This is a genomic window from Stenotrophomonas sp. YJH_SMC_16, assembly GCF_059367875.1.
Genome location: NZ_JCAFRH010000008.1, coordinates 1 through 177,847 on the forward strand (window position 1 = coordinate 1; position 177,847 = coordinate 177,847).

Consider the following 177,847-nt stretch of genomic DNA (forward strand, 5'->3'; position numbering starts at 1 on the left):
GAGCAATTCGTGGACTGGTACAACCACCGTCGGCCGCACAGTGCCAACGGCCTTGTGCCACCTGCGCTTTGTGAAGAGCAGGTGGCCTGAACTCCCTTTGGGAGTGTCCAAAAATACTTGACCACCACAGGTTCACGGCGTGTCCTGCCCACCCACACCGCCCCGCCATCCCAGGGAATGCCGCTCTGGCTTTGGCCGTTGCCGTTGCATTAAGCAGGTGCAGGGCTGCTAGCCCTGCCGAAACCCCCACCAACCATGACTGCAGTCACTTGCCCGGACGCGCCGCGCTGGCGAAAGTCGAGGAGTTGACGTGATCGGTCCGGCCCGTTGCCAACCGCACGCAAGCGAGAGAGAGAAACGCTGTGCAACGACGTGAGTTCCTGGCTTTTTCCGGTCTGGGCCTGGCGGGCCTGCTGCTGCCGCATTCCCGTGCCATCGCCGCCGAGCAGCTGCTCGCACCGGTCGATACCGCCCAGCGCCGGCGCCTGGCGGACGTGGCGCTCGCCGCCGCGCGCACCGCCAAGGCCAGCTACTGCGATGTCCGCATCGGCCGCTATCTCAACCAGTCGGTCATCACCCGCGAACACCAGGTCGGCAACGTGACCAACCGCGAATCGTCCGGCGTGGGCGTGCGGGTGATCGTCAACGGCGCCTGGGGCTTCGCTGCAACCCATCAGCAGACCGAGGCCGCCGTGCGCGCTGCGGTCGAGCAGGCGGCGGCGATCGCCCGCGCCAACGCCGGCATCCAGACCCGGCCGGTGCAGCTGGCGCCGACGCCGTCGGTGGGTGAGGTCCGCTGGCAGACGCCGGTCCGCAGGAACGCGATGGCGGTGCCGATCCAGGACAAGGTCGAGCTGCTGCTGGCGCTCAACGCCGCCGCGCTGAATGCGGGCGCCGACTACATCAATTCCACCCTGTTCCTGGTCAACGAACAGAAGTACTTCGCCTCCAGCGACGGTTCTTTCATCGACCAGGACATCCATCGCATCTGGCTGCCGTTCACCGCCACCGCCATCGACAAGGCCAGCGGCAAGTTCCGCACCCGCGCCGGCCTGTCCTCGCCGATGGGCATGGGCTACGAGTTCCTGGATGGCGATGCGCGCGGCAAGGTGCAGCTGCCCGGCGGCATCACCGCCTACCGCGATTCCTACGACCCGGTCGAAGACGCCATCGCCGCCGCCCGCCACGCGCGCGAGAAACTGAAGGCGCCGTCGGTGAAGCCCGGCAAGTACGACCTGGTGCTGGACCCGTCCAACCTGTTCCTGACCATCCACGAGAACGTCGGCCACCCGTTGGAGCTGGACCGCGTGCTCGGCTACGAAGCCAACTACGCCGGCACCAGCTTCGCCACGCTGGACAAGCGCGATGCCGGCTTCCGCTGGGGCAGCGACATTGTCACCTTCTTCGCCGACAAGACCCAACCGGGCAGCCTCGGTGCGGTCGGCTACGACGATGAAGGGGTGAAGACCCAGCGCTGGGACCTGGTGCGCGACGGCATCCTGGTCGACTACCAGGCCACCCGCGATGAAGCCCATATCCTCGGCCGCGATGCGTCGCACGGCTGCAGCTATGCCGATTCCTGGTCCAGCGTGCAGTTCCAGCGCATGGCCAATGTCTCGCTGGCGCCGGGCAAACAGCCACTCAGCGTCGAGGACATGATCAAGGACGTGGAGAACGGCATCTACATCCATGGCCGCGGGTCGTATTCGATCGACCAGCAGCGCTACAACGCGCAGTTCGGCGGCCAGCTGTACTACCAGATCAAGGACGGGAAGATCGCCGGCATGGTCGAGGACGCGGCCTACCAGATCCGCACGCCGGAATTCTGGAACGCCTGCACCGCCATCTGCGATGAACGCGATTTCCGCCTGGGCGGTTCGTTCTTCGATGGCAAGGGCCAGCCCGGCCAGGTCTCGGCGGTCTCGCACGGTTCGTCCACCACCCGCTTCAACGGCATCAACATCATCAACACCGCGCGCAGTCTCGGCGCTTGAGCCACCCATCCTTCGACATGGAGAGCAGCCTTGCAAAGACGTGACTTCCTGGCCCTGACCGGGCTTACCGCGGGTGGGCTGATCGTGCCCTCCTTCTTCGGCAAGGCGATTGCCGCCGAACAGCTGCAGAGCACGCTGGACCTGGGGCTGAAGAAGCGCCTGGCCGACGCCGCCCTGCAGGCCGCACGCAGCGCTGGCGCCACCTACTGCGACGTACGCATCGGCCGCTACCTGCGGCAGTTCGTGATCACCCGCGAGGACAAGGTGCAGAACGTGGTGAACACCGAGTCCACCGGCGTGGGCATCCGCGTGATTGTCAACGGCGCCTGGGGCTTCGCCGCCACCAATGCGCTGGGTACGGCCGATGTGGCCAAGGCCGCGCAGCAGGCTGCAGCGATTGCCAAGGCCAATGCCGGCGTGCAGACCGCACCGGTGCAGCTGGCCAAGGCGCCGGGCGTCGGTGAGGTGAGCTGGCGCACGCCGATCCGCAAGAATGCGATGGAGGTGCCGATCAAGGACAAGGTCGGCCTGCTGCTGGACGTCAACGCTGCGGCGATGGGCGCCGGTGCCAGCTTCGTCAACTCGATGCTGTTCCTGGTCAACGAGCAGAAGTACTTCGCCTCCACTGATGGTTCCTACATCGACCAGGATGTGCACCGCATCTGGGCACCGATGACAATCACCGCCATCGACAAGTCCAGCGGCAAGTTCCGTACCCGCGAAGGCCTGTCCTCGCCCATGGGCCTGGGCTACGAGTACCTGGACGGCGCCGCCAGCGGCAAGGTGCTCACGCCCAACGGCGTGGTGAACTACGGTTCGTCCTACGACATGAAGGAAGACGCCATCGCGGCGGCCAAGCAGGCGCAGGAGAAGCTGAAGGCGCCGTCGGTCAAGCCCGGCAAGTACGACCTGGTACTCGATCCGTCGCATACCTGGCTGACCATCCATGAGTCGATCGGCCATCCGCTGGAGCTGGACCGCGTGCTCGGCTACGAGGCCAACTACGCCGGCACCAGCTTCGCCACCCTGGACAAGCGCGAGCAGCGTTTCCAGTACGGCAGCGAGCTGGTCAACATCTTCGCCGACAAGACCCAGCCGGGCAGCCTGGGCGCGGTCGCGTATGACGACGAAGGCGTGAAGTGCAAGCGCTGGGACCTGATCAGCGACGGCAAGCTGGTGGATTACCAGACCATCCGCGACCAGGCTCACATCCTCGGCAAGACCGAGTCCGACGGCTGCTGCTACGCCGACTCGTGGTCCAGCGTGCAGTTCCAGCGCATGGCCAACGTGTCGATGGCACCGGGCAAGAAGCCGCTGAGCGTGCCGGACCTGATCAAGGACGTGGAGAACGGCATCTACATCATCGGTGATGGTTCGTTCTCGATCGACCAGCAGCGCTACAACGCGCAGTTCGGCGGCCAGCTGTTCTACGAGATCAAGAACGGCCAGATCACCCGCATGCTGGAAGACGTGGCCTACCAGATCCGCACGCCGGAGTTCTGGAATGCCTGCACCGCCGTGGCCGACGAGCGTGACTACCGCCTGGGTGGTTCGTTCTTCGACGGCAAGGGCCAGCCGGGCCAGGTCTCGGCGGTCTCGCACGGTTCGTCCACCGCGCGCTTCAACGGCATCAACGTCATCAACACCGCACGCAGCCTCGGCTGATCGGTCAGGAGCCCTTACACCATGAGTATCTTCACCGAAGCCCAGGCCAAGGCCATCCTCGACAAGGTCATCGCCCTGTCCAAGGCCGACGAGTGCACCGCCGTGCTGGCCGGCGCGATCAGCGGCAACATCCGTTTCGCGCTGAACAATGTCTCCACCAGCGGCATCGTCGACAACACCGAGCTGGCAGTCACCGTCGCCTTCGGCAAGCGCGTCGGCACGGCCTCGATCAACGAGTTCGACGATGCCGCGCTGGAACGCGTGGTGCGTCGTGCCGAGGATCTGGCCCGGCTGGCGCCGGAGAATCCGGAGTTCATGCCGGCCATCGGCAAGCAGAGCTACCGCGCCAGCCCGACGTTCAGCGAGTCCACCGCTGCCATCGATCCGGCCTTCCGCGCCAAGGTCGCCGCCGATTCGATCGCTCCTTGCCGTGGCCACGGCCTGATCGCCGCCGGCTTCCTCGAAGACGGCCAGGGCTTCCAGGCCACCGCCAACAGCAACGGCAACTTCGCCTACCAGCGCACCACCAACTTCGATTACACCTGCACCGTGCGTACCGAAGATGGCCGTGGTTCGGGCTGGGTCGGCCGCAACCTGAAGGATGCGGCGGACTTCAAGGCCGACCAGGACATCCGCATCGCCATGCGCAAGGCCACCGAATCGGCCGAAGCCAAGGCGCTGGAACCGGGCAAGTACACGGTGATCCTGGAGCCCGCCGCGGCCGCGGGCCTGATCAGCTTCATGATGAACTTCTTCAGCGCACGCTCGGCCGATGAAGGCCGCAGCTTCCTGTCGAAGAAGGGCGGTGGCAACAAGCTGGGCGAGCAGGTCTACGACCCGCGCGTGACCATGATCGCCGACCCGTGGCATCCGGACGCACCGGTGCTGCCGTGGGACGGCGAGGGCATGCCGCGCGAGCGCATGGCCATCATCGAGAACGGCAAGATCGCCAACTTGGACTACTCGCGCTTCTGGGCACAGAAGCAGGGCAAGACCGCCAAGGCCACGCCGGGCAACCTGCTGATGAGCGGTGGCGACAAGAGCACCGCAGAACTGGTGCGCGGCACCCAGAAGGGCATCCTGGTCACCCGTACCTGGTACATCCGCATGGTCGATCCGCAGACCGTGCTGCTGACCGGCCTCACCCGCGACGGCACCTTCTACATCGAGAACGGCCAGATCAAGCACCCGGTGAAGAACTTCCGCTTCAACGAATCGCCGGTGATCATGCTCAACAACATCGAAGAGCTGGGCAAGCCGGTGCGCGTGGCCGGTGATGAATCCAGCTACGTGATGATGATCCCGCCGATGAAGCTGCGCGATTTCACCTTCACCTCGCTGTCCGACGCGGTCTGATGGATCGCCGGGCCTGCCTGCGCTGGTTGGCCGCTGCCGCTTCGGCGGCGGCGCTGCCGGCCTTCGCGCAGGCGGGCCCGCGCAGTTCGCGCTACGACTTCTGGTTCACCCGCCTGCAGTACGACTCCGGCGACTGGGACGTGGACGCGCGCATGCCGTCCAACCTGATCACCTCGCTGATCGACTACACCTCGCTGCGCGTGGACCCGCAGGAACACGTGGTAGCGCTGGCCGACCCGCGCATGCTGGAGGCGCCGTTCTGCTACCTGGCGGGGCACACGCTGGTGGAGTTCAATGCCGCCGAACGGCAGAACTTCGTCCGCTATGTTCGCAATGGCGGCTTCGTCTTCGTCGACGACTGCAACCATAACATCGACGGCCTGTTCGCCACCTCATTCGAGGCGCAGATGGGTCGCCTGTTTGGTCCGAAGGCACTGCAGAAGCTGCCCAACAGCCACGCGCTGTACCGTAGCTTCTTCCGCTTCCCCGATGGCCCGCCCGCCACCAGCTTCGAACTCAACGGCTGGGGCGACGACCTGGTGCACGACTACCTGAAGGGCATCGAGGTCGACGGCCGCCTGGGCCTGCTCTACAGCAACAAGGACTATGGCTGCGAGTGGGACTACGACTGGCGCAACAAGCGCTTCCTGGCCGAGGACAACACCCGCTTCGGCGTCAACATCGTGATGTACGCGTTGAACAATTGATAGGACCTGCACGCCCATGACCTCCCCCGACCTCGATTCCCTGCTGCCGCGCCTGCACGATCTGCGCGCTGCGCTCGCACGCGCCGTGGTTGGCCAGAACACCGTGGTCGAGCAGCTGCTGATCGGCCTGCTGGCCGGCGGCCACTGCCTGCTGGAAGGTGCGCCCGGGTTGGGCAAGACGCTGCTGGTGCGCTCGCTCGGCCAGGCGCTGGAACTGCAGTTCCGGCGCGTGCAGTTCACCCCCGACCTCATGCCCAGCGACATCCTCGGCACCGAGCTGCTGGAGGAAGACCACGGCACGGGTCATCGCCATTTCCGCTTCCAGCAGGGCCCGATCTTCACCCACCTGCTGCTGGCCGACGAACTCAACCGCACCCCGCCCAAGACCCAGGCCGCGCTGCTGGAGGCGATGCAGGAACGCACGGTCAGCTACGCCGGTACCACCTACGCGCTGCCGGCGCCGTTCTTCGTGCTGGCCACGCAGAATCCGATCGAGCAGGCGGGTACTTACCCGCTGCCGGAAGCACAGCTGGACCGCTTCCTGCTGCATGTGCTGGTGGATTACCCCAGCGAGGACGAGGAGCGGCAGATCCTGGAACAGACCACCGGCGGTGCCACCGACGCGGTGCCGAAGGTGATGGATGCCGAAGCGGTGATCGCCCTGCAGGCCGCCGTACGCCAGGTGCATGTCAGCCCCGATGTGCTGGCCTGGATCACCCGGTTGGTGCGTGCCAGCCGTCCGGGCCACGGCGCGCCGGCCGCCATCAACCAATGGGTGAAATGGGGCGCCGGCCCGCGTGCCGGGCAGTCGCTGGTGCTGGCCGCCAAGGCCCGTGCGCTGCTGCAGGGCCGGTTTGCCGCCACCCGTGAGGATGTGCAGGCGCTGGCCGCACCGGTGATGCGCCATCGCCTGCTGCTGTCGTTCGCCGCCGAGGCCGAGCAGAAGCGTGCCGACGACGTGGTCGCTGCGCTGCTGCAGGCCGTGCCGTTCCCGGGTTGAGCCACGCGTGAACGCAGGTACGCCGTTGACCCTGCCACCGGAACTGCGTGCGCGCCTGCGCCTGCTGCGGTTGCGGCCGCGCCTGGCCAGCGGGGCGAGCGGCATCGGCCAGCACGCCAGCCGCAGCCGCGGTGCCGGTCTCGAATTCGCTCAGTACCGAGCCTACGAGCCCGGGGACGAACTGCGCCAGATCGACTGGAAGCTGTACGCGCGCTCGGACCGCTTTTTCGTGCGCGAATCCGAACGCGAAAGCCCGATCACGGTCTGGCTGCTGCTCGATGCCACCGCCTCGGCCGGCCAGGCCGATCGCGCGGCGCCGCAACGCACGCGCCTGGACCACATGTGCGGCGTGGCCGCATGCCTGGTCGAACTGGCCCTGCAACAGGGCGACCGCTTTGGCCTGCTGGCAATCAGTGGCGATGGCCTGCAGCTGGTACCCGCAGCGAACGGCGCGCGCCAGCGCGACCGTGTGCATCTGCAACTGAACGCCCTACAGGCCCGCGGTGGGTGGCCTGCGGCCGAACGCCTGCGCCCGCTGTGGGAACGCGTGCGCCCGGGCGACCTGCTGCTGGCAATCGGTGATGGCTTCGACGACGCCGGCATCGTGTTGCTCGAACAGCTGGCCAGCGCACGCCGCGAAGTGGCACTGCTGCAGATCCTGACCGCCGACGAGCGCGACTTCCCGTTCGACGCCGGCCACCGCTTCCGCGACCCGGAAACCGGCGAGGAACTGTTGGGCGACGGCGCGGCGATCCGCGCCGATTACCTGCAGCGCTTCGCTGACGCACGCAGCGCATTACGTGCGCGCCTGCAGGCCAGCGGCATCGCCAGTGCCACCGGCTGGCTCGACCAACCGTTGGACCAGCCGCTGCAGGCGCTGTTCGGCCGTGGGGGCGCTGCATGACCCTGCTGTTCCCGCTCGGCCTGGCCGCGCTCGCCGCAGGGCTGCTGCCGCTGCTGATCCACCTGGCCCGGCGCCATCCGTACACGCCACTGGATTTCGCTGCACTGCGCTGGCTGCGTGCACAGATCCGGCCGCGCCAGCGCATCCGCTTCGATGACTGGCCGTTGCTTCTGGTGCGGCTGATGTTGCTGGCTGCATTGGCCTTTCTGCTGGCACGACCTGCGTTGACCGGCCCTGCCCCTGTCCCCGCTGCCTGGACGGTAGTGGCACCTGGGATGGACGCCGCCGCACTGCGCGGCACCGCCGAAGAGGGCAACTGGCACTGGCTGGCACCTGGCTTCCCCGCCATCGATCAGGCACCACCGGCATCCAGCGCATCCCTGCCCAGCCTGTTGCGCGAACTGGACGCACAGCTGCCCGCGGGCACCGCGTTGACCGTGCACGTTCCCGATCCCCTGCCCGGCCTGGATGGCGCCCGCCTGCAGCTGTCGCGCGACGTGCAATGGCACACGCAGCCGATGCCGGTCACACCGCCGCAGACTGCAGCGGCATTGCCGCAGCTGCGCGCGCACGGCGAGGCATCCGCCACTGCCCAGCACTGGTTGAACGCACTGCAGCGCGCGTGGGGCGTGCAGGCACCGCTCGCTCCGCTGTCGGTGGATGCCCTGCCTGAACGCGGCGAGATCGGCGTGTGGAGCCGCAGCGATGCACTGCCGGCGAACTGGCAGGCGTGGCTGCGCGACGGCGGTCGTGTCATCACCGCCGGCAAGCCCGCTGCCGACGCCCGCATCCTGCTGCGCGACGCGGAGGGCGCACCGCTGCTGTGGCAACAACGCGTCGGCCACGGCTATCTGCTGGCGCTGCCGGGCGACTGGAATACCACGAGCAACGCCGCGCTGCGCGATCCGAAGTTGCCGCGTGCCCTGCTGCTGGCGCTGCAGCCACCCACGGCTCCGCGCCTGGGCGATGCACGTGACCAGGCACCGCAGCGGGCCGCATTGCCTGCTGCAACACCACCGCTGCGTGAGCCGACGCCTTGGCTGTTGCTGGCTATCGTGCTGCTGTTCGCGCTGGAACGCTGGATGGCCAGCAGCGCCCGCCGCAGGGTGGCCGCATGAATACCTGGCAGCACGCCTGGCAACGTGCGCGCCGGCGCCGTGCGCTCATCACCCTGCTGCTGGGCCTGCCATGGGCGCTGGCTGCGGCGGTGCTGGCCCTGCGTCTGGCAGGTTTCGATATCGCCTGCGTCGTCGGTACGATCAGCCTGCTCGCGTGTGCGGGCTTCGCCACTGCGCATGCCCGCCAACTGGACCGACAGTGGCTGCAACGCCACCTTGATGGCAGCGGTGCCAGCGAGGACAGTGCCGATCTGCTGTTCGCCGATGCCGCCACGCTCAATCCGCTACAGCAGCGCCAGCGTGCGCATGTGCTGGCCACGCTGGAACGTGCGATGCCGGAGCTGCGTCCACACTGGCCGCCTGGGGCATTGGCGCTGTGCTGGATCGCGGGCCTGGCCATTGTTGTGCTGGCAGTCGGCTGGCCACGTTCGAACCCCGGTTCCGCGCCAGTCCGCACGTCGGCGCCAGGCAGCACGGCCGCCGCAGGCCCGCTACGCCTGCAGTCCACCCGCCTGCGCATCGACGCACCGGTCTATACCGGCCAGGCCACGCTTACCCAGAATGCGCTGGACGCCAAGGTCGCCGCAGATAGCCGGCTGTCCTGGTCGCTACGCTTCGACCGTGCACCGGACAAGGCATGGCTGCAGTTCCACGATGGTCGCAGGTTGCCGCTGAGCGAGCACGAAGGACAGTGGCAGGCGCAGGATGTGGCACGCGCGCCGGTGCTGTACCGCGTGGTGAGCGAACCGGCACTGGCAGAGACCCGCCTGCATCGGCTGGATGTGGTGGCCGACCGTGCACCCCGCGTGCGCGTACTGGAGCCCACGGCCAGCCTGGTGCTGGGCACGCCGGGGCAGCGACAGTGGGCACTGCGCTTCGAAGCCAACGACGATTACGGTGTCGCGGCGCAGGCAACGCTGTCGATCACCACCACCCAGGGCAGCGGTGAGAACATCACCTTCGTGAAGCGCAGCGTCACGCTTGCCGGCAGCGGCGAAGCCACCGCGCGGCGTTTCGCCCACACCCTGGATCTGGCGTCGCTGGGCGCGCAGCCCGGCAACGACGTGATCGCCCAGCTGGAGGTGCGCGACAATCATGCACCCACGCCGCAGACCGGGCGCAGCAGCAGCGTGATCCTGCGCCTGCCCAGCGCCGAAGTCGCGCTTGGCGCAGAGCTCGAGGGCCGCATCAAGAAGACCCTGCCTGCGTACTTCCGCAGCCAGCGGCAGATCATCATCGATGCCGAAGCGTTGATCCGGCAGCGACGCAGCCTGGCCGCCGAGGACTTCGTGAAGCGCAGCGATGCGATCGGTGTCGACCAGCGCATCCTGCGCCTGCGCTACGGCCAGTTCCTGGGCGAGGAAAGCGAAGGTGCGCCGAAGCCACCGCCGACCAGTGACCTGCCCACCAGCGATACGCCGGCCGCAGACGACCACGACCACGACCATGACGACGAGCACGATCACGACCATGGCGCCGATGCAGGCGCGCACGACGCGCATGGCCACGACCACGGCGGCAAGCCGGCCAATGCCGATACGCCACCGGTGTTCGGCAGCGACACCGACGTGCTCTCCGAGTATGGCCACACCCATGACCACGCCGAGGCGGCGACTCTGCTCGATCCGCAGACCCGCGCCACGTTGAAGGCCGCGCTGGACCAGATGTGGTCGGCCGAAGGCGAGCTGCGCCAGGGCCGTCCGGAACAGGCATTGCCCTTCGCGTACAAGGCGCTGGGCTTCATCAAGCAGGTGCAGCAGGCCGAACGCATTTATCTGGCCCGGGTCGGGCCGGAGCTGCCACCGATTGATGAAGGCCGTCGACTCGGCGGTGATCGCGCCGGACTGGCCAGTCGTGAACTGCCGTTGGCCGCGCGCACGCCGCCGGACCCGGCCATTGTTGAAGCCTGGCAACGCCTCGGCGATGACAACGGCGCACCGGATCTCGATGCGCTCGCGACCTGGCAGCAGCGCAACGCCGCCTACCTGCCCGATGCACTGGATCTGGCCGCCGCCATCGAGCAGCTGCGCATCGAGCCCGGTTGCCACGACTGCCGCCTGCGCCTGCGCGCACAGCTGTGGCGGGCACTGCAACGTCCACTGCCGCAGGCGATGCGGCGCAGTGCGGCCGATGCGATGGGCCAGCGCTACCTCGACGCGCTGGAGGCGCAGCCATGACCCCCTCCAGCCCGAACCTGTGGATTGCGCTGGCACTTGCTGTGGTCGTGGTCATCGCCAGCGTGCGCCTGTTGCGTGGAAGCACAACGCACCGAGGTCGCCGCTGGATCGGCATCGCACTGCAGATCGCCGCTGCCATGCTGCTGTATGTCTGCCTGGTACCTCCGACGCATCAGCGATCCGCCGCTGGCCTGGTCGTGCTCGGCGCTGGGGCCGACAAGGCGGGTGCACTGCCAGCCAGCGAAGGCCCACTGTTGCTGTTGCCCGAAGCTGCCGATGTGCCCGGCGCACAGCGCGTACCCGACCTGGCCACCGCGCTGCGCCAGCATCCAGCCTCCACGCTGACGCTGGTCGGTGCGGGCCTGGCCGCACGGGACCGCGACGCGCTGCTGCCACCGGATGTACGTTGGCAGGCTGCACCGGAGCCGCGCGGCTGGATCGCGCTGCAACCACCGGCCGATGTGGCCCCCGGTGCACGCTTCGAAGTACTGGCCCAGGCGCGTGGCGCGGCAAAGGCGAAAGCAGAACTGCTCGACCCGGCCGACAGCGTGGTCGATCGCACGGACGTTGCCGACGACAGCCGCGTGCAGCTGAGCGGTATCGCCCGCGCCGAAGGCCGCAGCGTGTTCAAGCTGCGCCTGCTCGATGCCGACGGCCATGTGGTGGACAGCGTCCCGGTGCCGCAGCAGACCCTGCCGGCCGCACCGCTGCGCCTGCTGGTGCGCGCCAGCGCGCCGGGTCCAGAGCTGAAGTACCTGCGCCGCTGGGCGGCCGATGCCGGCATCCGTGTGCAGGTGCAGGCGGATACCGGGGCCGGACTCAGCATCGGCGATGGCGCGGTGGCGATTGATGCAGCATCGCTCACGCGCAGCGATCTGCTGCTGCTGGACGAACGCAGCCTGGCGGCATTGAGTGCGGGCCAGCTGGCCGCCGTGCGCCAGGCGCTGCGCGATGGACTGGGCGTGCTGGTCCGCAGCGCGGGCGCACCTTCGGCCAGTGCGCGCCAGCGTCTCCGCGATCTGGGCCTGCCCGTGCAGGGCGATGGCAGCAGCCGCACCCTCGAACTTCCCGGCGATGGCGAGAGCGCGATCCTCGCCGCACGCCGTGGCCCGCTCGCCGCTGGCACGTTGCCGACCGGCTACGGCGAAGAGGCCGACCGCAGCTCGCACGGTGCCGCCCTGCCAGCGCTGGAGACACTGACGCTGCAGGCGCCGGGCAGCAACGCGCTGCTGCACGATCGTGCCGGCAATGCCATCGGTGGCTGGCGCGCGGTTGGCAGGGGCCGCATCGGCCTGCTGCCGCTGACCGACAGCTGGCGCTGGGTGCTGGCCGGGCGCGATGACCGCCATGGCGAACTCTGGAGCAGCGTGGTGGCCACGCTGGCGCGCGCACAGAGCAGCGATGATGCGCTGTGGTCACCGCAGCCGATCAGCTGGGCAGGCGAACGGCAGGCGCTGTGTGGCGTGCAAGCGCCGCTGCAGGTCTTCAACAAACGTGGTGACGCCGTACCCCTGATTGTCGATGGCGCGACATCGGCGCTGCGCTGCGCCGGCTGGTGGCCCCGTGAGGCAGGCTGGCAGCGCCTGCAGCGTGGCGACAGCGTTGTCTGGCGCTATGTGTTCGACCCGAAGGATGCACCGACGCTGCATCGGCAGGCGATGATCGATGCAACCACGCAGGCGTTGGCTGCCAGCACGCCTGCAGACGCGTCGGTGATGCACCCCGTGCCGGGCTCGCCCTGGCCGTGGTGGCTGGCGTTCGTGTTGTGCGCATCATTGCTGTGGTGGCTGGAGCGGCGGCGCTGAGCCTGGGGTCGGATCCCTTTCGTTCGCGAAAGGGCTCCGACCCCGCCGTTGGATCGCGCACAGCATCCACGCGTGGCGTGGATCTACCGGCCCCATCCCTCATGCGCCCTTCAACGTTTTCCGGCTCGCCGGTACACACCGTTGAAACGCACGTTCATGCCACCGCATTCGCTGTTATCGGCCACGATCAGCACCTCACCCAGCGAATGCACTCGCACCCTGCAGGTGTCCTCGACGAATTCCACATCAGCACCACGCGGCGTCGCCCGCGCTTCCACCTGGCCCATGTTCGGCCCGTAGGGACGCTGTTCCGGCGTGGGGTTGGCTGAGGGCCAGTAGGCGTCACCCTCCACATGAAGTTGCCCGCCCTGCACGCGGATCTTCAGGCCGTTGTCGCCATCCTTCCACTCGCCCGCCCAATCCTGCAGCGCTGGCACGACCACCGGCAACGCCCGCAGCTTGCTGCGGTCGACCCAACCGGCGCTGCCACCCACCTTGTTCGGGAAGAACGCGCAGCGATAGCGGCCCAGGTCGCGCCCGGTCACCACGGTATCGCCATTGACCACATAGCTGCGCTGGCGGCAGGCCGGCTCGCCCTTGGCCGGGCAGCCGTCCATGTCGCCAAGCAGGTACAGACGTGGTGCATCGACCACCCGCGCCAGGGCGAACCGGCTCTGTTCGGAGGGAAACGCGCCATTGCGGCAGGCGCCATCATCGGCAATGCCATCCGCGAAGGCGGAGACCGGCAGCAATGCGGCCAACAGGCAGATCGAACGCAGGAACATGGCAGCCCTACCGGTGGGGGAGCCAGCAGGATATACCGGCCTACTTCACCGGCGGTGCATCACCGGCATCCTGCTCCTGGGAGAACCGCAGCGCACGCTGCTGCTGCTCGGCACTGAGCTCGGGCGGTGGCCGCGCCACGGCGGCCTGGATCTGCGCAGGTCCGCCGGTGAGTTTGTTGATCCCCTTGGCCGCCGCCATCACCCCCTTGACCACGCCCATCATGATGTAGCCGCCGCCCATGCTGACCTGCTCCGGCGAGGGCGGTTCGCTCCAGTCGCGGCTGAAGCGGTTGTCGCCGAACTTCACCGGATTCTTGAAGCGGTACAGGTCCAGCGGCTCGTCTTCCGGCTTGAGCGCACGCACTTCGCCGAGGGTGGTGACATTGTCCTGCGGCAGGGTGGTGGAGATCGGCGCGGCAGGTGCTGCCGGGGCATCAGCAGGGGGAGCGGGCACAGGATCGGACACCGCTACCGGCGCTGCCTGCTGCGCCTGCGCGACGCCCGCCAGCAACAGGCTGGCCAGCAGTACTCCCTGCGTTCCACGTTGTGCCACAGCCATCCACCCTGTTGGTTGCGTCCAGTGAACAAGGATACGGATGCGGGCTTCAGATTTCGTTGGCATCGGCGGGGGCATTCAGGGTGTGTCACGCATCATCGCTGCGCGGCCTGGGCGCCGAAGTTTGCAACGAACTTCATTCCCCTCGGGGCGCGGGGACGGCATCCTGCGATTTTCCCGGTAAGGCCCATCCCTGATGACAGCTCCCTCCACACGCCCGCCGCGTCGGCCAGTCGCCTGCTGATGTCGCGCGCGGCAGTACTGGTGGGTCTGGCGGTCGTGTGCCTGATGGTCATCGCGACCGCCGCCGAATGGACATCGCGTGTCCGCGCCGGCATCACCTCGCTGCGCCGGAGCAGCACGCTGCGGACGCTGGGCGAGGACGAACACATGGCACTGGCACCGGTGCGCGCGTTGACCGGCTGCGACCATGACGACCAGATAAAGCGGCTGCATGGCGCCTTCACCGGCGGGGCGTGGCGAAACAGCTTCCCGGTCGGTGACGGCTTTCTGGGTGGCATTCCCGTGCTGGTGCCAAGACAGGCATGGCCCTACCTCTCGGAAGACAATGAAGCTGAGGTGGTACTGGGTGATCACGTGGCCATGGTGGTGCGTCTGAATGGCTTCACCATCGCTGCTGCACGGCCGGATGCAGCCACCAGCCGCGTCTGTGGCGAGCGCCTGGAGACACCCGAAGAAATCTCGATGCGACGGGGTCCCGGCCTGCGTCCGTCCCCGCTGGTGATTGCCGCACTGGCGCTGTGGGCCGCCACCGGCGTCCCGGGCCTGCTCGCCATGCCGTTGCTCGCCATCGCCGGTCTTGCAGCCTGGCTGGGCCTCCCTCGCCGCAACGGCCCTGCGAGTGCGCAGCGCGTGCTGCGGGTCCGCGGGCGCCTGCGCGCGTACCAGCGTACTGCCCAGACATCACGGGTGTGGTTGCTGGGCAATGACCGGCGTGTGCAGCTACCAGGGAAATGGGAGCACGCTGCGGCATTCTCCCGCGGGCGCTCGATGCTGCTGGATGTGCGCGCCTGTGACGGCGCAGTGCTGGGCGCGGGCACGGCATGGTGCCTGGCCAGTGACCGACGGCGCTATCCGCCCACGGGAGGGTTCTGGCAACTGGCGTGGCTGGGCCTGCTGTCGTGCGTGCTGGTCTTCGGCGCCGCCTGGATGCCGTGGTCGCAGCGCCTGGAGCCGGGCTGGCCGCTTGCGTCTGGCTGGCAGGCGGTGGCATTGCTGGCGTTGGGCTGGCACGCGGTGCGGTTTGTGGTCTGCATGGTGCAGTTCCTCCGCCGCAGCGAGGCGCTTGACGCGGACATCGCGCAGCGTCCGGACCCGTGGCACTGAACGGTTCACGCCCTTCGCGCGCGATGTCTCACATCCTGAGACGTGAGTGTGTTGCCATGTGACCCCTCGCAATCCGTCCCGGCTCCATCTTCCATGGCTTACGAACTCGCCAAGCGCACCGCCGATGCCGAGCAGAAGCTCGCCACCCGCGATGGCCTGCCCGCCCGCGATGGCGCCCTGCTCAGCGCGCGCCTGCAGCGCCGCTACCACGACCGCATCACCGGCAGCTTTGCCATTCCGGGCCGCGAAGGCCGCTATGCCCCCATTCCCGATTCGGTTCCGCCGGCCCTGGCCGCCGCGCTGAAGGCACGTGGCATCGATCAGCTCTACAGCCACCAGGCCGAGGCGTGGGATGCCAGCCAGCGCGGCGAGCACGTGGCCATCGTCACCCCTACCGCCAGCGGCAAGTCGCTGTGCTACACCCTGCCGGTAGTCAGTGCGGCCATGCAGGACAAGGCCAAGGCGCTGTACCTGTTCCCGACCAAGGCACTGGCCCAGGACCAGGTGGCCGAGCTGCTGGAACTCAACCGCGCTGGCGACCTCGGGGTGAAGGCCTTCACCTTCGACGGCGACACCCCCGGCGATGCACGCCAGGCCATCCGCCTGCACGGCGACATCGTGGTCTCCAACCCGGACATGCTGCACCAGGCGATCCTGCCGCATCACACCAAGTGGGCGCAGTTCTTCGAGAACCTGCGCTACATCGTCATCGACGAAGTGCACACCTACCGCGGGGTGTTCGGCAGCCATGTCAGCAATGTACTGCGGCGGCTCAAGCGCATCTGCGCGTTCTATGGCGTGCAACCGCAGTTCATCCTGTGCTCGGCCACCATCGGCAACCCGCAGGCACATGCCGAGGCGCTGATCGAAGCGCCGGTCACCGCCATCACCGAATCCGGTGCGCCCAGCGGGCCGAAGCAGGTGCTGCTGTGGAACCCGCCGGTGATCAATCCGGACCTGGGCCTGCGCGCCTCGGCGCGATCGCAGAGCAACCGCATCGCGCGCATCGCGATCAAGTCCGGGCTGAAGACCCTGGTGTTCGCGCAGACACGCCTGATGGTGGAAGTGCTGACCAAGTACCTGAAGGATATTTTCGACCACGACCCGCGCAAGCCGCCGCGCATCCGCGCCTACCGCGGTGGCTACCTGCCCACCGAGCGGCGTGAGACCGAGCGCGCGATGCGTGCCGGCAACATCGACGGCATCGTCAGCACCTCGGCGCTGGAACTGGGCGTGGATATCGGCAGCCTGGACGTGGTCATCCTCAACGGCTACCCCGGCAGCGTGGCCGCCACCTGGCAGCGCTTCGGCCGCGCCGGTCGCCGCCAGCAGCCCGCGCTGGGGGTGATGGTGGCCAGTTCGCAGCCGCTGGACCAGTACGTGGTGCGCCATCCGGACTTCTTCGCCGAGGCCTCGCCCGAGCACGCGCGCATCGCGCCGGACCAGCCGCTGATCCTGTTCGACCACATCCGCTGCGCGGCGTTCGAGCTGCCGTTCCGCGTAGGTGATGGCTTCGGCCCGATCGACCCGGAAGTGTTCCTGGAAGCGCTGGCCGAAACCGAAGTCATCCACCGCGAAGGCGAGCGCTGGGAATGGATCGCCGACAGTTATCCCGCCAATGCGGTCAGCCTGCGCGCGGTGGCCGACGGCAACTTCGTGGTGGTCGACCGCAGCGATGGCCGCCAGCAGATCATCGCCGAGGTCGATTATTCCGCCGCCGCACTCACCCTGTACGAAGGCGCCATCCACATGGTGCAGTCCACTCCGTACCAGGTGGAGACGCTGGACTGGGACGGGCGCAAGGCCTACGTCACCCGCACCCACGTGGACTACTACACCGACAGCATCGACTTCACCAAGCTCAAGGTGCTTGACCGCTTCGATGGCGGCGTGGCCGGTCGTGGCGATTCGCACCACGGCGAAGTGCACGTGGTACGCCGCGTGGCCGGCTACAAGAAGATCCGCTATTACACCCACGAAAACATCGGCTACGGGCCGGTGAACCTGCCCGACCAGGAACTGCACACCACGGCGGTGTGGTGGCAGCTGCCACAGGCGCTGCTGCTGCGCGCCTTCGCCAGCAAGCAGGATGCGCTGGATGGCTTCCTCGGCGCAGCGTATGCGCTGCACATCGTCGCCACCGTGGCGGTGATGGCCGATGCGCGCGACCTGCAGAAGTCGGTCGGCAACGGCGATGGTTCCTGGTTCGCGATCGCCGACCAGAGCGGCCGTGGCCAGCTGCGTGGCAGCGAGGGTGATCCTGGCGTTGTCGAGCTATTGCAGGAGTTCGTGCCCACCGTGTACCTGTACGACAACTTCCCCGGTGGCGTCGGCCTCAGCGAGCCGCTGTGGCAGCGCCAGGCCGAACTGGTGCAGCGCGCGCGCGAACTGGTGCAACGCTGCGACTGCAAGGCCGGCTGCCCGGCCTGCGTCGGCCCGGTGCTGGCCGCGCAGGAAGAGGATGAGACTTCGCCGCGCGCGCTGGCACTGCGCGTGCTCGACCTGTTCGATGCCGATGCCTGCCAGCATGTACCCGACGTGGTGGTGCCTGTGCGCGATCCGATGGAGCTGCTGGCGCCGTGAGCCTGAGCCTGGACAAGCTGCGCCTGCTGCGCAGGCAGGCCGGCGACCCGAAGGCGAGCACACCGGCCGCGGCCGACGTGCCCCCTGCGCCACCGGCACCCGTGGCCGCCAACGATGCGCGGCAACCACCGGCCGAGCGTTCGGTGTTCGCCTGGGTCGAGCAGGAGATCCGCCACAAGCCGACCGGCGCTGCGGCACCTGCCATGGCGCCGTCCGCGCTGCGTCGGCCCGAAGTGGGCAGCCTGCATCGCCTGCTCGGCCTGCGCACGCGCGGCGGCCCCGCACCTGCTCGCGCCAGCGCACAGGACCGTCAGTTGCCAGGTGAGGAGATCGCACCGGGCCTGTTCCTGATCGAATCGCTGCAGCCGCAGGCGATCCCGGCACAGCCGCTGTCGCTGGATTTCGCCCGTCGCGACGGCGAGCACGTGGCCGCGCGCGACCTGCTGTTCTTCGATACCGAGACCACCGGCCTGGCCGGCGGCACCGGCACCCGCGCCTTCATGATCGGCGCTGCGGACTGGCATGTGTGCCCACAGCGTGGCGAAGGCCTGCGCATCCGCCAGCTGCTGATGGCCACGATGGCCGCCGAGGACGCGATGCTGGCCACTTTCGCCGGCTGGCTGCAACCGTCCACCGTGTTCTGCAGCTACAACGGCCGCAGCTATGACGCACCGCTGCTGAAAGCGCGTTACCGGCTGGCCCGGCAACGTTGCCCGATCACCGCACTGGATCACGTCGACCTGCTCTATCCCACGCGCCGCCGCTATCGCGGCACGTGGGAGAACTGCAAGCTGTCCACCATCGAACGCCAGCTGCTGCGCGTGGTGCGCGAGGACGACCTGCCGGGCTCGGAAGCCCCGGGCGCATGGCTGCGTTTCCTGCGTGGCGGCGACGCGGTGAACCTGCGCCGGGTGGCCGACCACAATCACCAGGACGTAGTGACCCTGGCCCTGTTGCTGCAACGGTTGGTACGCGAGGAGCAACGCGAGCGCGAGACGCTGGCACTGGTCGGGCAGTAACGGCGCAGGGCCGCGTTGACATGCCCTGACGGTGACAGCGGTGACACTGCCGCCACCATCCACGCCTGGAGCCCGACGATGCGCCTCAGTCCCCTGGTCCTGCTCGCCATCCTGCCCTTGGCCGCCTGCAGTCACGCTGGCAGCAGCACCTCCCACGATCCCGCGCCGGCGCCCGTGGCCGATGCCGCGCACGAATGCAGGCCGGAGGCGCTGGACGCCTTCACCGGCAAGACCGCCGACGAAGCCACGATCAAGAAGCTGGTGGCTGACAGCGGCGCGCGCGGTGCGCGGGTAGTCAAACCCGGCATGGCGGTGACCATGGACTTCCGCCAGGACCGCGTGACCGTGCAGGTGGACGCGCAGAACAAGATCGAGCGCGCCAGCTGCGGTTGATGTCCCAAGGTAGTGCCGGCCGCTGGCCGGCACTACCGATCAGAGGCGCTCGGCCTTGCCGCTGGCCAATGCGCGGGCGATCACCAGCTGCGCCTGCTGTGCCGCCCGCGCGTGCACCTGCGCCTGGCGTTCGCCCAGCGCGGCCTGCTGGCTGCCCAGCGCCGCCTGGCGGCTGGCCAGTTCGGCCTGCTGGCTGGCCAAGCGGTTCATGTCGCGGGTGCGGCTGGACTGTGCGGCCTGGCTGCGGGCTTCCTGCATCGCGCGACGTGCCGCGGCGGCCGCCTCACGGGCGGCTTCACGCGCAACTGCGGCGTCGCTGGTCGCCCCGCGTGCCGCCTTCGCGGCTTCGGCGGCGGCTTCGCGATTGATGTCGTGCACGCTCATCGCACTGCGCGCAGCCTCGACCGCCACCAACGCGATACGGCGCGCCTCCTCGCCCTGCAGCCGGCCCATCTCGCCCATCTGCTTGCCGAGTGCGCTCTGCTGGCGACCAAGCGCACTCTGCTGGCGACCCAGTGCGCTCTGCTGCTGCCCCAGGTCGGACGCACCGGCGTAAGCACGCTGCAACGACTGGACCAGCATCGGGTCACGCACGATGTAGCGCTCACTGCCCTGGCGGAACCACAGCGCCGGTCCCTTGCCGAGCTGCTTGCGCGCCAGCGTCACGTCGTCGATGCCGCCGTTGGCGAAGGTTGAATCACCATCGACCAGCACGAACGCCTGCGGCGGCGACGTGCTCAGATCCAGCCGCCCGTAGGTGGTGATGGAGGAACTGCGCGAGGTGCTGCGGCCGGCGTCGATGCCGGGGTCGACGTCGACATCCACGTCAACCGCCACATCCGCATCGTCCGGGCCGGACAGCTCCTCGACGTCGGCGGGCTCGGCGGGCGGCGCAGGGGCCACCGGCACCGCCGGCGCGCGCGCCGACATCGGCGGAGCAGGCGGAACCTTCGGCGCCGGCGGCGGGGGCACCACGGCCTTCGGTGCAGCCGGCGGCGCGGGCGGTGCCGGCGGCACCGGCGCTGCGACCAGCCGCATCGGCGCCACGCCCACCACCACCACCGCGGCAGTCAACGCGATCGCCAGCAGACGCGGACAGGACCGGTGCGACTGCAGCGAGAGCAGGCGACGCTTGAGGCTGGTGGTGCTTGGTGCGGCGCTGGCCACGCCCAGGTGCGGCTGCGGTGCCACGCCCAGCTGCAGCAGCAGGCGGCCATAGGCCTGGCGGCTGGCACCGTGCTGGCCGACCACCGCCGCATCCACCGCTTCCTCGCGGGCCTGGGCGTATTCGCGCACCGACAGCCGCAGCAGCGGGTGGAAGAAGAACAGGTGCTGCGCCAACGCGGGCAGCAGGCCCCACTGCAGGTCACGCCGCTGCAGGTGCTGCAGTTCGTGGGTCAGTGCCAGGTCCAGCGCGTCGCCCTGCAGGGCGTTGTCGCCGGCCGGCAGCAGCAGCACTGGGCGGAACGGCCCGATCAGCTGCGGCGAGTCCACCTGCGCGCTCATCCACAGCCGCGGCGCAGGGCGCACGCCGTGCGCGTCGGAGGCCAGCTGCAGGGCCTGCACCAGCGCCTCGTCCTCGCAGGGATGGGCCGCAGCCAGCAGTGCGCGGCAGCGGCGCCACTCACCGAAGGTGCGCAACGCCATCAGCAGCACGCCGGACAGCCACAGCGCAGCCAGTGCGACCGCCCACCACGCAACCGCCGGCACGTCCGCCGCAGGCATCGGCATCGCGGCCAGCAGCTGCGCCGAGGCTTCCGGCGCCAGTGGGTACACCAGATCAGCGGCAACGTCAGTGGCGGTCATCGCCACCGCCTGCGGTGCCGGCAGCCAGGCCAACTGCAACGGCTGGCTCCAGAACAGGCCGAGCACGGCCTGCAGCGAGACCAGCCACCACAGGCGGCAGCGGGTGGCCGCCGACAGTGACGGCAGCGCGCGGCACAGGCCATACACCAGGGCCACCAGCAGCACGGTCTGCAGGCTGGTCCAGCCCAGCCGTTCCAGCATCGGGATCAGCATCGTGGTGTCCATGGCTCAACCCTCGTGGCGACGCGATTGGAGTTGGGCAACCAGCGCTTCCAGCTCGGCCAGCTCGTTGTCGCTGACCTGCTGGCGCTGCGACAGGTAGGCCACGAACGGCGACACCGACCCCTGCAGGGTGTTGTCGACGAACTGGGCCACGGCACCCTGCAACACGCTCTGCGGGCCACGGGTGGCCTGGTAGCGGTAGACGCCGTCCTGCTGCCGGCGCTGAAGATACCCCTTCGCCCGCAGCCGCTCCATCATCGTCAGCACGGTAGAGCGGGCCAGGCCACGGGCCTCGCCGTAGCCGCTGGCGACCTCGCCGACGCTGGCCGGCGCATGTTCATCGATGTACTGCAGCAGGGCCAGTTCCTGGTCCCCTATGGACTTGCCACGCATGACACCACTCCCTTGACTACACGTGTCGTCACTGTCAGCTTGACAACAACTGTAGTCAACCCCCCGGAAGTCATGGGCCGACGAACGGTAGGCCTATCCGGGGCGGTTAAACCTTTTCCGCCGCCGGTGCATCCGACCCTCGACGCCTTTCTGGAATCCCGCATGTTCCGCCCAACGCTTCGAGTCGTGCTCATGCTCATCAGTGCCCTGCCCTTCGCCGCGGTGTCTGCCAACCAGGACCAGGCCAACGACCAGACCCGCCGGCTGATCCGCCAGATCATGCTGGACGAGCGCATCCCCGGGCTGCAGCTGGCCGTGGTCAAGGACGGCCAGATCGTGCTCTCCGAAACCTATGGCTTGGCCAACGTGGAGAACGGCGTGCTCGCCTCGCGTGACACCCGCTTCCCGCTCAATTCAGCCACCAAGGCTTTCACCGGAGTCGCCATCGCACAGCTGGCGGAGCAGGGGCGACTGGAACTGGATGCACCCGCCTCGCGCTACCTGCACGATCTTCCAGCAGCATGGAAGGATGTACGCGTGCGCCAGCTGCTCGACCATACCTCGGGCCTGCCGGACATCCTCGATGCGAATGGCCTGCTGGGCGGTGGGTCCGAAGCGCAGGCATGGGCGGCGGTCACCGTGCGCCCTGTCGAAGCGCCACCCGGGCAGCGCTTTGCCTACAACCAGACCAACTACGTGCTGCTGGCGCGGATCATCGCGCAGCAATCGGGCATGTCCTACGAGCGCTTCCTCACCACGGGCCAGTTCAGCGGCGCACGCATGGCACGCACCACCTTCGGCGACAGCTATGACCTGATTCCGGATGTGGCGACGATGTACAGCCTGGCGCCGCGCGCCACCGATGCCGCCGACGCGCCGCCGCGCCTGTCGCACTGGTTCTACGACATCCCGCCGAGCCTATGGGCCGGCGGCGGCATCCTCACCACCGCCGACGACACCGCACGCTGGCTGGTCGCGCTGACCGAAGGCCGCCTGCTGCAGGACCACTCACGGCGGCGGATGTGGTCGGTCGAGCCTCTGGCCGATGGCCGCGCCGGTCCGTGGGCCGGCGGCTGGCCGGTGCTGCAGGCAGCGCCCGACCTGCAGGTGGCCGGCATCGGCGGCGCGCGCTCGGCCTTCGTGGTCTACCCCGCGCGAGGCGTGGCGGTGGTGGTGCTGACCAACCTGGTCGGTGCCAATCCGCAGCGCTTCATTCCACGCATCGCCGATTTCTACACGCCTGCCGCGACGGCTGCGAGCCTCATCCCCGCGGACCGCCCATCACCGGCAGGATCACTCCGCTGATGTAACTGGCACAGACCGGCGAAGCCAGGAACACATAGGCGGGCGACAGTTCTTCGGGCTGTGCGGGCCGGCCCATGTCACTGTCCTTGCCGAATTCGGCAACGTCCTCTGCCGCCTTGTCGGCCGGGTTCAACGGCGTCCACACCGGCCCCGGCGCCACGCAGTTGACCCGGATGCCACGTGGCAGCAGCTGGCTGGCCAGCGCCTTGGTGAACGCATGGATCGCGCCCTTGGTGGCCGAGTAGTCGATCAGCGCCTTGCTGCCGAAGATTCCCGTTTCCGATCCTGTGTTGATGATGCTGGCACCCTCGCCCAGGTGCGGCAGCACCGCGCGCGCCATCTGGATGTAACCGCCGATGTTGGTCTGCAGGGTTTCCTGCAGATGCACGTCTTCCAGGTCTTCCAGCCGCTCGCAATGCAGCTGGAACGCGGCGTTGTTGACCAGGATGTCGATGCCGCCGAACGCCTTGGCCACCTGCTTGACCGCCTTGTTGCAGAAGCGCGGATCACGCACATCACCGGCGATCACCACGCAGCGGCCGCCTTCGCGCTCCACGTGCTGGCGGGTGATGTCCGCGTCCTCGGCCTCGTCCAGGTGCAGTACCGCAACATCGGCTCCTTCGCGTGCGAACAGCACCGCCACCGCACGGCCGATACCAGAATCGCCACCGGTGATGATCGCGCGCATGCCCTGCAGCTTGCCGCTGCCGGCGTAGTCCGGTGCAAGGAAACGCGGCGCCAGCTCCAGTTCGTGTTCATGCCCAGGCTTGGCCAGCTGCTGCGCCGGCATCGCCTCCGGTTGCCGGCGCGCACCGGCCTGGGTCGCGGTCTTCTTCGTTGCTTTTTTTGCCGCGCGCACGTCCTTGGCCTTTTCTTGATCCTGCAGGCGCCGCTGCCGGGCCGCGACGCGCGCTGCGCGTGGATCGCTGGCGGCCGCCTTGCGGGTGGCAGTCTTCACCACGCGCGGGCGATCGGGGGCGGCGACAGTCTTGCTTGCGGTGCTGCCTTTGCGCACCTTGGGCGAGGCTTTGCGGCGGACGGGGGCTTTCTTGGTGGTGGCCATGCAGGTCTCCTCGGGAGGGAAAGGGGCTGCCGGCCAGCGGCCGGCACTACCGGGGGCGGCCCTTGCCGCTCCTGCAGTGTCTCCACCCACGCTGTTGGCGGCGGTGAGCGCGCCGTGTCCACGATGTGCACGGCATTCATTCCGCCACCACGTCTGACGTCGCACCCTGCACGCAATCAAACAAGGAACGCCTCCATGAAACTTGCCATCGCCACCGCCGCCGCCTGCTTTGCCCTTGCCGCCTGCAGCAGCACGCCAATGGCCCAGGTGCAGCCGATCGACGGCGTCATTTCCGGGCAGTGCCACAGCGACATGGTGCGCGGCGCACTCGGCCTGGCCGCTTCGGACGCCACCGTGGCCCGCGCACGCGTGGACAGCGACAGCCTGCACGTGCGGGTGCTGCGCCATGATGGTCCGCGGGTGCCGCCGGCCAGCGAAGGCGGCGACCGCCTGACCATCGAGAAGGGCCGCACCAACAACATCACCGCGATCTACTGCGGCTGAGCCGGCGCGCCCTGCGCAGCACGCGCAGGGTAGCCTGTTCCCACTGGCGCGGCCCGCGCAGGCCGGCCAGTTTCGCCAGTTCACCGCGCTCCCAGCCGGCGAACACGCACGGGTCGATGTAGGCCTTGCGGCACACCGCAGGCGTGTTGCCCAGCAGCGCTGCCACCTCGCACACCACCGCGCGCTGCGCCTGCGCCAGCGCGCGCTGGCTGGCCGGTTCCGGCAGCTCGGTCGCGGCAAACGCCTGCACCGCCGCCACCGTGCCGCCCCAGGTGCGGAAGTCCTTGGCAGTGAAGTCCTCGCCCATCACCTCGCGCAGGTAGTCGTTCACCGCGCCGGAATCCACCGGCTGCAGCGCACCGTCGTCATCGCGGTACTGGAACAGCGCCTGCCCCGGCAATTGCTGCAGGCGCCGCACCAGCAGCCCCAGCCTGCGGTCGCCCACGGTCACCTCCTGCAGCTGCCCGGACTTGCCGCGGAAGCGCATGCGCACCCGGCCCCCCTGCAGCAGCTCCAGATGGCGGTTGCGCAGTGTGGTCAGACCGAACGAACGGTTCTGCTGCGCATAGGTTTCATTGCCGACCCGCACCAGCGTGTCGGCCAACAGCGCGACCACCATGGCCAGCACTTTTTCCTTCGGGAACCCCGGCCGTTTCAGATCCCGCGACAACCGCCGCCGCAGCGTGGGCAAGGCCTCGCCAAAGGCGATGATGCGGTCGAACTTGCCGGCATCGCGCTCCTTCGCCCAGTCGGGGTGGTAGCGGTACTGCTTGCGCCCGCGTGCATCGCGGCCGGTGGCCTGCAGGTGGCCGTTGGCGTGGGCGCAGATCCACACCGCAGTGTAGGCCGGTGGAATCGCCAGTGCGCGGATGCGTTGCAGGGTGGTGGCATCGCGTATCGCGTGGCCATCAGCATCGCGGTAACTGAAACCCTTGCCGGCGCGGCGCCGGCTGATGCCCGGCTGGGTGTCGTCGACATAGCGCAGGCCGGCCGCGCGCGCGGCCTGTCGTTCGGGGGTGAAGGGAGTTGGCATGCCTGTAGTGTCGCTGTCGCCATGCCGCGATCCTGTCGATAACACAAGACAAACACGTGAGGGCCGGTTCGCCGCTATGCTCGGGTCTTCACAACCCCTTCCGGAGTCATGATGTCGTTCCCGATTCGCGCCCGTTCGCTCTCCGCCCTGTTGCTGCCGGCCGTGCTGGCCCTGACCGCCTGCCAGGCACCGGCGCTGGATGAACAGGATTCGGCCACGGCCCATGCGCAGCAGGCCGCCGAAGCCGCCAAGGCGCCGGCCGACGAAGCCGGCAAGGCCACCGAGGCGCCGCCGGTCGGCACCTGCGATGCCAGCCAGGTGCAGAGCCTGGTCGGCCAGGCCTACACCGATGCACTGGGCAAGCAGGCACAGGAAGATGCAGGTGCCAGCCAGGTGCGCGTACTGAAGCCCAACGACGTGGCCACGATGGAGTTTCTCGGCGACCGCCTGAACATCGAAGTGGACGCCAAGGGCGCCGTCAGCGGCGCGCGCTGCGGCTGACTCCGGCCCCGCGCCGGCACTGGGTTGCCGGCGCGTTCTGTTGCACCTGCAACCGTGTATTGCGGCGTTGCAGCAACCTGTGATCTAGTCGAGGCATCCGGTGGCCTCACGATGCGCTCCAGGGAATGAGCGGGGACGAGTGTCGCCGCCAACCCTATACGCATCGAGGTAGAGATGGCCCCCCGCAACCGCCAAGGGCTTTACGACCCGCGCTCCGAGCGCGATGCCTGTGGATTTGGCATGGTCGCCCAACTCGACGATCAACCATCGCGCCTGTTGGTTGACACCGCCATCGCCGCGCTTTCGCGCATGACCCACCGTGGCGGTGTCGCCGCCGATGGCCTGACCGGTGATGGCTGTGGCCTGCTGCTGCGCCGCCCCGATGCCTTCCTGAAACTGCTGGCCAGCGAAGCCGGTATCGCGGTCTCCGCGCGCTTCGCCGCCGGCCTGGTCTTCCTGCCGCACGACGCCGACGCGGCGCAGGCCTGCCGCGCGCAGCTGCAGGCGCAGGTGGAAGCGGTGGGCTGCAAGGTTGCCGGCTGGCGCGAGGTACCGACCGACGACAGCGTCTGCGGCCAGCTGGCGCGCGACACGCTGCCGCGCATCGAACAGGTGTTCGTCGACGCCGGCGTCGGCCAGGATGATGCCGGCTTCGCGCTGGCGCTGTTCCTGGCCCGTCGCCGCAGCGAGCAGCTGCTGCGCGAACACACCGACTTCTACGTCACCACCCTCACCCCGGATGCGATCAGCTACAAGGGCATGGTGCTGCCGGACAAGCTGAGCCGCTTCTTCCCCGACCTGCAGCGCCGCGAACTGGCCTCCAGCGCCATCGTGTTCCACCAGCGCTTCTCCACCAACACGCTGCCGCGCTGGCCGCTGGCCCACCCGTTCCGCATGCTCGCCCACAACGGCGAGATCAACACCATCGAAGGCAACCGGCGCTGGGCGCAGGCGCGCAGCAAGGTGTGGAAGACCCCGCGCTTCGACATCGCCGAATTCGATCCGGTCATCTCCATGCACGGTTCGGATTCGCAGAGCCTGGACAACATGCTGGAGCTGATGGTCGCCGGTGGCATGGAGCTGATCCAGGCGCTGCGCATCCTGGTGCCGCCGGCCACGCAGTCGCTGGAATTCAAGGACCCGGACCTGGCCGCGTTCTACGAATTCCACGGCCTCAACAGCGAGCCGTGGGACGGCCCGGCTGGCATCGTCGCCTGCGACAGCCGCTACGCCGTGTGTACCCTCGACCGCAACGGCCTGCGTCCGGCGCGCTGGATGCTGACCGCCGACCGCCACTTCCTGGTCGCCTCCGAAGCGGGCGTGTGGGAAGTGCCGACCGAGCGTGTGGTGCGCAAGGGCAAGCTCGGCCCAGGCGAAATGGTGGCCATCGACCTCAAGCGTGGTGACCTGCTCGACTCCGACGCGGTGGACCGCATCAACCGTGGTCGCGCGCCGTACAAGCAGTGGTTGCAGCAGGGCGTGACCTACCTGCAGACCGAACTGATCGACCCCTCGCTTGTGGAAGAGCCCTTCGACGAAGGCACCCTGCGCAGCTACCACAAGCTGTACCAGCTCAGCAGCGAGGAAGTGGAACAGGTGCTGCGGCCGCTGGCCGAGACCGAGCAGGAAGCCACCGGCTCGATGGGCGACGACACGCCAATGGCGGTGCTGAGCCAGCGCAGCCGACCGCTGTACGACTATTTCCGCCAGGCCTTTGCGCAGGTCACCAACCCGCCGATCGATCCGCTGCGCGAAGACTGCGCGATGTCCCTGTCCACCCAGCTCGGCAGGGAGACCAACATCTTCCATGCCGGCCCGGAGACGGTGAACCACGTCATCCTCAACTCGCCGGTGCTGAGCCAGCGCAAGCTGCGCCAGCTGCTGAAGATGGACCAGTACGTGCAGGCCAATCGCCTGCTCGACCTGTCCTACAGCGAAGACGAGGGCCTGCGTGCCGGCATCGAGCGCATCTGCGCCGAAGCCGAGCAGGCCGCACGCGACGGCATGGTGATGCTGCTGCTGTCCGATCGCTACCCGGTGGCCGGGCGGCCGATGGTGCATGCCCTGCTCGCCACCAGCGCCATCCACCACCACCTCTCGCGCCTGGGCCTGCGCTGCGACGTGAACCTGATCGTCGAGACCGGCACCGCGCGCGACCCGCACCACATGGCCTGCCTGCTCGGCTTCGGCGCCACCGCGGTGTATCCGTACCTGGCCTACCAGACCCTGTTCGATCTGGGCCGCCGCGGCATCCTCAAGCTGAGCAAGGGCGGTGAGCAGTCGCAGATCGGCCGCCGTTACCGCAAGGGCGTCTACAAGGGCCTGTCGAAGATCATCTCGAAGATGGGCATCTGCACCGTGGCCAGCTACCGCGGCGCGCAGCTGTTCGAGATCATCGGCCTGGAACCGGACGTGGTGGACCTGTGCTTCCCGGATACCGCCTCGCGCATTGGCGGCGCCGGCTTCGCCCGCCTGGACGCCGACGCGCGTGAGCTGTGCGCGCAGGCCTGGGACGCACAGCAGGACGTGGATGTTGGCGGCCTGCTGAAGTACGTGCACGGCGGCGAGTACCACATGTACAACCCGGACGTGGTGACCACCCTGCAGCGCGCGGCGCGCAGCGGTGACCCGCGTGCGTGGCAGCAGTACTGCGATGCCGTGCATGCGCGGCCACCGTCGGCGCTGCGCGACCTGCTGGAACTGATTCCGGCGGCCACGCCCGTGCCGCTGGACGAGGTCGCCCCGGCCAGTACCCTGTTCCCGCGCTTCGATACTGCTGCGATCAGCCTGGGCGCACTGTCGCCGGAAGCGCACGAGGCGCTGGCCATTGCCATGAACCGCCTCGGTGGCCGCAGCAATTCCGGCGAAGGTGGTGAGGATCCCGCCCGCTATGGCACCGCAAAGCGCAGCAAGATCAAGCAGGTGGCCTCGGGCCGCTTCGGCGTCACCGCCGAATACCTGGTCAACGCCGAGGTGCTGCAGATCAAGGTCGCGCAGGGCGCCAAGCCCGGCGAGGGTGGCCAGCTGCCCGGCCACAAGGTCAACGAACTGATCGCGCGGCTGCGCTACGCCCGGCCGGGCATCGGCCTGATCTCGCCGCCGCCGCACCACGACATCTATTCGATCGAAGACCTGGCCCAGCTGATCTACGACCTCAAGCAGGTCAACCCGACCGCGCTGGTGTCGGTAAAGCTGGTCAGCCATGCCGGTGTGGGTACGATTGCCGCCGGCGTGGTCAAGGCCGGTGCGGACCTGATCACCATCTCCGGCCATGACGGCGGCACCGGTGCCTCGCCGGTCAGCTCGATCCGCTATGCAGGTGTACCGTGGGAGCTGGGCGTGGCCGAAGCGCACCAGGCGCTGCTGGCCAACGACCTGCGCGGGCGTACCCTGCTGCAGACCGATGGCGGCCTGAAGACCGGCCTGGACGTGGTCAAGGCCGCACTGCTGGGTGCCGACAGCTTCGGCTTCGGCACTGCGCCGATGATCGTGCTGGGCTGCAAGTACCTGCGCATCTGCCACCTCAACAACTGCGCCACCGGCGTGGCCACCCAGGACGAACGCCTGCGCGAGAACCACTTCACCGGCCAGCCCGAGCGCGTGGAGAACTTCTTCCGCCTGCTGGCCGAAGAAGTGCGCGGCTGGCTGTCGTACCTGGGCGCGCGTTCGCTGGAAGAGATCGTCGGCCGCACCGACCTGCTGCGGCAGATCGAGGCAGCGCCCCGTGATGGCGTGCGCGTGGACCTGTCACGCCTGCTGGCCGACAGCCGCTACGAGGGCAGCCATTGCGCCGCGCAGCGGCTGTACGAATCGCCGGACAGCCTGGCCACGCAGATGGATGGCCTGCTGGCCCCCGCCATCGAGCACAAGCGCGGCGGCGAACACCGCTTCCTGATCCACAACACCGACCGCAGCATCGGCACCCGCCTGGCCGGTGCAGTGGCGCGCGCGCACGGCAACCAGGGCATGGCCGAGGCGCCGCTGGAACTGCGCTTCCGCGGCAGCGCCGGGCAGAGCTTTGGCGCGTTCAACGTCGGTGGCCTGCACCTGGAAGTGGAAGGCGAAGCCAACGACTACGTCGGCAAGGGCATGGCCGGTGGCCGCCTGGTGGTGCGCCCGCCACGTGGCGCCCGCTTCGAGGCACGCAGCACCGCGATCATCGGCAACACCTGCCTGTATGGCGCCACCGGGGGCGAGCTGTTCGCCGCCGGCCGCGCGGGCGAGCGCTTCGCGGTGCGCAATTCCGGCGCGCTGGCGGTGGTCGAGGGCGCCGGTGATCACTGCTGCGAGTACATGACCGACGGCGTGGTGCTGGTGCTGGGCAAGGTCGGCCTGAACTTCGGTGCCGGCTTCACCGGTGGCCTGGCCTACGTGCTGGACGTGGACCGCGATTTCGTCGATCGCTACAACCACGAGCTGATCGACATCCATCGCGTCTCCGCCGAGGGCTTCGAGAACTACCGCCAGCATCTGCATCGCCTGATCGGCCGCCATCGCGAGCTGACCGGCAGCATCTGGGCGCAGCAGATCCTGGACGAGTTCCGCGATTACATCGGCAAGTTCTGGCTGGTCAAACCGAAGGCCGCCAGCATCGAGTCGCTGACCGAAACCCTGCGACGCGCTGCGTGATGTTTTCCGGTAGTGCCGGCCGCTGGCCGGCAACGTTCCCCCTCGCATTCCAGAGCCCGCCATGAGCCGCAAGCACGCCTTCCAGTTCCTCGACCTGCCCCGCACCATGCCGCAGCGCATTCCGGTGGAACTGCGCACGTCCGGCGACTGGGGCGAGCTGTACGGCAAGTTCGGCAAGGAAGATGCCCAGTACCAGGCCGGCCGCTGCCTGGACTGCGGCAATCCTTACTGCAGCTGGAAGTGCCCGGTGCACAACGCCATTCCGCAGTGGCTGCAGCTGGTGCAGGAAAACCGCATCCACGAGGCGGCCACGCTGTGCCACAGCACCAATCCGCTGCCGGAAGTGTGCGGCCGGGTGTGCCCGCAGGACCGGCTGTGCGAAGGCAGCTGCACGCTGGAAGAGTTCGGTGCGGTGACCATTGGCGCGGTGGAGAAGTACATCGTCGATACCGCGCTGGCCAGCGGCTGGCGCCCGGACCTGGGCGCGGTACAGCCCACCGGCCACAGCGTGGCGGTGATCGGCGCCGGCCCCGCCGGGCTGGCCTGTGCCGACCGCCTGGCACGCGCTGGCATCACCGCCGTGGTCTACGACCGCTACGAACAGATCGGCGGCCTGCTGCAGTTCGGCATTCCCAGCTTCAAGCTGGACAAGGACGTGATCCATCGCCGCCGCGAAGTGCTCGAAGGCATGGGCGTGCAGTTCCGCCTCGGCGTGGAGATCGGCCGCGATGTCAGCGTGCAGCAGCTGCTGGACAGCCACGACGCCGTGTTCGTCGGCACCGGCGCCTACCGCTACACCGATGGCGGCCTCGACGGCCAGGACCTGAAGGGCGTGCTGCCGGCGCTGCCGTTCCTGGTGCAGAACAGCCGTATCGTCAGTGGCGATGACCCTGAGGGCCGGCCGATCGCCGGCTGGGAAGACACCATCGCCCTGCCCGATCTCAACGGCAAGCGCGTGGTGGTGCTCGGTGGCGGCGATACCGGCATGGACTGCGTGCGCAGCGCCGTGCGGCTGGGCGCAGCCAAGGTCACCTGCGCCTACCGCCGTGACGAAGCGAACATGCCCGGCAGCGCGCGCGAAGTGGCCAATGCACGCGAGGAAGGCGTGCGCTTCCTGTTCAACCGCCAGCCGCTGTCGATCGAGGCCGGTGCTGATGACGAAGTGATCGGCGTGACCGTGGTCGAGACCCGGCTGGGCGAACCGGATGCCAACGGCCGCCAGAACGCGGTGCCGATCGAGGGCAGCGAATCGCTGCTGGAAGCGGACGTGGTGATCATCGCCTTCGGCTTCTCACCGACCTTGCCGGCATGGCTGTCCGAGCATGGCGTGGAAGGCCAGTCCAACGGCCGCATCGTGGCCGGCGGCAAGGACCGCCTGCCGTTCCAGACCGCGCATCCGCGCCTGTTCGCCGGTGGTGACGCAGTGCGCGGTGCCGATCTGGTAGTGACCGCCGTGGCCGAGGGCCGCGACGCCGCCGCCAGCATCGTGCGGCTACTGGCCCACTGAGTCCGGCACCAGCAGTACCGCCAGCAGCGCCCGCAATACGTGCGGCTCCACCGGCTTGGCCAGGAAGTGGTCGATGCCAGCCACACGACAGGCTTCGCGGGTGCTTTCCATCACGCTGGCCGTGAGCGCGATGATCGGCACCTGCGCTCGCGCCGGGCAGGCATCGGCGCGGATCGCCCGCGCCAGTGCAAAGCCGTCCATGCCCGGCATGTGGCAGTCGGTGATGACCAGGTCGAACGGCTGCGCCTGCCATGCTGCAAGCGCCGACCATCCGTCGGTACAGGCGTGGACCTGCAGCCCGAGCGCACGCAGGCGTTGCTCCAGCAGATGCAGGTTGGTGGGATGGTCTTCAGCCACCAGCACGCGCGACGCCGGCAATGGACGCTCGTCCGCAACCGCCGCCGAAGGTGCAGCCACGGGTGCCTCGCAGGCATCCAGGTCCAGATCCAGCCAGACCGTGGTGCCTTTCCCGGGTGAGCTGCGCAGCTGCAGCTCCGCGCCCATCGAGGTCGCCAGCTCGCGGCAGATCGCCAGGCCCAGCCCACTGCCGCCGAAGCGCCGTGTGGTCGAGCGCTCCGCCTGGGTATAGGCGGCGAACACCGCCTGCTGGCGTTCCTCGCTGATGCCCACGCCGCTGTCGCTCACCTGCAGGCGCAGCTGCTGGCCGCCGTCACGCTGCTGCAGTACCTGCACCTGCAGTTCCACGTGGCCCTGCCGGGTGAACTTCAATGCGTTGCCGGCCAGGTTGAACAGGATCTGGCGCAGGCGCAGACCGTCGGCCAGCGATCCCGGCTGCATCTCCGGATCCAGCACCACCTGCAGGTGCAGGCCGCGGCTGGCGGCCACCGGCATCAGCAGTTGCTGCACCGCACGCACCAGTGCCGCCAGATCGATGGGCCGCAGCTGCAGTGGTGCGCCCTGCAGGCGCTGGCTGTGCAGGACATCGTCGAGGATCTGCCGCAACATCCGCGCGGCATCATCGACCGTGGCCAGCACCTGCTGCTGGCGCGCCTCCAGCCTGCTGCCCGCCAGCCGTTCGAGCATGCCCAGCAAGGTGCTCATCGGGGTGCGGATCTCGTGGCTCATCGTTGCCAGGAAGTGCGCCTTGGCCTGTGCTGCCTGTTCGGCCTGGCGGCGCGCGTCGGCCAGCGCGCGGGTACGTGACTGCACTTCGCTGACGTCGATCCAATAGCCGCTCCACTCGACGTCGCTGTCGTCGCAGGGCAACGGCCGCCCATGCGAACGCACCCATCGCCACCCTTGTGGCGAACGGGTGCGGAAAGTGACGTCGATCGGGCCACGCGCCAATGCAGCCGTCTCGACACAGGCCATCACCTGGCTGCGGTCATCCGGATGGACCGCGGCCAACAACCGCTGGTGATCGATCCGCGCGGTCTCCACGCTGATTCCGAACAGGGCCTGCACGTCACCGGCGATCTGCGGAAAGCTGTAATGGCCGCCCGCCGACCGACGCGCCTGGTAGACCACCGCCGGCAGGTTCGCAGTCACCTCCTGCAGGCGCTGCTCCACTACTCGGCGGCGCACGCTTTCGCGATGCACCCGCCAGTAACCGTAGGCATGTACCAGCGCCAGGGCGAGCAGGATCAACGAGGCCGGCACCAGCCAGCGCAGGGGCGACGATGACGGGGAATTACGCGGCCGGTCCGGCAGCCAGTCCGCGCGGATCTGTTCGCGCTCGGTATCGGTCAGCTGCGACAGCGCGTGCTCGAAGCCGACGATGACATCGGCGCAGGCGGGCGTGGTCGCCAGCACCAGGGCATCATCGAAACCGGCCGGCGCAGCGATCAGCAGTGCATCGCCCTGGTAGCGGCGCAACGCGGCCTCGACGTCGCCGAGGTTGGCGACGACCGCATCGATCAATCCGGTGCCCAGCAGCGGGAGCGCATCGTCCAGCGCTGCCGGTGGCAGCAGCTGTGCACCCGCTGCCTGCTCGGCCAGCAGCCCCTGCAGCGGCATCCGGCTGGGGCTGGCCACGGTGCGTCCACGCAGATCTTCCAGGCCCAGCACCGGCGGCGTACCCTCCCGGCGGACGATCACCTGTGGCAGCTGCAGGTAGGGCGTGCTGGCCACCCACCCGGCGGGCAGCTGCGAGCGTGGCCACCCCAGCAGCGCCTGGGTGCCGGCCGGCAGCTCATCCCGGTCCACGCTGGCGGCCGGCACGGGCAGCAGCTGCAGTGGCCGTTGCCGGCCCAACAGCTCCAGGTACACCGCGCCGAGCCCCCGTGCCTCACCCTGTTCGCTGGACGACAAGGGTGCGCGGTCGGAAGGCCAGGCGATGCGCAGCGGTGTCCTGCAGCCCGTGGCGGAGGCCGTGGCAGGCAGCAGCAGGCTGGCCATGACAGCAATGGCTGCCGGGAAGCCGGCGACATTCACGGTAGGCATCCTCATCTCGCGGGCGGAAGGAACGGCCGCGCTGCGGTACCGCTGCCTGCCACGCTATCGACGTGCGGACCGACGGCAATGAAGAAAGTTGTAAAAGCATCCAGATAGGGGAATGCCGACATACACTGCCGCCTTCCCCCGTAACTGCGGAGCGTTCGATGCGCATCGGCCTGGCTGCCAACCGTCTTCATCACCACGACGCGCGCGCCGCGCTGTTCCGTTGGCTGCGCAGCAGCGAGGCCGGCCTGCGCGAACTGGGCGTGTCGCTGCATGCGGTCGGTCGCACCCATGACGCGATCGAACGACAGGGCTTCCTGGCCGGGTACGCGGGCCTGCACCGTTATCCCTACGGTCGCGAGGGTGGCCTGATGAAGCTGGTCGCCGAAGTCGTTGGCATGGGTCCGGATCGGACACTGGATGGCGCGATCTACCTGATCGACCCGGTCGATCCGTCCTCGGTATTTCCGGAAGCCACGGCGCTGAAGCGCCAGTGCGTGATTCACGGCAAGCCGTTCATTTCGACCGTGGCCACCGCACGCGACTGGGTCGAAGTGGAGCGCGTCCACGCCGGGCTGGCGGCAGACGGCGGCGCCGACGACCTGCATGCGTTCGAAGGCCAGACGCTGGCGCTGATCGCGCACGATGCGATGAAGCCGGCGATGCTGGCCTTCGCCGATGAGCACTTCGATGTGCTGGCCCGGTTCGGTGAGCGGGTGGCGACGGGCACCACCGGCCAGCGTTTGAACGAACTGGCCTGGAGCCGGGGCTGGCCACGTGATACGCCGTGGGTGACGCGCTACCAGAGCGGCCCGATGGGCGGTGATGCGCAGATTGCCGACCGGGTGCTGGAGGGGCGCTGCCAGCGTGCGATTTTCTTCGAGGATCCGCACGTGGCGCGCCAACATGAGGCGGATATCCAGCTGCTGGAGCGCGCGGTGACGACGGTGACCGATCAGGCGGTGTGCATTACGGCGCCGCGGGTGGCGGCGCGGTGGGCGGCGGCGGCGGCGCTGCGGGCGGGGTGAGGGTTTCGGCCAACGGCTGAGCCCTTCGTGGTCGGTGGGGTCTGCACGATCATGAGGTTGGCCGGGATGGGTGGAATTGCGGGGGACGCCGTAAACCCGTCCCTGGGGGCTTGGCCGCGGCATCCATGCCGCGGACACCCCCGCAATCCCACCCATCCCGTCCTTCGACAGTTTCCGGTGTGCCCACCACGGAAGAAAGAAGGAAGAGCAGGAGCGGGTCGCGCGCTTCTGTAGAGCCGAGCCCACGCTCGGCTGCATTCAACGGCAGCCGAGCGTGGGCTCGGCTCTACAGTTACAGAAGCTGGCGAAGCATGGCCTTCAGGCGTCGCCCTTCCAGCTGGAAGTAGTCGCGCTGCTCGCGCCAGGCGGGGAAGCGTTGTTCCACTTCGTGCCAGAACGCGGGCGAGTGGTTGGGCTGGATCAGGTGGCAGAGTTCATGCACCAGCACGTATTCGAACGCTTCCGAGCGGCCCAGCACCAAGGCCAGGTCCAGTGCCATGCTGCCGTCGGGGGCCAGTGAGCCCCATTGCGAGGACATCACCTTCAGCCGCAGGCGGCTGGGTGCGCGCGGCAGGGTGGGCAGGTACTTCGGCAGCCAGCGCCCGACGTCGGCGCGGGTCTGGGCTTCGTAGAACTCGCGCAGCAGACGGCGCAGGGTGGCGTCACCACCACGGGTGGGCCACTGCACGCAGGCGCCGTGCGCGTCGATCTCCAGGCGCGCATAGCGGCCTTCCTGCCAGCGCAGTGGCAGCAGTTCGCCGCGCAGGGGCAGCACGCCGTCTTCGCCGGGCTGCAGCGGCGCCGGCAGGCCTTGGCCCTGGTACTGGCGCAGCTGCAGTGCAAGCCAGTCGCGGTGCTGTTCCAGGAAGCGTTCGCCCATCGCCAGGCTTGCCCGCGGCGGCAGGGTCAGGCGCGCGCCGCGCTCGTCCACGCTCAGCTTGATGCGCCGTGCACGCGGATCACGCACGCGCAGTACCTCGATCTCGGCATCCTCCAGGCGCAGGCGAACGGTGTCGCGCTGTACGGTGGCGGGCGGGGTCGGGCTGATCAGGCGGCGCAACAGACGGCTCATGCACCCAGCATAGCGCTGCTTCGGGCCGCCGGATGACCGGCGGCCGTCGGGCTGCCTGTTCAGTCAGCCTTGCTGAGCTTGAAGGCTTCTTCCAGCAACAGGAACAGGCGGCGGATCTCGGCGCTCTGCAGGGCGAAGCGGGCGTCGAACTCGGCGCGGCGGCCATCTTCGTCGGCATGCTCCAGCTGGTCCAGGGCACCGTCGAGGAACTTCAGCTTGCGCACGATCAGGTCGTCGCCGATCACGAAGGACAGGTTGTCCTCGAAGATCAGCGCCAGCTTGGTCACCTGCTTGCCGGCGTCCAGGTGCTTGTCGATCTCGTCGCAGCGCAGCTCCTGGTGCTGGCACTTGACCACCGCGCCACCTTCCACCGGGTCCTTCATCTCGCACTCTTCGCCCAGGCTCAGCCCGGTCGGCAGCGGCTCGCCGGCGATCCAGCCGGTCAGGATCGAGCGCGGCGCGACTTCGGCGTTCAGCGGCATCGCCGGGAAGCTGCCGAGCAGGCCGCGGATGTCGGACATGAAGTACTCGCCGGTCTTGCGGCTGGAGGTGTCCACCGCGACGTAGCCGTGCTGCAGGTCGATGAAGGCGTCGTTGCGCGAGGACTTCACGAAGGCGCGCGGCAGCAGTTCATGCAGCAGGTCGTCCTTCATGCGCTTGCGCTCGCGGCCACCCGGGCGGCGGCCTTCCTTCTCCTCGATCTCCTCCAGCTTGCGCTCGAGCAGGTCGTTGACCACCGCCGCCGGCAGGATCTTGTCCTCCCCGCCCACGGTCAGCCACAGGTGCTCGGCGATGCGGTGGGAGAGCAGCTCCTTCTCCTCGCGGCCGAACGGCGAGATGAAACCGCGCGAGTTCATTTCCAGCGCGCCGACCGGCTTCAGCAGGGCGTGCGGCAGCAGGGTGTCGACTTCGGAAAAATCGGTGGTGGTCGGGAAACGGAAGAACGTCAGGTTGCGAAAGAACATGGAATTCCGGATGGCAAAGAGGAAGGGCGGCCGACCTTAAACGGCGGGCGTCTCGGGATCTGCGTCGGCGTCGGCCGGGGAACCGGCCAGCCAGGCATGGGCGTCGGGCAGCGGCGCGTCGTCGCGACGGCCCAGCGCCATGAAATCGAACAGGGTGGTGTCAGCCAGCTGCGAGGGCCGGACTTCACTCATGGCGCGCGCGATCTGCTCGATGCGGCCCGGGTGGTCCTTCTCCCACTGCTTCAGCATCAGGCCGACCTGGCGGCGCTGCAGGTTCTCCTGGCTGCCACACAGGTTGCAGGGAATGATCGGGAACTGGCGCGCCTGCGCGTACTCGACGATGTCACTCTCGCGCACGTAGGCCAGCGGCCGGATCACCACATGCTTGCCGTCGTCGCTGCGCAGCTTCGGCGGCATGCCCGACAGCTTGGCGTGGTGGAACAGGTTCATGAAGAACGTGGCCACCATATCGTCGCGGTGGTGGCCCAGCGCGATCTTGGTGAAGCCATGGCTTTCGGCGTAGTTGTACAGCGCACCACGACGCAGCCGCGAGCACAGCGAGCACATCGTCTTGCCTTCCGGAATGACCCGGCTGACCACCGAATAGGTGTCCTGCTCGATGATGTGGTACGGCACGCCCAGCCCTGCCAGGTACTCCGGCAGCACGTGCTCGGGGAAGTCCGGCTGCTTCTGGTCCAGGTTCACCGCCACCAGCTCGAACGGCACCGGCGCCTTCTTCTGCAGCTGCAGCAGCACGTCCAGCAGGGTGTAGCTGTCCTTGCCGCCGGACAGGCAGACCATGACCTTGTCACCGGCTTCGATCATGCCGAAGTCGGCAATCGCCTCACCGACCTGGCGGCGCAGGCGCTTGGCCAGCTTGTGCTGCTCGCGCTCGGCCACGCGCGGATCGCGGGCGGCGCGCGGCTGGGAACGCGGCAGGGGATCGGGAAGGGAAATCACGGCACTCATGGGTTCCATTCTAACGGCTCGGAGCGGCCACGGCCGGGGGTCGGGATTCCCCTCTCCCGGCAGTCATCATCGCTGTGTATGCTCGGAGGCTGTGGACACTTACAGCCCCGCCGAGATCGTCGAGCACCTCGCCGCCCTGCGCGCCGAGCACCGCCTGCTGGATGAACAGATCACCCGCATGGCCGCCAATGGCGAGGACGAACTGGAAGCCAAGCGCCTGAAGCGGCGCAAGCTGCAGTTGAAGGACTGCATCGCCAGACTGGAAAGCCTGCAGATTCCCGACGAGCCGGCCTGAGCGGTGGCCCATCCACGCATGGCGTGGATCTACTGCTTCGCCCCTGGTAGATGCCAACCTTGGTTGGCATGCCGTTCGCCGGGCATGGCCATGCCCGGCGCTACCTTCAATCCTGCGGCGCCGGCTCGTCCGGGCGTGCCGCTTCCGGGCTGACCCGTTCGATGGTGTGGCGCAGCTCGCGGCCGAGGATGAACTTGGCGTCCTTGGCCCAGGCATCCAGGCGCTCGTCGAACAGCAGCTTGCTGTTCTCGTCCGGCCACACCAGGCGCAGCTCGCGCAGCTTCTGGATGAAGCCACGGAACAGGGTGCGGTCGAAGAACTCCGGCGCGGCCGGTGCATAGAGCAGGCTCAGACGCTGCGCCGCCTGCTGGCACAGGCTTTCCAGCTCGGCCGCACCCAGCACGCCCGGGCCGTTCTTCACCAGCACCGAAATGGCGATGTAGTAGCGCTCGAATGCCTGCTGCAGTGAATGGCCAATCGCACGCAGGCGGAACACCTCGTCGGTCTGCCCGGTGTTGCGCGCCAGGATTCCACCGTCGTCATCGTTGACGTTCTGCAGCAGGCCCTCGCGCACGAACACGTCGATGGTCTGGTCGATGCGCTGGGCGAACTCGTCCTCGCTCCACGGCAGGAACAGTTCGGCCTGCAGGAACGGGTACACCGTGCGGCCCAGCTGGACCAGGCCGGTGCGGCTCATGCGGCGGTTGTTCTGGAAGCAGCAGGCCACCCACGACGAGGCGGTGAACAGGTGCAGCACGTTGTTGCGGAAGTAGCTCAGCAGCACCGCGGTATCGCCGCTGACGCTGAGCACGTCGCCCAGCGGATGCTTGATACGGGTGAGGACGTTGATTTCCTCGGCGTGGGCGATGATCCGCTCCGGCGAGTGCGGGGTCACCGTCACCCGGTCCGAATACGGCATCTCGACCAGCAGCGTCTTGCACAGTTCGATCTGCGCGATCAGGTCGGCCTCGCCCATCGCGTGCTTCGGCGTGGACAGCAGGGCCAGCGCCAACAGGTTGATCGGGTTGACGTCGGCGGCGCCGTTGATGCGCACCTGGATGCGCTCGGCCAGCGTATCCACCGTGGTCGACAGCCAGGCCGGCTTCTCGTCTTCGGAAACCGCCTCGCCCTTCCACTCCGGCGCCTTCTCGGCCAGCACGTCGTTCAGTGCGATCGGTTCGCCGAAGTTCACCACCACCTGGCCGTAGTTCTGCTTGAGCACCTTGGGGATACCCCACAGCAGCGACCAGATCGATTCCTTTTCCTTCGGCCGGCCGGACAGTTCGTCCAGGTAGCTGCCGCCCTCCATCAGCTTCTCGTAGCCGATGTAGATGGGCTGGAACAGCACCGGCTTGCGCGGCTGGCGCAGGAACGCACGCAGCGTCATCGAGATCATGCCGCCCTTGGGCTGCAGCAGGCGGCCGGTACGCGAGCGGCCGCCTTCGACGAAGTACTCCAGCGAGTAGCCGCCGGCCACCAGCTGCGCGACGTACTCACTGAGCACGGCCGAGTACAGCGCGTTGCCGCGGATCGAGCGGCGGATGAAGAACGCACCGCCCTTGCGCAGCAGGGTGCCGACCACCGGCAGGTTCAGGTTGATGCCGGCCACGATGTGCGGCGGCACGATGCCACGGTCGTACAGCAGGTAGGACAGCAGCAGGTAGTCCATGTGGCTGCGGTGGCTGGGCACGTAGACCACTTCGTGGCCCGGCGCGGCGGCCTTGAACTTGTCCAGGTGGTGCACCAGCACGCCCGCATAGATGCGGTTCCACACGTGGCTGAGCATGAAGCTGGCCGAGCGCACCACCGGGCTGGAGTAGTCCGCGGCGATTTCCCAGGCGTAAGCATGCGCCTTCTTCCAGGCGTCGGCCGGCTTCGAGTTGTCGCGCTTGGCCTGCGCGGCGATCGCTTCGCGCACCGGTTCGGCGGCCAGCACCTGGTCCACCAGCAGGCGGCGGGTCGACAGGTCAGGGCCGATCACCGATTCACGGATGCGGCGGAAGTGCGTACGCAGCACGCGCTGCAGCTTGCGTACCGTGCGCTCCGGCTCCAGGCCTTCGTCCACGGTGCTGCGCAGCGAGATCGGCGGGGCGAAGCGGACGATGGTACTGCGGCCGTTGAGCAGCACCGCCAGCAGGCGGCGGAAGCGGCCCACCAGCGCCCAGTTTTCCGAGAACAGCACCGCGAACCAGCCGCTCTGCTTGTCCGGCGCGCGGCCGACGAAGATCGACACCGGCACCAGATGCACGTCCAGGTCATCGCGCACGCGATGGGCCTGCAGCACCTTGGCCAGCGAATCGGAATGGGTCTTGGCGCCGCGCTGCTCGGGGATCAGCGAGTTGCTGGAGCTGCGCCGCGACAGCGCCAGGTAGGCGCGCTTGCGGCCGGTCGGATCACCGGCCAGCGGCACCAGCGGCGACGGCAGCCCAGCCTGGCGGCAGGCCTTGTCCAGGATCAGCGCGTTGGACAGGCCGTAGTCTTCCAGCACGTACATGACCGGGCGGCCATCGTTGTACTGGCCCGGGTCTTCCGGCTCGATCTTCAGCGACAGCCACGGCTCGACCAGGCGGCCCAGCAACCGTGCCCACAGCGGGCGGCGGCCGGCCGGACGCGCATGCGCGGGCGGCGGTACCGGGTTCGGGCCGGTACCGGTCGAGGGGGACGCCGGCACCGTATCGGCGGGCGTCGACTGGGATTCTTCGCCGGGGAACGGCAGCGGGTTCTGTTTCGACATCGGCGCCATTATGGCTTAGGCGGCGGCGTTGCCGCTTCCCCACCCTCGGCGGGGGCTTCAACCGGGGCGGGGGCCGCCGCAGCGCGGGCCGCATCGGCCTTGCGCAGCAACGCGTCGGTGTCGGCCAGGGTGCGGGTCAGGTACCAGTGGCCCTCGCGACGGCTCAGCGGCAGCTGCAGGGTCATTTCGCGGCCAGCCAGGTCGTAGTGCAGGCGTACCAGCGCATTGTCACCCTCCACCGAGAGCAGCTCACCGCGCACGCTGCGCAGCGCATCGTCCACGCCCAGCCCGTAGCTGCCCAGCACCGCCTTGAGGGTGTGGATGAACGGCGCGAGCTGCTGCAGGCTGCCTTCCATGCCCGCGGCCTGCATGCCGGCCTCATCCTCGAAGCCGACCTTGCTGGCTGCGCCGACCAGCGCGGCGATGGTGCTGCGCGCGCGGGCGCGGTCACTGATCGGTGCCCCCTGCGCCCAGCTGGCGAGGGTTTCGACGAGGGCGATGTAATGCGCCTGCTGGCCCGGTGTGTAGCCCTTCTGATGGCGCAGGTACTGCACACCGAAGTTGCCCATCGACTGCGCGGCCTGGCGCACGGCACCGGCCTGGCCTGCCAGCTGGCGGTCGAAGCTGCGTTGCAGTTCGGCGCTGGCATTGGGCGCGCGCAGCGCGGCCAGCATCGGCAGCAGCTGGTCACCGAGCGGCAGCTCGGTCAGCGGCCACTGGCTGCGGCCCTCGGCCCAAGCCTGCTGCAGGCGCTGGTACTGGCTCGGCGGTACCGACAGCTTTGCATAGCCGACCAGATCGTCTTCGGCCAGGCGCAGGGCCATCGCCTGCACCGCCGCAACCGGTTCGGCCGCCGGCCTGGCCGGATCGTTGGCCGATTCACGACACGCGGCCACCGCCAGCAGCAGCATGGCTGCCAGCCCCCATCCACGCGCAGACCTTCCTCGCACTGCCACGCTCATGCACTCGGACTCCCCGGACCGGTCCGCATCTTGCGGCCTGCGACGTGACAGCGGCAAGCCGGGACGTCACGGTTTCCGCTGTTGCCTGTGCAAGTCACTGATCAGAATAAAAAAAGAGCCGGGATCACGGGGATCACAGGCTCTTCAAGCCGGCGCGGGGCCGGTGGACAGTGTTGTGGCACATGTCCGGTCCGAGGACCGGATGGCGGCGATCCTACGCTGCCGCTCAAGTTAAGGCAACACTTCACGTAGTTATGCATAAATTATTGATTTTATTGATCAACCTGATGCTTGGCATGGAGGCCATGAAATCTACGGCAGGTTTTGCGGCGATTCGGGCACAACCGGTTGGTGGACGGATGCAAAAACGCCATCCCGCGCGGGTCGGGATGGCGTTCGGGCCTGCAGCCTGCGCAGCGGAATCTCAGCGCGCAGCCAGCGCCGACGTGATTTCCTGCTGGATGGCCCGGGCCGCGGCCTGCGGATCGGCGGCCAGGCGGATCGGGCGACCGACCACAATGGCATCGGCGCCATCGGCAAAGGCCTGGGCCACGCCAACGGTACGCTTCTGGTCATCGCCGACCGGGCCACCGGGACGGATGCCCGGGCAGACGATCGAGAACCCGGCGCCGGTAGCGGCACGGATGGGGCCGGCTTCCTGGCCCGAGGCGATCACGCCATCGATGCCGGCCGCCTGCGCGGCCAGCGCGCGCTCGACCACCACGTCCACCGGTTCACGGTCGATGCCCATCTGGGCCAGGTCCGGACGGCCCATCGAGGTCAGCACGGTCACTGCCAGCAGGCGCATGTCGCTGCTGTTGGCGGCGGCGCAGGCCTCCATCATGGCCGGGTGCCAACCATGGATGGTGGCGTAGCTGACCGGCCACTGCGACAGGCGCTTGATCACCGCCGCGGCGGTGGCCGGGATGTCGAAGAACTTCAGGTCAACGAACACGCGCTTGTCGCGGCGGGCCAGCTCATCGAGCACCTGGAAGTACTCGCCGGAGGCGAGCAGTTCCATGCCGATCTTGTAGAACGCCACGCTGTCGCCGAGGCGGTCGACCCACTCAAGCGCCTGCACGCGGTCAGGCACGTCCAGCGCGAAGATCAGGCGCTCGTCGTCGCGCAGCGGCAGCGGCGCGCGGTTCATGGTGCGTAGTCCAGGGCTGCGCGCTTGGCGTCGTGGCGGGCCTGGCGCGACTGGCTGTAGTCGTTGTTGAACTGCGCCGGCTCGAAGCCGCCGTAGGTCGGGTTCGGCAGCATCCACCAGCGCTCGCCGAACCAGTCGTGGTACTGCTGCAGCAGCGCGTCACGGCCATCGTTGGTGTTGGCGGTCACTTCGACGAAATCGCCCAGCTGGTCGCCGAACTGCATCAGCACGCGGTACTTCTGCCCGGCCAGGCGGCGGCGGCAGTTCTTCTCGCTGCCGGCCTGCTCGCAGCCTTCGACCACGGTGCCCAGGCCCAGGAACACGCTGTCGTCGGCCACCGGCAGGCCCTGCTCGCGCAGGTTGGCCAGGGTCGCGTCCTTCAGGTGCACGGCGCGGTTGGAGATGTACAGCAGGGTCACGCCCTTGGCGTTGGCGGCCTTGGCGAAATCGACCACGCCCGGGATGGCCTTGGCCTTCTTTTCGGCCACCCACTGGTCCCAGCTCAACTCATCGTATTCCTTGCCGTCGCGCACCAGGCGCGCCTGGTAGGGCGAGTTGTCCAGCACGGTCTCGTCCACGTCCAGCACCACGGCCGGCTTCAGGCCCTTGGCCTCGTTGCCGCGTTCTTCCGGCACCAGCGCATCCCAGTGGGCTTCCTTCAGCGCGGCGTCCAGGTGGTCGGCGGCGGCGCGGTAGGTCTGCTCGGTGATCGCCTTGTACTCCTGCGCACGCTGCATCCACAGCACTGCATTGAGGTTGTCATTGGCAGTGGGATCGAGCGCGCCGTCCGCCTTGGCAGCGGCGGCCGGGGCCTCCGGTGCAGCGGCTTCAGCGGCAGGCGCATCCACGCGCTTGCAGGCAGACAGGCCCAGCGCCGCAGTGGCGAGCAGGGTCAGGGACAGGGAAACGGGACGACGCATGGATTCACCGGCAATCAGATATACCGGCGCATTTTACCGGCAAAGGCGGTCCCGGGACGGCTATGCTTGGCGGTTGACCCGTTGCCCTTCCGGAGGCCGCCATGACCGATTCCACCCAGACCCCCGACGTCCCCCTGCTCGACGCCGTGCAGGCCCGCCTGCTGGGCTGCCTGGTGGAGAAGGAGGCGACCACCCCGGACACCTATCCGCTGACCGTCAATGCCGCCCAATCGGCCGCCAACCAGAAGACCGCCCGCGAGCCGGTGATGAACGTCGATGCCGGCAGCGTGCAACATGCGCTGCGCCAGCTGGAGGCGCTGGGCCTGGCCCGCCAGCACTTCTCCTCGCGCGCGGACCGCTACGAGCACCGCCTGCAGGCCGCGCTGGACCTGACCCGGCAGCAGACCGTGCTGCTCGCGCTGCTGCTGCTGCGTGGGCCGCAGACGCTGGGCGAGCTGGTCACGCGCAGCGAACGCCTGCACCGCTTCGCCGACACCGACGAGGCCCGCCACGCCATCGATCGCCTGCAGCAGCGCGCGCTGCTGGTGGTGCTGCCGCGCGCCAGCGGCCAGCGCGAAGACCGCTACATGCACCTGCTGTGCGGCGAAGTGGACGGCGCGGCGCTGGCGGCGAAGTACGCCAGCAGCGGCGGTGGCAGCAGCGATGCGGCCGACCCGGGCCTGGCCGAGCGCGTGGCCCAGCTGGAAGCGGCGGTGGCCGAACTGCAGGCACAGTTGGCCGAACTGCGCGGTTGAGGGGGTGGGTGCCGACCGTTGGTCGGCACCGCATCTGAATAGTGCCGGCCAGCGGCCGGCACCTACCAACATCAAGGGTCAGACCTGCGCCGCACCGGGCGTTGCATACAACCGGCTCGGGCTGTCCACGCCCGGCAACTGGATCACCCCGCGCGTCTGCATACCCAGGCCCTGCAGGATCTTCCCGGACACCACGTTGTCCAGATCGGTGATGCCATACAGATCGTGCAGGCCCAGCGCTCCACGCGCATGCGCGAACACCGCGCGTGCCGCCTCACCGGCATAGCCCTGCCCGGCGAATTCCGACAGCACCGCATAGCCGATGTCCGGCCCCGGCAGGCCATCCCGCCGCACCAGTCCGGCGTTGCCCAGCCAGGCACCATCGGACAACCGCTCGATGGCATACATGCCGAAGCCATTCAACGCATAGCTGTGCAGCACCCGCAGCGCGATGTATTCCCGCGCCTGTTCTTCGTCGCGCACGTTGCGGTCACCGATGAAACGCACGAAGCCCGGATCGTTGAGCAGGGCCAGCATCGGTGCCGCATCACGGTCCGGTTCAATGGCCCGCAGCCGCAGGCGCTCACTCTCGATCGGTTGCACAGGCAGACCTCCAGCCGAAACCCCGATTCTGCCTCAACCCCCGGCTGTTGCTTTTGATTTTTTTTTCTTTTCCGTGGCTGGCACGCACGGAAACTGTCAGTGGCCTGGCGGGTGGGCTGGGCGGGACCGTCCGCGGCATGGATGCCGCGGCCGAGCCCCCATGGACGGGTTTACGGCGTGTCCCGACCAGGCCACCCGCCAGGCCCACCACAAATGCACTGCGAACAGCGCCTGCCACGAGGGGCTGTGCCGTTCGCCGATCAATCGAACAGCGCCTCAATCGCCGCCAACCCCGCGCTCGCCCGTTCCTTCTTGCGCGCCGCATCGGCCACCGGGTCCGCGCCATCGCGCTGGATCTCCTCGGCCGGAATCTCCTCGAAGAACCGGCTCGGCTTCAGCCGCACATGCTCGCCGAACTTGCGCGTCAGCTTGCTGTAGCTCATCCACAGCTGGATCTTGGCGCGGGTGATGCCCACGTACAGCAGGCGACGTTCTTCCTGCAGGTTGCCCTCGTCCAGGCTGACCTGGTGCGGCAACACGCCGTCCTCGCAGCCGACGATGAAGACATAGGGGAATTCCAGGCCCTTGGACGCATGCAGGGTCATCATGCGTACCTGGTTGCCGCCCTCGTCCTTGTCGCTGCGCGAGAGCAGCGCCAGCTGGCCGGCCAGGTCGGCGGCGGTGGCACCGCGCGGGCCGCCCTCGAACCACTGCGCCAGTTCCTCGATGTTGTTCGCCCGGCGCTGGTAGCTGGCCTCTTCCTTGGCCTGCTGGCGCAGCTCGCTCAGCAACCCCGATTCCTTGGCCACCTTGCGGATCATGTCGCCGGACGTCACCTGGCGCATCTGCGCCCGCAGGTCGCGCAGGATGTCGGTGAAGCGCGCCAGGCTGTTGGCCGCGCGCGGCGGCAACTGCTGCAGGGCGCCGATGGTCTCGGCCACATGCGCCATCGGCATGTCCTTTTCCTGCGCCAGCTCGGCCAGCCTGGCCAGCGTACCGGCGCCCACATCGCGCTTGGGCGACTGCACCGCGCGCATGAACGCGGTGTCATCGTCCGGGTTCACCAGCAGCCGCAGCCAGGCCAGCGTGTCCTTCACTTCCTGGCGTTCCAGGAACATGGTGCCGCCGGTCAGGTGGTAGGGAATGCGCAGCAGCTGCATCGCCTTTTCCAGCGGGCGCGACTGGAAGTTGCCACGGAACAGGATGCAGAAATCACTCCACGGCACGTTGCGCGACTGCGCCACGAAGGCGATTTCGGCGGCGACCTTTTCCGCTTCGTGTTCGCTGTTGCGGCATTCCCACACGCGGATGCGTTCGCCGTCGGCCTGGTCGCTCCACAGCTTCTTCAGGTGCTCATGCGGATTGTTGGCGATCAGCGCGTTGGCGGCGCGCAGCACGCGGTTGGAGCAGCGGTAGTTCTGCTCCAGCTTGATGATTTCCAGCGCGGGGTAGTCACGCCCCATCTGCTGCAGGTTTTCCGGGTTGGCACCACGCCAGGCGTAGATCGACTGATCGTCATCGCCCACGCAGGTGAAGTTGCCCTTCTCACCGGCCAGCTGCTTGAGCAGGCGGTACTGCGCGTCGTTGGTGTCCTGGCATTCGTCCACCAGCAGGTAGCCGATGCGCTCACGCCAGGCCAGCGCGATCTCCGGATTTTCCTCCAGGATCTGCACCGGCAAACGGATCAGGTCATCGAAGTCGACCGCGTTGAACGCCGTCAGGCGCAGCTGGTAACGCTCGTAGACACTGGCCGCTTCTTTCTCGCGGTTGCTGCGCGCGGCGGCCATCGCCTGTTCGGGCGACAGGCCGGCGTTCTTGGCGCGCGACACCAGGTTCTTCATGTCCTCGATGTCGTCGGGCTTGGCCCCATACATCAGGTCCTTGATCTGCGCAGCGGCATCGTCGGCATCGAAGATCGAGAATCCACGCTTCAGGCCCACGGCGGCGTGCTCGATCTGCAGGAACTTCAGGCCCAGGGCGTGGAAGGTGCAGATGGTCACCTCGTCGGCATCCTGCTCGCGCAGGCGCTTGGCGACGCGCTCGCGCATTTCCTTGGCCGACTTGTTGGTGAAGGTGATCGCCGCAATGCGGCGCGCGGGATAGCGCCCGCAGCCGATAAGGTGAGCGATCTTCTCGACGATCACGCGCGTCTTGCCACTGCCTGCACCGGCGAGCACCAGCAGGGGGCCCTCGATGTGCAGGACGGCGGCGGCTTGGGGGGGATTGAGACCGTGCATGGGATGGGGATTGTAGCGGGGCCGGGTGACGACCACAGCGGGCCGCCGGCGGGGTTGCTGAACGGCTTCGGCGGAGCGGAGCTGCGGCGTACAATCCGTCGATGGCCAAGCTCTACTTCTACTATTCGGCGATGAACGCCGGCAAGACCACCACCCTGCTGCAGAGCGCTCACAACTACCGCGAGCGCGGCATGCGGGTGGCGATCCTGACCCCGCGCCTGGACGATCGTGCCGGCGCCGGCGTGGTCGCCTCGCGGATCGGCCTGCGCGCCGAGGGCATGGCCTTCGATCGTGACACCGACCTGCAACGCTGGGTCGAGCAGGACCTGGCGACGAACGGGCCGATGGGCTGTGTGCTGGTGGACGAGGCGCAGTTCCTGACCCGCGCCCAGGTCTGGCAGCTCAGCGAGGTGGTCGACCAGCTGCGCATTCCGGTGCTGTGCTACGGCCTGCGCACCGACTTCCGCGGCGAGCTGTTCGAAGGCAGCCAGTACCTGCTGGCCTGGGCCGACGAGATGCAGGAGATCAAGACCATCTGCCACAGCGGCAAGAAGGCGACGATGACCGTGCGCGTGGACGAGCATGGCCACGCGGTACAGGACGGCCCGCAGGTGGAGATCGGCGGCAACGACCGCTACGTGTCGGTCAGTCGCGCCGAGTTCAAGAAGATCACCCGCGGTGAAGGGCGTATCGATCCGGCGCAGGCCCCGCTGCCGTTGTAGCAGGCGCGCCGGTGCGCCATGACCTCCAGCGGTTTACAAGCAAGCGCTGTCGCGCCTAGGCTGCGGCACTCCTGCTGCCGAACTGGAAGTCCGACATGCGTTCCGCCCTCCTGCTGCTGCCGCTGCTGCTCCTGCTGCCTCCGCTGGTCATCGCGGCCGAACGCCCGTCCGGTGAAGACGATGCGGCGGTGATCGGCGCCGGTTTCATGGACAGCCACCCGGACATGATGTACCGGCAATGGGGCGTCAACGCGCTGCGTCGCAACGATGTCAACGGCGCGATGGACAACTTCCGGCTGGCCGCGCGGTACGCGGACAAGCCTGCCCAGGGCTACCTCGGCGAGATGTACTGGTACGGGGTAGAGCAGCCGCGCAATCCGGTCATGGCTTATGCCTGGATGGAGGTGGCCGCCGAACGTGGCTATCCGTTGTTCGTCGAGCTGCGCAACGAGTACTGGGCCGCGCTGCCGCTGGAGCAGCATGATGCGGCGCGTGCGCAGGCAAGCGCGCTGCGCGCCGAGTATGGCGACGAGGTCGCGCGCCCACGCATGGCCGAAGTGCTCAGAAAGGGGCGCCGCGAGATGACCGGCAGCCGCGTCGGCTCAATGTCCAACAACGTCGACATCGTGTACATGGACGGCGGAATCTCCCGCACCATCAAGGCTGACCGTCTGTACGACCCCAAGTACTGGGATCCGAAGCAGTACGAGCGCTGGCAGGACGAAACCTGGATGAAGATCCGCCGGGGCACGGTGGAAGTGGGTGTGCCGACCCAGTCGCACGCCACCGACAGCAAGCCTTGAAGCAACGGTGCCGGCGTGTGGCCGGCACCGAGCCGCATCCATTCAGTACAGCGTGCGCTCCGGCGCGCCCGCCGGCGGCGGGGTGTACTGGTACAGCCAGGTCTCGGTGAGGGTCTTGCCGCCACTGCGCAGGAACAGGCGGATGTCGATCTGCTCGGTGCTGCCTTCCGGCGGCACCAGGTCGAACATCGCGCGGTAGCCGTTGATCTCGCGCAGCGGGCGCGCCGACACGATCTCGACCCGGCCACGGCTGGCTTCCACCACCGCCTCGACCTCGCCCTTGTCGATCAGCTTGGCCAGTTCGCCGCCTTCGAAGTCCACCGCAAAGCGCCAGCTGAAGTACTCGCGCTTCTTGCCGACCACGCCGCCCAGGCCGGTGCGGCTGGCCACGCAGTGCGCCAGCGGCGGCCGTGCCGGCGGTTCGGCGCCCCAGTACAGGCGATAGCCGACCAGCAGCTCCTGGCCCGGCTGCGGCTTTTCCTTCGGGTTCCAGAACGCCACGATGTTGTCGAAGGTCTCGTCCACGGTGGGAATCTCCACCAGCTGCACCGAGCCCTCGCCCCACTCGCCCTTCGGCTCCACCCACAGGCACGGGCGCTTCTCGTAGAACACGCCATCATCCTGGTAGTGGTCGAAGTTGCGGTCGCGCTGCAGCAGGCCGAAACCGCGCGGATTGCGGTCCACGAACATGTTGAAGCGCAGGTTGCGCGGGTTCAGCAGCGGTCGCCAGATCCACTCGCCGGCACCGGTCCACAGCGACAGGCCGTCGGTATCGTGAATCTCCGGGCGCCAGTCCCACGCCATGCGGCGATCGTTCTCGCCCACCTGGTACATGCTGGTGCACGGTGCGATGCCCAGCCGTTCGATCGCCTTGCGCGGGTACAGCGCGCTGTCGATGTCCATCAGCAGCACGTCGCCATTGGTGATCGCGAAGCGATAGGCGCCGGCCACGCTGGGCGAATCCAGCAGGCCATAGACCACGATCGTTTCCGAATCGGCCGACGGCTGTTCCAGGTAATAGGCGATGAAGTCGGGGAATTCCTCCGGCTTGCCCATGCCGGTGTCGATCGCCAGGCCACGCGCGGACTGGCCGTACTGGCCTTCCTTGCCGACCGCGCGGAAGTAGCTGGCGCCGAGGAAGGCGGCGAAGTCGCGGTCGGTGTCCTTGCGGGTGTTCAGGCGGAAACCGGCGAAGCCCAGATCGGCCGGCAGCTCGCCGTCCTTGATCCCGCTCTTGCCGTAGTTGAACGCCGCGCCGTCATAGGCCAGCTCCTGCGCCTTGCCGTCGACCACGTCGAACATGCGCACCGGCGAGTGGAAGTACAGGCCCAGATGGAAGAACTTGGCCTGGAACTTGCCCGGCTGGTCGGCCCACAGCGCATGGTCCTGGCGGTAACCGATCGACTGGTACTGGTCCCAGTCCAGGCCTTCCAGGCGGCCCGGCAGCACCCGCTTGTGGCTCTTGTAGGGCGCCTGTGCCAGCGCGCGCGCCTGGCCCTTCAGGGTGGCGAAGTCGAACGGCTGCGGCTGGCCGAGGCGGCGCAGGCCCATCTGGCCGCTCCTGCTGGCCGCGCACGCGGGCAGGGACGGCAGGCCGAATGCAGCCAGGGCGAGGGAGGCATTGCGGATGAAGTCGCGTCGTTGCATGCAGGCGCGTCAGGCACAGAGGGAAGGTCGGCCATCATAGGCAGACAAACGTTAACGGGCAGCGGAGACGTCCCCTGCCCGTTCAGCTGCCGCTGGCCGCCCGGCTCAGCGCTGGCAGTGGCTGCACCAGACACTGGCGCGCTGGCCGATGGTGGCGTGTTTCAGCGCGCGGCCACAGTTCGGGCACGGCAGGCCATCGCGGCCGTATACCAGCAGCTCCTGCTCGAAGTAGCCCGGCGCGCCATCCGGGCTGATGAAATCGCGCAGCGTGGTGCCACCACGGGTGATGGCGTAGCCCAGGATCTCCTTCACCGCGTCGGCCAGCCGCTGGTAGCGCTCGCGCGAGACCTTCCCGGCCTCGCGCAGCGGGCTGATGCCGGCCTTGAACAGGCTTTCGGCGGCGTAGATGTTGCCCACGCCCACCACCACCGCCTGGTCCATCAGGAAGGTCTTCACCGGCGCACTGCGGCCCCGGCTGCGGGCGAACAGGTAGTCGCCGTCAAACACGTCGTCCAGCGGTTCCGGGCCCAGCCCCTGCAGCAGCGGGTGGACTTCGCCGGCCGGCTGCCAGAGCAGGCTGCCGAACCGACGCGGGTCGTTGAAGCGCAGCAGGCGGCCGTTGTCCAGGCTGATGTCGACGTGGTCGTGGGCGCGCAGCGGGGTATCGCCAGGCAGCACGCGCAGGCTGCCGGACATGCCCAGGTGCAGCACCGCGCTGCCGACGGCGGTGTCCAGCAGCAGGTACTTGGCGCGGCGACGGATCTCCTCGATGCGCTGGCCCGGCAGCAGCTCGGCCACTTCCGGCGGAATCGGCCAGCGCAGATCGGCCCGGCGCAGGATCACGCCATGCACGCGACGACCCTGCAGGTGCGGCGCCAGGCCGCGGCGGGTGGTTTCTACTTCGGGCAGTTCAGGCATGAGCCGATTCTACGCCCGCTCAGCGTGGCGGCGCCGCCAGTTCACGGGCATCCAGGACGCCATCACCGTTGGCATCCTGCGTGTGGAAGCGCTTCACGATCACCTGCCGCTGCTGCTCGCGGCTGATCGCCCTGCCCTTGCCACCGGGCAGCTCCTCGGCCGTCAGCACGCCATCACCATTGCGGTCCATGCGGTCGAAGGCATACAGCATCCACTGCACGTACTCGGATTCACTCACCCGGCCGTCGCCATCGCTGTCCATCCGCTGCAGATAGCTGGCGGTATCGGTGACCTGGGCCAGCGCCGCACCCGGCAACAGCGCCACCAGCAGAAGTCGGTACCTTGCCCTCACGCGCCCACCAGGCTGTAGCCCTTCAATCGCGCGGCGTAGGCCTGCAGCGCGGCAATGCCACTTTCCTCGGCCTCGCGGCACCAGGCCTGCAGCTGATGCAGGCGCTCGGCCGCATCGTGGCCGCGCGCTTCCAGCAGCGCGGCCAGGCGCCCCCGGTACTCGACCAGGGTGCGGATGCGCGGCCGTTGTGCCACCCATTCGCTGAGCTGGGCGCGGCTGTCCGGCTTCAACCAGCGGCCATCATTGACCAGGCCACGGCGCAGACGGCGCGGCAGCAGGCGGCGCAGCTTGGCCCCGGCGTGAGCGGCTTCCTCGCGCAGGGCCGGCATGAACACATTGCGCTGGTAATCGGTCATCGCCTGGAAGCGGTGCGACAGCAGCGCCTTCAGGGTTTCGGCATCGGGCACCGCGATGTTCGGGCGCACGTCCATGGCCGGCGCCACCCGCAGCACCTTGGCCAGGCGCAGCGCCTGCAGCAGGCGGATCGCACTCCAGCCAATGTCGAACTCCCAGCGCCGCATCGCGAAGCGCGCCGAGCTGGGGAAGGCATGGTGATTGTTGTGCAGCTCCTCGCCACCGATCCAGAACCCCCACGGCGTCAGGTTCGTGGAGGTATCGGCGGACTCGTAGTTGCGGTAGCCCCACCAGTGGCCCAGGCCATTGACCACGCCGGCTGCCCAGAACGGGATCCACGCCATCTGGACAGCCCACAGGGCCACGCCGGGCAGGCCAAACAACACGGTATTGATCGCGAACAACAGCACCGGCCCCAGCGTGGCGTGCGGGGTGTACAGGCGGCGCTCGATCGCATCATCCGGGGTGCCACGCCCGTACTGCTCGATGTCCGCGCGCATGCCGCGCGCTTCGCGGTACAGCTCCACGCCATGCCAGAACACCTTGCCGATGCCACGGGTGACCGGGCTGTGCGGGTCGTCCTCGGTCTCCACCTTGGCGTGGTGCTTGCGGTGGATGGCCACCCATTCGCGGGTGATCATCGAGGTGGTCAGCCACAGCCAGAAGCGGAATACATGGGCCAGCGCCGGGTGGAAGTCGACCCCGCGATGGGCCTGGCTGCGATGCAGGTACAGGGTCACCGAGAAGATGGTGATCTGGGTGAAGACCAGCAGCACCGCCAGCATCGCCCACCCGCCCAGGCCGAGCACACCACCGGTCAACAGGGACATCAGGGCATCAGGCATGGCAGCGCTCCGGATCGACGCGGGGATGGCAGACATCATGGGCGCTTGCGTTGCAAACTGCATCCCTGCGGCGGTGCTTCGCATCGCCATCCGTGGCACCGTTCACAGTTGGGGACCTGAGTTGTCGAGCCTTGATCCACGCGCCAGCACCATGACTGCGGCCCCGCCCATCGCGGAGCTGCCCCCCTTGATCGAACTGGACCGCGCCACCGTGGTGCGCGGCCAGGTGAAGGTGCTGCACGGGCTCAGCCTGCGCATTGCACAGGGCCAGCACACCGCCCTGCTCGGCCCCAACGGCTGCGGCAAGTCGACCTTCATCAAACTGATCACCCGCGAGCTGTACCCGCTGGCGCAGGGCGACGGCTCGGTGGCAGTGAAGGTGCTGGGCCAGAACCGCTGGCAGGTGGACCGGCTGCGCTCGCAGCTGGGCATCGTCACCGGCGACCTCAGCAGCAACCTCGCCGACATGCCGGGGCTGACCGTGGAGCAGGCCGTGCTGTCGGGCTTCTTTGCCAGCTACGTGGTGCCCGCCTTCCGCGAGGTGACCGCCGACATGCGTGCACGCGTCGGCGAGACACTGGCGATGACCGGCGCACTGTCCCTGCGTGAACGTGCCTACGCCGAGCTGTCGGCCGGCGAGACCCGCCGCGTGCTGATCGCGCGCGCGCTGGTCAACCGGCCGCAGGCGCTGCTGCTGGACGAACCCTCCACCGGGCTGGACCTGGTCGCTCGTGAACAGCTGGTGGCGACCATGCGGGTACTGGCCCAGCAGGGCATCACCCTGGTGCTGGTGACCCACCACATTGAAGAGATCATTCCCGAGATCGAGCGGGTGGTGCTGCTGCGCGATGGCCGTGTGCTGGCCGATGGCACCCGCGCCGAACTGCTGCGCAACGAACCGCTGTCGGCGGTGTTCGGCGGCGCGATCACCGTATGCGAGCAGGAAGGCCGGCTGACCGCGTACGCGGGATAATCGACATGCCACTGTAGAGCCGAGCCTATGCTCGGCTGCTCCTGGCCGCGGGGAACGGCAGCCAAGCATAGGCTCGGCTCTACAGAAACCGGTGCAGCGGGCCGGAACCCGGCCCGCTGCACGCAACCTCAGAACTTCAACGCCAGCGCGCGCGACTCGATCGGTGCCATCCGGCTCTGGTCCTGCAGCTGGAGGTCGCGCAGCTCGTACGGCGCACCAAAACCAGCGGGCAATGCGGCCTGGTCGAACGGCAGCACCAGCTGGCCTGCGCCCGGGCCATCGAACCACGCCGCCGCGTGCGCCTGTGCAACCGGCTTCAGCTGGCCATCGCGGGCAGTGGCATACAGCGTGCCACGCGCCTCGTAGCGGCCAGCTGCAGCCACCTGCAGCGGCAACGCCACCTGGCGGCTGGCCGGGTCCGGTGCCGCCTGGCCACTGAAGCGCGCGGTCGGCCGTGCCACCGCGAAGGCCACCTTGCCATCGCGCAGCACGCCATCGGCCTGGGCGAACACCTGCAGTTCCCACAGCCCCTGCACGGTGCCGACGTCTGCGGGGATCCGCACCTGCGCGCGCAGCGCGCCGTCGGTGGTACGCAGCAGTCGCTGCGGCCAGCTGCGTCCATCGGGTGCGACCAGCAGGGCTTCACCGCCCAGGCTGCCGCGGCGCGAGGCCATCTGCGCGGTGGTGGCACCGTCTTCCAGCAAGCGTGCCTGCAGCTGCACGTTGCCACCGGCCAGCACCTGCGCCTGGTTGGCCTGCACTTCCAGCCGCAGCGGGCTGTTCGGCTCCAGCACCTGCACCACGTAGCGGCCCTGCGCCTGCGCGCTCTGCAGCGTGTAAGCACCGGCCGCACTGGTCGCGCCGGTGCGCAGCATGCTGCTGCCATCACCCACCGGCATGCCGGCATCCTGCAGCGCGCGCGCATCGACACTGCGCGCCACGCTGCTGCGGCCGGCCGGGTCGCGCAGCTGCAGGGTGTTGGCTGGCACTGCACGCGCGCCTTCGGCCGGGCTCAGTTGGATCACCGCGTCGGCAGCCGTCAGCGGTAGATCGACGCCACGTTGCAGCTGCGCGCCATCGACCTGCTGCCAGTAGCTGCGGCTGACCGAGGCATACGGCGTGGCCGCCTGCAGCCGTTGTGCCGGGTCCAACGCCCAGGCAAAGGACAGCGGCGCGTGTTCGCTTTCATCGGCGGGCAGCGGCGCGGCCACCAGGGCGGCAGGCACCTGGTCGCCTGCACGGGCGGCCTGCAGCGGCTGCGCGGCCTGCGCTGCGGAAAGGGACAGCACTGCCAGGACGGCGCCGGCCAGCAGGGTGGATTGAATCGTCATGGTCGTCTCCCTCACTGGGTCAGGTCGTTGCGCAGCAGGGTGCCGAGGCCGAAGCACTCGCGGCGGCTCTGGTTGTGGCTGAGCGGTTCCGCGCCCTGGGTACGCGCCTTGTCGGTGAACCAGGTGGTGCCGGCGGCCTTCTGGCTGCTGCACTCCAGGAAGCCGTCGGAGCAGGACGACAGCCAGTTCTGGGTGAACTCCAGGCCGACATTGGCGGCGTAGCCGCCGCAATAGCTGTTGCTGTCCCACACCGCCGATTCCACATCACTGCCGACCACCGCGCGGAACGGCTTGGGCAGGGCGGGACGGCCGGCGGTGCCGTACAGGTTCTGCGCGTTGTAGGTGGCCATGCTCGCCACCTGCTGCTGGCGCACCGCGTCGTTCTTGTAGCCCAGCAGCCAGCCCAGCGAGGTTTCGAAGGTGTTGCCGTTGAGCACCGCATCGGCCAGCGGCGTGCCCGCCGAGGACGGTGCCAGCGCGGTGACCTTGCGCACCGTGCGGATGATCTTCGGGTAGCGGCTGTCGTAGGTTGGGTTGGACAGGATCCAGCGCACCACGTTGCCGCCGTTGGAATGGGTAATCACCACCAGCTGGGTGATGCCGCGGCTGTCGATGAAGCTGGTCAGCTGGTTGGCCAGGCAGCCGGCGGCCTCCGGCTTCCACATGTACTGGGTGAAGTCGCAATTGATGACCACATAGTTGCTGCTGTTCGGCAGGCCCTGGCGCACGGTGTCGATGATGGCCGGCTGCCAGTAGTCCTGGGTGGCATTGGTCTGCGCGCCGGTGCCATGCACGAAGGCCACGCCGACCACGTCGGCGGCCTGCGCCGGCGTTGCTGCAAGCCCGAGGAGCAGGGCCAGGACGGTACTTCCTGTTGCGGTGCTGCGCATCGCTTCTCTCCCTCTGTCAACGGATCCCCCCGACCCGGCTGGAACTGGACGGCTCCTGGTGCGTGCCGTTGTGCCGATGCTCGCGGCGCAGCCGCGTGAAAGTCCGTGCGCTGCGCCCGGATTCAGGAGACTGACCTCCATCGATGACGCTTTCCCTATCGCCGCAATGACCATGCCGGGTCTGGCCGTATGACCGATGGCCACTGCGGTGTCGTTCATGGGCTGCGATCATGGCGCGTTGTTTTTCCTCCGGAGCCCGTCCATGTCGCTGATTTCCCACCCTGCCCGCCCGCTGCTCGGCCTTGCCGTCATCGCGGCCCTGGCCGGTTGTGCCGCCACCGCCGCCAAGCCGACCGCCGTCGAAGCCAACATCACCACCAAGGCGGTGGGCTATCTGGACAAGAGCGCGGTACCGGCCAGCCTCGACCTGGTGCCGGCACCGCCGGTGGCCGGTTCGGCCGCCCTCGCCCTGGACGAGCAGGTCAGCCGTGAAGCCCGCGCGCTGCGTGGCAGCCCGCGCTTCGCCCAGGCCGGTGTCGATGCGGAACTCGGCTTCCCCGAAGGCGCCAACCACTTCTCCTGCGCCGCTGACATCGACGTCGATGCGGTGAAGACTCCGGCGCTGTACCGACTGCTGGAGCGCAGCCGGATCGACGCCAGCGCTGCCACCAAGGCCGCCAAGAATCACTACCAGCGCCCGCGCCCGTTCATGGTCAATGGTGAGCCGACCTGCTCGCCGAAGGACGAGGACGGCCTGCGCAAGAACGGCTCCTACCCCTCCGGCCACACCTCGATCGGCTGGGCCTGGGCTCTGATCCTGTCGGAGATCGCACCGGATCGCGCCGATGCCATCCAGGCCCGCGGCCGCAACTACGGCGAGAGCCGCCTGGTGTGCAACGTGCACTGGCAGAGCGACATCCTCGAAGGCCGCTTCATGGGCGCCGCCGCAGTGGCCCGCCTGCACGACAACGCCGCGTTCAACAAGGATCTGCTGGCGGCACGCAAGGAGATCGCTGCCGCACGCAAGGCCGGCCTGCATTCCAGCCGCGACTGCGCCACCGAGAACGCGGTGCTGAAGGTGCGCCCGCAGAGCGCGCTGTAAGTGATGCTCCGGGGTCGAATCCCTTTCCGCAGGAAAGGGCTCTGACCCCATACAGCAGAAGGGCCGGCATTGCGCCGGCCCTTCTTCATTGCATTACCGCAGTCACCGCATCAGAACTTCGCGGTGAACTCCACGCCCCAGGTCCGCGGCTCGTTGAGGAAGCCGGTCAGGTTGTTGAAGTCGATCGCACCGACCACGCGGGTCTGGTTGGTCAGGTTGCGGCCGAACACAGCCACGTCGTACTGGCCGTAATCCCAGTTGTAGCCCAGGCGCAGGCCGCCTTCCAGCGAACTACGGCCGCGGAACTCCGGCGACTCGTAGATGAAGAAGTTCACCGCGCTGCGGTAGGCCCAGTCGGTGTAGGCATACAGCTCACTGCCATCGCTGAGCGGGAAGCCCACGCGCAGGGTCGCGTTGTGGATCCACTTCGGCGCCTGCGGCAGCGGATTGCCGTTCACCAGCGCATAGGGCTTGCCGCCGATCATGGTGATCGGGTCGGTAACAGTGCAGCCACCACCACAGACCGCCACCGCCAGATCCTTGTCCTTGATCTCGGTGTCGTTGTAGCTGCTGCCGAAGGTCAGCAGGACGTTGTCGGCCAGGTAGGCTTCCAGGTCCAGTTCCACGCCCTGGCCGATGGTCTTGTCGGCGTTGAGCAGGGTGGCGGTGTTGTTGGTGCCGCCCACGGCGATCAGCTGCTGGCCGTCAACGTTGTAGCGGAACACGCTCAGGCCCAGGCGCGCGCGCCGCTCGAACAGGTCGGCCTTGATGCCGGCTTCATACGAGATCACCTTCTCCGAATCGGCCTGCGACAGGCCGGGCGCGAAGGCCAGGCGGCCCTGGATCGACGGCGCGCGGAAGCCCTTGGCCACGCGGGCGTAGGCATTCACGTTGTCGGTCAGCTTGTAGACGCCGCTGACATCCCAGCTGACGTCGTTGACGTCGGTGTTGGCCACATACGGGCCACTGACCGGGGTACCGAACGGCACGGCCTGCAGCACGCTGGCGTTGAAGTCCTTCTTGTCCTGGGTGTAGCGCACACCGGCACGCAGCTTGAAGCGGTCGGTGACATCGAAGTCACCCGAGGCAAACACCGCCCATGCCTTGTTGCGCTGGTTCTGCACCACATGGCCGGTCTGCGGGTTGCCCGGCTTCAGCGAGTTGTAGTTGAAGTTGTTGATGGTCACGTCTTCGTCGAAATAGAAGACGCCGGCCTGCCAGTCGAAGCGGCCCCATTCGTTGGATTCGACGCGGAATTCCTGCGTCCACTGGCGGTGGTGCGGCAGGCCGTCGGCCGACTCGGACGAGAACGGGATGAAGCCCGGCCCATAGTTGCCAGCGCCCAGCGATGCCTCGCCGTAGCCACCGTCGATGTCACCGCGGTTGAGCGATTCAGCGGTTTCATATCCGGTGATCGAGTGCAGGGTCACCGAGCCGAGGTTCCACTGCAGGCGCGCGCTGCCGCCCCAGGTTTCCAGATCGGAGAAGTTGACGCCGTCGTTGGCCACCTTGTCGCGGTCGAAGTTCTCGACCAGGCCGTTGCCACCCTTCTGGATGATGTTGGCGCGGAACAGGCGGGCGGTACCGTTGAGCTTGCGCTTGTGCAGGTTGAACAGCGCTTCGAAGTCATCGCCTTCGTACAGGAACTGCACGCGGCCGGCGGCTTCGTCATAGCCTTCGAAACCGCTGTTGGGCGCACCGGCGCGGGTGTTGTCGACCCAGTCATCGCGGCGCTGGTAGATGGCCGAGACGCGTGCCGACCAGCGATCGGTCAGCGGCCCACCGTAGGCACCCTGCACGTTCCAGCTGTTGTAGCTGCCATAGCCCACGCGCACGTAACCGTCGGCATCCTGCGACGGGCGCGCCGAGTCGAACTTGACCACGCCGGCCGGGGTATTGCGGCCGAACAGCGTGCCCTGCGGACCGCGCAGCACTTCCACGTTGGCCAGGTCGAACAGCGGGAAGCCCTTCAGCAGCGGGCTTTCCTGCACCACGTCGTCGTACACCAGCGACACCGGCTGCGACGCATTGAGGTCGAAATCGGTATTGCCCAGGCCGCGGATGTAGAAGCGCGGGAAGGCACGGCCGTAGGACGACTCGATGTTGAGGCTGGGCACGCGCGCGGCCAGGAAGCGGATGTCATCGCCCGCCGAACCCAGCACATCGAGCTTCTCGCCCTGGATCGCGCTGATCGCGACCGGCACGTCCTTGGCGTTCTCAACGCGCCGCTGCGCGGTCACCTGCAGGGCATCGAGGGCAACCGGATCCTTGGCAGCGGGAGTTTCCTGGGCGGCTGCTACCAGCGGCAACAGGGCGGAAAGAGCGGCAACGAGGGGGCGCGCGACCGGAAGGCGGCCACGGGAAGTGCGGGTCGGGGACATGGCGGTAGGCTGTGTTTGGAGGGGTGGTAAAACGGCGCTACCAGATAATTGTTGCAATACAGCACCTGCCCCGCAAATGCCTGCCGTTCATGGCCCCGTCGCCCCGGCCCCCGCGTGCTCGCTAGACTCGGGGTTTTCCAGCCCTGCGGAGCCGCCGCGATGACCCAGTGGTACTTCCATGCCTCCGCCCAGGCCGAGCGTATCGGCCCGCTTGATGACGAGGCCGCGCGCCGTTATGCGCAGGCCAATCCGCGCGCCCTGGCCTGGTGCCAGGGCATGAGCGGGTGGACCTCGATCGCCGAGGTGCCCGAACTGCAGTCCGCGGCCCCGGGCATGCCGAACACCCCGCCGCCGGTCCCCGCCGCTGCCAGCAGCCACGCCGACGACATCGAGTTCCGCATCGTCGGCCATGAAATGCAGTTCGTGGAAATCGAGCTCGACCCCGGTGAGAGCGCCATTGCCGAGGCCGGCGCATTGATGTTCAAGGACGCCACCGTGCAGATGGATACGGTGTTCGGCGCCGCCAACGGCGACCAGGGCGGCGGCTTCATGGGCAAGGTGATGGCCGCCGGCAAGCGCGTGCTGACCGGCGAGAGCCTGTTTGCCACCGTCTACACCCAGAGCGGCCACGGCAAGGGCAAGGTCGCCTTCGCCGCGCCCTACCCCGGCACCGTACTGGCAATGAAGCTGGACCAGCATGGCGGCCGCCTGATCTGCCAGAAGGACAGCTTCCTGGCCGGCGCGCGCGGCGTGCAGATCGGCGTGCAGTTCCAGCGCAAGATCATGACCGGCCTGTTCGGCGGCGAAGGTTTCATCATGCAGAAGCTGGAGGGCGATGGCTGGGTGTTCATCCACGCCGGCGGCTGCGTGGTGGAACGCGAACTGGCCGCGGGTGAGCGGCTGGATGTGGATACCGGCTGCGTGGTGGCCTACCACCCCACCGTGGACATGGACGTGCGCCGGGTGGCCGGCGTCAAGAGCATGCTGTTCGGCGGCGAGGGCGTGTTCCTGGCCACGCTGACCGGTCCGGGCAAGGTCTGGCTGCAGTCGCTGCCGTTCTCGCGCCTGGCCGGCCGCATGTGGATGGCCGCGCCGCAGGGCGGTGGCCAGAGCCGCGGCGAAGGCTCGGTGCTGGGCGGCCTGGGCCGGATGCTGGACGGCGACAACCGGTTCTGAGCCCCTCGCCCGGGCGGTGCCGACCAAGGTCGGCACCGCCCGCGCTCATTTTCCTGAATAGGCCGCTCCCCCACCCTGCCCGCCCCGCCACCGCTTCGGTATGCTGGCGCCCTTTCCTGAATCCGGCGCCGCGAGCGCACTGCCGATGAGCCTGTTCCGCCCCCGCATGCTGCTGTCCGTCGCCCTGATCGGCCTGCTGGCCGGCTGCGGTGGCGACCCGGTCCGCCCCACGCCGCCGCCGGCACCGACCGTGGTGCCGCAGGCCAAGCCGGTGAAGATCGGTATTGCCCTCGGGGGTGGTGCAGCCAAGGGCTTCGCCCACATCGGCGTGATCAAGATGCTGGAGGCCAATGGCTTCGAACCGGCCGTGGTGTCCGGCACCAGTGCCGGCAGCGTGGTCGGCGCGCTGTATGCCAGCGGCATGGATGCCTTCCAGATGCAGAGCAAGGCAGTGGCGCTGGATGAAGCCAGCATCCGCGACGTGCGCCTGTTCTCCGGTGGCCTGGTGCAGGGCCAGAAGCTGCAGGACTACGTCAACGAGCAGGTCGCCAACCGCCCCGCCGAGCGCCTGAAGAAGCCGTTCGCCGCAGTCGCGACCCAGCTGGAAACAGGCGAGCGCGCGATCTTCGTGCGCGGCAACGTCGGCCAGGCGGTGCGCGCATCGAGCAGCATTCCCGGTGTGTTCGAGCCGGTGAAGATCGGCGGTCGCAACTACATTGATGGCGGTGTGGTCAGCCCGGTGCCGGTGGATGCCGCACGCCAGCTCGGCGCCGACTTCGTGATCGCCGTGGACATCTCCAGCAAGGCCAGCGGCAAGGCGCCGACTGACATGCTGGGCATCGTCAACCAGTCCATCTCGATCATGGGCCAGCGCCTGGGCGAGCAGGAACTGGCACGCGCCGACATCGTCATCCGCCCGAAGGTGCTGGACATCGGCGCCGCCGATTTCAGCCAGCGTGGCACCGCGATCCTGGAGGGCGAAAAGGCCGCAATGGCCGCGATGCCACAGATCCGCGCCAAGATCCAGCAGCTGCAGCGTGCACGCGCCGCGGCCGCCGCACCGGCACCCGTGGCCGCGCCGAAGTGCGAGGAAGCCTCGCGCCTGGGCAAGCTGATGGGCCGCAAGGACAAGTGCTGACCTGAGCCAGCGTGTCGCTGCCAGACAGCGGCGCGCGCGTTCTAGCGCGCAGGCCGGTAACCGCTGGCCTGCTGCCGCTCGCGCCTGCGCGCCTGACGGGCCTGCTCCTGCAGTGTCGCCGTGTGCTGCAGCTGTTCCATGCCATCGGCCGGCACATGCAGCTGGCGTCGCGCACGGGTGAGTGCCAGATAGACCGCGCGCACCGGGTTGTGCCAGATGCGCCCGCCCTGCCCCGCACGGAAGCAACCAGGCGACAGCGAGACCACGTCGAACTGCAGGTTCTTCGCGTGTTCGGCCAGGCACAGCGCCACCCGCCCTTCAGCAGGCGTGTCCTGGTCGTCGAGCGCCTGCAGCAGTGACTGCACCCGATCGGCAGACGCAAACAGTTCGACCAGCGCGCCCTGCCCTTCGTCGGCCTGCGTGGCCAGGAAGCGCTCCTGTGCCGGGTCCGAGGCGCTGTCGCGGCGCCGGCGCCACGCATCCAGCGGCCGCTGCAGCACGCTGCGCAGCGCGCGCAGCGATGCCGGATGCAGATAGGGCCGCAGCCCGAGCGCGTGCAGCTGCGCCGCATCCAGGGCCAGATCGGCGACGCTGCCATGGATGCGCAGGCCCTCGCTCGGCACCTGCGCCCAGTGGCGGTAATGCAGCACACCGGTGGCGCGGTCGGCGGCACCGACGAACGGCCCACTGTCCTGCCCCAGTCCGTCCAGTGCCAGGGTCTGGTTGACCAGGCCCTCGACCTGGTTGCCCTGGCGCACCGACTGGTGCATTTCCAGCACCTTCGACGCGGCCCAGCGCGGCACCGTACCGGTCAGGCACTGGTGCGGATCACCCAGGCTGACCACGCCAGGCGCATGGCCGGCCAGCAACTGCTTCCACGACGGGCTCAGGTCATGCGCCTCGTCCACCAGCAGCATGCCCATGTCCAGCGGCGGGGTAACGCCGCGCAGTGCCAGCCACTTGCCGATGTGCGCCGGGCTGAGGCTCAGCAGCGTGCCCCGCTGCAGGTCGGCGTCGAACATGCAGCGCCAGACGTGCTCGGCGGCCGCCATGTACGGCGACACGTCGAGCATCGCGGCGGGCACCGAACGGTCGAAATGCTGGAACGCCAAGCCCGGTGCCGACGACGCACACCAACGGTTGATGGCCTCGAACGCAGTCAGCAGCACCTGCTCCGGGCTGCGCCCACCGATGCCCTGCAGGCCGATGCGGCCGGCAATCTCGCGCGGCGTGCGGGTGCTGCGCCGGTAGCTGGCAACGAAGCCACCGGTGTGGCCGCTGCGCGCGGCATGCTGCGCCACGCGGTTGGCGAACTCGATCTGGGTCAGCAGGCGCACCGCGGTGCTGGCCGGCACGCGGCTGCGGAAGGCTTCCACCTGCCCACGCGAGGGCGCCACGTAGGTGTAGCGGCCGGGCCGCGCCTCCATCAGCGCCAGCACCAGGTGCCCCTTGCCGGTGCCGGCATAGCCATCGAGGTCGATCAGCTCATCGGGGTTGGCGGCGATGGCGCGCAGCACGCGGGCCTGCTCGGAGGTGTACAGGCCATGGTGTTCGACCGCACGCGCGTCCTCGGCGGCCACGTCATCCTGCGTGAGCGCCTCGTCACTGGAAAAGGTGGCGGGAAAGCGGATCTCATGCTCGGTCAGGGTTTCCTGGCAGGCCTGCTGCAGGGCCAGGCCCGGATACTCCAATGGCGACTGCGCGATGACGTCCTGCAGGATCTGCGCCGGCGCCAGCAGCACGCCGTGGGCGGCCAATGCGGTCAGCCAGGCATCCAGCTCCGGCTGGCCTCCGCCACCGGGGCCGGCCAGCTGCGCGGCGGCGCCTTCGTTGCCGGCAAACAGCGCGCAGGCATCATGCAGCAGGCGTTCGATCTCGGCCGCTGGATGCAGGCGCGTCCGGCACAACTGCGCGGCCATCAGCCCGGCCTGCTCCACTGCCGTCTGCGGCGGCGTGCCGTGAGCGATGTAACGTGCCAGCGACTTGCGCTGCAGCGGCAGGAAGATGGTGGTGGGCACCGGGTGCTGGAGTTCGGACATGCGTGGAACCGGAAAGGAACGCTGCGGCGCGCGCAGGGCGGTGATGCTCGGCTACCCGCCCGGCCGCGTCAAATCGCCGCTGCGCTCATTCCAGCTGCGACAACGGCAATGCCTGGAAACCCTTCACCGTGCGCAGCACGAAGCTGGAATTGGCGTCGGCCACGCCGCCGGCGTTGAGCAGGCGGTCCAGCAGGAAGTGCGAAAAGTGCTCCAGGTCGCGCACGTAGACGTGCAGCAGGTAGTCCATGTCGCCGGTCAGCGCATGGCAGGCCACCACCTCGTCCCAGCCCTGCACGCTGTCCACGAAGTGGCCGATGGCGGCCTGGTCGTGCTTTTCCAACTGCACGCGCACGAAGGCCTGCAGGCCCAGGCGCAGCTGCCGCGGCTCCAGCCGCGCGCCGTAGCCGACGATCACGCCCTCGCTTTCCAGCCGCTGCAGGCGGCGCAGGCAGGCCGAGGGCGACAGGTTCACCCGAGTCGCCAGCTCCGCGTTGGTGGCGCGCCCATCCCGCTGGATTTCAGCCAGCAGGCGTATATCCGTGCGATCAAACTGGACTTCTCCGGCCATTGCTGCTCCGCAACATGGTGACTGCGCAAGGATATTGCGCCAACAATGCCAATCGGCGCAACTTTTGCAACCCTGTTGCGCGCGCCCTGCCCTAGCATCGTGGCTATCCCTTCAAGGAGTGCCCCATGGACCTCGCCCAGCCCCGCCGCGTCGAACACCAGCAGACCGACAAGGGCTACGTGCCGGTGTACACCACCGCGCTCGTCGAGCAGCCGTGGGACACCTACAGCGCCGACGACCACGCCACCTGGAGCACGCTGTACCAGCGCCAGCGCGAGCTGCTGGTCGGCCGTGCCTGCCAGGAATTCCTGGACGCGCAGGACGAGATGGGCATGAACGCGCACATGATTCCGCGCTTCGACCAGCTCAACGAAGTGCTGGGCGCGGCCACCGGCTGGACCCTGGTCGGCGTCGAAGGCCTGCTGCCGGAACTGGATTTCTTCGACCACCTGGCCAACCGCCGCTTTCCCGTGACCTGGTGGATCCGTCGCCCGGACCAGATCGACTACATCGCCGAGCCGGACCTGTTCCACGACCTGTTCGGCCACGTGCCGCTGCTGATGAACCCGGTGTTCGCCGACTACATGGAGGCCTATGGCCGTGGCGGCGTCAAAGCCCACGCGATCGGCCCGGACGCGCTGCAGAACCTCACCCGCCTGTACTGGTACACGGTGGAGTTCGGCCTGATCGACACGCCCGACGGCCTGCGCATCTACGGTGCCGGCATCGTGTCGTCCAAGGGCGAGTCGCTGTACTCGCTGGAATCGGCCGCACCCAACCGCATCGGTTTCGACCTGCAGCGGATCATGCGAACGAAGTACCGCATCGACACCTTCCAGAAGACCTACTTCGTCATCGACAGCTTTGAACAGCTGATGCAGGCGACGTCGCCGGACTTCACCCCAATCTACTCGGCACTGGCCGACCAGGCGCACCTGCCTGCCGGTGACGTGCAGGCTGACGATCACGTGTTCCAGGCCGGCACGGGTGAAGGCTGGGCGGACGGCGGCGACGTGTGATGCGCTGTCCGACGAAGACCAGCAGCTGGTGGCGCTGTGGCGCATGGAGGCCGACATCAACAACGGCGGCTTCATGCAGTTCCTGTGCAACTGGGGCGACCCGACCTGCCAGCTGGCGTTACGTGCGCTGCAGGCGATGGGCGCGGCGAAGACCCACGCGATCCTGGCCGGCATGCGCGGGCTGGTCGACCGGCTGGAAGATGACCCGGCGGTCAAGCAACTGACCGACCTGTACGGCGCGATGACCGAACAGGAGCAGGAGGCGCTGCACGCCTTCGACGAAGCCTATTTCGAGCGACCGGAAGACCTGGCCAGGTTGGGGCTGAAGCACTTCGGCCCGGAGCCTGTCGAACGACGATGACCATGCACGCCGGCGCTGTTCTGTAAAGCCGAGCCCATGCTCGGCTACGTTTCAATCAGCGCGGGTACACCAGCAGCACCACCAGATCCTCCTCACCCACCTGCTGCAGCGCATGGTGGCTGCCCTTGCGGGTCAGCAGCGCGTGCCCGGCGTGCACGTCGTACTGCCTGCCATCCAGCACATAACTGCCCTGCCCACTGACGATGTAATAGATCTCGTCCTTGTGCTGCGGATGCAGGCCGATGCCCGCGCCTTTGTGCAGCACACGCTTGCGCAGCACGAACGGCAGCCCTTCGGCATCGGCGAAGAACGGATACGCCGTGGTCGGGCCGGCACCGCCGTGCGGGCCTGCTTGCGTGCGCACAACACTGTCTTCGTGCACCACCTGCGAGGGCAGGGCTGGGTCGCTACCCTGCCCTTCCGCCACCACGTCGCAGTCGATATCCCGCACCAGCGCCGGCTGCAGCGCGGGTAGCAGCGGCACCGCCTCGCGCAATACCAGGCAGGCCACCGCATGTGCGCCGGCCACGCTGAAATGGGTGCCGTCGGCCTTGTTCTGTTCGGGCACGAACAGGAAGTAGGGTCGCGCGCCCTCCTCACCCAGCGCGCGGACCCAGCGCATGCTGCGGTCATTCAGATCAATCAGCGCAATCTGCTCGCGCGCGGCCAACGCCTTCATCGACTGCGTGTAGCGGCCATGCGTATCCAGCAGTGAACCGAAGTCGTACAGCAGCCGCGCCACCGGCGTGACCAGCACCGGCGTGGCGCCCTTTGCGCGGGCCACCTGTACGTAACGCATCAGCAGGCGTGGGTAGTCGCTGTCCGGATCGGTGTAGCGCGTGCGGTCTTCGAACTTCGCATCGTTGTGGCCGAACTGGATCAGCAGCACGTCGCCTTGGCGCAGCTCGGCGGCGATGGCCTCCAGGCGCCCTTCCTCGATGAAACTGCGCGTGCTGCGCCCGCCCTTGGCGTGGTTGTGCACCTCCAAGCGCGCCGGGTCCAGGTAGCTCTGCAGCGCCTGGCCCCAGCCGGCCTGCGGCGCGCGCTCGGGGCCGTATGCGGCCGCAGTGGAGTCACCGGCAATGAAGACCCGCACGGGCGCCGCCTGCGCGGTGGTGCACGACAGCAGCAACAACAAAGGCAACAGGGTGCGCATGTCCGGTCTCCGGTAGTGCCGGCCGCTGCCCGGCAACCTCATGAACGGCGGAAGCATTGCCAGGACGCCGGCCAGCGGCCGGCACTACCGCGGATCACGCGTCAGCGCGCCAGCCAGCCACCATCGACCGGCAGCACGGCGCCGTTGATGTAATCCGACGCCGACGAGGCCAGGAACACCGCCGCACCGGCCAGGTCATCCGGCGTGCCCCAGCGACCGGCCGGGATGCGCTCCAGGATCGCCTTGTTGCGCGCTTCGTCGGCGCGCAGCTGGGCGGTGTTGTCGGTCGCCATGTAGCCCGGGGCGATGGCATTGATGTTGATGCCCTTGCCCGCCCACTCGTTGGCCAGCAGCCGGGTGATGCCGGCGATGCCGCTCTTGCTGGCGGTGTACGACGGCACGCGGATACCGCCCTGGAAGGACAGCATCGAAGCGATGTTGATGATCTTGCCGTGGCCCTGTTCGATGAAGTGGCGGCCGGCGGCCTGCGAAATGAAGAACGCGGACTTGAGATTGACGTTCATCACGTCGTCCCAGTCCTGCTCGCTGAAGTCCACCGCATCGGCGCGGCGGATCAGGCCGGCGTTGTTGACCAGGATGTCCAACCCGCCCAGGCCTTCGATGGTCTCGCGGACCACGCGCGCCACCGGCTCGATGCTGATCAGGTTGGCTTCGATGGCCAGGCAGCGGCGGCCCAGCGCGGTGATCTTTTCGATGGTATCGGTGGGCGGGGCGATGCCGGCCACGGCGACGTCGGCACCAGCGGCGGCCAGTGCCACGGCGATGCCCTGGCCCAGACCGGTATTGCCACCGGTTACCAGAGCGACCTTGCCTTCCAGGCTGAAGGGATTAGCCATTGCGTATGCGTTCCTTGATAGAGACGAGCGGTGTCGACGGCCGGCACACGGTGCGCGGCGGCCAGGCGGGCTTACTTGAGCTGGCAGATGTCCAGCACGTGCATGTCGGTGTAGTCCAGGTTCTCGCCACCCATCGCCCAGATGAAGGCGTAGTTGCTGGTGCCGGCGCCCATGTGGATCGACCACGGCGGCGACACTACCGCTTCGTTGTTCTGGATCACGATGTGACGCTGCGCGGCCGGCTCGCCCATGAAGTGGTAGACGCGGTCGCTGTCACCCAGGTCGAAGTAGAAGTAGACCTCGCTGCGACGGTCGTGCAGGTGCGGCGGCATGGTGTTCCACACGCTGCCCGGCTTGAGCACGGTCAGGCCCAGCAGCAGCTGCGAGGACTGGCAGGTGGCCGGCACGATGTACTGGTAGATGGTGCGCTCGTTGCTGGTTTCCAGCGCGCCGCGGTCCAGTGCAACGGCGTCCTTGATGGACAGCTGCCTGGTTTCGAAGCGGGCATGGGCCGGGGTCGAGGCCAGATAGAACTGGGCGGGGTTGGCGGCGTCCTGCGAGGCGAACACGACCTCCTTGCTGCCCATGGCCACGTACAGACCGTCCTTCGGACCCAGCGTGTAGCCGGTGCCATCCACGGTGACCGTACCAGTGCCGCTGCCGACGTTGATCACGCCCAGTTCCCGGCGCTCCAGGAACGGGTGGCCTGCGGCCGAAGCGGGTTCGGTCTGGGTCGGCAGCGCAAGCGGTGCGTCCACCGGGGCGGCGCCACCAATCACGAAGCGCTCGTAGTGGGTGTACTTGAGGGTCACCGCACCGGCGTTGAACAGGCCATCGAGCAGGTACAGGTCACGCAGCTGGTCGTTGCTGGCACCGTGGATGGCATCGGGATGGGTGGCGTAATGGGTCTTGCTGTACATGGCGTCTCCAGAGCGGGGGGCGGGCCGACGGGTCGGCCCCGGCGCGGTTCACGGTCGATTCTAGCCAGACAGGAAACCGGTGTCATTTTGCGTCGCACGATGCCGGGATGGCCCGGGCAGGGCGCGGTGGATCGGGTGGATGGGGCAGGGGCGTGTCACGACCAGAGGTCGTGACCTGCAGGATTGATCCTTGGGGATCAATCCTCCGGCGGCTGGCAGGAATCGCGGACGATCAGGTGCGGCCGCACGCTGGCAATGGGCAGCGCGGCCTGGCCTTCGGGCTGGATCAGCATCGCCGCGGCGGTGCGTCCGGTATCGCGCGTGTGCCGGCGCACCGAGGTCAGCGAGGGCCACAGGCGCGAGGCAAGCGGGCTGTCGTCATAGCCGACAATGGACAGCTGGCGCGGAATGTTGATGCCCGCGCGCAGCGCCACCTTGTAGATACCGGCGGCCATTTCATCGTTGCCGGTGAAGATGGCGGTCGGGCGGCGCTTGCCCAGCAGCAGTTTCTCGGCAGCGGCGACACCGGATTCGAAGGTGTAGCCGGCCTCGATGATGCGGTCCTTCGGCAGCTCGATACCGCGTTGCGACAGTGCGTCGATGAAGCCGGCGGTACGTTCATGGGCCGAACGGTAGGCGCTGGGACCGGTCACCAGGGCAATGTCACGGTGGCCGAGCGAGAGCAGGTAGTCGGCGGCTTCGGCCGCACCATCGCGGTCATGGGTAACCACCATCTGCGAGCTTTCGTCCAGCGGCAGCGCTGCCACGCGGGTAAACCGGCAGCCGATCTCATCGAGCATGTCCGCCAGCGCCTGGTCTTCCGAGGCACGCGGCACTAGGATGACGCCGTGCAGCTTCTGCTGCTGCACGAAGCGACGCACGCCTTCGATGTAGCCGGGGCTGCGGCTGTCACAGGGATGCACCACCAGCTCGAAACTGGATCCACGCAATGCATCCAGCGCGCCGTACTGCATGTCCACGATGTACTGCGCGGTGGGGTTGTCGTAGACCATGCCGATCAGGAAGGAGCGGCGGAACGCCAGCCCGCGGGCCAGTGGATCGGGCGTGTAGCCCACTTCACGCATCAACGCTTCCACCTTGTCGCGCGTGTCCTTGCGCACCAGTGGCGAGTTGTTGATGATTCTTGAAACCGTTTTCTTGGATACACCCGACAGTCGCGCGATGTCGTTGATGGTGGCTGCCTTGCCCTTCGCCAATGCCGGCGTAGCGGCATCGTTCTTGTTGCGCACTGACATGTTTTGAACCCGGTAAGTCTGGGGATTCCGGCTCCGCGCTCAGTCCAGCGCGCGGTAGCGGAAGTTGCGGAAGGTTACCGCACCGTCGCCGGCCGCATACAGCGCCGGCTTCAACGCCAGGAACCTGCCCGCGACATTGTGATGGTAACCGGACACTTCCATCTGAACCGGATACTTCTGCCAAGTGTGCCCGTCGGTGCTGGAGTGGAAGGTGACGATGTGGCGGTTGTTGGTCACCCGCAACCACAGCCGGCCGCCGCGGCCCGGGGCCGGTCGGGCAGGGCGCTCCTCGCCGTAGCGATGCATGATGAACGACTCGCCGTTGCTGCCCACGCCCGCGTACAGCCGGTCGCTGTAGAACAGCAGCGCGCCGCCCACGGCACCGGGGGCGATCTCCATCTCCACCTCGAACTGATAGGCCCGGTCGCCGGCGATGGTGGTCAGCGGCGAGGCGTCGCGCGGCGTGCTGCCCTTGCCCTGCAGGACAAGGCCGTTGCCACTGAAACCCAGCCGGCGGTACTCATCCTGCGCCGGGTTGAAGAACGCCCACTGCGGGCCAAGCGTGCTGCCGCGGAAATCATCCGACAGCGCCATGCCATGCGGCGACAGCGCCTGTCCGGCCGGCTTGCGCAGTGGCTGACCAAGGTCTCCGCCCGTGGCCCGGAACCAGCCGTCAGCGGTCCATTCGATCGGTTCGAGCAGGGCCTGCCGACCCAGCGTCCAGAAGCCGTTCTCGTACCCGTGGTACATCATCCACCAGCGTCCATCGGTCCCTTCGATCACCGTCGCGTGGCCGCGTGACCACCAGGGCTCGGCCGCCGACTGCGTGCGCGTGATCGGGTTGTTGGGCGCGTTCTCCCATGGTCCGTGGATCGAACGCGAGCGCGCGGTGATCACCATGTGCCCGGTCGGCGGACCGGCGGTGCCGCCCACTGCCGTGGTCATGTAGTACCAGCCGTCGCGGACGTGGATCTTCGGGCCTTCCTGCGCGTAGGCCTCAACGTCCCAGTCCTGCGGGTAGCGCCAGCCGTCATAGACGTGTTTCGGCGTGCCGACCACGCTCAACCCGTCGTCGGCCAGCTGCACGTAATCACCGCCACTGAGGAACAGGTAGCGCTTGCCGTCTTCACCCACTGCATGGCCGGGATCGATGTAGCCACCCAGGCCGATGTCGATCGGCGCGCTCCACGGGCCCTTGATGTCATCGGCCCAGACCACGAAGTTGCTGCGGCGCTCGCCGGTGCGGGCCGGGAAGTAGATGAAGTAGCGCCCCCGATGCTTGACGATGTCCGGCGCCCAGATCGCCCCCACGTTGCGGGTGACCGCATGTCCCAGCGGCTGCCAGTTCACCAGGTCGCGCGAGTGCCAGATCGGGAGCCCGGGGTAGGCGTCGAACGACGACAGCGTGAGGTAGTAATCGTCCCCGTCCTTGAGCACCGAGGGATCCGGATGGTCACCGGCCAGCACCGGATTGAGGAACGTGCCATCGCCCCGGTCCGCCTGGCGCTGGTGTTCCAGCCCCCGCGCCCACTGCGCCGGGGCGCGCGCGGGCTCCGCCGCGGGTGCAGGCCGTGCCGGCAGCAACAGCACGAGCAGAGTGATGGTGGCGGCGATACACAGTGCACGCATGGCAGTCTCCTTGTGGCTCAGCCGCGCAGCGCGGCGGGCAGCCACAACGACAGTGAGGGGAAGAAGGCCACGACCAGCAGCACGGCGAGCGCGGCGAACCAGAACGGCCAGATCGTGCGCATGCTCTGGCCCACGCTGATCTTGCCGATGGCCGTGCCGATGAACAGCACCGAGCCCACCGGGGGCGTGACCAGACCCAGGCCACCGGTGAGCACCAGCACCAGGCCGAAGTGGATCGGATCGATGCCGTAGGCGCGGGCCACCGGCAGGAAGATCGGCGTGCAGATCAGGATCATCGGCGCCAGGTCCATGAAGGTGCCCAGCAGCAGCAGCATCACCACGATCATCAGCAGCACCATGAACTGGCTGTGCGCGAACGACTGCAGGAACTCGACGGCGGCCGCGGGCACCTGCAGGTAGGCCAGCAGCCAGCCAAACACGGCGGCGGTGGCGATCACGAACAGGATCACGCCCGTGCTGCGCGCCGCGTGGATGACGGTGTCGAAGAACTCGCGCCAGCGCAGTTGCCGGTACAGCACGGTGGTCACCAGCAAGGCGTAGACCACGGCGATGGCTGCGCTTTCCACTGCGGTGAAGATGCCGGCACGGATACCGATGAAGATCAGCGCGACCAGGCCCAGGCCGGGCAGGGCGGAGACGATGCGCAGGGCCACGGCGCGCCAGCCGGGAAAGACCTCCACGCCATAGCCGCGGCGGCGCGCCACCGCATAGCCGGTGACCATCAGCGCCAACGTCATCAGCAGCGCGGGGACAATGCCGGCGGCGAACAGATCGGCGATGGACAGGCCCCCACCGGCAGCGGCCGAGAACAGGATCAGGTTGTGCGACGGCGGCACCAGCAGCGCCACCAGCGCGGCGGTGATGCTGACGTTGACGGCGAAATCGCGGTCGTAGCCGCGCTTGACCATCTGCGGGATCATCGTGCCGCCGACCGCCGAAACGTCGGCAATGGCCGAGCCGGACACGCCGCCGAAGAACAGCGAGGACAGGATCGAGACCTGGCCGAGGCCACCGCGCAAGCGCCCCACCAGCGACGAGGCCAAGGCGATCAGGCGCTCGGAGATGCCGCCGCGCATCATGATCTCGCCCGCGAAGATGAACAACGGAATGGCGATCAGCGAGGCCGAGCCGGTACCGGCCGAGATCTGCTGCACCAGCACGATGCTGGGGATATCCAGGTAGAGCAGGGTGGCCAGCGCGGCAGCGGCCAGCGCGTAGGCCACCGGCACGCCGAGCAGCAGCAGCACGGCAAACACGGAGAACAGGATGGTGATACCCATGGATCAACGATCTCCTTCAGCGTCTTCGGCGCCGGTGGCGCGGGCCTGCAGCGCGTTCCACGCACGGTTCAGCGCGAACAGCAGCATCAGCCCGCCGCCCACCGCCAGTGGCAGGTAGTTGATGCTCTGCGGCAGATCGGCGCCGGCGGTCTTGATGTCCAGGCCGTCGAGCAGCAGATCACCCGACCAGAAGGCGATGAAGCCTCCCAGCACCGCCACCACCAGCTGCACCAGCACGTCCACCGCACGGCGCAGGCCGGGGCCCAGGTAGGCATGCAGCAGGAAGAAGCCGAAGTGGCGGTTGGTGTGCACACCGCAGGCGGCACCCAGGCTCATCGCCGTGGCCAGCAGCAGCAGCGTGACCGGCTCAGTCCAGCTGGGCGAATCGTTGATCACGTAGCGCGCGAACACCTGCCAGCCCTGCACCACCACCAGCCCCAGCAGGGCAGCAACGGCGCCGTAGATGGCGATGTCGGCGATGCGGTCCAGCAGGCGCTGGCCAGGCCCGGTGGCGGGCGTCGTCGTCTCGATCATGGCAGTGTCCTCAGGCGGCGCGGATGCGGTCGACCAGCGCGGCGATCTCCGGCTGCTGCAGGTACTGCTGCAGCAGCGGCTGGGCGGCGGTGCGGAAGGCGGGCATGTCCACCTCGTTGGCTTTCACCCCATAGGCCAGCACGGCGCGGCGTGCGGCGTCCTCCGACGCATCCCACTGCTCGCGCATCACCTTCACCGACGCGCGCGCGATCTGCAGCAGCAGCTGGCGGTCGTCAGGCGACAGGCGTTCGAAACTGGCACGCGACATCAGCAACACATCCGGCGCGTACGAATGGTCGCTCTGCGACCAGTAGTGCGCCGCTTCGAAGTGGCGGCTGGAATGGAAGCTGCGCATGTTGTTCTCGGCGCCGTCGATCATGTGGGTTTCCATCCCGGAGAACGTGTCGCCCAGCGACATCGGCGTCGGGTTGGCGCCGAGCAGGCGCATCAGCTGGATGAAGATGTCCGATGAGGCGACGCGCAGCTTCAGGCCGTGCAGGTCCTTGGGCGAAACGATGGGGTGCTTGGTGTTGTAGAAGCAGCGTGCACCGGAATCGTAGATCGCCAGGCCGACCAGGCCGCGGCCCTGGAAGCCGCGCAGCACGGCTTCGGCCACGCCGTCATCCAACGCGGCACGCTGGTGCGCCACCGACGTGAACACGTAGGGCAGGCACAGCGCCTGGGTCAGCGGAAAGGCATTGTTCAGCGCACCGGCATACACGCGGGTGATATCGATGGCACCGAAGCGCGCCATGTCGATCGCCTCGGATTCGCGGCCCAGCTGGCCGGAGTGGTACTGGCGCAGGCGCAGGCGACCGTTGGTTTCGCGCTGCAGCGTTTCGCCGATCCACTTCACCGCGGTGACGGTAGGGTAGTCGGCCACATGCACGTCGGTGGCGGTCAACAGCGCGCCACCGGCCATATCGCCGCCCGGCCCGCGGCCACAGGCGGCGAGCATCGGGGTGGCCAGGGCAGCAGCGCCCCCGGCCAGGAAGTTACGTCGTGTGATCATCTGCGCCCTCCCGCGCGTGTTCACCAGGGCAGCCCCGCGGTCATCCCGCGGGCACGGCCCGGCAGGCAATGTCACCGAAGCCGGCAAAGCGCACCAGCGCCGTTTGTCCTGCCTCGATATCGTGGATGCCGGTGGCATTGCCGGTGGCGATCAGGTCGCCCTTGCGCAGCGGCCGGCCACGCAGGGCCGAACGGGACAGCGCAAAGGCATAGGCCGCGCGCAGGCCACCGGGCAGGCGGGTGGCGCCACCGGTGCCGACCACCTCACCTTCGATCAGTGTCTCGGCACGCAGCGAGTTTTCGTCGCGTGCGGTCCAGTCGACGATCTCCGGGCCCAGCACCAGGCCGTTGTTGTTGCCAAAGTCGGACACCACCACGCGCGGACCAAGTTCGTTGATGGTGGCCAGCGGGCTGCTGGCCACTTCCACGCCGATATAGAGGCGCGCAGGCAGCGCTTCGGCCTGTTCCGGGGACCAGTCCAGCTGTCCGGCCGGCGCGTCCTCCAACAGCTCCAGCACGTACTCTGCTTCGACTGCGCCGAAGCCCCCGACGAAGACCGGGATGTCGGTTGTTCCACCGGTATCATTCCAGAGCTGACGTTTGAAGATCGGCCCCAGCAGGCGCTCATCGCCGGAGCCGTCGCGGCGCTCGGCAGCGATGTAACCCACCTTCCAGCCGACCACTGTATCGCTCCACAGGCCAATGGCCTGGTCCTGCACGTGGTAGGCAGCCACCAGATCGACGGGGATCTCTCCGGGGAACGCGGGCAGGGCCTTGCCTGCGCGGCGTGCATCGGTGAAGGCGCGGGCGATGGCGGCTGCACCGTCCGGCGCCGGCCTCTGCCCCTGTGTGCCGTGTTCGTTGCTCAAGAACGGTCTCCCTCTGCGTTGTTGCACTGCCCATCGACAGCGTCTGCAGGAGGTGTATATGGTAAACCGGTGTCATCACGCAAGCCGCAGCGCATCACACCCGCTTCCGGGGCGCCTGCGGCACGCTGCCCACCCTTCGCTGGAGCCCGGTCCGCCATGCGTCTGCCCCCTCTTGTGCTGTTCCTGTGCGTTCTGTTGACGCTTGCCCCGGCACGTGCCAGCGACGTCCCGCTGCGCGACGGCCAGCGGCTTGCCGGGGAGGTGGCGGGCGAACGCCTGCCGCTGTGGCCGGACGGCCAGGTACCTGGCCAGAGCGCTCCGGCGCGGAAGGCGCGGGTGGTTGAGCGCAGCCCCGATCCGGCCCATCCGGACCGGTTCGTGGACGGGATCGATGCGCCATACATGATCGTGCACGCGCCGCCACGTCCGAACGGGCAGGCGGTGCTGGTCATTCCGGGCGGCGGCTACCAGCGGGTGGTAATCGACAAGGAGGGCAGCGCGCTGGTGCCGGACTGGGTGCAGCGGGCAGGCTTCACCCTGTTCGTGCTTCGCTACCGCCTGCCGCAGCCGGGCAGGGACCGCCAGGCGGCGCTGGTCGATGCCCAGCGTGCGCTGCGGGTCGTGCGCGACCAGGCCGCGCGCCGCGGCCTGGAGGCGGACAATGTGGCGGTCATGGGCTTTTCCGCCGGCGGCCACGTGGCTGCGCGGCTGGCCACCGGCTTCGATGCGCCGGTCTATCCCGCACGCGATGCGATCGATCAGCTGAGCGCGCGCCCGGCACGGGCGGTGCTGGTCTACCCGGTCATCGACATGGGCGCGCATGCGCACAGTGGTTCGCGCGGGCGATTGCTGGGCGAGCGCCCTGACCCCGCATTGGCGACGCAGTACTCGGTGCAGGAGCACGTGCATGCGGACATGCCGCCGACGATGCTGATCCATGCCAACGACGATCGCGTGGTCAGCGTGCACAACAGCGAGGTGATGGCGCAGGCGCTGGCCAGGGCGGGTGTCGAGCACGAACTGCATGTGTTCGCCCATGGCGGCCACGGCTTCGGCATGCGCCTGCAGCCCGGCTCCACCCTGTCGCAGTGGCCAGCGCTGGCGCAGGCATGGCTGACAGCAGGAAAGGATGCGGAGGGCAGCCGATGACGAGAGCACCCGACGATCTGCAGCGCCGCCGTTTCCTGCGCGACAGCGCGCGCTGGGCGCTGGCCACGGCCACGCTGGTGGCACTGCCGGCAGCCGCGATGCCCGGTGCACGCGACGAACGCCTGCCGATCGTCCGCGTGCGCGGGGGGCGCCTGCGCGGCCAGCATGAACAAGGCGTGCTGGTATTCCGCGGCGTGCGCTACGGCGCCGATACCGGCACCCATCGCTTCCAGCCACCACGCCGGGAAGCGGCATGGAACGGGATCGCCGATGCACTGGACTATGGCGCGGCCGCACCGCAGGGCGGCGCGGAAGGCCCCGGCAGCGAAGACTGCCTGTTCCTCAACGTCTGGACCCCCGCACTGGGGGATGGCGGCCGCCGCCCGGTGCTGGTCTACATACACGGGGGTGGGTTCAACAACGGCTCCGGCAGCGATCCGCTGTACGACGGCAGTGCGCTGTGCCGCCGCGGCGATGTGGTGGTGGTGACCCTCAATCATCGGCTGAACACCTTCGGTTACCTGTACCTGGGCGCACTTGGCGACGCACGCTACGCCGCGTCGGGGAATGTCGGCCAGCTCGACCTGGTACAGGCGCTGCAGTGGGTGCGCGAGCACGCGGCGATCTTCGGCGGTGACGCTGGAAACATCACCGTGTTCGGCCAGTCCGGGGGCGGCGCCAAGATCGCCACGCTGATGGCGATGCCGGCGGCACGCGGCCTGTTCCAGCGCGCGTGGACGATGAGCGGGCAGCAGGTCACCGCGGCCGGCCCGCGTGCCGCCGCGCAGCGCGCTGCCATCGCAATGGAGGCAGTGGGTGCAAAGGACCTGTCTGCCCTGCTGCGGCTCCCGGCCACGGATCTGCTTGCAGCCACCCGTGCCCGCGATCCATCGCGGGTGGAAAGCACGTCGCTGTACTTCGGGCCGGTACTGGACGAAGTCTCCCTCCCGGTGCATCCGTTCTGGCCGCAGGCGCCGCGGCAGTCGGCCAGCATTCCGATGGTCATCGGCAATACGCGCGACGAGACCCGTGCCTTCCTCGGCAACGATCCGGCCAACTTCACCTTGACCTGGGAGACGCTGCCGGCACAGCTGCAACGCCAGCAGTTCGTGGATCTGCTGCCGCAGACGGTGATCGCCGAGTACCGGCGCCTGTACCCGCATTACACGCCTTCGGAGGTGTTCTTCGCGGCCACTACCGCAGGACGTTCCTGGCGCGGCGCAGTGGAGGAGCTGGAAGCGCGTGCGCGCCAGCCCAGCGGGGCCGCGCCCACCTGGGCCTACCAGCTGGACTGGGGCTCACCGGTGGAGCAAGGCCGGCTGCGCGCCTTCCACACGCTCGACATCCCGCTGGTGTTCGACAACGCCGGCCTGCCCGGCGCACGCACCGGTGGCGGCGCGGACGCGCATACGCTGGCGGCGACAATGAGCGACGCACTGATCGCCTTCGCGCGCAACGGCGACCCCAATCATCGCGGAATGCCGCAATGGCCCCCCTACGCGCTGCCCCGGCGGCAGACCATGCTGTTTGATCGCCAGAGCGGCGTGGTGGACGATCCTCGTGCCGGCGAACGTGCGCTGTACGCGAAAGTACCGTTCGTGCAGCGCGGCACGCAGTGATGACACCGCGGTGCAAACATTCTGTTAACCCCTCTCGGCTAGAGTCGGGGCATGGGAACGATGTCCTTGCCACCGTCATTCACCGGCCGGGAGCGGCTGTTCGCTGCGATCGATGCCGCGGTGATGCTGGGCACGCCGGAGGCCATCACCGGTGCGCTGCAGCAGGTGCTGCGCGAGGCCATCGTCGATCCGTCCATCCAGCTGCCCCCCTGCGTGCGGCGCCCGGTCGAAGGGCATTACGCACGCCGTGAACTGCACCGCAGCCCGACCTTGGGCTACAGCGTCATCGCCATGTGCTGGGGCCCGGGCCAGGGCACGCCGCTGCACGACCACGATGCGATGTGGTGCGTGGAAGGCGTCTGGCAGGGCGAACTCATCGTCACTCCCTATGCGCTGATTGAACAGGATGGCGAACGTCATCGCTTTGCCGCCCAGCCCACGCTGTACGGCCACCGCGGTAGTGCCGGCAGCCTGATTCCGCCGCACGAGTACCACACGCTGTGCAACGCCAGCGAAGCGGACGTGGCCGTGTCGCTGCATGTCTACGAGGGCGTGATGGAACGCAGCGCGGTGTTCGAGCCGTTGGATGATGGCTGGTACCAGCGCCGGATGAAACGGCTGGAGACCGAGGCGTCCTGACCCACGCCGGATCACGCCCGGCGTAATGCAGGCATCATCGCGGCACGCCGACCACGTTGTTGAGCCGGGTCACTTCCTCGCCACCGTCGGCCAGCGCCACGCGCACGCGCAGGCCGCTGCGGTCACCGGCCGGCAACGGCAGCCAGACCTGCACGGTCTTCGGCTGCAGGTCACTGGGTGCCCCCAGCGCCGGCACGTCCGTGCGGGCGATCTCGCGACCGCGCGCGTCTTCCAGCATTGCTACGGCCACGCCGGTGCCGACATGGCCCAGGCTGTGCACGGTCACCTGCAGCTGGCTGCCGTCGATGCGTACGTCGCCGCGACCCACGCCCAGGTCCGGCCGTGTTTCCACCGGTGTTCCCTCGGACACGCGTTCGAACTCGAACACCTCGGTACGCCCGGGACGGAACTGCAGCGCCACCGAAGCGCTGGTTTCCAGCTGTACGCGGCGTTCGGCGGGCGTGCCGTCGATGTGGCCATCGCCATCGGCATCCACGCCGCTGCGTATCCGCCAGGTCCCGCTGGCCACGTTCCAGCCGGTCATGTCGGCGCCGATGGTGCGCGTGCCCAGGTTGTAGCTGGTAACGGTGAAACGTTCACGCGACGGCGCATGCACCAGCAGGGCGACCTGTTCGGCCGCTCCATCGCGGTCGAAGCGCCAGCTGACGGTGTGGCCGGGCCAACTCTGGTTGCGCTTCAGCGCGATCCCACCCAGGCGTGCGCGCTGGAGGAATTCACTGGGCGCTTCCACGCGGTCGGACCACCAGTGGCCCTCGGTGTTCATGTACGCGCGCTGCACTTTCGCCTGCAGGCCGTCGGCATGCAGGGCGGCGATGTATGACCTGTCGCCGCTGGCCTGCCAGGCCATCAGGCTGGCGAAGCCGGTTTTTCCCGCGTCAGCCTCGGCGCGCAGCAGCGGATACCAGTCCTGTTGCCGGCCCAGTACGTCCACGACGTTCTCGCCCAGGTTGGCCAGTGCGCCCGGACCGCCACGGGCCACGCGGTAGTCCAGTGCCTGCAGGTACTTCGCATCGCCGCTCCAGCGCCACGCCGCCCAGAAGGTGTGCATCGTGTCGCCACTGCCGGAGCCGTTGTTCAACTCGCCGCCGCGGGTGGCACCGCTGGCCCAGTTGATCTCGTTGGGCAGGGTGAAGCGTCCCTTGTCGTCCTTGCCTGCGTGGGCCAGATAGCCATCGGCCAGGCCGATCACCAGCCCGCGGCCGGTGGGGTCGGCGTTGTACTGGCCCAGCAGGAACGCCGGGTGCAGCACCGGGAACGAATACGGCTTCTGCCACTGCCAGTTCGGTTCGCGGTAGACCTTGTTGCCACCGAACCAGTTGCTGGAGAACAGCAGGTGGCCCTGCGGGTTGCGCAGGATGATGCGCTCGTCGAAGGCCTTCACCGTTTCCATCAGGCGTTCCAGCGTCAGCGGATCGCCCCAGTTGAGGTAGAGCATGGCGCTGTTGGTGTTGATGCCTTCCTCATAGGAATGCAGCTCGTCGGTCTCGATGGTACTCAAGCCGTTGCTGAACATGCCGTTGCGGTACACCGCGTCGGACAGCGCGGTCAGCGAGGCGTTCAATCGATCCGGCTGCACGCCCATCAGGGCCAGCCCCGGCCACTGCTGGGTCAGGTCGGAATCGTCCGAAATGCCACCACCGAAGTCACCGTAGGCCCCCTGCCGTTCGTCGATCCACCAGTCGACGAACTGCCGCACCTGCGCCAGGTCCTGCACCTGGTTGAATGCCCACGCCGGCACGCCCCTGGGCACGGCAGGCGCCGTGTAGGGCGGGCGGCCCTGGCTGTTGTAGCTGATGTAGTTCCAGTACAGGCGGCCGAGTTCATGGTCCGGGTCCACCCGCAGCAGGTCGCTCAGGTCCGCGTACACGCGCGCGTACAGGCGCTGGCGCTTGGACGTGGTGTGCTCTTCCACCAGGAAGCCCCAGTTGTCGCGGACTTGGTTGAAGCGGTCGGCCACGTGCTCCTTCAGCGCGTCGGCACGCGGCTTGAACACCAGCCGGACCTGCGCACCGTCGAGGGCATCGGCATCGAAGCCTGGTGCGGCCGAGGCGATGCTCAGCCACAGGCTGTCCGGGGTGAGGATGCGATCGCGCAGGTCCAGCCACAGCGTGCGCGCCTGCCGTGGCGGCACCGACACCGATACATCGATCATGTCGCGCGCCGGCCAGATCGGATCCTTGATGCGGATGTTCAGCGGGATCAGTCCATCGTGGGTGGGCGGCAGGTCCAGCGCGGGAAGGTCGATGGCCACGCCGTCCAGGCCGTCGTGCATGTTCTCCCAGCTGTAGGCCCAGCTGCGGATCAGCGGCTGGTTGGCCGGCGCGTCACCCACCCCGGAAGGAATCAGCACGTGCACGATCGGCTGCGGATGTGCGGGCAGGGTGCCGGCATCCCGGCGGCGGGAACCGGCGCCCTTCGGCAGCGCCATCACCGTGCTGCGTTCGGCGGCCGGGAAACGTCCGTCGATGTAGCGGCGCAATGCGTCCAGGTTGGTGTAGTCGGGCAGCGCCCGGCTGTCGATGATGTAGGTCTGCTTCACCGTGCCTTCCGGCTCGGTGCCCTTGCTCACGTGGTAGGCCCAGATTTCCTGGATCGGTGTTTCCTGCTCGACGTTGCTGAAACGCAGCACGCCGCCGCGCTGCGCGGCAATGTCGTCGACGCTGCGCACCACGCCGCGCGGGCGCGTGACCAGCACGTCGGTGGCATGTTCGGCGTCGGGCCCGTGGGAAAGGGTGCCGAAGGCCGCACCACGGATCTCCACCCGGTTCACCGTTTCGGTGGCCGGCAGGGTCAGGTCCAGGTGCTGGCCGCCTTCCACATAGGTGTTCCAGTCCGGAAGCTGGAAGTAGTCATTGCGGCCGGGCAGGCGCGAGCGGTTGTACACGCCCGGCCAGGTGGTTTCGGCGATGCCATCGGTGGCCTTCCACATCCACGCCTTCAGGTCGCGGGTGTCGGCGAATTCGATCTTGCGGATGCGGGTGCCGGCCGACGCCAGCGCAGGCGGTGCCGCGCCTTCCCACCCGAAGCGATGGCGCCACGCGCGCTCGTCGCTGGCCGGCGCCACCGCGCTGGCCGGCGCCTTGCCGCCTGCCAGTGCCTGCACGGCGGGGGCGTCGAGCATGCGGTCGTACACCCGGATGTGCTGGAAGTCGCTGCCACGCAGGAAGTTGTAGCGGCTCTGCACCTGGTAGGGCGCCATCACCCGCCCGGCCAGGCCGAGCTGGTCCAGCGCCGCATCGTAATCGCCTGTGGCTTGTGCACGCGCCACTTCGCGGCCATCGATGAACAGGCGCACGCCGTGGTCCTCATCCCAGGCGAAGGCCAGGTGCAACCACTGGTCGGGACGCGGCAGTGCATCCATGCGGAACGACACGCGTGTGCGTGCCAAGTTGGCATCGGTGACGAAGGCATCGAAGCCGTGCCCGTTCCAGTCGATGCGCAGCCAGGCCATGTCCCAGCTGCTGTGGTCGGCGTAGCCGACGCGGAAGATCACGAACGGCGCTTCACCCACCGCATAGCGTGAACGCCAGTCGAAGGCCAGCGTGCCGCGCTGGGCCAGGATGTTGCCCGGCGCGTCCCAGGCAAGCACGCCGTCGTCTTCCCATTGGATGGCCTTGCCATGCTCGCCGTCGTCGACCACCGCGACCTTGTCGCGAAAGTTCGCTACGGCCTCACCGTGAGCGGTCACGGCCTGCAGGCCGTGATTGGCATCCACATCGAAGAGCAGGGTGGGGACATCGGCGGCGGCCGTCGCGGGGCCTGCAGCCAGGGCCACTGCCAGCAGCAGGCAGCGGGACACGGTCGTGCGGTGCGGCATGGAGACATTTCCTTTCAACGGGCGACGGCCGGCGGCGGGCCGCCGGACCGTAGCAAGGCCACGCCGCAGCGGCACCTTGCGGCGCAGCAGCGGTCATGGCGAACCGCGGCGCGTATCGGTACGCGCCGCCGGCGTTGCTCAGAACTTGTAGCGCACGCCCAGCAGGAACTGGCGGCCGGTTTCGGTGTACTGGAGTGGCAGGCGGCCGGTGGCGGGCGAGTACACCCATTCATCCGAGGCTTCGTTGGTCAGGTTGATGCCTTCCAGGCTCAGTTCCAGCTGGTCGCTGATCTTGTAGCGGATGGACGCATCAATGACCGTGGTGCCGGTCATGCCGTGGTAGCCGTCCAGGTTGAAGCCGGTTTCCTGACCGGGCACCTGGGTGAGGTAGTCATCGCGGTTGGTGGCGGAGACGCGGCCAGCGAAGGTCTCGCCTTCGTAGAACAGCGTTGCGTTCCATGACGATTTGGACAGGCCCAGCAGATCGTTCTTCATCACCGGCTGGCCAGCCGAGTTGATGTACTGGATCTTCGATTCGACCCAGGTGTAGTTCAGCTGCACGCCCAGGTTCGACCACTTGCCCGGCAGGAAAGTGAAGGGCTGGGTGTAGTTCGCCTCGGCGCCGTACAGCTCACCGCCGGGGGTATTGACTGGCCGGGTGAAGGTGAAGTCGTCGGTGGGCGAGGCGCCGGTACCGGTCAGCAGTTCGGCAGGCAGGCCGCTGTCGGTGTACGGGCGGTTCTCGCGCAGGGTCTGGACCGAGGTCTCGATGTCCTTGTAGAACAGGCCCAGGCCCGCCATCGCGCCTTCGGCGAAGTACCACTCGAAGCCCAGGTCGACATTGGTGGCGCGCGTCGGGTCCAGGTTGGGATTGCCGCTGGAGATGGTGCGCGCACCACCGGCCACGGCCACGGTTGCACCTGGCGTCAGGCTGCCCAGGCCCGGGCGGGTCATGACCTTGGCCGCACCCAGGCGGATCAGGAAATCGGGCGTGACCTCGGCCACCAGGTTGAACGAGGGCAGGGTGTCATCGTAGGTGCGGGTGGCGGTGGTGGAGGTGGTACCACTGGCCAGCGTCGACAGCCCGGTGGAGGTCTGCCTGGTGCGCACGTAGCGCACGCCGAAGTTGCCCGACAGCGGCAGCGAGCCGATTTCGGTGCTGAACTCGCCCATCAGGTAGGCACCACGGTCCTTCTCTTCCACGCTGCGCACGTTGTTGGCGCGCGGCGCGACGGCATAGATGCCGCTGTTGCTGTAGATGTCGAACTGGTCGGCGATTGCATCCAGGTTCGGCACCACCCAGTTGGACGGATTGCCATTGATGCCCTTCAGGCCGGCCTGGTTGATCATGTCCACGGGCACGATCCTGCTGCCGCTGGCGAAGGTCGGCACGGCCAGTTCGCTGGCACGGCGCAGTTCGGTGGTCTTGAACGTGTAGTCCTTGGCAAGCACGCCGCCCTTCAGGCGGAAGCCGGGGCTGATGTTCCAGTTGAAGTCGATCTGGCCGGTATCGAAGTCGTTGTCCACGTACTGCGGGCGCAGGCGGATTTCCGCCAGTTCCCAACCGTTGGGGTCGGTCGGGTCGATGCCGTAGTTGAGGATCGGGAAGCGGCTGTTGCCACGGTAGTCGTAGCTGTAGCCCTTGACGTCGTACTTGTCCATGATGACGGTGGTCTGCACTGGATTCTCGTGCCTGGAGCGCGAGATGCCCAGCTTGCCGGACACGGTGAAGTCGTCGCCGAAACGGTGCTGGCCGTTCAGGCTGATCTGCTTGAACTCGGTGCTCCACTCGTCGTGGCGGTTCTCGGTACGGATGTCGACGTTGTCGAATTCACCGTACAGCAGCGCGCCGTTGCGGATCTCGCCGTTCCTGACGATGGTGCTCGGCTTGCCGACCAGGCGCGGGGTGCTGCTGCTGCCACGGCTGAAGGAAATCGCTTCGATGTACTGCTCGTCGCGGGTGGCATCGATCTTCGAGTACAGCATGTCCAGCGATACTTCACTGGCATCGCTGGGCTTCCACTGCAGCGAGCCGGTCACGCCCAGGCGCTTCTGCTCGTGTTCCATCTGCACGTAGCGCGGGAAGCGCGGGTGGAATACATCAGCGGCGCGTGCGGCGGCGAACGGCGATGACGCAGCGAAGTTGCCATTGCTCGGGCCGTTGGCCCAGCGGCCGGTGTTGGAGCCTTCCTCCAGTGCCTGGCGCTCGGAGTAGGCCACCGACAGGAGGGCGCCGAAGGTACCATCGGCGAAGGTGTTGGAGACCAGCGCGGCCAGCCGCGGGTCGGCCTTTTCGGCCATCTGGTTGTAGCCGGCCTGGCCGCTTGCGGCGAAGGTGAAGCCGTCGTAGTCGAACGGGCGCGCGGTGCGCAGGTCGACAGTGGCACCCAGCGAGCCTTCCTCGACGTCGGCCGAGGCGGTCTTGCGCACCACCAGCTGCGAGAACAGGTCCGAGGCAAACACGTTGAAGTCGAAACCGCGGCCGCGGTTGGTACCACCGCTCTGGTCACCGGCGCCGACGGTGGTCAGCGCTTCCATCCCATTGATGCGCACGCGGGTGAAATCCGGGCCCAGGCCGCGCACCGAGATGTTGCGGCCTTCGCCGGCTTCGCGTGTGATCACCACGCCCGGAATGCGCTGCAGCGATTCAGCCAGATTGAGGTCGGGAAACTTGCCGATGTCTTCGGCGACGATGGCATCGACCACGCCGGCCTCGCCGCGCTTGATGTCCAGCGCCTTTTCGACACTGGCGCGATAGCCTGTGACGTTCACCGTGTCCAGGTCGGTAGCGGTCTGCTGCTGGGCGGCCGCGCTGGTGGACAGGGCGAGTCCCACCCCCAGGGCCAGCAAGGTAACCGGTGTCTTTTTTCCATGGATCCGAGATTGCATGCCTTTCCCCTCTCCCAAAGGTCTGGTATCGCAGCTGCGCGGCGAAATGACACCGCTAGTCAAAACCGACGTTAGCAGCACCACCGGGATCGGGCATCTTGCACCGCAACAGATTTGCAATGTCTCCAAGATGCTTGCAGGACAAAGGTTTCGACATATAGCCCAAGCGCTCTCAAGGCGTCTTCGGTCTAGAATGACACCGCTAGCCAATCGCCACGCCCCTCGCGTGGTCCACTTACACGCCATGCAGTGTCCCATGCTGGTGGCACGCGTGAAGGAGCTGAGATGGGTCGTATCGTGTGTTTTGGAGAGTTGTTGCTGCGCCTGGGTGCCCCCGGCAACGAACTGCTGCTGCAGTCGCCGCAACTCCAGGTCCATGTGGGAGGGGCCGAAGCCAACGTGGGTGTCTCGCTGTCCCGGCTTGGACATCAGGTGGCCATGGTCAGCACCGTGGCCGGCAATGCGCTGGGGGCGCATGTACTGGGTGAACTGCGGCGGCACGGCGTGGATACGCGCGGTGTGCGCGAGGACGCCGAGGGCCGCATGGGCCTGTACTTCCTCACCACCGGCGCGGTACAGCGCGCGAGCGAAGTGGTCTACGACCGCGCGGATTCGGCGTTCGCGCGCAGCACTGCAGCCGACTACGACTGGCCAGCGCTGCTGCAGGACGCGCAGTGGCTGCACGTCTCCGGGGTCAGCCCGGCGTTGGGCCCGCACGTGGCGGCGGCCACGCTGGCGGCGGCGCGCGCGGCAAGACAGGCCGGTGTCCGCGTCTCCTTCGACGGCAATTTCCGGCCCCGCCTCTGGCAGCGCTGGGGAGGCGATGCGCAGGCGGTATTGCGCGAACTGTTCGCGCAGGCCGACATCGTGTTCGCCGACTACCGCGACATGGAGGTCGTACTGGGCACCCGCTTCACCCAGCCGGACCTGATGGAGCGGATCGACGCGGCCGCTGCCGCCGCGTTCGGTGCCTTTCCGCAACTGCAGTGGATGGCCTGCACGCAGCGGCAGGTGCTGAGCGTGGACCACCATGTGCTGGGCGCTGTGTTGCTGGGTTGCGACGGAACCCGCGCACAGGCCCCACTGCGTCATCTGCAGGGCATCGTCGACCGCATCGGTGGCGGTGATGCCTTCGCGGCCGGCATCCTGCATGGCATCCTGTCCGGCCTTGATGCCGACGCCACCGTGCGGTTCGGCCTGGCCGCCGGGGCGCTGAAGCACTCCATCCCCGGCGATTTCAATCCTGTCAGCGAAGCTGACGTGCTGGCCCTGATGGGCGAGGAGCGATTCGATGTCCGCCGCTGATCCGCGCGTACGCGCGGTCCTGAAACTGGCACCGGTGATTCCGGTGTACACCCCCGAAGACGTGAATGACGCGGTCGAAGTGGCCCAGGCCCTGTTCCGCGGCGGCCTGCCGGTGATCGAAGTGACCCTGCGCACGCCGCAGGCGCTGGACGCGATCACGGCCATGGTCGAGGCCGTACCGGACGCGGTGATCGGTGCCGGCACCGTGCTTACCCCGGCGCAGATGCAGGCGGCGAAGCAGGCCGGAGCGCGTTTCGCGGTGTCCCCCGGCGCCACGCCGGCACTGTACGCGGCCGCGCGCGATGCCGACCTGCCGTACCTGCCCGGTGCGGCCACGGCCTCGGACCTGATCCTGGGCCTGGAGCACGGCCAAGACACGTTCAAGTTCTTTCCCGCCGTGCAGGCCGGCGGTGCCGCGCTGCTGGCGGCCTGGCACGGTCCATTCGCCGACGTGCGCTTCTGCCCGACCGGTGGCATCAGCGCGCAGACCGCGCCGCAGTTCCTGCACCTGCCCAACGTGCTGTGCGTGGGTGGCTCGTGGTTGACCACGCCGGCACTGCTGCAGACCCGCGACTGGGAGGCCATCGAGCGCCTCGCCCGCGAGGCCTCGGTGCTGGCCAGCTGAACCCGGCGCACGGATCTTCAAAGGTTTGATCGTGATCAAAGCGCCGGCCTCGTGCCGGCGTCATTCTGTGGGCAAGCGCACTACGGAGATCCGAACATGAATTCCACCATGAAGGCCGCTGTCGTGCGTGAGTTCGGCAAGCCACTGGTCATCGAGGAAGTCTCGGTACCACGCCCGGGGGCGGGCGAGGTACTGGTCAGGATCGAGGCCTGTGGTGTCTGCCACACCGACCTGCACGCCGCCGAGGGCGACTGGCCGGTCAAACCGAACCCGCCGTTCATCCCCGGTCACGAGGGCGTGGGGCACGTCGTGGCCGTGGGTGGCGGGGTCGGGCACGTCAGGGAAGGCGACAGGGTCGGCATCCCCTGGTTGTACTCGGCGTGTGGCCATTGCGAACACTGCCTGGGGGGCTGGGAAACGCTGTGCGAAACGCAGCGCAACACCGGTTACTCGGTCAACGGCGGCTTCGCCGAGTACGCACTGGCCGATGCCAACTATGTCGGCCTGCTTCCAAAGGACGTGGGCTTCGTGGAGATCGCGCCGGTGCTGTGCGCCGGCGTGACCGTCTACAAGGGCCTGAAGGTCACCGACACCAGGCCCGGTGACTGGGTGGCGATCTCCGGCATCGGTGGCCTGGGCCACATGGCCGTGCAGTACGCCCGCGCAATGGGCCTGAACGTGGCGGCGGTGGACGTGGACGACAACAAGCTGGCGTTGGCCCGGCAGCTCGGCGCGCAGATCACCGTCAACGCGCGCACCACCGACCCCGCTGCCTTCCTGAAGAAGGAAATCGGCGGCGCGCACGGCGCCCTGGTCACGGCGGTGTCGCCGAAGGCGTTCGAGCAGGCGCTGGGCATGGTCCGCCGTGGCGGTACCGTTTCGCTCAACGGTCTGCCGCCGGGCAACTTCCCGCTGGACATCTTCGGCATGGTGCTCAACGGCATCACCGTGCGGGGCTCGATCGTCGGTACCCGGCTGGACCTGCAGGAGTCGTTGCAGTTCGCCGCCGAGGGCAAGGTCGCCGCCACAGTCAGCACCGACCGCCTGGAAAACATCAACGACGTGTTCGCGCGCATGCACGCGGGCACCATCGAAGGCCGCGTGGTGCTCGACTTCGCCGCCTGACCGCTTGTGCATGGCCGCCGTCGCTCCGTCCCCCTCTCCCACGGACGCGGCGGCCATGCCGATCCATCGGTAGTACCGGCCGCAGGCCAGCAACCCCAGGCACTTCGCGCAGCCTTACAATGCGCGCATGCCCGCACTGCTCAAGACCCTGTTCCTGTCCTTCGTCGCCCTGATCGGCGGCGTGCTGTCGCTTGCGCTGGTCAGCAGCGTCGCCAGCTGGCTGCCCCCGCTGGTGGGCATGTCGCCGGACAACAACAGCGTGCAGCTGGGGTGGGATCTGGCCTTCAGCGTGCTCGGTGGCATCGCCGGCATTTCCTTCGCCACCTACTACGCGCCCTGCTGGCCGCGTTCGCATGGTTTTTCCATCTGGTCACTGATCGCGCTGGGCTGCGGCTACGCGGTGTGGGCCGCAGGCGCTGATTTTCCGCTCTGGTTCGTCATTTCGCTGCTGGCATCGCTGCCGTTGCAGCTGCTGGCCGGCTGGTGGTTCGGCCGCCGCGCGTCGCGCGACGCAAGGTAACGCCGCCCCTGTAGAGCCGAGCCCATGCTCGGCTGCCTGTGTCGATGTGCATGCAAGCCGAGCATGGGCTCGGCTCTACAGGTCCATGCGCGGCAGCGTCTGCTTCAACCGCGCGATGCCCTGCCATGGGTCACCCTTCAGCCGCTTCGCGCGCGCCAGTGCCTTGGCCATCGGAAACGCGTCGGCCGCACTGACGCGTGCAAGCTCTTCCCATCGCAGCGGCACTGCCACGCCGGCGCTGTCGCGTGCACGCAGCGACCACGAGCACACGCTGGTAGCACCCCGTGTGTTGCGCAGCCAGTCGATGAAGATCACCCCGCCGCGCTTGGCCTTGCTCATCGTCGCCACGTAGCGATCAGGCTGCTCCAGCGCCATTGCCTGCGCGAACGCCTCGCAGAACGCCTTCGCCTCGTCCCAGCCTGCCTTGGGCTGCAGCGGCACCACCACGTGCACGCCCTTGCCACCGGACAGGCGTACGAAGCTCTTCAGGCCCACCTGCTGCAGGCGGTCGCGCACATCGCGTGCACCGGCTTTCACCTGTGCCCAGCTGACGCCTTCGCCGGGGTCGAGATCGAACACCAGACGATCCGGATGTTCGGGATCGGCCACGGTCGCGCCCCAGGGATGCAGCTCCAGGGTGTTCATCTGCACCAGCTGCAGCAGGCCGCGCGTGTCGTCGATGTAGACGTAATCCTCGCGGCCGCTTTTCTGCTGCAGGGGCACCGCATGTACCGCATCGCCCAGGCCGGGACCATGGTGCTTCTGGAAGAAACAAGCCTTGCCTACGCCGTCCGGGCAGCGCAGCAGTGACAGTGGTCGTCCGGCGATTTCGGGCAGGATCCAGCGCGCCATGCGCTGATAGTAGTCGGCCACGTCGCCCTTGCGCAGTTTCTGCTTTGGAAACACCACCCGCTCCGGATGAGTGATCTGGACCTCACCTCCGGCTTCGGCATCTGCGGTGCTCATTCCCAGGTCCTCCTTCTGCTTGTCGCTGCGCAGCCGCTTGAAACTGGCCTGGCGCAGCAGGCCTTCCTTGCCCCAGCCACGGAACGCCACCTCCGCCACCGCCACTGGTGTCACCCAGCGTACGCTGGCAGCGCGGAACGGCACATGCGCCGGCAACTGCAGCACGGGCGTCTTCACTGCCAATGGCCGCAGTGCCTTGAGCAGCGCACGCAGGCTTTCATCGTCGAAGCCGGTGCCAACGCGGCCGACATAGCGCAGGCCAGCCTTGTCCGGCGTGGCCAGAAGCAGCGAACCGAATCCCACCCGGGAACCCTTGGGTGCCGTGTAGCCGACAATCACGAACTCGTCGGTGTCTTCGTGCTTCACCTTCACCCAGCTGCGCGCGCGGGTATTCACGTACGGCGCATCCACCTGCTTGCTGACGATGCCTTCAAAGCCGGCCTCGCCGCTGGCATCGAATACCTGCGGCCCATGGTCGATCACGTGTTCGCTGAAGGCCAGGGTGCCGGGCGCGGGCCCGATGAGGTCCTTCAGCAGCGCCTTGCGCTCCACCAGCGGTGCACGACTGATGTCCACGCCGGCCACACCCGGAAGATCGAACACGATGTAGCGCAGTGGTTGTTTCGAACTGCCGTCGATCACGCGCTGCAACGCTGCGAAGTCACTGCGTCCTTCCTTGTCCAGCACCACCAGCTCACCGTCCAGTCGCGCATCACGCACCGGCAGCGCCCGCACGGCCTGCACGACCTCGGGAAAATCGGCCGTCCAGTCCAGGCCGTTGCGCGAGCGGAGTTTCACCTCGCCATCGTGCAGGTCGGCCAGCAGCCGATAGCCATCCCACTTGATCTCATGCAGCCAGCGCTCGCCGTCCGGGGCACTGTCGCGATGATCGGTCAACTGCGGTTTGAACCCGCGGGGATAGGGCGTATTACGTGCGCCGTGCAGCTGCAGTGCGCATGCATGCCAGCGCGCATCGGCCTTGCGTGTGGTCGTCCGTGCGGCGGGGACCGAGCGCACCGCCTTCCCTGCGGAACGCTTCTTCGCCGCAGGTGCTCGTTTCGGCATCGGTGCCGTCAGCAGGTCATCCGCCTCGGCGTCGCGCCCTTCACCATCGTCGCGCTTGATCAGCAGCCATTGCACCTGGCGTCCTTTCATCGCGGTGCGCACCAGCTTCCAGCCACCGGCCAGGCGTTGCCCATGCAGCACGAAGTCGATCTTTCCTGCCGCCAGTGCCTGCAGAGGATCACCTTCGCAGGCCCAGGTACCCTGATCAAACACCTCGACGTGGCCCGCGCCGTAGTGGCCTTCGGGAATGTCTCCTTCGAAGGTGGCGTAGGACAGCGGGTGATCTTCCACTTCCACGGCCAACCGCTTCTCACCGACGCGAAGCGAAGGACCTTTCGGCACCGCCCAGCTCTTCAGCACGCCGTCCATCTCAAGGCGGAAGTCGTAGTGGCGCGAGCTGGCATGGTGCAGCTGGATGACGAAGGTCGGCCGCCGCCTCGGATCACCGCGGACGCGCGTGTCGTCAGGCTCCGGTGTCTGCCCGGCGCCACCGCCAAGTCGGCGTTTGCGCCGGTACTGGTGCAGCGACATGGTCAACCTGCCTTGCGCCGGGTGGTTTTCTTCACGGCCTTTTTGGCGGTCTTCTTCGCAGCCTTCTTCGCCGGTGCCTTGCGCGTCGCCGTCTTCTTCGCCGGCGTGCGCGTGTTCGCATCCAGGCTCTTCTGCAGCAGCGCCATGAAATCGACCACGTTGGTACTGGCGTCCTCGCGCGGTGCCGGCTCATCGTCCACCCGCGTGGTGCCGCCCTTGGACTTGATGCGCTTGTTCAGCACCTGCTGCAGGCGCTCGCGGAATTCATCGTGGTACTGCGACGGATCCCAGTCGCCGGCCATCGACTCGATCAACTGTTCGGCCATCGCCGTTTCCTTGCTGGTGATGCGGTAGTCGGACAGCTTGCCGGTGGGCAGCTTGTAATCCTCGGGATCCACCAGTTCCTGCGGATAGCGCAGGATCATCAGCACCAGCGCGTCCTCATGCGGCATCACCGCGCACAGGTATTCGCGCGTGCGTACCACCACCCGCGCGATGCCCACCTTGCCGGTGCTGCGCAGCGTTTCGCGCAGGAGCACGTAGCCCTTTTCGGCCTTCTTGCCAGGTACCAGCAGATAGGGTTTCTCGTAGTAACGCGGGTCGATCTGCGCCGCATCCACGAACGATTCCACTTCCACCGCTTCGTGGCTCTCCGGTGCGGCCGAGCGGATGTCGCCTTCCTCCAGCACGACATAGCTGCCCTTGTCGTACTCGTAGGCTTTGACGATGTCCTTCCAGGGCACTTCCTCGCCGGTGTCGGCGTTGACCCGTTCGAAACGGATCGGCTTGCGATCGCGGGAGTCGAGCATGCGGAACTGCAGATCGACCTTGCGTTCGCCGGACATCAGCGACACGGGCACATTGAGCAGGCCAAACGACAGCGTGCCGGTCCAGATCGGGCGGGCCATGGGCGTACCTTTGGCGGGGCAGGGTGCCCAGCGTGGGCCGGAGGGCGTAAACCAACCGTGTCCGTGCCGTGCACGTCAGGTGGCGCGACCACTTGGCTGTAGAGCCGAGCCCGCGCTCGGCTGCTTCAAGTGCCTGCCACTACTGCAGCAACGGCCTCACCGCCGCCGCCGGAATATGGTCCAGTGCGCGCCAGGCGTCCTCCACCACCGGCCGTACCTGCGACCAGCTCAACCGCGACTGCCCGCGCATCTGCTCCCAGTGCTCGGCCAGTTCCTCGCAGGTATCGGCGGCATCACCACGTGGCCAATCCGCGGCATGGGTGGTCAGCGCGAAGGCATACACCGGGCACAGATCACGCCAGTTGCGGTGGCTCTGGCCACGCCTCTCCTCGTAATCGCTGAGCATGTACTGCAGGTAATCCTGTGCCACCGCCTGCGGATCTTCCTGGCGGCGCGTGCGGCGCTGCGCGGTGCGCTGGCCAAGCGGATCGAGCAGGGCGTTGAACACGGACGGTGCGGGTCGTTCAAGACGGGGCATGGCCGGCTCCTGCAGCGGGGGCGGGTGGGCAGGAATACGCGCGGTGCCGTTACCGGGGGGTGAGCGAGATGTTCATGACGCCAGGTTCGCAGTGGCTTTACCTGCAGGGCGGTGTAGTGGGAGCCCCGAGTGCAGGTACCAGACCATGAGCCGAGAGACCTCACGAGACCCGATGCGGGAAAACCACCCGCCTCTTCCCGGTGAACAGCGCGGCAAGCGCGATGCCGACAACGCCGACTACCGCGGCACCGGTGCGCCGTTCTTCGATGCCGAGCACGGTGACGACCATCTGCCGGTGAGACATGTGGCTGAACAGGCGGCCCAGGACCGCAAGGATGGCGGTGACCGCCATCGCGGTGGCCAGGAGAGCCCGCTCAAGCGCCGCGAGCACAAGCAGCGCGCCAGCGACAACCAGGACGAGGCGCTGGAGGAAACCTTCCCCGCCAGCGACCCGACCTCGCCGTTCGTACCGGCCAAGGCCCCCGATTGACGGTAGCGCCGGGCCCTGCCCGGCGCGCGCAGCGGTCCCGCGCTAGCGCCACGACCACTGCACACCCACGCTGGCCCGCCGTCCCGGCCCGGGCTCGTAGTAGCGACCATTGCCATCGTTGACGATCACCGAGCCGATGTAGGCCTGGTCCAGCACGTTCTCCAGCCGCGCGAAAGCACGCAGTTCACCGCTGGGCAGGGTCCAGCGGCGTCCGCCCTCCACGTGCAACAGGGCAAAGCCCGGCGCCCGTTCGGTGGCGACGTCGTTGACCACGGTATCGCTGCTGGCCGTGGCCTCCAGTGCCCATTGCCAGTCGGCGGGGCTCCACTGCAGGCGTGCGAACGCCTGCTGGCGCGGCACACCCGGCAAGCGACTGCCCGCCGCGACCACGTTGTTCGAGTTCAGGTAAGGCGAGCGCACCTGCGCCTGCAGCCAGGTCCAGGCCAACTGCAGTTCCAATTGCTCGGCCAGCGGCTGTCGGTACTGCAGTTCCACGCCCTGGCGGCGGGTGCGGCCAATGTTGCGATAGGTGCTGCGCCCTCCGGTGTTGCTGGCAACGGCCAGCTCATCGTCAGTATCTGCACGGAACAGGCTGATATCGAGCTGGATTCCGCTCTGCGCGTGCCACTTGCTGCCAATCTCCAGATTGCGGCTGCGGGCGGCCGCCAGGTCCAGTGCCAATCCCGCCTGCCCGTCGGCGCGATAGCCCAGTTCGTTGAAGGTGGGGGTTTCGAAACCGCGGCCGACCGCAGCATGCAGCCGCCACTGCGGGTTGGCCTCAAAGCTGATCCCGGCCACCGGCGTGGTGGCCTGGTAGCGCCGGCGGCCACTGTCATCCGGGTTGCGGCCGATGATGTAGCGGTCGTCGGATTCGAAGCGCACGGTGCTGTGGCGCAGGCCAGCCAGCAATGACCAGCGTGGACTCCACTGCCACCACGCCTGCGCGAACTGATCGACGTTATGCACGGTGTCGATCTGGTCTCTGCGCAGGCGCCCACGTACGCCCAGCGTGCTGCCGATGAAGTTCTCGTAGCCGGTCCGATGCTGGCGCTGGCGGTCGGCGCTGAGCCCGGCCACCAGGTCCAGCGGTCGCCCGGCCAGATCGCCGTGCCAGCCCCAGCGCGCGTCCAGCCCGCCGTAGCCGGCGTCCAGATCGATCACGCCGCCGGCATGCAGCGGATTGGCCTGCGCCGTGGGCGGAATGGGCAGGAACTGGGTCACCGCGCGCTGCCCGGCATAGCCCATCAACTGCCAGCGCTGCGCTCCCGTTTCACGGGTCCAGCGCAGGCCAGCCTGCTGCTGGCGCACCGATTTGCGGGTGTTGTACGGGTGCGCCACCGCCGTGGCCTGGCGCGGATCCGCCGCCACCTGGGCACGGGTCAGGCCCAGCGGATCCTGTGCATCGGGGGCATCGAGCGCATTGAGCAACAGCTCCAGCCGCCCACCGCCCAGCGCACCACCGATGCGTGCGTTGAGCGATTCACGGCGCGCACGGCTGTGGTCCCGCCAGCCATCGGTGCGGAGGTGATTGGCGGCGATGTTGTAGTCCAGCAGTTGGCCGGCACCCTTCAGCTGCGCGCCGACACTGAGCGTGTTGTCGGCGCCAGCGTTGAGCCGCAACCGCCACGGGTCGCCGGCCTGGCCCTGCGCGCTCCAGACCTGCAGCACGCCACCGGAGGAGTTGCCGTACAGCGCCGAGAACGGCCCGCGCAGCACGTCGATGCGCTCGGCGCCCAGCAGGCTGGCGTGTGACAGCTGGCCCTGGCCATCGGGCATGGTGGCCGGCACGCCGTCGATCAACACCCGCACCCCGCGCACACCGAAGGTCGAGCGCGCGCCGAAGCCACGGATCGACAGCTGCGTGTCCTGCGCGAAGTTCTGCCGGTCGCGCGCCAGCAGCCCCGGTACCCCGGCCAGCGCCTCGGACAGCTGCGCGCCGGTGCCAGCGCGGCTGGCATCGATCCAGACCGTGTCCTGGCTGGCCGGCAGCGCGAACGGGTCGATGCCCGGCACCCGTGCGGCCTGTACCTGCACCGCAGGCAGGGCGGTGGGCGCAGGCTCGGCCACCGCTGTCCAGGGCGACAGCAGCAGGGCAGACAGCGGCAGGCAACAGCGTCGTGCGGCGGGATTCATGATTCAGGTTGATGGATCGGGCGGCAACGCACGCCATGGTACGGGGCCGCGGATGACGATGGCGGCGGCCAGCCCCGGCAGGCTTTGTTACGATGGGCTGTTTCCGGCCGAAAAGCCGCGAACCGCGTGGCGCAATTCCTCCCCCTTTCCGTCTACCGAACGAGTACCGCCGTGTCCTTCTTTGCAAACGTGGAACTGGTCCCAGGCGACCCGATCCTGGGCCTGACCGAGGCGTACAACGCCGACAGCCGCCCGACCAAGGTCAACCTGGGTGTGGGCATCTACTACGACGAGAGCGGCCGCATTCCGCTGCTGCGCGCCGTCAAGCAGATCGAGCAGCAGCTCGCCGCTGAAGCCAAACCGCGCGGCTATCTGCCGATCGATGGCCTGCCGGCGTACACGCAGGCCACGCGTGAGCTGGTGTTCGGCAAGGACTCGCCGCTGCTGGCCGCCGGCCGCGTCACCACCGCACAGACCGTTGGTGGCAGCGGTGCGCTGCGCGTCGGCGCCGACGTGCTGAAGAAGCTGCTGCCGCACGCCACCGTTGCGCTGAGCAACCCGAGCTGGGAAAACCACCGCGCCGTGTTCAGCGCGGCCGGTTTCGAGGTGCTGGACTACACCTACTTCGACCCGACCACCCATGGGGTTGATTTCGACGGCATGCTGGCCGACCTGGGCAAGCTGGAAGCCGGCACCGTGGTGCTGCTGCATGCCTGCTGCCACAACCCCACCGGTGCCGACCTCACGGTCAGCCAGTGGAAGCAGGTCGCGCAGCTGCTGAAGGACCGCCAGCTGTTCCCCTTCATCGACATGGCCTACCAGGGCTTCGACAAGGGCATCGAACAGGACGGCGCCGCGGTGCGCATCATCGCCGAAGCAGGCATCGACAGCTTCATCGTCGCCAACTCGTACTCCAAGTCGTTCTCGCTGTACGGCGAGCGCGTGGGTGCGCTGTCGATGGTGGCGCCGACCGCCGCTGACGCCAAGGCCGTGCAGTCGCAGGTCAAGCGCGTGATCCGCACCATCTACTCCAGCCCGTCCACCCACGGTGCTGCGCTGGTGGCCGGCGTGCTGACCAACCCGGAACTGCGTGCGATGTGGGAGCAGGAGCTGACCGAGATGCGCGAGCGCATCCACGCCCTGCGCCACGGCCTGGTCGAGAAGCTGGCCGCTGCAGGTGCCCCGCAGTTCGGCTTCATCAACGAACAGGCCGGCATGTTCTCGTATTCCGGCCTGAGCCGCGAGCAGGTCGAACGCCTGCGCGACGAGTTCGGCATCTACGCCGTCGGCACCGGCCGCATCTGCGTGGCCGCGCTGAACCAGAACAACCTGGAATACGTCGCCAAGGCCGTGGCCACCGTCGCCAAGGGCTGAAGCAAGGCTGCACGGGTTTGAGAACAAAGGCGCCGAAAGGCGCCTTTGTTTTTGCTTCTGCTTTGCCTCTGCCTTTGCCACACCCTCCGCGCTCGCGGCGAACCCTGAAGCGCAGGGCGAGGCACACCGTGGCCAGGACACGCCGTAAACCCATCCATGGGGGCTCGGTCGGCGCATCCATGCGCCTCACGGTCCTGGCCACGGTGTGCCTCGCCCTGCGCCTCCATGAAGGAAGGCGCCGACAGCGCAACGCATCTGGAAACGATTACGCCTTCCCGCGCTCACGCACGGCCCCGCCATACGGGCGACAATAGGCGTTTTCCCGCTGCCGAGACCTGCCCGACCATGTCCCGTACTTCGTTGACCCGCTTCCTGATCCAGGAACAGCACGCCGGCCGCATCAATGCCGACCTGCGCCAGCTGATCGCGGTCGTCGCCCGCGCCTGCACCAGCATCTCCATCGCCGTCAGCAAGGGCGCCCTCGGTGGCGTGCTCGGCGACGCCGGTACCGGCAACGTGCAGGGCGAAGCGCAGAAGAAGCTGGATGTGATCAGCAACGAGATCCTGCTCGAAGCCAACGCCTGGGGTGGCCACCTCGCCGCCTGCGCCTCCGAAGAAATGGACCACAGCCAGCCGGTGCCGGACATCTACCCGCGCGGCGATTTCCTGCTGCTGTTCGATCCCCTCGACGGCAGCTCCAACATTGACGTCAACGTCTCCGTCGGCACCATCTTCTCGGTACTGCGCTGCCCGACCAATGTCGAACTTCCGGGCGATGACGCCTTCCTGCAGCCGGGTAGCAAGCAGATCGCCGCCGGCTACTGCATCTACGGGCCCAGCACCCAGCTGGTGCTGACCGTCGGCCACGGTACCCATGCTTTCACCCTGGACCGCGAGAAGGGCGAGTTCGTGCTGACCACCGAGAACATGCAGATCCCGGCGGCAACCCAGGAGTTCGCCATCAACATGTCCAACCAGCGTCACTGGGAAGCGCCGATGCAGGCCTACGTCGGCGACCTGCTGGCGGGCAAGGAAGGCGCGCGCGGCAAGAACTTCAACATGCGCTGGATCGCCAGCATGGTGGCCGACGTGCATCGCATCCTGACCCGCGGCGGCATCTTCATCTACCCGTGGGACAAGAAGGATCCGTCCAAGGCCGGCAAGCTGCGCCTGATGTACGAAGCCAACCCGATGGGCCTGCTGGTCGAACAGGCCGGCGGCGCCGCCTGGACCGGCCGCGAGCGCATCCTCGACATCCAGCCCGACCAGCTGCACCAGCGCGTGCCGGTGTTCCTCGGTTCGCGCGAGGAAGTGGCTGAAGCCGTGCGCTACCACCACGCGCACGACGACGCACAGGGCTGACGGCCTATCGCCTGACAGCGGTCATGGCAGTTCGATGACATGACCGTGGGGTGACACCGAGGGCGGCAAACGGCACCATCAAGCCGTTGCCGCCTAAGGAATGCACGCATGCACGAGCAGGGCCCGGTCGATTTCATCGAAGTCATCCACAACGCCGTCCCCAGCGAGGTCTGCGCGGCCATCGTTGAACGCCTGCGCGCCACGCGTGGCCTGCAGCCCGGTGCCGTGGGCAGTGGCGTGTTCCCGGAACTCAAGCACAGCAAGGATCTGCGTATCAGTGGCCTGGACGGCTGGCAGGATGTCGACCAGCAGCTGCAGATCGCGGTGTTCAACGGCCTGCTGACTTATCTACGCCGTTATCCACAGGCTTTGATCGCCCCGCTGATGTTGCAGATCCAGGACAGCAACGGCCAACCGCGACGCCTGTCTGCCGAGGACTTCCCTGACATGCCACCGCAGCAGCTGGCCGACCTGGCTCGCACCTGCCTGCGTCCGGGTGCGATCAACCTGCAGTGGTATGCGGCAGGCGAGGGCGGCTATCCGTACTGGCACTGCGAGCTGTACCCCAAGGATGCGCAGGCCGAGACCCTGCATCGGCACGTGTTGTGGACGCTGTACCTCAACGACGACTTTGACGAAGGCGAGACCGAGTTCCTGTTCCAGGGGCGGAAGATCGCACCTCGTACCGGCAGCCTGCTGATTGCGCCGACTGCGTTCACTCATACCCATCGTGGCAATCGCCCGCAGGGTGGGGACAAGTTCATCGCGACCAGCTGGATCCTGTTCCAGAGTGCGCAGAAGTTGTTCGGGGGGTGACGCCGAGCGGCTCGTCGGCCTCGGATGTAGAGTCGAGCCATGCTCGACGGATGGACTCAGAACAACGACCCCTGCGGCGAATCCTTCTTCGGCGGCAACGGCTTCAGGAACCGGCTGCAATCCAGCTTCGGCCAATGACTGTTCTGCGCGTTGAAGCCGAGGCGCTTGCGCGCCAGCTTGAAGCGGTTGTTCAACAGATCCGCATACACACCCTGGCCCCGCATGCGGGTTCCGAACTGGCTGTCGTAGTCCTTGCCGCCACGCAGCTGCTGGATGGTGCTCATCACATGCGCGGCACGATCGGGATGATGGGTGTCCAGCCAGTCGCGGAACAACGGCGCCACTTCAAGCGGCAAGCGCAGCAGCACGTAACCAGCGGTACTGGCGCCAGCGTCGTGCGCAGCCTCCAGCACGGCCTCCAGCTCGCTGTCGTTGATCCATGGGATCACCGGCGCCACCATCACACCGACCGGAATGCCCGCTTCATGCAGACGCTTCATCGCGCGCAGCCGTGCATGCGGCGCCGATGCGCGCGGTTCCAGCTTTGCGGAAAGATGCGGGTCCAGCGTGGTCACCGAGAAGTGCACGCTGACCAGGTTCTCCGCCGCCAGCGGTGCAAGCAGATCGATATCGCGCTCGACCAGTGCGTTCTTGGTGATCAGCGAAAAAGGATGCTTGGTCTCCAGCATCACTTCGATCAGCTGGCGGGTCAGCTTGAACTTGCGCTCGATCGGCTGGTACGCATCGGTATTGATGCCCAGTGCGATCGGCTGCGGCACGTAACCCGGCTTCGACAGCTCCTTGCGCAGCAGCTGGGGGGCATTGGTCTTGGCGAACAGCTTGGTCTCGAAGTCCAGGCCCGGCGACAGGTTCAGATAGGCATGCGAGGGGCGCGCGAAGCAGTAGGAGCAGCCATGCTCGCAGCCGCGGTAGGGATTTACCGACTGGCTGAAGCCGACGTCCGGCGAGGTGTTGCGGGTGATGATGCTACGCGCGGTCTCGGCACGCACCTCGGTGCGGAGGCGCGGGGCAAGGAACTCCTCGCTCTCGTCCACCGCCCAGCCGTCGTCCACCGCCTCGCTGACGGTGCTTTCAAAGCGCCCGGCAAGGTGGGACGTGGAACCTCGGCCCTTGATCGCAATACCCATTGTGGCAGCGTACATCGTGGCCGTCTCAATGGCTGCGACGGCCGCCTGAAGGGTTCAGGGCGGTGCTGAGCCGAGCATGGGCTCGGCTCTACAGTTGATGCAGAGACCTTGTAGAGCCGAGCCTACGCTCGGCTGCAATGCATCAGAGCAGCGCCAGGTAGCCGCGCACCGTAGCATCCAGCCCGTCATACAGCGCTTCGCCGATCAGCGCGTGGCCGATCGACACCTCCAGCACGTCCGGCACGTGGGCCAGGAAATCCCGCAGGTTGTCCTGCGACAGATCGTGGCCGGCGTTCACGCCCAGGCCGACGGCCTGCGCACGGCGTGCGGCAGTGGCGAACAGCACCAGCATCGCGTCAGCATCGCCGGCCGCGTGGGCTTCGGCGTAGGGGCCGGTATAGAGCTCGACGCGATCTGCACCGACTTCGGCCGCCTGCTCCAGCAGCGGATTACCGGCGTCAACGAACAGGCTGACCCGGCAACCCATCGCCTTCAGTTCGGCCACCAGTGGTCGCAACCGCTCGCCGTCACGCTCGAAGTCGAAACCGTGATCGGACGTAATCTGCCCATCGCCATCCGGCACCAGCGTGGCCTGCGCCGGGCGGGTCTGTTCGCACAGCGGCAGCAGCCCGGGGTAGCCCTCGCGCGGCGGCGCGAACGGGTTGCCTTCGATGTTGAATTCGACGCCACGCGCGCGGGTCAGCGTCGACAGCGCCAGCACGTCCTCGGCGGTGATGTGTCGGCGGTCCGGCCGCGGGTGCACGGTGATGCCATGCGCGCCGGCATCCAGGCAGGCCTGGGCGGCACGCACCACGTCCGGTTCGGCACCGCCGCGCGAATTGCGCAGGACGGCGATCTTGTTGACGTTGACGCTGAGCTGGGTCATGGAACGGAACTACTTGGAAAGAGGGGACGGATCGTGGTCGTTGTGGTCGTCACCAGGGCGGGCCTGGGCCTGCTCGCGCAGGCGGCGCAGTTCGTCGGCATCGACCAAGGTGGCAGGGTCGCGCTGCAGATCACCGAAGCGGGCCACGTAGCGGCCTCGTACCCAGGCCAGCAGGAAGGCGAGGGCGGCCAGCAGGCACAGGGTCATCAGCCCGGCGCTGGGGGTCTTCAGCGCGAAGGCGAAACAGCCCAGCGCCAGCAGCAGGTACAACCAGTACATAGTGGGGCTCCCCGGGTGATCGCCGCAGTGTAGCGCTGCGTCAGAGCAGCGGCGAGGCCAGCCGGGCGAAGGCCTCGGGCAGGCGGTGCAGCCACAACGAGCGGCCGGCCTGGTCGCGCACCCGCGTGGAACGGTCGAACTCACCCTGCAGCAGTTCGGCCAGGGCAGCCACCCGGTCACGGTCACTGATCATCATCGACAGCTCGAAGTTCAGCCGGAAGCTGCGGTGATCGAAGTTGGCACTGCCAACGATGCAGACATCGTCGTCGGCGATGAAGGCCTTGGTATGCAGCATGCGCGGGCCGTACTCGTAGATCTTCACCCCGGCATGCAGCAGCTCGTCGAAGTAGGAGCGGGCGGCCTGGGTGACGAACCAGGAATCGCTCATCTTCGGTACCAGCAGGCGCACGTCCAGGCCGCCCAGCGCGGCCGAGGTCAACGCCATCCGCGCCGCTTCGCCCGGCACGAAGTAGGGCGTGACCAGCCAGACACGCTCATGCGCTTCCTGGATCGCCGCCACGTGCAGGCGATGGATCGTTTCCCAGCCCGAGTCCGGACCGGAGACCAGCACCTGGGCGTTGATCGCACCATCGCCGCGCAGCGGCATGTCGGCCGGCCACAGACGGGCGATGTCCATGCGCGAGGGATCCTGCCCACTTGCGTAGAGCCAGTCCTCGGCAAACACCAGCTGCAGGCTGCGCACCACGTGGCCGCGGATGCGCATGTGCAGGTCGCGGTAGGCATCCGCCCTGCGGCTTTCATCCTCGTCGTCGGTGATGTTGATGCCACCGGTGAAGGCGAGGCGCCCATCGACGATCACCAGCTTGCGGTGGGTACGCAGGTTCAACCACGGGCGCTTGAACGGCTTCAGCAGCTGCCGTGGGTGGAACCAGATCGCTTCGCCACCGGCGTCGAGCAGCGGCTGCAGGAAGCGGCGGGGCAGGGCGGAAGAGCCTACGGCATCGAGCAGCAGGCGCACCTGCACGCCGGCCTGTGCACGTTCCACCAGCGCGTCACGCAGGGCGGTTCCGGCATGGTCCGGGTTGAAGATGTAGTACTCCAGATGCACGTGGTCGCGTGCCTGTGCGACGGCCTCAAGCAGCGCCGCGTAGGTCGCCGCGCCGTCCACCAGCCAGGTCACTTCGGTGGCGCTGCTCGGCGCAAGCCCGGTCGTGGCCTGGGCGATCTTGGCCAGCTCGGTGCAGTCGGCGTCGGGTGGGCAGACGTCGCTGTAGTGCTCCATGCCCGACCGCGCGCGGCCACGGCGCAAACGCTGCCGCTTCACCTTCTGCGGGCCCAGCAGGTAGTAGATGAAGAGGCCCAGGTACGGCAGCAGCGCCAGCGACAGGATCCAGCTCAGCGTCGCCACCGGCTCGCGCTTCTGCAGCATGATCCAGCCGGTCAGCGCGAGCAGGTACAGCAGATAGGCCACCGCCAGGATGGTACCGAGGTGGGCAATGCCGTCCAGCCAGTGGCGCAGGGAGTCGAAGAGGGCGAGCATCCGCCGATCATAGCGGCGCATGCCACCCGATGGGATCCAACCTCGACCCGTGTGCCAGGACGAGAACAAAAAAAGACGCCCCTGTTTCCAGGGGCGTCTGCAGTCGCGTCATGACTGTTGTGTTGCGGTGTAGCGATTACTGCTGCACAAAACCGATCTTCTTCATCTGAGCGTTCTTCGCAGCGGCCAGAACCTTGGCCATCACGTCGTACTCGGAATCCGGGCTGGCGTCGATGCGCAGTTCCGGCTGGTTGGTCGGGTCACGCTGGACCTCCTGCTCCATCCGCTGCTGCAGCTCGCTGGTATTGATCGGGCTGTTGTTCCACGAGACCTGGTTGCTGGCGTCGATCTTCAGTTCGATCGGCGGCGGCGGTTCGACCAGCTGCGGCGGTGGGTTGAGCACGCGCTGCGGCAGGTCCACGGCGATCGGGTACGTCATGATCGGCGCGGTCACGATGAAGATGATCAGCAGAACCAGCATCACGTCCACGAGGGGCGTGACGTTGATGTCTGCCATGGGGCCCTTGCCACCACCACTACTGAATGCCATGGCTTATTGCCCCTTTTCTTTGGTCGCGACGAAGCCGACGTCAAGCATGCCCTGCTCCTGCGCGACCTTGGTCAGGTCGTTGATGACACGCATCTTGGTGGTGCGGTCACCACGCAGGTTCAGCGGCGGCTGCGGGGTCTGCTGGGCGGCGGTCGCCAAGCGCGACTCGAGAGTCTGCTTGTTGATTTCTTCGTCGTTCCAGTAGATCGAGCCGTCTTCCTTGACTGCCAGGGTGATCGGTCCGGAACGCTTTTCAGCATCTTCCGGCTTCTGGATCAGGTTGGCTTCCGGCAGATCCACCTTGACCTTGTGGGACATCAGGGGCGCCGTGATGATGAAGATGATCAGCAGCACCAGCATCACGTCCACGAGGGGCGTAACGTTGATGTCGGCCATGGGGCCGCCGCTGTTACCACTACTGAAAGCCATAACGGGCTCCGTCTAGATCTTGGTGACTACTTACGTTCGTCGCTGGGTGACGCGCGCCGCAATTAGCGGACGCGCGAGCCGGTGGCGAAGAAGTCGTGCAGGTCGTGCGCGAAGGTATCGAACTTGCTGATGGTCGCGCTGTTGATCTTGCTGAAGAAGTTGAAGGCGAACACGGCCGGGATCGCGACGAACAGACCGATCGCGGTCATGATCAGCGCTTCACCCACCGGGCCGGCAACGGCGTCGATCGAAGCGGAGCCGGTGGCACCGATCTTGATCAGCGCGCCGTAGATGCCCCACACGGTACCCAGCAGACCGACGAACGGAGCGGTTGCGCCGACGGTGGCCAGCAGGGTCATGCCCGACTGCAGCTTGTTGCTTTCGCGGGTCACGGCCTGACGCAGGGCGCGGTCGACGAACTCCGAACGGCTCAGGTTCTCACCCACGCCGCCGGTGGCGCCGCCTTCAGCGCGCTGGTGGTGGGCAGCCGCCTGGGCAGCGTCCAGGGCGATCTTCGAGAACGGCTCGGAAGCCGGCTGTTCTTCCATCGCACGGATGGCGTCCTGCGCGTTCGGGGTGTCCCAGAACAGGCTGACGACGCGATCGGCGGCGCTCTTCAGGCGGGTAGCACGGAAGATGTTGATGACGGTCCAGTACCAGGACATGGCCGACATGATGACCAGGGTCAGCAGCACGACCCAGGAAACCGCGAAATCACCCGGCTTGGTGGTCATTTCGTGGATCAGGTGCTCGAAGCCCATCTGCGACAGGGCGTTGGACGTATTGCCCCCGGCAGCAGCGGCGATGAAAATTTCCTGCAGCATGACGCTTACCTTTGTTGTGTGTGGTGATAAAGGGTGTAGCTAAGCTAAACAATCGAACCGGGAGCGGGGGTGGCCAGGCGGCCACCCGGGCGCATCAGTTCAGCGCAAAGTTGACCGGAACGCGAACGCGACCTGCCGTCTTCTTACCGCCTGCTTCAGCGGCGTTGAAGCGCCACTTGCGAGCCGCTTCCATCGCAGCACGGTCCAGGTCGCGGTTACGGCTGGACTTTTCCACCGTGACATTGGTGACGTTGCCGCTGGCATCGACATCAATGATCAGGATCACTTCGCCCTGGATACCCGCGCGGAAGGCTGCCGGCGGGTAGCGCGGCGGATTCATGGCCTTCGAGGAGATGTCCACGCTGGCCTCGATCGAGGTCGGCGGTGCCGGCGGCGCCGGAGGCGACGGCGGGGTGACGATGTCGTTCGGGCGCGGTTCCGGCACGTCCACGACCGGCGCCTGCGGCGGCGGCGGGACCGGCGACGGCTTCGGCGGCGACAGATTCTTCACCGGCGGCGGCGGAGTATCGGTCGGCGGAGGCGGCGGCGGCGGCGGGGGCGGCGGCGGCGGGGCGTCGACGATCGTCACCATGACGTTGCGCTCCTTCTCAGCCACGGCCTTGGGAGCCACGGCGGGGATCAGGAGCATCATGAACGCGGCCAGATGCAGGGCAATTACAAACGCGATGCCGACGATGCGAGGCCAGCTCAGCCCCTTGTCATCGGGTTGTTCGTACCGGTGAACGACTAGTTGTTCCGTCATGCGCCAAGAGCTCAATAGTGGGGCCGGGATGCCGGGGGCGGAATCCCTGATCAGCGGTGCATGACACCGCAGGAACCTCCAAGCTTATACCAATCCTGAGCGCCTGCGCATCAACTGTGCAGGCATTCAGGCGTTATTCCTACTTACTTCAGGTTGATGATTTTTTTGGCATCAGCCTGGTTCTTCACACCCTTCGCCAGCGCCTGCTGGGCGGCCTGCTTGGCCTCCGGGATGCGACCTTCGGCATGCAGGACGCGTGCCAGGTTCAGGTAGGTCTCACCGTCCTTGGACAGCGGGGCAGCCTTCTGCCACGCATCGATCGCCTGCGGCACCTGGTCGGAGTAGTAGTAGGACTGGGCCAGCGCCAGGTAGACCTGGTAATCCGGCTTCAGGATGCCCTTCTGCAACCCTTCGTTGATGACCGCGATGACGTCCTTTTCCTTGTGTTCGGTGTTGGCATAGATCGAGTACAGCTGCTTGTACTCGCGCTCTTCGGTGAGCTGGCCGCTGCTGCGCAGCTTGTCCATCACCGCGGCAGCCTTTTCCATCTGGTCGGCCTGCATGTACATGCTGGCCAGGTTCAGCTGGGCCTTCTTGTCGTTCGGGTTCTTGGCGGCCAGCGCCTCGGCTTCCTTCACCGCTTCGCCGGACTGGCCGGCTTCGGCGAGGGCCGCCATCAGCAGCTGGTTCCAGTTGTCCTTCGGTTCGGTGGCACCGGCGATGGCCTGCTTGAGCACCGGGATCGCTTCCTGGTAGCGCTCCAGCTGGTACAGCGCCTGGCCCTTGGCGATCAGTTCTTCCGGCTTGGTCGACTTGCTCTCGGCGAAGTACTTGTCCAGGGTCGCCAGGCCTTCGGCGGTCTGGTCTTCCTGCAGCTGCAGCTGGCCCAGCATCAGCATCGACTGGAAGTGGCCGTTGTTGTCCAGGCCGTTGAACTGCAGGACCTGCTTCAGGTAGGCAACGGCAGCCGGCGTGTCGTCGGTCTGGTAGGCGGCCTGCGAGGCCAGCTGCGCGGCCAGCGACTTGTCGTACTCGTTCGCGGCGCTGTCAGCCAGGATCGCGTCGGCCTGCGTGCGCGTCTCCGGGAACTTTTCCTTGTTGTAGCTGTCGATCATCTTCTGCAGCTTGCTGCTCAGCTTGGCCGATGCCTTGACGGTCGGCTCCTCGCGGGTCGCGTTCGGGTACAGCGCTTCGGCCTTGGCCTGCTTGCCGCCGCGGTTGCCGCGCTCGGAGGAACGCGAGGACTGCGCGAAGGCATCGGTGACCACGGCGCCGGTCAGGGCGGTCGCGACGAGGACGGAAAGCACAGCTTTGTGGTTACGGAAAATCATCGTTCACCTCGATCGAACCGCCGGTTAGCGGCAAAGTCGGACTGTCAGAAAAATCTGAGCCGCCAAACGTATCAGAAACAGATGGCGTGAGAAATCGTTTTATGTGCTGCAATACAGCATAGAAATGCGCACTCATCCGCACTTTGGCCGCAGCCCGGCCGCCTGCGCCTGCTGATAGACCGGCGTCAGAGCCGGTGCATCGCGTCGCAGTTCCTGGATCCGGTTGGCTGGGTCGGGGTGGGTGGACAGCCATTGTGGGCTGCGACCGCCACTGGCGGCCATCATGTTCTGCCACAGGTCGACCGCCTGCGCCGGGTTGAAGCCGGCCTGGGCCATCAGTCGCTGGCCGATCACGTCGGCCTCGCTTTCCTGGGTGCGTGAACCGGGCAGCAGGAAGGCGGTCTGCGCGCCCATGCCGCCAAGCTGGTTGACGGTGCTGGCAGCGCCTTCGCCGTAGGCCGCGCCGGCCAGCGCACCGAGCACGGCCAGCCCGGTCTGCGCGCCCATCTGCCGGGTGATGCGCTCCTCGTGGTGGCGGGCGATGACGTGGCCGATTTCATGGCCGATTACGGCAGCCAGCTGATCCTGGTTCTTGGCGACGGTGAAGATGCCAGTGTTCACGCCGACCTTGCCGCCGGGCAGGGCGAAGGCGTTGGGCTCCTTGTCGACGAACACCGCCGTCTCCCACCGTACGCCACGGTATTGAGGCGGCAGCTGCGCGACCAGGGCATTGACCACGCACTGCACGTAACCGTTCTGGCGGCCGTCGGTGCTGATCTTTTCCTTCTGCTTGGTTTCGGCGAACGCCTGAGCGCCGAGCTGATCCAGCTGCGCCTGCGACACCCCGCCCACCATCTGCCGGCGGCCGGTAGGGGAGGTCGTGGTCGCGCAGGCGCTGACCAGGGTGGTGATGACAAGGGCCAGCAGCAGTTGTTTCATGGATCCACCCCCGTGTTCATATGCGCAGTGTGTAGCGTAGCGGCTTAATCTTTCGTCAAGCGGACACGGCGTTACGTTGCCCCGAAGAACACAAGTGCGGCAAGCGCCACACCGTTGTTCAGCGCGTGCGCGGCGATCGCGGCCCAGAGCGTACCGGTGCGCTGGTACAACCAGCAGAACGCAGCCCCCATGCCGCCATAGACCAGCCACAGCTGCGCAATCTCGGCCGGGCCGTTGGCGCTGGTGCCAGGGATTTCATGGATGAGGGCAAAAGCAAGGCTGCTCAGTACCACGCCCAGCCACGGACGCCCGGCTTTCCACAGGCGGCCAAACAGCACGCGGCGGAACAGCAGCTCCTCGTAGGCCGGTGCCAGTACCACCGCGAACAGCACCAGGAACAAGGGGAAGCGCGCGATCGCGCTCTGCATCAGCGCCAGGTTGGTGGGAACCGGCTCGATACCGAACTGCTTGGCCAGGAAGGCGATGCCATTGCTGCCGAGCACGATCAGGGTCGCCACCAGCAGGGTCCAGCCCCAGGTGGAGGGACGGCGCAGCGCCTGGCGCGACGCGTGGCGCTCGGCCGTGTTGGCCGGACGTCGCCAGAAGTACAGCAGCAGCGCGGCGCCGCCGGTGGCAAACAGCGCCATGAGAATCTGCGCAAGCGCGCCGGGCTGGCCCAGTGACGCCGCTACCGAACTGGCCTCGGGTGCGCCAGCGCCGGCCTGTGCGTTCGCGTAACCGACCACCACGCCACGGTACAGGCCCCACAGCAGGCCGCTGATCAGGCTCAGGCCGAACAGAGTGACGGCGGCGATGCCCAGGTCGATGAAGAACCCCGCCAACGGCGAAACGGCACGCGGCGCGGCAGAAGCCGGCGGAACCGGGGGCGGAGCGGAAACCGGGGCGGATGCGGACATCAGGTACCTGTGTTCAAGAGTCGAAGGCCGGCGCGCCTCCCCGCGCACCGGCCGTGTCCCGATTGTGTCAGATATCCAGGTTTGCGACCTTCAGCGCGTTGTCTTCGATGAAGTCGCGACGCGGTTCGACGACATCGCCCATCAGCGTGCTGAAGATCTGGTCAGCAGCGACAGCGTCTTCGATGCGCACCTGCAGCAGTCGACGGGTTTCCGGATTCACCGTGGTGTCCCACAGCTGCTCCGGATTCATTTCACCCAGGCCCTTGAATCGCTGGATCTGGCGGCCGCGCTTGGCCTCCTCGAGCAGCCAGTTCTGTGCCTTGGCAAAGCTGTCGACTTCGATCGACTTGGCACCGCGGGAAATGGTCGCGCCTTCGCGGACCAGACCGTGCAGCAGCTTCGATGCCTGGTGGATTGCGCGCAGTTCGCCGCTTTCGAAGGCCGACATCGGCAGCACCTGGATGTGCTGTTCGCCCATGTGGCGACGGGTCACCAGCACAGCGGCCGGGCGCTCGTCGTTGGCTTCCTGCAGTTCCAGCGTGAAACGCGGGCTGCCCAGGCTGCCCTGGTTGAGGCGCTTGGCCAGTGCATCCAGGCCCTCGCCTTCGCCGGCAGCGCGCAGGCTTTCCAGGTCCATCGGTACGAAATCGACCAGCGCTTCAAGCAGGTTGCGGTCGTAGCGGTGTGCGTTGCGCTCGATCGAATCCAGCGCGGCCGCGTAGGCCAGCAGCAGCTTCTCCAGCGCAAGGCCTTCGATGCCGGGCTCGCCGGTGGCCGGCACCAGTGCAGCGTTTTCCACTGCGCTGCTGGCCAGGTAGCTGTCCAGCGCCGGGTCATCCTTCAGGTACAGCTCCTGCTTGCCCTGCTTGATCTTGTACAGCGGCGGCAGGCCGATGTAGACGTAACCGCGCTCGATCAGCTCCGGCATCTGACGGTAGAAGAACGTCAGCAGCAGGGTGCGGATGTGGGCGCCGTCGACGTCGGCGTCGGTCATGATGATGATCTTGTGGTAACGCAGCTTGTCCGGGTTGTACTCGTCACGGCCGATGCCGGTGCCCAGCGCGGTGATCAGCGTACCGACCTGGTCGGAGGACAGCATGCGGTCGAAGCGCGCGCGTTCCACGTTGAGGATCTTGCCGCGCAGCGGCAGCACCGCCTGGTTCTTGCGGTTGCGGCCCTGCTTGGCCGAGCCACCTGCCGAGTCACCCTCGACGATGAACAGTTCGGACAGTGCCGGATCCTTTTCCTGGCAGTCGGCCAGCTTGCCCGGCAGGCCAGCGATATCCAGCGCACCCTTGCGGCGGGTCAGGTCGCGGGCCTTGCGCGCAGCTTCACGTGCACGGGCGGCATCGACGATCTTGCCGGCGATCGCCTTGGCTTCGTTCGGGTTTTCCTGCAGGAACTCTTCCAGGCGCGCACCGAAGGCATTTTCCACCGCCGGACGCACGTCGGAGCTGACCAGCTTTTCCTTGGTCTGGCTGGAGAAGCTCGGGTCCGGCACCTTCACCGACAGCACCGCGATCATGCCTTCGCGCATGTCGTCGCCGGTCAGGTTGATCTTGGCCTGCTTGGCGATGCCGTTCTGCTCGATGTAGTTGTTGAGCACCCGGGTCAACGCACCGCGGAAACCGGCCAGGTGGGTACCGCCGTCCTTCTGCGGAATGTTGTTGGTGAAGCAGTACATCGTCTCCTGATAGGAGTCGGTCCACTGCAGCGCCACGTCCACCACGATGCCGTTGTGCTCGCCGGTGACCGAGATGACGTTCGGGTGCAGCGGAGTCTTCAGCTGGGCCAGATGCTCCACGAAGCTGCGGATGCCGCCCTCGTAGTGGAAATCATCGCGACGGCCATCACCACGCTCGTCGGCAAGGACGATCTTGACGCCGGAGTTCAGGAACGACAGCTCGCGCAGGCGGCGGGCCAGGATGTCGTAGTGGAACTCCACGTTGTCGTGGAAGGCGACAGTGGACGGCCAGAAACGCACGGTGGTGCCACGCTTGGTGGTGGCTTCCAGCTTGGCCAGCGCGGTCACGGCTGCGCCGTTGCTGAATTCCTGCTGGTAATGGGAGCCGTTCTGGAACACGTCCACCAGCAGCTTCTGCGACAGCGCGTTGACCACGCTGACGCCGACGCCGTGCAGGCCGCCCGAAACCTTGTAGCTGTTGTCGTCGAACTTGCCGCCCGCGTGCAGGACGGTCATGACCACTTCGGCCGCAGACACTTCGCGGCCGAGCTTGGCGCTCATCTGCTCGTGCTTGCCGGTCGGAATGCCGCGGCCGTTGTCGGACACCGAGACCGAGCCGTCGGCGTGGATCGTCACTGCAACATGGTCGGCGTGGCCGGCCAGCGCTTCGTCGATCGAGTTGTCGACGACCTCGAACACCATGTGGTGCAGACCGGTACCGTCATGCACGTCGCCGATGTACATGCCTGGACGCTTGCGGACAGCCTCCAGGCCTTCCAGGGCGGTAATGCTGTTGGCGTCGTAATTGCCGTTGTTTGCCGGGGTGTTCTGTTCGTCGCTCATTGCGCTTGCCGTAGGCTCCGCAGGTCGGCCACCGCTTGGGGCGATGCGCCGAGAATGAAAGGATTCCAACCCGAATTATACCAGCCGGGGTCGAGCGGCCCTGGTGTGCCCACTATGGCACAGCCACGATCTGTGCATGTTCCACGTGGAACCGGGCGATGTGGGTCAGTTCCTGCAGCGCCGCCGGGGTTTCGGTGGCGGTGATGAAGATCTGTGCCGGGCCATTGAGCAGGCGCTCCAATACCCGCGCCTGGTGGGTGCGATCCAGTTCCGAAGCCAGATCATCGAGCGCGATCACCGGCCATTCGCCGCGCTGTTCCGCATAGTCCTCGGCCTGTGCCAGCAGGCACGCCAATGCCGTCAGCTTGGCCTGGCCGCGGGACAGTGCATCACGCCCCGGAATGCTGTGGAAATCCACACTCCAGTCCGCCCGGTGCGGGCCGACCGAGGTATACCCGGCCTGCCGGTCACGTTCCCGGGCCAGAAGCAAGGCATCGGCCAAGGGGAGCTCATGCCGCCGCCATCCAGGACTCAGGTCCAGTCCGTGGATGCCCAGTTGCGGCGCCAGGCTGGCGGCCAAAGCCACAGTGCGCTGCTGCAGACGCTCCAGGTAGTGCTGGCGGCGGCTGGTCAGCGGTTCTCCGGCCTCGGCCAGCTCGTGATCCCAGGTATCGAGCATCCGCGACGGCCCGCCCTGCTTGAGCAGGGCGTTGCGCTGCTTCAGCGCCCGGGAGTAGCGGCGCCACAAGGACAGAAAATCCGGTTCCACGTGGAACAAGCCCCAATCGAGGAAGCGGCGGCGGGGTTCGCCACCACCACTGACCAGTGCATGGCTCCCGGGCTCGAACGTCACCACGGCCAGTGCTGCGCAGAGATTACCCAGCTGCGCGACATCTTCGCCGTCCAATCGCCCCTTCCAATCCTGGCCACTGTGGCGCAGCCCGGCTTTTCGGCGGTGCGGCGGGTGATTGGCACGCTGTTCGTCCCATTCCACGAAGATTTCCAGCGCTTCCTGGCCCTGACGCACCAGACCGTCGCGCACTCGACCACGGAAGCTGCGCCCATAGGCCATCAGGTGCAGGGCTTCGAGCACGCTGGTCTTGCCGGCACCGTTGTCGCCGGTCAGCAGGTTCAATCCTGGCTGGGGCGACAGGTCCACCGCACTGAAGCGACGCAGTTGATGCAAGGCAAGGCGGCGGATCTGCATGGGGCGCGAAAGACCATCCGCACGAGGCGGTAGAGGGGCAGGGAATCCATCAGCTTACTGCATCGGTCAAGCCGGGCGCGGTGGCAGGCCGGTCGAGCCGAAGGTGCAGCTTCTGCACCCATCGATGGACGCGTTCCACGTGGAATGCGGGTGACGCGCCCGTTCCGGGCAGGAACGGCCCGAAATTTCTTCAAATCTGCGCGGGGTTCCAGAGTCCAGGCCCTCAGATTTCGCCGATTTCATGAGCACTGCAGGGCCATCGCGGGACACCTCGCGGGTGGTTCCGACGGATGACCCCGCCGATTCCTTCAAATCTGCGATCCGATGCCTTGGAGGGTTCCACAGATTTCAAGAAATCCAGGACGCTAGTTCCACACTGTCCACAGGAGGCATGTATGACTTATACACAAGGTATGGGCAATCTGTGGATAAAAAAGCCCTTTTGCTCAGCGCTGAAAACTATCCACAGGTTCCCCCCCAGGCCGAGGGCCCTCTATACAGGGGGTTTCAGGCTCATAAATCCCTTTAAAAACAAACAGATAATACATTTCTCCACGAAATCTGGCTCTACCATCACCACCATGCTTTAGATTTATACCCAGATTTAGAAGCTAGGATTGCCCAAGTGTGCCCCCGAGCCGGCCAGTGGACAGTGCCGTTTGCAGAAGCGAAGGACCTCCTCCCGGGGAAGATGATCTGCTGCTTCCACCATTGAAGATCAGGACAACGAAGTGGGACATGCGAAGCGCTCGCTGCCAGAACCCAGATCGCATGGAGCCCGACGAGCACTGCAAGACGAATTCCCAACGTCCTGGATTCCGAGTTGCTTCGAGCAAGCGAGATCGAGTTGTTGTGGGGCCGAGCAGGGCACGTCCAGGATTTCTACGATCCGTTTCGACAATGCTCCACGTGGAACATAAAAAAACGCCCGGGAGGTCCCGGGCGCTTCTGGGTTCCACGTGAAACAGCGTTTCCGTCAGAGACGCAGCGGCATCACCACGTGGCGCGACTTCTCGCTGCTGGATTCACGCACCAGCGCCGAGGAGTTGGAGTCGCGTAGCTGGATGATCACTTCCTCGTCGCGCAGGGCGGAGAGGGCATCTAACAGGTAGTTCACGTTGAAGCCGATGGCCAGATCGCTGACCGTGGTGTCGGCCTCGATCTCTTCCTGAGCTTCTTCCTGTTCCGGGTTGTGCGCGCTGATCTTCAGGTTGCCCGGCGAGACTTCCACGCGAATGCCGCGGTACTTCTCGTTGGACAGGATCGCGGCGCGCTGCAGCGAGGCACGCAGTGCTTCACGATCCACCTTCACTTCACGGTCGGCACCGATCGGGATCACCGCTTCGTAGTCCGGGAAACGGCCATCGATCAGCTTCGACGTGAAGGTGACATCGTCGCGCTTGACGCGGACGTGGCTGCGGCCGACTTCCAGCTCGATTTCGCGATCGCCGCTTTCCAGCAGGCGCTGCAGCTCGGTCACGCCCTTGCGCGGCACGATGATCTGGCGCTTCGAACCGCTGGGCTTGGCCAGGTCGGTTTCGCAAAGGGCCAGACGGTGGCCGTCGGTGGCAACGGTGCGCAGTGCATCGCCACGCAGGTCGAACAGCAGACCGTTGAGGTAGTAGCGCACGTCCTGCTGGGCCATCGCGAACGCGGTGCGCTCGATCAGCTCCTTCAGGGTCGCTTCGCCGATGGCCACGCGCTCGGTGGCTTCCACTTCGTCCACCGACGGGAAGTCGTTGGACGGCAGGGTGGCCAGGGTGAAGCGGCTGCGACCGGCCTGCACGGTGATCTTGTCACCGGTCTGCGAGACGGTAATCCGGCTGCCGTCGGGCAGGGCGCGGATGATCTCGAACAGCTTGCGGGCGGGAATGGTGGTTTCGCCGTCCTGGGCGTCTTCAACCGCGATCCGCGACACCATCTCCACTTCCAGGTCGGTACCGGTCAGCGAGAGCTGGCCGTTCTGCACCTGGACCAGGAAATTGGCCAGAACCGGAAGGGTCTGGCGGCGTTCGACCACGTTGACGACCTGTGCCAACGGCTTGAGAAAGGCTTCGCGCTGCAGTGTGAAACGCATGTGGTTCCGTGCCCCTATGCTTTAAAAAATGTGGAATAAATCAAAAGCTTGGTGGTGCTGGTAGAGACAGAATCGCTGGAAAACAACGCTAAGTCTTTGTAAATAAAAGAATTTCAGACCTCGAAACCCTCTGTATTACCGACCCCCAGGGGGTGGGGAAAGCTGTGGATAAATTCGGAGCGATTTCAAACGCCACTTTTATCCACAACGTGTCCCGTGCTTGCTACCGGATTCTGCACCGTTTTGTGCGATGACGCCTCATCGGCATCCGTGCATCATTCGCTCAGCTTCCGGATCAGCTTGTCCCAGTCCTCGCGGAGCTTGCCGTCGGTCTCCATCAGGGTCCGGATCTGGCGGCAGGCATGCAGCACCGTGGTGTGATCGCGACCGGCAAAGGCATCGCCGATCTCGGGCAGGCTGTGCTCGGTCAGTTCCTTGGTCAGGGCCATGGCGACCTGTCGCGGACGTGCCAGCGAGCGGGTCCGACGCTTCGACAGCAGATCCTTGATCTGCAGGCCGTAGTAGTCGGCAACGGTTTTCTGGATGTTGGGAATGCTGATCGCCTGCTGCTGGGCGCGCAGCAGGTCGCGCAGGGTTTCCTGGGCGAATTCGGTGGTGATCGCGCGGCCGGTGAAATTGGCGCGGGCGGTCAGGGTATTGAGCGCACCTTCGAGGTCGCGCACGTTGGAGCGCATCTTCTTGGCGATCAGGAACGCAACATCATCGGGAATCTCGGCACCGCGTTCGCGTGCCTTGGCCAGCACGATCGCGGCGCGGGTCTCGAAGTCCGGCGGTTCGATCGCGACCGACAGGCCCCAGGCAAGCCGCGACTTCAGGCGCGCTTCCAGGCCTTCGACCTCGCGCGGATAGCGGTCGCAGGTCAGGATGATCTGCTGCTTGCCATCGAATAACGCGTTGAAGGTGTGGAAGAACTCTTCCTGGGTGCGGTCCTTGCCGGCGAAGAACTGGATGTCATCGATCAGCAGCGCGTCGACCTGCTGGAACTGGCGCTTGAACTGATCCATGGTCTTTTCCTGCAGGGCCCGGATCATCGCGCTGAAGAACTGTTCAGAACGCAGGTACAGCACCTTCGCGCCCGGATTGGCCTGGCGCATGGCGTTGCCGGCAGCGAACATCAGGTGGGTCTTGCCCAGGCCGGTGCCTCCGTACAGCAGCAGCGGATTGTGCGCGCGGTCGCCCGGCTTCTGCGCTGCCTGGAAGGCGGCGGCCAGGCCCAGCTGGTTGCTGCGGCCTTCGACGAAGTTGGCGAACGTGTAGTGATTGTCCAGGTTGCCGGCGAACGGTACCTGCGGTTCACTGGACACATGCGCCGAGGGCGTGGAAACCGGCGCGTTCTGCGCCTCCACAGGGCGCGGGCGCGAGCCGATTTCAAGAAAAACGTCGCTGAAACCGGCGAAATGCGCCAGCAGTTCGCGGATCCGGGCCAGGTACAGCTCGCGGACCTGGTCGACGATGAAGGCATTCGGTGCATACAGCACCAGGCTGTCCACGCGCAGATCGGCCTGCAGTGGCTTCAACCAGGTATGAACGTCTTCCGGCGGGAACTCCGCTTCGAGGCGCTCGAGACTACGGGACCAAGCATCCATCAGCAATAATCGTCCGGTGGCCGGGGCATGGACGCGACAAGGCGCCCAAACACAGGCCGGAAAGGGGGGGAAATGGATGGCTCAGACTACCACCGAGCGCCCGCCTTCGGAATGCTTGTCCCCTACTTATTCACAAAAACATCCACAGCTATTGCACAGCCCAGTGAATTCGCGTAGCTGCCAGGGGTTGACTTGGGGCGGGGTACCTCTCTAGAATTTCCGGTTCTTTCCGTCCCATTCATACGAGAGGCCCCCAATGGCCACGAAGCGCACCTACCAGCCCAGCAACCTCAAGCGTAAGCGCGACCACGGCTTCCGTGCCCGTATGAAGACCGCTGACGGCCGCAAGATCCTGTCGCGTCGCCGCGCCAAGGGCCGCAAAGTCCTGAGCGCCTGATTGCCATGCCGCACATCGCGGCAGACGCAATCCCTTCGACAGTGAATACTGCAGACCCGCGCAAGCGATTCCCTCGCTCTGCGCGGGTTCGCACGCGTGCCGAATATTCAACGGTCTTCAACGGCGCCCGCCGTGTGTCCGATCCGCTGATGACCCTGCACTGGCTGCCGGCTGACCGGCCGGCCAGGCTGGGTCTGGCGGTTTCCCGCAAGGTTGATCCGAACGCCGTTGGGCGTAACCGGATCAAGCGCGTCCTGCGCGACATCCTGCGTCAGACACGTACCGACATCCAGCCAGGCGACTTTGTCGTCGTGGCCCGTAGTGCTGCGCGTTCCGCCAGCAACGACGAGATCCGCCAGGCCTTCCTGCGCCTGCTGCGTCGCCTGCGTGCATTGCCCACGCCGGGCGTGGACGGCACAATGCCGCCGCCTGATGGCATCGCAACTCCTTCTTTGACCGAGCCGGCATCGCGTCCCGGCCCCGCCGAGCCTGTCCGCTGATGAACCAGACCCGCGTATTCCTCATTTTTGCCTGGCTGATGGTGGCCGTGCTGCTGTGGATGGAGTGGAGCCGTGAAAAGGCTGCTCCGACCCCGGCACCGACGACCACGTCGGCCCCGGCCGCTGCACAGAGCGTTCCGGGCGCAACCCCGGGCGCCATCCCCAGCGCCCAGGTTCCGGGTGCGCCCGGCCACGCCGCCGTGCAGGCGCAGGCCAGCGCCACCCCGGCCAGCCAGCGCGTGACCGTCACCACCGACGTCCTGCGCCTGGTGCTCGATGGCGGCCGCGTGCTCGACGCCGAGCTGCTGCAGTTCCCGCAGACCAAGGACGAAGGCAGCCCGCCGGTCCGCCTGCTGACCGAAGACCCCGCGCATCCCTACAGCGCGATCAGTGGCTGGGCCAGCGAAGACAAGAACACCCCGGTCCCCGGCGCTGACGGCTTCAAGCTGGTGGGTGACACCAAGGACTTCGTGCTGGCCAAGGGCCAGAACGAGCTGCAGATCCCGTTCGTGTGGACTGCCGACAACGGCGTGACCATCAAGCGCACCCTGACCGTCTCGCGCAACGAGTACGCCGTGCGCTTCAAGGACGAAGTCAGCAACACTGGTGCCGCTCCCTGGAACGGCTACGTCTACCGCACCCTGGACCGCACCCCGACCATCCTGTCGCGGAGCATGACCAATCCGGATTCCTTCAGCTTCAACGGTGCCACCTGGTACGACAACGACAAGAAGTACCAGCGTCGTGCGTTCAAGGACTACCTGGAAGACGGCACGCTGAACCAGAACATCACCGGTGGCTGGCTGGCGATGCTGCAGCACCACTTCTTCACTGCCTGGATCCCGCAGAAGGACCAGACCGCACACTACGTGCTGTCGCAGGTGGCCGGTCGTGACCTGATCGAGGCGCGTGGCCCGGCCTTCACCGTGGCCCCGGGCCAGTCCACCAGCACCGAAGCCCGCCTGTGGGTCGGCCCGAAGCTGGTCAACCTGATCGCCAAGGAAGACGTGCCGGGCCTGGACCGCGTGGTCGACTACAGCCGCTTCTCGATGATGGCGGTGATCGGCCAGGGCCTGTTCTGGGTGTTGAACCAGGTGCACAAGCTGGTTGGCAACTGGGGCTGGGCGATCGTCGGCCTGGTGGTGCTGCTGAAGCTGGTGCTGTACCCGCTGTCGGCGACCCAGTACAAGAGCGGTGCGAAGATGCGTCGCTTCCAGCCGCGCATCGCGCAGCTGAAGGAACGCTATGGCGACGACCGCCAGAAGTTCCAGACCGCGATGATGGAGCTGTACAAGAAGGAAAAGATCAATCCGATGGGCGGCTGCCTGCCGATCCTCATCCAGATGCCGATCTTCTTCGCCCTGTACTGGGTGCTGGTGGAATCGGTCGAACTGCGCCAGGCGCCCTGGTTCGGCTGGATCCAGGACCTGACCGCACGCGACCCGTACTTCATCCTGCCGGTGATCAACGTGGCGGTGATGTGGTTCACCCAGAAGCTGACCCCGGCACCGGGCATGGACCCGATGCAGCAGAAGATGATGCAGTTCATGCCGCTGGTGTTCGGCGTCATGATGGCCTTCATGCCGTCCGGCCTGGTCCTGTACTGGGTGGTCAACGGCGGCCTGGGCCTGCTGCAGCAGTGGTGGATGACCAAGCGCCATGGCGGCGAGCCGGTCCCGGCCACCACCGCTCCGGCCCCGGTCAAAAAGAAGTAATCGGTAGAGCCGACCGCTGGCCGGCTGACCCCAGTAGAAGCCCGCCGCAAGGCGGGCTTTTCGCATCCGGCGTTAGAATCGCCGGCACACCGATCCTGCATCCATCGAGTCCGCCATGCCGCGTGCGTCGTCGTTCCGCCTGTTCCTGCCCTCGCTGTTGTTGACCCTGGTCGTTGCCGGTTGTGGCGACAAGGATGCGAAGGCGCCGGCGACCACCGTCACCCAGCCCAGCGCGCAGGCCGCGGCCGCCGCCGATCCGGCCGCGGCGCCGTTGCTGGCCGCGCTGCAGAAGCAGCTCGATGGCTATCGCCGGATCGTCGTGCTGCTGGCCGATGAGGAACAGCAGTCGGCGGCCGATCGCAGCACCTCCACCCGCATCGGCCAGCAGCTGTTCCACGACGGCCTGGAACAGCGCAGCGCCATTGCCGCGCAGTTCGACACGCTGCTGCGTGGTAGCAGCCCGCAGCGCTTCGCCACCCTCGGCACCGTGCTGGACTACATCGAATCGGCGCCGGAGCTGTTCGACGCCGACCGCTTGGCCTTCCGAGAAGTGCTGCGCGATCTGCATGAGCGCGTCGGCACCGATTCGTCGCTGCCGGCAGTGAAGCTGCACCAGCGCATCGGCGAAGACCTGGAGGCGCTGGACGAGATCGAGCGTAACTACAACCAGGAACTGACCCGCATCTTCAGCCGCTTCGAGCGCACCCGTGCCATCGAACTGAAGCGCGAGAAGTGGGACGACTACATCGCGCACCTGCACAAGCACTACAGCCGCGAAGCGATCCTGCGCGACTACGGCGTGATCGAGCCGTACCCGATGTCGATGAAGGACAGCGAACGCGAGATCTTCGGCCGCGACCTGCCGCCGAAGACGGTGGTGCTGACCTTCGACGATGGCCCGCACAAAGCCTATACCGATGAAGTGGTGGCCATCCTCAAGCGCTACGACGTACCGGCCGTGTTCTTCGAGGTCGGCCGCAACCTCGGCAAGGTCGAGACCGACGGCAAGGTCAGCCTCGGGCCGATGGCGAAGATCAGCCGCAACCTGATGGAAGAGGGCTACGCCGTCGGCAACCACAGCCTGACCCATGCGCAGCTGTCGCGTACCACCGGCGATGCGCTGCGCCAGCAGGTGCTGGACACCGACACGCTGCTGAAGGATGTCGACAGCAAGCGCGCGCCGCTGTTCCGCTTCCCCTATGGCGCGCGTAATGCCGAAGGCCTGCAGCTGCTCAACGAAGCCGGGTTGAAGTCGATCATGTGGAACATCGATTCGATGGACTGGGCCGACCCGGTGCCGGAATCGATCGTGCAGCGCGTGCTCGACCAGGTGAACAAGGAACAGCGCGGCATCATCCTGTTCCATGACATCCACGACCGTGCGGTGAAGGCGCTGCCGCAGATCCTTGACCGGCTGATTGCCGATGGCTACCAGTTCGCCGGGTGGAATGGCCGCGACTTCACCGTCGCCCGCGCGCGCAAGGGTGACACCAGCCCCGCCACCGTCACCACCGGCTACGAGAAGTCGTGGGCGATCGTGGTCGGCATCGACAACTACGCCAAGTGGCCAAAGCTGGAATACGCCAGCCACGATGCGCAGGCGGTGGCCGATACCCTGACCGGGCAGTTCGGCTTCCCGTCTTCGCAGGTGATCGTACTGAAGAACGAGCAGGCCACGCGCAACAACATCCTGGCCGCCTTCCACGACCGCCTGGCCGATGACCGCACCGGAAAGAACGACCGCGTGTTCGTGTTCTTTGCCGGCCACGGCGCCACCCGCCAGCTCGCCTCCGGGCGTGACCTGGGCTACATCATTCCGGTCGATTCGGACCCGAAGGAGTTCGCCACCGACGCCATCGCAATGACCGACATCCAGAACATTGCCGAGAGCATGCAGGCCAAGCACGTGATGTTCGTGATGGATGCCTGCTACAGCGGCCTGGGCCTGACCCGTGGTGGCCCTTCTTCGTCGTCGTTCCTGCGCGAGAACGCTCGTCGCAGCGCACGGCAGATGCTGACCGCCGGCGGCGCCGACCAGCAGGTGGCCGATGCCGGCCCGAACGGCCACTCGGTGTTCACCTGGGTGCTGTTGCAGGCGCTGGCTGGCAAGGGCGATCTCAACGGCGATGGCCTGATCACCGGTACCGAACTGGCCGCCTACGTGGCGCCGGCCGTCTCAGCCGTTTCGCACCAGACCCCGGCCTTCGGCAGCCTGCCGGGTTCGCAGGGTGGTGAGTTCGTGTTCCAGGTGCCCGACAGCCAGGAATTCCTCAACGCCGATACGCGCCAGCTGACCGCCGATGCAATCGCACTGAACAACAAGGTTGAAGCCGCCAGCGAAGCCAAGGGCAGCCAGGCGCCGGTGACGGTGGCCGACCTGCAGGGCGGCAAGGCCAAGCTGGTGGTGCCCACCGCCGGCCCGGCCTCCGACCGCCAGCGCGCGCAGCAGGCCAATGACCGCGGCCTGCAGCTGTACCGCGAGAAGCAGTACGACGAAGCGGTAGCCCAGTTCACCGAGGCACTGAAGCTGCGTCCGGACTTCGCCCAGGCCGCCAACAACCTCGGCTTCGTCTACTACCGCCAGCAGCGCTATGCCGAAGCGGCGCGCTGGCTGGAGAACACACTGAAGATCGACCCCTCGCGCGCCGTGGCCTATCTCAACCTGGGCGATGCCTACTTCAACGCAGGCGACAAGGCGAAGGCGAAGCAGGCCTACACCACCTACCTGGCGCTGCAGCCGCAGGGCAGTGGTGCCGCGCAGGCACGGGCGCAGCTGGAGAAACTCTGAGCCATGAATGATGCAATCCGCGCCGATACCATCGTGGCCATCGCCAGTGCCCCCGGCGCGGGCGGTGTCGGCCTGCTGCGCCTGTCCGGTCCGCGCGCAGCGGCCATCGCCAACGCGTTGGGTGCGCCTGCACTGCGCCCGCGCCATGCGCACTACGCACGCCTGCGCGACGCCGATGGCGAGGTCATCGACGATGGCATCGTGCTGTGGTTCCCGGCACCGAACAGCTTCACCGGCGAAGAGGTGGTGGAACTGCAGGGCCACGGCAGTCCGGTCCTGCTGCAGCAACTGGTCGCGCGCTGCATCGCGCTCGGTGCGCGCCAGGCGCGGCCGGGCGAGTTCAGCGAACGCGCGTTCCTCAACGGCAAGCTCGACCTGGCCCAGGCCGAAGCCATCGCCGACCTGATCGCGGCCGGCGACAACCGCGCGGCGCGCGCGGCACGTCGCTCGCTGGACGGCGTGTTCTCGCGCCGCATCGACGCCGTGGTCGAGCAGCTGGTGCTGCTGCGCATCCATGTGGAAGCGGCCATCGACTTCGCCGACGAACCGCTGGATACCCTCGGCGGCGCGCAGGTGCGGCGTGGCCTGGAACAGGCGCGCAGCGACCTGGCCCTGCTGCGCCGCGACGCCGAACGTGGCCGCCGCCTGCGCGATGGCCTGCATGCCGTGCTGATCGGTCCGCCGAATGCCGGCAAGAGCTCACTGCTGAACGCACTGGCCGGCAGCGAACGCGCCATCGTTACCGACATCGCCGGCACCACCCGCGACACCCTGCGCGAGACCATCCGCCTGGATGGCCTGGAACTGACCCTGGTCGACACCGCCGGCCTGCGCGACGGCGGTGACGCCATCGAACGCGAAGGCATGCGCCGCGCCCATGTGGAGATCGAGCGCACCGACCTGGCCCTGATCGTGCTGGATGCGCGCGATCCGGCGGCGGGTGAAGCCGCGCTGGGCGAGGCCGTGGCAGCGGTGCCGCACAAGGTCTACATCCACAACAAATCGGATCTGCTCGATGTGCTGCCGGCGCTGGACGATCCGGACCGCGTGTTCGTCTCCGCTGCGACCGGTGCCGGCCTGGAGGATCTGCACGCGCGCCTGCGTTCGATCGCATCGGCCGGGGCAGGGGAGCAGGTGGATGGCGAGTTCTCGGCGCGCACGCGGCATGTGGATGCAATCGAGCGTGCGCAGGAACACGCGCAGCGCGCCGATGGCGAGCTGGCGCATGAGCACCTGGAACTGGCTGCTGAGGAACTACGGCTGGCGCATGACGCGCTGGGCGAGATCACCGGGCAGATGAGTGCCGATGACCTGCTTGGAAGGATCTTCTCCAGTTTCTGCATCGGGAAGTAACTGTAGAGCCGAGCCCATGCTCGGCTGCTTTAGGTCTCAGCAACTCGGGGTCAGATCCGCGAAGGGCCTCTGACCCCGTGAAATGACGTGATCAGCTCCAATACTCCGGAGTCTTGTCCGGTACGTCTTGAGTACCGGCGCCGACCGAGCTAGCGTGCAGGAAATTCAGGCAAAGGAATTGCGGATGCATCCGGACCATGTTTCCTACGTTCACTTCACAAGCCCGGCGCAGCTCACTCGTGCGTTGAACTCACTGGCGGGCATCATCGAAGGGATCTCCATTGACAGAGAGATCAACGCCGATGAGCGTCGCTTCTTGGCGCACTGGATCCAGGATCATTTGCATCAGCGCCAGCAGCATCCGTTCACTGAGCTGATGCCTGTGCTCGAGCGCTCACTTGGCGAAGGTCGCATGGATGAAGATGCGGCGGAGGATCTGCGATGGTTGATCGACCGGATGTGCTCAAGTGATCGGGTCAATGCCACCACAGCAGATCTCCAGCGACTTCATGCCGTACTGGGCGGAATAATCGCTGATGGCCAGATTTCAGAGGCCGAGCTGCGTGGTCTTTCGGACTGGATGGATGAGCATTCCCATCTACAGGGATGCTGGCCGTACGACGAAATCGGACACCTCGTAGCCAAGGTACTGGCTGATGGTGTGGTGGATGCGCAGGAACAAGATCTGCTTCGCCAGTTCTTCAGCGAGTTCGTCGTCCTCGGCGATGACCGCACCTTGACCGATCCGTCGTTGCAGATCGCCGGTAGTCTGGTCGGGCTTTGTGCGGTGGCTCCCGAGATCCATTTCGAGGAGAGGGGATTCTGCTTTACGGGTGCATCGTCCCGAGGGTCGCGTGCCGATATCCAGGCGCTGGTAACGGCGCGAGGAGGGCGGGTGCACAGTGCACCTTCGAAAAAGGTTGACTACCTGGTGATTGGCGCTGAGGGAAACCCTTGCTGGAGCTACGCCTGCTACGGCCGCAAGGTGGAACGCGCAGTGGAACTGCGCAAGGAAGGACTGCGGATCATGATCGTTCACGAACGCGATTTCCATGACGCCTTGGTCGATTGAAGACGCGGGATCGGAGCCCCTTCGGGGATCCGATCCCAGGTCCCCCACCTGTCACATTGCCGCCGCATACTGACGCCCATCACATACCGCTTGGGGAAGTCGCAGTGAAGTCGTGGGGTTGTGCGTTGCTGTTGTCGCTGGCCGTGGCACCATCGGTGGCCATGAGTGCTGAATCCTCCACCCCGGCCGCGCCCAAGGTGTCGGTCTACGGCCATCGCGGCGCAAGCGCGCTGTTGCCGGAGCACACCCTGGCGGCCTACGCCCAGGCGATCGCCGATGGCGCCGACTACATCGAACCGGACCTGGTGATGACCAAGGACGGGGTGATGGTGGCCCGCCACGAGAACGAGATCGGTGGCACCACCGACGTCGCCTCGCATCCGGAGTTCGCCAGCCGCCGCACCAGCAAGGTCATCGACGGGCAGAAGGTCGACGGCTGGTTCACCGAAGACTTCACCCTGGCCGAGCTGAAGACCCTGTACGCGCGCGAGCGCCTGCCGGAGCTGCGCAGCACCGCCTACGACGGCCAGTTCCGCATCGCCAGCCTGGACGAGATCCTGGCCTTCCTGGTCCAGCAGGCCGGCCGCGCCAACCGCGGCATCGGACTGGTGCCGGAGATCAAGCACCCGACCTACTTCCAGTCGATCGGCCTGCCGATGGAAGACAAGCTGCTGGCCGCGCTGCGCGGCAACGCCTATACCAACGTCGGCCCGGTCACCATCCAGTCGTTCGAGACCGCCAACCTGCGTTACCTGCGCGGCAAGATCCCGCGTGGCAGCAACATCCGCCTGCTGCAGCTGCTGTGGAAGGGCGACACCCAGCCGGCCGACATCGCCAAGGCCGGTGGCACGCTGACCTACGCGCAGATGATAACGCCGGCCGGATTGAAGGATATCGCCAGCTACGCCGACAGCATCGGCCCGGAGCTGCGCTCGATCATTCCGCTGGATGACAAGGGCGCACTGGGCACGCCGACCACGCTGGTGCGCGATGCGCATGCGGTGGGCCTGATGGTGATTCCGTACACCTTCCGCCCGGAGAACCGCTTCCAGGCCAGCAACCTGCGCAAGGGGGCCGACAACGCGCGCAATGCAGAGGGATCGATCGCCGAAATGCGTGCCTACCTGGCCACCGGCATCGATGCCTTCTTCACCGACGACCCGGCACTGGGCAGGCAGGCGGTGGATGGCACGGGCGCGGCAGGGAACTGAGCGATCAACGCCGCCGGGCATGGGCCGGCGCTACCCGGGGTGCCGGTGTGCTCCGGTAGGTGCCAACCTTGGTTGGCACACAACAACCGCGCCGACCAAGGTCGGCCACTACTGGGTCATGAGGTTGCCGGCCAGCGGCCGGCACTACCGTCACCTAGCTGCGCGGCTCGTCCGGCCGGCGGAACGGGATCACCACGTAGTCCTGGCCTTCGCGCGGCTGCCACAGCACCGGCACGCGCTGCGGTGACGGCGGCTCCAGCTCGTCGTCGGGCAGCGGTTCGATGTCTTCTTCCTCGTCTTCCCAGCTGTAGCGCGGGCGCGGCGGCAGCGGGTCGGCATTGCGGAACAGCAGCGCGGCGATGATGCCGGCGAAGGCGCCGCCCATGTGCGACTGCCAGGACACGCCGTCGGCGTGCGGCAGGATGGTCATCAGCATGCCGCCGTAGAACAGCATGCCGATCAGGCCGGTGGCAATCGCCGCGCGATCGCGGCGCAGCAGGCCCAGGCTGGCCAGCAGGAACATCAGGCCATGGGTCACGCCACTGGCGCCCAGGTGCACGCTGCCCGGATTGCCAAGCATCCACGCGCCGATGCCCGAGCCCAGCCACAGCAGGGGCAGCGCGCGAACGGTGGCTTTCGGGTAGACGCTGCCGGCCAGCGTGCCGAGGATCAGGATCGCAATGCTGTTGGCGACGATGTGCTCGACCGAGGCATGCAGCATCGGGCCGCCGATCAGGCCAAGCAGGCCCTTGGCTTCCAGCGGCGCGACCGCCCACGGTCGCCAGTCGAACGTGCCCTGCAGCGCGAACACGGCCACCAGCACCAGCACGGCGGCCAGGCTGGCATTGAACGCCCGCAGGATGCGCGAGCGGTCATTGCGGGGGGCCGGCACGTCGCCAGCGGGCAGGGGCGCGTTGTTGTCCATACCTCAGCAATGGCGGTGGTTGGCGTGAAACCAAGGCCACCGCAGCGGGAGAGTGGAAACGGCCGGCGGGACAATCCCACCGGCCGCGTCATCCAGCGGCTCAGGCTCAGGCCTGGCCTTCGCCTTCCTTCGGCGGGTACTTCAGGCTCAGCACCACGGTGGCGGCGATGATCACCGCGACCACGCCCAGCGACACCGGGGTCGGGATCTTGAACAGGTCGATGATCATCATCTTGATGCCGATGAAGCCCAGCACCAGCGCCAGGCCATACGGCAGCAGGTGGAAGCGGTCGGCCATGCCGGCCAGCAGGAAGAACATCGCACGCAGGCCCAGCACCGCGAACACGTTGGAGGTGAGCACGATGAACGGGTCGGTGGTGATCGCGAAGATCGCCGGGATGCTGTCCACCGCGAAGATCACGTCGGTGACCGCGATCAGGATCAGCACCGCGAACAGCGGGGTGAACCAGCGCACGCCATCACGCTTCACGCTCAGCGCGTTGCCCGCGTAGTCCGGCAGCAGGCGCAGGTGCTTACGCATCCAGCGCAGGGCCGGGTTGGTCTCCAGGTCCGGCTCCTGGCCGGCGGCGAACCACATCTTCCAGCCGGTGAACAGCAGGAAGGCACCGAACACGTAGAGCAGCCAATGGAACTGGCTGATCAGCACGCTGCCGGCGAAGATCATGATCGTACGCAGCACGATCGCGCCCAGGATGCCGATGATCAGCACCTTCTGGCGCTGTTCCTCCGGCACCGCGAAGTAGCTCATGATCATCAGGAAGACAAAGATGTTGTCGACCGCCAGCGCCTTTTCGACCAGGTATCCGGTCAGGAACTCGAGGCCGACCTTGTTGGCCACTACCTGGCCGGCAGTCTCATTCAGGTAGTACCAGAGGCCCGCATTGAACAGCAGGGCCAGCGCAACCCAGCCGATGGACCACCACAGGGCCTCCTTGAAGGTGACCTTGTGCGGTCCACCATGGCGCATCAACACGAGGTCGACCAGCAGGGCGATGACCACCACCGCTGCGAAGCCGCCCCACAACCACACGTTACCGATCGTCTGCATTGGGAATGTCCGTTGGAAAGATGAATGCCAGGCCGGACGGCGAGGATCTGCAACGGAGGATCGGGAGGGGGATCCAGGGACAGAGCTTCGCCAGTACGGCGAAGGTCTCGCTCGCAGTTCCAGTCGGCTGGAACTGCCGTTGCACCGGAGCCTGCGGGCTCGAAATGACGGCGACAACGTCTGGGAGCTACTCCCCTTCTGACGCCGATTCTGCGGCCTGGCCGGGCCGCCGTCAAATGCCCCTGCACTGGGGTCGAGTCCCCAACCGGGCTCCGCACCCCCGCTCTGGTAGATGCCAACCTTGGTTGGCATACCGGCCGGGGGGCAGAGCCCCTACGGGAATCTGACCCCGGCGCCCGGTTTACAATAGGTGGATGAATACCCCCCTTCCGATTGTCCGCCTCAAGAATGCGTGGCGTTCCAGCCACCCGTGGATCTTCCAGAAACTGGTCGAGAAGCCGACCGTCCGGCCCAAGCCCGGTTCCATCGTCGACGTGGTCGGCATCGATGGTGAGTTCATTGGCCGCGGGTTCTACAACGGGCACTCGCGCATCGCCGTGCGCATCCTCGAAACCGATCAGAACGTGCCGGTCGATGCCGGCTGGTTCTCGCGCAAGATCGCCCAGGCGGTGTCGCTGCGCCGTGAGGTGCTCAAGCTCGATGCGGTCTCCGATGCCTGGCGCGTGGTGCACAGCGAAGGCGACGGCCTGTCCGGCCTGGTGGTCGATCGCTATGGCGATCTGGTGGTGGTCGAGTTCTTCGCCGCCGGCATGTTCCGCCATCGCGAGTGGATCTACGACGCCCTGCGCGAGCAGTTCCCGGGTTGCCGCTTCCACAGCTTCGCCGACGAGCACGTGCAGAAGCAGGAAAGTTTCGACTTCCACGGCAACACCACCACCGAAGCGTCGGTGATCACCGAGTACGGCATCAAGTTCCGCGCCGATCCGGCCGGTGCGCACAAGACCGGTTTCTTTGCCGACCAGCGCGAGAACCGCGAATGGCTGAGCCAGCAGGTGGAAGGCAAGAGCGTGCTGGACCTGTGCTGCAACACCGGCGGTTTCGCCGTGTATGCGGCGGCGCGTGGCGCTTCGGAAGTGGTCGGCATCGACATCGATGAAGACGTCATCCAGATCGCCAAGGGCAATTCGCGCCTGAACAACGTGCGCCCGAAGTTCGTCCAGTCCGACATCTTCCCGTGGCTGCGCGATGCCGCCAACCGCGGCGAGCAGTACGACGTGGTGATCCTGGACCCGGCGAAGATGACCCGCGACCGCGACCAGGTCATCACCGCGCTGAAGAAGTACCTGGACATGAACAAGCTGGCGCTGGGCGTGGTGAAGCCGGGCGGCCTGTTCGCCACGTTCTCGTGCACCGGCCTGGTGGCCGAGGACCAGTTCCTCGACATGCTGCGCCGCGCGGCCTACTTCTCTGGCCGCACGATCCAGATCCTGAAGGTCGCTGGTGCGGGTCCGGACCATCCGTTCATGGCCCACGTGCAGGAATCGCGTTACCTGAAGGCTGTGTTCTGCCGCGTGGTGGATTGACCGCGGGACGCTGTAGAGCCGAGCCCATGCTCGGCTGATCTGCCTGACAGCCTCAAGATCCGCCGGGCGTGGCCCGGCGCTACCCAATGCGCGGCCGCAGCGCTATGGTCGGGCTCTTCCCATTGCCGGTGAGAGCCCATGCCATCGTTGCGCCACCTGTCCGTCGTGCTTGCCCTGGCGCTCTGCGCGCCGCTGTCGGCTCATGCCATCGAGTTCAGCGCACAGGAACTGGCCCGCGCCAAGGCCCTGCAGCAGCGCCTGGTCACCCTCGACAGCCATCTGGATACGCCGGCCAATTTCGGCCGCAGCGGCTTCGACATCGAGCAGCGCCACGACCGCAACGCGCTCTCGCAGGTGGACTACCCGCGCATGGTCGAAGGCGCGCTGGACGGCGGTTTCTGGGCGATCTACACCGACCAGGGCGACCGCACCGCCGCCGCCCATCTGGCCGAGCGTGACCACGGCCTGCAGCGGCTGCTGGAGATCCGCGAAATGCTGGCCGCCAATCCCGAGCGTTTCGCGCTGGCATTGACCGCCGATGACGCGGCGCGGATCAAGGCTGCCGGCAAGCGCGTGGTCTACATCAGCATGGAAAATGCCAGCCCGCTGGTTGCCGATTCCAGCCTGCTCTCGTTCTACCACCGCGCCGGCCTGCGCCTGCTCAGCACCGTGCATTTCGCCAACAACGAGTTCGCCGATTCGGCCACCGACCCCAAGGGCGCGGAATGGAAAGGACTTAGCCCGGCCGGCAAGGAGCTGGTGCGGCAGGCGGTGAAGCTGGGCATCGTGATCGACCAGTCACATGCGTCGGACGCGGTGTTCGATGACCTGCTGGCAATGATGCCGGTACCGTTCGTGCTGTCGCACAGCTCGGCCAAGGCGGTCTACGACCACCCGCGCAATCTCGACGACGCGCGCCTGCGCAAGCTGGCCAAGGCCGGCGGCGTGATCCAGGTGAATGCCTATGGCGGTTACCTGATCGACACCGCAAAGACGCCCGAGCGCAAGCAGGCCGAGGAAGCGCTGAGCAAACAGCTGGGTGGCTGGGAAGGCATGGGCATCGAACAGGGCGTTGCCCTGCTGAAGGCCGAGCAGGCGCTGGACCACGAGCATCCAGTGCGCCATGCCAGCCTGGACGATTTCTTCGCCCACTTCGAGCACATCCTCAAGGTGGTCGGCCCCGAGCACGTGGGCATTGGCCTGGACTGGGATGGCGGCGGTGGCCTGAGTGACCTGCCCGATGTCAGCCAGCTGCCGAAGATCACCGCGTGGCTGCTGCGCAAGGGCTATACCGAGAAGCAGATTGCCGGCATCTGGGGCGGCAACCTGCTGCGGGTGATGCGCCAGGCGCAGGAGTACGCCGCTGCTCCGTAGAGTCGAGTGGTGCTCGACTCTACAGAGGGGCGCCGGGCCATGCCCGGCGGCGCCCTTATTTCGCGATCAACGCATGGCGACGGCTGTACAGGAAGTACAGCACCAGGCCGGCCACGTTCCACAGCAGGAAGTACAGCTGGGTGGTATGCGGCAGGCTGATGAACAGGTAGATGCAGCCCAGCGCGGCCAGCGGGCCGACCACGAAGGCCAGCGGCGTACGGAACGTGCGTTCGCGGTTGGGCTCGCGCAGGCGCAGCACCACCAGGCAGATGCCTACCGCAGTGAACGCGGCCAGGGTACCGGCGTTGGCCAGTGCGGCGATCTCGTCCAGGCGGGCGACACCGGCCAGCGCCGACACCACCACCGCAGTGAACAGCGTGGTCGCCACCGGCGTGCCGGTACGTGCGTTCACCTTGGACAGGCGACGCGGCAGCAGGCCATCGCGGCTCATCACGAAGAAGATGCGGCTCTGGCCGTACAGGAAGGCCAACAGCACGGTCGGCAGGGCGATGATCGCAATCACGCCGATCACCATCGCCGCGGTCGGATGGCCCAGCTGGCGCATGATCAGGGCCAGCGGCTCGGCGCTGTGGCCGAACACCGCGTAGCTCATCGCACCCACGGCGGCCAGCGCCACCAGCACGTAGACGATGGTGCAGCCGATCATCGAACCGATGATGCCGATCGACAGGTCGCGGCCCGGGTTCTTGGTTTCCTCGGCGGCGGTGGAGATCGCATCGAAGCCGTAGAAGGCGAAGAAGATGATGGCCGCTGCCGCCATCACGCCGTGCTCGACGCCATCAGGGCCCATCGACTTGGCGAAACCGTAGGGCATGAACGGCTGCAGGTTGGCGCTGTCGAACGCAGGCAGGGCCACGGCCACGAAGATGGCCAGCGCGATCAGCTTGAACACCACCAGGATGGCGTTGAGCGTCGCGCTCTCCTTGGTGCCGGCCATCAGCATGCCGGCCACCAGCCAGGTGATGATGATCGCCGGCAGATTGATCATGCCGCCTTCCACATGCGGGCCGGCCGCCAGCCAGGCCGGCAGGTGCACGTTCCAGCCGAACTGGGTATGGACCCATTCGAGGAAGCCGACGAAGTAGCCGGACCAGCCCACCGCCACCGTACTCACCACCAGCGAGTACTCCAGGATCAGGCTCCAGCCCACCACCCAGGCGAACACTTCGCCCAGCGCGCTGTAGCTGTAGGTGTAGGCACTGCCGGCGGCCGGCATCATCGTCGACAGCTCGGCGTAGGACAGCGCCGCACAGGCGCAGACCGCACCGGCGATGGCGAAGGAGATCAGCACGGCCGGGCCGGCCAGGTTGGCACCCACGCCGATCAGCGTATAGATGCCGGTACCGACGATGGCGCCGATGCCCAACGCGATCAGGTGCGGCCAGCTGAGCGTGGGGATCAGGCGCCTGCCGGCTTCGTGGACGGTGACGGAATCTAGGGACTTGCGCCGGAACAGGGACATGCAGGCCTCGGAAGGGGTGACTAAGAACGACAAGTTCCCGAGTGTGACCGAACGCAGCGCAGCATTACCACTGACGGGGGTCATGCATAGCGGGGCGCGCGCTGCGCCCCGGCCAGGCTGCCGGAATCGGCACAATCCGGCGGCAGCCACCGGTGTGCATTGGTCCCGGCCGCTGCTACGACTGGATGTTGGCCATGCCGCTGACCGAATAGCGCTCACCGGCCGCGGCATGCGGCGGGAAGGCCGCATCCAGTGCGTCCAGCGTGGCCGCATCCAGTTCCACCTGCAGCGCACCGAGGTTCTCGTCCAGCCGTACCCGCCGCGTCGTGCCCGGAATCGGCACGATGTGCTCGCCGCGCGACAGCACCCAGGCCAGCGCCAGCTGCGAGGCGGCGATGCCGCGCTCGGCGGCCAGCGTCTGTACGGTGTCCACCAGTGCAAGGTTGCGCTGGAAGTTTTCGCCTTCGAAGCGGGGCGAGGTGCGCCGGTAATCGTCGGCGTCGAAGTCGTCCGGGCTGCGGATGGCGCCGGTCAGGAAGCCACGGCCCAGCGGCGAATACGGCACGAAGCCGATGCCCAGTTCCGCCGTGGTGGCCAGCACTCCGTTCTGCTCCGGATCGCGCGACCACAGCGAGTACTCGCTCTGCACCGCCGTGATCGGGTGGACCGCATGGGCACGGCGGAGGGTGGCCGCCGAGGCCTCGGACAGGCCCAGCCAGCGCACCTTGCCCTGTTCCACCAGGCGTGCCATCGCACCTACGGTGTCCTCGATCGGCACGGTCGGGTCGACGCGGTGCTGATAGTACAGGTCGATGTGGTCCACGCCCAGGCGGCGCAGGCTGGCCTCGCAGGCGGCCTGCACATAGTCCGGGTGGCCGTTGACCGGCCGCCCCTTCGGGTCGGTCGGGTCCAGGCCGATACCGAACTTGCTGGCCAGGAACACCTGGTTGCGGCGGCCGGCAATCGCGCGGCCGACCAGCACCTCGTTGGTGTGCGGGCCATACACATCGGCGGTGTCGAGCAGGGTCACGCCCCGGTCCAGCGCGTGCCGGATGACGGCAATGCCGTCATCGTCACTGCCGCGGCCGCCGTAGTAGGCGCTCATGCCCATGCAGCCCAGGCCGAGGGTGGACACGGTGGGGCCGGCGCGGCCGAGAGTACGGGTCTTCATGCGGATCTCCTTGGGGAAGGCGCCACGCCTGGATGGGCAGTGACGAGGGGCACAGCATCCCTCCACGTCATCATGTGGATAAACTGCGTGCCACCGGACTTACCTTGAAGACTGGCTTCACAATGGATGCCTCCGTCCCCCTCACCGCTGTGGTCGCCTTCGTCCACGTGGCCGAGCACGCCAGCTTTACCCGCGCCGCCGATGCCCTGGGCGTGTCGACCTCGGCGCTGTCACAGAGCGTGCGCGCGCTGGAAGCGCGGATGGGCGTGCGCCTGCTGCAGCGGACCACACGGCGGGTCAGCCTGACCGAACACGGCGCGCGCTTCCTGCAGCGCGTGCGCGGCGGCCTGGACCAGATCGACCAGGCCTTTGCCGAACTGGACAGCGCGCGCTCGGTGCCTGCCGGGCGGCTGCGTGTGACCCTGCCGCGCATCGTCGCCGATCGCATGGTCCTGCCGCGGCTGCCCGATTTCCTTGCGCGCTACCCGCAGGTGCAGGTGGAACTGTGCGTCGACCCGGCGCTGACCGATCTGGTGGCCGAGGGCTTCGACGCCGGCATCCGCCTCGGCGAATCACTCGCACAGGGCATGATCGCGGTGCCGGTCGGGCCACCTGAGCGCCAGGTGGTGGTGGCCACGCCGGCCTATTTCGAACGCCATGGCGTGCCGCAGACCCCGCATGACCTGCAGGGCCACGCCTGCATCGTGCACCGCCTGGCCAATGGCCGGCTGATGCCCTGGGAGTTCAGCCGCGAAGGCCACGACCTGGACGTGGAAGTGAGCGGGCGGCTGGTGTTCAACGATGCCGGCGTCGCCCATCACGCTGTGCTGGCGGGGCTGGGCATGGCCCAAGGCTTCGCTTCGCTGATGGCCGACGACATCGCCGCTGGGCGACTGCAGAGCGTGCTGCAGGACTGGCAGCCGCCGTTCCCCGGCTTCCACCTGTACTACCCCGCGCGTGAGCAGATGGCGCCCAAGCTGCGGGTGTTCATCGATCACCTGCGCGCGGAGATGCACCACCGGTAGATGCCAACCTTGGTTGGCATGCTTCAATCGACCACGCGCGCCGCTACGCCTCCCGGCCAATGGCAGCCATCCTCGTGCCACGCCTCGACGTCCTCGTTGAACTCGATACGTCGCCCGTCGCGGGCGCGCTCGTAGCTGAAACCGTAGACGTGCGCGCCCTGGGTGCTCAGGTAGTAGCGCCCATTGAGGCGGCCACCGATGCGTTCTTCCCAGACGCTGTCGAACTGGTACGGGCGGTCTTCGGCCAGCACCGTCGTTTCCTGCGACACCTGTTGCAGTTGCAGGCGGCCTCGCTGCCCGGCGTACTGCACGTCGGCGCTGCCATCGTCCAGCCAGCGCCACAGCAGGTGGATGCCGTCGTTGCGGCCCCCGGTGAGGCAGCGATGGTCCTGCACGCTGGCCGCTGCGGTGTCGGCCAGAAGCCCGATGAACACCAGCACCAGCAGCCGCCGGATCATCCGTTCAGCCCCAACCGGATGCCGAACCCCACCAGGAACAGGCCGGCCACGCGGCGCAGCGCATCGCTGATCCGCGGGTGCTGGATCAACCGGCGACGGGCCAGGTTGCCCACACCGATCAGCATCGAGCAGTAGCCGATGCTGACCACCAGGATGATGCCGGCCAGTGCCGCGAAGGTGGCGATGCCCTGGTGTGCCTTCGGATCGATGAACAACGGCAGGAAGGCCATGTAGAACAGGATCGCCTTCGGGTTGAGCAGGCTGACCAGGATCGCCTGCTGGAAATAGCGGCCGGGCTGCATGCGGATCGGGCCAGCGTCGCCACCCTCGTGCTTGGGCGTGCGCAGCAGGCTGATGCCCACCCACACCAGGTAGGCCGCACCCAGGTACTGCACGGCGTGGAACACCAGCGGGTTGGCCTTGAGCAGTGCGGCCACGCCGGCCAGCGCCAGCCACATCAGGATCTGGTCGCCGACCAGCAGGCCGGCCAATGCGGTGTAGCCGCCACGCACGCCGCCCCGGCCGGTGGCGGTCAGCAGGGTGAAGGTGCCGGGGCCGGGCAGGGCGAGAAACACCAGCACGGCGACCAGAAACGTCCACAGGTCCTGGATGCCCATCCACGGCATGGCAGTGTTCTCTCTTACGGGGGGCCGCCATTGTCGGCCAGCGCCGGGACTGGCGACAGGGGGCCGGCAGGACCTTCGGGCATGCCAGACAGCAGAGGTTGCAGGTGCTGGCGCAGCTGCGCGTGCAGCTGCCGCACCGCCGGCGAGAACTGCTTGCGGTGTGGGCACACCAGATGCAGTGGAATGTGGCTGCCGACGCCGTCGAGCAGCAGCTGCAGGCGCCCGGCCAGCACGTCTTCGCGCAGGTCCAGCCAGGATTTGTAGGTGATGCCTTCGCCGGCCACGGCCCAGCGCCGCACCACATCGGCGTCATCGCAGACCAGCGGGCCGCGCACCGGTATCACCGCCCGGCGGCCGTCGACGTCGAATGACCAACGATCGTAGGCGCGGCCACTGAGCTGGTAGACCAGGCAGTCATGCTCACGCAGATCGTCCAGGCGCGCAGGCACGCCGCGCCGCTGCAGGTAATCGGGCGAGGCGGCCAACACGCGGCGGTTGCCTTCCAGCAGGGGCAGGGCGACGTAGTTGGCGTCGTCGAAGTGGCCGATGCGGATGGCCACGTCGACCGGGTCGCGGAACACATCAGCCACTTCGTCGGACAGGCGCAGGTGCAGGCGCAGCCGCGGGTGCGCGGCGCGGAAGGCGCTCAGCCAGGGCAGCAGCAGGTTGCGGCCGAGGTCCGAGGGCGCCGACAGCTGCAGGGTGCCGTGCAGCTCGGTGTCCTCGCCCTGCACGCGCGCCTGGCCCTCGCGCAGGGTGGCCAGCACCTCCTGCGCATACGGCAGGTACAGCGCGCCCTCGCCGGTCAGGCGCAGGCTGCGGGTGGTGCGCACGAACAGGCGCAGGTCCAGCTCGCGTTCCAGCCGCGCTACGGCAGCAGCGACCTGGCCGGGTAACAGATCAGCTTCGCGGGCGGCCTGCGAGAAGCTGCCCAGCGCGGCCGTGCGGACGAACAACTGCAGGTCGTCGAAGCGGATCATCTTCATTGCCGGAGTGAAAGTGCTGCCTGATTCTGCGCCTTTCTGAGCGGCCGTGCGCAGCGCAACCTGTCCACTCCTTCCCCACTGGACCGCTGCCATGCGCGCCATTGCCTACACCCACGCCGGCCTGCCGATCGACGACGCCCGGGCCCTGATCGACATCGAACTGGAACTGCCGCAGCCCGGCCCGCGCGACCTGCGGGTGGCGGTGCGTGCCGTGGCGGTGAACCCGGTCGACACCAAGGTCCGCCGCGGCGTGGCCACCGACGGCCCGCGCGTGCTGGGCTGGGATGCGGTCGGCATCGTCGATGCGGTGGGCAGCGAGGTGACCCTGTTCCAGCCTGGCGATGCGGTCTACTACGCCGGCGTGATCGACCGGCCGGGCAGCAATGCCGAATACCAGCTGGTGGACGAGCGCAGCGTCGGCCGCAAGCCGGCCAGTCTCGACGATGCGGCCGCCGCAGCGTTGCCGCTGACCGCGATCACCGCCTGGGAGCTGCTGTTCGACCGTCTGCGTATTCCCGAGGGCGGTGGCGAGGGCCAGGCCCTGCTGGTGATCGGTGCTGCCGGTGGTGTCGGTTCGATCCTGGTGCAGCTGGCGCGGAAGCTGACCAAGCTGACCGTGATCGGCACCGCTTCGCGTCCGGATACCCAGGACTGGGTCTACGCGATGGGCGCGCACCACGTGATCGACCACAGCCTGCCGCTGGCCGAGGGCCTGGCACGGCTCGGCATCAGCGAGGTGCAGCACGTGGCCAGCCTGACCCACTCCGACCAGCACTACGCGCAGATCGTGGAGCTGCTGGCGCCGCAGGGCCAGCTCGGCCTGATCGATGACCCGGGCCAGGTGGATGTGATGGCGCTCAAGCGCAAGGCGCTGTCACTGCACTGGGAATCGATGTTCACCCGGCCGCTGTACCGCACCGCCGACATGCAGCGCCAGCACGATCTGTTGAACCGGGTGGCCGAGCTGATCGACACGGGCGTGCTGCAGACCACCCTGGGCGAGCATTTCGGACGCATCGACGCAGCCAACCTGCGCCGTGCCCATGCGCTGCTGGAGAGCCATCGCGCCAAGGGCAAGATCGTGCTGGAAGGCTGGTAGGAGCAGACGCTGTCTGTAGAGCCGGGCCCACGCTCGGCTGCCGTTCGCGCGTGGGCGTCAGCCGAGCATAGGCTCGGCTCTACGGAGCTTCATCCACGCATGGCGTGGATCAGCCGTGTCGACCAGGGGCGACACCTACCAACAGCTGCGGGAACCACGGCTCACGCCACGCCGTTGTCGACGTGTTCGGCGAAACCGGGCTGCTCTCGCAGGCGCTCGAACCATGCGACGAGGTGGGGCAGCGCGGGCTTGCTGCCCGGCGTGCTGCGCCAGCGTTGGGTCGACAGCCCCAGCACGATATCTGCAAGGGTGAAGGTGCTGCCTGCCACGTAGGCATCGGTGGCGGCCAGCTGGGCTTCAAGCACACCCATCAGCCGGTTCCACTGCGCCAGGCTGGCCTCGGCGCGGGCATCGTCCGGGTAGTCCGGATGCTGGCGTACGCGCGCCATGAACACGTGGCGCCAGGCGCTGTTGAGGTCGCTGGCCTGCCAGTCCATCCACTGCTCCACCCGGGCCCGGTCCTTCGCTGCAGGTGGCAGCAGATCCTCGCGACCGGCGCGTGCGGCCAGGTAGCGGCAGATGCTGTTGGATTCCCACAGCACGAAGTCGCCATCGCGCAGCACCGGCACCTGCCGGTTGGGGTTCAGCACGGCCAGCAGGTCCGGCGGGGGGGCCGGTTCGTGGTGCAGGGGCAAGTCCAGACCGGCGCACAGCCACAGCACCTTGCGCACATTGATGGAGGTGGGCTTTCCGTACAGAGCGAGCATGGTCCTGACGCAGCAGCTGAGACTCGGCCAGCCTACACTTGCCCCATGCAAACCGAATATCTGCTCATTGGCGGTCTTCTATTGGCCGTGCTCATCCTGCAGCTGGTCGCCCTGCTGCGCCGCCCGCCGCACGACCGCCTGGAGCAGGCGGTGCGGGAGGAGGCGCGCGCCGGGCGCAGCGAACTGCGCGAACAGCTCGATGGCTTCGCCCGCGCGCTGACCGATCTGTCCACCCGCACCGACCAGCGCCTGGACCTGCTGCGCGAAGCGCTGGGCGAAGATGCCCGCAAGGCGCGCGCCGAAGCGGCCGAGAGCCAGCAGCGGGGCGCGGCGTTGATGGGACAGCGGCTGCAGGAACTGCGGGGCCAGCTGGAGACCTTCGGCCAGCAGCAGGAAGCGCGCATCCATGCGTTTGGCCAGCAGCTGCAGGAGCTCACCGGGCGTACCGATACCCAGCTCGGCGCGCTGCGCCAGACCCTGGTGGACGATGCACGCAAGGGCCGCGAGGAGGGCGCGCAGTCGCAGCAGCGCCTGACCGAAAGCCTTGGCCTGCGCCTGCAGGAACTGACCCAGCGCAACGAGCAGCGCATCGCCGAGATGCGCACGACGCTGGAAGAACAGCTGCGCGCGCTGCAGAACGACAACGCGCAGAAGCTGGAGCAGATGCGCCACACCGTGGACGAGAAGCTGCAGTCCACGCTGGAAACGCGGCTGGGCAATTCCTTCAAGCTGGTCTCCGAGCGCCTGGAACAGGTGCAGCGTGGCCTCGGCGAAATGCAGCAGCTGGCCACCGGCGTCGGCGACCTCAAGCGCGTGCTGACCAACGTCAAGAACCGTGGCAGCTGGGGTGAAGTGCAGCTGGAGAACATCCTCGAGCAGACGCTCACCCAGGAGCAGTACGCGCGTGCGGTGAAGGTGCGCCCGGATAGTGGCGAGATGGTCGATATCGCCGTGCGCCTGCCGGGCCGCAGCAGCGACGACACGCCGGTGTGGCTGCCGATCGACTCCAAGTTCCCGCGCGAGGACTACGAGCGCCTACTGGACGCGCAGGAACAGGGAGACGCCGAGGGTGTGCGCCTGCAGGGCATCCAGCTTGAACGCGCGGTGCGCGTGCAGGCCAAGTCGATCTGCGACAAGTACATCGCGCCGCCGCACACCACCGACTTCGCGGTGATGTTCCTGCCCACCGAAGGCCTGTATGCCGAAGTGATCCGGCGCCCGGGCCTGGTCGACCTGCTGCAGCGCGAGCACCGCGTGGTGGTGGCCGGCCCGACCACGGTCACCGCGCTGCTCAACAGCCTGCAGATGGGCTTCCGCACGCTGGCCATCGAGCAACGTTCCAGCGAGGTGTGGAGCCTGCTGGGTGCGGTGAAGAGCGAGTTCGGCAAGTTCGCCGGCATCCTCGAAAAGGCCGAGAAGCAGATCACCACGGTGGGTCGCAGCATCGGCGAGGCCAGCCGCAAGACCCGCACCATCGAACGGCGCCTGCGTGGCGTGGAGTCGCTGGCGTCCGAACAGGCGCAGTCGCTGCTCGGCGATCTGGCCGAGGGTGATGCGGCGGGCGAGGACGAAGGCAGTGAAGGCGACGGCGACGAGGCCTGAGCCACGCTGACACGCCGCCTGCATCGCCGATGCGTATGCTGGCGGCCTGTCCGCTTCGATCAGGTATCGTCATGCGCCTGCGCCGCTTCACCAGCCTTGTCCTGACCGCGCTGCTTGCCGCCTGCAGCAGCGCACCACCGGCCGCCGATACGGCGGCCGCACCTGCTGCAGCCACCAGCCCTGAAGCAGCCGAGGCCTACCGCGAAGCGCGCGACGTCGACTGCCAGGCCGCTGGCGGCACCCTGCAGCGGCTGGGCCGGCTGCAGCGCGAACAGTGCGTGATTCCTTACGCCGACGCCGGCAAGGCCTGCAGCCGCAAGAGCGACTGCACGGGCCAGTGCCTGGCCGGCGGCGAGGTGACTGTCGGCAGCGTCGCCACCGGGACCTGCCAGCGCGATGTGCGCCAGAATTTCGGCTGCCGCCAGCGCATTGATGACGGCAAGGCGCAGGGCACGATCTGCGTGGATTGAATCCTGCCTGTAGAGCCGAGCCCACGCTCGGCGGCTGTGGCCATCAGCCGAGCGTGGGCTCGGCTCTACAACCGCGCGCGCGGCGCTATGCTGGTGGGCCATTCCCCGCTGTTGCCGGAGCCCCCGCGTGAGCACCCCGATCCAGGACATTTCCCTCACCACCATCGACGGCCAGCCGTCCTCGCTTGCCGACTACCAGGGCAAGGTGCTGCTGCTGGTCAACGTCGCCTCCAAGTGCGGTCTGACCCCGCAGTACGAAGGCCTGCAGGCGCTGTATGCGGAAAAGCACGCACAGGGCCTGGAAGTGCTGGGCTTCCCCGCCAACAATTTCCTCGGCCAGGAGCCGGGCAGCGAGGCGGAAATCCAGCAGTTCTGCCAGCTCACCTACGACGTCAGCTTCCCGATGTTCTCCAAGATCAGTGTGGCCGGTGATGACACCCACCCGCTGTACCAGCAGCTGACCGCCGCCCAGCCGCAGTCGATCGGCGAAGGCCCGCTGCGTGAGCGCCTGGCGAGCAAGGAGATTCCGATCCACGCAGCACCGGCGGTGCTGTGGAACTTCGAGAAGTTCCTGGTTGGCCGCGACGGCAAGGTCATCGCGCGCTTCGCCCCGGACGTGGCTGCCGATGACGCGCGCCTGCGCGAAGCCATCGAGGCCGCGCTGGCGGCCTGAGGAAAGCGTGCCAACCAGGGTTGGCACCTACCGGAAAAGAAAAACCCCGCCGAGGCGGGGTTTTCTCATGCACGGGCTGCAGCGATCAGTTGCTCCAGTTCGGCATCGGCATGGCATCGACCGGGATCGGCGAATTGGCATCGTCGTGGCCGCGGTCGCGCTTGCTGCGCAGATCGTTCTCGATCTGGTAGTTGCGGCGCTGCATCCACGCATCGCGTACCAGCGAGTACTCGTCCACGGCGGTGTCACGCAGGTTGTCGATCGCCAGCAGCTGCGCGCGGGTATCGACCAGCTGCAGGCCCTGCAGGCCGATGCGGATCTTGTCCTCTTCGATACGGCGGATCGGCGACAGCGGAATGTCACCGGCCAGGCCGAACACATCGCGCACGGTACGCGGGCCGAAGAACGGCAGTTCCACGTAGCGCGAACGCCGCCAGCCCCAGGCACCCAGGGTCTGGCCGAAGTCCTCATTGCGACGCGGCACCATCGCCTTGCTGGCCGGATCGAACAGGCCGCCGATACCCAGCGTGCTGTTCATCAGGAAGCGGCCGAGGCTGTCCCACGCATCGGCACCGCGGCCCTGCAGCAGCTGGTTGGTGATGGTCACCGGTGCGCGCAGGTTGCTGAAGAAGTTGCTGACGCCGGTGCGGGCGAAGCGCGGCACCACGTGGGTGTAGGCGGTGGCCAGCGGGCGCGCGATGCCGCGGTCAACCGCGTTGTTGAAGGTGTGCACCTTGCGGTTGAACGGTTCCCACGGATCGTAGGCCGCCGCGCTGCCGGTGTTGCCGGCACCACCATAGAGGGCATCGAAGTCGTCATCACCACCGGGGGCGGTTGCCGCTGCGGCCCTGGCCGCATCGGTGTCGGCGCTGCGGGCCGGTGCCGATGGCGGCGTGGCCGGCGCAGGTGCCGCAACCACGGCTGCGGCCGGTGCGGCATCGACCGTAGCGGCATCGACCGTAGCGGCATCGACCGTAGCGGCATCGGCGGTGGGGGCGGAGGCCTCGGCGATGGTACTGGCCGGGACCACGGTGCTGGCCGCCGGCGCATCGCTGCGTGCGGGCTTGCCGGCGCAGGCGGTCAGGGCGGTGGCCAGGACGATCAGGGGGAAAGTGCGTACGACGTTCATGTCAGCTCGCAGCAGAAGTAGCGTTGAAATCCAGGTCGGGCGACAGCCGGTAGGCTGCGCTCAGCTCGTTGTAGCCGGCCGGTGCGCCGGAGATCGCCAGTGGGTGGCCGGCGTTGCGCGCACGTGCGGCCAGTTCGGCCAGCAGCGCCAGGCCGGCGCTGTCCACGCGTTCGACCTCACCCAGCTCCAGCCGTGACAGCTTCGCCGGCAGGGCCTGCAGCTGCGGCCACAGCGCGATCACCGCGGCACGGTCGAGCACCCCGCGCAGGCGCAGGGTGTCGCCTTCCAGCAGCGCCAGTGCGTTACTTGCCATTGCCCGCGGGCCCGGCCTGCATGCTGCCGCTGTGCAGTTCGTTGGCCACCTGCTTGATGCCCTTCTGGCGCAGCGGGGTATCGAACTGGTTGCGGAAGGTCTGCACGTAGGAAATGCCTTCGATGTTGACGTCGAAGATCTTCCACTGGCCATTCACGTTGCGCATCCAGTACTCGACCGGGGTCGGCTCGTTGCCGGCACGCACCAGTTCGGTGCTCACGCGCACGCCACGATTGCCCGGCAGCGGGCTTTCACCCTTCAGGCGGAAGCTCGGCTTGCCCTGGATGTTGAGCAGGGTCGAGCCGTAGCGCTGCATCAGGCTGTCGGCCATGGCATCGGCAAACAGCTTGATGTCGGCGTCAGAGGCGCCGCGGGCGTGCGGGCCCAGCACCAGGCGCGCGGCGTAGTCGCGGTCGAAGGTGCGGGTCAGCTCGCTGTCGATGTAGCTGCGCAGGCTGGCCGGGTTGCTGGTGAACTCGCTCTTGCGCTGCTGCAGCGTGGACAGGATGCGGCTGCTGGCATCGATCACCACCTTGCCGGCCTGGCTCTGCGTCGCTGCAGCGGCAGGCGCGGCGGCCTGGGCCTGGGCCAGGAACGGGGTAGCCGCCAGCAGCGCCGAGGCGAGCAGGGCCGGGATCAGTTTCATCTTCATGGTTGCGGTTCCGTTGCAGGCGCCTGCGCGCCATCGTTGGGCTTCTGAGCAGCGCCGCCACCGGCGCCGCCACTGAACATGTACTTGCCGACCAGCTGGATCAGGTCCACCGCCGGCTGGGTGAAGACGATCTCGTCGCCGGCCTTCAGCACGTCCGGATCACCGCCCGGCTGCAGACCGATATAGCTCTCGCCGAGCAAACCACTGGTGAAGATGCCGGCCGAGGTGTCTGCCGGCAGGTCCTTGACCTTGCTGTCCATGCGCAGGGTCACGATCGATTCGAACTTCACCGGGTCCAGGTCGATCGACGCGACCTGGCCGACGGTGACGCCGCCGATCTTCACCGGCGCCTGCTTGCGCAGCTGGCCGACCTGGGAGAAGCGCGCCTTCAGGTCATAGCCTTCACTGCCCCAGCTCCAGCGCTGGTTGGTCGAGGCCACGGCCAGCACCATCAGCGAGGCCAGGGCCAGCAGCAGGAAGGCGCCGACGGAAAATTCGAGTCTGGGACCGCGGATGGCCATGTGGATTACCTGATCGAGTCGTGGTGGCCGCGCGCGCCTGCGCACCGCCGGTGGAGGGGTTAGGTGAACAACATTGCCGACAGCACGAAGTTGAACATCAGTACCAGCAACGAGGCGTTGACCACCGCACGGGTGGTCGCCACCGAAGTGCCTTCAATGGTCGGCTCGGCATGGAAACCAACATAGGCGGCGACCAGCGCGGCGGTGCCGCCGAAGATCGCCGACTTCAGCATCGCCACGCCGAAGTCATCCCAGAAGTCGACGCTGTTGCGCAGCGCCGACCAGAACACGCCATTGTCCAGGCCCAGCACGTGCACGGCCTCGAAGTAGCTGGCGCTGATCGCCAGCGAACAGAAGATGCCGGTCAGCAGCGGCACGGTCAGCACCGCTGCCCAGAAGCGCGGCGCCACGGCCTTGGCCACCGGGTCGATCGCCATCAGTTCCAGCGCCTTGATCTGGTCAGTGGCGCGCATCAGGCCCAGTTCGGCGGCAATCGAACTGCCGGCGCGCCCGATGAACAGCAGCGCGGTCAGCACCGGCGCCAGCTCGCGGTACAGCGACAGGCCGAGCAGGGTCGACAGCGCGTCGGCCGCACCGAAGGTGGTCAGCGTGCGGTAGCCCTGCAGGGTCAGCACCAGGCCGACGAAGGCACCGCCGACGGCGATGATCGGCAGCGAGCGCGCGCCGATCTTGTAGATCTCGCGGGTCAGCTCGGCCAGGAAATCACGCGTGGGCAGCGAACCGCGCAGCACGGTCAGCGAGAACAGGCCGGCGCGGCCAAGCGAGCGGGTGGCTTGGACGAACGGCATCAGGCAACCCTCGCGCGTGGCGCGGCATCGAACGGAATCGGGCCATCCGGCTGGCCGTGCAGGAACTGCCGCAGCAGCGGGTCCTGGCTGGACTGCAGTGCCTCGGGCGTGCCCTGGAACACGATGCCGCCATTGGCGATCGCGATCACCTGGTCGCAGATCGGCAGGGTCTCGTGCACGTGGTGGCTGACGATGATGCTGGTCAGGCCCAGGCTGTGGTTGAGGCGCTGGATCAGGCTCATGATCACCCCCGAGGCGATCGGGTCCAGCCCGGTCAGCGGCTCGTCGTAGATCATCAGCGGCGGGTCCAGCGCCAGTGCACGGGCCAGCGCCACACGGCGCGCCATGCCACCGGACAGCTCGCGCGGCCAGGCATCGGCGGCGGCCAGCAGGCCCACCGCATGCAGCTTCATCTGCACCAGCCGGCGCAGCACGGCGGTCGGCAGGCGGGTGTGCGTACGCAGCGGCAGGGCGACGTTCTCGGCCACGGTGAGGTCGGTCAGCAGGCCGTTGCCCTGCAGCAGCACGCCCACGCTCTTGCGCATTTCCAGCAGCGCGCCGCTGTCATGCGGGATCGGTTTGCCGAACAGGGTGACCTCGCCGGCGACCGGGCGCAGTTCGCCGGTCAGCGCCGCCAGCAGGGTCGACTTGCCGCTGCCGGACGGACCGAGCACCGCGGTGATGCTGCCCTTGGGCACCTGCAGCGACACGTCGCGCAGGATCGTGCGTCCGCTCCGGTCGATGCGGACGTTGGATAACTGCACCAGACTGGAGGTGGAAGCCGACATGGGCACCATTAACGTTTTTTAGACATCGAAGGATCGGGCCCGTCGGCTGAACATAAGCAGACTGGACGGTCCAGTATTGTTGCACGGCAAGGCCTCGCGCAGGCCGGGACAATCACCCGGCAGCCCGGAACAATCCGTACCGGCGATGGGCTGACCATTGAATACTGCCTGCCGTCCTGCACACTGTGCATGATGAGTGACCCAGGCAGCGATTTCCGCCTCTACCATTCCAACTCCCTGGACGTGCTGGCCGCGCTGCTGGCGCGCAACGTGCGTGCGCCGGTACCGGGCCAGCCGCTGCTGGCGCCGGAAGTGGTGCTGATCCCGCAGGTGGCGATGCGGCGTTGGCTGCAGGCGACGCTGGCGGCCGAGTTCGGTGTGGCTGCCAACCTCGAGTTCCTGACCCCGGGTGAGTTCGTGGCGCGCGCGCTGAAGGCCAATGTCAGCGGTGAGCAGGACGATCTGGACGCCGCCGGCCTGCACTGGAAGCTGTACCAGGCGCTGCGCGATCCGTCGTTGCTGGCGCAGCCACCGATGCGCGCGCTGCAGTCCTATCTTGCCGGCGATGATGCTCTGAAGCCGTGGGCGCTGGCCGGCGAGCTGGCCTCGGTGTTCGAGAAGTACCAGGCCTGGCGGCGTGACTGGCTGCTGCGCTGGGCGGCAGGGGCCGATCCGGCCGATCCGCAGGCAATCCTGTGGCGCACCATCACCCGGGGCCATGACTATCGCGCCCGCCGCATCCAGGAGTACCTGGACCGCTTCGAAGGCGCAGGCCAGCCGCTGCCGCAAGGCCTGCCGCCGCGCATGTCTGCGTTCGCGACGCTCAACATCTCGCCCGACGTGCTGCGGGTGATGGCCACCCAGGCCCGGGTGGGCGAGTTGCACTTCTACATGCCTACCCCGGTGCAGTCGTACTGGGGCGACCTGCAGACGCTGGCCGAGCGCCTGCGCAGCGGCGCGCCCGATCCCTTCGGTGAAGCGGCCGGCGAGAACCGCCTGCTGGAAGCCTGGGGGGCGGCCGGGCGCGACTTCATGGCGGTGCTGGGCAGTTACGAGGTGGTGCACCCGGCCGGCGAGATCGCCGCCTATTCCGATCCGGAGGAGGACACCCGGCCGACCCTGGACGAAGGCGGCCTGTCCGACAGCCTGCTGCATCGCCTGCAGCGCGATCTGTTCCACCGCCGCGCGCTGCCCTCGGGCGAACTGCGCGACGGCCTGCGCAGCGACGACCCCAGCCTGCAGGTACACGCCTGCCACACCCGCCTGCGCGAGCTGCAGGTGCTGCACGACCAGCTGCGCAGCCTGCTGCAGGACCCGCGCTTCGACCCGCCGCTGCAGGCACGCGAGATCGCGGTGCTGGCGCCGGATATCGATCCGTACGTGCCGTACCTGGAAGCGGTGTTCGGTGGCCGCGGCGGTGACGACGAGCACATTCCCTATGCGCTGGCCGACAGCAGCCCGCTGGCCGGCGAGCCGCTGGCCGATGTCTTCGTGCACCTGCTGGGCCTGCCGGTCTCGCGCTTTGGCCTGAATGAAGTACTGGACCTGCTGGCCAGCGCGCCGCTGGCCGAAGCGGCCGGACTGGAAGCCGTGGATTTCGACCGCCTGCATGGCTGGCTGCAACAGGCGGGCGCGCGCTGGGGCCTGGACGCGAAGCATCGTAACCAGCACCAGGCGCCGGCTGACGATGCCTACACCTGGCAGTTCGCGCTGGATCGCCTGGTACTCGGCCATGCCACCGGCAGCGACGCCGACCTGGCCGGCGTGGCACCGTGGATCGAACTGGAAGGCGGCGCGCTGGACGCGCTGGACCGGCTGCTGCGGCTGCTGCGCGTGCTGGCGGTGTATCAGCGTCGCCTCGGCGAGCAGCTCACCCCGGCGCAGTGGCGGCAACGCCTGCTGTCGCTGCTGGATGCACTGCTGCCGACCGCGCCCAGCTCACCCAACAGCCAGCGCGCGCTGGAGCGCCTGCGCAAGCTGCTGAACCAGTTTGCCGACGATGCCGCCAAAGCCGGTTTCGAAGACGGTGTGCCACCGGAGGTGGTACGCGCGCACTTCGCCGGAGCACTTGGCGAAGCCGATACCCGCGCACCGCTGCTGACCGGTGGCATCAGCTTCGGCCGGATGGTGCCGATGCGCCTGCTGCCGTTCCGGGTGATCTGCGTGCTGGGGCTGAATGATGGCGATTTCCCGCGCCGCGACCCGGCCGCGGGTCTCAATCAGCTCACCGCCGAGCTGGATACGCCGCGTCGCCGCCCGGGTGACCGCTCTACCCGGGAAGACGACCGCTTCCTGTTCCTGCAGCTGTTCGCGGCCGCGCAGGAGGTGTTCTATCTCAGCTATCTCGGCGCCGACCCGCGCGACGGCAGCGTGCGCGAGCCGTCGGTGCTGGTCAGCGAACTGATCGATGCCGCCGCCGCGTATCACCTCGATCCGCCTGCGGCAGTCCGCGACTTCACCGTGCGCCATGCACTGCAGCCGTTCTCGCCAGCCGCGTTCGGTGACGGCGACCCACGCCGCTTCAGCTATCGCCGCCAATGGCATCCGGCGGCGGGTCGCCTTACCGGCCAGCGCGGCGGCCTGCTGCCGTGGTTCGATGCACCGCTGCCGCCGCCGCTCGACGACGCGGTGGAAGAGGAGGTCGCGCTCGATACCCTGCGCCGCTTCCTGTGCGATCCGGCCGGGCAGTTCCTCGCACAGTCGCTGGGCCTGCGCCTGGCCGACGATGTCGAGGAGGTGGATGACCTGGAACCGCTGGTGCTGTCCTCGCGCGGGCCGGAAAAGCGCAGCGTGCAGGCGGCGGTGGTGCGCGCCACGCTCAACGGCGATACCGAGCCGTTGTACCCGCGGCTGCGGGCGCGTGGACTGCTGCCGTCGGGTCCATTGGGCGAGCGCCAGTTCGAGGTGGAGCAGTTGAAGACGCGCCCATATGCCAGCGCGCTGCTGGGCTGGATGCAGGGCGAACCACTGGAAAGCCGTCGTTACGAGGTGGAGATCGACGGGGTGCGCCTGCACGGCCGCGTGGCCGATCGACATCCCGAGGGACTGGTGCGCTTGCGCGCCGGCCCCCTCAACGGCAACGCGGTGATCCGCCAGGGCCTGGACTGGCTGTTGGCCAATGCCGCCGGTGATGCGCTGCCGCTGGTGCAGTTCCACGATGGCGGCGATGCCGGTCCCGGCCCGCACGTCGTACCGGCGCTGAGCGTTCCCGCTGCACGCGCGGCGCTGCGTGCGCTGCTGCAGCTGCGTCAGCGTGGCCTGCGTGAGCCGCTGCGCTTTGCCCCGTATACCGGCTGGGTGCTGTACAACGCGCCGGCAGAAAAACAGCGCAGCGAAGGCTGGAAGCAGTGGCACGGCAGCGACCGCACCTGGGGTGAATCCAGCAGCGACGCCTGGCAGCTGCTGCTGCGAGGTGCCGACCCGTTCGCCACCGATGCCAGCTATGCCGACTTGCTGCGCAACAGCCAGGTGGTCTTCAGCGCGGTGCGCGAAGGCCGCACGCTTGGCGCCGAAACACGCCAGGAGGGCGGCGCATGAGCACCGTGATCATCGAGGACGGCATCGAGCTGCTCAGCCGCGATCCCTACCTGGCCTTGCCGCTGGACGGCATCCGCCTGATCGAAGCCAGCGCCGGCACCGGCAAGACCTTCACCCTGGCCACGCTGTTCACCCGTCTGGTGGTGGAACAGGGCATGCGCATCGGCCAGATCCTGGCGGTGACCTTCACCGACGCCGCCACCCAGGAACTGCGCAAGCGCATCCGCGAGCGCCTGGCGCTGGCCGCGCGCCTGGTCGATCTGGAACCGGCCGAGGGCGAAGCGCCGGACGTGCGCCTCACCCGCGAGGTGCTGCAGCGTCATCTGCAGGCGGGTGGTGAAAGCGCCGCCGCACTGAAGCGCCGCCTGCAGGTCGCCGCCGACGAGATCGACCTGGCCTCCATCTTCACCATCCATGGTTTCTGCACCCGCGTGCTGCGCGAGCATGCGCTGGAAAGCGGCCACACCTTCGACCCGCCGGAACTGCTGGCCAGCGATCGTGAACTGCTGGAAGAGCTGGCGGCGGACCTGTGGCGGGTGCATGCCAACGACCCGGCCACGCTGGAACCGCTGACCTGGCTGTGGTCCACCCCCAACGCGCTGGCTGCCGATCTGCGCGCGCTGCTGGCCGCGCCGCCACTGCATCCGTTGCCGCAGCCAGTGGCGTTGGCCGATCCGCATCCGGCCCTGCAGAGCGCGGCGGAAGCACTGTCCGCAAGCGTGCGCGCGCATGGCGAGCAGTTCTTCATCGACCTCTGCGATGCCGTCGACAACAAGTGGATCAACGGTGTGTCGTACAAGCTGGGCTGGCTGCACCCGCTGGGCCGGCAGCTGCTGGCCTGGGCCGAGCGCGCCGATCCACGCGAACTGCTGGCCAGCGAACGCCTGCCGGCACTGCTGCCGGAGGCGCTGGCGGCCAAGACCAACAAGAAATTCGCCGAGCGCACGCCATCGTCGCCATTGCAGGCGCCGTTGGCGCGCTATGTCGCGCTGTTGGCCGAACGCGATGCCTGGCTGCGTGCCACCGCATTGAATTTCCTGCACGCGCTTCGCGACGAAGCCACGCAGCGCCTGCAGGCACTGAAGCGCACCCGTCGGGTGCAGACCTACGACGATCTGATCGATGGGGTAGCGCTCGCCCTGGAAGGCCCGCAGCGGCTGGCACTGGTGAAGCAGCTGCGCGCGCAGTACCGCATCGCGCTGGTCGATGAGTTCCAGGACACCGACGACCGCCAGTGGGGCATCTTCCACACCGTCTTCGGCGATTCGCCGGAGGTGCGTGAACTCGGCCTGGCGCCGGCGCTGTTCCTGATCGGTGATCCCAAGCAGGCGATCTACGGCTTCCGCGGCGGCGACATCCACACCTACCTGAAGGCCAAGCAGGTGGCGCAGCAGGCGCCGGTACTGGACCAGAACTTCCGCTCGCGACCCGCTGTGCTGCGCGCGCTGCAGGCGCTGTACGACAACGCCGGCGAAGACGCCTTCCTCGAACGCGACATCCAGTTCGAGCCGGTGCGGCCCGGTGGCGTGCGCAGCGATGCGGACTACCAGCGCGACGGCCATGCCGCCGCGGCGCTCACCCTGCGCGTGCTGCGCAGTGGCGGTGACAAGGCGATGAGCGCCGATGCCTCGCGCGATGCGGCGACCCAGGCCTGCGTGGCCGCGATTCACCAGATCCTGGTCGAGGCGCGTGCGGGCAATGCCGTGTTGCGTGGGCGCCCGGTGCAGCCCGGTGACATCGCGGTGCTGGTGCGCTCGCATCGCGAGGCCACCCTGGTGCAGCGCGCACTGGCCGCGGTCGGCATTCCGGCAGTGGCAGCCGGCAAACAGAGCCTGTTTTCCACGCCTGAAGCGCGTGATCTGCGTGCGCTGCTGCTGGCACTGCTGCAACCGGCTGACGAAGGCCGCCTGCGTGCAGCGCTGGCCACGGTACTGCTCGGCCAGCGCGCAAGTGCGATTGCGGCGATGGAACGCGAGGGCGACCTGCAACGCGGCTTCCAGGCGCAGCTGCTGCACTGGCGCGAGCGCTGGCAGCGCGGCGGTCCGTTCGCGGTGATCGCCGATGTCTGTGCTGCACAAGGCGAGCGCCTGCTGGCGCTGATCGATGGCGAGCGCCGCCTGACCAATTACCTGCAGCTGGGTGAACTGCTGCAGGAAGCCTCGGCGCAGGCGCTGGGCATGCATGGCCTGCTGGATTGGCTGCAGGGACAGATGGCCAGCGCCGACCAGGATGACGAGCAGCAGCTGCTGCGCCTGGAATCGGATGCGCGCCGCGTGCAGATCATCACGCTGCACAAGAGCAAGGGCCTGGAGTATCCGCTGGTCTTCCTGCCCTTCGTCGGCATCGACGGCGGCGCACCGAACACGGCCTCGCACTGCACCGTGCACGTCGGCGGCCAGCGCCAGTTGCACTGGAAGCTGGACAAGGACGAGGCCTGGGAAGTGGCCACCGCGCAGCGCGAACGCGAGCAGCGCGCCGAGGATGCGCGCCTGCTGTATGTGGGACTGACCCGCGCCGAGCATGCGCTGTGGATCGCCGTGGGTGATCTGGCCGGGCTCGGCAAGACGCGGCTGGCGCCGCTGCTGGGTGACCTGCAGGCGCTGCGCGCGCTCGCCGATGTGCACATCGATGACAGCGAGGCGCCGGCCACGCTGCCGCAGCTGGCGGCCGAAGTGGAAGGTGAGCTTCCAGCCGTGCGTGCACTGACCCGGCGCGTGCCGCACGACTGGTGGGTGTACAGCTTTACCCAGCTGGCCCACGCAGATGCAGGCGTTGGCAGCGATATCGAAGCGGCCGCGACCGAGCTGCCGGCACCGGCCGCCGACGAACCGGCCGGCCCGGAACTGCCATTGGAACCGGCGCTGCCTGAACCCACCGCGGCCGCCGAGGACAACGCCCCGCTCGATCCGCGCTTCATGGGCAGTCGCTTCGGCAACGTGCTGCATGAGGCGATGGAGAACGTCGACTTTGCTGCCTGGGCTGACTGGCAGCCGGGCCTGGAAGCCCCTGAGGGGCAGGCCGAGGTGCTGCGCAAGGCGCTGCACGACGAAGGCTATGCCGATGTCGATCTGGACGACGGCGTGGCCGTGCTGGTGCCGCTGGTTGGCCACACGCTGACCGTGCCGCTACCCGAAGGCGGTGCGCTGCACAGCCTGGGTGAAGGCGAGCGCCGCGCAGAAATTGACTTCCATTTCGCCATCGAACCGACCACGGTGCCGGCGCTGCTGCAGGTCCTTCATGCGCACGGCGTTTCCAGTGGTCGTCGAGGCTTCGGCCAGCGTCGCCGCCTGGAAGGGCTGATGACCGGCATGATCGACCTGACCTACGTGCGCGACGGGCGCTGGTACGTGCTCGACTACAAGTCCAACCGCCTGCCCGGCTACAGCCCGGACCTGCTGGCCATTGCCATGCGGCACAGCGAGTACGACCTGCAGGCGCTGATCTACACCGTGGCCCTGCATCGCTGGTTGCGCTTCCGCCTGGGCGCGGCCTACGACTACGAACGTGACATGGGCGGCATCCGCTACCTGTTCTGCCGCGGCCTGGATGGCACCGGCAATGGCGTGCATGTGGACCGTTTCCCGCTGGCGTTGGTGGATGCCCTGGATGCGTTGTTCGCCGGTGGCGAGCAGACCCAGGCCGAACTGGCCGCACGTGCACGTGGAGCCAGCGCATGAGCCTGCTGAAGGAACTGCACCAGAAGGGCCAGCTGCGCACCCTTGATCACGCGTTGGCGACCAGCCTGCAGCGGCTGCGCGACGACACGCCCGAGAGTGTGGCGCTGGCGGCGGCGCTGGCCTCGCTGGCGGTATCGCAGGGCCACGCCGCGTTCGATCCGGCACAACCGCAGCGGTTGCTGGAAGGCGTGCCCGAGTGGCCTGCCGCGCACGACTGGATGGCACAGTTGCGTGCGTCGCCGTGGGTGGCGACACCCGAGCAGTCCGACGCCATCGCCGAGGATGCGCCACTGGTGCTGGAGAACGGCCTGCTCTACCTGCGCCGTTATCGCGAGTACGAGCGTCAGTTGGCGGCCGGGCTGCAGCGCATCGGCCGGCATCCGCTGCCGGCGCCGGACATGACGGCGTTGGCGCCGCTGTTCGCGCAGCTGTTCCCGCAGGCATTGAACAGTGAAGATCACCAGGCACGCGCAGCCGGCGTGACCCTGCGCCATCCGCTGGCACTGGTCACCGGCGGCCCCGGCACCGGCAAGACCACCACCATCGCGCGCCTGTTGCTGCTGCTGGCGGCGCAGGCCCGGCATGCCGGCCCGCCGCTGCCCGAGGTGGCGTTGGCCGCGCCGACCGGTCGCGCTGCCGAGCGCATGGCCGAGAGCCTTCGCGTAGCCGTGCAACGTCTGCAGGAACAAGGAGTGGATGCGACGCTGTGCGCGGCATTGCCCAGTACCGGCACCACCCTGCATCGCCTGCTCGGCGTGATTCCCGATTCACCGCGCTTCCGCCACCACGCTGATAATCCACTGCCGGTGGATGTGGTGGTGGTCGACGAAGCGTCGATGATCGATCTGCCGATGATGGCCAAGCTGGTCGATGCGATCGCCAGTGGCACCCGGCTGATCCTGCTCGGCGACCCGGACCAGCTGCCGTCGGTGGAAGCCGGCGACGTACTCAGCGCGATCCTGCGCGCCAGCGGCGATGGCATCGGCACCCGCGCCGACGACGCGCAGGCACTGCATGGACTGCTGGCGCCGGCCACCTTGCAGCCGCAGGCGGCACCACGCGCCTTTGCTGGCCGCCGCGTGCAGCTGCAGCGCGGTTACCGTCAGAGTGATGCGCTGGACCTGGCGCCGCTGGCGCATGCCGTGCGCGAAGGCGACAGCAGCACCGCATTGCAGCTGCTGCGTGGCGGTTCACTGGCTGGCGTGCATTTCCATGAAGGCGAAGCCGATCCATTGCGTGGCCAACGCGAGCATCTGCTCGGCCACTGGCGCGCGCTGGCCGAGGCCGCTGATCCGGTAAGTGCCCTGCAGCAGGCCGGGCGCCTGCGCGTGCTGACCGCATTGCGCGAAGGCCCGCAGGGCGCGCGCGGGCTCAACAGCCGTATCGAACAGCTGCTGGCAGGCAACACCCCGGGCTACTTCCAGGGCCGCCTGCTGCTGGTCACCGAGAACAGCTACCGGCACCGCCTGTTCAACGGCGATATCGGCATCTGCCTGCGCGATGGCAGCGGCGCGATGGTGGCCTGGTTCCCCGGCGATACCGTCGAGCAGCCACGCGCCTTCCACCCGGCCGCGTTGCCCACGCACGAAAGCGCGTTCGCGATGACCGTACACAAGGCACAGGGCTCGGAGTTCGACGAAGTGTGGTTGCAGCTGCCACGCCAGGACGGCCGCGTGCTGTCGCGCGAGCTGGTCTACACCGGCCTGACCCGTGCCCGCCAACGCCTGCACGTAGCAGGCAGCGCAGAGGTGCTGCAGGCCGCATTGAAACGCCACGCCAGTCGATTGGGTGGCCTGGCCTGGCGGCTGGGTGCGGAAGACGTGATCGAAGCACCATCGATACCGATCGAAGAACCGACGGTGCAGGGCCAGCTGTTCTGACCTCAGTCCTTCCAATTCCTCCAATCACAACGCGCACCTTCATCCACGCAGGGCGTGGATCTACCGTGTCGACCAAGGTCGACACCCACCAGAAGCAAGCCATGCCATTCCGACAGATCGCGGGAAACTGTCGAAGGCGGGGTGGGCCCGGTTGCGGGGGCGTGAGCCGCATGATGCGGCGACCGAGCTTACAGAGATGTACTTGCAGTGTCCCCCGCAACCGGACCGCCCCCGCCAACCCACGGATAGCACGCATCTGACGTTGCCGTTGCTGTTGATTCGGCAGGTGCAGGGCGCAGCCCTCCCGCCATACCTACTCCGGCATCAGCACCAGGCCATCGGGGAACACGATCGCCGCTTCATCGGCGCTCACATCGAAGAACCCCACGCCGTGCTTCTCGGCCAGGTCCTGCACGCGACCATGCGCGCGCTCGGCCACCGAATAGGCGAATGCGCCATAGATCACCTCGCGGCCGATGCTGTACTCGGTCACTTCGGCACGATCGTCATCGTCGTTGCTCAATGGGCCGTTCAACGGCGGAAAGTCCTGCGCCATCTCCGTGAACCACGCCTGCAGCGCCGGGCTGCTGACGGCCGGGTCGTCATACTCGTGGCGCTCGTTCCACTGCGTCTGCTTCTCAAACCAGGCGATGAAGGCTGCCGCCTCGCGTGGCGCGGCGCTGGCCTCGAACACCATCATGTCGTAACTCATTGAACCGTCCTGTTGCAGTGCCGGGGTCTGCGGGCACACAGGGTAGCGCGCTACGTCTGCGTCGCCGTGTCCATTGCCAGCCCCGGCGCCAACGCTTTCGCCTCCGGGAACAACGCGAAGCGCAGCCCGATCAGGCCCATCAGCGCCTCGTCGCGGGCCTTGCAGGCGCCCACGCTGCCGACCCGGCCCAGCGAGGTATCCAGCCGCTCACGCAGCGCCTCGGCCGCCACAATGGGTTTGCGCGCGGCGATCTGACGGCGGTAATGCACGGCGATTTCTTCCAGGATGTGCTCGACCGCCTCGCGGCTGCGCTCGGGCAGTTCCAGCCGGGCGCGGCGCAGCTGCAGGATGTTCAGGCCGATGCGCGCCTCGTTGAGCATGTCCACCGACGCGATGTCGCTACCCTCCGGCGTTGCCGCCAGGCGCGGTGCGAGCAGGCCCAGCAGGTCGAGCATGCGTGCGGCGAAGCGCTGCCGGTCCTGCTGGCCGCGGCCTTCGGCGGCTTCGGCCAGCGTGGTCCAGCCCTGCCGCACCAGCCGGCGCGCGGTCCATTCGGCACCCACCGAACGGAACAGGCGGGTCATCACCACCGCAAAGCCAATGCCGATGAACATTGCGATGGACGAGTTGAGGAAGGTCTGGATGTTGGCGCTGTAGGTGTTCTGCAGGCTCAGCAGCGCGGCCAGGTTCACTGTCAGCGGCAGCGCGAACAACGCGCTCTTTGGGTGGTGCAGCATCAGCCCCAGCGGCAGGAACGCCACCGCCAGCACCAGTGCCAGCAGGCCAAAGTCGTGCACGGCCGGGAACACGCCGAACAGGTACACGCCGGCCACCACCGAGGCGACCATCGCCCACACCAGGAACGACACCATGCTCGGTGCCGGATCGTCCTGTGCGGCGAAGAACGCGGCGGTCACCGCGGCCATCATCGCGCCGTTGCCGCCGCCTTCCCAACCCAGCGCGATCCACAACACGCAGTAGCTCATCAGTGCCACGCCGGCACTGAGCGCGGAGAACAGCGCCATGCCGTAGTCGACGTGCTTGTCGGCGGCCACGCGTTCGGTGCGGATGCGGTAGTGCGCGCGGTCCAGCGGCGCGGTGCCGTGGTCGATGGCGTGCTGCAGGGTGCGGCAGTCCTGCCACAGGTCCACCAGTTCTTCCAGGCGCAGCAGCAGGCTGGCCAGCTGCAGGTGCTGCAGGTCGCGGTCCACCTGCGGCTTCAGTGCGCTGATGCGCGCGCGCAGGCGGGCATACTCGCTGGCGTTGGTGGGCCCGTCCAGCCAGTCGCGGATGTCATCGACCAGCACCGGCAGGCCTTCCGGCAACGCCTGGCCATCGCTGCGCAACGCACTCAGGCGGTCGGCGATCGAGGACAGCACCGGCAACAGCAGCAGCATGCGCTCGCGCAGGCGCTCCATCGATACCGCCGACCCTGCATGGCGTGGATCATCGCGGCGCAGGAATTCGATCAGCGCCTCGAACTGCACCAGATCGGCGGCCAACCGGTTGCGCGGCGCGTGTGCACGGCCACGTTCCAGGATCTGCCGGCACCACTGCGCGGCGTCCTCCATCCAGTTGCCGATGCGGGCGCGCAGCATCGGGCGCACCGAGGCCGGGAACAGCAGCGAGGCGAACAGCACCGCCACCACCGTGCCGAGGATGATCTCCTCGCTGCGCGCCACCACCGTGTCGAAGATGGTTTCCGGCGAGGTCACTGCGGGGAAGCCGATGAAGGCGGTGGTGTAGCCGGCCAGCAGGAACGCGTAGCCGCGCGGCCCGCGGTTGAGCAGGGCCATGAACAGGCAGCCGGCCAGCCAGATCGACATCGCCGCGCTCAGGACCAGCGGCGTTTCCACCAGTGCCGGCAGCACCAGCAGGGTGGCCAGGCCGGCCACCAGGGTGCCGACGATGCGGTACACGCCCTTGGCACGGGTCGGGCCCAGCAGCGGCTGGCTGACGATGTACACCGTGCCCATCGCCCAGTACGGGCGCGACAGGTTGCCGGCCATGGCGATGTACAGCGCGGCCACCGCGGCCAGGTAGGTCTTGATCGAGAACAGCCAGGCCTGGCGGTCGGTCAGCGCGTTCATGGCTTACTTCGCTGCGGTCGGGGTGCCGGCCGCAGCGGTGCTGGCTTGCCAGCCGCCGCCCAGCACCAGGAACAGATGGATCTGGTCGCGTGAGACCTGCGCTTCGGCGGCGGCCAGGGTGGCATCGCTGGTGGCCAGGCTGCGGTCGGCATCCAGGCTGGACAGGTACGGCGTGCGGCCACCCTGGTACAGCCGGCGGTTCTGCTCGGCGGCCAGTGCGGCCTGTTCCTGCGCGATGCGCAGCGACTGCAGCCGGCGCAGGTCCTGCGCATAGCGGTCCAGCGCGGTCTGGGTCTCGCGCAGCGCCTGCAGGACCGTGTGATCGAACTCGGCCAGCGCCGCGTCGGCACCGGCTTCGGCGGCGTGGATGCGCGCGTGCGTACCCGACGACGGCAATGTCCACGAGATCAGCGGGCCGATCGACCACTGCTGGGTCATCGGCGTGCCGAAGTCCTCCAGCAGGCCGGCGGCACCGAGCGAGGCGCCCAGGCGGATGTCCGGGTACAGCTCGGCGGTGGCGACACCAATCCGCGCCGTGGCCGAGGCCAGCTTGCGTTCGGCCTGGCGCACGTCCGGGCGGCGCTGCAGCAGCGCACGGCCATCACCGACCGGCAGCGGCTGCGCCAGGCCGGGGGCGTGCGCACAGTCGATCACGCCGGCCGGCAGCTGGCCCGGTGTCTGGCCCAGCAGTGCGGCCAGCGAATACGCCGCTGCAGAACGCTGCGCATGCAGCGGCGGCAGTGCGGCCTCCAGCAGTGCCACCTGGGCATTGGCGCGGGCCAGCTCCGGCGGCGTGCCGCGGCCGGCCGCGATCAGGCGCTCGGTGACCGTGCGGCTGCGCTGCTGCAACTGCAGCGAATGCTCGGCCACGTGCAGCTCGTGGTTGGCGTGGCAGATTTCCAGGTAGCTGTCGGCCACCTGCGCGACCACGCTGACCTGGGCCAGATCGCGTGCCGCCGCTACCGACTGCTCGTCGGCACGCGCCGCTTCGGCGCCGCGCTTGAGCTTGCCGAACAGGTCGAACTGGTAGCTGACCGCAAACTTGCCGTCGGCCAGGTTGATCACCGGCAGCTCGTGCTCCTGCAGGAACGACTCGGCCGACAGCTGTGCGCGGCTGACCCCGGCCTCGGCCTCGTACTCGAAGCCACCGGCGTCCAGCGCCTGCTCGTACACCGCCGCGGCACGGCGCAGGTGCGCATCGGCGGCCTTCAGTTCCACGTTGTCACGCAGCGCCTGGGTGATCAGGCCGTCCAGCACCGGGTCGTTGTACAGCGACCACCAGCGGTCGGGCAGTGCCTGGTTGGCAGCCACCTGCGGGTTCTGCGTATCGATGAAGGCCGCATTCGCCTCCGGGCGCTTGAACGCCGAGCCTTCCGGCAGTGCATAGTCCGGGCCGACGGTCCGGCACGCGGCCAGGCTGGCCAGCGCGACGATCAGGCCGAGACGGGGCAGGGCGGTGTTCACAGGCCCGCCTGTGTCGGCGCGGTGCCGGCCTTGTCTGCGTGCTTCGTGCTGCTGGTCTGCACGGTCACCGTGGCGGTACGGCCGGCAATCAGCTCAACGCCCTTGGGCACGTCGTCGATCGCGATGCGCACTGGAATACGCTGCGCCAGCCGCACCCAGTCGAAGGCTGGGGTCACGTTCGGCAGCAGGGTGCTGCCGTTGCTGCGGTAGCGGTCCTCGATGCCGGCGGCGATGCTTTCCACATGGCCGCGCAGCGGGGTCGACTCGCCCATCAGCCGGATGTCCACGGTCTGCCCCGGGGCGACGCCGCGCAGGCGGGTTTCCTCGAAGTAGCCATCGATGCGGAACGAGCCGGTATCCAGCAGCGCCAGCACCGGCTTGCCGGCCACCACGTAGTCGCCCACGCGCAGGGTGCGGTCGTTGACCCGGCCATCGGCCGGCGCACGCACCTCGGTACGGCCGAGGTTGAGCTCGGCCAGGTCGACCGCGGCCTGTGCGGTGGCCAGCGCAGCCTGTGCAGCCTGCAGCTTGGCGCGGCGCACTTCGGCATCCTCGGCGGCGACCAGATCCTGCAGGCTGCGGTCGCGACCGATCTCGCGGCGCAGCTGGGCGACCGAGGCCTGGCGCTCAGCCAGGCTGGCCTTGGCCTGTTCCAGCGCGATGCGGTAGCGGGCGCGATCGACCACGAACAGCAGGTCGCCCTTCTTCACTGCCTGGTTGTCGGCCACCTGCACCGTTTCCACCAGCCCGGACACATCCGGCGCCACCTGCACCACGTCGGCGCCAACATGCGCGTCGCGGGTCCACGGCTCATCCATGTAATAGACCCACAGCTGGCGCAGCACCAGCAGGGCGATGATCACGGCTGCGCTGGTCAGCAGTATGGGAAGGGTCTTCTTCACGATCTTGTTCACGATTGCATCCAACGCAGGAGGTGGAACAGCAGGCCAAGCACGATCCCGTACAGCGCCAGGTTGAACAGCGCCGGGTGCCATACATGGCGATAGGCGCCGGCACGCTGCAGCAGCGCGTGCAGGCCGCTGTTGACCAAGTAGGCCAACAACATCAACCCGAGCAGGGTCGGGACGAACACTCCATGGAGACTGAATTCACCGGGCATCGGAAGGGGCGGGGGCGAGGTGGGGGAGGGGAGGGACAACAGAACAACGGCAACGGGCAAAAGCCGCTGGCGTATGCACGGCAGCGGCGGTGTTCGGGGGCAGCGCTCTTACGTGATGCGGTCGGCGGCCTCGGCCAGCAGGCGCCAGGCCTTCAGCACGGCGTGCAGTTCATCCATGGAAAGCTCGCCGAACACGTCCTGGCGCAGGCCGATCAGCTGGTCTTCCAGCTCGCTGACCAGCGCCTGCCCGGCGTCGGTCAGCCACAGCAGGTTGGCGCGGCGGTCGCTGGCATCGCTTTCGCGGCGGACCAGGTCGCTGGCGCACAGCTTGTCCAGCAGGCGCACCAGGGAGGGCCCTTCCATGCCCAGCTGCTGGGCCAGTGCCACCTGGCGGATGCCACCGCCGGAGCGTCCGATCATCAGCAGGGGCATGGTGCAGGCGGTGGAGATGCCGTAGCTGCCGAGCCGACTGTCGGCCAGGCGCTGCCACTGCCGCCCTGCGTACAGCAGGCCGGAGCTGAGCTGCATCTGCAGCACGGTGCGCTCGTCGAGGGGTCGGTCCATAAGAGATAGATAGGATACTACTAATTTCATTCCTATCAATAGGTTTTTCTGAATGGGTGGGGTGTAGTGAGGAAAGCGTTGCGCCTGCGTGGTGTCGGGTGGGGCAGCGGGCGCCGGACGGTGCAGGACACGCCGTGCCCCCCCCTCCGGGGTCCGGCCCAGCCGCTGGCGGCTGTGCGTTCGGGCGCTTGCGAGGCATGCCTCGCAAGCAAAGCGCCCTCACCCTTGGGGGCTCGGCCGCGGCATCCATGCCGCGGACGGTCCTGCCCCGCCCGGCCCCCGCTGCCTTCCCATCCCCCGCGAGCGCGGTGGGTTGGCTCTTTAAAGGCAGGGGCAGAAGCCAAAGCTGTGCGGACCAACGGTTCGCACCCACCACAGCAGTCGCGCAGTCGCGCGGCGCTTCCGAAGCCATGAACCCAAGCTTTTGACCCCGCTTTCGGGCGGTCCGGCCGCGCCCGCAGGAAAACGTCAGGGAGGGGGAGAGGGGGCTGCGCAGGACCGTTGGCGCCATGGATGGCGCCATCGAGCCCCCAGGGACGGGTTCACGGCGTGTCCTGCGCAGCCCCCTCTCCTCCTCCAATCCGATAGCAACGACGCGCCAGCAACGACCCCCGATGAACCGTCCCAACAGGACGACCCACCCCCCGGTCGGGTACGATGCTCGCCCCCCGTTCGGGACGCTGTACGCAATGAGCAAGAACAACGAAAAGGCCGCCCCGCAGGGCGACGTGACCCAGGACCAGGCCGAGGATGCCGTGCGCACCCTGCTGCGCTGGGCCGGTGAGGACCCGTCCCGTGAAGGCCTGCTGGATACCCCCCGCCGTGTCGCCGAAGCCTATGGCGACTGGTTCAGCGGTTACCGCGACGACCCGCGCGCCTACATGGAGCGGACCTTCGAGGAAGTGGCCGGCTACGACGAACTGATCGTCCTGCGGGACATCGAGTACGAAAGCCACTGCGAGCACCACATGGCGCCGATAATCGGCCGCGTGCACGTCGGCTACCTGCCGGCCGGCAAGGTGGTGGGCATCAGCAAGCTGGCCCGCGTCGTCGAAGCCTACGCCCGCCGTTTCCAGGTGCAGGAAAAGATGACCGCGCAGATCGCCCAGTGCATCCAGGATGTGCTGCAGCCGATCGGCGTCGGCGTGGTCGTCGAAGGCGCCCACGAGTGCATGACCACGCGCGGCATCCACAAGCGCGGCGTCAGCATGGTCACCTCCAAGATGCTGGGCAGCTTCCGCGACGACGCGCGCACCCGCGCCGAGTTCCTGCGCTTCATCGAAGTGGGCGGCAAGCGCTGAGCCGCTTGCCCGCACCGCGCCGGCCCCTGCAGGCCGGCATGCCCACGGCTGCCCCCGCGGCAGCCGTGCATGGCGGCTCGTCCCTGTCAGCCCTACAGACTTCTTTCGCTGCATGAAGCATCGCGAACGCATTGCCCGTTACCGCCACCTGCGCGAACAGCCCCAGTGGAAGCTGCTTGCCGCCGACCACGCCCCGGAAATCATCGGCCTGTTGCAGGGCCTGCTGATGGACGGCGAGCGCACGTTGCCTTCGTCGGTGCTCAACGAGCGACTGCAGCGCGCGCTGGACCAGCTGGCCGGCGATGAACTCTCGCGCGAGCTGCCGCGTACCGCCCAGGCCTACATCGCGCACTGGCTGGCCCAGGGCTGGCTGGAACGCCGTTTGCCCGAAGGCGCCGACCAGGAGCAGTACGAGCTGTCCACTGCTGCACTGCAGGCGATCCGCTTCGCGGACGGCCTCGAGCAGGCCCGCGTGGCCGCCACCGAAAGCCGCCTGGCGCTGGTCATTGAGCAGCTCTCGGCGCTGGCTGCGCAGACCGAAGCCGACCCCGATGCGCGCCTGTCCGCGCTGCACGACGAGCGCGACCGCATCGATGCCGAAATCGCCCGGGTCGGCACTGGCCGCGTGGTTGCGCTGGACGGCAAGCGCGCGCTGGAACGCACCCGCCAGATCATCGGCCTGGCCGACGAGCTGACCGAGGACTTCCGCCGCGTGCGCGACGACTTCGAGCAGCTCAACCGCGATTTCCGCGAACGCATCATCGACGATGAAGGCGAGCGCGGCGATGTGCTGTCGCAGCTGTTCGAAGGTGTGGACGTCATCGGCGAGAGCGATGCCGGGCGCAGTTTCCAGGCGTTCTGGCGCCTGCTCAACGACGCCGAGCAGAGCGCCCAGCTCGATGCCGCGCTGGAAGCGGTGCTGGCGCGTGGCTTTGCGCGCCGCCTGGACCGCAACGAACGCAACTTCCTGCGCAGCTTCACCAGCACCATGCTCGAACGCGGTGGCCAGGTGCACGACGTGCTGCAGAACTTCGCGCGCAGCCTGCGCGGCTTCGTGCAGAGCCGTGGCTACCTGGAACAGCGTCGCCTCAACCAGCTGCTGAAGCAGGCGCAGTCCGAAGCACTGGCTCTGCGCGACGAATTCCCCGCACAGCGTGGCATCGGCCGTGACCTGCAGTTGACCACCAGCCGCCTGCGCTCGTGGTCGCAGTGGAGGCTGCACGATCCGCGCAGTGCCCAGGTCGATGGCAATGTCGAGTACAACGACGCCGCGGCCATCAGCCTGGAAAGCGTCGGTGATCTGGTCGCTTCGTCCGAAATCGATTTCCGTACCCTGCGCCGCGACCTGCACGACCTGCTCGATGCACAGCCGCGGCTCAGCATCGCCCAGGCCCTGTCGCAGCGCGAAGCGCCGCAGGGCCTCGGCAGCGTCATCGGCTACCTGTCGCTGGGCACGCGCTTCGGCAACGTGGTTGCCGGCGAGCAGGAGCTTGCGCAATGGCGTGGTGGCGACGGCCAGATCCGTCGCGCCCGCATCCCGCTGGTTTGGTTCACTCAGGAGAGACGCCATGAGCTGGCATGAAGATCCCATCGACGCACCGCAGGCCGACGTGGCGGAAGACGCCTACGAGGCCGAGCCGGTGGCGGCCGTTGCGCAGCCCCGCCGTGGCAACGACGTGTATTACCTCGGCGATACCGGGCGCCTGCCGCTGGATGCGCGCCGCGCGCTGTGCCAGCTGCTGATCGGCCCCAGCATCGACCAGCTGCGCCACGCCAAATTGTGGCCGGCGCTGATCCGCAGCGAGGCGGCCATCCGCTCGTCGCTGGCGGACCTGTTCCTGGAACTGGTGCTCGATCGTGACAGCGGCGTGGCGTTCACCCGCCAGGCCGATACCGAAGACGTTGATGCGCCGGTGCTGCTGCGCACCTCGCCGCTGACCTTCATCGACTCGGTGCTGCTGCTGTACCTTCGCCAACAGCTGGCCGAGGCCGATGCGCGCGGCAACCGCGCGGTGGTCGCCGATGCCGAGATGGCCGAAGCGTTGGCCATCTACGAAAAGAACCTGTCCACCGACCGCGCCGGCTTCAACCGCCGTGTCGCTTCGGCGGTGCAGAAGATGAAGGACAACCACATCCTGACCCGCCTCAGCGGCCAGGAAGACCGCCACGAAGTCTCGCCGGCGCTGAAGCTGCTGTTCTCCGCCGAAGACGTGTCCCAGCTCTCGGCGGTCTACCGCCAGCTGCGCGAAACCCCGGCCGCCGAGGCCTGAGAGACCCGACCATCGCATGGCTATCTCCAAGCACACTCCCGCCCTGTTCAACGAAGGCCTGCCGGACCCACGCCTGCAGCAGTTCCGCATGCGCCGCCTGCAGGTGCACAACTGGGGTACCTTCAACGGCCTGACCGAAGTGCCGATCGCCGAGCGCGGCTTCCTGTTCGTCGGCCGTTCCGGCTCGGGCAAGTCGACCCTGCTCGATGCCATGTCCGCGCTGCTGACGCCGCCGGCCATCGTCGACTTCAACGCAGCCGCGCGTGAAGCCGAACGCAGTGGCCGCGACCGCAACCTGGTGTCCTACGTGCGTGGCGCGTGGGCCGACCAGCAGGACAGCGGCACCGGCGAAATCGCCACCCAGTACCTGCGCAAGGGCGCCACCTGGACTGCGCTGGTGCTGGAATACCGCGCCGGCGATGGCCGCGTGGTCAGCCTGGTGCGCCTGCTGTGGATCTCCGGCAACGGCACCTCGGCTGGCGATGTGCGCAAGCACTACATGATCGCCGAGCGCCCGTTCGACATCGCCAAGGATCTTGGTGGTTTCGACCTGGACCTGCGCAAGCTCAAGCAGAAGCTGTCCGACCTGCACCACTTCGACACCTTCTCCGGTTACGCCGAGCGCTTCCGCGACCTGCTCGGCATCGACAACGAGATGGCGCTGCGCCTGCTGCACAAGACGCAGTCGGCGAAGAACCTGGGCGACCTCAATGTCTTCCTGCGCGACTTCATGCTCGACACGCCGAAGACCTTCGACGCCGCCGAGCGCCTGGTCAGCGACTTCGCCGAGCTTGATGGCGCGCACCAGGCGGTGGTCACCGCGCGCCGCCAGGTGGAAACCCTGTTGCCGGCGCGCGCCTACTACAACGACCTGAAGGAAATGCATCGCCGGCGTGGCGACGACGAAGCGCTGAAGCTCGGTGTTGACAGCTTCCGCGAAAGCCGGCGCCAGGCGCTGATCGAGGCGCGCCTGCGCGAGATGGACGTGCGTGACCGCGGCCTGCTTGGCGAAGAAGCCCAGCGCCGTGCCGCACTGGACAACCACACCGAGCGCCTGGCCGAACTGGAGCTGCAGCGCCGCCAGCAGGGCGGTGAGCGCATCGAGGAACTGGAACGCGAGCAGGGTCGTGCCGAAGCTGAGCGCGACCGCCGCCAGGCCAAGCGCGAGCAGGCACGCCAGGCGGCGCAGCAGCTGCAGGCGGAACTGCCGGACGACGCCCACGGCTTCGCCGAGCTGGTCGAGCGCGCGCAGAACGAGCTGCAGGACCGCCAGCGTGCCTCTTCGGCGCTGGACGACGCGATCAGCGATCGCCTGGGTGGCAAGCGCGATGACGAGCGCCGCTTCGGCGAAGTCCGTGCGGAACTCGAAGCGATGCAGCGCACGCCGTCCAACATCCCTGCGCCGATGCAGAAGCTGCGCGCGCGCCTGGCCGAGGAAACGGGCATCGCCGAAGCAGCGCTGCCGTTCGTTGGCGAACTGATCCAGGTCCGCTCCGAAGAGCAGGGCTGGCAGGGTGCCATCGAGCGCGTGCTGGGCGGTTTCGCGCTGTCGCTGCTGGTCGATGACAAGCATTACAACGACGTCGCCGAGTGGGTGAACCGCACCCACCTGGGCATGCGCTTCACCTACTACCGCGTGCGCCGCAACGATGATGCGTTCGCGCGCGAGCCGTCGGCGAAGTCCCTGCTGCACAAGCTGGAACTGCGCGAGCACGTGTTCGAAAGCTGGCTGCGCCGTGAGCTTGGCAAGCGCTTCGACTACGAGTGCGTCGATGCCAAGCAGCTGCGCAACGTCGATCGCGGCATCACCCGCGAAGGCCAGGTCAAGCATCCGGGCGACCGCTTCGAGAAGGACGACCGCAGTGCCGTGGGTGACCGCCGTCGCTGGATTCTCGGCTTCAACAACCACGACAAGGTCGGCGCCTTCGAGCGTGAAGCACAGGAGCTGGCCAAGCGCATCGCCGGCTGCGAGACCGACATCGCGCGCCTGCGTGGCCAGCGTGATCGCGACAACGAACGCCGCCTGGCCTGCCACGAGCTGGTCAGCATCAGCTGGAACGAGATCGATATCGCCGCCCCGCAGCAGCGCCTCAGCGATATCGAAGCGACGCTGCGCGACCTGCGCGAAGGCAATGCCGACCTCGCCAAGCTGGCCAAGCAGATCGACGCGGTGCGCGCGGACATCGAACAGTCGCGCCGCACCTATGAAGACGTGCGTGTCGAGCGCGGCCAGCTGGTCAAGGAGCGCGATCGCCTTGACCGCGCACGCCAGCAGAGCCGTGCGCTGGTGCTGCCGAGCCTGGCCCAGGAGCAGGAAGCCGGCCTCGCCGAGCGCCTTCAGGAGCAGGGCCCGCTCAGCCTGGAAACGCTGGAAGCGCACATGCGCCAGGTCAGCAACGCGCTGAACGAGCAGCTGTCTTCATCGCAGCAGGACCTCAACCGCATCGAGAACCAGCTGATCGGCTGCTTCCGTCGCTTCATCCAGCAGTGGCCGGAGGAATCGGGCGACTTCACCGTCTCGGTGGCCTCGGCCGAGGACTTCCTCGCGCGCCTCGAACGCCTGGAACGCGATGGCCTGCCGCAGCACGAAGAGCGCTTCTTCGATCTGCTGCAGAACCAGAGCAAGAACAACCTGCTGGCCCTGCAGCGGCACAGCGCCGAGGCCCGCAAGTCGATCGGCCAGCGCCTGGACGAAGTGAACGCCAGCCTGGAACAGGTGCCGTTCAACCGAGGCACGCTGCTGACCATCGAACTGAACGACCGACGCCTGCCGGAAGTCGGCGAGTTCCATCTGCAGCTGCGCGAAGTGCTGTCGCAGCAGCAGACCGAGCAGCGCGAGCTGGCCGAATCGCAGTTCACCGTGCTGCGCCAGCTGGTCAACCGCCTGGGCTCGCAGGAAGGCGAGGACAAGCGTTGGCGCGAGCTGGTGCTGGACGTGCGCATGCACGTGGAGTTCATCGGCGTCGAGCTGGATGCGGAAACGCGCCAGCAGGTCGAGATCTACCGCAGCGGCGCCGGCAAGTCCGGTGGCCAGCGCCAGAAGCTGGCCACGACCTGCCTGGCGGCCGCGCTGCGCTACCAGCTCGGCGGTGCCGACAGCCAGCTGCCCAGCTACGCCGCGGTCGTGCTCGACGAAGCCTTCGACAAGGCCGATAACGAGTTCACCGCACTGGCGATGAACATCTTCGACAACTTCGGCTTCCAGATGGTGGTCGCCACCCCGCTGAAGTCGGTGATGACGCTGGAACCGTTCATCGGCGGCGCCTGCTTCGTCGAGATCAGCGGCCGCCACGACTCCGGCGTGCTGCTGATCGAGTACGACGAAGAAGGCAAGCGCCTGAAGCTGCCCGAGCGCAGCCGCCAGCAGGCCAACGAACCGGAAGAAGCCGAGGCCTGAGCGCCTCGGGCAATCCACCTGTAGGGCCGAGCCATGCTCGGCTGCTCTTCGCGACCTGAAACAACGTGCCAACCAAGGTTGGCACCTACCATTTCATAACGTCCCTCACGAACCGCGGAACGTATCCCACGCCATCCGCGCGATCAGCACCACCACCAGCCCCACGAACAGCTTTCGGATGAAGGGTGTGCCGCCCTTCAGCGCCAGGCGCGTGCCCACCACCGAGCCGATGATGTTGGCTGCTGCCATCGGCAGCGCGAACAGCCACAGGATGTTGCCGGTCGGCACGAAGAACGAGATTGCCGCGACGTTGGTGGCCAGGTTCACCACCTTCGATGCCGCTGACGCGCGCAGGAAATCCAGGCCGAAGAAGCGGACGAACAGGAAGATCAGGAAGCTGCCAGTGCCCGGCCCGAAGAAGCCGTCGTAGAAGCCGATCGCCGCACCGATCGCCAACGCGATCACCAGTTCGCGGCGGCCGATCTCCTGCGGCCGGTGCAACGCGCCGAAGTCCTTCTTCCACAGTGTGTAGCCCAGCATCGCGATCAGCAGCACCAGCACCAGTGGGCGCACCGCGTCCTTGGGCAGCAGGCTTACCGCCGTGGCCCCGGCGAAGGAGAAGATGAAGGCCGTACCGGCCGCGAACAGTACCGGCTTCCACGGGAAGCGCACATTGCGCGCATAGCGCCAGGCCGCCGCACCGGTACCGAACATCGAACTGAACTTGTTGGTACCAAACAGCATCGCTGGCGTCTGCTGCGGCAGCACCGTGAACAGTCCAGGCAGCTGCACCAGGCCACCGCCACCCACGGCGGCATCCACAAGACCGGCGATGAAGGCGATCACCACCAGCCACCACAACTCGGGGGGAACCAGTTCCAGCACGGCGATCAATCAAGGTGGGGGCGCGACAGCATACGCCTGTCCTGTACCCGGCGACCTGTGCCGTGCGTGGATCAATCCGCGCAACCCGGCGACAATGCTGATATGAGCCGAAAACCTGCCGATCCCTGTCCCTGCGGCCTGCCCGCCGACTATGCTGCCTGCTGCGGCCGCTTCCACGCCGGTGAAGCCGCGCCGGATGCCGAGCGCCTGATGCGTTCGCGCTACAGCGCCTATGTGCGGGGCCTGGCCGACTACCTGCGCCAGAGCTGGCACCCGGACACGCGTCCGGCCGAGTTGTCGCTGGATGATGCGCCCGGCCAGCGTACGTATTGGCTGGGCCTGACCGTGCACGAGCACACCGTCACCGGCGCCGGCAGCGCTGAGGTCCGGTTCACCGCGCGCTACCGGGTGGGCGGCGGCAGCGCGGTGAAGATGACCGAGCACAGCCGCTTCCTGCGCATCGAAGACCGCTGGTATTACCTCGACGCGCTCTGAGCCTCAGCCACCGCGTACTGCCAGCGCGCCCTGCCCGGCATACGCGCGCACCTGGTTGCGGCCTCCGTCCTTGGCGACGTACAGCGCCTGGTCGGCAGCCTTGACCACCGCCGCCGGCCGCAGACCGACGCGGGTGTCGGCCAGACCGATGCTTACCGTTACCTGCACTACCTGTCCGCTGCCGCCGCGCCCGCGCTGCTGGCGCCCGGCGTCATCGTCGCGGCTGCGGGTGCTGCGGTCACGCAGCTGCATGCGGGTGTCCTCGATGCTCTGCCGCAAGGCTTCCACGGCATCGACACAGGCCATTGCCGGGCGGTCCAGGAACACCACCGCGAACTCCTCGCCGCCATAGCGGAACGCACGTCCACCATCACCCACGCGCGCCAGCCGTGAGGCCACCAGGCGCAGCACGTCGTCGCCGGTGTCGTGGCCGTGGGTATCGTTGAACGATTTGAAGTGGTCCACATCCACCATCGCGATGCTGTAGGTGCCGCGTGCCCGCTGCAGGGTCTCGTTGAACGCGCGGCGCCCGGGCAGGCCGGTCAGCTCATCGCGGAAGGCCATGTGGAACGACTCCTGCAGCATCGCACCCAGCATCAGCAGCAGGGCAGCGCTGCTCAGCGCTGGCAGCAGCACCGGCTGCAGGAATACCCGTGGCAGCATCCACCACAGGCACAGCAGGGCCAGCAGCATCGCCGTGTGCAGCGGCCTCGGATGCCGCCAGGCCTGCCAGCCCAGCGCCGCCGTGGCCAGCAGGAACAGCAGCGCCGGCAGCTGCGCCAGAGCGTTCCACTCGGCCGGGATCCACGCCCAGTGACGGTTCGACAGCAGATCGTGCATGCCGCGCGGCTGCTGCGTGGCCAGCAGCAGGAAGATCAGCAGCGCCGTACCGCTGGCGACGGAGCGCAACAGCAGGTCGTGGCGGCGCCGCCCGCGCTCCGGCCACAACGACAGGCCGGCGAACAGCAATGGCAGCCACGCCGAGATGGCATGGAAGCGCAGGGGTGTCAGCGCGCCGACATGACCGTTGCGCAGGTAGCCGCCGACATCCTGGTGCAGCAGCGCGAACATGACCGCCACCACCAGCAGCAGGCACAGCGACCGTACCTGATGGTAGAGCAGGGCCAGGCCGGCACCGAGGCAGGCCAGCAGCCAGGGCAGAACGCGTTGGGCCGGACTGGCCACGTCTTCGTTGCCCAACGCCGCCCACAGCACCACGGCAACCAGCACGGCGGGCAGCACGAACAGGTAGTGCGCAGGCTGGCGGAGCGGATGCAGGGGCAATCAGGAATTCCAGCGCGGTGACGACGCGGCCGCAGCATTGCCGTTAGCGGCGTTCGGGGCGGCTTCTTGAATGCGGCAGGCCCATCCATGTGAACGAAGTGACGCCGGACCATGACATCGCACTCACCCGCCGGCACCGATGCTGTCGGCATGGACAGCGTACCCGCCGCCGTCGCTGCCCCGCAGCACGATCTCGCCCACCAGTTCGCACGCGTGCGTGCGCGCAGCATGCAACTGACCGGCCCACTCAGCGCCGAGGACGCCATGCTGCAGAGCATGGCCGATGCCAGCCCCAGCAAGTGGCACCTGGCCCACACCACCTGGTTCTTCGAACGCTTCGTGCTGGCCGGCTTCCCGGCTGCGCCTGCACATGACCCTGCATGGGACTACCTGTTCAACAGCTACTACAAGAGTATCGGCCCCGCCCATGCCCGGCCGCAGCGCGGCCTCCTCTCACGGCCCTCGCTCCAGCAGGTGCATGACTATCGCCAGCAGGTCGATGCACAGGTGCAGTCGCGGCTATCGGCAGGTGACCTGGACCCACACGCGCTGCACAACCTGCAGCTGGGCCTGCAGCACGAACAACAGCATCAGGAGTTGTTGTTGACCGACATCAAGCACGCGTTCTGGTGCAATCCGCTGCAGCCGGCCTACCGCGAGGACCTGCCCACCCCCCCTGGCGCTGCCAGTGCACAGGGCTGGATCGAATCACCCGAGCGCATCGTTACCGTCGGCGCTGCATCCTGGCCGCAGCACGCTGCGTTTGCCTACGACAACGAATCGCCGCCGCACCGCGTGCTGCTGCCGGCACATGCTCTGGCCGAACGTCCCGTCAGCAATGCCGAGTACCGTGCTTTCATCGATGCCGGCGGCTACCGCGAACCGCGCTGGTGGCTCAGTGAAGGCTGGGCGTTGCGTGAAGCCGAGGACTGGCAGCACCCGCTGTACTGGGATGACACCCTGCAGCGCGAATACACCCTGGGCGGTTGGCGCGAGCTGGATCCGCACGCGCCGGTCTGCCATCTCAGCTACTTCGAGGCCGATGCCTGTGCTCGCTGGGCCGGGGCACGCCTGCCCAGCGAGTTCGAGTGGGAGGCCGCCGCCGCGTCTCAGGCGGTGCGGGGCCACTTTGCCGATGACGATCACCTGCACCCGCAGGCGGGGCAGGGCAGCGGCCTGCGCCAGCTGTTCGGTGATGTCTGGGAGTGGACTCACAGCGCGTATGGTGCCTATCCCGGCTACCGCCCTTTCGCGGGCAACCTCGGTGAGTACAACGGCAAGTTCATGTGCGGCCAATGGGTGCTGCGCGGCGGCAGCTGCGTCACGCCACGGGGCCATGTGCGCGCCAGCTATCGCAATTTCTTCGTGCCGCCGGCGCGCTGGCAGTTCTCCGGACTGCGCCTGGCCAGGGACCTCACATGAGCACCGTGCACGACGCGCTGCAGGCGTTGACCGACCTCACCCCCGGCCGCCAGCAGATCCTCACCGACGTGGTGGCCGGGTTGTCGCGCGCGCCGCGCCAGCTGCCATCCAAGTATTTCTACGATGCACGCGGCTCACGCCTGTTCGAGCAGATCACGCAGACCTGCGAGTACTACCCCACGCGTACCGAGCTGGCGCTGCTGGCGCGGGTGCTGCCGGACATCGCCCGCAGCGTCGGTCCTCATGTTCATGTGGTGGAGCTGGGCAGCGGCAGTGGCCGCAAGACCGCGCTGCTGCTGGCGGCACTGCAGGACCCCGTGGCCTACACCCCCATCGAGATCTCGCGCGCCGCGCTGCTGTCCAGCATCGACCATCTGGCCCCGGCGCTGCCGGACGTCGAGATGCTGCCGGTCTGTGCCGACTTCACCCGCGCGGTCGCCGTCCCGGCACCGGAACGCGAGCCTGCGCGGCGCCTGTTGTTCTTCCCGGGCTCCACGTTGGGCAATTTCGTCGAAGAGGATGCCGTCGCACTGCTGCGCGCGATGCGCCAGACCATGGGCCGCGATGGCCTGGCCCTGGTCGGCATCGATCTGCACAAGGACCCGGCATTGATCGAAGCCGCCTACAACGATGTGCAGGGCATCACTGCTGCATTCACCCTCAACCTGCTGGCGCGCCTGAACCGCGAGATCGGCAGCGACTTCGATCTGGACGGCTTCCGCCACCGCGCCCGCTACAGCATCGCGCGGCTGCGCATCGAAACCGATCTGGTCAGCCAGCGCGCACAGGACGTCCGTCTGGATGGCCGCACCTTCCACTTCCAGGCCGACGAGCCGATCCGCGTCGAATACAGCCACAAGTACACCGACGACAGCTTCGAAGCGTTGCTGCTGCCAGCGGGCCTGCAGGTCGTGCGGCGCTGGGATGCTGAAAGCCCGGCCTATGGCCTGCGCCTGCTTCGCGCCCTTTAGCCGCCGCCAGCCCGCGCTGCTTCAGGTTCGCCTACGCTGCGCCTAAGATGGCCCTGCAACGGCAACACGGAGGACGCCATGCCCATTCTGACCACGCTCGGCCTGGCGGCCGTGCTCGCCGCGGCACCCGCTTCGACAGCAGCGCCTGCGGCCAGCAGCGATGCCGCTTTCAGCCGCTGCCTGGCCGTCCTGCAATCGACAGCCGCCAGCCAGGGCATCAGTGCCGACCGCTTCAATGGGATTATCGCCGGGCTCACCCCCGATCCCAGCGTGCTCGGCCTGCTCGACGCGCAGCCGGAATTCACCACGCCGATCTGGGACTACCTGGCCGCGCTGGTCGATCGCCAGCGCGTGGACGATGGGCGCGTCCTGCTGCAGCAGCATCGGGCCCTGCTTGATCGGGTGTCGGCCCAGTACGGCGTCGATCCGGCCACCATCGTCGCGGTCTGGGGCGTGGAGAGCGACTACGGCCGTGTGTTCGGCAAGCGCCCGCTGCTGCAGTCGCTGGCCACGCTGTCCTGTGCCGGCCGCCGCCAGCCCTTCTTCCGTGGTGAGCTGCTGGCCCTGCTCAAGTTGATCGACCGCGGCGACCTGCAGGCACAGGGGCTCACCGGTTCCTGGGCCGGCGCCTTCGGGCATACGCAGTTCATGCCCAGCACCTATGCAGGCATCGCCGTGGACGGTGATGGCGATGGCCGCCGCGATCTGGTCGGCAGCATTCCCGATGCGCTGGCCTCCACCGCCAATTACCTCAAGCGCGCCGGCTGGCGCAGCGGAGAGCCGTGGGGCATGGAAGTGCGTATCCCGCCCGGTTTCGACGCCAGCCAGGCCGGGCGCACCCAGCGTCGGGCGCTGGCCGACTGGCGTGCGCAAGGTGTGACCGCATTGGATGGCAGCGCGTTGGCCCCGGCCAACCTGCCTGCCGACGCGCGCGCGGCCCTGCTGCTGCCGGCGGGCGGCAAGGGCCCTGCGTTGCTGGTGTTCCGCAACTACGACGCGATCTACAGCTACAACGCTGCCGAAAGCTACGCGCTGGCGATCGCCACGCTGGCCGACCAGCTGCGTGGCGGCACGGGCCTGGCCACGGCCTGGCCGACCGATGATCCCGGTATCGGCCGCGATGAGCGCCGCCAGCTGCAGACCCTGCTGCTGGCCCGCGGCCACGACATCGGAAGCGCCGACGGCATGATCGGTACGGCCACGCGTCGCGCTATCCAGGTCGAGCAGCAGCGCCTGGGCTGGGCCAACGCAGATGGGCGCGCGGGACAGCGTATCCTTCGCACTCTGCAGAACGCGCCGCGCACTGCACCGGTGCCCACGCGTTTCATGCTTCCCAGCAACTACAGTGCCGTGCAATCGCCGGCCATACGGAGTCGATCCCACGTGCAGCAGATCCAGGGTGTACGCAGCGGGCAGTACCAGGGGCTCGATGCCTGGCTGGTGGAAACCGGCGACGCCAGCGCGGCCATCAGTGTGTTTGGCGGCCAGCTGCTTTCCTTCGTGCCCAAGGGCCAGCCGGATCTGATGTGGCTGTCCCCCCGGCGCGCCGAACTGCCCACGCCGATCCGCGGAGGCAGCCCCGTCTGCTGGCCGTACTTCGGCCGCCAAGGCCAGGGCAACGACGTGCCCGCCCACGGTTTCGTCCGTACCGTGCCGTGGGAACTGCAACAGGCCCGTCGCTTGGACGACGGCAGCATCGAGCTCACGCTGGCACCCCCGGTGCTGCAGAGCCTGGACCTGCGATTGAGGATGACTGTGCGTGTAGGCCGCCAGTTGACCCAGCGACTGATCACCGAGAACGTCGGCAGTTCCCCTGCCAGCATCACCCAGGCGCTGCACAACTATTTCCGCGTGGGTGATGCCAGCGCGGTGGATGTGGACGGCGTGGACGGACTGGACTATCTGGACAAGTTCGAGAACTATGCGACGCCGCGTCGGCAGCAGGGCGCCTGGACGTTGCGCGATCCCCGTGATCCCGGGCGCAGCGACCGCATCTACACGCAGGCCAAGGGTCACTATGTCCTGCGTGATCCGGTGCTGAAACGCCGCATCGACATCCGTACGGAAGGAAGCCGCTCGCTGGTGGCGTGGAATCCCGGTGCCGAGGCTGCAGCGAAGATGGCAGATGTGGGTGAGGGCTGGCGCGACTACGTCTGCCTGGAAGCGGCCAACGCCGGACCCGACGTGGTGACCCTGCCGCCGGGTGGCAGCCATGTGCTGTCACAGACATTGTCCGCGGCACCGTGGACACCGGTAACCCGGTAACGAATCAACGCAGCAAGGATGTTTTCATGCAGGAAGCACAATGGTGGTACGCCAATGGCAGGCAGAGCAGTGGGCCGGTGGATCTGGCCGGTCTTCGCCAGCTGCAGCAGGAAGGGACGGTTACGGCGCGCACGCTGCTCTGGTGCGAAGGCATGCCCTCATGGCGGCCGTTGTCGGAACTGGAGCAGGCGTCCACGCCCATCGAGGTGGCTCCGGCCCCGGATATCGACGCAGCCCCTGCGGTTGAGGGCATCGCGCCGAGTGTCGGCGATCCGTCCGATCCCTATCGTGCGCCGGTCGCTGTACCGGATAGGGCGGTGGCTGCCGGGCTGGAGGGCGAGATGGCCTTGTACGCCAGCGTGGTCGGCGGCAACTTCCCGATCTACCGCCAGCGCTGGCGGCTGGATCAGGGCATTGCCACGGGCAGTGGCACCTGGCACTGGCCGGCCTTCCTGCTCGGCCTGATCTGGATGATGTACCGCAGGATGTACCGCCTGGCGGCGATGTGGGCTGGCCTGCTGTTGCTGATCAGCGTGGTGGAGACCTTGCTGGACGTGCCGGATGGCCTGTCGCTGGTCATCACCTTGGCACTCAGCATCACCACCGGCATCTTTGGCAACAGCTGGTACCTGGCACACTGCCAGCGCCTGATCGCCCAGGCCCGAGCCGTCACCGGCGGCGATGACGCACGGCTGCGCAGCGAGCTGACCGCGCGCGGCGGCACCAGCGTGGTCGCCACACTGATCGCCATCGTCATCGCGGTGGTACTGAGCACCGTCGGTGCCGCATTGGCGGGGTAGGGTGGGTCAGCGGCCCTGACGGGGCCGCAGCACCAGCAGGCACAGCGCACCGGCCACCAGGCCCCAGAACGCCGAGCCGATGCCGGCCAGTGAAACGCCCGAGGCGGTGACCAGGAAGGTGACCAGTGCCGCCTCGCGGTCCCGCTCCACCGCCAGCGCACTGGCCAGGCTGTTGGCGATGGTGCCGAACAGCGCAATACCGGCCACGCAGGCCACCAGCTCCTTCGGGAACGCAGCGAACAGCGCGGCCACGGTGGCACCGAATAGTCCGATGACGATGTAGAAGGCACCTGCCGCCATGGCGGCGGTATAACGTCGTGCCGGGTCCTCATGCGCATCGCGACCCATGCAGATCGCCGCGGTGATTGCCGCCAGGTTCAGCGCGTACGCCCCGAATGGTGCCAGCAGCGTATTGACCACACCGATCCAGCCGATCAGCGGCGACACCGGGGCGTCGTAGCCGGAGGCCCGCATCACCGCCACGCCCGGAATGTTCTGCGAGGCCATGGTGACCACGAACAGGGGCAGGGCGATGCCGGCCACCGCCGTCCAGGACAAGGATGGGGTCACCCATTGCGGTACCGCCAGTTGCAGCTGTACCTGCTGTGCGTGCAGCAGGCCACGGCTGGCCGCGACCGCGATGCCGACCAGCAGGGTGGCGATGACCGCATAGCGCGGGAACAGGCGGCGTCCGGCCAGCCAGGTGGCAAACATCGCCAGCGCCAGCACCAGCTGGGTGTTCATGGCCACGAACACGTCCAGACCGAAGCGCAGCAGGACACCGGCCAGCATGCCGGCGGCCAGCGCCATCGGCACCCGCTGCATCAATCGGGCGAAGATGCCGGAGAAGCCTGCCAGCATGCCCAGCACCGCGGCGAGCAGGAATGCACCGGTGGCTTCAGCGAGCGAGGCGCCACCGGCACCGACCACCAGCATTGCCGCGCCCGGTGTCGACCACGCGGTCACCACCGGCACGCGATAGCGCAGCGACAGCCCGATGCAGGTGACACCCATGCCCAGTCCCAGTGCCCACATCCATGAGGCGATCTGTGCCTGGTTGGCACCGACGGCTTGTGCAGCCTGGAACACGATGACGGCCGAACTGGCGAAGCCAACCAGCACAGTAATGAAGCCGGCAACGAGGGCCGGTACTGAAAGGTCGCGCCACCATGCTTGCCGCACCTGCATGTTCATTGCCGTCTCTCCTGTGTGCATCCATGCATTGATAGCGGTTGCGGCGTTGACCGCGCAACGCGCGGGCAACGCCGCAGCGATCTTCGAGCGTACGCCATGCCTGATGTCGCGGTGCTTCTGTCATCACCATGCAAAAAAGCGCTTGACGAAATCTGCAGGATCTCTAGAATTCGCTCCCTTGCTGCAGCGCACCGCTTCTTCGGAAACGGCACGCAAGCAGCAACGCCACCACCGACGAACGAGATGATCGAACGAAGGTGTTGACGGACTCGAAAAGTCCGGCATAATAGGCGGCTCGCAACGACGAAAGGCCTTCGGGTCCAACGACGAAGCAGTATCGGCAACAACGTCCACCCCGGTGAGGCGACCTTGAAAAAAGGTGTTGACGAAGCGGAAAAGCCGGCTATAATGGGCGGCTCGCTACGAAGGAAACTTCGCAGCATACGGGAACGGCGCTGAGGCCACTTCCCCGGATCTTTGAAAGTATGCGCAGGTATCTTGTGAAGGC

At 67.5% G+C, this 177,847-nt stretch carries 144 protein-coding genes; 66 read left to right on the top strand and 78 right to left on the bottom strand.

Features of this window, described 5'->3' with window-relative positions; all coding sequences use genetic code 11:
• Positions 1-362 precede the first annotated feature (362 nt).
• The 9 genes from AC5P6E_RS16745 to AC5P6E_RS16785 are packed head-to-tail and all read left to right on the top strand — an operon-like array spanning position 363 to position 12,726.
• Positions 363-1,994 (top strand): TldD/PmbA family protein, encoded by a 1,632-nt coding sequence (locus AC5P6E_RS16745; protein ID WP_329835210.1) that lies wholly within the window; start codon positions 363-365, stop codon positions 1,992-1,994.
• 30 nt (positions 1,995-2,024) lie between these two features.
• Entirely contained in the window at positions 2,025-3,659 is a 1,635-nt protein-coding gene (locus tag AC5P6E_RS16750) for a metallopeptidase TldD-related protein (RefSeq protein ID WP_049408919.1), read from the top strand.
• A gap of 21 nt (positions 3,660-3,680) precedes the next feature.
• The gene (locus AC5P6E_RS16755) at positions 3,681-5,015 is read left to right on the top strand and encodes a TldD/PmbA family protein (RefSeq protein ID WP_019336350.1); all 1,335 of its coding nucleotides are present in this window, start codon (positions 3,681-3,683) and stop codon (positions 5,013-5,015) included.
• Complete coding sequence (locus tag AC5P6E_RS16760; RefSeq protein WP_495231109.1) at positions 5,015-5,722, top strand: DUF4159 domain-containing protein; 708 nt, start codon at positions 5,015-5,017, stop codon at positions 5,720-5,722. Before AC5P6E_RS16755 ends, AC5P6E_RS16760 begins: the two co-directional genes overlap by 1 nt.
• Positions 5,723-5,738: 16 nt before the next feature.
• On the top strand, positions 5,739-6,722 hold the full coding sequence (locus tag AC5P6E_RS16765; RefSeq protein ID WP_197576968.1) for an AAA family ATPase: 984 nt from the start codon (positions 5,739-5,741) through the stop codon (positions 6,720-6,722).
• Positions 6,723-6,729: 7 nt separating this feature from the next.
• Positions 6,730-7,626 carry a DUF58 domain-containing protein gene (locus tag AC5P6E_RS16770; RefSeq protein WP_049408922.1) on the top strand — a complete coding sequence of 299 codons (897 nt, stop codon included), beginning with the start codon at positions 6,730-6,732 and terminating at the stop codon, positions 7,624-7,626.
• Positions 7,623-8,744: a BatA domain-containing protein gene (locus tag AC5P6E_RS16775; RefSeq protein ID WP_019336353.1), complete on the top strand. Its 1,122-nt coding sequence runs from the start codon at positions 7,623-7,625 to the stop codon at positions 8,742-8,744. The genes AC5P6E_RS16770 and AC5P6E_RS16775 overlap by 4 nt, the downstream gene beginning before the upstream one ends.
• Entirely contained in the window at positions 8,741-10,921 is a 2,181-nt protein-coding gene (locus AC5P6E_RS16780; RefSeq protein ID WP_423161744.1) for a hypothetical protein, read from the top strand. The genes AC5P6E_RS16775 and AC5P6E_RS16780 overlap by 4 nt, the downstream gene beginning before the upstream one ends.
• Complete coding sequence (locus tag AC5P6E_RS16785; RefSeq protein WP_483698574.1) at positions 10,918-12,726, top strand: hypothetical protein; 1,809 nt, start codon at positions 10,918-10,920, stop codon at positions 12,724-12,726. Before AC5P6E_RS16780 ends, AC5P6E_RS16785 begins: the two co-directional genes overlap by 4 nt.
• A 110-nt stretch (positions 12,727-12,836) precedes the next feature.
• Here the strand turns inward: AC5P6E_RS16785 and AC5P6E_RS16790 are convergent, their stop codons facing one another.
• Positions 12,837-13,511 carry a hypothetical protein gene (locus tag AC5P6E_RS16790; protein WP_019337490.1) on the bottom strand — a complete coding sequence of 225 codons (675 nt, stop codon included), beginning with the start codon at positions 13,509-13,511 and terminating at the stop codon, positions 12,837-12,839.
• A gap of 40 nt (positions 13,512-13,551) precedes the next feature.
• Entirely contained in the window at positions 13,552-14,070 is a 519-nt protein-coding gene (locus AC5P6E_RS16795; RefSeq protein ID WP_057503407.1) for a hypothetical protein, read from the bottom strand.
• Positions 14,071-14,091: 21 nt separating this feature from the next.
• Here AC5P6E_RS16795 and AC5P6E_RS16800 point away from each other — a divergent pair, with 21 nt between their 5' ends.
• The 4 genes from AC5P6E_RS16800 (at position 14,092) to AC5P6E_RS16815 (ending at position 19,409) form a co-directional block, all read left to right on the top strand.
• A complete protein-coding gene (locus AC5P6E_RS16800) occupies positions 14,092-15,414 on the top strand; it encodes a hypothetical protein (RefSeq protein ID WP_483698572.1) in 1,323 nt (440 codons plus the stop codon).
• Positions 15,415-15,507: 93 nt separating this feature from the next.
• On the top strand, positions 15,508-17,997 hold the full coding sequence (locus AC5P6E_RS16805; RefSeq protein WP_483698570.1) for a DEAD/DEAH box helicase: 2,490 nt from the start codon (positions 15,508-15,510) through the stop codon (positions 17,995-17,997).
• The gene (locus AC5P6E_RS16810; RefSeq protein ID WP_428702311.1) at positions 17,934-19,016 is read left to right on the top strand and encodes a ribonuclease H-like domain-containing protein; all 1,083 of its coding nucleotides are present in this window, start codon (positions 17,934-17,936) and stop codon (positions 19,014-19,016) included. Before AC5P6E_RS16805 ends, AC5P6E_RS16810 begins: the two co-directional genes overlap by 64 nt.
• A 78-nt stretch (positions 19,017-19,094) precedes the next feature.
• Positions 19,095-19,409 (top strand): I78 family peptidase inhibitor, encoded by a 315-nt coding sequence (locus AC5P6E_RS16815; RefSeq protein ID WP_019336670.1) that lies wholly within the window; start codon positions 19,095-19,097, stop codon positions 19,407-19,409.
• Between the two features lie 39 nt (positions 19,410-19,448).
• On the opposite strand, the gene AC5P6E_RS16820 is transcribed toward AC5P6E_RS16815, so the two are convergent.
• Positions 19,449-21,440 (bottom strand): M56 family metallopeptidase, encoded by a 1,992-nt coding sequence (locus tag AC5P6E_RS16820; protein WP_483698567.1) that lies wholly within the window; start codon positions 21,438-21,440, stop codon positions 19,449-19,451.
• A 3-nt stretch (positions 21,441-21,443) separates the two neighbouring features.
• The gene (locus AC5P6E_RS16825) at positions 21,444-21,830 is read right to left on the bottom strand and encodes a BlaI/MecI/CopY family transcriptional regulator (protein WP_019338681.1); all 387 of its coding nucleotides are present in this window, start codon (positions 21,828-21,830) and stop codon (positions 21,444-21,446) included.
• 192 nt (positions 21,831-22,022) lie between these two features.
• On the opposite strand from AC5P6E_RS16825, the gene AC5P6E_RS16830 reads away from it, so the two are divergent.
• Positions 22,023-23,135, top strand: a complete 1,113-nt coding sequence (locus AC5P6E_RS16830) for a serine hydrolase (RefSeq protein WP_043452410.1) — start codon at positions 22,023-22,025, stop codon at positions 23,133-23,135.
• Here the strand turns inward: AC5P6E_RS16830 and AC5P6E_RS16835 are convergent.
• Positions 23,092-24,198, bottom strand: a complete 1,107-nt coding sequence (locus AC5P6E_RS16835) for an SDR family oxidoreductase (RefSeq protein ID WP_019338683.1) — start codon at positions 24,196-24,198, stop codon at positions 23,092-23,094. The two genes, AC5P6E_RS16830 and AC5P6E_RS16835, sit on opposite strands and share 44 nt — an antisense overlap.
• Positions 24,199-24,393: 195 nt before the next feature.
• Here AC5P6E_RS16835 and AC5P6E_RS16840 point away from each other — a divergent pair, with 195 nt between their 5' ends.
• Entirely contained in the window at positions 24,394-24,702 is a 309-nt protein-coding gene (locus AC5P6E_RS16840) for a hypothetical protein (protein WP_010487302.1), read from the top strand.
• Here the strand turns inward: AC5P6E_RS16840 and AC5P6E_RS16845 are convergent.
• Entirely contained in the window at positions 24,680-25,735 is a 1,056-nt protein-coding gene (locus tag AC5P6E_RS16845; RefSeq protein ID WP_019338684.1) for a DNA topoisomerase IB, read from the bottom strand. The two genes, AC5P6E_RS16840 and AC5P6E_RS16845, sit on opposite strands and share 23 nt — an antisense overlap.
• Before the next feature lie 111 nt (positions 25,736-25,846).
• Here AC5P6E_RS16845 and AC5P6E_RS16850 point away from each other — a divergent pair, with 111 nt between their 5' ends.
• The 3 genes from AC5P6E_RS16850 (at position 25,847) to AC5P6E_RS16860 (ending at position 32,372) form a co-directional block, all read left to right on the top strand.
• Positions 25,847-26,236: an I78 family peptidase inhibitor gene (locus AC5P6E_RS16850; protein WP_029380146.1), complete on the top strand. Its 390-nt coding sequence runs from the start codon at positions 25,847-25,849 to the stop codon at positions 26,234-26,236.
• Positions 26,237-26,410: 174 nt separating this feature from the next.
• Entirely contained in the window at positions 26,411-30,865 is a 4,455-nt protein-coding gene (gltB, locus tag AC5P6E_RS16855; protein WP_019338685.1) for a glutamate synthase large subunit, read from the top strand.
• A gap of 61 nt (positions 30,866-30,926) precedes the next feature.
• Positions 30,927-32,372, top strand: coding sequence for an FAD-dependent oxidoreductase (locus AC5P6E_RS16860; RefSeq protein ID WP_010487309.1), 1,446 nt, complete (start codon positions 30,927-30,929; stop codon positions 32,370-32,372).
• On the opposite strand, the gene AC5P6E_RS16865 is transcribed toward AC5P6E_RS16860, so the two are convergent.
• Entirely contained in the window at positions 32,358-34,766 is a 2,409-nt protein-coding gene (locus AC5P6E_RS16865; RefSeq protein WP_329835267.1) for an ATP-binding protein, read from the bottom strand. The genes AC5P6E_RS16860 and AC5P6E_RS16865 overlap by 15 nt on opposite strands.
• A gap of 167 nt (positions 34,767-34,933) precedes the next feature.
• On the opposite strand from AC5P6E_RS16865, the gene AC5P6E_RS16870 reads away from it, so the two are divergent.
• The gene (locus tag AC5P6E_RS16870; RefSeq protein ID WP_010487313.1) at positions 34,934-35,800 is read left to right on the top strand and encodes a methylglyoxal synthase; all 867 of its coding nucleotides are present in this window, start codon (positions 34,934-34,936) and stop codon (positions 35,798-35,800) included.
• A gap of 292 nt (positions 35,801-36,092) precedes the next feature.
• Here AC5P6E_RS16870 and AC5P6E_RS16875 read toward each other — a convergent pair whose 3' ends face one another.
• The 3 genes from AC5P6E_RS16875 to ttcA are packed head-to-tail and all read right to left on the bottom strand — an operon-like array spanning position 36,093 to position 38,806.
• The gene (locus AC5P6E_RS16875) at positions 36,093-36,872 is read right to left on the bottom strand and encodes a M48 family metallopeptidase (protein ID WP_010487316.1); all 780 of its coding nucleotides are present in this window, start codon (positions 36,870-36,872) and stop codon (positions 36,093-36,095) included.
• Between the two features lie 59 nt (positions 36,873-36,931).
• Positions 36,932-37,837: a recombination-associated protein RdgC gene (locus AC5P6E_RS16880; RefSeq protein ID WP_005411825.1), complete on the bottom strand. Its 906-nt coding sequence runs from the start codon at positions 37,835-37,837 to the stop codon at positions 36,932-36,934.
• Between the two features lie 36 nt (positions 37,838-37,873).
• Entirely contained in the window at positions 37,874-38,806 is a 933-nt protein-coding gene (gene ttcA, locus AC5P6E_RS16885) for a tRNA 2-thiocytidine(32) synthetase TtcA (RefSeq protein ID WP_029550675.1), read from the bottom strand.
• 91 nt (positions 38,807-38,897) lie between these two features.
• On the opposite strand from ttcA, the gene AC5P6E_RS16890 reads away from it, so the two are divergent.
• Positions 38,898-39,101 carry a YdcH family protein gene (locus AC5P6E_RS16890; protein WP_005421068.1) on the top strand — a complete coding sequence of 68 codons (204 nt, stop codon included), beginning with the start codon at positions 38,898-38,900 and terminating at the stop codon, positions 39,099-39,101.
• Positions 39,102-39,207: 106 nt separating this feature from the next.
• Here AC5P6E_RS16890 and plsB read toward each other — a convergent pair whose 3' ends face one another.
• From plsB to AC5P6E_RS16910, 4 genes are all read right to left on the bottom strand, one after another.
• Positions 39,208-41,844, bottom strand: a complete 2,637-nt coding sequence (gene plsB, locus AC5P6E_RS16895) for a glycerol-3-phosphate 1-O-acyltransferase PlsB (protein WP_329835226.1) — start codon at positions 41,842-41,844, stop codon at positions 39,208-39,210.
• Positions 41,844-42,797, bottom strand: coding sequence for a hypothetical protein (locus AC5P6E_RS16900; RefSeq protein WP_019338155.1), 954 nt, complete (start codon positions 42,795-42,797; stop codon positions 41,844-41,846). Before AC5P6E_RS16900 ends, plsB begins: the two co-directional genes overlap by 1 nt.
• Positions 42,798-43,221: 424 nt before the next feature.
• Positions 43,222-43,947: an orotidine-5'-phosphate decarboxylase gene (gene pyrF, locus AC5P6E_RS16905; RefSeq protein WP_019338154.1), complete on the bottom strand. Its 726-nt coding sequence runs from the start codon at positions 43,945-43,947 to the stop codon at positions 43,222-43,224.
• Positions 43,944-44,867 (bottom strand): 5'-nucleotidase, lipoprotein e(P4) family, encoded by a 924-nt coding sequence (locus AC5P6E_RS16910; protein WP_010487329.1) that lies wholly within the window; start codon positions 44,865-44,867, stop codon positions 43,944-43,946. The genes pyrF and AC5P6E_RS16910 overlap by 4 nt, the downstream gene beginning before the upstream one ends.
• A gap of 101 nt (positions 44,868-44,968) precedes the next feature.
• Between AC5P6E_RS16910 and AC5P6E_RS16915 the strand changes: the two genes are divergently transcribed.
• Positions 44,969-45,622: a YceH family protein gene (locus AC5P6E_RS16915; RefSeq protein WP_010487332.1), complete on the top strand. Its 654-nt coding sequence runs from the start codon at positions 44,969-44,971 to the stop codon at positions 45,620-45,622.
• Between the two features lie 78 nt (positions 45,623-45,700).
• On the opposite strand, the gene AC5P6E_RS16920 is transcribed toward AC5P6E_RS16915, so the two are convergent.
• On the bottom strand, positions 45,701-46,225 hold the full coding sequence (locus AC5P6E_RS16920; protein WP_043397785.1) for a GNAT family N-acetyltransferase: 525 nt from the start codon (positions 46,223-46,225) through the stop codon (positions 45,701-45,703).
• A gap of 260 nt (positions 46,226-46,485) precedes the next feature.
• On the bottom strand, positions 46,486-48,462 hold the full coding sequence (locus AC5P6E_RS16925; protein ID WP_019338128.1) for a UvrD-helicase domain-containing protein: 1,977 nt from the start codon (positions 48,460-48,462) through the stop codon (positions 46,486-46,488).
• Positions 48,463-48,563: 101 nt separating this feature from the next.
• Here AC5P6E_RS16925 and AC5P6E_RS16930 point away from each other — a divergent pair, with 101 nt between their 5' ends.
• Positions 48,564-49,184 (top strand): thymidine kinase, encoded by a 621-nt coding sequence (locus AC5P6E_RS16930; protein WP_010487338.1) that lies wholly within the window; start codon positions 48,564-48,566, stop codon positions 49,182-49,184.
• 95 nt (positions 49,185-49,279) lie between these two features.
• On the top strand, positions 49,280-49,987 hold the full coding sequence (locus tag AC5P6E_RS16935; protein WP_495231117.1) for a sel1 repeat family protein: 708 nt from the start codon (positions 49,280-49,282) through the stop codon (positions 49,985-49,987).
• 42 nt (positions 49,988-50,029) lie between these two features.
• Here the strand turns inward: AC5P6E_RS16935 and AC5P6E_RS16940 are convergent, their stop codons facing one another.
• The 4 genes from AC5P6E_RS16940 to AC5P6E_RS16955 form a co-directional block, all read right to left on the bottom strand.
• Positions 50,030-51,634: an OpgD/OpgG family glucan biosynthesis protein gene (locus tag AC5P6E_RS16940; protein WP_019338126.1), complete on the bottom strand. Its 1,605-nt coding sequence runs from the start codon at positions 51,632-51,634 to the stop codon at positions 50,030-50,032.
• Between the two features lie 105 nt (positions 51,635-51,739).
• Complete coding sequence (gene mutM / locus AC5P6E_RS16945) at positions 51,740-52,552, bottom strand: bifunctional DNA-formamidopyrimidine glycosylase/DNA-(apurinic or apyrimidinic site) lyase (protein WP_010487344.1); 813 nt, start codon at positions 52,550-52,552, stop codon at positions 51,740-51,742.
• Between the two features lie 19 nt (positions 52,553-52,571).
• Positions 52,572-52,904, bottom strand: coding sequence for an EF-hand domain-containing protein (locus AC5P6E_RS16950; protein WP_019338125.1), 333 nt, complete (start codon positions 52,902-52,904; stop codon positions 52,572-52,574).
• Positions 52,901-54,103, bottom strand: coding sequence for a DesA family fatty acid desaturase (locus tag AC5P6E_RS16955; RefSeq protein ID WP_019338124.1), 1,203 nt, complete (start codon positions 54,101-54,103; stop codon positions 52,901-52,903). Before AC5P6E_RS16955 ends, AC5P6E_RS16950 begins: the two co-directional genes overlap by 4 nt.
• Before the next feature lie 151 nt (positions 54,104-54,254).
• On the opposite strand from AC5P6E_RS16955, the gene AC5P6E_RS16960 reads away from it, so the two are divergent.
• Entirely contained in the window at positions 54,255-55,076 is an 822-nt protein-coding gene (locus tag AC5P6E_RS16960; RefSeq protein ID WP_019338123.1) for an ABC transporter ATP-binding protein, read from the top strand.
• A gap of 128 nt (positions 55,077-55,204) precedes the next feature.
• Here AC5P6E_RS16960 and AC5P6E_RS16965 read toward each other — a convergent pair whose 3' ends face one another.
• A complete protein-coding gene (locus AC5P6E_RS16965) occupies positions 55,205-56,407 on the bottom strand; it encodes a DUF4785 domain-containing protein (RefSeq protein ID WP_019338122.1) in 1,203 nt (400 codons plus the stop codon).
• A gap of 11 nt (positions 56,408-56,418) precedes the next feature.
• Positions 56,419-57,297 carry a lipase family protein gene (locus AC5P6E_RS16970; RefSeq protein ID WP_019338121.1) on the bottom strand — a complete coding sequence of 293 codons (879 nt, stop codon included), beginning with the start codon at positions 57,295-57,297 and terminating at the stop codon, positions 56,419-56,421.
• 262 nt (positions 57,298-57,559) lie between these two features.
• On the opposite strand from AC5P6E_RS16970, the gene AC5P6E_RS16975 reads away from it, so the two are divergent.
• Positions 57,560-58,399, top strand: a complete 840-nt coding sequence (locus tag AC5P6E_RS16975; RefSeq protein WP_019338120.1) for an acid phosphatase — start codon at positions 57,560-57,562, stop codon at positions 58,397-58,399.
• 110 nt (positions 58,400-58,509) lie between these two features.
• On the opposite strand, the gene AC5P6E_RS16980 is transcribed toward AC5P6E_RS16975, so the two are convergent.
• Entirely contained in the window at positions 58,510-60,780 is a 2,271-nt protein-coding gene (locus AC5P6E_RS16980) for a TonB-dependent receptor (RefSeq protein WP_019338119.1), read from the bottom strand.
• 159 nt (positions 60,781-60,939) lie between these two features.
• Between AC5P6E_RS16980 and AC5P6E_RS16985 the strand changes: the two genes are divergently transcribed.
• Positions 60,940-61,956: a TIGR00266 family protein gene (locus AC5P6E_RS16985; protein ID WP_019338118.1), complete on the top strand. Its 1,017-nt coding sequence runs from the start codon at positions 60,940-60,942 to the stop codon at positions 61,954-61,956.
• Positions 61,957-62,101: 145 nt separating this feature from the next.
• Positions 62,102-63,094: a patatin-like phospholipase family protein gene (locus AC5P6E_RS16990; RefSeq protein ID WP_019337382.1), complete on the top strand. Its 993-nt coding sequence runs from the start codon at positions 62,102-62,104 to the stop codon at positions 63,092-63,094.
• A gap of 41 nt (positions 63,095-63,135) precedes the next feature.
• Here the strand turns inward: AC5P6E_RS16990 and AC5P6E_RS16995 are convergent, their stop codons facing one another.
• Positions 63,136-65,133 (bottom strand): hypothetical protein, encoded by a 1,998-nt coding sequence (locus tag AC5P6E_RS16995; protein ID WP_019337383.1) that lies wholly within the window; start codon positions 65,131-65,133, stop codon positions 63,136-63,138.
• Positions 65,134-65,218: 85 nt separating this feature from the next.
• Positions 65,219-65,701 (bottom strand): Lrp/AsnC family transcriptional regulator, encoded by a 483-nt coding sequence (locus AC5P6E_RS17000; RefSeq protein ID WP_004153377.1) that lies wholly within the window; start codon positions 65,699-65,701, stop codon positions 65,219-65,221.
• 125 nt (positions 65,702-65,826) lie between these two features.
• On the opposite strand from AC5P6E_RS17000, the gene phhA reads away from it, so the two are divergent.
• On the top strand, positions 65,827-66,720 hold the full coding sequence (gene phhA, locus AC5P6E_RS17005; RefSeq protein ID WP_019337384.1) for a phenylalanine 4-monooxygenase: 894 nt from the start codon (positions 65,827-65,829) through the stop codon (positions 66,718-66,720).
• A complete protein-coding gene (locus AC5P6E_RS17010; RefSeq protein WP_019337385.1) occupies positions 66,689-67,081 on the top strand; it encodes a DMP19 family protein in 393 nt (130 codons plus the stop codon). Before phhA ends, AC5P6E_RS17010 begins: the two co-directional genes overlap by 32 nt.
• 55 nt (positions 67,082-67,136) lie before the next feature.
• On the opposite strand, the gene AC5P6E_RS17015 is transcribed toward AC5P6E_RS17010, so the two are convergent.
• The 9 genes from AC5P6E_RS17015 to AC5P6E_RS17055 all read right to left on the bottom strand — a co-directional run bounded on the left by AC5P6E_RS17015 (position 67,137) and on the right by AC5P6E_RS17055 (position 76,614).
• On the bottom strand, positions 67,137-68,237 hold the full coding sequence (locus tag AC5P6E_RS17015) for a GDSL-type esterase/lipase family protein (protein WP_019337386.1): 1,101 nt from the start codon (positions 68,235-68,237) through the stop codon (positions 67,137-67,139).
• A 101-nt stretch (positions 68,238-68,338) separates the two neighbouring features.
• Positions 68,339-69,094 (bottom strand): 2-dehydro-3-deoxy-D-gluconate 5-dehydrogenase KduD, encoded by a 756-nt coding sequence (kduD, locus tag AC5P6E_RS17020; protein WP_005421125.1) that lies wholly within the window; start codon positions 69,092-69,094, stop codon positions 68,339-68,341.
• Positions 69,095-69,165: 71 nt separating this feature from the next.
• Positions 69,166-70,014 carry a 5-dehydro-4-deoxy-D-glucuronate isomerase gene (gene kduI / locus AC5P6E_RS17025; RefSeq protein ID WP_019337387.1) on the bottom strand — a complete coding sequence of 283 codons (849 nt, stop codon included), beginning with the start codon at positions 70,012-70,014 and terminating at the stop codon, positions 69,166-69,168.
• 197 nt (positions 70,015-70,211) lie between these two features.
• Complete coding sequence (locus AC5P6E_RS17030; RefSeq protein WP_019337388.1) at positions 70,212-71,270, bottom strand: LacI family DNA-binding transcriptional regulator; 1,059 nt, start codon at positions 71,268-71,270, stop codon at positions 70,212-70,214.
• 39 nt (positions 71,271-71,309) lie between these two features.
• Complete coding sequence (locus tag AC5P6E_RS17035; protein ID WP_019337389.1) at positions 71,310-72,899, bottom strand: family 43 glycosylhydrolase; 1,590 nt, start codon at positions 72,897-72,899, stop codon at positions 71,310-71,312.
• Between the two features lie 17 nt (positions 72,900-72,916).
• A complete protein-coding gene (locus tag AC5P6E_RS17040; RefSeq protein WP_005421133.1) occupies positions 72,917-74,200 on the bottom strand; it encodes a TRAP transporter large permease in 1,284 nt (427 codons plus the stop codon).
• A gap of 3 nt (positions 74,201-74,203) precedes the next feature.
• Entirely contained in the window at positions 74,204-74,734 is a 531-nt protein-coding gene (locus AC5P6E_RS17045; RefSeq protein WP_019658831.1) for a TRAP transporter small permease, read from the bottom strand.
• A 10-nt stretch (positions 74,735-74,744) separates the two neighbouring features.
• On the bottom strand, positions 74,745-75,746 hold the full coding sequence (locus tag AC5P6E_RS17050) for a TRAP transporter substrate-binding protein (protein ID WP_019337391.1): 1,002 nt from the start codon (positions 75,744-75,746) through the stop codon (positions 74,745-74,747).
• A gap of 40 nt (positions 75,747-75,786) precedes the next feature.
• A complete protein-coding gene (locus AC5P6E_RS17055) occupies positions 75,787-76,614 on the bottom strand; it encodes a 2-keto-4-pentenoate hydratase (protein WP_019337392.1) in 828 nt (275 codons plus the stop codon).
• A 174-nt stretch (positions 76,615-76,788) separates the two neighbouring features.
• Here AC5P6E_RS17055 and AC5P6E_RS17060 point away from each other — a divergent pair, with 174 nt between their 5' ends.
• The 3 genes from AC5P6E_RS17060 to AC5P6E_RS17070 are packed head-to-tail and all read left to right on the top strand — an operon-like array spanning position 76,789 to position 80,021.
• Entirely contained in the window at positions 76,789-77,763 is a 975-nt protein-coding gene (locus AC5P6E_RS17060) for an alpha/beta hydrolase (protein WP_019337393.1), read from the top strand.
• Positions 77,760-79,382, top strand: coding sequence for a carboxylesterase/lipase family protein (locus AC5P6E_RS17065; RefSeq protein ID WP_019337394.1), 1,623 nt, complete (start codon positions 77,760-77,762; stop codon positions 79,380-79,382). The genes AC5P6E_RS17060 and AC5P6E_RS17065 overlap by 4 nt, the downstream gene beginning before the upstream one ends.
• A 51-nt stretch (positions 79,383-79,433) precedes the next feature.
• Entirely contained in the window at positions 79,434-80,021 is a 588-nt protein-coding gene (locus tag AC5P6E_RS17070; RefSeq protein WP_019337395.1) for a cysteine dioxygenase family protein, read from the top strand.
• A gap of 34 nt (positions 80,022-80,055) precedes the next feature.
• Here the strand turns inward: AC5P6E_RS17070 and AC5P6E_RS17075 are convergent, their stop codons facing one another.
• Both AC5P6E_RS17075 and AC5P6E_RS17080 read right to left on the bottom strand, forming a co-directional pair.
• Positions 80,056-83,859 (bottom strand): LamG-like jellyroll fold domain-containing protein, encoded by a 3,804-nt coding sequence (locus AC5P6E_RS17075; RefSeq protein ID WP_019337396.1) that lies wholly within the window; start codon positions 83,857-83,859, stop codon positions 80,056-80,058.
• 138 nt (positions 83,860-83,997) lie between these two features.
• Positions 83,998-86,748, bottom strand: a complete 2,751-nt coding sequence (locus AC5P6E_RS17080) for a TonB-dependent receptor (protein WP_029550752.1) — start codon at positions 86,746-86,748, stop codon at positions 83,998-84,000.
• Between the two features lie 285 nt (positions 86,749-87,033).
• On the opposite strand from AC5P6E_RS17080, the gene AC5P6E_RS17085 reads away from it, so the two are divergent.
• The 4 genes from AC5P6E_RS17085 (at position 87,034) to AC5P6E_RS17100 (ending at position 90,323) form a co-directional block, all read left to right on the top strand.
• Positions 87,034-88,053 (top strand): sugar kinase, encoded by a 1,020-nt coding sequence (locus AC5P6E_RS17085; protein WP_026346897.1) that lies wholly within the window; start codon positions 87,034-87,036, stop codon positions 88,051-88,053.
• Positions 88,040-88,678, top strand: a complete 639-nt coding sequence (eda, locus tag AC5P6E_RS17090) for a bifunctional 4-hydroxy-2-oxoglutarate aldolase/2-dehydro-3-deoxy-phosphogluconate aldolase (protein WP_019658823.1) — start codon at positions 88,040-88,042, stop codon at positions 88,676-88,678. The genes AC5P6E_RS17085 and eda overlap by 14 nt, the downstream gene beginning before the upstream one ends.
• A 96-nt stretch (positions 88,679-88,774) precedes the next feature.
• On the top strand, positions 88,775-89,803 hold the full coding sequence (gene adhP, locus AC5P6E_RS17095; RefSeq protein WP_043397743.1) for an alcohol dehydrogenase AdhP: 1,029 nt from the start codon (positions 88,775-88,777) through the stop codon (positions 89,801-89,803).
• Between the two features lie 127 nt (positions 89,804-89,930).
• Positions 89,931-90,323: a hypothetical protein gene (locus AC5P6E_RS17100; RefSeq protein ID WP_043397740.1), complete on the top strand. Its 393-nt coding sequence runs from the start codon at positions 89,931-89,933 to the stop codon at positions 90,321-90,323.
• A 75-nt stretch (positions 90,324-90,398) separates the two neighbouring features.
• Here AC5P6E_RS17100 and ligD read toward each other — a convergent pair whose 3' ends face one another.
• The 3 genes from ligD to AC5P6E_RS17115 form a co-directional block, all read right to left on the bottom strand.
• Positions 90,399-92,885 carry a DNA ligase D gene (gene ligD, locus AC5P6E_RS17105; RefSeq protein ID WP_312719132.1) on the bottom strand — a complete coding sequence of 829 codons (2,487 nt, stop codon included), beginning with the start codon at positions 92,883-92,885 and terminating at the stop codon, positions 90,399-90,401.
• Between the two features lie 2 nt (positions 92,886-92,887).
• On the bottom strand, positions 92,888-93,793 hold the full coding sequence (gene ku, locus AC5P6E_RS17110) for a non-homologous end joining protein Ku (RefSeq protein WP_010487384.1): 906 nt from the start codon (positions 93,791-93,793) through the stop codon (positions 92,888-92,890).
• A 139-nt stretch (positions 93,794-93,932) separates the two neighbouring features.
• Positions 93,933-94,331 (bottom strand): hypothetical protein, encoded by a 399-nt coding sequence (locus AC5P6E_RS17115; protein WP_043397732.1) that lies wholly within the window; start codon positions 94,329-94,331, stop codon positions 93,933-93,935.
• Positions 94,332-94,476: 145 nt separating this feature from the next.
• Between AC5P6E_RS17115 and AC5P6E_RS17120 the strand changes: the two genes are divergently transcribed.
• On the top strand, positions 94,477-94,821 hold the full coding sequence (locus AC5P6E_RS17120; protein WP_483698551.1) for a hypothetical protein: 345 nt from the start codon (positions 94,477-94,479) through the stop codon (positions 94,819-94,821).
• Between the two features lie 42 nt (positions 94,822-94,863).
• On the opposite strand, the gene AC5P6E_RS17125 is transcribed toward AC5P6E_RS17120, so the two are convergent.
• Positions 94,864-96,954 (bottom strand): TonB-dependent receptor domain-containing protein, encoded by a 2,091-nt coding sequence (locus AC5P6E_RS17125; RefSeq protein WP_049480385.1) that lies wholly within the window; start codon positions 96,952-96,954, stop codon positions 94,864-94,866.
• A gap of 171 nt (positions 96,955-97,125) precedes the next feature.
• On the opposite strand from AC5P6E_RS17125, the gene AC5P6E_RS17130 reads away from it, so the two are divergent.
• The 3 genes from AC5P6E_RS17130 (at position 97,126) to AC5P6E_RS17140 (ending at position 100,506) form a co-directional block, all read left to right on the top strand.
• The gene (locus tag AC5P6E_RS17130) at positions 97,126-98,328 is read left to right on the top strand and encodes an amino acid aminotransferase (protein WP_043397726.1); all 1,203 of its coding nucleotides are present in this window, start codon (positions 97,126-97,128) and stop codon (positions 98,326-98,328) included.
• Between the two features lie 345 nt (positions 98,329-98,673).
• Positions 98,674-99,690: a class 1 fructose-bisphosphatase gene (locus tag AC5P6E_RS17135; protein ID WP_014035428.1), complete on the top strand. Its 1,017-nt coding sequence runs from the start codon at positions 98,674-98,676 to the stop codon at positions 99,688-99,690.
• A 108-nt stretch (positions 99,691-99,798) separates the two neighbouring features.
• Entirely contained in the window at positions 99,799-100,506 is a 708-nt protein-coding gene (locus tag AC5P6E_RS17140; RefSeq protein ID WP_019337497.1) for a 2OG-Fe(II) oxygenase, read from the top strand.
• 56 nt (positions 100,507-100,562) lie between these two features.
• On the opposite strand, the gene AC5P6E_RS17145 is transcribed toward AC5P6E_RS17140, so the two are convergent.
• The 15 genes from AC5P6E_RS17145 to dnaA all read right to left on the bottom strand — a co-directional run bounded on the left by AC5P6E_RS17145 (position 100,563) and on the right by dnaA (position 117,491).
• Positions 100,563-101,654 (bottom strand): PA0069 family radical SAM protein, encoded by a 1,092-nt coding sequence (locus AC5P6E_RS17145; protein ID WP_043397720.1) that lies wholly within the window; start codon positions 101,652-101,654, stop codon positions 100,563-100,565.
• Positions 101,655-101,796: 142 nt separating this feature from the next.
• Positions 101,797-102,540 (bottom strand): pyridoxine 5'-phosphate synthase, encoded by a 744-nt coding sequence (locus AC5P6E_RS17150; RefSeq protein ID WP_049412850.1) that lies wholly within the window; start codon positions 102,538-102,540, stop codon positions 101,797-101,799.
• 9 nt (positions 102,541-102,549) lie between these two features.
• A complete protein-coding gene (locus AC5P6E_RS17155) occupies positions 102,550-102,819 on the bottom strand; it encodes a hypothetical protein (protein WP_049412851.1) in 270 nt (89 codons plus the stop codon).
• A 40-nt stretch (positions 102,820-102,859) separates the two neighbouring features.
• Positions 102,860-104,320 carry a cardiolipin synthase gene (gene cls, locus AC5P6E_RS17160; RefSeq protein ID WP_029550763.1) on the bottom strand — a complete coding sequence of 487 codons (1,461 nt, stop codon included), beginning with the start codon at positions 104,318-104,320 and terminating at the stop codon, positions 102,860-102,862.
• A 136-nt stretch (positions 104,321-104,456) separates the two neighbouring features.
• Positions 104,457-104,870, bottom strand: a complete 414-nt coding sequence (locus AC5P6E_RS17165; RefSeq protein WP_005411740.1) for an ExbD/TolR family protein — start codon at positions 104,868-104,870, stop codon at positions 104,457-104,459.
• 3 nt (positions 104,871-104,873) lie between these two features.
• Positions 104,874-105,299 (bottom strand): ExbD/TolR family protein, encoded by a 426-nt coding sequence (locus tag AC5P6E_RS17170; RefSeq protein ID WP_005411739.1) that lies wholly within the window; start codon positions 105,297-105,299, stop codon positions 104,874-104,876.
• A 62-nt stretch (positions 105,300-105,361) separates the two neighbouring features.
• A complete protein-coding gene (exbB, locus tag AC5P6E_RS17175) occupies positions 105,362-106,123 on the bottom strand; it encodes a TonB-system energizer ExbB (protein WP_483698547.1) in 762 nt (253 codons plus the stop codon).
• Between the two features lie 94 nt (positions 106,124-106,217).
• On the bottom strand, positions 106,218-106,886 hold the full coding sequence (locus AC5P6E_RS17180) for an energy transducer TonB (RefSeq protein ID WP_010487418.1): 669 nt from the start codon (positions 106,884-106,886) through the stop codon (positions 106,218-106,220).
• Between the two features lie 143 nt (positions 106,887-107,029).
• Positions 107,030-108,217 carry a tetratricopeptide repeat protein gene (locus AC5P6E_RS17185; protein WP_241874969.1) on the bottom strand — a complete coding sequence of 396 codons (1,188 nt, stop codon included), beginning with the start codon at positions 108,215-108,217 and terminating at the stop codon, positions 107,030-107,032.
• 132 nt (positions 108,218-108,349) lie between these two features.
• On the bottom strand, positions 108,350-109,156 hold the full coding sequence (locus AC5P6E_RS17190) for a M48 family metallopeptidase (protein ID WP_010487422.1): 807 nt from the start codon (positions 109,154-109,156) through the stop codon (positions 108,350-108,352).
• A 71-nt stretch (positions 109,157-109,227) separates the two neighbouring features.
• Entirely contained in the window at positions 109,228-110,073 is an 846-nt protein-coding gene (locus AC5P6E_RS17195; protein ID WP_010487423.1) for a CPBP family intramembrane glutamic endopeptidase, read from the bottom strand.
• 67 nt (positions 110,074-110,140) lie between these two features.
• Positions 110,141-112,600 carry a DNA topoisomerase (ATP-hydrolyzing) subunit B gene (gyrB, locus tag AC5P6E_RS17200; protein WP_010487426.1) on the bottom strand — a complete coding sequence of 820 codons (2,460 nt, stop codon included), beginning with the start codon at positions 112,598-112,600 and terminating at the stop codon, positions 110,141-110,143.
• Between the two features lie 112 nt (positions 112,601-112,712).
• Positions 112,713-113,807 (bottom strand): DNA replication/repair protein RecF, encoded by a 1,095-nt coding sequence (gene recF / locus AC5P6E_RS17205; RefSeq protein ID WP_043397711.1) that lies wholly within the window; start codon positions 113,805-113,807, stop codon positions 112,713-112,715.
• A gap of 976 nt (positions 113,808-114,783) precedes the next feature.
• Positions 114,784-115,884 (bottom strand): DNA polymerase III subunit beta, encoded by a 1,101-nt coding sequence (gene dnaN / locus AC5P6E_RS17210; protein WP_005411731.1) that lies wholly within the window; start codon positions 115,882-115,884, stop codon positions 114,784-114,786.
• Between the two features lie 275 nt (positions 115,885-116,159).
• The gene (gene dnaA, locus AC5P6E_RS17215; protein WP_005411730.1) at positions 116,160-117,491 is read right to left on the bottom strand and encodes a chromosomal replication initiator protein DnaA; all 1,332 of its coding nucleotides are present in this window, start codon (positions 117,489-117,491) and stop codon (positions 116,160-116,162) included.
• A gap of 256 nt (positions 117,492-117,747) precedes the next feature.
• On the opposite strand from dnaA, the gene rpmH reads away from it, so the two are divergent.
• From rpmH to AC5P6E_RS17250, 7 genes are all read left to right on the top strand, one after another.
• The gene (rpmH, locus tag AC5P6E_RS17220) at positions 117,748-117,888 is read left to right on the top strand and encodes a 50S ribosomal protein L34 (protein ID WP_005411729.1); all 141 of its coding nucleotides are present in this window, start codon (positions 117,748-117,750) and stop codon (positions 117,886-117,888) included.
• A 5-nt stretch (positions 117,889-117,893) separates the two neighbouring features.
• Positions 117,894-118,388, top strand: a complete 495-nt coding sequence (gene rnpA, locus AC5P6E_RS17225; protein WP_021203275.1) for a ribonuclease P protein component — start codon at positions 117,894-117,896, stop codon at positions 118,386-118,388.
• Entirely contained in the window at positions 118,388-120,103 is a 1,716-nt protein-coding gene (gene yidC / locus AC5P6E_RS17230; RefSeq protein ID WP_019336831.1) for a membrane protein insertase YidC, read from the top strand. The genes rnpA and yidC overlap by 1 nt, the downstream gene beginning before the upstream one ends.
• 115 nt (positions 120,104-120,218) lie before the next feature.
• Entirely contained in the window at positions 120,219-122,891 is a 2,673-nt protein-coding gene (locus AC5P6E_RS17235) for a polysaccharide deacetylase family protein (protein ID WP_019336830.1), read from the top strand.
• A 3-nt stretch (positions 122,892-122,894) separates the two neighbouring features.
• On the top strand, positions 122,895-124,244 hold the full coding sequence (gene mnmE / locus AC5P6E_RS17240; protein ID WP_010487439.1) for a tRNA uridine-5-carboxymethylaminomethyl(34) synthesis GTPase MnmE: 1,350 nt from the start codon (positions 122,895-122,897) through the stop codon (positions 124,242-124,244).
• A gap of 154 nt (positions 124,245-124,398) precedes the next feature.
• On the top strand, positions 124,399-125,316 hold the full coding sequence (locus AC5P6E_RS17245; RefSeq protein ID WP_227199920.1) for a BRCT domain-containing protein: 918 nt from the start codon (positions 124,399-124,401) through the stop codon (positions 125,314-125,316).
• A 104-nt stretch (positions 125,317-125,420) separates the two neighbouring features.
• Entirely contained in the window at positions 125,421-126,527 is a 1,107-nt protein-coding gene (locus AC5P6E_RS17250; protein WP_019336828.1) for a glycerophosphodiester phosphodiesterase, read from the top strand.
• Positions 126,528-126,681: 154 nt separating this feature from the next.
• On the opposite strand, the gene AC5P6E_RS17255 is transcribed toward AC5P6E_RS17250, so the two are convergent.
• Together AC5P6E_RS17255 and AC5P6E_RS17260 are read right to left on the bottom strand one after the other, a co-directional pair.
• Positions 126,682-127,452, bottom strand: a complete 771-nt coding sequence (locus tag AC5P6E_RS17255) for a rhomboid family intramembrane serine protease (RefSeq protein WP_019336827.1) — start codon at positions 127,450-127,452, stop codon at positions 126,682-126,684.
• A 106-nt stretch (positions 127,453-127,558) separates the two neighbouring features.
• Complete coding sequence (locus AC5P6E_RS17260; RefSeq protein ID WP_010487446.1) at positions 127,559-128,521, bottom strand: TerC family protein; 963 nt, start codon at positions 128,519-128,521, stop codon at positions 127,559-127,561.
• A gap of 374 nt (positions 128,522-128,895) precedes the next feature.
• Between AC5P6E_RS17260 and AC5P6E_RS17265 the strand changes: the two genes are divergently transcribed.
• Both AC5P6E_RS17265 and AC5P6E_RS17270 read left to right on the top strand, forming a co-directional pair.
• Complete coding sequence (locus AC5P6E_RS17265) at positions 128,896-130,065, top strand: class I SAM-dependent rRNA methyltransferase (RefSeq protein ID WP_010487449.1); 1,170 nt, start codon at positions 128,896-128,898, stop codon at positions 130,063-130,065.
• A gap of 138 nt (positions 130,066-130,203) precedes the next feature.
• Positions 130,204-131,439, top strand: coding sequence for a dipeptidase (locus AC5P6E_RS17270; RefSeq protein WP_019336826.1), 1,236 nt, complete (start codon positions 130,204-130,206; stop codon positions 131,437-131,439).
• 55 nt (positions 131,440-131,494) lie between these two features.
• Here the strand turns inward: AC5P6E_RS17270 and AC5P6E_RS17275 are convergent, their stop codons facing one another.
• Both AC5P6E_RS17275 and AC5P6E_RS17280 read right to left on the bottom strand, forming a co-directional pair.
• Positions 131,495-132,922, bottom strand: a complete 1,428-nt coding sequence (locus AC5P6E_RS17275) for an amino acid permease (protein ID WP_010487453.1) — start codon at positions 132,920-132,922, stop codon at positions 131,495-131,497.
• 175 nt (positions 132,923-133,097) lie between these two features.
• On the bottom strand, positions 133,098-134,093 hold the full coding sequence (locus AC5P6E_RS17280) for an aldo/keto reductase (protein ID WP_010487455.1): 996 nt from the start codon (positions 134,091-134,093) through the stop codon (positions 133,098-133,100).
• Between the two features lie 122 nt (positions 134,094-134,215).
• Between AC5P6E_RS17280 and AC5P6E_RS17285 the strand changes: the two genes are divergently transcribed.
• The gene (locus AC5P6E_RS17285) at positions 134,216-135,118 is read left to right on the top strand and encodes a LysR family transcriptional regulator (RefSeq protein ID WP_029380155.1); all 903 of its coding nucleotides are present in this window, start codon (positions 134,216-134,218) and stop codon (positions 135,116-135,118) included.
• Between the two features lie 23 nt (positions 135,119-135,141).
• Here AC5P6E_RS17285 and AC5P6E_RS17290 read toward each other — a convergent pair whose 3' ends face one another.
• From AC5P6E_RS17290 to AC5P6E_RS17300, 3 genes are read right to left on the bottom strand one after another with little or no spacing between them, the layout of a single operon-like run.
• Complete coding sequence (locus AC5P6E_RS17290; RefSeq protein WP_010487459.1) at positions 135,142-135,576, bottom strand: hypothetical protein; 435 nt, start codon at positions 135,574-135,576, stop codon at positions 135,142-135,144.
• The gene (leuE, locus tag AC5P6E_RS17295) at positions 135,573-136,202 is read right to left on the bottom strand and encodes a leucine efflux protein LeuE (protein ID WP_010487461.1); all 630 of its coding nucleotides are present in this window, start codon (positions 136,200-136,202) and stop codon (positions 135,573-135,575) included. The genes AC5P6E_RS17290 and leuE overlap by 4 nt, the downstream gene beginning before the upstream one ends.
• A gap of 14 nt (positions 136,203-136,216) precedes the next feature.
• Positions 136,217-137,188, bottom strand: a complete 972-nt coding sequence (locus AC5P6E_RS17300) for a LysR family transcriptional regulator (protein WP_495231126.1) — start codon at positions 137,186-137,188, stop codon at positions 136,217-136,219.
• A 91-nt stretch (positions 137,189-137,279) separates the two neighbouring features.
• On the opposite strand from AC5P6E_RS17300, the gene AC5P6E_RS17305 reads away from it, so the two are divergent.
• The gene (locus tag AC5P6E_RS17305; protein ID WP_010487464.1) at positions 137,280-138,287 is read left to right on the top strand and encodes a zinc-binding alcohol dehydrogenase family protein; all 1,008 of its coding nucleotides are present in this window, start codon (positions 137,280-137,282) and stop codon (positions 138,285-138,287) included.
• Positions 138,288-138,448: 161 nt separating this feature from the next.
• Here AC5P6E_RS17305 and AC5P6E_RS17310 read toward each other — a convergent pair whose 3' ends face one another.
• Positions 138,449-139,054 carry a glutathione S-transferase family protein gene (locus AC5P6E_RS17310; protein ID WP_109814695.1) on the bottom strand — a complete coding sequence of 202 codons (606 nt, stop codon included), beginning with the start codon at positions 139,052-139,054 and terminating at the stop codon, positions 138,449-138,451.
• A 45-nt stretch (positions 139,055-139,099) separates the two neighbouring features.
• On the opposite strand from AC5P6E_RS17310, the gene AC5P6E_RS17315 reads away from it, so the two are divergent.
• The 3 genes from AC5P6E_RS17315 to AC5P6E_RS17325 all read left to right on the top strand — a co-directional run bounded on the left by AC5P6E_RS17315 (position 139,100) and on the right by AC5P6E_RS17325 (position 141,799).
• The gene (locus AC5P6E_RS17315; RefSeq protein WP_029550693.1) at positions 139,100-140,656 is read left to right on the top strand and encodes a DNA recombination protein RmuC; all 1,557 of its coding nucleotides are present in this window, start codon (positions 139,100-139,102) and stop codon (positions 140,654-140,656) included.
• 71 nt (positions 140,657-140,727) lie between these two features.
• Entirely contained in the window at positions 140,728-141,126 is a 399-nt protein-coding gene (locus AC5P6E_RS17320) for a hypothetical protein (protein ID WP_197644412.1), read from the top strand.
• Between the two features lie 127 nt (positions 141,127-141,253).
• Positions 141,254-141,799, top strand: coding sequence for a glutathione peroxidase (locus tag AC5P6E_RS17325; RefSeq protein ID WP_010487473.1), 546 nt, complete (start codon positions 141,254-141,256; stop codon positions 141,797-141,799).
• Between the two features lie 85 nt (positions 141,800-141,884).
• On the opposite strand, the gene AC5P6E_RS17330 is transcribed toward AC5P6E_RS17325, so the two are convergent.
• Genes AC5P6E_RS17330 through AC5P6E_RS17355 form a run of 6 tightly spaced genes read right to left on the bottom strand, consistent with a single transcriptional unit; the run spans position 141,885 to position 146,011 of the window.
• Positions 141,885-142,928 (bottom strand): MlaA family lipoprotein, encoded by a 1,044-nt coding sequence (locus AC5P6E_RS17330; protein WP_329835253.1) that lies wholly within the window; start codon positions 142,926-142,928, stop codon positions 141,885-141,887.
• 1 nt (position 142,929) lies between these two features.
• A complete protein-coding gene (locus AC5P6E_RS17335; protein ID WP_019337965.1) occupies positions 142,930-143,241 on the bottom strand; it encodes an STAS domain-containing protein in 312 nt (103 codons plus the stop codon).
• Entirely contained in the window at positions 143,231-143,893 is a 663-nt protein-coding gene (locus tag AC5P6E_RS17340) for an MlaC/ttg2D family ABC transporter substrate-binding protein (protein ID WP_010487479.1), read from the bottom strand. The genes AC5P6E_RS17335 and AC5P6E_RS17340 overlap by 11 nt, the downstream gene beginning before the upstream one ends.
• Positions 143,890-144,414 (bottom strand): outer membrane lipid asymmetry maintenance protein MlaD, encoded by a 525-nt coding sequence (mlaD, locus tag AC5P6E_RS17345; protein WP_010487482.1) that lies wholly within the window; start codon positions 144,412-144,414, stop codon positions 143,890-143,892. The genes AC5P6E_RS17340 and mlaD overlap by 4 nt, the downstream gene beginning before the upstream one ends.
• A gap of 59 nt (positions 144,415-144,473) precedes the next feature.
• Positions 144,474-145,223, bottom strand: a complete 750-nt coding sequence (locus tag AC5P6E_RS17350; RefSeq protein ID WP_005414955.1) for an MlaE family lipid ABC transporter permease subunit — start codon at positions 145,221-145,223, stop codon at positions 144,474-144,476.
• A complete protein-coding gene (locus AC5P6E_RS17355) occupies positions 145,223-146,011 on the bottom strand; it encodes an ABC transporter ATP-binding protein (RefSeq protein WP_010487485.1) in 789 nt (262 codons plus the stop codon). Before AC5P6E_RS17355 ends, AC5P6E_RS17350 begins: the two co-directional genes overlap by 1 nt.
• Positions 146,012-146,200: 189 nt before the next feature.
• On the opposite strand from AC5P6E_RS17355, the gene recC reads away from it, so the two are divergent.
• From recC to recD, 3 genes are read left to right on the top strand one after another with little or no spacing between them, the layout of a single operon-like run.
• The gene (recC, locus tag AC5P6E_RS17360; protein WP_019337963.1) at positions 146,201-149,548 is read left to right on the top strand and encodes an exodeoxyribonuclease V subunit gamma; all 3,348 of its coding nucleotides are present in this window, start codon (positions 146,201-146,203) and stop codon (positions 149,546-149,548) included.
• Positions 149,545-153,225: an exodeoxyribonuclease V subunit beta gene (gene recB, locus AC5P6E_RS17365; RefSeq protein WP_329835257.1), complete on the top strand. Its 3,681-nt coding sequence runs from the start codon at positions 149,545-149,547 to the stop codon at positions 153,223-153,225. The genes recC and recB overlap by 4 nt, the downstream gene beginning before the upstream one ends.
• Positions 153,222-155,105, top strand: coding sequence for an exodeoxyribonuclease V subunit alpha (gene recD, locus AC5P6E_RS17370; protein ID WP_329835259.1), 1,884 nt, complete (start codon positions 153,222-153,224; stop codon positions 155,103-155,105). The genes recB and recD overlap by 4 nt, the downstream gene beginning before the upstream one ends.
• A 313-nt stretch (positions 155,106-155,418) precedes the next feature.
• On the opposite strand, the gene AC5P6E_RS17375 is transcribed toward recD, so the two are convergent.
• The 6 genes from AC5P6E_RS17375 to AC5P6E_RS17400 all read right to left on the bottom strand — a co-directional run bounded on the left by AC5P6E_RS17375 (position 155,419) and on the right by AC5P6E_RS17400 (position 161,055).
• The gene (locus AC5P6E_RS17375) at positions 155,419-155,817 is read right to left on the bottom strand and encodes a hypothetical protein (RefSeq protein ID WP_010487495.1); all 399 of its coding nucleotides are present in this window, start codon (positions 155,815-155,817) and stop codon (positions 155,419-155,421) included.
• 50 nt (positions 155,818-155,867) lie between these two features.
• Positions 155,868-157,907, bottom strand: coding sequence for an FUSC family protein (locus AC5P6E_RS17380; protein ID WP_329833367.1), 2,040 nt, complete (start codon positions 157,905-157,907; stop codon positions 155,868-155,870).
• Between the two features lie 3 nt (positions 157,908-157,910).
• Positions 157,911-159,371 carry an efflux transporter outer membrane subunit gene (locus AC5P6E_RS17385; protein WP_329835261.1) on the bottom strand — a complete coding sequence of 487 codons (1,461 nt, stop codon included), beginning with the start codon at positions 159,369-159,371 and terminating at the stop codon, positions 157,911-157,913.
• The gene (locus AC5P6E_RS17390; RefSeq protein WP_019337960.1) at positions 159,368-160,285 is read right to left on the bottom strand and encodes an efflux RND transporter periplasmic adaptor subunit; all 918 of its coding nucleotides are present in this window, start codon (positions 160,283-160,285) and stop codon (positions 159,368-159,370) included. The genes AC5P6E_RS17385 and AC5P6E_RS17390 overlap by 4 nt, the downstream gene beginning before the upstream one ends.
• Complete coding sequence (locus AC5P6E_RS17395; RefSeq protein ID WP_010487502.1) at positions 160,282-160,491, bottom strand: DUF1656 domain-containing protein; 210 nt, start codon at positions 160,489-160,491, stop codon at positions 160,282-160,284. The genes AC5P6E_RS17390 and AC5P6E_RS17395 overlap by 4 nt, the downstream gene beginning before the upstream one ends.
• A gap of 108 nt (positions 160,492-160,599) precedes the next feature.
• Positions 160,600-161,055, bottom strand: coding sequence for a MarR family winged helix-turn-helix transcriptional regulator (locus tag AC5P6E_RS17400; RefSeq protein ID WP_008265191.1), 456 nt, complete (start codon positions 161,053-161,055; stop codon positions 160,600-160,602).
• A 689-nt stretch (positions 161,056-161,744) separates the two neighbouring features.
• Between AC5P6E_RS17400 and folE the strand changes: the two genes are divergently transcribed.
• The 4 genes from folE (at position 161,745) to AC5P6E_RS17420 (ending at position 168,023) form a co-directional block, all read left to right on the top strand.
• A complete protein-coding gene (folE, locus tag AC5P6E_RS17405; RefSeq protein ID WP_004141296.1) occupies positions 161,745-162,356 on the top strand; it encodes a GTP cyclohydrolase I FolE in 612 nt (203 codons plus the stop codon).
• A 112-nt stretch (positions 162,357-162,468) separates the two neighbouring features.
• A complete protein-coding gene (locus tag AC5P6E_RS17410) occupies positions 162,469-163,938 on the top strand; it encodes a DUF3375 domain-containing protein (RefSeq protein WP_010487509.1) in 1,470 nt (489 codons plus the stop codon).
• Entirely contained in the window at positions 163,925-164,626 is a 702-nt protein-coding gene (locus tag AC5P6E_RS17415; protein WP_005421303.1) for a DUF4194 domain-containing protein, read from the top strand. Before AC5P6E_RS17410 ends, AC5P6E_RS17415 begins: the two co-directional genes overlap by 14 nt.
• Before the next feature lie 16 nt (positions 164,627-164,642).
• Positions 164,643-168,023, top strand: a complete 3,381-nt coding sequence (locus AC5P6E_RS17420) for an ATP-binding protein (RefSeq protein WP_010487513.1) — start codon at positions 164,643-164,645, stop codon at positions 168,021-168,023.
• 105 nt (positions 168,024-168,128) lie between these two features.
• Here the strand turns inward: AC5P6E_RS17420 and AC5P6E_RS17425 are convergent, their stop codons facing one another.
• Positions 168,129-168,908 (bottom strand): sulfite exporter TauE/SafE family protein, encoded by a 780-nt coding sequence (locus AC5P6E_RS17425; protein ID WP_029550807.1) that lies wholly within the window; start codon positions 168,906-168,908, stop codon positions 168,129-168,131.
• Between the two features lie 102 nt (positions 168,909-169,010).
• Between AC5P6E_RS17425 and AC5P6E_RS17430 the strand changes: the two genes are divergently transcribed.
• Positions 169,011-169,403: a YchJ family protein gene (locus AC5P6E_RS17430; protein WP_164194373.1), complete on the top strand. Its 393-nt coding sequence runs from the start codon at positions 169,011-169,013 to the stop codon at positions 169,401-169,403.
• 3 nt (positions 169,404-169,406) lie between these two features.
• Here AC5P6E_RS17430 and AC5P6E_RS17435 read toward each other — a convergent pair whose 3' ends face one another.
• Positions 169,407-170,687 (bottom strand): diguanylate cyclase, encoded by a 1,281-nt coding sequence (locus AC5P6E_RS17435; protein WP_029550806.1) that lies wholly within the window; start codon positions 170,685-170,687, stop codon positions 169,407-169,409.
• 150 nt (positions 170,688-170,837) lie between these two features.
• Between AC5P6E_RS17435 and egtB the strand changes: the two genes are divergently transcribed.
• From egtB to AC5P6E_RS17455, 4 genes are all read left to right on the top strand, one after another.
• Complete coding sequence (gene egtB, locus AC5P6E_RS17440) at positions 170,838-172,109, top strand: ergothioneine biosynthesis protein EgtB (RefSeq protein ID WP_019337955.1); 1,272 nt, start codon at positions 170,838-170,840, stop codon at positions 172,107-172,109.
• A complete protein-coding gene (gene egtD, locus AC5P6E_RS17445) occupies positions 172,106-173,080 on the top strand; it encodes an L-histidine N(alpha)-methyltransferase (RefSeq protein ID WP_019337954.1) in 975 nt (324 codons plus the stop codon). Before egtB ends, egtD begins: the two co-directional genes overlap by 4 nt.
• A gap of 78 nt (positions 173,081-173,158) precedes the next feature.
• A complete protein-coding gene (locus tag AC5P6E_RS17450) occupies positions 173,159-175,345 on the top strand; it encodes a lytic murein transglycosylase (protein WP_231298797.1) in 2,187 nt (728 codons plus the stop codon).
• 26 nt (positions 175,346-175,371) lie between these two features.
• The gene (locus AC5P6E_RS17455) at positions 175,372-176,145 is read left to right on the top strand and encodes a DUF2628 domain-containing protein (protein WP_019337953.1); all 774 of its coding nucleotides are present in this window, start codon (positions 175,372-175,374) and stop codon (positions 176,143-176,145) included.
• Positions 176,146-176,151: 6 nt separating this feature from the next.
• Here AC5P6E_RS17455 and AC5P6E_RS17460 read toward each other — a convergent pair whose 3' ends face one another.
• Positions 176,152-177,339: a benzoate/H(+) symporter BenE family transporter gene (locus AC5P6E_RS17460; protein ID WP_010487529.1), complete on the bottom strand. Its 1,188-nt coding sequence runs from the start codon at positions 177,337-177,339 to the stop codon at positions 176,152-176,154.
• Between the last annotated feature and the right edge of the window lie 508 nt (positions 177,340-177,847).

What these genes read in the sequence shown, in the direction of transcription:
- eda (WP_019658823.1), top strand. Translation starts at nt 88,040, where the DNA reads ATGTCCGCCGCTGATCCGCGCGTACGCGCGGTCCTGAAACTGGCACCG.
- recB (WP_329835257.1), top strand. Translation starts at nt 149,545, where the DNA reads ATGAGCACCGTGATCATCGAGGACGGCATCGAGCTGCTCAGCCGCGAT.
- AC5P6E_RS17330 (WP_329835253.1), bottom strand. Translation starts at nt 142,928, where the DNA reads ATGAACGTCGTACGCACTTTCCCCCTGATCGTCCTGGCCACCGCCCTG.
- mlaD (WP_010487482.1), bottom strand. Translation starts at nt 144,414, where the DNA reads ATGGCCATCCGCGGTCCCAGACTCGAATTTTCCGTCGGCGCCTTCCTG.
- AC5P6E_RS17155 (WP_049412851.1), bottom strand. Translation starts at nt 102,819, where the DNA reads ATGTACTGGTTGTACCTGCTGCTGGCGCTGGGCTGTTTCGCCTTCGCG.
- AC5P6E_RS16870 (WP_010487313.1), top strand. Translation starts at nt 34,934, where the DNA reads ATGCGCATCGGCCTGGCTGCCAACCGTCTTCATCACCACGACGCGCGC.
- AC5P6E_RS17280 (WP_010487455.1), bottom strand. Translation starts at nt 134,093, where the DNA reads ATGAAGACCCGTACTCTCGGCCGCGCCGGCCCCACCGTGTCCACCCTC.
- AC5P6E_RS17040 (WP_005421133.1), bottom strand. Translation starts at nt 74,200, where the DNA reads ATGGGTATCACCATCCTGTTCTCCGTGTTTGCCGTGCTGCTGCTGCTC.
- gyrB (WP_010487426.1), bottom strand. Translation starts at nt 112,600, where the DNA reads ATGAGCGACGAACAGAACACCCCGGCAAACAACGGCAATTACGACGCC.
- AC5P6E_RS16830 (WP_043452410.1), top strand. Translation starts at nt 22,023, where the DNA reads ATGCTCATCAGTGCCCTGCCCTTCGCCGCGGTGTCTGCCAACCAGGAC.
- AC5P6E_RS17185 (WP_241874969.1), bottom strand. Translation starts at nt 108,217, where the DNA reads ATGATTTTCCGTAACCACAAAGCTGTGCTTTCCGTCCTCGTCGCGACC.
- recC (WP_019337963.1), top strand. Translation starts at nt 146,201, where the DNA reads ATGATGAGTGACCCAGGCAGCGATTTCCGCCTCTACCATTCCAACTCC.
- AC5P6E_RS17065 (WP_019337394.1), top strand. Translation starts at nt 77,760, where the DNA reads ATGACGAGAGCACCCGACGATCTGCAGCGCCGCCGTTTCCTGCGCGAC.
- AC5P6E_RS17275 (WP_010487453.1), bottom strand. Translation starts at nt 132,922, where the DNA reads ATGTCCCTGTTCCGGCGCAAGTCCCTAGATTCCGTCACCGTCCACGAA.
- AC5P6E_RS16805 (WP_483698570.1), top strand. Translation starts at nt 15,508, where the DNA reads ATGGCTTACGAACTCGCCAAGCGCACCGCCGATGCCGAGCAGAAGCTC.
- yidC (WP_019336831.1), top strand. Translation starts at nt 118,388, where the DNA reads ATGAACCAGACCCGCGTATTCCTCATTTTTGCCTGGCTGATGGTGGCC.
- AC5P6E_RS16775 (WP_019336353.1), top strand. Translation starts at nt 7,623, where the DNA reads ATGACCCTGCTGTTCCCGCTCGGCCTGGCCGCGCTCGCCGCAGGGCTG.
- leuE (WP_010487461.1), bottom strand. Translation starts at nt 136,202, where the DNA reads ATGCCGTGGATGGGCATCCAGGACCTGTGGACGTTTCTGGTCGCCGTG.
- cls (WP_029550763.1), bottom strand. Translation starts at nt 104,320, where the DNA reads ATGCTCGCCCTCTTCGACTCCCTGCGCCACTGGCTGGACGGCATTGCC.
- AC5P6E_RS17450 (WP_231298797.1), top strand. Translation starts at nt 173,159, where the DNA reads ATGCCCATTCTGACCACGCTCGGCCTGGCGGCCGTGCTCGCCGCGGCA.
- AC5P6E_RS17270 (WP_019336826.1), top strand. Translation starts at nt 130,204, where the DNA reads ATGCCATCGTTGCGCCACCTGTCCGTCGTGCTTGCCCTGGCGCTCTGC.
- AC5P6E_RS16980 (WP_019338119.1), bottom strand. Translation starts at nt 60,780, where the DNA reads ATGTCCCCGACCCGCACTTCCCGTGGCCGCCTTCCGGTCGCGCGCCCC.
- AC5P6E_RS17120 (WP_483698551.1), top strand. Translation starts at nt 94,477, where the DNA reads ATGAGCCGAGAGACCTCACGAGACCCGATGCGGGAAAACCACCCGCCT.
- AC5P6E_RS16940 (WP_019338126.1), bottom strand. Translation starts at nt 51,634, where the DNA reads ATGCAACGACGCGACTTCATCCGCAATGCCTCCCTCGCCCTGGCTGCA.
- AC5P6E_RS17340 (WP_010487479.1), bottom strand. Translation starts at nt 143,893, where the DNA reads ATGAAGATGAAACTGATCCCGGCCCTGCTCGCCTCGGCGCTGCTGGCG.
- dnaN (WP_005411731.1), bottom strand. Translation starts at nt 115,884, where the DNA reads ATGCGTTTCACACTGCAGCGCGAAGCCTTTCTCAAGCCGTTGGCACAG.
- AC5P6E_RS16820 (WP_483698567.1), bottom strand. Translation starts at nt 21,440, where the DNA reads ATGGACACCACGATGCTGATCCCGATGCTGGAACGGCTGGGCTGGACC.
- dnaA (WP_005411730.1), bottom strand. Translation starts at nt 117,491, where the DNA reads ATGGATGCTTGGTCCCGTAGTCTCGAGCGCCTCGAAGCGGAGTTCCCG.
- AC5P6E_RS16765 (WP_197576968.1), top strand. Translation starts at nt 5,739, where the DNA reads ATGACCTCCCCCGACCTCGATTCCCTGCTGCCGCGCCTGCACGATCTG.
- AC5P6E_RS17080 (WP_029550752.1), bottom strand. Translation starts at nt 86,748, where the DNA reads ATGCAATCTCGGATCCATGGAAAAAAGACACCGGTTACCTTGCTGGCC.
- AC5P6E_RS17045 (WP_019658831.1), bottom strand. Translation starts at nt 74,734, where the DNA reads ATGATCGAGACGACGACGCCCGCCACCGGGCCTGGCCAGCGCCTGCTG.
- AC5P6E_RS16880 (WP_005411825.1), bottom strand. Translation starts at nt 37,837, where the DNA reads ATGTTCTTTCGCAACCTGACGTTCTTCCGTTTCCCGACCACCACCGAT.
- adhP (WP_043397743.1), top strand. Translation starts at nt 88,775, where the DNA reads ATGAATTCCACCATGAAGGCCGCTGTCGTGCGTGAGTTCGGCAAGCCA.
- AC5P6E_RS17400 (WP_008265191.1), bottom strand. Translation starts at nt 161,055, where the DNA reads ATGGACCGACCCCTCGACGAGCGCACCGTGCTGCAGATGCAGCTCAGC.
- AC5P6E_RS17085 (WP_026346897.1), top strand. Translation starts at nt 87,034, where the DNA reads ATGGGTCGTATCGTGTGTTTTGGAGAGTTGTTGCTGCGCCTGGGTGCC.
- AC5P6E_RS16780 (WP_423161744.1), top strand. Translation starts at nt 8,741, where the DNA reads ATGAATACCTGGCAGCACGCCTGGCAACGTGCGCGCCGGCGCCGTGCG.
- gltB (WP_019338685.1), top strand. Translation starts at nt 26,411, where the DNA reads ATGGCCCCCCGCAACCGCCAAGGGCTTTACGACCCGCGCTCCGAGCGC.
- AC5P6E_RS17315 (WP_029550693.1), top strand. Translation starts at nt 139,100, where the DNA reads ATGCAAACCGAATATCTGCTCATTGGCGGTCTTCTATTGGCCGTGCTC.
- exbB (WP_483698547.1), bottom strand. Translation starts at nt 106,123, where the DNA reads ATGCTGCAGGAAATTTTCATCGCCGCTGCTGCCGGGGGCAATACGTCC.
- kduD (WP_005421125.1), bottom strand. Translation starts at nt 69,094, where the DNA reads ATGGCTAATCCCTTCAGCCTGGAAGGCAAGGTCGCTCTGGTAACCGGT.
- plsB (WP_329835226.1), bottom strand. Translation starts at nt 41,844, where the DNA reads ATGGCGCCGATGTCGAAACAGAACCCGCTGCCGTTCCCCGGCGAAGAA.
- AC5P6E_RS17320 (WP_197644412.1), top strand. Translation starts at nt 140,728, where the DNA reads ATGCGCCTGCGCCGCTTCACCAGCCTTGTCCTGACCGCGCTGCTTGCC.
- AC5P6E_RS17410 (WP_010487509.1), top strand. Translation starts at nt 162,469, where the DNA reads ATGAAGCATCGCGAACGCATTGCCCGTTACCGCCACCTGCGCGAACAG.
- AC5P6E_RS16970 (WP_019338121.1), bottom strand. Translation starts at nt 57,297, where the DNA reads ATGCGCAGCACCGCAACAGGAAGTACCGTCCTGGCCCTGCTCCTCGGG.
- mnmE (WP_010487439.1), top strand. Translation starts at nt 122,895, where the DNA reads ATGAATGATGCAATCCGCGCCGATACCATCGTGGCCATCGCCAGTGCC.
- AC5P6E_RS17135 (WP_014035428.1), top strand. Translation starts at nt 98,674, where the DNA reads ATGTCCCGTACTTCGTTGACCCGCTTCCTGATCCAGGAACAGCACGCC.
- rnpA (WP_021203275.1), top strand. Translation starts at nt 117,894, where the DNA reads ATGCCGCACATCGCGGCAGACGCAATCCCTTCGACAGTGAATACTGCA.
- AC5P6E_RS16835 (WP_019338683.1), bottom strand. Translation starts at nt 24,198, where the DNA reads ATGGCCACCACCAAGAAAGCCCCCGTCCGCCGCAAAGCCTCGCCCAAG.
- AC5P6E_RS16825 (WP_019338681.1), bottom strand. Translation starts at nt 21,830, where the DNA reads ATGCGTGGCAAGTCCATAGGGGACCAGGAACTGGCCCTGCTGCAGTAC.
- AC5P6E_RS17430 (WP_164194373.1), top strand. Translation starts at nt 169,011, where the DNA reads ATGAGCCGAAAACCTGCCGATCCCTGTCCCTGCGGCCTGCCCGCCGAC.
- AC5P6E_RS16985 (WP_019338118.1), top strand. Translation starts at nt 60,940, where the DNA reads ATGACCCAGTGGTACTTCCATGCCTCCGCCCAGGCCGAGCGTATCGGC.
- AC5P6E_RS16900 (WP_019338155.1), bottom strand. Translation starts at nt 42,797, where the DNA reads ATGAGCGTGGCAGTGCGAGGAAGGTCTGCGCGTGGATGGGGGCTGGCA.
- AC5P6E_RS17420 (WP_010487513.1), top strand. Translation starts at nt 164,643, where the DNA reads ATGGCTATCTCCAAGCACACTCCCGCCCTGTTCAACGAAGGCCTGCCG.
- AC5P6E_RS17165 (WP_005411740.1), bottom strand. Translation starts at nt 104,870, where the DNA reads ATGGCATTCAGTAGTGGTGGTGGCAAGGGCCCCATGGCAGACATCAAC.
- AC5P6E_RS17335 (WP_019337965.1), bottom strand. Translation starts at nt 143,241, where the DNA reads ATGGCAAGTAACGCACTGGCGCTGCTGGAAGGCGACACCCTGCGCCTG.
- AC5P6E_RS17460 (WP_010487529.1), bottom strand. Translation starts at nt 177,339, where the DNA reads ATGAACATGCAGGTGCGGCAAGCATGGTGGCGCGACCTTTCAGTACCG.
- egtB (WP_019337955.1), top strand. Translation starts at nt 170,838, where the DNA reads ATGGACAGCGTACCCGCCGCCGTCGCTGCCCCGCAGCACGATCTCGCC.
- AC5P6E_RS17355 (WP_010487485.1), bottom strand. Translation starts at nt 146,011, where the DNA reads ATGTCGGCTTCCACCTCCAGTCTGGTGCAGTTATCCAACGTCCGCATC.
- AC5P6E_RS17100 (WP_043397740.1), top strand. Translation starts at nt 89,931, where the DNA reads ATGCCCGCACTGCTCAAGACCCTGTTCCTGTCCTTCGTCGCCCTGATC.
- AC5P6E_RS16935 (WP_495231117.1), top strand. Translation starts at nt 49,280, where the DNA reads ATGCGTTCCGCCCTCCTGCTGCTGCCGCTGCTGCTCCTGCTGCCTCCG.
- AC5P6E_RS17455 (WP_019337953.1), top strand. Translation starts at nt 175,372, where the DNA reads ATGCAGGAAGCACAATGGTGGTACGCCAATGGCAGGCAGAGCAGTGGG.
- AC5P6E_RS16845 (WP_019338684.1), bottom strand. Translation starts at nt 25,735, where the DNA reads ATGCCAACTCCCTTCACCCCCGAACGACAGGCCGCGCGCGCGGCCGGC.
- phhA (WP_019337384.1), top strand. Translation starts at nt 65,827, where the DNA reads ATGGACCTCGCCCAGCCCCGCCGCGTCGAACACCAGCAGACCGACAAG.
- AC5P6E_RS17380 (WP_329833367.1), bottom strand. Translation starts at nt 157,907, where the DNA reads ATGAACGCGCTGACCGACCGCCAGGCCTGGCTGTTCTCGATCAAGACC.
- AC5P6E_RS16815 (WP_019336670.1), top strand. Translation starts at nt 19,095, where the DNA reads ATGCGCCTCAGTCCCCTGGTCCTGCTCGCCATCCTGCCCTTGGCCGCC.
- AC5P6E_RS17050 (WP_019337391.1), bottom strand. Translation starts at nt 75,746, where the DNA reads ATGATCACACGACGTAACTTCCTGGCCGGGGGCGCTGCTGCCCTGGCC.
- mutM (WP_010487344.1), bottom strand. Translation starts at nt 52,552, where the DNA reads ATGCCTGAACTGCCCGAAGTAGAAACCACCCGCCGCGGCCTGGCGCCG.
- AC5P6E_RS17170 (WP_005411739.1), bottom strand. Translation starts at nt 105,299, where the DNA reads ATGGCTTTCAGTAGTGGTAACAGCGGCGGCCCCATGGCCGACATCAAC.
- AC5P6E_RS17395 (WP_010487502.1), bottom strand. Translation starts at nt 160,491, where the DNA reads ATGCCCGGTGAATTCAGTCTCCATGGAGTGTTCGTCCCGACCCTGCTC.
- AC5P6E_RS17150 (WP_049412850.1), bottom strand. Translation starts at nt 102,540, where the DNA reads ATGACCCAGCTCAGCGTCAACGTCAACAAGATCGCCGTCCTGCGCAAT.
- AC5P6E_RS16975 (WP_019338120.1), top strand. Translation starts at nt 57,560, where the DNA reads ATGTCGCTGATTTCCCACCCTGCCCGCCCGCTGCTCGGCCTTGCCGTC.
- ku (WP_010487384.1), bottom strand. Translation starts at nt 93,793, where the DNA reads ATGGCCCGCCCGATCTGGACCGGCACGCTGTCGTTTGGCCTGCTCAAT.
- AC5P6E_RS17145 (WP_043397720.1), bottom strand. Translation starts at nt 101,654, where the DNA reads ATGGGTATTGCGATCAAGGGCCGAGGTTCCACGTCCCACCTTGCCGGG.
- AC5P6E_RS17195 (WP_010487423.1), bottom strand. Translation starts at nt 110,073, where the DNA reads ATGTCCGCATCCGCCCCGGTTTCCGCTCCGCCCCCGGTTCCGCCGGCT.
- AC5P6E_RS16965 (WP_019338122.1), bottom strand. Translation starts at nt 56,407, where the DNA reads ATGACGATTCAATCCACCCTGCTGGCCGGCGCCGTCCTGGCAGTGCTG.
- AC5P6E_RS17030 (WP_019337388.1), bottom strand. Translation starts at nt 71,270, where the DNA reads ATGTCAGTGCGCAACAAGAACGATGCCGCTACGCCGGCATTGGCGAAG.
- recD (WP_329835259.1), top strand. Translation starts at nt 153,222, where the DNA reads ATGAGCCTGCTGAAGGAACTGCACCAGAAGGGCCAGCTGCGCACCCTT.
- AC5P6E_RS17190 (WP_010487422.1), bottom strand. Translation starts at nt 109,156, where the DNA reads ATGAAACAACTGCTGCTGGCCCTTGTCATCACCACCCTGGTCAGCGCC.
- AC5P6E_RS17265 (WP_010487449.1), top strand. Translation starts at nt 128,896, where the DNA reads ATGAATACCCCCCTTCCGATTGTCCGCCTCAAGAATGCGTGGCGTTCC.
- AC5P6E_RS16925 (WP_019338128.1), bottom strand. Translation starts at nt 48,462, where the DNA reads ATGCACGGTCTCAATCCCCCCCAAGCCGCCGCCGTCCTGCACATCGAG.
- AC5P6E_RS16955 (WP_019338124.1), bottom strand. Translation starts at nt 54,103, where the DNA reads ATGCCTGATGCCCTGATGTCCCTGTTGACCGGTGGTGTGCTCGGCCTG.
- AC5P6E_RS16995 (WP_019337383.1), bottom strand. Translation starts at nt 65,133, where the DNA reads ATGTCCGAACTCCAGCACCCGGTGCCCACCACCATCTTCCTGCCGCTG.
- AC5P6E_RS17310 (WP_109814695.1), bottom strand. Translation starts at nt 139,054, where the DNA reads ATGCTCGCTCTGTACGGAAAGCCCACCTCCATCAATGTGCGCAAGGTG.
- AC5P6E_RS17115 (WP_043397732.1), bottom strand. Translation starts at nt 94,331, where the DNA reads ATGCCCCGTCTTGAACGACCCGCACCGTCCGTGTTCAACGCCCTGCTC.
- recF (WP_043397711.1), bottom strand. Translation starts at nt 113,807, where the DNA reads ATGCAGATCCGCCGCCTTGCCTTGCATCAACTGCGTCGCTTCAGTGCG.
- AC5P6E_RS16930 (WP_010487338.1), top strand. Translation starts at nt 48,564, where the DNA reads ATGGCCAAGCTCTACTTCTACTATTCGGCGATGAACGCCGGCAAGACC.
- AC5P6E_RS17285 (WP_029380155.1), top strand. Translation starts at nt 134,216, where the DNA reads ATGGATGCCTCCGTCCCCCTCACCGCTGTGGTCGCCTTCGTCCACGTG.
- AC5P6E_RS16755 (WP_019336350.1), top strand. Translation starts at nt 3,681, where the DNA reads ATGAGTATCTTCACCGAAGCCCAGGCCAAGGCCATCCTCGACAAGGTC.
- AC5P6E_RS16850 (WP_029380146.1), top strand. Translation starts at nt 25,847, where the DNA reads ATGTCGTTCCCGATTCGCGCCCGTTCGCTCTCCGCCCTGTTGCTGCCG.
- ligD (WP_312719132.1), bottom strand. Translation starts at nt 92,885, where the DNA reads ATGTCGCTGCACCAGTACCGGCGCAAACGCCGACTTGGCGGTGGCGCC.
- AC5P6E_RS17070 (WP_019337395.1), top strand. Translation starts at nt 79,434, where the DNA reads ATGGGAACGATGTCCTTGCCACCGTCATTCACCGGCCGGGAGCGGCTG.
- AC5P6E_RS16790 (WP_019337490.1), bottom strand. Translation starts at nt 13,511, where the DNA reads ATGTTCCTGCGTTCGATCTGCCTGTTGGCCGCATTGCTGCCGGTCTCC.
- AC5P6E_RS17375 (WP_010487495.1), bottom strand. Translation starts at nt 155,817, where the DNA reads ATGAGTTACGACATGATGGTGTTCGAGGCCAGCGCCGCGCCACGCGAG.
- AC5P6E_RS17125 (WP_049480385.1), bottom strand. Translation starts at nt 96,954, where the DNA reads ATGAATCCCGCCGCACGACGCTGTTGCCTGCCGCTGTCTGCCCTGCTG.
- AC5P6E_RS17180 (WP_010487418.1), bottom strand. Translation starts at nt 106,886, where the DNA reads ATGACGGAACAACTAGTCGTTCACCGGTACGAACAACCCGATGACAAG.
- AC5P6E_RS16840 (WP_010487302.1), top strand. Translation starts at nt 24,394, where the DNA reads ATGAAACTTGCCATCGCCACCGCCGCCGCCTGCTTTGCCCTTGCCGCC.
- AC5P6E_RS16960 (WP_019338123.1), top strand. Translation starts at nt 54,255, where the DNA reads ATGACTGCGGCCCCGCCCATCGCGGAGCTGCCCCCCTTGATCGAACTG.
- AC5P6E_RS17300 (WP_495231126.1), bottom strand. Translation starts at nt 137,188, where the DNA reads ATGAAGATGATCCGCTTCGACGACCTGCAGTTGTTCGTCCGCACGGCC.
- ttcA (WP_029550675.1), bottom strand. Translation starts at nt 38,806, where the DNA reads ATGAGTGCCGTGATTTCCCTTCCCGATCCCCTGCCGCGTTCCCAGCCG.
- AC5P6E_RS16785 (WP_483698574.1), top strand. Translation starts at nt 10,918, where the DNA reads ATGACCCCCTCCAGCCCGAACCTGTGGATTGCGCTGGCACTTGCTGTG.
- AC5P6E_RS16795 (WP_057503407.1), bottom strand. Translation starts at nt 14,070, where the DNA reads ATGGCTGTGGCACAACGTGGAACGCAGGGAGTACTGCTGGCCAGCCTG.
- AC5P6E_RS16860 (WP_010487309.1), top strand. Translation starts at nt 30,927, where the DNA reads ATGAGCCGCAAGCACGCCTTCCAGTTCCTCGACCTGCCCCGCACCATG.
- AC5P6E_RS17140 (WP_019337497.1), top strand. Translation starts at nt 99,799, where the DNA reads ATGCACGAGCAGGGCCCGGTCGATTTCATCGAAGTCATCCACAACGCC.
- AC5P6E_RS17075 (WP_019337396.1), bottom strand. Translation starts at nt 83,859, where the DNA reads ATGCCGCACCGCACGACCGTGTCCCGCTGCCTGCTGCTGGCAGTGGCC.
- AC5P6E_RS17035 (WP_019337389.1), bottom strand. Translation starts at nt 72,899, where the DNA reads ATGCGTGCACTGTGTATCGCCGCCACCATCACTCTGCTCGTGCTGTTG.
- AC5P6E_RS17305 (WP_010487464.1), top strand. Translation starts at nt 137,280, where the DNA reads ATGCGCGCCATTGCCTACACCCACGCCGGCCTGCCGATCGACGACGCC.
- AC5P6E_RS16760 (WP_495231109.1), top strand. Translation starts at nt 5,015, where the DNA reads ATGGATCGCCGGGCCTGCCTGCGCTGGTTGGCCGCTGCCGCTTCGGCG.
- AC5P6E_RS17000 (WP_004153377.1), bottom strand. Translation starts at nt 65,701, where the DNA reads ATGGCCGGAGAAGTCCAGTTTGATCGCACGGATATACGCCTGCTGGCT.
- egtD (WP_019337954.1), top strand. Translation starts at nt 172,106, where the DNA reads ATGAGCACCGTGCACGACGCGCTGCAGGCGTTGACCGACCTCACCCCC.
- AC5P6E_RS17290 (WP_010487459.1), bottom strand. Translation starts at nt 135,576, where the DNA reads ATGATCCGGCGGCTGCTGGTGCTGGTGTTCATCGGGCTTCTGGCCGAC.
- kduI (WP_019337387.1), bottom strand. Translation starts at nt 70,014, where the DNA reads ATGTACAGCAAGACCCATTACGCCACCCATCCCGATGCCATCCACGGT.
- AC5P6E_RS17415 (WP_005421303.1), top strand. Translation starts at nt 163,925, where the DNA reads ATGAGCTGGCATGAAGATCCCATCGACGCACCGCAGGCCGACGTGGCG.
- AC5P6E_RS16910 (WP_010487329.1), bottom strand. Translation starts at nt 44,867, where the DNA reads ATGCGTCGTCCCGTTTCCCTGTCCCTGACCCTGCTCGCCACTGCGGCG.
- AC5P6E_RS16875 (WP_010487316.1), bottom strand. Translation starts at nt 36,872, where the DNA reads ATGAGCCGTCTGTTGCGCCGCCTGATCAGCCCGACCCCGCCCGCCACC.
- AC5P6E_RS17255 (WP_019336827.1), bottom strand. Translation starts at nt 127,452, where the DNA reads ATGGACAACAACGCGCCCCTGCCCGCTGGCGACGTGCCGGCCCCCCGC.
- rpmH (WP_005411729.1), top strand. Translation starts at nt 117,748, where the DNA reads ATGGCCACGAAGCGCACCTACCAGCCCAGCAACCTCAAGCGTAAGCGC.
- AC5P6E_RS17235 (WP_019336830.1), top strand. Translation starts at nt 120,219, where the DNA reads ATGCCGCGTGCGTCGTCGTTCCGCCTGTTCCTGCCCTCGCTGTTGTTG.
- pyrF (WP_019338154.1), bottom strand. Translation starts at nt 43,947, where the DNA reads ATGAACCGCGCGCCGCTGCCGCTGCGCGACGACGAGCGCCTGATCTTC.
- AC5P6E_RS17350 (WP_005414955.1), bottom strand. Translation starts at nt 145,223, where the DNA reads ATGCCGTTCGTCCAAGCCACCCGCTCGCTTGGCCGCGCCGGCCTGTTC.
- AC5P6E_RS16990 (WP_019337382.1), top strand. Translation starts at nt 62,102, where the DNA reads ATGAGCCTGTTCCGCCCCCGCATGCTGCTGTCCGTCGCCCTGATCGGC.
- AC5P6E_RS17015 (WP_019337386.1), bottom strand. Translation starts at nt 68,237, where the DNA reads ATGCGCACCCTGTTGCCTTTGTTGTTGCTGCTGTCGTGCACCACCGCG.
- AC5P6E_RS16915 (WP_010487332.1), top strand. Translation starts at nt 44,969, where the DNA reads ATGACCGATTCCACCCAGACCCCCGACGTCCCCCTGCTCGACGCCGTG.
- AC5P6E_RS17260 (WP_010487446.1), bottom strand. Translation starts at nt 128,521, where the DNA reads ATGCAGACGATCGGTAACGTGTGGTTGTGGGGCGGCTTCGCAGCGGTG.
- folE (WP_004141296.1), top strand. Translation starts at nt 161,745, where the DNA reads ATGAGCAAGAACAACGAAAAGGCCGCCCCGCAGGGCGACGTGACCCAG.